This window comes from Nocardioides renjunii, from assembly GCF_034661175.1.
In the GTDB taxonomy this organism is placed as follows: domain Bacteria; phylum Actinomycetota; class Actinomycetes; order Propionibacteriales; family Nocardioidaceae; genus Nocardioides; species Nocardioides renjunii.
On record NZ_CP141058.1, the window covers coordinates 2,985,247 to 3,213,431 of the forward strand.

General features: G+C 73.1%; 207 protein-coding genes and 6 tRNA genes (2 of these 213 only partly in view). 77 read left to right on the forward strand and 136 right to left on the reverse strand.

From position 1 onward, the window contains the following. Both SHK17_RS14260 and SHK17_RS14265 read right to left on the reverse strand, forming a co-directional pair. Window positions 1-589 carry the 5' portion of a fumarylacetoacetate hydrolase family protein gene (locus tag SHK17_RS14260; RefSeq protein ID WP_322425599.1) on the reverse strand. Its footprint begins 239 nt before the window's first position, so 589 of the gene's 828 nt are visible here — the first part of the coding sequence; it begins with the start codon at window positions 587-589; its stop codon lies beyond the left edge, outside the window. 61 nt (window positions 590-650) lie between these two features. After that, window positions 651-2,033: a pyridoxal phosphate-dependent decarboxylase family protein gene (locus SHK17_RS14265; protein WP_322919661.1), complete on the reverse strand. Its 1,383-nt coding sequence runs from the start codon at window positions 2,031-2,033 to the stop codon at window positions 651-653. A 46-nt stretch (window positions 2,034-2,079) separates the two neighbouring features. Between SHK17_RS14265 and SHK17_RS14270 the strand changes: the two genes are divergently transcribed. After that, a complete protein-coding gene (locus tag SHK17_RS14270; RefSeq protein WP_322919662.1) occupies window positions 2,080-2,967 on the forward strand; it encodes a 3-methyladenine DNA glycosylase in 888 nt (295 codons plus the stop codon). Here SHK17_RS14270 and SHK17_RS14275 read toward each other — a convergent pair. After that, window positions 2,955-3,596, reverse strand: a complete 642-nt coding sequence (locus SHK17_RS14275) for a sulfotransferase family protein (RefSeq protein ID WP_172264793.1) — start codon at window positions 3,594-3,596, stop codon at window positions 2,955-2,957. The two genes, SHK17_RS14270 and SHK17_RS14275, sit on opposite strands and share 13 nt — an antisense overlap. Before the next feature lie 53 nt (window positions 3,597-3,649). On the opposite strand from SHK17_RS14275, the gene SHK17_RS14280 reads away from it, so the two are divergent. Further along, window positions 3,650-4,258, forward strand: coding sequence for a pentapeptide repeat-containing protein (locus SHK17_RS14280; RefSeq protein ID WP_322919664.1), 609 nt, complete (start codon window positions 3,650-3,652; stop codon window positions 4,256-4,258). 8 nt (window positions 4,259-4,266) lie between these two features. Here the strand turns inward: SHK17_RS14280 and SHK17_RS14285 are convergent, their stop codons facing one another. Continuing rightward, window positions 4,267-4,824 carry a TetR family transcriptional regulator gene (locus SHK17_RS14285; protein ID WP_322919665.1) on the reverse strand — a complete coding sequence of 186 codons (558 nt, stop codon included), beginning with the start codon at window positions 4,822-4,824 and terminating at the stop codon, window positions 4,267-4,269. A 155-nt stretch (window positions 4,825-4,979) separates the two neighbouring features. Here SHK17_RS14285 and SHK17_RS14290 point away from each other — a divergent pair, with 155 nt between their 5' ends. The 3 genes from SHK17_RS14290 to SHK17_RS14300 are packed head-to-tail and all read left to right on the forward strand — an operon-like array spanning window position 4,980 to window position 6,947. After that, the gene (locus SHK17_RS14290; protein ID WP_322919666.1) at window positions 4,980-5,600 is read left to right on the forward strand and encodes a biotin transporter BioY; all 621 of its coding nucleotides are present in this window, start codon (window positions 4,980-4,982) and stop codon (window positions 5,598-5,600) included. A gap of 8 nt (window positions 5,601-5,608) precedes the next feature. Then, the gene (locus SHK17_RS14295; RefSeq protein ID WP_322425605.1) at window positions 5,609-6,307 is read left to right on the forward strand and encodes an energy-coupling factor ABC transporter ATP-binding protein; all 699 of its coding nucleotides are present in this window, start codon (window positions 5,609-5,611) and stop codon (window positions 6,305-6,307) included. A 7-nt stretch (window positions 6,308-6,314) separates the two neighbouring features. Continuing rightward, window positions 6,315-6,947: an energy-coupling factor transporter transmembrane component T family protein gene (locus tag SHK17_RS14300; protein ID WP_322425606.1), complete on the forward strand. Its 633-nt coding sequence runs from the start codon at window positions 6,315-6,317 to the stop codon at window positions 6,945-6,947. 8 nt (window positions 6,948-6,955) lie between these two features. Here the strand turns inward: SHK17_RS14300 and SHK17_RS14305 are convergent, their stop codons facing one another. Genes SHK17_RS14305 through SHK17_RS14315 form a run of 3 tightly spaced genes read right to left on the reverse strand, consistent with a single transcriptional unit; the run spans window position 6,956 to window position 9,371 of the window. Beyond that, the gene (locus SHK17_RS14305; protein WP_322919667.1) at window positions 6,956-7,342 is read right to left on the reverse strand and encodes a VOC family protein; all 387 of its coding nucleotides are present in this window, start codon (window positions 7,340-7,342) and stop codon (window positions 6,956-6,958) included. Window positions 7,343-7,352: 10 nt separating this feature from the next. Further along, the gene (locus tag SHK17_RS14310) at window positions 7,353-8,759 is read right to left on the reverse strand and encodes an amidase (protein WP_322919669.1); all 1,407 of its coding nucleotides are present in this window, start codon (window positions 8,757-8,759) and stop codon (window positions 7,353-7,355) included. A 54-nt stretch (window positions 8,760-8,813) separates the two neighbouring features. Next, window positions 8,814-9,371 carry an NAD(P)H-dependent oxidoreductase gene (locus SHK17_RS14315; protein WP_172264807.1) on the reverse strand — a complete coding sequence of 186 codons (558 nt, stop codon included), beginning with the start codon at window positions 9,369-9,371 and terminating at the stop codon, window positions 8,814-8,816. Between the two features lie 72 nt (window positions 9,372-9,443). Here SHK17_RS14315 and SHK17_RS14320 point away from each other — a divergent pair, with 72 nt between their 5' ends. Further along, on the forward strand, window positions 9,444-10,034 hold the full coding sequence (locus SHK17_RS14320) for a TetR/AcrR family transcriptional regulator (protein WP_322919671.1): 591 nt from the start codon (window positions 9,444-9,446) through the stop codon (window positions 10,032-10,034). Window positions 10,035-10,195: 161 nt separating this feature from the next. Here the strand turns inward: SHK17_RS14320 and SHK17_RS14325 are convergent, their stop codons facing one another. Then, a complete protein-coding gene (locus SHK17_RS14325) occupies window positions 10,196-10,918 on the reverse strand; it encodes a DUF305 domain-containing protein (protein WP_322919672.1) in 723 nt (240 codons plus the stop codon). Window positions 10,919-11,084: 166 nt separating this feature from the next. Here SHK17_RS14325 and SHK17_RS14330 point away from each other — a divergent pair, with 166 nt between their 5' ends. Then, window positions 11,085-13,499, forward strand: a complete 2,415-nt coding sequence (locus SHK17_RS14330) for an Ig-like domain repeat protein (protein ID WP_322919673.1) — start codon at window positions 11,085-11,087, stop codon at window positions 13,497-13,499. A gap of 77 nt (window positions 13,500-13,576) precedes the next feature. On the opposite strand, the gene cimA is transcribed toward SHK17_RS14330, so the two are convergent. Both cimA and SHK17_RS14340 read right to left on the reverse strand, forming a co-directional pair. Then, window positions 13,577-15,157 (reverse strand): citramalate synthase, encoded by a 1,581-nt coding sequence (gene cimA, locus SHK17_RS14335; protein WP_322919674.1) that lies wholly within the window; start codon window positions 15,155-15,157, stop codon window positions 13,577-13,579. A 107-nt stretch (window positions 15,158-15,264) separates the two neighbouring features. Beyond that, window positions 15,265-16,461 (reverse strand): MFS transporter, encoded by a 1,197-nt coding sequence (locus tag SHK17_RS14340; RefSeq protein WP_322919676.1) that lies wholly within the window; start codon window positions 16,459-16,461, stop codon window positions 15,265-15,267. Between the two features lie 22 nt (window positions 16,462-16,483). Between SHK17_RS14340 and SHK17_RS14345 the strand changes: the two genes are divergently transcribed. Beyond that, window positions 16,484-17,065 (forward strand): TetR/AcrR family transcriptional regulator, encoded by a 582-nt coding sequence (locus SHK17_RS14345; RefSeq protein WP_322919677.1) that lies wholly within the window; start codon window positions 16,484-16,486, stop codon window positions 17,063-17,065. Window positions 17,066-17,121: 56 nt separating this feature from the next. Beyond that, window positions 17,122-17,466 carry a TraR/DksA family transcriptional regulator gene (locus tag SHK17_RS14350; RefSeq protein ID WP_172264826.1) on the forward strand — a complete coding sequence of 115 codons (345 nt, stop codon included), beginning with the start codon at window positions 17,122-17,124 and terminating at the stop codon, window positions 17,464-17,466. A 42-nt stretch (window positions 17,467-17,508) separates the two neighbouring features. Here the strand turns inward: SHK17_RS14350 and SHK17_RS14355 are convergent, their stop codons facing one another. Together SHK17_RS14355 and SHK17_RS14360 are read right to left on the reverse strand one after the other, a co-directional pair. Continuing rightward, entirely contained in the window at window positions 17,509-19,815 is a 2,307-nt protein-coding gene (locus SHK17_RS14355) for an esterase-like activity of phytase family protein (protein ID WP_322919678.1), read from the reverse strand. 226 nt (window positions 19,816-20,041) lie between these two features. Continuing rightward, complete coding sequence (locus SHK17_RS14360; RefSeq protein WP_253942951.1) at window positions 20,042-20,638, reverse strand: DUF5709 domain-containing protein; 597 nt, start codon at window positions 20,636-20,638, stop codon at window positions 20,042-20,044. A gap of 191 nt (window positions 20,639-20,829) precedes the next feature. Between SHK17_RS14360 and ppk2 the strand changes: the two genes are divergently transcribed. Beyond that, on the forward strand, window positions 20,830-21,720 hold the full coding sequence (gene ppk2 / locus SHK17_RS14365) for a polyphosphate kinase 2 (RefSeq protein ID WP_172264832.1): 891 nt from the start codon (window positions 20,830-20,832) through the stop codon (window positions 21,718-21,720). A 485-nt stretch (window positions 21,721-22,205) separates the two neighbouring features. After that, window positions 22,206-22,892: a helix-turn-helix domain-containing protein gene (locus SHK17_RS14370; RefSeq protein WP_322919679.1), complete on the forward strand. Its 687-nt coding sequence runs from the start codon at window positions 22,206-22,208 to the stop codon at window positions 22,890-22,892. Window positions 22,893-22,928: 36 nt separating this feature from the next. Here the strand turns inward: SHK17_RS14370 and SHK17_RS14375 are convergent, their stop codons facing one another. Continuing rightward, window positions 22,929-23,945 (reverse strand): zinc metalloprotease, encoded by a 1,017-nt coding sequence (locus SHK17_RS14375; RefSeq protein ID WP_172264838.1) that lies wholly within the window; start codon window positions 23,943-23,945, stop codon window positions 22,929-22,931. Between the two features lie 151 nt (window positions 23,946-24,096). On the opposite strand from SHK17_RS14375, the gene SHK17_RS14380 reads away from it, so the two are divergent. Beyond that, a complete protein-coding gene (locus SHK17_RS14380; RefSeq protein WP_322919680.1) occupies window positions 24,097-24,390 on the forward strand; it encodes a virulence factor in 294 nt (97 codons plus the stop codon). Then, entirely contained in the window at window positions 24,387-25,271 is an 885-nt protein-coding gene (locus tag SHK17_RS14385) for a homocysteine S-methyltransferase family protein (protein WP_322919681.1), read from the forward strand. Before SHK17_RS14380 ends, SHK17_RS14385 begins: the two co-directional genes overlap by 4 nt. Window positions 25,272-25,302: 31 nt before the next feature. Here SHK17_RS14385 and SHK17_RS14390 read toward each other — a convergent pair whose 3' ends face one another. Then, window positions 25,303-26,958, reverse strand: a complete 1,656-nt coding sequence (locus tag SHK17_RS14390) for a serine/threonine protein kinase (RefSeq protein WP_322919682.1) — start codon at window positions 26,956-26,958, stop codon at window positions 25,303-25,305. Window positions 26,959-27,032: 74 nt separating this feature from the next. Here SHK17_RS14390 and SHK17_RS14395 point away from each other — a divergent pair, with 74 nt between their 5' ends. Beyond that, window positions 27,033-28,193 (forward strand): sensor histidine kinase, encoded by a 1,161-nt coding sequence (locus SHK17_RS14395; RefSeq protein WP_322919683.1) that lies wholly within the window; start codon window positions 27,033-27,035, stop codon window positions 28,191-28,193. Continuing rightward, complete coding sequence (locus tag SHK17_RS14400) at window positions 28,190-28,834, forward strand: response regulator transcription factor (protein WP_322425626.1); 645 nt, start codon at window positions 28,190-28,192, stop codon at window positions 28,832-28,834. Before SHK17_RS14395 ends, SHK17_RS14400 begins: the two co-directional genes overlap by 4 nt. Here SHK17_RS14400 and SHK17_RS14405 read toward each other — a convergent pair. The 5 genes from SHK17_RS14405 to SHK17_RS14425 form a co-directional block, all read right to left on the reverse strand. Beyond that, window positions 28,810-29,484: a DUF2306 domain-containing protein gene (locus SHK17_RS14405; protein WP_322425627.1), complete on the reverse strand. Its 675-nt coding sequence runs from the start codon at window positions 29,482-29,484 to the stop codon at window positions 28,810-28,812. The two genes, SHK17_RS14400 and SHK17_RS14405, sit on opposite strands and share 25 nt — an antisense overlap. Window positions 29,485-29,569: 85 nt before the next feature. Beyond that, on the reverse strand, window positions 29,570-31,438 hold the full coding sequence (gene nhaA, locus SHK17_RS14410; RefSeq protein ID WP_322919684.1) for a Na+/H+ antiporter NhaA: 1,869 nt from the start codon (window positions 31,436-31,438) through the stop codon (window positions 29,570-29,572). A gap of 4 nt (window positions 31,439-31,442) precedes the next feature. After that, window positions 31,443-32,531: a branched-chain amino acid aminotransferase gene (locus tag SHK17_RS14415; RefSeq protein WP_322919685.1), complete on the reverse strand. Its 1,089-nt coding sequence runs from the start codon at window positions 32,529-32,531 to the stop codon at window positions 31,443-31,445. Window positions 32,532-32,553: 22 nt separating this feature from the next. Beyond that, on the reverse strand, window positions 32,554-33,645 hold the full coding sequence (locus SHK17_RS14420) for a 3-isopropylmalate dehydrogenase (protein ID WP_172264862.1): 1,092 nt from the start codon (window positions 33,643-33,645) through the stop codon (window positions 32,554-32,556). A 10-nt stretch (window positions 33,646-33,655) separates the two neighbouring features. Beyond that, window positions 33,656-33,796 carry a hypothetical protein gene (locus SHK17_RS14425; protein ID WP_172264865.1) on the reverse strand — a complete coding sequence of 47 codons (141 nt, stop codon included), beginning with the start codon at window positions 33,794-33,796 and terminating at the stop codon, window positions 33,656-33,658. Window positions 33,797-34,099: 303 nt separating this feature from the next. Between SHK17_RS14425 and SHK17_RS14430 the strand changes: the two genes are divergently transcribed. From SHK17_RS14430 to SHK17_RS14450, 5 genes are all read left to right on the forward strand, one after another. Next, window positions 34,100-34,666: an O-methyltransferase gene (locus tag SHK17_RS14430; protein WP_172264868.1), complete on the forward strand. Its 567-nt coding sequence runs from the start codon at window positions 34,100-34,102 to the stop codon at window positions 34,664-34,666. Window positions 34,667-34,696: 30 nt separating this feature from the next. Beyond that, entirely contained in the window at window positions 34,697-35,374 is a 678-nt protein-coding gene (locus SHK17_RS14435; protein ID WP_322919686.1) for an ABC transporter ATP-binding protein, read from the forward strand. After that, window positions 35,367-36,830 carry a DUF6297 family protein gene (locus tag SHK17_RS14440; RefSeq protein ID WP_322919687.1) on the forward strand — a complete coding sequence of 488 codons (1,464 nt, stop codon included), beginning with the start codon at window positions 35,367-35,369 and terminating at the stop codon, window positions 36,828-36,830. The genes SHK17_RS14435 and SHK17_RS14440 overlap by 8 nt, the downstream gene beginning before the upstream one ends. 163 nt (window positions 36,831-36,993) lie before the next feature. Then, the gene (locus SHK17_RS14445) at window positions 36,994-37,602 is read left to right on the forward strand and encodes a hypothetical protein (RefSeq protein WP_172264877.1); all 609 of its coding nucleotides are present in this window, start codon (window positions 36,994-36,996) and stop codon (window positions 37,600-37,602) included. A 43-nt stretch (window positions 37,603-37,645) separates the two neighbouring features. After that, a complete protein-coding gene (locus tag SHK17_RS14450) occupies window positions 37,646-39,172 on the forward strand; it encodes a signal peptidase I (protein ID WP_322919688.1) in 1,527 nt (508 codons plus the stop codon). Here SHK17_RS14450 and yczE read toward each other — a convergent pair. Continuing rightward, window positions 39,134-39,838, reverse strand: a complete 705-nt coding sequence (gene yczE, locus SHK17_RS14455; protein WP_322919689.1) for a membrane protein YczE — start codon at window positions 39,836-39,838, stop codon at window positions 39,134-39,136. The genes SHK17_RS14450 and yczE overlap by 39 nt on opposite strands. A gap of 62 nt (window positions 39,839-39,900) precedes the next feature. Here yczE and yczR point away from each other — a divergent pair, with 62 nt between their 5' ends. Continuing rightward, a complete protein-coding gene (gene yczR / locus SHK17_RS14460; RefSeq protein ID WP_322919690.1) occupies window positions 39,901-41,352 on the forward strand; it encodes a MocR-like transcription factor YczR in 1,452 nt (483 codons plus the stop codon). A gap of 24 nt (window positions 41,353-41,376) precedes the next feature. Here the strand turns inward: yczR and serA are convergent, their stop codons facing one another. Next, window positions 41,377-42,972, reverse strand: coding sequence for a phosphoglycerate dehydrogenase (serA, locus tag SHK17_RS14465; protein ID WP_322919691.1), 1,596 nt, complete (start codon window positions 42,970-42,972; stop codon window positions 41,377-41,379). A gap of 126 nt (window positions 42,973-43,098) precedes the next feature. On the opposite strand from serA, the gene SHK17_RS14470 reads away from it, so the two are divergent. Beyond that, window positions 43,099-43,671, forward strand: coding sequence for a YdeI/OmpD-associated family protein (locus tag SHK17_RS14470; protein ID WP_322919692.1), 573 nt, complete (start codon window positions 43,099-43,101; stop codon window positions 43,669-43,671). 27 nt (window positions 43,672-43,698) lie between these two features. Here SHK17_RS14470 and SHK17_RS14475 read toward each other — a convergent pair whose 3' ends face one another. From SHK17_RS14475 to SHK17_RS14530, 12 genes are all read right to left on the reverse strand, one after another. Next, entirely contained in the window at window positions 43,699-44,403 is a 705-nt protein-coding gene (locus SHK17_RS14475; RefSeq protein WP_322919693.1) for a DsbA family oxidoreductase, read from the reverse strand. 87 nt (window positions 44,404-44,490) lie between these two features. Beyond that, window positions 44,491-45,990, reverse strand: a complete 1,500-nt coding sequence (locus tag SHK17_RS14480; RefSeq protein WP_322425640.1) for a purine-cytosine permease family protein — start codon at window positions 45,988-45,990, stop codon at window positions 44,491-44,493. Window positions 45,991-46,045: 55 nt separating this feature from the next. Beyond that, window positions 46,046-46,384 (reverse strand): hypothetical protein, encoded by a 339-nt coding sequence (locus SHK17_RS14485; protein WP_322919694.1) that lies wholly within the window; start codon window positions 46,382-46,384, stop codon window positions 46,046-46,048. A 10-nt stretch (window positions 46,385-46,394) separates the two neighbouring features. Next, window positions 46,395-47,687, reverse strand: a complete 1,293-nt coding sequence (efeB, locus tag SHK17_RS14490) for an iron uptake transporter deferrochelatase/peroxidase subunit (RefSeq protein WP_322922035.1) — start codon at window positions 47,685-47,687, stop codon at window positions 46,395-46,397. Then, window positions 47,684-48,925, reverse strand: coding sequence for an iron uptake system protein EfeO (efeO, locus tag SHK17_RS14495; protein ID WP_322919695.1), 1,242 nt, complete (start codon window positions 48,923-48,925; stop codon window positions 47,684-47,686). The genes efeB and efeO overlap by 4 nt, the downstream gene beginning before the upstream one ends. Window positions 48,926-48,975: 50 nt before the next feature. Next, window positions 48,976-49,845: an iron uptake transporter permease EfeU gene (gene efeU / locus SHK17_RS14500; protein ID WP_172264904.1), complete on the reverse strand. Its 870-nt coding sequence runs from the start codon at window positions 49,843-49,845 to the stop codon at window positions 48,976-48,978. Window positions 49,846-49,936: 91 nt separating this feature from the next. Then, on the reverse strand, window positions 49,937-50,740 hold the full coding sequence (locus SHK17_RS14505; protein ID WP_322919696.1) for a class I SAM-dependent methyltransferase: 804 nt from the start codon (window positions 50,738-50,740) through the stop codon (window positions 49,937-49,939). Window positions 50,741-50,760: 20 nt separating this feature from the next. Then, complete coding sequence (gene ilvC, locus SHK17_RS14510; protein WP_322425643.1) at window positions 50,761-51,789, reverse strand: ketol-acid reductoisomerase; 1,029 nt, start codon at window positions 51,787-51,789, stop codon at window positions 50,761-50,763. Between the two features lie 102 nt (window positions 51,790-51,891). Continuing rightward, entirely contained in the window at window positions 51,892-52,437 is a 546-nt protein-coding gene (gene ilvN, locus SHK17_RS14515) for an acetolactate synthase small subunit (protein ID WP_172264911.1), read from the reverse strand. Beyond that, window positions 52,437-54,209 (reverse strand): acetolactate synthase large subunit, encoded by a 1,773-nt coding sequence (locus SHK17_RS14520; RefSeq protein WP_322919697.1) that lies wholly within the window; start codon window positions 54,207-54,209, stop codon window positions 52,437-52,439. The genes ilvN and SHK17_RS14520 overlap by 1 nt, the downstream gene beginning before the upstream one ends. Window positions 54,210-54,448: 239 nt before the next feature. Then, entirely contained in the window at window positions 54,449-55,141 is a 693-nt protein-coding gene (locus SHK17_RS14525) for a 4a-hydroxytetrahydrobiopterin dehydratase (protein WP_322919698.1), read from the reverse strand. A gap of 70 nt (window positions 55,142-55,211) precedes the next feature. Continuing rightward, on the reverse strand, window positions 55,212-56,231 hold the full coding sequence (locus tag SHK17_RS14530) for a S66 family peptidase (protein ID WP_322919699.1): 1,020 nt from the start codon (window positions 56,229-56,231) through the stop codon (window positions 55,212-55,214). A gap of 25 nt (window positions 56,232-56,256) precedes the next feature. Here SHK17_RS14530 and SHK17_RS14535 point away from each other — a divergent pair, with 25 nt between their 5' ends. Next, window positions 56,257-56,712, forward strand: a complete 456-nt coding sequence (locus SHK17_RS14535) for a DUF6973 domain-containing protein (protein WP_322425646.1) — start codon at window positions 56,257-56,259, stop codon at window positions 56,710-56,712. Between the two features lie 2 nt (window positions 56,713-56,714). Here SHK17_RS14535 and SHK17_RS14540 read toward each other — a convergent pair whose 3' ends face one another. Next, window positions 56,715-57,308: a TetR/AcrR family transcriptional regulator gene (locus SHK17_RS14540; protein WP_172264926.1), complete on the reverse strand. Its 594-nt coding sequence runs from the start codon at window positions 57,306-57,308 to the stop codon at window positions 56,715-56,717. 54 nt (window positions 57,309-57,362) lie between these two features. On the opposite strand from SHK17_RS14540, the gene SHK17_RS14545 reads away from it, so the two are divergent. Further along, entirely contained in the window at window positions 57,363-58,061 is a 699-nt protein-coding gene (locus tag SHK17_RS14545) for a hypothetical protein (protein ID WP_322919700.1), read from the forward strand. A 24-nt stretch (window positions 58,062-58,085) separates the two neighbouring features. On the opposite strand, the gene SHK17_RS14550 is transcribed toward SHK17_RS14545, so the two are convergent. The 7 genes from SHK17_RS14550 to SHK17_RS14580 all read right to left on the reverse strand — a co-directional run bounded on the left by SHK17_RS14550 (window position 58,086) and on the right by SHK17_RS14580 (window position 64,846). Continuing rightward, on the reverse strand, window positions 58,086-58,601 hold the full coding sequence (locus SHK17_RS14550; RefSeq protein ID WP_172264932.1) for a deoxycytidylate deaminase: 516 nt from the start codon (window positions 58,599-58,601) through the stop codon (window positions 58,086-58,088). Next, entirely contained in the window at window positions 58,598-59,014 is a 417-nt protein-coding gene (locus SHK17_RS14555; RefSeq protein ID WP_172264935.1) for a VOC family protein, read from the reverse strand. The genes SHK17_RS14550 and SHK17_RS14555 overlap by 4 nt, the downstream gene beginning before the upstream one ends. Window position 59,015: 1 nt before the next feature. Beyond that, a complete protein-coding gene (locus SHK17_RS14560) occupies window positions 59,016-59,738 on the reverse strand; it encodes a GNAT family N-acetyltransferase (RefSeq protein ID WP_322919701.1) in 723 nt (240 codons plus the stop codon). Next, window positions 59,735-60,955 (reverse strand): kynureninase, encoded by a 1,221-nt coding sequence (gene kynU / locus SHK17_RS14565; RefSeq protein WP_322919702.1) that lies wholly within the window; start codon window positions 60,953-60,955, stop codon window positions 59,735-59,737. The genes SHK17_RS14560 and kynU overlap by 4 nt, the downstream gene beginning before the upstream one ends. Before the next feature lie 19 nt (window positions 60,956-60,974). After that, window positions 60,975-62,666, reverse strand: a complete 1,692-nt coding sequence (ilvD, locus tag SHK17_RS14570) for a dihydroxy-acid dehydratase (RefSeq protein WP_322919703.1) — start codon at window positions 62,664-62,666, stop codon at window positions 60,975-60,977. A 51-nt stretch (window positions 62,667-62,717) separates the two neighbouring features. Next, entirely contained in the window at window positions 62,718-63,362 is a 645-nt protein-coding gene (locus tag SHK17_RS14575; protein ID WP_322919704.1) for a helix-turn-helix domain-containing protein, read from the reverse strand. A 392-nt stretch (window positions 63,363-63,754) separates the two neighbouring features. Then, a complete protein-coding gene (locus tag SHK17_RS14580) occupies window positions 63,755-64,846 on the reverse strand; it encodes a WD40/YVTN/BNR-like repeat-containing protein (protein ID WP_322919705.1) in 1,092 nt (363 codons plus the stop codon). Window positions 64,847-64,909: 63 nt separating this feature from the next. On the opposite strand from SHK17_RS14580, the gene SHK17_RS14585 reads away from it, so the two are divergent. Genes SHK17_RS14585 through SHK17_RS14595 form a run of 3 tightly spaced genes read left to right on the forward strand, consistent with a single transcriptional unit; the run spans window position 64,910 to window position 67,576 of the window. After that, window positions 64,910-65,473 carry a PadR family transcriptional regulator gene (locus SHK17_RS14585; protein WP_172264953.1) on the forward strand — a complete coding sequence of 188 codons (564 nt, stop codon included), beginning with the start codon at window positions 64,910-64,912 and terminating at the stop codon, window positions 65,471-65,473. Between the two features lie 13 nt (window positions 65,474-65,486). Further along, window positions 65,487-66,413, forward strand: coding sequence for an EamA family transporter (locus SHK17_RS14590; protein WP_322919706.1), 927 nt, complete (start codon window positions 65,487-65,489; stop codon window positions 66,411-66,413). Then, on the forward strand, window positions 66,410-67,576 hold the full coding sequence (locus tag SHK17_RS14595) for a PQQ-dependent sugar dehydrogenase (RefSeq protein ID WP_322919707.1): 1,167 nt from the start codon (window positions 66,410-66,412) through the stop codon (window positions 67,574-67,576). Before SHK17_RS14590 ends, SHK17_RS14595 begins: the two co-directional genes overlap by 4 nt. A gap of 16 nt (window positions 67,577-67,592) precedes the next feature. Here SHK17_RS14595 and SHK17_RS14600 read toward each other — a convergent pair whose 3' ends face one another. The 9 genes from SHK17_RS14600 to gatC form a co-directional block, all read right to left on the reverse strand. Then, on the reverse strand, window positions 67,593-68,411 hold the full coding sequence (locus tag SHK17_RS14600) for an ECF transporter S component (RefSeq protein WP_322425658.1): 819 nt from the start codon (window positions 68,409-68,411) through the stop codon (window positions 67,593-67,595). Beyond that, a complete protein-coding gene (locus SHK17_RS14605; RefSeq protein WP_322919708.1) occupies window positions 68,408-70,003 on the reverse strand; it encodes an ABC transporter ATP-binding protein in 1,596 nt (531 codons plus the stop codon). Before SHK17_RS14605 ends, SHK17_RS14600 begins: the two co-directional genes overlap by 4 nt. Then, window positions 70,000-71,112: an energy-coupling factor transporter transmembrane component T gene (locus tag SHK17_RS14610; RefSeq protein ID WP_322919709.1), complete on the reverse strand. Its 1,113-nt coding sequence runs from the start codon at window positions 71,110-71,112 to the stop codon at window positions 70,000-70,002. The genes SHK17_RS14605 and SHK17_RS14610 overlap by 4 nt, the downstream gene beginning before the upstream one ends. 6 nt (window positions 71,113-71,118) lie before the next feature. Next, a complete protein-coding gene (locus tag SHK17_RS14615; RefSeq protein ID WP_322919710.1) occupies window positions 71,119-72,198 on the reverse strand; it encodes a hypothetical protein in 1,080 nt (359 codons plus the stop codon). 7 nt (window positions 72,199-72,205) lie between these two features. Continuing rightward, entirely contained in the window at window positions 72,206-73,903 is a 1,698-nt protein-coding gene (locus SHK17_RS14620; RefSeq protein ID WP_322919711.1) for a prenyltransferase/squalene oxidase repeat-containing protein, read from the reverse strand. A 304-nt stretch (window positions 73,904-74,207) separates the two neighbouring features. Continuing rightward, window positions 74,208-75,617, reverse strand: a complete 1,410-nt coding sequence (locus SHK17_RS14625; protein WP_172264978.1) for a prenyltransferase/squalene oxidase repeat-containing protein — start codon at window positions 75,615-75,617, stop codon at window positions 74,208-74,210. 156 nt (window positions 75,618-75,773) lie between these two features. Further along, window positions 75,774-77,267 (reverse strand): Asp-tRNA(Asn)/Glu-tRNA(Gln) amidotransferase subunit GatB, encoded by a 1,494-nt coding sequence (gene gatB / locus SHK17_RS14630; RefSeq protein WP_172265426.1) that lies wholly within the window; start codon window positions 77,265-77,267, stop codon window positions 75,774-75,776. 16 nt (window positions 77,268-77,283) lie between these two features. Next, the gene (gene gatA / locus SHK17_RS14635) at window positions 77,284-78,819 is read right to left on the reverse strand and encodes an Asp-tRNA(Asn)/Glu-tRNA(Gln) amidotransferase subunit GatA (RefSeq protein WP_172264981.1); all 1,536 of its coding nucleotides are present in this window, start codon (window positions 78,817-78,819) and stop codon (window positions 77,284-77,286) included. Next, entirely contained in the window at window positions 78,819-79,118 is a 300-nt protein-coding gene (gatC, locus tag SHK17_RS14640; protein WP_172264984.1) for an Asp-tRNA(Asn)/Glu-tRNA(Gln) amidotransferase subunit GatC, read from the reverse strand. Before gatC ends, gatA begins: the two co-directional genes overlap by 1 nt. 127 nt (window positions 79,119-79,245) lie before the next feature. On the opposite strand from gatC, the gene SHK17_RS14645 reads away from it, so the two are divergent. Genes SHK17_RS14645 through SHK17_RS14655 form a run of 3 tightly spaced genes read left to right on the forward strand, consistent with a single transcriptional unit; the run spans window position 79,246 to window position 82,372 of the window. Further along, window positions 79,246-80,823 (forward strand): N,N-dimethylformamidase beta subunit family domain-containing protein, encoded by a 1,578-nt coding sequence (locus SHK17_RS14645; protein ID WP_322919712.1) that lies wholly within the window; start codon window positions 79,246-79,248, stop codon window positions 80,821-80,823. A gap of 35 nt (window positions 80,824-80,858) precedes the next feature. Next, window positions 80,859-81,467, forward strand: a complete 609-nt coding sequence (locus SHK17_RS14650; protein ID WP_322919713.1) for a hypothetical protein — start codon at window positions 80,859-80,861, stop codon at window positions 81,465-81,467. Next, window positions 81,464-82,372, forward strand: coding sequence for an LCP family protein (locus SHK17_RS14655; protein ID WP_172264993.1), 909 nt, complete (start codon window positions 81,464-81,466; stop codon window positions 82,370-82,372). The genes SHK17_RS14650 and SHK17_RS14655 overlap by 4 nt, the downstream gene beginning before the upstream one ends. A 31-nt stretch (window positions 82,373-82,403) precedes the next feature. On the opposite strand, the gene SHK17_RS14660 is transcribed toward SHK17_RS14655, so the two are convergent. The 4 genes from SHK17_RS14660 to ligA form a co-directional block, all read right to left on the reverse strand. Further along, window positions 82,404-83,048: a response regulator gene (locus SHK17_RS14660; RefSeq protein ID WP_172264996.1), complete on the reverse strand. Its 645-nt coding sequence runs from the start codon at window positions 83,046-83,048 to the stop codon at window positions 82,404-82,406. A 30-nt stretch (window positions 83,049-83,078) separates the two neighbouring features. After that, window positions 83,079-85,316 carry a sensor histidine kinase gene (locus SHK17_RS14665; protein WP_322919714.1) on the reverse strand — a complete coding sequence of 746 codons (2,238 nt, stop codon included), beginning with the start codon at window positions 85,314-85,316 and terminating at the stop codon, window positions 83,079-83,081. Window positions 85,317-85,373: 57 nt separating this feature from the next. After that, on the reverse strand, window positions 85,374-86,624 hold the full coding sequence (locus tag SHK17_RS14670) for a calcium-binding protein (protein ID WP_322919715.1): 1,251 nt from the start codon (window positions 86,622-86,624) through the stop codon (window positions 85,374-85,376). Between the two features lie 80 nt (window positions 86,625-86,704). After that, entirely contained in the window at window positions 86,705-88,861 is a 2,157-nt protein-coding gene (ligA, locus tag SHK17_RS14675) for an NAD-dependent DNA ligase LigA (RefSeq protein ID WP_322425668.1), read from the reverse strand. Window positions 88,862-89,051: 190 nt separating this feature from the next. Here ligA and SHK17_RS14680 point away from each other — a divergent pair, with 190 nt between their 5' ends. Next, entirely contained in the window at window positions 89,052-89,663 is a 612-nt protein-coding gene (locus SHK17_RS14680; RefSeq protein WP_172265008.1) for a TetR/AcrR family transcriptional regulator, read from the forward strand. 55 nt (window positions 89,664-89,718) lie between these two features. Further along, window positions 89,719-91,311 (forward strand): MFS transporter, encoded by a 1,593-nt coding sequence (locus SHK17_RS14685; protein ID WP_322425669.1) that lies wholly within the window; start codon window positions 89,719-89,721, stop codon window positions 91,309-91,311. On the opposite strand, the gene SHK17_RS14690 is transcribed toward SHK17_RS14685, so the two are convergent. The 5 genes from SHK17_RS14690 to SHK17_RS14710 form a co-directional block, all read right to left on the reverse strand. Then, a complete protein-coding gene (locus tag SHK17_RS14690; RefSeq protein ID WP_322919716.1) occupies window positions 91,259-92,836 on the reverse strand; it encodes a hypothetical protein in 1,578 nt (525 codons plus the stop codon). The genes SHK17_RS14685 and SHK17_RS14690 overlap by 53 nt on opposite strands. A 17-nt stretch (window positions 92,837-92,853) precedes the next feature. Beyond that, entirely contained in the window at window positions 92,854-93,984 is a 1,131-nt protein-coding gene (locus SHK17_RS14695) for a hypothetical protein (RefSeq protein WP_322919717.1), read from the reverse strand. A 70-nt stretch (window positions 93,985-94,054) separates the two neighbouring features. Then, complete coding sequence (locus SHK17_RS14700) at window positions 94,055-95,026, reverse strand: lysylphosphatidylglycerol synthase domain-containing protein (protein WP_172265020.1); 972 nt, start codon at window positions 95,024-95,026, stop codon at window positions 94,055-94,057. Further along, window positions 95,023-95,745, reverse strand: a complete 723-nt coding sequence (locus SHK17_RS14705) for a class I SAM-dependent methyltransferase (protein ID WP_172265023.1) — start codon at window positions 95,743-95,745, stop codon at window positions 95,023-95,025. The genes SHK17_RS14700 and SHK17_RS14705 overlap by 4 nt, the downstream gene beginning before the upstream one ends. Beyond that, entirely contained in the window at window positions 95,742-96,743 is a 1,002-nt protein-coding gene (locus SHK17_RS14710; protein WP_322422765.1) for a glycosyltransferase family 2 protein, read from the reverse strand. Before SHK17_RS14710 ends, SHK17_RS14705 begins: the two co-directional genes overlap by 4 nt. 124 nt (window positions 96,744-96,867) lie before the next feature. On the opposite strand from SHK17_RS14710, the gene SHK17_RS14715 reads away from it, so the two are divergent. After that, a complete protein-coding gene (locus SHK17_RS14715; RefSeq protein ID WP_322919718.1) occupies window positions 96,868-98,286 on the forward strand; it encodes a hypothetical protein in 1,419 nt (472 codons plus the stop codon). On the opposite strand, the gene SHK17_RS14720 is transcribed toward SHK17_RS14715, so the two are convergent. The 11 genes from SHK17_RS14720 to SHK17_RS14770 all read right to left on the reverse strand — a co-directional run bounded on the left by SHK17_RS14720 (window position 98,198) and on the right by SHK17_RS14770 (window position 111,327). Continuing rightward, window positions 98,198-99,187, reverse strand: coding sequence for a uroporphyrinogen decarboxylase/cobalamine-independent methonine synthase family protein (locus SHK17_RS14720; protein WP_322919719.1), 990 nt, complete (start codon window positions 99,185-99,187; stop codon window positions 98,198-98,200). The two genes, SHK17_RS14715 and SHK17_RS14720, sit on opposite strands and share 89 nt — an antisense overlap. Beyond that, window positions 99,184-100,149, reverse strand: coding sequence for a serine hydrolase domain-containing protein (locus SHK17_RS14725; RefSeq protein WP_322919721.1), 966 nt, complete (start codon window positions 100,147-100,149; stop codon window positions 99,184-99,186). The genes SHK17_RS14720 and SHK17_RS14725 overlap by 4 nt, the downstream gene beginning before the upstream one ends. Further along, window positions 100,146-101,249, reverse strand: coding sequence for a tRNA 2-thiouridine(34) synthase MnmA (mnmA, locus tag SHK17_RS14730; RefSeq protein WP_322919722.1), 1,104 nt, complete (start codon window positions 101,247-101,249; stop codon window positions 100,146-100,148). The genes SHK17_RS14725 and mnmA overlap by 4 nt, the downstream gene beginning before the upstream one ends. 25 nt (window positions 101,250-101,274) lie before the next feature. After that, a complete protein-coding gene (locus tag SHK17_RS14735) occupies window positions 101,275-102,456 on the reverse strand; it encodes a cysteine desulfurase family protein (RefSeq protein ID WP_322919723.1) in 1,182 nt (393 codons plus the stop codon). A gap of 29 nt (window positions 102,457-102,485) precedes the next feature. Further along, the gene (locus SHK17_RS14740; protein ID WP_322919724.1) at window positions 102,486-103,166 is read right to left on the reverse strand and encodes a nucleotidyltransferase domain-containing protein; all 681 of its coding nucleotides are present in this window, start codon (window positions 103,164-103,166) and stop codon (window positions 102,486-102,488) included. 23 nt (window positions 103,167-103,189) lie between these two features. Further along, window positions 103,190-104,332, reverse strand: coding sequence for a glutamate 5-kinase (proB, locus tag SHK17_RS14745; protein ID WP_322919725.1), 1,143 nt, complete (start codon window positions 104,330-104,332; stop codon window positions 103,190-103,192). After that, window positions 104,319-105,884, reverse strand: a complete 1,566-nt coding sequence (gene obgE / locus SHK17_RS14750) for a GTPase ObgE (protein WP_322919726.1) — start codon at window positions 105,882-105,884, stop codon at window positions 104,319-104,321. Before obgE ends, proB begins: the two co-directional genes overlap by 14 nt. Window positions 105,885-105,979: 95 nt before the next feature. Next, complete coding sequence (gene rpmA, locus SHK17_RS14755) at window positions 105,980-106,234, reverse strand: 50S ribosomal protein L27 (protein WP_172265053.1); 255 nt, start codon at window positions 106,232-106,234, stop codon at window positions 105,980-105,982. Between the two features lie 56 nt (window positions 106,235-106,290). Continuing rightward, a complete protein-coding gene (gene rplU / locus SHK17_RS14760; RefSeq protein WP_172265056.1) occupies window positions 106,291-106,590 on the reverse strand; it encodes a 50S ribosomal protein L21 in 300 nt (99 codons plus the stop codon). Between the two features lie 195 nt (window positions 106,591-106,785). Then, complete coding sequence (locus tag SHK17_RS14765; RefSeq protein WP_322919727.1) at window positions 106,786-110,274, reverse strand: Rne/Rng family ribonuclease; 3,489 nt, start codon at window positions 110,272-110,274, stop codon at window positions 106,786-106,788. 327 nt (window positions 110,275-110,601) lie between these two features. Further along, on the reverse strand, window positions 110,602-111,327 hold the full coding sequence (locus tag SHK17_RS14770; protein ID WP_322919728.1) for a TIGR03936 family radical SAM-associated protein: 726 nt from the start codon (window positions 111,325-111,327) through the stop codon (window positions 110,602-110,604). A 108-nt stretch (window positions 111,328-111,435) separates the two neighbouring features. On the opposite strand from SHK17_RS14770, the gene SHK17_RS14775 reads away from it, so the two are divergent. The 3 genes from SHK17_RS14775 to SHK17_RS14785 are packed head-to-tail and all read left to right on the forward strand — an operon-like array spanning window position 111,436 to window position 113,385. Beyond that, the gene (locus SHK17_RS14775; protein ID WP_172265065.1) at window positions 111,436-112,116 is read left to right on the forward strand and encodes a glycosyltransferase; all 681 of its coding nucleotides are present in this window, start codon (window positions 111,436-111,438) and stop codon (window positions 112,114-112,116) included. After that, window positions 112,113-112,499, forward strand: coding sequence for a DUF2304 family protein (locus SHK17_RS14780; protein ID WP_172265068.1), 387 nt, complete (start codon window positions 112,113-112,115; stop codon window positions 112,497-112,499). Before SHK17_RS14775 ends, SHK17_RS14780 begins: the two co-directional genes overlap by 4 nt. Then, on the forward strand, window positions 112,492-113,385 hold the full coding sequence (locus SHK17_RS14785; RefSeq protein WP_322919729.1) for a glycosyltransferase family 2 protein: 894 nt from the start codon (window positions 112,492-112,494) through the stop codon (window positions 113,383-113,385). The genes SHK17_RS14780 and SHK17_RS14785 overlap by 8 nt, the downstream gene beginning before the upstream one ends. Here SHK17_RS14785 and SHK17_RS14790 read toward each other — a convergent pair. Further along, window positions 113,361-114,149 carry a glycosyltransferase gene (locus SHK17_RS14790; protein WP_322919730.1) on the reverse strand — a complete coding sequence of 263 codons (789 nt, stop codon included), beginning with the start codon at window positions 114,147-114,149 and terminating at the stop codon, window positions 113,361-113,363. The genes SHK17_RS14785 and SHK17_RS14790 overlap by 25 nt on opposite strands. After that, entirely contained in the window at window positions 114,142-115,422 is a 1,281-nt protein-coding gene (locus SHK17_RS14795; RefSeq protein WP_322919731.1) for a hypothetical protein, read from the reverse strand. The genes SHK17_RS14790 and SHK17_RS14795 overlap by 8 nt, the downstream gene beginning before the upstream one ends. Before the next feature lie 71 nt (window positions 115,423-115,493). Between SHK17_RS14795 and SHK17_RS14800 the strand changes: the two genes are divergently transcribed. The 5 genes from SHK17_RS14800 to SHK17_RS14820 all read left to right on the forward strand — a co-directional run bounded on the left by SHK17_RS14800 (window position 115,494) and on the right by SHK17_RS14820 (window position 122,875). After that, window positions 115,494-116,363, forward strand: a complete 870-nt coding sequence (locus SHK17_RS14800) for a glycosyltransferase (RefSeq protein ID WP_322919732.1) — start codon at window positions 115,494-115,496, stop codon at window positions 116,361-116,363. Further along, window positions 116,360-118,486, forward strand: a complete 2,127-nt coding sequence (locus SHK17_RS14805; RefSeq protein WP_322919733.1) for an acyltransferase family protein — start codon at window positions 116,360-116,362, stop codon at window positions 118,484-118,486. Before SHK17_RS14800 ends, SHK17_RS14805 begins: the two co-directional genes overlap by 4 nt. Before the next feature lie 66 nt (window positions 118,487-118,552). Next, complete coding sequence (locus SHK17_RS14810) at window positions 118,553-119,911, forward strand: glycosyltransferase family 39 protein (RefSeq protein ID WP_322919734.1); 1,359 nt, start codon at window positions 118,553-118,555, stop codon at window positions 119,909-119,911. Window positions 119,912-119,946: 35 nt separating this feature from the next. Next, window positions 119,947-121,695, forward strand: a complete 1,749-nt coding sequence (locus tag SHK17_RS14815) for a rhamnosyltransferase WsaF family glycosyltransferase (protein WP_322919735.1) — start codon at window positions 119,947-119,949, stop codon at window positions 121,693-121,695. After that, on the forward strand, window positions 121,685-122,875 hold the full coding sequence (locus SHK17_RS14820; protein WP_322919736.1) for a glycosyltransferase: 1,191 nt from the start codon (window positions 121,685-121,687) through the stop codon (window positions 122,873-122,875). The genes SHK17_RS14815 and SHK17_RS14820 overlap by 11 nt, the downstream gene beginning before the upstream one ends. 4 nt (window positions 122,876-122,879) lie before the next feature. Here SHK17_RS14820 and SHK17_RS14825 read toward each other — a convergent pair whose 3' ends face one another. The 12 genes from SHK17_RS14825 to SHK17_RS14880 all read right to left on the reverse strand — a co-directional run bounded on the left by SHK17_RS14825 (window position 122,880) and on the right by SHK17_RS14880 (window position 136,666). Further along, window positions 122,880-124,526 carry a glycosyltransferase gene (locus SHK17_RS14825; protein WP_172265092.1) on the reverse strand — a complete coding sequence of 549 codons (1,647 nt, stop codon included), beginning with the start codon at window positions 124,524-124,526 and terminating at the stop codon, window positions 122,880-122,882. Continuing rightward, a complete protein-coding gene (locus SHK17_RS14830) occupies window positions 124,523-124,891 on the reverse strand; it encodes a hypothetical protein (protein ID WP_322422784.1) in 369 nt (122 codons plus the stop codon). The genes SHK17_RS14825 and SHK17_RS14830 overlap by 4 nt, the downstream gene beginning before the upstream one ends. Before the next feature lie 103 nt (window positions 124,892-124,994). Further along, window positions 124,995-126,968 carry a TIGR03960 family B12-binding radical SAM protein gene (locus tag SHK17_RS14835; protein WP_172265098.1) on the reverse strand — a complete coding sequence of 658 codons (1,974 nt, stop codon included), beginning with the start codon at window positions 126,966-126,968 and terminating at the stop codon, window positions 124,995-124,997. 119 nt (window positions 126,969-127,087) lie between these two features. Next, a complete protein-coding gene (gene rodA / locus SHK17_RS14840; protein ID WP_322919737.1) occupies window positions 127,088-128,344 on the reverse strand; it encodes a rod shape-determining protein RodA in 1,257 nt (418 codons plus the stop codon). Window positions 128,345-128,349: 5 nt separating this feature from the next. After that, entirely contained in the window at window positions 128,350-130,461 is a 2,112-nt protein-coding gene (gene mrdA, locus SHK17_RS14845) for a penicillin-binding protein 2 (RefSeq protein ID WP_322919738.1), read from the reverse strand. Next, a complete protein-coding gene (gene mreD / locus SHK17_RS14850) occupies window positions 130,458-130,976 on the reverse strand; it encodes a rod shape-determining protein MreD (protein WP_253942954.1) in 519 nt (172 codons plus the stop codon). The genes mrdA and mreD overlap by 4 nt, the downstream gene beginning before the upstream one ends. Next, window positions 130,973-131,911 carry a rod shape-determining protein MreC gene (mreC, locus tag SHK17_RS14855; RefSeq protein WP_322919739.1) on the reverse strand — a complete coding sequence of 313 codons (939 nt, stop codon included), beginning with the start codon at window positions 131,909-131,911 and terminating at the stop codon, window positions 130,973-130,975. Before mreC ends, mreD begins: the two co-directional genes overlap by 4 nt. Then, window positions 131,911-132,939, reverse strand: coding sequence for a rod shape-determining protein (locus SHK17_RS14860; protein WP_172265107.1), 1,029 nt, complete (start codon window positions 132,937-132,939; stop codon window positions 131,911-131,913). Before SHK17_RS14860 ends, mreC begins: the two co-directional genes overlap by 1 nt. 464 nt (window positions 132,940-133,403) lie before the next feature. Then, a complete protein-coding gene (ndk, locus tag SHK17_RS14865) occupies window positions 133,404-133,832 on the reverse strand; it encodes a nucleoside-diphosphate kinase (protein ID WP_322919740.1) in 429 nt (142 codons plus the stop codon). 68 nt (window positions 133,833-133,900) lie between these two features. Beyond that, window positions 133,901-134,341 (reverse strand): DUF4233 domain-containing protein, encoded by a 441-nt coding sequence (locus SHK17_RS14870; RefSeq protein ID WP_322919741.1) that lies wholly within the window; start codon window positions 134,339-134,341, stop codon window positions 133,901-133,903. Continuing rightward, a complete protein-coding gene (gene folC, locus SHK17_RS14875) occupies window positions 134,338-135,699 on the reverse strand; it encodes a bifunctional tetrahydrofolate synthase/dihydrofolate synthase (protein ID WP_172265113.1) in 1,362 nt (453 codons plus the stop codon). Before folC ends, SHK17_RS14870 begins: the two co-directional genes overlap by 4 nt. Further along, window positions 135,692-136,666, reverse strand: a complete 975-nt coding sequence (locus SHK17_RS14880; protein ID WP_322919742.1) for a GNAT family N-acetyltransferase — start codon at window positions 136,664-136,666, stop codon at window positions 135,692-135,694. The genes folC and SHK17_RS14880 overlap by 8 nt, the downstream gene beginning before the upstream one ends. A gap of 77 nt (window positions 136,667-136,743) precedes the next feature. Here SHK17_RS14880 and valS point away from each other — a divergent pair, with 77 nt between their 5' ends. After that, window positions 136,744-139,374: a valine--tRNA ligase gene (gene valS, locus SHK17_RS14885; protein WP_322919743.1), complete on the forward strand. Its 2,631-nt coding sequence runs from the start codon at window positions 136,744-136,746 to the stop codon at window positions 139,372-139,374. Window positions 139,375-139,802: 428 nt separating this feature from the next. Here the strand turns inward: valS and SHK17_RS14890 are convergent, their stop codons facing one another. The 5 genes from SHK17_RS14890 to SHK17_RS14910 all read right to left on the reverse strand — a co-directional run bounded on the left by SHK17_RS14890 (window position 139,803) and on the right by SHK17_RS14910 (window position 143,914). Next, complete coding sequence (locus tag SHK17_RS14890; RefSeq protein WP_322919744.1) at window positions 139,803-140,573, reverse strand: hypothetical protein; 771 nt, start codon at window positions 140,571-140,573, stop codon at window positions 139,803-139,805. Window positions 140,574-140,694: 121 nt separating this feature from the next. Next, complete coding sequence (gene clpX / locus SHK17_RS14895) at window positions 140,695-141,975, reverse strand: ATP-dependent Clp protease ATP-binding subunit ClpX (RefSeq protein WP_172265125.1); 1,281 nt, start codon at window positions 141,973-141,975, stop codon at window positions 140,695-140,697. 142 nt (window positions 141,976-142,117) lie between these two features. Further along, complete coding sequence (locus SHK17_RS14900; protein ID WP_172265128.1) at window positions 142,118-142,726, reverse strand: ATP-dependent Clp protease proteolytic subunit; 609 nt, start codon at window positions 142,724-142,726, stop codon at window positions 142,118-142,120. Window position 142,727: 1 nt separating this feature from the next. Continuing rightward, window positions 142,728-143,333: an ATP-dependent Clp protease proteolytic subunit gene (locus SHK17_RS14905; protein ID WP_172265442.1), complete on the reverse strand. Its 606-nt coding sequence runs from the start codon at window positions 143,331-143,333 to the stop codon at window positions 142,728-142,730. Window positions 143,334-143,485: 152 nt separating this feature from the next. Further along, entirely contained in the window at window positions 143,486-143,914 is a 429-nt protein-coding gene (locus SHK17_RS14910; protein ID WP_322422794.1) for a MarR family winged helix-turn-helix transcriptional regulator, read from the reverse strand. 54 nt (window positions 143,915-143,968) lie between these two features. Here SHK17_RS14910 and SHK17_RS14915 point away from each other — a divergent pair, with 54 nt between their 5' ends. Continuing rightward, on the forward strand, window positions 143,969-145,144 hold the full coding sequence (locus tag SHK17_RS14915; protein ID WP_322919745.1) for a phosphotransferase: 1,176 nt from the start codon (window positions 143,969-143,971) through the stop codon (window positions 145,142-145,144). A gap of 113 nt (window positions 145,145-145,257) precedes the next feature. Here SHK17_RS14915 and tig read toward each other — a convergent pair whose 3' ends face one another. The 10 genes from tig to SHK17_RS14965 all read right to left on the reverse strand — a co-directional run bounded on the left by tig (window position 145,258) and on the right by SHK17_RS14965 (window position 153,630). Beyond that, complete coding sequence (gene tig, locus SHK17_RS14920) at window positions 145,258-146,670, reverse strand: trigger factor (RefSeq protein ID WP_322919746.1); 1,413 nt, start codon at window positions 146,668-146,670, stop codon at window positions 145,258-145,260. 144 nt (window positions 146,671-146,814) lie between these two features. Then, window positions 146,815-146,887 (reverse strand) — tRNA-Pro (locus SHK17_RS14925). Between the two features lie 46 nt (window positions 146,888-146,933). Next, window positions 146,934-147,007, reverse strand: a tRNA-Gly gene (locus SHK17_RS14930). 85 nt (window positions 147,008-147,092) lie between these two features. After that, window positions 147,093-148,145: a PP2C family protein-serine/threonine phosphatase gene (locus tag SHK17_RS14935; RefSeq protein WP_322919748.1), complete on the reverse strand. Its 1,053-nt coding sequence runs from the start codon at window positions 148,143-148,145 to the stop codon at window positions 147,093-147,095. Continuing rightward, window positions 148,142-149,050 carry an Fpg/Nei family DNA glycosylase gene (locus SHK17_RS14940; RefSeq protein ID WP_322919749.1) on the reverse strand — a complete coding sequence of 303 codons (909 nt, stop codon included), beginning with the start codon at window positions 149,048-149,050 and terminating at the stop codon, window positions 148,142-148,144. The genes SHK17_RS14935 and SHK17_RS14940 overlap by 4 nt, the downstream gene beginning before the upstream one ends. Further along, complete coding sequence (locus SHK17_RS14945; RefSeq protein ID WP_172265146.1) at window positions 149,043-149,576, reverse strand: ribose-5-phosphate isomerase; 534 nt, start codon at window positions 149,574-149,576, stop codon at window positions 149,043-149,045. The genes SHK17_RS14940 and SHK17_RS14945 overlap by 8 nt, the downstream gene beginning before the upstream one ends. 54 nt (window positions 149,577-149,630) lie before the next feature. Continuing rightward, window positions 149,631-150,500, reverse strand: coding sequence for an alpha/beta hydrolase (locus tag SHK17_RS14950; protein WP_322922036.1), 870 nt, complete (start codon window positions 150,498-150,500; stop codon window positions 149,631-149,633). A gap of 20 nt (window positions 150,501-150,520) precedes the next feature. Beyond that, window positions 150,521-151,090: an LURP-one-related/scramblase family protein gene (locus SHK17_RS14955; protein WP_322919750.1), complete on the reverse strand. Its 570-nt coding sequence runs from the start codon at window positions 151,088-151,090 to the stop codon at window positions 150,521-150,523. A gap of 23 nt (window positions 151,091-151,113) precedes the next feature. Further along, window positions 151,114-152,931 (reverse strand): methionine--tRNA ligase, encoded by a 1,818-nt coding sequence (gene metG / locus SHK17_RS14960; protein WP_322919751.1) that lies wholly within the window; start codon window positions 152,929-152,931, stop codon window positions 151,114-151,116. Between the two features lie 99 nt (window positions 152,932-153,030). Beyond that, complete coding sequence (locus SHK17_RS14965) at window positions 153,031-153,630, reverse strand: mycothiol-dependent nitroreductase Rv2466c family protein (protein ID WP_322919752.1); 600 nt, start codon at window positions 153,628-153,630, stop codon at window positions 153,031-153,033. Between the two features lie 80 nt (window positions 153,631-153,710). Here SHK17_RS14965 and pepN point away from each other — a divergent pair, with 80 nt between their 5' ends. After that, window positions 153,711-156,263: an aminopeptidase N gene (gene pepN / locus SHK17_RS14970; protein ID WP_322919754.1), complete on the forward strand. Its 2,553-nt coding sequence runs from the start codon at window positions 153,711-153,713 to the stop codon at window positions 156,261-156,263. Window positions 156,264-156,713: 450 nt separating this feature from the next. On the opposite strand, the gene SHK17_RS14975 is transcribed toward pepN, so the two are convergent. Together SHK17_RS14975 and SHK17_RS14980 are read right to left on the reverse strand one after the other, a co-directional pair. Then, entirely contained in the window at window positions 156,714-157,097 is a 384-nt protein-coding gene (locus SHK17_RS14975; RefSeq protein ID WP_322919755.1) for a DUF5130 family protein, read from the reverse strand. Continuing rightward, on the reverse strand, window positions 157,084-157,467 hold the full coding sequence (locus SHK17_RS14980; protein WP_172265159.1) for a hypothetical protein: 384 nt from the start codon (window positions 157,465-157,467) through the stop codon (window positions 157,084-157,086). The genes SHK17_RS14975 and SHK17_RS14980 overlap by 14 nt, the downstream gene beginning before the upstream one ends. Before the next feature lie 31 nt (window positions 157,468-157,498). On the opposite strand from SHK17_RS14980, the gene SHK17_RS14985 reads away from it, so the two are divergent. Then, on the forward strand, window positions 157,499-158,569 hold the full coding sequence (locus SHK17_RS14985; protein ID WP_253942956.1) for a mechanosensitive ion channel family protein: 1,071 nt from the start codon (window positions 157,499-157,501) through the stop codon (window positions 158,567-158,569). Window positions 158,570-158,611: 42 nt separating this feature from the next. Next, window positions 158,612-159,019: a globin gene (locus tag SHK17_RS14990; protein ID WP_322919756.1), complete on the forward strand. Its 408-nt coding sequence runs from the start codon at window positions 158,612-158,614 to the stop codon at window positions 159,017-159,019. Between the two features lie 10 nt (window positions 159,020-159,029). On the opposite strand, the gene SHK17_RS14995 is transcribed toward SHK17_RS14990, so the two are convergent. Both SHK17_RS14995 and SHK17_RS15000 read right to left on the reverse strand, forming a co-directional pair. Then, a complete protein-coding gene (locus tag SHK17_RS14995; protein WP_322919757.1) occupies window positions 159,030-159,875 on the reverse strand; it encodes an acyl-CoA thioesterase in 846 nt (281 codons plus the stop codon). 72 nt (window positions 159,876-159,947) lie between these two features. Beyond that, window positions 159,948-160,115, reverse strand: coding sequence for a hypothetical protein (locus tag SHK17_RS15000; RefSeq protein WP_322919758.1), 168 nt, complete (start codon window positions 160,113-160,115; stop codon window positions 159,948-159,950). Between the two features lie 120 nt (window positions 160,116-160,235). Between SHK17_RS15000 and SHK17_RS15005 the strand changes: the two genes are divergently transcribed. The 3 genes from SHK17_RS15005 to SHK17_RS15015 all read left to right on the forward strand — a co-directional run bounded on the left by SHK17_RS15005 (window position 160,236) and on the right by SHK17_RS15015 (window position 162,644). Continuing rightward, entirely contained in the window at window positions 160,236-160,844 is a 609-nt protein-coding gene (locus tag SHK17_RS15005) for a TetR/AcrR family transcriptional regulator (protein WP_322919759.1), read from the forward strand. 61 nt (window positions 160,845-160,905) lie between these two features. Further along, window positions 160,906-162,120: an acetyl-CoA C-acetyltransferase gene (locus SHK17_RS15010; protein ID WP_322919760.1), complete on the forward strand. Its 1,215-nt coding sequence runs from the start codon at window positions 160,906-160,908 to the stop codon at window positions 162,118-162,120. 35 nt (window positions 162,121-162,155) lie between these two features. Continuing rightward, window positions 162,156-162,644: a MarR family winged helix-turn-helix transcriptional regulator gene (locus SHK17_RS15015; protein WP_172265172.1), complete on the forward strand. Its 489-nt coding sequence runs from the start codon at window positions 162,156-162,158 to the stop codon at window positions 162,642-162,644. A 121-nt stretch (window positions 162,645-162,765) separates the two neighbouring features. On the opposite strand, the gene ettA is transcribed toward SHK17_RS15015, so the two are convergent. The 6 genes from ettA to SHK17_RS15045 form a co-directional block, all read right to left on the reverse strand. Further along, a complete protein-coding gene (gene ettA / locus SHK17_RS15020) occupies window positions 162,766-164,448 on the reverse strand; it encodes an energy-dependent translational throttle protein EttA (RefSeq protein WP_172265175.1) in 1,683 nt (560 codons plus the stop codon). Window positions 164,449-164,505: 57 nt separating this feature from the next. Beyond that, window positions 164,506-164,952: a single-stranded DNA-binding protein gene (locus SHK17_RS15025; RefSeq protein ID WP_322919761.1), complete on the reverse strand. Its 447-nt coding sequence runs from the start codon at window positions 164,950-164,952 to the stop codon at window positions 164,506-164,508. 150 nt (window positions 164,953-165,102) lie between these two features. Continuing rightward, window positions 165,103-166,758, reverse strand: coding sequence for a YfjP family GTPase (locus SHK17_RS15030; RefSeq protein ID WP_322422806.1), 1,656 nt, complete (start codon window positions 166,756-166,758; stop codon window positions 165,103-165,105). Between the two features lie 42 nt (window positions 166,759-166,800). Next, complete coding sequence (locus SHK17_RS15035; protein WP_322919762.1) at window positions 166,801-168,660, reverse strand: dynamin family protein; 1,860 nt, start codon at window positions 168,658-168,660, stop codon at window positions 166,801-166,803. After that, window positions 168,657-169,775, reverse strand: a complete 1,119-nt coding sequence (locus SHK17_RS15040) for a PrsW family intramembrane metalloprotease (RefSeq protein ID WP_322919763.1) — start codon at window positions 169,773-169,775, stop codon at window positions 168,657-168,659. Before SHK17_RS15040 ends, SHK17_RS15035 begins: the two co-directional genes overlap by 4 nt. 87 nt (window positions 169,776-169,862) lie before the next feature. Further along, complete coding sequence (locus SHK17_RS15045) at window positions 169,863-174,776, reverse strand: lamin tail domain-containing protein (RefSeq protein ID WP_322919764.1); 4,914 nt, start codon at window positions 174,774-174,776, stop codon at window positions 169,863-169,865. Window positions 174,777-174,935: 159 nt separating this feature from the next. Between SHK17_RS15045 and SHK17_RS15050 the strand changes: the two genes are divergently transcribed. Both SHK17_RS15050 and rlmC read left to right on the forward strand, forming a co-directional pair. After that, window positions 174,936-176,354 carry an aminopeptidase P family protein gene (locus SHK17_RS15050; protein WP_322919765.1) on the forward strand — a complete coding sequence of 473 codons (1,419 nt, stop codon included), beginning with the start codon at window positions 174,936-174,938 and terminating at the stop codon, window positions 176,352-176,354. Then, complete coding sequence (gene rlmC, locus SHK17_RS15055; RefSeq protein ID WP_322919766.1) at window positions 176,354-177,469, forward strand: 23S rRNA (uracil(747)-C(5))-methyltransferase RlmC; 1,116 nt, start codon at window positions 176,354-176,356, stop codon at window positions 177,467-177,469. Before SHK17_RS15050 ends, rlmC begins: the two co-directional genes overlap by 1 nt. Window positions 177,470-177,487: 18 nt before the next feature. On the opposite strand, the gene SHK17_RS15060 is transcribed toward rlmC, so the two are convergent. Then, complete coding sequence (locus tag SHK17_RS15060) at window positions 177,488-178,279, reverse strand: SDR family oxidoreductase (RefSeq protein ID WP_172265193.1); 792 nt, start codon at window positions 178,277-178,279, stop codon at window positions 177,488-177,490. A gap of 371 nt (window positions 178,280-178,650) precedes the next feature. On the opposite strand from SHK17_RS15060, the gene SHK17_RS15065 reads away from it, so the two are divergent. Then, window positions 178,651-180,042, forward strand: coding sequence for a dicarboxylate/amino acid:cation symporter (locus SHK17_RS15065; RefSeq protein WP_322919767.1), 1,392 nt, complete (start codon window positions 178,651-178,653; stop codon window positions 180,040-180,042). 49 nt (window positions 180,043-180,091) lie between these two features. On the opposite strand, the gene SHK17_RS15070 is transcribed toward SHK17_RS15065, so the two are convergent. Beyond that, window positions 180,092-180,799 (reverse strand): alpha/beta fold hydrolase, encoded by a 708-nt coding sequence (locus SHK17_RS15070; RefSeq protein WP_322422813.1) that lies wholly within the window; start codon window positions 180,797-180,799, stop codon window positions 180,092-180,094. Window positions 180,800-180,856: 57 nt separating this feature from the next. On the opposite strand from SHK17_RS15070, the gene SHK17_RS15075 reads away from it, so the two are divergent. Both SHK17_RS15075 and SHK17_RS15080 read left to right on the forward strand, forming a co-directional pair. Continuing rightward, a tRNA-Arg gene (locus SHK17_RS15075) sits at window positions 180,857-180,933 on the forward strand. 161 nt (window positions 180,934-181,094) lie between these two features. Further along, entirely contained in the window at window positions 181,095-181,412 is a 318-nt protein-coding gene (locus SHK17_RS15080; protein ID WP_322919768.1) for a hypothetical protein, read from the forward strand. Between the two features lie 116 nt (window positions 181,413-181,528). On the opposite strand, the gene SHK17_RS15085 is transcribed toward SHK17_RS15080, so the two are convergent. The 3 genes from SHK17_RS15085 to SHK17_RS15095 all read right to left on the reverse strand — a co-directional run bounded on the left by SHK17_RS15085 (window position 181,529) and on the right by SHK17_RS15095 (window position 185,054). Further along, window positions 181,529-182,815, reverse strand: a complete 1,287-nt coding sequence (locus tag SHK17_RS15085) for an SGNH/GDSL hydrolase family protein (RefSeq protein ID WP_322919769.1) — start codon at window positions 182,813-182,815, stop codon at window positions 181,529-181,531. 396 nt (window positions 182,816-183,211) lie between these two features. Further along, window positions 183,212-184,246 carry an adenosine deaminase gene (locus tag SHK17_RS15090; RefSeq protein WP_322919770.1) on the reverse strand — a complete coding sequence of 345 codons (1,035 nt, stop codon included), beginning with the start codon at window positions 184,244-184,246 and terminating at the stop codon, window positions 183,212-183,214. A 25-nt stretch (window positions 184,247-184,271) separates the two neighbouring features. Continuing rightward, window positions 184,272-185,054 carry a DsbA family protein gene (locus tag SHK17_RS15095; protein WP_322919771.1) on the reverse strand — a complete coding sequence of 261 codons (783 nt, stop codon included), beginning with the start codon at window positions 185,052-185,054 and terminating at the stop codon, window positions 184,272-184,274. Between the two features lie 97 nt (window positions 185,055-185,151). On the opposite strand from SHK17_RS15095, the gene orn reads away from it, so the two are divergent. Further along, complete coding sequence (orn, locus tag SHK17_RS15100) at window positions 185,152-185,847, forward strand: oligoribonuclease (protein WP_405030377.1); 696 nt, start codon at window positions 185,152-185,154, stop codon at window positions 185,845-185,847. A gap of 45 nt (window positions 185,848-185,892) precedes the next feature. Next, a tRNA-His gene (locus SHK17_RS15105) sits at window positions 185,893-185,968 on the forward strand. A gap of 76 nt (window positions 185,969-186,044) precedes the next feature. On the opposite strand, the gene SHK17_RS15110 is transcribed toward SHK17_RS15105, so the two are convergent. Both SHK17_RS15110 and SHK17_RS15115 read right to left on the reverse strand, forming a co-directional pair. After that, complete coding sequence (locus SHK17_RS15110) at window positions 186,045-186,713, reverse strand: response regulator transcription factor (protein WP_322919773.1); 669 nt, start codon at window positions 186,711-186,713, stop codon at window positions 186,045-186,047. Next, window positions 186,706-188,094: a sensor histidine kinase gene (locus SHK17_RS15115; protein ID WP_322919774.1), complete on the reverse strand. Its 1,389-nt coding sequence runs from the start codon at window positions 188,092-188,094 to the stop codon at window positions 186,706-186,708. Before SHK17_RS15115 ends, SHK17_RS15110 begins: the two co-directional genes overlap by 8 nt. Before the next feature lie 196 nt (window positions 188,095-188,290). Between SHK17_RS15115 and SHK17_RS15120 the strand changes: the two genes are divergently transcribed. The 3 genes from SHK17_RS15120 (at window position 188,291) to SHK17_RS15130 (ending at window position 191,945) form a co-directional block, all read left to right on the forward strand. Continuing rightward, complete coding sequence (locus SHK17_RS15120; RefSeq protein ID WP_322919775.1) at window positions 188,291-189,244, forward strand: ABC transporter ATP-binding protein; 954 nt, start codon at window positions 188,291-188,293, stop codon at window positions 189,242-189,244. Continuing rightward, complete coding sequence (locus SHK17_RS15125; protein ID WP_322919776.1) at window positions 189,241-190,074, forward strand: hypothetical protein; 834 nt, start codon at window positions 189,241-189,243, stop codon at window positions 190,072-190,074. The genes SHK17_RS15120 and SHK17_RS15125 overlap by 4 nt, the downstream gene beginning before the upstream one ends. A gap of 77 nt (window positions 190,075-190,151) precedes the next feature. Next, window positions 190,152-191,945: a thiamine pyrophosphate-requiring protein gene (locus tag SHK17_RS15130; protein WP_322919777.1), complete on the forward strand. Its 1,794-nt coding sequence runs from the start codon at window positions 190,152-190,154 to the stop codon at window positions 191,943-191,945. A 25-nt stretch (window positions 191,946-191,970) separates the two neighbouring features. On the opposite strand, the gene SHK17_RS15135 is transcribed toward SHK17_RS15130, so the two are convergent. Together SHK17_RS15135 and SHK17_RS15140 are read right to left on the reverse strand one after the other, a co-directional pair. Continuing rightward, on the reverse strand, window positions 191,971-192,375 hold the full coding sequence (locus tag SHK17_RS15135) for a ChaB family protein (RefSeq protein WP_322919778.1): 405 nt from the start codon (window positions 192,373-192,375) through the stop codon (window positions 191,971-191,973). 65 nt (window positions 192,376-192,440) lie between these two features. Next, window positions 192,441-193,622, reverse strand: a complete 1,182-nt coding sequence (locus SHK17_RS15140; protein ID WP_322422825.1) for an FUSC family protein — start codon at window positions 193,620-193,622, stop codon at window positions 192,441-192,443. Window positions 193,623-193,716: 94 nt separating this feature from the next. Between SHK17_RS15140 and SHK17_RS15145 the strand changes: the two genes are divergently transcribed. From SHK17_RS15145 to SHK17_RS15155, 3 genes are all read left to right on the forward strand, one after another. Continuing rightward, window positions 193,717-195,285, forward strand: a complete 1,569-nt coding sequence (locus SHK17_RS15145; RefSeq protein WP_322919779.1) for a phytoene desaturase family protein — start codon at window positions 193,717-193,719, stop codon at window positions 195,283-195,285. Between the two features lie 76 nt (window positions 195,286-195,361). Then, window positions 195,362-195,434 (forward strand) — tRNA-Lys (locus tag SHK17_RS15150). Between the two features lie 574 nt (window positions 195,435-196,008). Further along, entirely contained in the window at window positions 196,009-197,094 is a 1,086-nt protein-coding gene (locus SHK17_RS15155; protein ID WP_322919780.1) for an SDR family oxidoreductase, read from the forward strand. A 230-nt stretch (window positions 197,095-197,324) separates the two neighbouring features. On the opposite strand, the gene SHK17_RS15160 is transcribed toward SHK17_RS15155, so the two are convergent. Genes SHK17_RS15160 through hrpB form a run of 3 tightly spaced genes read right to left on the reverse strand, consistent with a single transcriptional unit; the run spans window position 197,325 to window position 202,083 of the window. Then, complete coding sequence (locus tag SHK17_RS15160) at window positions 197,325-198,224, reverse strand: arginase family protein (RefSeq protein ID WP_322919781.1); 900 nt, start codon at window positions 198,222-198,224, stop codon at window positions 197,325-197,327. Window positions 198,225-198,253: 29 nt separating this feature from the next. Next, a complete protein-coding gene (locus tag SHK17_RS15165; protein WP_322919782.1) occupies window positions 198,254-199,450 on the reverse strand; it encodes an MFS transporter in 1,197 nt (398 codons plus the stop codon). A 50-nt stretch (window positions 199,451-199,500) separates the two neighbouring features. Continuing rightward, entirely contained in the window at window positions 199,501-202,083 is a 2,583-nt protein-coding gene (hrpB, locus tag SHK17_RS15170; RefSeq protein WP_405030378.1) for an ATP-dependent helicase HrpB, read from the reverse strand. 3 nt (window positions 202,084-202,086) lie between these two features. On the opposite strand from hrpB, the gene SHK17_RS15175 reads away from it, so the two are divergent. The 3 genes from SHK17_RS15175 to SHK17_RS15185 all read left to right on the forward strand — a co-directional run bounded on the left by SHK17_RS15175 (window position 202,087) and on the right by SHK17_RS15185 (window position 204,902). Then, on the forward strand, window positions 202,087-203,001 hold the full coding sequence (locus tag SHK17_RS15175; RefSeq protein ID WP_322919784.1) for a DUF480 domain-containing protein: 915 nt from the start codon (window positions 202,087-202,089) through the stop codon (window positions 202,999-203,001). 113 nt (window positions 203,002-203,114) lie between these two features. After that, the gene (locus SHK17_RS15180) at window positions 203,115-204,125 is read left to right on the forward strand and encodes a MerR family transcriptional regulator (protein ID WP_322919786.1); all 1,011 of its coding nucleotides are present in this window, start codon (window positions 203,115-203,117) and stop codon (window positions 204,123-204,125) included. A 384-nt stretch (window positions 204,126-204,509) separates the two neighbouring features. Further along, window positions 204,510-204,902: an Ltp family lipoprotein gene (locus tag SHK17_RS15185; protein ID WP_322919787.1), complete on the forward strand. Its 393-nt coding sequence runs from the start codon at window positions 204,510-204,512 to the stop codon at window positions 204,900-204,902. Between the two features lie 212 nt (window positions 204,903-205,114). Here the strand turns inward: SHK17_RS15185 and SHK17_RS15190 are convergent, their stop codons facing one another. The 8 genes from SHK17_RS15190 to SHK17_RS15225 all read right to left on the reverse strand — a co-directional run bounded on the left by SHK17_RS15190 (window position 205,115) and on the right by SHK17_RS15225 (window position 210,384). Next, window positions 205,115-205,261 (reverse strand): GPGG-motif small membrane protein, encoded by a 147-nt coding sequence (locus tag SHK17_RS15190; protein ID WP_172265229.1) that lies wholly within the window; start codon window positions 205,259-205,261, stop codon window positions 205,115-205,117. A 63-nt stretch (window positions 205,262-205,324) separates the two neighbouring features. After that, window positions 205,325-207,334 carry an NAD(P)-binding domain-containing protein gene (locus SHK17_RS15195; RefSeq protein WP_322919788.1) on the reverse strand — a complete coding sequence of 670 codons (2,010 nt, stop codon included), beginning with the start codon at window positions 207,332-207,334 and terminating at the stop codon, window positions 205,325-205,327. 10 nt (window positions 207,335-207,344) lie between these two features. Beyond that, on the reverse strand, window positions 207,345-207,674 hold the full coding sequence (locus tag SHK17_RS15200; RefSeq protein WP_172265232.1) for a GroES family chaperonin: 330 nt from the start codon (window positions 207,672-207,674) through the stop codon (window positions 207,345-207,347). A 17-nt stretch (window positions 207,675-207,691) separates the two neighbouring features. Further along, on the reverse strand, window positions 207,692-207,940 hold the full coding sequence (locus tag SHK17_RS15205; protein WP_172265235.1) for a DUF3618 domain-containing protein: 249 nt from the start codon (window positions 207,938-207,940) through the stop codon (window positions 207,692-207,694). Continuing rightward, on the reverse strand, window positions 207,937-208,725 hold the full coding sequence (locus tag SHK17_RS15210) for an energy-coupling factor ABC transporter ATP-binding protein (RefSeq protein ID WP_322919789.1): 789 nt from the start codon (window positions 208,723-208,725) through the stop codon (window positions 207,937-207,939). The genes SHK17_RS15205 and SHK17_RS15210 overlap by 4 nt, the downstream gene beginning before the upstream one ends. After that, window positions 208,722-209,390 carry a cobalt ECF transporter T component CbiQ gene (cbiQ, locus tag SHK17_RS15215; protein ID WP_322919790.1) on the reverse strand — a complete coding sequence of 223 codons (669 nt, stop codon included), beginning with the start codon at window positions 209,388-209,390 and terminating at the stop codon, window positions 208,722-208,724. The genes SHK17_RS15210 and cbiQ overlap by 4 nt, the downstream gene beginning before the upstream one ends. Continuing rightward, window positions 209,390-209,698 (reverse strand): PDGLE domain-containing protein, encoded by a 309-nt coding sequence (locus SHK17_RS15220; RefSeq protein ID WP_322422836.1) that lies wholly within the window; start codon window positions 209,696-209,698, stop codon window positions 209,390-209,392. The genes cbiQ and SHK17_RS15220 overlap by 1 nt, the downstream gene beginning before the upstream one ends. Beyond that, complete coding sequence (locus SHK17_RS15225) at window positions 209,695-210,384, reverse strand: energy-coupling factor ABC transporter permease (protein WP_172265244.1); 690 nt, start codon at window positions 210,382-210,384, stop codon at window positions 209,695-209,697. The genes SHK17_RS15220 and SHK17_RS15225 overlap by 4 nt, the downstream gene beginning before the upstream one ends. Before the next feature lie 153 nt (window positions 210,385-210,537). Here SHK17_RS15225 and bcp point away from each other — a divergent pair, with 153 nt between their 5' ends. From bcp to SHK17_RS15240, 3 genes are all read left to right on the forward strand, one after another. After that, a complete protein-coding gene (gene bcp / locus SHK17_RS15230) occupies window positions 210,538-211,008 on the forward strand; it encodes a thioredoxin-dependent thiol peroxidase (RefSeq protein ID WP_172265247.1) in 471 nt (156 codons plus the stop codon). Between the two features lie 88 nt (window positions 211,009-211,096). Beyond that, window positions 211,097-211,170: transfer RNA gene (locus SHK17_RS15235), tRNA-Leu, on the forward strand. Window positions 211,171-211,235: 65 nt separating this feature from the next. After that, a complete protein-coding gene (locus SHK17_RS15240) occupies window positions 211,236-212,111 on the forward strand; it encodes a bile acid:sodium symporter family protein (protein WP_172265250.1) in 876 nt (291 codons plus the stop codon). Here SHK17_RS15240 and rdgB read toward each other — a convergent pair. Together rdgB and rph are read right to left on the reverse strand one after the other, a co-directional pair. Beyond that, window positions 212,100-212,714, reverse strand: a complete 615-nt coding sequence (gene rdgB / locus SHK17_RS15245; RefSeq protein WP_322422840.1) for an RdgB/HAM1 family non-canonical purine NTP pyrophosphatase — start codon at window positions 212,712-212,714, stop codon at window positions 212,100-212,102. The two genes, SHK17_RS15240 and rdgB, sit on opposite strands and share 12 nt — an antisense overlap. Further along, window positions 212,711-213,442: a ribonuclease PH gene (rph, locus tag SHK17_RS15250; protein WP_322919791.1), complete on the reverse strand. Its 732-nt coding sequence runs from the start codon at window positions 213,440-213,442 to the stop codon at window positions 212,711-212,713. Before rph ends, rdgB begins: the two co-directional genes overlap by 4 nt. Window positions 213,443-213,718: 276 nt before the next feature. Between rph and SHK17_RS15255 the strand changes: the two genes are divergently transcribed. After that, window positions 213,719-214,882: an ATP-binding protein gene (locus tag SHK17_RS15255; RefSeq protein ID WP_322919792.1), complete on the forward strand. Its 1,164-nt coding sequence runs from the start codon at window positions 213,719-213,721 to the stop codon at window positions 214,880-214,882. Beyond that, window positions 214,879-215,529 (forward strand): response regulator transcription factor, encoded by a 651-nt coding sequence (locus tag SHK17_RS15260; RefSeq protein ID WP_322919793.1) that lies wholly within the window; start codon window positions 214,879-214,881, stop codon window positions 215,527-215,529. Before SHK17_RS15255 ends, SHK17_RS15260 begins: the two co-directional genes overlap by 4 nt. A 16-nt stretch (window positions 215,530-215,545) precedes the next feature. Here the strand turns inward: SHK17_RS15260 and SHK17_RS15265 are convergent, their stop codons facing one another. Together SHK17_RS15265 and murI are read right to left on the reverse strand one after the other, a co-directional pair. Beyond that, the gene (locus tag SHK17_RS15265; RefSeq protein WP_322919795.1) at window positions 215,546-216,337 is read right to left on the reverse strand and encodes an MBL fold metallo-hydrolase; all 792 of its coding nucleotides are present in this window, start codon (window positions 216,335-216,337) and stop codon (window positions 215,546-215,548) included. Beyond that, a complete protein-coding gene (gene murI / locus SHK17_RS15270) occupies window positions 216,334-217,158 on the reverse strand; it encodes a glutamate racemase (protein ID WP_322919796.1) in 825 nt (274 codons plus the stop codon). Before murI ends, SHK17_RS15265 begins: the two co-directional genes overlap by 4 nt. Window positions 217,159-217,256: 98 nt before the next feature. Here murI and SHK17_RS15275 point away from each other — a divergent pair, with 98 nt between their 5' ends. Genes SHK17_RS15275 through SHK17_RS15295 form a run of 5 tightly spaced genes read left to right on the forward strand, consistent with a single transcriptional unit; the run spans window position 217,257 to window position 222,453 of the window. Then, on the forward strand, window positions 217,257-218,747 hold the full coding sequence (locus SHK17_RS15275; protein WP_322919797.1) for an ArnT family glycosyltransferase: 1,491 nt from the start codon (window positions 217,257-217,259) through the stop codon (window positions 218,745-218,747). A gap of 48 nt (window positions 218,748-218,795) precedes the next feature. Next, window positions 218,796-219,794: a glycosyltransferase family 2 protein gene (locus SHK17_RS15280; protein WP_322919798.1), complete on the forward strand. Its 999-nt coding sequence runs from the start codon at window positions 218,796-218,798 to the stop codon at window positions 219,792-219,794. Continuing rightward, window positions 219,791-220,555, forward strand: a complete 765-nt coding sequence (locus SHK17_RS15285; RefSeq protein ID WP_322919799.1) for a sulfotransferase family protein — start codon at window positions 219,791-219,793, stop codon at window positions 220,553-220,555. Before SHK17_RS15280 ends, SHK17_RS15285 begins: the two co-directional genes overlap by 4 nt. Window positions 220,556-220,567: 12 nt before the next feature. After that, window positions 220,568-221,737: a dTDP-4-amino-4,6-dideoxygalactose transaminase gene (gene rffA, locus SHK17_RS15290; protein WP_322919800.1), complete on the forward strand. Its 1,170-nt coding sequence runs from the start codon at window positions 220,568-220,570 to the stop codon at window positions 221,735-221,737. After that, window positions 221,734-222,453 carry a class I SAM-dependent methyltransferase gene (locus SHK17_RS15295; RefSeq protein WP_322919801.1) on the forward strand — a complete coding sequence of 240 codons (720 nt, stop codon included), beginning with the start codon at window positions 221,734-221,736 and terminating at the stop codon, window positions 222,451-222,453. Before rffA ends, SHK17_RS15295 begins: the two co-directional genes overlap by 4 nt. On the opposite strand, the gene SHK17_RS15300 is transcribed toward SHK17_RS15295, so the two are convergent. Beyond that, window positions 222,440-223,690: a hypothetical protein gene (locus SHK17_RS15300; protein ID WP_322919802.1), complete on the reverse strand. Its 1,251-nt coding sequence runs from the start codon at window positions 223,688-223,690 to the stop codon at window positions 222,440-222,442. The two genes, SHK17_RS15295 and SHK17_RS15300, sit on opposite strands and share 14 nt — an antisense overlap. Window positions 223,691-223,764: 74 nt before the next feature. Here SHK17_RS15300 and SHK17_RS15305 point away from each other — a divergent pair, with 74 nt between their 5' ends. Both SHK17_RS15305 and SHK17_RS15310 read left to right on the forward strand, forming a co-directional pair. Continuing rightward, entirely contained in the window at window positions 223,765-224,811 is a 1,047-nt protein-coding gene (locus SHK17_RS15305) for an alkaline phosphatase family protein (protein ID WP_322919803.1), read from the forward strand. 43 nt (window positions 224,812-224,854) lie between these two features. Then, window positions 224,855-226,423, forward strand: coding sequence for a CotH kinase family protein (locus SHK17_RS15310; RefSeq protein ID WP_322919804.1), 1,569 nt, complete (start codon window positions 224,855-224,857; stop codon window positions 226,421-226,423). Window positions 226,424-226,438: 15 nt separating this feature from the next. Here the strand turns inward: SHK17_RS15310 and SHK17_RS15315 are convergent, their stop codons facing one another. Together SHK17_RS15315 and SHK17_RS15320 are read right to left on the reverse strand one after the other, a co-directional pair. Then, window positions 226,439-227,077, reverse strand: coding sequence for a DUF3152 domain-containing protein (locus SHK17_RS15315; RefSeq protein ID WP_322919805.1), 639 nt, complete (start codon window positions 227,075-227,077; stop codon window positions 226,439-226,441). Between the two features lie 9 nt (window positions 227,078-227,086). After that, window positions 227,087-228,185: the 3' portion of a phospholipase D-like domain-containing protein gene (locus SHK17_RS15320; RefSeq protein ID WP_322919806.1), read on the reverse strand. It continues 200 nt past the right edge of the window; 1,099 of the gene's 1,299 nt are visible here — the last part of the coding sequence; its start codon lies beyond the right edge, outside the window; its stop codon occupies window positions 227,087-227,089.

Here is a 228,185-nt window from a genome sequence, read left to right on the forward strand (position 1 = left end):
TCTGCACCTGGCGGCCGTCGATGAAGGCCTGCGGGTCGAGGTCGGTCTCGATCCACGGACCGATCGGGCAGAAGGAGTCGAAGCCCTTGGCCCGGGTGAACTGCACGTCGGACCGCTGCAGGTCGCGCGCGGTGACGTCGTTGGCGACGGTGTAGCCGAAGATCACGTCGGTGGCCTGCTCGGCGGGGACGTCGCGGCAGATGCGGCCGATCACGACCGCGAGCTCGCCCTCGTAGTGCAGGTCGCTGGTCTGCGGCGGGTAGAAGATCGGGTCACCGGGCCCGACCACCGTGGTGTTGGGCTTGAGGAACATCAGCGGCTCCGCCGGCAGGTCGTGGCCGAGCTCCGCGGCGTGGGCGGCGTAGTTGCGCCCGATGCCCACCACCTTGCTGCGCGGGATGATCGGCGCGAGCAGGCGTACGTCGCCGAGCCGGTGCTCCTCCTCGACGACCTTGATGCCGACGTAGAGCGGGTCGCCGGCGAGGGCCACGACGACCGAGTCCTCGGCGGGCTGGCCGTAGTCGTCGACCTCACCGGTCACGACACCGAAGCGGGGCTCCTCGCCGGTGCTGAACCTGCAGATGCGCATGCACCGAGGCTATCCAACCGCCCGCCACGGCGACGACGCCGGGACGGCCGCCGGTCACGGCTCAGTGCGCGGCCGCCTGGTCACCCGCCGCCCGGCGCAGGGCGTCGAGCGTGGTGGCGACGTCGTCCAGCGTCGTCGACCAGTTGCTGACGCTCACGCGCAGCACGGCCCGCCCGTGCCACCGGGAGCCGGTCGTCCAGGCCGTGCCGTCGGCGAGCATCGCCGCGACGGCGGCCCGGGTGCGGTCGTCGTCGCCGAAGGCCACGCACACCTGGGTGAAGACGACGTCGTTGAGCACCGTCGCGTCGTCGATGGCGGCGATCCCCTCCGCGAACGCCGACGCGTGCTCGCAGTAGGCGTCCACGAGGTCGGCGACCCCCTGGCGACCCAGCGCGCGGAGCACCGCCCAGACCGGGACCGCCCGGCCGCGGCGGCTGATCTCGGGCACCTTGTCGAGCGGCTCCCCCGCCGCGTCGTGGATGAGGTAGTCGCCGTGCATGCCCATGGCGGCACGCAGGGCCGGCCGGTCACGCACGATCGCCAGGCCGCAGTCGTAGGGCACGTTGAGGGTCTTGTGCGCGTCGGTGGCCCAGGAGTCGGCCTGCTCGACGCCCGCGACGAGGTGCCGCCTGCGCGGCGAGGCGGCGGCGAAGAGACCGAACGCGCCGTCGACGTGCACCCACGCCCCGGCGTCGTGCGCCGCCGCGATGGTCTCGTCGAAGGGGTCGAAGGCGCCGGAGTGGACGTTGCCCGCCTGCAGGCACACGATCGTCGGACGGCCGTCACCCGCCTCGAGGGCGGCGGCGAGCGCGGCGGGCTCGATGCGGCCCTGGTCGTCGGCCGCCACGGGCTCGGGCGCGCCCAGGCCGAGGTAGCGCAGCGCGAGGTCGATGGTGTCGTGGCGTTCGGCGCCCACCAGCACGCGGACGCCGGGCGAGCCGACGAGGCCGCGCTCGGCGACGTCCCAGCCGGCCCGGCGCAGCACCTCGTCGCGGCCGGCGGCCAGGCAGGTGAAGTTGGCCATCGTCCCGCCCGTCACGAAGCCGACCGCGCTGCCGGCGGGGAGGCCGAGCAGGTCGACGACCCACGACTCCGTCAGCTCCTCGATCGCGGAGTGCGCCGGGGTGATCGTGCGCAGGCCGGCGTTCTGGTCCCACGCGCTCACCAGCCAGTCGGCCGCCAGCGCGGCGGGGTGCGAGCCGCCGATGACGAACCCGAAGAAGCGACCTCCCGGCATCGCCGTCAGTCCGGGCTCGCACGTCGCGGCCAGCTCGTCGACGACCTCGGCCACGTCGAGCGGTCCCTCGTTGAGCACCGGGTCGAGGCGTGCGGCCATCTCCTCCACACCGAGCCGCGGCGGGACCGGCCGGTCGGCCAGCGACTCCAGCCACGTGAGTGCGTGCGCGTGGGCCCGCTCCAGTCCGGCGCTGCGCTCGATGTCCATCCGGTCAGTGTCCGCCCGTGGGGCCCGACGCACTAGCCTCATATCAGTGAAGGTGCTGTCCCCCGCCGAGTGGCGTCCGCTCGCCGACGCGCATGCCGCGCGCGTCGACGAGTTCCTCGAGCCGCACCTCGCCCGCCGCGCCGACCAGGTCAGGCACCCGGTGCACGACTTCCTCTTCACCTACTACTCGCAGCGCCCCGCGCAGCTGAGGCGCTGGCACCCGGGCCACGGTGTCGCGCTCGAGGACGCCGGGGCGTACGCCGGGCTCAAGGGCTACGCCGCCGAGGAGCCGGTGACCGTCAGCGACGCGTACGTCGTCTCGCAGCGGCCGCTGGTCGAGCAGCTGCACCGCCTGCTGACCGCCACGGCCGCCCGCCCCGCCCAGCTCGGCTGCTTCGGCCTGCACGAGTGGGCGATGGTCCACCGCGCGGGCGACGTCGACGGTGGCACGCGGCACGACTGGCCGCTGCGGCTCGGCCAGGACGGCACGGACGCGGTGGTCGAGTCGCACCGGATCGCCTGCTCGCACTTCGACGCGTTCCGCTTCTTCACCCCGACCGCCCGCCCGCTCAACACGCTCCAGCCGGGCCGCGACGACCGGCCCGCCTTCGAGCAGCCCGGCTGCCTGCACGCCGGGATGGACCTCTACAAGCACGCCTTCCGGCTGACGCCGATGGTCCCGAGCGACCTGGTGGCCGACTGCTTCGAGCTCGCTCGCGACATCCGCGTCCTCGACATGCGGGCGGCGCCGTACGACCTCACCGACCTCGGCTTCGAGCCGGTGCGGATCGAGACGACGTCGGGCAAGGCGGCGTACGTCGAGGCGCAGCGCGGGTTCGCCGAGCGCGGGGCCCCGCTGCGGGCGAGGCTCGTCGACGCGTGCGAGCGGCTGCTGGCCGTCGCGGGCGAGCGGGCCGTCGCTCAGAACTCGTAGCCGAAGGCCTCGATCGTGTCGGCGAAGACCGTCGCGACGCGCTCCTTCGAGGCGGGGGTGTAGAGCTCGCGGTAGTGGCCGGCCGGCCGGGCGTTGCCCTTGGCACGCGGCAGGTCAGGCTCCCCCGGCAGGCCGAGGTGCGCCCACACCTCGCGCAGCTCGGCGTCGAGGTTCTCGTAGCGCAGCACCCGGTCGAGGACCATCGAGCCGCGGATGCGGTAGAGCCGGCGGTTGTTGGCCAGCTGCTCGATCCAGATCTCCTGGACGTAGGTCTCGAAGTCGGGCAGCTCGTCGCGGTCCTTGTACTTCCAGAAGTAGAGCGAGACCACCGCGTCCCACGGGTTCCGCTCGATCGCGAAGGTGTAGTAGTCGTCGAACACCTGCGCGCCCACCAGGTCGCGGGTGGCCTTCGCGCCCATGTGGTTGTAGGCCTTGCGCGGCAGGGGCGGGGAGTCGAAGTTCTGCGGCGGCCGGCCGCCGGCCGCCTCGCGGAGCGCCTCGTCCTCGGGGCTGATCTCGGTGATGATGTCGTCGGGCCCGCACACCTTGGACAACGCGATCTCCACGCTCGTCCCCGCCGTCTTGCGGGTCTTGAGGAAGATGAAGCGGTGCTGGTGGGACGCGATCACGGCCCCGACCCTATCCGTCGGCCGTCCCGTGGCCCACGGATACGGTGACTGCCGTGACCGAGCACCAGGGAGCCTCCGGCCAGCACTTCCGGAGCGAGGACTGGTACGGCGACGACCTCGGCGCGGCCCGCTTCGTGGAGTGCACCTTCACCGACGTCGACCTCTCCGAGGCGAGCACGTCGGGGGCGGTCTTCGAGCGGTGCACCTTCCACGGCGGTCGCCTCAACGCCTCGACGCACACGGCGACGGCGTTCGTGGGCTGCGACTTCCGGCGCACGTCGTTCTTCGACGCGACCCTCGACGGCTGCAAGCTCGTCGGCAGCACCTTCAGCGAGTGCGTGCTGCGACCGCTGACGGTGACCGGCGGCTCCTGGCTCGGGGTGACGATCCGCGGCACCAACCTGTCGCGGCTCGACCTCTCCGGCGTCGACCTCCGCGAGGCGGACCTCTCCCTGTGCGACCTGACCCTCGCCACGCTCGCCCGGGCGCGCCTCGACCGCGCCGTGCTCCGCGAGGCCGTCCTCGACCGCACCGACCTGCGCGGCGCGAGCCTGGACGGCGTCGACCTGTCGGAGGCCGTGCTCACCCGGACGCAGCTCGACCTCGCCGGGGCCGTCCTGCTCGCCGAGCTGCACGGCGCCGTGGTCGACGCCTCGGCCTGAGGGCGCGGTCAGGACCCGGCGAGCCGCGCGCGCAGCCCGTCGACGACCAGGTCGAGCCCGAGGTCGAAGTCCGGCAGCGACTCCAGCGACCGGTCGACCGCGCCGAGGCCGACGGCCTGGCGCGCGGTCTGCTCCTCGAACGCGTGCCCGAAGACGTAGTGCACCAGCGCCCGCGAGGCGACCGGCACGAGCTCGGCCGGCACGTCGGCGTCCGCCAGCACCTTCTCCAGCTCGACGACCGGTGCCGCCGCGCCGAGCCCGAAGGCCCACACCGTGGCGACCACGTCGGCGCCGTCGGTGCAGCCGAGCATCGCGTGGCGCAGCTCGGAGCAGACCTCGCGGAGCCGGTCGGGCCAGGCCGCCGCCGTCCGCGGGCGGGCACCGCGCGCCAGGATCTCGTCGGCGACGGCGGCCAGCAGGGCCTGCTTGCTCGGGAAGTGGTGGTAGATCGCGCTCGGCTGCACGCCCAGCTCGGCACCGAGCCGGCGCATGGTCAGCGCGGCGAGGCCGTGGGCGTCGAGCAGCGCGACGGCGTGCGCGAGGACGTCGCTGCGATGGTGGGCCACACGTCCTCCCGGCCTGCCGTGCGTCCGGCTGTGTGTCTGGTCCAGCGTCCGGTCCCACGTTTGGTCCCGCGTCCGGTCCCGCGTTGACGGGGTGTCGGCGCCAGCCTAACCTGAACACCGTTCAGGTCGCCTCCGCGGAACCACCAAGGACCCCCATGACTGCCACCACCCGGCCCGAGACCGTCACCGGCCCCGGCCACGACGGCGTACGTCCCGGGTCCTCGCCGACCCGCGACGTGGCGCTCGTCGCCGCCTTCGCCGCGCTCGTGTGCGCCAGCGCCTACGTCGGGGCCATCCCGGTGGGCAGCGCGGGCGTGCCGATCACCCTGCAGACGCTGACCGTCATGCTCGCCGGGTGCATCCTCGGGCCGGTCCGCGGGTTCGCCGCGGTGGCGCTCTACCTCGCCCTGGGCGCCGTCGGCCTGCCGGTCTTCGCCGAGCACTCCTCGGGCATCGGCGTCGTCGCCGGGCCCAGCGGGGGCTACCTCCTCGCCTTCCCGCTCGCGGCGGCGCTGGGCGGCTTCCTCGTCCAGCACGTCGCCCGCGAGCGGCGCACCCGGGCGATCGTCGTCTTCGCCTGCTCGATCACCGCCAGCGTGCTGGTCATCCACCCGCTCGGCATCCTCGGGATGATGCTGCACTTCGACGTGTCGTTCGCCCAGGCGGCGGTGTGGGACATGCCCTTCTGGCTCGGCGACGTGGTGAAGACCTCGGTCGTGGCGATGATCGCCGCCGAGGTGCACCGCGCCTTCCCCCAGCTGCTCCACCGCGGCTGACGCGCTCCTTGCCCACGATCCGGCTCGACGCCGCCTCGGTCCGCGTCCCGCTGCCGGGACGCGGCGAGCGGGAGGTGCTGGCGCCCACGACGCTGACCCTCACCGAGCGTCGCATCGCCGTGGTCGGGGCCAACGGCTCGGGGAAGTCGACGCTGGCGCGGCTGCTCAACGGGCTGGTCCGTCCCACCTCCGGCCGGGTGACGGTGGACGGCCGTGACGTCGTGCGCGACGGCGCGGCCGTGCGGCGCATGGTCGGGTTCTGCTTCACCGACCCGGCGGCGCAGCTGGTCATGCCCACCTGCGTGGAGGACGTCGAGCTCTCGCTCCGCCGCCGGGTGCGGTCGGCCGGCGCGCGCCGCGAGCAGGCGCTCGCGGTGCTCGCCGACAACGGCCTCCTCGGCCACGCGCACGACTCGGTGCACTCGCTCTCGGGCGGTCAGCGGCAGCTGCTGGCCCTCGCCGGTGTGCTCGCCCTCGAGCCGATCGTCGTGGTGGCCGACGAGCCGACGACGCTGCTCGACCGCGCCAACACCCGACGTGTCGGCGACATCCTCCTGGGCCTCGAGCAGCAGCTCGTGCTCGTCACCCACGACCTCGGCCTGGCCGCACGCTGCGACCGGGTCGTCGTCGTCGACGCGGCGCACGTGGTCGCCGACGGCCCGCCGGGCGAGGCCATCGCCCGCTACACGGCCATGGCCGACGCGTGACCGCCCGGTGAGCGACCTGATGGCCGGGCTGCACCAGCCCGGCGACACCGTCCTGCACCGGCTGCCCGTCGGGGCCAAGGTGCTCGGCCTGGCCGTCCTCAGCCTGGCCATCGTGGTGGTCCGCGACGTGCGCCTGGCCGCCGTCTTCCTGCTGGTGACGCTGCTGCTGGCCGCCGTCGCGCGGGTGCCCCTGCGCTCGGTGTGGCGCGCGGCGCGCGGCGTGCTCCTCATCGCGGTCGTCGCGAGCCTGTTCCAGTGGTGGTGGTACGGCGCGGAGAAGGCCGCGGAGACCTTCCTCGACCTGCTCAGCCTGGGCCTCGCGGCGCTGTCGCTGACCGCCACGACGCAGGTCAACGAGATGGTCGACGCCCTGTCCCGGTGGGCCCGGCCGCTGAAGGTGGTGGGGCTCGATCCCGAGCGGGTCGCGCTCACGGTGGCCCTGACGGTCGGGGCGCTGCCCGGCACCATCGCGGTCGCCCGCGAGACCCGCGACGCCGCGCGGGCCCGGGGGCTGGACCGCAGCCCGCGGGCCCACCTGTCCCCGTTCGTCATCCGCGTCGTCGCCCGCGCCCACGAGTCCGGCGACGCGCTCCACGCGCGTGGGATCGGGGACGACGATGGCGCGGGTCCGTCCGACTGACGTCCCGCTCAGCCGACGGACTGGGTGACGAACCAGCGGTGCCCGAACGGGTCGCGGAACACCGCCAGGCGACCGGCCGTCGGATCGTCCTCCGGGCCCCGGTCGAGCGTGACGCCTCCCCCCGTGACGCGGGCGCAGACGGCGTCGACGTCGGCCACCTCGAGGTGCAGCGACACGGCGGCCCCCCGCGTCGGGTCGGGCGCGGCGACGCCGGCCGAGCCGAACTCGTCGGACATCATCCAGCGCCCGCCGCCCACGGCGAGCTCGACGTGGCCCACGCGGCCGTCGTCCATCACGATGGGCTCGAGGACGACCGCGGCACCGAGCACGTCGACGTACCAGTCGATGGCGCGGCGGGCGTCCGTGACGCAGAGGTACGGCGTCAGCTCACCCATGCCGCCCACCTCACCAGCCGGGGGGACGCCTGTCCACCCACGCCGCCCCGCTGTCGGCCTGTGCCGCCTCGACCTGGGCGGCCACGGACAGCAGCAGCTCCTCCTCGGCCGGGCGCGCGGCGAGCATCACGCCGACCGGCAGGCCCTCGTCGGTCCAGTGCAGCGGCAGCGACACCGCCGGCATCCCGGTCACGTTCCAGGCGCTGGTCCAGGGCGTGAACGCCTTCTGCCGGTCGAAGTCGCGGGCCGGGTCGGCGTCGTCGCGCAGCTCCCCGACGACCACCGGCGGACGGGCGAGCGTGGGCGTGAGCACGACGTCGTACGGCGCCAGCGCGGCGAGCGCGACCGCCGCGTGCTGGCGCAGGCGCCCGATCGCCAGTCCGAACTCGGGGCCGCTGACCGCGTGACCGCGCCCGGCGAGCCACCGGGTCAGGGGCCGCAGGCGGTCCTCCCGGCCCGGCGGCGCGGCGGACAGCGCGGTGAGCACCGCCCAGCAGGTCTCGAAGTCGGCGACCGCCTCGGGCGGGATGGGGCCGGCGACGTCCTTGACGTCGTGCCCGAGCGACTCCAGCAGCCGCGAGGCGTCGTCCCAGGCGGCGAGGCTGGATGGGTGCACGTCGACGTCCGCGATCACCGGGGTCGCGAAGCGGGCGACGCGGAGCCGGCCGGGCTCCCGGTCGCACGCGGCGAGGAACGGGGCCGACGGCGGCGGCGCCCAGGAGGGGTCGCCGACCCGACGGCCGGCGAGCACGTCGAGCAGGGCCGCCGCGTCGCGGACGGTGCGGGCCAGCGTGCCGGGCGTGGCGAGCCCCACCGGGTCGCCGTAGCGCGGGGCACCGCTGACCCGGCCGCGCGACGGCTTGAGTCCCACGAGGCCGCAGCAGGAGGCGGGGATCCGGATCGAGCCGCCGCCGTCGGAGCCGGGCGCCACGGGCAGCAGGCCGGCGGCGACGGCTGCCGCAGCCCCGCCGGAGGAGCCGCCGGCCGTGCGGGTGGTGTCCCAGGGCGTCACCGCCGGCGGCGCGACGTCCGGCTCGGTGTAGCAGGGCGATCCGAACTCGGGCGTGCTCGTCTTGCCGAGGCTCGGCATGCCGGCCCGCTCCACCGAGAGCACGAGCTCGTCGGACTCGTCGGGGACGAAGTCGTCGTACGCCGCCGAGCCGAACGTCGTCCGTACGCCAGCGGCGGGGTGGAGGTCCTTGATGCCTGTCGGGACACCCCACAGCGGGCCGGCCCCGTCGGGCCGACCCGCGTCGGTCAGCCGGCGCGCGTGGTCGCGCGCCTGCTGGTGGGTGGTCGTGACGAACGTGCCCACGCGATCGGCACGGTCGGCGTAGTGCTCGACCAGCTCGAGCGGCGACACGTCACCGCGGCGTACGGCGTCGCCCTGCTCGAGCGCGGTCAGGTCGTGGAGCACACCGCCGACCGTACCGACGTCCGCGGTGCCGGCGGGGTCGCCGGGGTCGCCGGGTCAGGCGACGGCGGCCTCGGCCTCGTGCGCGACGAGGGCGTCGAGGGCGTCGAGGAAGCGGCGCACGGCGGCCTCGTCGGCCAGCGGGTCACCGTCGACCGCGGGCTCGTCGACGACGATGTGGTCGACGACCAGGGCGCCGGCGATGCGGGCGGAGTGGCGGGCGTGCTCGTGCGACCACTTGCCGCCGTAGGGCGTGGGGGTGGCGCCGATGGCGGCGAACGGCTTGCCGACGATGGCGCCCTGGCCGTAGGGGCGCGAGAGCCAGTCGATGGCGTTGTTGAGGACGGCCGGCATCGTGCCGTTGTACTCGGGCGTCACGGCGAGGACGCGGTCGGCGGCCGCGACGGACTCGCGCAGCGCGGTCGCGCTCTCGGGAGCGGTCTCGCCGTCGATCTCCTCGTTGTAGAACGGGACGGCGTCGAGGCCCTGGACGACGTCCACGACGACACCGGCGGGGGCGTGGTCGCGGAGGTGCTCGGCGATGCGGCGGTTGAGCGAGCCGGTGCGGCTCGAGCCGAGGAGGACGGCGACGCGGGTCTGCTTGTCAGTGGTCATGCCGGGTTAAACGGACCGCGGTCCGCTTCTATTCCCGTGCGTCCCGACTTTTTCCACCCCTAGGCTGGAGGGGTGCCCCACCTCCTGCCGCTGGCCGACGAGCCCGCGCCGGAACGGGCCGACGCGGCGCGCAACCGCGAGGCGATCCTCGCAGCGGCGCTGCACCTCGTGGAGACGCGGGGGGTCGACTGCGTGACCATGGACACGGTCGCCTCGGAGGCCGGCGTCGGCAAGGGCACGCTCTTCCGTCGCTTCGAGAGCCGCGAGGGCCTGATGGCCGCGGTGCTCAACGAGTCCGAGACCGCCTGGCAGGCGAGCGCCATCTCCGGCCCCCCGCCGCTGGGCCCCGGCGCGCCGCCGTACGAGCGGCTGCTGGCCTTCGGCCACTCCCGGCTGCGCACCAACCTGACGCACTCCGACCTCATCGCGGCCGCCGGCCGGCCCGGGACCCGCTCCGCCGCGGCGCTGTCGTTCGCCAACATGCACGTGCGCTACCTGCTCGGCGAGCTCGGCGTCACGGGCGACCTGCTGATGCTGGCCACGGCGCTCCTCGCCCCGCTCGAGATGGTGGTGCTGGAGCAGCAGGTCACCCGCGAGCGACTGCCGCTCGAGCGGGTCGAGGCGGGCTGGGACGACCTGGTGCGGCGGGTGGTGGGGCGCTGAGGTGGGGGGTTGCTGCTGTGCGGCTCCGGTGACCTCTGGAGTCCCCGGATATCCGGGGACCACCGGCCTTACAGGTAGAGATCTCGACCTCGAAGCACGCAACTCGGGTGCACAGCTCGCTCCGGCGGGGCGTACGACGCCCGCGGTCCGACCGCGGTCGGCTACTCCCCCTGCGTGAGCTCCCGCTTCATGGCCGCGATCTCGACGGCCTGGTCGGACGCGATGTGGCTCGCCAGCTGGAACACCGCGGACTCCTGACCGCCCTCGCCGCCGGCCAGCAGCGTCTCGACCATGATGATCGCGCCCTCGTGGTGGCGGATCATCAGCTGGAGGAAGAGCCGGTCGAAGGCGCGCCCCTGCGCCTCGGCGAGCTGCTCCAGCTCCTCGGGCGTGGCCATCCCGGGCATGCCCGCGTGGCCGGTGGTTCCCGATGTGTCGGACCCGTGCTCGCCGTGGTCCTCCGACCCGTGCTCGCCGTGGGTGCCGCTCAAGGTCTCATCGCGCTCGGCCAGCCAGCCCCGGAGCTGGTCCAGCTCGTCCACCTGGGACACCTCGATGCGCTCCGCGATCGTCGCGAGATCGGGGTCGGCGGCGCGTTGCTCGGCCAGCGCGGTCATCTCGAGGGCCTGCGCGTGGTGCGGGATCATGTCCTGCACGAAGGTCACGTCCGCCTCGGTGTGGGCGGGGTTCTCGAGGTCCTCGACCTCGTCCGGCGAGAGCGTCGTGCCGGGCTCCCCCGGGGCACCGAGCTGCACCACGGGCGGGGCGTCCTCCTCCCGCGTGCCTCCCTGCTCGTCGCCGGTGCACCCGGTGGCCGCCAGGCACAGCAGGAGTACGACGCTGCGCGAGGCGACGCCGGTCCAGGTGCGGCGGCTGGGTGTCATGTGGGCTCCCGAGAGGGTCGTGTGGCGCGAAGACGGACGACGCGTCCACCAGGGTATGGCGGTCGTCCCCGGGGGTCGCTAGGTTGCTCGCAATACTAGGTCGCTCGGGCGACCGGGACTTCCGACCCGACCGCCGGCGCGACCACTGGAGAAGAAGGTCGCCGCCATGCCCCAACCTCGCACCCGACACCCGCTGCGCGCCCTTCCGGTGCTGGCCCTCGTCGCCGCCCTCGTGCCTGCGACGGCCTACGCCGCCGACGACGACCCGCGCATCGGCCTGGCCCCGGGCTACTTCCCCTACTCGGACGCGAGCAGCAACATCGAGCTGCTCGACAACGATCCTCGCGAGGGTGCGTTCGACAGCCCGCCGGGTGGTCCGAGCATCAACTCCGACCTCGCCTTCACCGGCGACCACGCCATCGTCGGCAACTACCTGGGCTTCCAGGTCTACGACGTGTCCGATCCTGCCGACCCCACCCTGACCGGCTCGTTCGTGTGCCCCGGCGGTCAGGGCGACGTGAGCGTCTTCGGCGACCTGCTGTTCTTCTCGGTCGAGCAGACCTCGGCCCGCGTCGACTGCGGCACCCAGGGTGTGCAGGGCTCGGTCAGCCCGGAGCGGTTCCGCGGCGTCCGGATCTTCGACATCTCCGACCTCGCCGCCCCCGTCCAGGTGGGCGGCGTGCAGACCTGTCGCGGCTCGCACACGCACACGGTCGTCACCGACCCGGACGATCCCGACAACGTCTACCTCTACAACTCGGGCACCGCCGGCGTGCGGTCGGGAGACGAGCTCGCCGGCTGCGAGAACGTCAACCCCAACACCACCACCGGCCCCGTCACGACCGGCAACCCGGCCCAGTGGCGCATCGACGTGATCAAGGTCCCGCTCGCCGCGCCCCAGGACGCCGCCATCGTCAGCCAGCCGCGGATCTTCACCGACCCCGAGACCGGCGCCTACAACGGACTGCAGAACACGCTCCCCGGCACCCAGCACCCCTCGGGCACCAACTACTCGCCGCTGCCCAACACCAACACCTGCCACGACATCACCGCCTACCCCGAGCTCGGCCTCGCAGCCGGCGCGTGCCAGGGCAACGGCATCCTGCTCGACATCACCGACCCGGTGAACCCCCAGCGCATCGACGCGGTCTCGGACCCCAACTTCTCCTACTGGCACTCCGCCACGATCAGCAACGACGGCACCAAGGTCATCTTCACCGACGAGTGGGGCGGCGGCTCGGGCGCACGCTGCCGGGTGACCGACAAGCCCGAGTGGGGCGCCGACGCGATCTTCGACATCGTCGACAGCAAGATGGAGTTCCGCAGCTACTACAAGCTGCCGGCGCCGCAGACCGCCCAGGAGAACTGCGTGGCCCACAACGGCTCGCTCGTCCCCGTCCCGGGCCGCGACATCATGGTCCAGGCGTGGTACCAGGGCGGTCTGTCGGTCATCGACTTCACCGACTCGGCCAACCCGGTCGAGCTGGCCTACTACGACCGCGGGCCGATCGACACCCCCAACGCGACCGGCATCAACCTGGGCGGCCTCTGGTCGACCTACTGGTACAACGGCAACGTCTTCGGCTCCGAGATCGCGCGCGGCTTCGACGCCTTCGCCCTCCAGCCGAGCGCCCTGCTGTCGGCCGACGAGATCGCCGCCGCCGGCGAGGCGGAGGTCGACGAGTTCAACGCCCAGCACCAGACCGAGCTGAGGTGGGACCCCAGCTTCAGCGTCGCCGGCTCCTACCTCGACCAGGCGGCGCGCTCGGGTGCGCTGTCGGGCGAGCCGCTGGCCGCCGTCACCGCCAGCTTCGCCAAGGCCCGCGAGCTGTCCGCCCAGGGTGCGTCCGCGGCGCCACTGGTGAGGTACCACCTCAACGCGGCACTGAGGCTGCTCGGTGACAACGGCGACCAGGGCGAGGCCCGTCGGGCCATCGTCGAGCTGCGCGACAGCCTGCCGTGCGCCGCCGGCTGCAAGCTGCCCACCAGCACGACCGCGACGCACTCGCCGGAGCCGTCCACCTTCGGACAGGCCTCCTCGGCGACGGTCACCGTCGACCGTGTCGGCACCGAGGGCGCCCTGCCCAGCGGCAACGTCGTGGTGAGCGACAACACCGGCAAGCAGCTCGGCACCGCCGCCCTCGCCCGCGGCGCCGCCACCGTCGCCCTGCCCGCCAACCTCCCGGTCGGCACGCACACCCTGACGGCCGCCTACGCCGGCGACGAGGCCAACGCTGCCTCGTCCGCGACGTTCACCGCCACCGTCAAGGCCGCGACCCAGCCCCCGGCGGAGCCCGTCGGCTCGAGGACGAAGGTCGTCGTCAAGCCGGAGAAGCCCCGCTACGGACAGGACGTCACCGTCGTGGTGAGCGTCAAGGCCCGGGGCGCCGAGGCGACCGGCAAGGTCGTGGTCAGGATCGACGGCAAGAAGGTCGCGAACAAGCGGCTGTCCGACGGCCGCCTCGCCGTCAAGGTGACGAAGAACCTGCGCGTCGGCAAGCACACCGTCGTCGCCCGCTACGGCGGCTCCGACACCGTCGAGGCCAGCAGGGACAAGGCGACGTTCCGGGTCGTGCGCTGACCCGGCACCGCCGCTGACGCATCCACGAGGGCCCCGACGGAGAGATCCGTCGGGGCCCTCGTCGGGTCGACCCGGCGTCAGCGGTGGTGACGACGCAGGCCGAACGTCAGCCCGTCGACCAGGGCGCCCCACGACGCCTCGATCACGTTGGCGCCGACGCCGACCGTGACCCACGACGACTCGCCGTCGGTGGTCTCGATGAGGACGCGGGTGATCGCGTCGGTGCCGTGGCCCTGGTCGAGGATGCGCACCTTGTAGTCGATGAGCTCGAACTTCGCGACCTCCGGGAAGGCCTGCCCGATCGCCTCGCGCAGGGCGGCGTCGAGGGCGTTGACCGGGCCGTTGCCCTCGCCGGTGACGACGTAGCGCACCCCCTCCGCCCGCAGCTTCACCGTCGCCTCGGAGATCGCCTCACCCGCGGTGCGGGTCTCGGTGATGACGCGCCACGACTCGACCTCGACGTACGACGGCCGCGTGCCCTCGACCTCCTCGGCCAGCAGCAGCTCGAAGGACGCGTCGGCGGCCTCGAAGGTGTAGCCGCCCTGCTCCATCTCCTTGACCCGGGCGGTCACGCGCGTGACGAGCTCGCGGTCCTCCGACAGGTCGTAGCCGAGCTCGCGGCCCTTGAGCTCGATCGAGGCACGCCCGGCCATGTCCGAGACGAGCAGCCGCATGTCGTTGCCAACGCCGACCGGGTCCATGTGCTGGTAGAGGTCCGGGTCGACCTTGATCGCACTGGCGTGCAGCCCGGCCTTGTGCGCGAACGCCGACGTGCCGACGTACGGCTGCCGCGAGGCGGGCGGCACGTTGGTCACGTCGGCGACGGCGTGGGCGATGCGGGTGGCCTCGCGGAGCAGGCCGGCCGGCAGGACCGAGCGGTCCAGCTTGAGCTCGAGGTTGGCGACGACGGTGACGAGGTCGGCGTTGCCGGTGCGCTCGCCGTAGCCGTTGATGCAGCCCTGCACGTGCGTCGCGCCGGCGTTGACGGCCGCCAGGGAGTTGGCGACGGCGCAGCCGCTGTCGTTGTGGGCGTGGATGCCGACCCGAGCGCCGGTCGAGCCGATGACGTCGTGGACGACGTCGCTGACCCAGTCCGGCAGCATGCCGCCGTTGGTGTCGCAGAGCGCGACGACCTCGGCGCCTGCCTCGGCGGCGGTGCGCAGCACCTCGAGGGCGTACGCCCGGTTGGCGCGGTAGCCGTCGAAGAAGTGCTCGGCGTCGAGGAACACCGTCTGCCCCTCCTCGCGCAGGTGGGTGACGGTGTCGCGGACCATCGCGAGGTTCTCCTCGAGCGTGGTGCGCAGCGCGAGCTCGACGTGGCGGTCGTGCGACTTCGCCACCAGTGTGACGACCCCGGCTCCCGAGTCGCGGAGGGCGCCGACCAGCGGGTCGTCCGCGGCGCGTACGCCCGCGCGGCGGGTGGCGCCGAACGCGGCGAGCCGGGCGTGCCGCAGGTCGAGCTCCTCGCGGGCGCGGCGGAAGAACTCGGTGTCCTTGGGGTTCGAGCCCGGCCAGCCGCCCTCGATGAACCCCACGCCGAGCCCGTCGAGGTGGCGGGCGATCGCCAGCTTGTCGGCGACCGAGAGGTTGAGGCCCTCCTGCTGGGCGCCGTCGCGCAGGGTGGTGTCGTAGACGTGGAACGAGCCGTGCAGGTCCATCGGAGCTCTCTCGGTCGGTGGTCTGACATGAAAAAACCTCCTGGGGTGCAGGAGGTCGGCGCGGCGGGAAGTCCCGTCGCGCTAGGCAATGATGATGGTGGTGCTGCTCACGAGCCCATCGTGGCATCCATCCGGACGGTCGTGGCGGTGTCTCGGAATCTGGTTGCGCAGCACGCCGCCGCGAGCACCGCGACCCCCGCCGCGAGCAGGAAGACGGGAGGCAGGCCGATCCGGCCGGCGAGCGCACCCGCGGCCGCGGCACCCGCCGCCTGACCCAGCACCAGGGCGACGAAGAGCACCGACGTGCCCGCCGCGGCCCGGTCCGCGACGAGGTCGCCCGCCCACGCGATGAGGGCCGAGCTGGCCGCGACGAAGCCCCACCCGAAGGCGCCGCACGCGAGCACCAGGAGCAGCAGCGGCGCCGTCGTCGACGCGAGCCCGGCGGTGGCAACGGCGACCACGAGCGCCGTCAGCAGCCAGGCGCGCGCCGGGGGCAGCGCCCCGAGGCGGCGTGCCGTCAGGACCGTGGCCGTGCCCCCGACTCCCAGGGCGATCCAGGCCAGGACCGTCTCCGTGCTGCCGGCCCCGGTCGCGGCGACCTGCGTACGCCCGTAGGTCCACGTCGCCGCGGTCGCCGCGCCCAGGAGAAGCGCTCCGGCCGCCGGCACCCGGAGCGCCAGCATCCAGCGCAGCCCGCCGGTCGCCTGCTCGTCGGCGACCTCCTCGGCGGGCCGTGCCTGGCCCCGCCGGTCGAGCAGCAGCACGCCGGCCCCGGCCGCGGCGGTGACGACGGCACTGGCGACGAAGGCCGCCCGCCAGTCCGGCAGCGCGAGCGCGAGGAGGCCGGCGGCCACGAGGCCGGGACCCGTGCCGGCGTTGACCGTCGCCTGGGCGGCGGCCGTCCGGGGCGCCGCGACACCGCGGGCGACGACCGCCACGAGGCCCGGGGAGGCGAGGCCCGCGCCCGCCGAGGCCACCACGACGGCCGGCGCGAGCAGCGCCAGCCCGTCAGACATCGCCATCGCGAGGGCGCCGCCGGAGGCGGTGGTGACCGCCGCGACGACCAGGGTGCGCGGGCGGTGGTCGACGACGACCGCCGCGAGGGCGCCCAGGCAGTACGCCGCCGACGCGGCCGAGGCGACGTACCCGGCCACCGCCGTGCTCATCGCCACGGACGCCGAGATGTCGGGCAGGAACAGGCCGTAGGCGAGGCGCACCAGCCCGTAGGTGCCGGCGATGAGGCACGTGCCCGCGACGACCAGCAGCAGCTCGCGCCGATCCCCGAACGATAACGATCGTTTCATTTTGTCAGCCTACAATGCGGACGTGGTCACCCGCGGCTCCACCCTCACCCGGCTCCTGGACGCCGTGAACGAGGTCGTGTTCGTCGAGGGAGCCACCCACGCACCGGTCGACGCGATCCTGGAGCGCGCCGGGGTCTCCCCCGCGACGCTCTACCGGGCCTACGCCAGCAAGGACGCCCTCGTCGCCGCGGCGCTCGAGCGTCGCCACGAGGAGTGGCTCGCGGTGTGGGACGCCGCGATCGCCCGGGCCTCGACCGACCGCGACCGGCTGCTGGCGGTCTTCGACGCCCTCGAGGAGTACGCCGGCCGGACGACCGGGGCCCGCTGGTGCGCCTTCCTCGGCACCGCGGCCGGGCACGTCGACCCCGACCCGGTCCTCGCGGCGGCCGTGCGGCTGGAGACCGACGAGCTGCGGGCCCGCCTGCGACGGCTCGCCGAGCCCGTCGTCGGGACGGACGCGCCCCGGCTCGTCGAGGCGCTGCTGCTCGTCTACTCCGGTCGCCTCGCGATGCGGCTCCGCGCACCGCAGCGCGGGGTCGGAGCGCCGAGCTCGCGAGCGGTTGCGGGGCTGCTGATCGACCAGCCGGACCGGCTCGGCTCCTAGCCGGGCCGAGCGTGGAATCCCAGGTCGGTGTCGGACCCACCGGACATCATGGTGGGATGGATGCCGCACGTCGTCGCCTCGCGGAGGAGCGCCGGCTCGCGCTCGACCGCCTGGCCAGCCTGACCGGCGACCACGAGGCCGTCGTCGCGGCCTCGCGCGACACCAACGCCGACGACGAGCACGACCCGGAGGGCCACACGATCGCCTTCGAGCGCTCGCAGATCGGGGCGCTGATCGCGCACGTGCGACGCCACCTCGACGAGCTCGACGCCGCGACGGGCCGCGTCGACGCCGGCACCTACGGCCGGTGCGAGGGCTGCGGGCGACCCATCGGCGACGCGCGGCTCGAGGCGCTGCCCGCGACCCGGACCTGCATCACCTGCGCGTCACGGCGCCGCTGACCGGCCCACGACGACACGTCGTGGGCCGGCCGCGGCGTCGGACTAGCGGACGACCCGCGCGCCGATGGCGGGGTTGTCGGTGAAGAAGCCGTCGATCCCGGCCCGCAGGAAGGCGTTGAGCTCACCCTCCAGGTCACCGGGCGCTGCGGGGTCGGTGCCGCGACGGAACTGCAGCGGCAGGAACTGGTTCTCGACGCGGAACGTGTAGGGGTGGACCTGCAGGCCCTCCCGGTGCGCGTCGTCGATGACCGCCGTCGGCCGCAGCAGCCGGCCCGACGCGTCGCGCGGGATGAGCTGGTCCTTGCACGCGCCCAGCCCGTCGGCGTACTGCGCCACGTCGCGCAGGCCCTGCCGGCTGACGATGTCGGCGTACGTGCGCGGGTCGCCGGCGACGGCCAGGTCGTACGGCGCGCCGGTGCAGCCGGTCAGCTGGGTGATCCGGAAGTCGGTGACGCCGTCGAGCTCGCGGAGGTTGGTGGTCTCGAAGCTCTGCAGGTAGACCGGGTCGTCCCCGTCGTAGCCGTTGGCCGCGAGCGTGGCGAGCAGCGGCTCCTCGAGGGAGAGCCCGATGCCGTCGAAGTAGGTCGGGTGCTTGGTCTCGGGGTAGACGCCGACCGCCTCGCCGTCACAGGTCCGCGAGCGGCGGGCGAGGTCGAGCACCTCGTCGAGGGTCGGCACGGCGTAGAGGCCGTTGAACGGCGTGTTCTGCGGGCGCACCCCGGGGATCCGCTCGACGGCGCGCAGGGTCTTGAGCTCGGCGAGGGTGAAGTCCTCGGTGAACCACCCGGTCAGCGCGACGCCGTCGATCGTCCGCGTGGTCCTCCGGCCGGCGAACTCGGGCCGCGACGCGACGTCCGTGGTGCCGCCGATCTCGTTCTCGTGACGGGCCACGAGCACCCCGTCCCTGGTGGAGACCAGGTCCGGCTCGATGTAGTCGGCGCAGGCCAGGATGGCCTGCTCGTAGGCCGCGAGGGTGTGCTCGGGCCGGGTGCCGCTGGAGCCGCGGTGGCCGATCACCAGCGTGTCGCCGGGCGCGCTCGGCCGCAGCCGCGGCAGGTCGACGACGACGAGCTCGGTGTCGTCCGGGGTGCCGGGCACCCGCGCGTCGTCGCCGGGGTAGTTGTTGTCGTTGCCGACGAGCAGCCGGCCGTCGCGGAGCTCGACGACGACCTCGACCGACACGAACGGGAACGAGAACGGGTCGGAGACGCCGTACGCGCCGGGCGAGGACGCGACGCCGATGCGGGCGGGGTTCGCGATCTTGAGCAGGTCGACGACGAGCCGCTTCTCGACGAACCCGTCGGAGTCCGACGAGCCGAGGTCGATCTCGTACAGCCGCTTGGTGACGGCCGCGGGGCCGTCGAGGTTGTCGCGCTCGATGAGGACGAGCTTGTCGCGCCGCACGGTGAAGGCGTCGCCGATGACGTTGGGCGCCTCGTCGACCTGGTAGCGCCACGTGCGGCCGGTGTAGGCGGACCGGCGGGTGTCGAACTCGTAGACGACGCGGCGGCGCTGGTCGGCGTCGTCGACGAACGCACCCTCGAGGATCGGGTAGAGATAGCGGCCGTTGGCGGAGCCGCCCATGGCCTCGAAGCCGCGGCTGGCGGGGACGCGGGGCTGCTCGCCGGCGGCGAGGAAGGGGTTCTGGGGGGACTTGCCGTCGGGCAGCGGGACGGGCGCCTCGAGCACCCGTCCGTCGGCGCTGACGTGGAGCAGGAACGGGCCGAACTCCTCCCCGATCCAGAACGAGCCGTCGCGGCCGCGCACCACGGACTCGATGTCGAAGTCGGCACCGGTGAGCAGCCGGTCGGTGGTCGCCTGGTTGGTGATCGGGAAGGTCACCTTGCGTGCGGGGTCGCGCAGGGAGATGAAGCGCTCGACGCGGATCTCGCCGGGTCCGCCGTCGGCGGTCTCCCAGTCGGGACGGATCTTGTAGAGGCGCAGGAGGAAGTCGGCGGAGTTGGCCTTGGTCCCGAAGCCGTTGTCCGGCTGGGCCCAGAAGGTGCCGTCACCGTTCTCGATCATCGCCGAGAACCCGGGGATCACCTGACCGGGGAAGGGACCGGTGCGGCCGTTGGCCGGGCTGGCGAGTGCACCGGAGGGCGGGCCGCTGGCGAGGAAGTCCGCGGACAGGGTGGCGCGCGCCTCGAGGGTGGGCTGGACGGCCCGGTCGGGGCGGTGACCCCGGTCGGCGGCAGCGTGTGCGGGTCCGGTCGTGGGGGCGCCGGGGGTGCCGGCGGATGGGCTGGCCGCCGCAGTGGTGGAGGTGGCGGCGTGGACGGTGGACAGCACCGTGGCGGTGAGGGCGAGGCTGACCCAGCGGGCCGCCCGAGAGGTGGGGAGGGACATGGGTGTGACGCTGGCGCTCCCCGGCCAACCCGGCCGCACCGTTCGGCGATGAGCACGTGAGCGCTGGGTGAACGCCCGGCAGACGGGCAGGCGTGAGGTCGGCGCAGCCGGGATACGGGGCGGCACAGGCGCGGTCGACCCTGGGGCCGGCCGCCACAGGCCGTCGGAGGGCGACCCGACGAACCCGGCCCAGCCTCGCGGCTGAGCCGGGTCGTCACGAGAGAGGTCAGTCGGGCGGGTTGAGGTCGGCCTCGAGGTCGACCAGCGGGTCGAGCTCCGGGTCGTCGACCACGTGGATCGCGGCCTCCTCGGCGCCGGCGGCGGCCCCGTCGATGCCGACGTCCGTGGCGACCAGGTCCTTCTCCGTGTCGGTGCGGACGCCCTCGTCGATCGCGACGAGCCGACCGGCGCGCGCGCCGTCGACGTCCCCGCCGACCTCGCCCTCGTCGACCGACGGGTTCTCCTCGGTCACCAGCGCGGCGAGGTCACCGCGGGCGGCCTCCTCCTCGGCGACCTCGTACGGGTCGGGCTCGGGCAGCTCCTGCTCGAGGCGCTGGTCGAGGGACTCCCCCATGCTCTCCTCGAGCGGCGTGTTGCCGAAGCCCTGTCCGGCCGACCACTTCTCCGGCGGCGAGTAGCCCTCGTCCAGCGGCTCCGACAGCCCGCGGTCGTCGTCGACCAAGCTGTCGCCCGTGCTCTGCGGCTGCGTCTCGTCGTCGACGCTGTAGCCGTGGTAGCTCTCGTTGTCGGTGCTGTCCCCGGTGACGTCGACGGCCGGGTCGGTCCCGATCTCGCTGGCGACGTCTGGCTGTTCGGCGGTCATGGACCCTCCTGCGTTCGTTGGCTGGACGACGCCCCGTACCCGAATCTCCGGACCTGAACGGGCGGTCCGCGAGCCGTGCGCCACAGGTCACCCCCTGGACTGTTCTGCCGGTCCGGGGCGTCTGCCCATACTGCGAAGACGGCCTCGGAAGTCCACCCACCAGCGAGGCCGCACCACCGGAGGGAGAGCTCGTGCTGCGCGACGTCCGGGAGTACATCGACCGGCTCCACATCGACGGCCACACGATCGGCGAGGACCACGACGACGACCCGATCCTGCTCGACAAGCACGGCCGCGCCGTCGACACGTGGCGGGAGAACTACCCCTACGACCAGCGCATGGACCGCGAGCGCTACGAGATCGACAAGTACCGGCTCCAGGTCGAGCTGCTCAAGCTGCAGAACCACCTCGCCAGCACCGGCGGCCGGCACGTACTCGTCTTCGAGGGACGCGACGCCGCCGGCAAGGGCGGGACGATCAAGCGCTTCATGGAGCACCTCAACCCGCGCTACGCCCGCGTCGTCGCCCTCACCAAGCCGAGCGAGCGCGAGCAGACGTCGTGGTACTTCCAGCGCTACGTACGCCACCTCCCGGCCGCCGGCGAGATGGTCCTGTTCGACCGCTCCTGGTACAACCGCGCCGGCGTCGAGCGGGTCATGGGCTTCGCCGACCCCGACGAGGTGGCGCTGTTCATGGACCACGCGCCGGTCTTCGAGAAGATGCTCGTCGACAGCGGGATCACGCTGACCAAGCTCTGGTTCTCCGTGACGGCGGCCGAGCAGCGCACCCGCTTCATGGTCCGGCAGGTCGACCCGGTCCGCCGGTGGAAGCTCTCCCCCATCGACATCGAGTCGCTGGAGAAGTGGGACGACTACACCGAGGCCAAGGAGGAGATGTTCCTCCGCACGGACAGCGACTTCGCGCCGTGGACCACCATCAAGAGCAACGACAAGAAGCGCGCCCGCATCAACGCCATGCGCTACTTCCTGTCCCGCGTCGACTACGAGGACAAGGTCCACGAGGTCGTGATGGCCCCCGACCCGGCGCTGGTCACCCGCGGCATCGCCGCAGTCGGCGACTGAACCGTCCCGTACGCCGGTCCGGCCCCACGGAGGCGGGCCACCCGCTCTGCCGGCCGCAGGCCCGGTGCAGCGAGTCCGCCGTACACGGAGAGTCCGGCGTACGCCATGCCCCGCGCCCGGCCACCCCTCGCGACACCCCCCCTCCCGGCGGTCCTGGCCCTTGAGTCTCTGAGCGACTCAAGGCGTAGGCGCGCCTCGGCCGGCACCCGTTCGGTTGTTTCTTGGTCTTGAGTCTGTGAGCGACTCAAGGGCTAGGACGCGCCGGGTGGGGCGGCGCGGAGGGTCCGCTGTTGGCGGTGGGGAACCGCCAGGCGTCCACAGGTGCTGGCGAACGGGCCGGTGCGGGCGTGCTGTGGAGAGCACGGCCGCCGTGTCGGCGGCTCGGTCTGTGATGGCTGGACGACACCGGCACACAGGGCGAGGAGCAGGCGATGGGCGGTACGACGACAGCTACGACGACAGCGACGACCAGGGCGGGAGCTGGGGTGGGTGAGCCGGCTGGGTGGTGGGGTGAGGCGGAGTGGGAGTGGTACGACCTGGGGCCGTTCGAGGGCGGGATCCCGGGGATGGTGCGTCGGGTGCGGCGGATCCTGGACGTGTCGCAGCGGGGATTGGCTGGGTTGTTGGAGGTGTCGCAGTCGGTGGTGGCGCGGTGGGAGACCGGACGCACGAGTCCTCGCGCGAGCGTGCTGCACGCGATGGTGCGGATGGCGGGGCTGCGGGAGCGGTACGTCGCCGTGGACACCGGGGAGGAGGTCGAGCCGATGCGCGATGACGGTGCCCGCAGGCATGGTGGGAGCCGGTTCCCGGCGCACGTGGATCTGCGGGTCAACGGGTGGTGGGCGCCGGCAGGGTTGCGTTCGAGCATGGAGCTGTGGAACTGGGTCGACCGGTCGCGGGTCAGGCGCGACCCGATGGTCCGCTGCCGGACCAGCCGCTGGCTGCGCCGGTTGGAGCGGTTGATGTGGGGCACCCCGGACGACCATCCCTCGCTGCGCCAGCTCGCCGCCGAGGCCGAGCACCGCGACGAGCGACGCGACGAGCTCCTCGAGCAACGCCGCCGGCACCCGGCGGCGGAGGAGCACGCAGGACCGGCGTCGCCGTCGTCGACGCCCGGCGGAGAGCCGCTACGGGCGGACGGCGCCGAGGAGGAAGCGGGCGTCGCCGACTGAGCGACGGGTCGGCGACACCCGCTCCTGGTCAGCCCGTCAGCCCAGGTCGCGGTAGGACGTCCAGGCCGTCTGCATGCGGGCGGCCTGACCAGCGGTGAACTGGGTCATGCACGAGTCGTAGGTGTAGTCCATGAAGTTCGTGATGGGGTCCAGGCCGGGAGCCGCGCAGGTGTCCCGCCCGGTCGGGCACTGGAAGGCCGGCGAGGCCTCGGCTGCCGTGTCGGCCACGTAGTCACCCGGCTCGGAGCAGCCGCCCTGGAAGGTGTGGTAGAGCTCCAGCCAGTGGCCGACCTCGTGCGTCGCGGTGTCGCCCTCGCCGTACGTCGTGAACACGCTGCTGTCGCCCGTGTCGTTCGGCACGGTGGGCAGGCTGCGGTAGTCGAGCACGACGCCGTCGAGGTACTGCGGCAGCGGGTTGCCGGCCGTCGCGGCGGGGTCGAAGTCGGACGGGAAGTAGGCCCAGCCGAGCAGCGACTGGCCGAGCGAGGCGGTGTAGATGTTGAGCGTCTCGGACGTGCTGTCGCCGTAGAGCGCCTTCTTCATCTTCACCTCCTTGCCGCTGCCGCGGTAGTAGCGCGGGGTGGCGCCGTTGGCGGAGATGAGGTTGAACCACTCCGGCTCGTAGGACCGCGTGGTGTCCTCGAGGACGAAGGAGAACCCGTGCGGCGCGTAGGCGGCGTTCATGACGTCGATCTGGGCCGCGATCCGCGCGTCCGAGAGGTCACCGCCGGCCTGGCCGCGGTCCTTGGCGATGACGTGGAAGCGGACCGGGACGGTGACGGTTGCGAACGCCGCGGCGCTGCGGGCGCCGGTCGCGGTCCTGTCGGAGGCCGCGCTCCGGAGCGCCTTGGCCAGCGGGTCCTTGCGGACGTGGTGGTGGTCGTCGCGCGGGATGGTGCCGGCGGGGGCGTCGCCGATGGCCCCGTAGTCGATGCAGTCGGTGGTGTCCTTCGCTGGCGCCGCGAAGGCGGGCACGGTCATGCCGAGCCCGAGGGTGAGGGCCGTGGCTGCCACGCCCAGGCGGCGTACGGCGGAGGTTGCGTCGAAGGTCATCGGTGGGTCCCCTTCCGAAGGTGTGGACGGAACCTACGCCCGCGCCTGCCGCAGGCACAGACTCCCTACGGGTGGAGACGGTTCGGGTCACGGCGCGTTCACCTGCCGGTCGGACCCGCGCCGGCACACCGGGCGGACCTAGGCTCCGAGCATGACGGACTACCAGGTGACGCGGTGGCGGGAGCTGCCGTCCATGGTCGCGGCCCGCTCGGGCGACGAGACGGTGAAGGCCACGCTCGCGGCGCGGTTCCAGGAGGCGATCGACGAGGCGGCCATGCGCCTGGGCGACACCGGCGCCGACGACTACCTGCTGGGCTGGGAGCGCTCCCCGTGGACCGAGGCCGACGGCACGCCCAGCGAGGTGCTCGAGCGGGTGGTCGCGGAGCTGGAGTCCGAGTGGCCGGCCGACCGGCTCACCGGCTACCTCGACGGGCTCGGCCGGTGAACCGGCTGGCGGCCCTGCTCGGGCCGGACCGGCCGGTCCTGTTCGACGGCGGCATGGGCACCCTCCTGCAGGACAGCGGTCTGGAGGACGGCGCACCCGGCGAGCTCTGGAACCTGGAGAACCAGGACGCCGTGCGCGCCGCCCACGCGGCGTACGCCGATGCCGGCGCGCGCATCCTCACCACCAACACGTTCGGGGGCACCCGGCCGCGGCTCGACATGCACGGACTCGGCGACCGTCTCGCCGAGGTGAACCGCAACGCCGCGCGGATCGCGCGCTCGGTCGCCGACGAGCGGGGCCTGCTCGTCGCGGGCGACCTCGGTCCGACGGGCGAGCTGCTGGCGCCCCTCGGCGCCATGACGAGCGAGGAGGCGCAGGCGCTGTTCGCCGAGCAGCTCACGGCGCTCGTCGAGGGTGGGATCGACCTCGTGCTGGTGGAGACCCTCAGCGACCTCGGCGAGGCCGACGCGGCCGTCGCTGCCGCCAAGGAGGTGGCGCCGCACCTGCCGGTCGTGGTGACGATGAGCTTTGACACCAATGTGCGCACGATGATGGGAGTCCGGCCGGCCGACGCGGTGACGCACCTGTCCGCTGCCGGGGTCGACGCGGTCGGCGCCAACTGCGGGCGCGGCCCGGAGGAGATGGAGCTCATCGCCGCGGAGATGGTCGGCGCCCGGAGCGGCGAGGTGCTGCTCGTCGCCCAGTCCAACGCCGGACTGCCGCAGGTCGTGGGCGACCACTTCGAGTACGACGCGACGCCCGACGACCTCGCGGCGCACGCGAGCCGGCTCGCCGGCCTGGGCATCGACCTGGTCGGCGGCTGCTGCGGCTCGACGCCCGACCACATCGCCGCGATCCGGAGCACGCTCTCGCCCGCCTGAGGACCCGGAGACTGAGGCTCCGGGGCAGGGCTCAGAGCCAGCCCGGGAGGCTGATGTCGGCCAGCGGCGCGGAGTCGTCGGGCGACCACGCCGTGCCCTGGGCGGACGCGGCGGCGCCCAGCCCGGAGGCACCGGCGGCGAGCACCAGGGTGACCAAGAGCCACGGGACCCCGCGGCGCGCCAGGGGGTCGACCGCGCGGTGGAGCGGTGAGCGCAGCCGCTCCGAGCCCGGTCCCCACCACAGCCCGACCGCGAATGCCGCCCCGACGAGGGCCAGCGAGGTGAGCATCGAGAGGGAGGCGGCGAAGCAGAGCAGCGCGATCGCGGCGCCGATGCCGAGGCTCCACAGCGACAGGATCACCGTGCCGCCCAGGCCGGCCACCGCGTGCCAGGGGGCGGCGAGCAGCAGCTGGATGCCGTCGTACCACTTGGCGCCCCGCCGGCTGCGCCGGTTGCCGGCGGACGACGCCGCCAGCGACCCGCTGCGCAGCAGCCAGACGGCGACGAGGACCACGGCGAGGGTGACGTAGGGGGCGAGGGCGGTGCCGCCGGCGAGCGCCGCGCCGAGCGCGAGGAACGTGCCGCTGCGGCGCAGCCGCTCCCCCGCCGGCGCCCGTTCGACGAACGGCGGGAGGTGCTCCGGCGGGAGCCAGGCCGTGCTGCCTGCGTGGTCCTGGGGGGCGCTCCAGTCCGAGGACCAGTGCACCGGCTCCTCGGGCGCCTGGTGGGCGACGGGCGTGGTGTCGACCGGGGCCGTGCCCATCCGGGTCGGCGCCTCCCGCTCCTGGTGGGCGAGGGCGACGTAGGGAAGGGTCACCGGGTCGGGCTCGACGCGACGGTCGCGGGGGGTGCCGGGCCGGGCGTCGTCGACCGGCGGCCGCGCGAGCTCCTCGAGCCAGTCGCGGACCTCGTCGAGCGAGGGCCGGTCGCGGCCCTCCGGCGCGAGCGCCTCCTCCACGACCGGGAGGAGCAGCGGGTCCAGGCCGGTGAGGTCGTGCTCGCCGCGGCGCACGCGGTCCATGATCGCCACCGACGGCCCGCGGCCGAACGGCGCGCGGCCGGTGCCGGCGTACGCGACCGTGGCGCCCCAGGCGTGCACGTCGGAGGCCGCGGTCGCGTCGTCGCCGTAGAGGATCTCCGGCGCGAGGTAGCCCGGGGTGCCGAGCAGCCAGCCGTTCATCGTGATGCGGGAGTCCTCGGCGACCCGGGCCAGCCCGAAGTCGATCAGGATGGGCGTGCGGCCCTCCATGATGACGTTGGACGGCTTGATGTCGCGGTGCAGCACCCCGACGGCGTGCACCGCCTCGAGCGCCTCGGCCAGGCAGTCGGCGAACCACAGCAGGTCGTCACCTCCGAGCGGGCCCTCCTCCTGCACGTGGTCGTGGAGCGACAGCCCCGGGACGTAGCGCGTCGCGACGAACGGGATCTCGCCGTAGGGGTCGGCGTCGACGATCTCGGCGATGCGGCGGCTGCGCACCCGGCTCAGCGAGCTCACCTCGCGTGCCAGCCGGCGCCGTGCCTCGTCGTCGCCGACGACGTGCGGGCGCAGCACCTTGATGGCGACCGGCCGCTCGCCCGGCTTCTGGCCCAGGTGCACCACTCCCATCCCGCCCTCGCCGAGGCGGGCGCGCAGCGCGTAGCCGCCCACGGTGAGACCGGGCGGCGGCGCACTCGGGGACGTCGTCACGCCACGAAGGTTACCGGCGGCCCTCGGTCAACCGGCCGATCCGGGTGGGGCGCGCCGGGCACTACGGTTCACCCGTGCTCACGGTCCTGCGGTCCTTCGTCGGGTCGGTCCGGCGCCTGCCGGCCCCGCCGGGCGCGCGTCCGGCCGGTCGGTCCGACATCGCCCTCGTCGCGGTGGCGGCCGTGCTGGCGGTCGTCGAGGTGACGCTCCTGCGGCCCGACCTGCCGGGGCGGTGGCTCTCGCTGGTCGGCTTCCTCGCCTGGCTGCCCAGCCTGCTCGTACGACGGACGCGCCCCGCGGCGACGGCGCTCGCCTTCGCGGCGGTCATGGTCGTCCTGTCGGTGGTCCAGCGCCTCGGCGACGTCGACCCGCCCGGCGACCTGCACACGGCGGTGCTGGCGCTGCTCATCCCCTACTCCCTGGTGCGCTGGGCGTCCGGCGCCGACGCGGTCTCGGGGCTGGCGCTCTTCCTCCTGGTGGCCGGCTCGTCCCTGGTGGCGCAGGACCTGGCGGCCGGCGACCGGCTGGGCGGCGCGGCCGTGCTGGTCGCGGCGACGATGACGGGGCTCGCCCTGCGCGCGCGGGCGATGCTGCACACCCGCCAGCTCGAGGACGTACGACGACTGGAGCGGGAGCGCCTCGCGCGCGATCTGCACGACACGGTCGCCCACCACCTGACCGCCATCGCGATCAGCGCGCAGGCGGGCCTCGCGGTCGCCGAGACGCGGCCGGCGGCGGCGAGGGAGGCCCTGCGCCGCATCGACGAGGAGGCGACCCGCACCCTCGCCGAGACCCGGTCGGTGGTGCGGATGCTGCGGACCGACGACGACCCGGCGCGGCGGCCGCTGGACGACCTGACCGCGATGGCCGCGGCTGCGGGACCGGGTCCGGCCGTCGAGGTGGTCGTCGCCGACGACCTCGACCTGTCCCCCACCGTCGCGGCGACCGTCCAGCGGATCGCCCAGGAGTCGGTCGCCAACGCGCGCCGCCACGCGACGGACGTCACGAGCGTCCGGGTGCAGGTGGCCAGGAGGCTCGACCTGGTCGAGCTGACCGTCACCGACGACGGTCGCAGCGCGATGCCGGCCGACAGGGGGTTCGGCATCCTCGGCATGACCGAGCGTGCCGAGCTCGTCGGTGGCCGGCTGTCCGCCGGTCCCGCGGTCGGCGGCGGCTGGAAGGTCGTCGCGCTCCTGCCGTCCCGGGACCGCGAGCTCGACCGGCGCCGGCCATGACGTTGCGGGTGCTCGTCGCCGACGACCAGGAGATAGTGCGCACCGGGCTGGCGATGATCCTCGACGCGCAGGACGGCATCGAGGTGGTCGCGGCAGCCGTGGACGGCCAGGACGCCGTCGCGCAGGCCCGCACGCTGCGGCCGGACGTGTGCCTGCTCGACATCCGGATGCCACGCCTCGACGGCATCGAGGCGACCCGTGCGCTGGCCGGTCCCGAGGTGACGGACCCGATCGCCGTCGTGGTGGTGACGACCTTCGACCTCGACGACTACGTCTACGGCGCGCTGCGGGCCGGCGCCAAGGGGTTCCTGCTCAAGGACTGCGGCCCCGCGCTGCTCACCCACGCGGTCCGGGCGGCCGCCGACGGCGGCTCCCTCGTCGCGCCGGCGGTGACCACCCGGCTGCTGCGGGACTTCGCCGGCAGGGACGCCCCGCTGCAGCCCACGGCCGCCCTCACCGACCGGGAGGAGGAGGTGCTCGTCGCCGTGGCGCGGGGGCTGACCAACCACGAGGTCGCCGCGGAGCTCTACATCTCCCTCAGCACGGTGAAGACCCACCTCGCCTCGCTGATGGCCAAGCTCGGGGTCCGCAACCGCGTCGAGCTCGCGCTCTGGGCCTACCAGACGCGGCGGCTCGGCTGACGGGCCTGGCTGCGCCGCACGAGCCACTCCGCCACGACCAGGTTGATCACCCACGCTGCGGCCATCCCACTCGCCTTCAGGTCGCCGCCCGGCTGGTCGACGACGAGGACCATCGGCCCGAGGACGATCGCCTGCGTGCCGGCGCCCTGCCCGACGGCGTACGCCCTCGCCATCCACCGCTGGTGGGTGCGGACGTCGCGGCGCAGGATCGCCGCGACACCGAGCACCAGGCCGGCCACCATGACGGAGCCGAACACCAGCCGGACCCACATCAGCGCGGCGTTGTCGTGGGCGGGCAGGTCGTACCAGACCGCCATCCACAGCCCGCTCAGCGCCGCGGCCAGCCCGGCCGGCACGAGCACGCGCCCGCTCCAGCGGTGCCACCGCGGCCGGCGACGCCGGAAGGACGGCATGAACTGGAACGCCCCCAGCACGCAGTAGGTGCAGGCACCGAGCACGTGGACGACCACGGGAAGGGGCAGGTCGAAGAAGCGCTGGCTGGTCTCGTCGGCCTCCCCGGTCGCCAGGTCGGCGAGGCGGAGCACGCCGGCCACGACCGGCACGAAGGTGAGCGCCAGGAGGCCTGCCGGGATCCACCACTCGCGGCGGCGTCGGGGCGGGGCTGGTCGCGCGGGGGCGATCGTCGTCATGCGACGAGCCTCGCCGCGCCCGGTGGGCGCCGCATCGGCCGGCGGGCCGGTACGCATCGGCCGAACGGCCGAGACCGCTCGCGGGTCAGCGGGCGACGGCCGCCGACTCCAGCGCGGCGATCAGCGTGCGTGCGTCGTGGGGCCCGATGTGGCGGGTGTCGCCGATGAAGAACGTCGGCGTCCCGCGCACGCCGCTCTCCTCGGCCGACGCCACGTCGTGCTCCACGTGCCGGGCGAGCTCGTCGTCGTCGAGGTCGCGCATGAAGCGCTCCACGTCCAGGCCGATCTGCGCCGCGTAGCCGACGAGGTCCTCCAGCTCCAGCTCGTCCTGGTGGGCGAAGAGCACGGCGTGCATGTCCCAGAAGCGGTCCTGGCGGGCCGCGGCCTCCGAGGCGAGCGCGGCGAGCTCGGCGTGCGGGTGGACCGGCAGCGGCAGGTGGCGGGTGACGTAGCGCAGCCGGTCGCCGAAGTGGGCCCGCAGCTCCTCGCCGACGCCGCTGACCCGGGCGCAGAACGGGCACTCGTAGTCGAGGTACTCCACGAGCGTCAGCGGCGCGTCGACCGGGCCCAGCACGTGGTCGCGCTCCTCGTCGACGGGCCGGCTCAGCAGCGTGGGCAGGGCGGCGTCGCGCTGGCCGAGGACGCGGGCGGCGAAGCGGAACGCCAGCCAGCCGGCGAGGCTGGCCAGCCCGGCCGCCAGTAGCACGCCCACGCGGGCCTCGTCCTGGAGCCGGCTGGAGTCGAAGGCCAGGCTGATGATGAGCAGCGAGACGGTGAAGCCGATGCCCGACAGCGCCCCGCCGGCGAGGGTGTGCCCGAGGCCCACGCCCTGCGGCAGGCGGCCCCAGCCGAGCCGGACGCTGGCCCACGCGCCGACGAAGATGCCGAGCGCCTTGCCGACCACCAGGCCGAGCACGATGCCCCACATCAGCCGCGAGCCGAGGGCATCGCCGAGCACGCCGTCACGCAGGTCGACGCCGGCGTTGGCCAGCGCGAAGAGAGGTACGACGACGTGGCTGGTCGGCGAGTGCAGCGCCTCCTGCAGCCGCTCGTTGACCGAGATGGCGCGGGTCAGCGACCGGCGCGCCGCCCGCTGGACGCCGGGCATCGGGGACTGCCGGAAGGCCCGGAACGACGTCGCTGCCGCGTCGACGTCGGAGCGGCGCGGGTCGAGCGCCGGGACCAAGAGCCCGCTCACCATCCCGGCGATCGAGGCGTGCACGCCCGACTCGAGGGTGGCGACCCAGAGCACGACCACCACGAGGACGTAGGGCGCCGCCTGCCACACGGCGTAGCGGTCCAGCACGACCAGCACGGCCAGGCAGGCCGCGGCGACGAGCAGCGCACCCGCCGAGATGTCGTCGGAGTAGACGATGCCGATGACGCTCACCGCGACGATGTCGTCGATGACGGTCAGCGTCAGCAGGAAGATCCGCAGCTGGGTGGAGACCGCGGGGCCGACCAGCGCCATGACGCCGAGCAGGAACGCGGTGTCGGTGCCGATGACGGCGCCCCAGCCGGCCGACTCGGCACCCGACGGGTTGAGGGCCAGGAAGATCGCGGCCGGCACCAGCATGCCCGTGGTGCCCGCGACGAGCGGCACCACGACCCTGCTGCGATCGGTGAGCTCGCCGATCGCGAACTCCTTGCGGACCTCGAGCCCGATCACGAAGAAGAACACGACCATGAGGCCGTCGTTGATCCAGTGGTGCAGGTCCATGGTCAGCCCGCCGCTGCCGAAGCGGATCGACAGCTCGGTGTGCCACAGGTCGACGTAGGACTGCGACCACGGCGAGTTGGCCCACACGAGCGCGACCAGGGCGGCCGCCACGAGCAGCCCGGCCGACATCGACTCGGTGTCGATGAAGTCGCGCAGCGATCGCGAGCTCTGCGCCTCGAAGGCGGACGCGCCCCGGCAGGAGGACTGGTCGGTGGTCGCGGTGTCGTCGGACATCGGGTCAGACGACGCGGTGCATCCAGCCGAAGGTGTCCTCGACCCGGCCGAACTGCATCCCGACCAGGGCCTCACGGATCCGCATCGTCAGCTCGGTGCTCGCCGGCGCGGGCGTCACCCTGCCGGGCGAGCGCAGCTCGCCGACGGGGGTGACCACGGCGGCGGTGCCGCAGGCGAACACCTCGGTGATCTCGCCGGACGCGACGCCGTCGCGCCACTCGTCGATGGAGACCTTGCGCTCCTCGACGGCGTGGCCGAGCTTGCCGGCCAGCTCGATGATCGAGGCGCGGGTGATGCCCTCGAGGATCGTGCCGGTCTCCGGGGTGACGATGCGTCCGTCGGCGTGGACGAAGAAGAGGTTCATCCCGCCGAGCTCCTCGATGTAGCGGAACTCCTGGTCGTCGAGGAAGACGACCTGGTCGCAGCCCTTCTCGATCGCCTCGCGCTGCGCCGCGAGCGAGGCGGCGTAGTTGCCACCGGTCTTCGCCGCGCCCATGCCGCCGCGGCCGGCGCGGGTGAAGGTCTCGGAGAGCCAGAGGTTGACCGGCTTCACGCCGCCCTTGAAGTAGGCGCCGGCCGGCGAGGCGATGACCATGAACGTCACGTGCTGGGCGGGGCGCACGCCGAGGAAGGTCTCGGAGGCGAACATGAAGGGCCGCAGGTAGAGCGACTTCTCGCCCTCCCCCTGGCCGGCCGCGTTGTCGGGGACCCAGCGCTGGTCGGCCTCGACCAGGGCGTCCACGCACGCGACGAAGTCGTCCACGGGCAGCTCGGGGAAGGCGAGCCGCGCGCTCGAGCGGACCATCCGCGCGGCGTTCTGCTCGGGACGGAAGGTCCAGATCGAGCCGTCGGCGTGGCGGTAGGCCTTCATGCCCTCGAACGTCTCCTGCGCGTAGTGCAGCACCGCGGTCGCGGGGTCGAGGGTGAGCGGCCCGTAGGGGGTGATGCGCGCGGCGTGCCACCCGGCGTCGGGGGTCCACTCCACCGTGAGCATGTGATCGGTGAAGTGGGTGCCGAAGCCGGGGTTGGCGAGGATCTCGGAGAGCCGCGCGTCGTCGACCGGCGTGGGGTTGGCGGTGGTGCTGATCTGCATGGGGTCAACCTATCGAGGTGCGTCAGAGGCGAGCGGCGATGGCGTCCCCGACCTCGCTCGTACGACGGGTGGTGCCCGTCGTGCGCTCAGCGAGGTCGGCCAGCACCGCGGTCTCGATCGCCGCGGCCGCCTCGGGGTGGCCGAGGTGGTCGAGCAGGAGCGCGGCGGACAGGATCGCGGCGGTGGGGTCGGCCTTCTGCTGGCCGGCGATGTCGGGGGCCGAGCCGTGGACCGGCTCGAACATGGAGGGCGCCGTCCGGTCGGGGTTGACGTTGCCGGAGGCGGCCAGGCCGATGCCGCCGGTGATGGCGGCGGCGAGGTCGGTGACGATGTCGCCGAAGAGGTTGTCGGTGACGATGACGTCGAAGCGGGCAGGGTCGGTGGCCAGGAAGATCATCGCCGCGTCGACGTGCATGTAGTCGGTCGTCACGTCGGGGTGCTCCGCCGCGACGGCCTCAAAGACCCGCCACCACAGCGAGCCCGCGTTGACCAGCACGTTGGTCTTGTGGACCAGGGTCACCTTCTTGCGCGGGCGCCGGCTGGCCCGCGCGAAGGCGTCGCGCACCACCCGCTCGACGCCGTACGCGGTGTTGACCGACACCTCGGTGGCGATCTCGGCCGGCGTGCCGACCCGCAGGGCGCCGCCGTTGCCCGTGTAGGGGCCCTCGGTGCCCTCGCGGACGACCACGAAGTCGATGTCGCCGCGCTCCAGCACGTGGTCGGCCAGGGGTGAGGCCGTGCCCGGGTAGAGCCGCGAGGGGCGCAGGTTGACGTAGTGGTCGAGCTCGAAGCGCAGCCGCAGGAGCAGGCCCCGCTCGAGGATGCCGGGCGGCAGGTCGGGGTCGTTGGGCTTGCCGCCGACCGCCCCGAGCAGGATTGCGTCGTGCCCGCGGACCTCCTCGAGCACCGAGTCGGGCAGCACCTCACCGGTTGCGAGGTAGCGCTCGGCACCGAGGTCGTAGCGGGTCGGCGCGAACGTCACCGGGGAGGCGACCTCGAGGACCTTGAGGGCCTCGGCGGTCACCTCGGGACCGATCCCGTCGCCGGGGATGACGGCGAGGGTCGGGCTCCCGTGCGCGGTGGAGCCGGGGCCGGTCTGCTGCGTCTCGGACATGCGGCGAACGTTAGTTGTCGTCCGGACGCTGACCGCCGTCGTCTCGCAGGTCAAGCGCGATCTGGACGGCGGAGGCGACGTTCTCGGCGCTGCGCGGGTTCTCGGGGTCGTGCGCGGCGGGGCCCCAGGCGTCGGGATAGAGGTCGTACATGGCTTCGCTCCTACGGGTGCGGACGTGTCCGCGTCGGGTGCTCGACCGGCTGGGTGGATCCAGCCGGGAGTCGAACCGAGAAGCCAGGTGGCGGAACCTCGTCAACGCCGAACACCGCGACGAGGTGGCCTCTCTGTCAGGCCCCGCCGCGGCGATCGATGAGTACGAGGACGCTCCGCATGGTGAGCAGACTGTAGGACGCGACCCCCCGCCGCCGCACCGGCTTTGCCGAACGTGTCAGATCCTGAGACGTCGGCCCGCTCCCTGGGACACGCGCCCTTTGGTGACACACTCGACCACCTCATGTCTGCTCCTCCCTACCTCCCCGACGTGGTCCAGCGCGCCTTCGAGGTGTGCCGGCAGGCGGGCTACGTCGCCTTCTGCCGCAACGAGACCGGCCGGCTGCTGGCGACGCTGGCGGCGACCCGCGGCGGCACGATGGCCGAGTTCGGCACCGGCTGCGGCGTGGGGACGGCCTGGCTGCGCAGCGGCGTGCGCAACGGTGCGCGGATCCTCACTGCCGAGCTCGACGAGTCGCTGGCCGGGGCAGCGGCACGGATCTTCGACGACGACGCCAAGGTCGAGGTGCTGGCCGCCGACTGGAACGTCCTGCGCGACCGCGGGCCGTTCTCGCTGCTCTTCCTCGACTCCGGCAGCCCCTCCGAGGTCGGCGTCGACTCGATCATCGACCTCGTCGAGCCCGGCGGGATCGTGGTGCTCGACGACTTCTCCCCGTGCGAGTCCTGGCCGCCGATCGCCTACGGTCGTGTGGACACGCTGCGCGAGCAGTGGCTCACCGACGAGCGCTTCACCGCGGTCGAGGTGATGGTCGCCTCCGACGCGTCGGCGGTCATCGCGACACGTCGCTGACGCACGCGCCGTCCTGCTTGGATGAGCGCCATGGGGGACGACGCGAGGCACGCCGTGCACGACGGCGTGGGCGCCGCGCTGCTCGCGGTCCGGGGGATCACCCGCCGCTTCGGTGACCGGACGGTCCTGGCCGGGGTCGACCTCGACGTCGCCGCCGGCGAGGCCGTGGGCGTCGTGGGACCCAACGGCAGCGGCAAGTCCACCCTGCTGCGCTGCATCGTCGGCGCCGACGAGGCCGATGCGGGCACGTCGGTGCTGGCCGGCCGCACGGTCGACGAGCGCGAGCCCGCGATCCGTCGCGACCTCGCGGTGGTGATGGACGACATCGACTTCTTCCCCGACCTGTCGGTGGTCGAGCACCTCGACCTGGTGGCACGGGCCCACGCCCAGCACGACGCGGAGGAGGTCGTGAACGGCGTGCTGGACGAGGTGGGGCTGACGGAGGTCTCGGGCCAGCTGCCCTCGACGCTGTCGTCGGGGCAGCGACGGCGACTCGCGCTGGCGAGCGCGTTCGTGCGCCCGCGCCGGCTGCTGGTGCTCGACGAGCCGGAGGCCCGCCTCGACGTCGACGGCGTCGAGTGGCTGGGCGCCAGGCTCCTGTCGGAGAAGGCGGCGGGGAGCGCGGTGCTGCTGGTCAGCCACGACCCCGCCCTGGTCGAGCGTGTGTGCGACCGCGTCGTCCGGCTGGGACCGCCCACCGATGACTGACGTCCCCCCCGCGCGGGAGCTGCGGCGGGAGGTCCGTGACTGGCGCCGCGGCCGCGCCGAGCTGCGCTGGGGCGAGGTCGTCTCCGACGCCTACGTCGCGGCGTTCTGCGTCGTCATGGTGGCGGCGATGGGCGGCAACGTGGTCCTCTCGCTGCGTCGTCTGGCCGACGACGCGTGCGTGGCGCAGTGCGGCGAGGTCCGGGCGGCCGCGCCATGGCTGGCCGCCGTCGCGGTGGCCCTGCTCGCTCTCGGACTCGCGCGGCTGCTCGGGCCGGTCTTCAGCCCGCCCGCGGCCAACGCGTGGCTGCTCAGCACGCCGGTCGACCGGGGTGCGCTGCTGCGTCCCGGGTGGTGGCGCACGGCGGGCCTCACGCTCGCGGGGTCGGCCCTGCTGCTCGTGGCGCCGGCGCTGCTGGGCGGGCTCTCGCCGGGCGGGACGGCCGCCTTCGTCCTCGCCGGCGCTGCGGCCGCCCTTGCCTGCGTGGGAGTCGCGGCGCTGTCGCAGGTCCGCGAGGACCGGGTCGCCCGGTGGCTCACCTGGGCGCTCCTCGCGGCGCTCTGGTCGGCCTTGGGTCTCTCAGCGACTCAGGGCGCAGGAGCGCTCCCGACGGTGCCGGCCTGGGCGGCGCTCGGCGTCGCCGCGCTGGCGGTGCCGGCCGCAGCGGTGCTCGTCTGGCGGGCCGGCCGGGCGGTCGGCGTGGTCACCCGGCGCGTGCTCGGCCAGACCGAGAACCTCTCCCCCGCCCTGTCCGGCGCGCTGTCGTCGATCGACCTCGGCCTGATGTACGACGTGCTCCTGGCCCGCCGCTGGGGCCGCGGCGCGCGCGTCACCCCGCGCACCGGGGGCCCGCTCGGCTGGTGGGCGCTGGTCCACCGCGACGTCCTGCGCGCGGCCCGGACGCCTCAGCCGGTCGTCCTCCTGGCCGGGCTCGTGCTCGTGCCCTACGCCGCGGCCGAGGCCGGCGCCGGCCGGGCGGTCGTCCTGGTCACGACGCTCGTCGGGCTGCTCGGCGGTCCTGCGCTGTGCACGGGGCTGCGGGTCGTCGTACGCACCGGGAGCCTCGCGCGGATGCTCCCGCTCCGCCGCCGGTCCCTGCTGCTGGCCCACCTGGTGGTGCCGGGCATGGCGCTGGTCCTCTTCGCCGTGGCGACCACGTGGACGCTGTTGCCGGAGCACCCCCCGGCCGAGGCGGTGACCGTGGCCCTCGCCTGCGGCGCCTCCGCGCTGGCCGCGACGACGCGGTGGATCACCGGGAAGCCGCCGGACTACGCCGCGCCGCTGGTGAGCACGCCGGCCGGTGGGGTGCCGACGGGAGTCCTTGGAAGCGTGTCGCGGGGCTTCGACGTGTGGGCGCTCACGGCCCTGCCCATCGTGTTCGGACCCGCCGGCACGCTGGTCTCCGTGGCCATCAGCGTCGGCGTGATCGGCTACCTGGTCTCCGACGGCGCCGGCTGACGCGAGGCTACCGACCGGTAGCGGTCGGCGGGCCCCGCTGTCAAGGGCACGAGGGCGTGATTTTTACCAAACGGCGGATTTTGTTGCCGTCCTGTTCCTACGGTGTGCAGGCACTCGGTGCTCCGAGCAGCACTCCACCTCGTCCTCGAAGGAACCCGCCATCATGAAGTCCCCCGGCACCAAGACGACCCAGGTCCTCGCGATCGCCGCCACCCCCCTCGCCATCGTGGCCCTCGGCGCGTCGGTCTACCAGGCGTCGTCCGCCGCCTTCACCGGCCAGACCCGCAACTCCGGCAACGAGTGGGCCACCGGATCGGTCAAGCTGACCGATGACGACAACGGCGCCGCGCGCTTCCGGGTCACCAACATGCTGCCGGGCGACACGCAGACCAAGTGCATCGTGGTCACGGCGGACGCGTCCGTGCCGAGCACCGTCAAGGGCTACGCCATCAACCCGGTGACCTCGACCGCCGGCCTGGAGAACAAGGTGCTCGTCACGATCGACTCCGGCACCGGTGGTTCGTTCGCCGACTGCAACGGCTTCACCGCCGTCGGCGCGCCCCACGTCACCAACGCCCCGCTCTCGGCCATCGCGCAGGTGAACACGTTCGAGTCCGGCTTCGGCGGCTGGTCCGTCCCGGCCGGCGTCTCGTCGCGCACCTACCGCCTGACCTGGAAGTTCGACACCACCGGCATGACGCAGGCCCAGGTCGACCAGATGCAGGGCGCCCGCACCGGCATCGACATGCAGTGGGAGATGCAGAGCAACTGACCGCCCCCGAGGGACCACGACGACGCCGCCGGGAGGTGAGCAGATGACCTCCGCGACCGTCCTCGACGCGGACCGCGCACAGCCCGGTGGCGGCACCGCCGGCCAGGCGCCGCAGGTCGCGCTCCACGGCTGGGCCCGCCTCGCCGGGGTGCTCGCGGCCCGGATGTACCGCGCGTTCCTGCTCGGCCTCGCCGTCATCGCCCTGGCTCCCGTCCTGTTCGGGTGGGGCTCGTACGTCGTCCGGTCCGGATCGATGGAGCCGTCCATGCAGGTCGGCGACGTCGTCGTCGGCAAGCCCTGGAGCGAGGACCAGCGGATCCGGGTCGGGCGGGTCTTCGTCTACGACGACCCGGCCACGACGCGGCCGCACCTGATGGTGCACCGCATCGTGGAGCTGCGCGACGACGGCGACTACACCACCGCCGGCGACGCGAACGACGTCACCGACGTGACGCCGCTGCCGCGCAGCGACGTCCGCGCCACCGCCGTGCTCCTGGTCCCCTACATCGGGCTGCCGGTCACCTGGATGCGGTCCGGGGACTGGCTGCGCCTCGCGGCCTGGCTGCTGCTGACGAGCGCCGCGCTCGCCCTGGCCCTCCGGCGCCTCGACGGCGAGCGGCCGAGGTGGGGCCTGCTGCGGGCGGTCCGGCGGTGGGTCGCGCGGCGACCGCCGCACGACGGGCCCGGCTCCGGCGGCCCTGCGGACGGCGGCCCGACGCACGGGACCGGTCCCGCGAGGTCACGGGAGGGCCGCGTGCTCCGCTCGCGGGTCCCCCTCGTGGTCGTGGCGGGACTGGTCCTGCTCGGCACGCTGACGTCGACGGCGAACGCGGGGTTCACCGGCCACACGCGCAACAGCGGCTGGACGTGGGCCACCGGCGCCTGGGCACAGCCGTACGTCTCCGCCGTCCTCGCAGACCAGCCGTTCGGCTTCTGGCTGCTCGACGAGCCCGGCGGCGCGGCGTACGCCTCGGACCGGTCGGGCAACAACCGCACCGGGCAGTACTACGGCTCCGTCCAGCCCGGTGTGCCGGGTGCGCTCCCCCGCAACCCGGGCACCGCCGTGGACCACGCCGGCGGTCGCGTGGTCCTCGGCCCCCAGCCGGTGGCCGCGCCGGCGGCGTACTCGATCGAGCTGTGGTTCCGCACCACCTCGACCTCGCGCAGCTACCTCGCGGGCTTCGAGGACGACCGCGACGCCGGCTACTCGCTGCTCGGCTCGCAGGCCGACCGCTCGGTGACGATGGAGTCCTCGGGGCGGCTGACCTTCGGCACCTGGCCGGGGCGCTCCACGTCCGTGACCACCTCACGGTCCTACAACGACGGGAGCTGGCACCACCTCGTCGTCACCAGCACCGCGGCTCGCCTCACGACGATCCACGTCGACGGCGTCCCCGTCGTCAGCGGGACCACGTCGACGCTGCTGGCCTACACCGGCTACTGGCGGGTGGGCCAGGGCAGCATCGGGTGGCTCAACACCCCGGCGTTCGACGGCGAGATCGACAACGTCGCGATCTACCACTCGGCGCTGTCAGGGAGCCGGGTCGCCGCCCACTGGGCCGCGCGCTAGCTCGACGGTGAACCACGGCAGCATCAGCTGCGTCAACGGGCCGATCGCCAGGGCGTAGGCCACCGTGCCGATGCCGAGCTTGCCGCCGAGCAGCAGGCCGATCACGACCACGCCGACCTCCAGCGCCGTGCGCACCAGCCGCAGCGAGAGGCCGGTGCGCCGCGCCAGGCCGGTCATCAGGCCGTCCCGCGGGCCGCGACCGAGCTGGGCCCCGATGTAGAGGGCGCTGGCCGCCCCGCACAGCACGACCCCACCGACCATCAGCGAGATCCGCGCCCACACGGCGTCCGGCTGCGCCACGACGGCCAGCGTGACGTCGGCGGAGACGCCCACGACCAGCGCGTTGCTGATGGTGCCGAGACCGGGCATTTCCCGCAGCGGGATCCACAGCACCAGCACGACGAAGCTGAAGAGCACGACCGCCTGTCCGAACGACATCGGCACGTGCCGGATGAAGCCGGAGTGGAGCACGTCCCACGGGGCCAGGCCGAGCGCGCCCCGGACCATCATGGCAAGCGAGACGCCGTAGAGGAACAGCCCGACGTAGAGCTGCGGCAGCCGGCGGGCGAGCCGGCCGGCGCGCAGCTGCGCGACGGGGCCGAGGTCGACGAGGGCGCGCGGGGACCTGCCGGGGACGGACGCGGTGCTGGTCGGGATGCTGCTCATGACTCCAGTGTGGACGCGCATTGGCCTTGTCCGGAATAGCCAATCGTGGAATGGTGGCCTGCATGAGCCGCGTCATCAGCGCACAGCGCGTAGCCACCCTCGTCGGCGACTTCCCGCGCTCGCCGGCCTACCTCGGTCTCGCCGAGAGCCTGCGCGTCCTCATCGGCGACGGCCGGGTGGGCATCGACGTCCGGCTGCCGAGCGAGCGCGACCTGACCGGCGTCCTGGACGTGTCGCGGACGACCGTCACGCGGGCCTACGAGGTGCTGCGCGAGTCCGGGTACGCCGAGGCGCGCCGCGGGTCGGGCACCTTCACCACCGTGCCGGGCGGGCAGCGGCGCGCGCACGACCGCGCCCTCATGCCCGGGCACGGCGGGCGGGACGTCATCGACCTCAACTGCGCGGCGCACTCCGCACCGCCCGGCCTGATCGAGGCCTACCAGCGCGCCACCGAGGAGCTGCCCGCCTACCTCAGCGGCCCGGGCTACTTCCCGCTCGGCGTGCCGGCGCTGCAGGCGCGGATCGCGGCGTCGTACGACGCCCGGGGGCTGCCCACCGTGCCGGAGCAGGTGATGGTCACCGCGGGGGCGCTCGCCGCCGCGTCGGTCGTCGCCCAGGCCTACACGGCGCCCGGCGAGCGGGTGGTCGTCGAGTCGCCGACCTACCCCAACGCCACGCAGGCCGTGCAGCACGCCGGCGCCCGGCTGGTGCCTGCCACCGTCGACCCCGACGGCTGGGACCTCGACGCGCTCGCCGCCACGCTGCGCCAGACCTCGCCCCGGCTCGCCTACCTCATCCCTGACTTCCAGAACCCCACCGGCCACCTCATGTCCGACTCCCAGCGCGAGGAGCTGGCCACGGCGCTGGCCCGCACCCGCACGGTCGTGGTGGCCGACGAGGCGCACCAGGCGCTCGCCCTGGAGCCGGAGCTGGCCGGGGCGATGCCGCGCCCGCTCGCGGCGTACGCCGACGACGCGATCACCATCGGCAGCGCGAGCAAGTCCTACTGGGGCGGCCTGCGGCTGGGCTGGGTGCGTGCTCCCCTCGCCGACATGGACCGGCTGATCCACGCCCGCATCGGCCTCGACCTGGGGGCGCCCGTGCTCGAGCAGCTGGTGCTGGCCGACCTGATGGACCGGGCCGACGAGGTTCTGCCCGTGCACCGCCGGCGGCTCCTGGCCGGACGCGACGCCCTCGTCGCGGCGCTCGGTGAGCACCTGCCGGAGTGGCGCTTTCGCATCCCGGACGGCGGGCTCGCACTCTGGTGCGAGCTGCCCGAGGCGCTCGGCACGGCCACGACCGTCGAGGCCGAGCGGCGCGGACTGGTGGTGGCGCCCGGGCCGGTGTTCGCGGTGGAGGGCGGCCTCGACCGGTTCGTCCGCATCCCCTGGACGGCGTCGCCGGAGGTCCTCACCGAGGCCGTACGCCGCCTGGCCACGGCGTGGGAGCACGTGTCCGGCGACGCAACCCGGCCGGCGACGAGGAGCGCGGCCGGCCGGGTGATGGTCGCCTGAGCGGGAGTCGGGCCGGCAGTCGGGTCAGGACAGGTCGACGACGCGGACCGACGCGGCCTGCATGGCCGTCTGGATCTCGGCGAGCGTCTCGGCCGTGATCGCCGAGTCGACGCTCAGCGCGACCAGCGCCTCGCCGCCCCGGTCCTGGCGCGAGACCTGCATGCCGGCGATGTTGACCGCGGCGTCGCCGAGGATGCCGCCGACGACGCCGACCATGCCGGGGCGGTCCTCGTAGGTGACGAAGGCGAGGTGGGTGGTGGGCTCGATGTCGACGTCGAAGCCGTTGACCTCGACGAGCCGCTCCTTCTGCGCGATGCCGACCAGCGTGCCGCTGACCGACACCTGCGTGCCGTCCGCGAGCGTCCCGCGCAGGGTGATCAGGTTGCGGTGGTCCGGGCTCTCCGACTCGGTCACCAGGCGCACCTCCGTGCCACGCTCGGCGGCGAGCAGGGGCGCGTTGACGTAGGAGACCTGCTCCTCGACGATGTCGGCGAAGACGCCCTTGAGGGCGGCCAGCTCGAGGACCTTGACGTCGTACTCGGTGATCTCGCCGCGGACCTCGACGTCGAGCTGCTGGGCGACCTCGCCCGCCAGCGCGGTGAAGACGCGACCGAGCTTCTCGGTCAGCGGGATGCCGGGACGGACGTCCTCGGCGATGACGCCGCCCTGGACGTTGACCGCGTCGGGGACGAGCTCGCCGCTCAGCGCGAGGCGCACGGACCGGGCGACGGCGATGCCGGCCTTCTCCTGCGCCTCGTCGGTCGAGGCGCCGAGGTGGGGCGTCGCGACGACGTTGTCGAGCTCGAAGAGGGGGCTGTCGGTGCACGGCTCGGTCGCGAAGACGTCGAGGCCGGCGGCCGCGATCTGACCGGTCTTGAGGGCGTCGAAGAGGGCGGCCTCGTCGACGATGCCGCCGCGGGCGGCGTTGACCAGGACCAGGCTGGTCTTCGCCTTGGCCAGCTGCTCGGCGCCGATGAGGCCCACCGTCTCGGGTGTCTTGGGCAGGTGGACGCTCATGAAGTCGGACTCGGCCAGCAGGGTGTCGAGGTCGACGAGGCGGACGCCCATCTGCGCGGCGCGGCCGGCCTGCACGTAGGGGTCGTAGGCGATGACCTTCATGCCGAAGGCGCTGAGCCGCTGCGCGACGAGCACGCCGATGCGACCGAGGCCGACGATGCCGACGGTCTTCTCGTAGAGCTCGATGCCGGTGTACTTCGAGCGCTTCCACTCGCCGTTGCGCAGGGCGGCGTGGGCCGGGCTGATGTGCCGGGCGGCGGCGAGCATCAGCGCGACCGCGAGCTCGGCGGCGCTGACGATGTTGGAGGTCGGGGCGTTGACGACCATGACGCCGGCCTGGGTGGATGCCTTGACGTCGACGTTGTCGAGGCCGACCCCGGCGCGGGCGATGACCTTGAGGCGGGTCGCGGCGGCGAGCGCCTCGGCGTCGACCTTGGTCGCGGACCGCACGAGGATCGCGTCGACGTCGGCGATCGCGGGGATCAGCTCGGCACGGTCGGCGCCGTTGCAGTGACGGATCTCGAAGTCCGGTCCGAGCGCCTCGATGGTGGCGGGGCTCAGTTCTTCGGCGATGAGTACGACGGGCTTGGCGGGTGCGCTCACAGCGGGGTCCTCGTGGTCAAGGGTGGGTCCGGGGCTGCACGACGCTGTGCGCGATCCACCCTACCCGCGGGTCCGCACGCCCACGAACCCGTCCACGCTGTGGGAGGTGACCCCTAGCCTGAGCCCATGGGCGCGATGGACGAGGCGGAGCGGCTGTCCCCGGCGACGGTCGAGGAGTGGAGCGCGTGGCTGCGTGAGCACCACACCCAGCCGTCGGGGGCGTGGCTGGTCAGCCCGCGCAGGGCCGTCGACCGGCCGTTCTCCTACGAGGAGGCCGTGCTCGAGGCGCTGCGCTACGGCTGGGTCGACTCGACGGTGAAGCCCGTGGACGAGGACCGCACGATGATGTGGTTCGCCCCGCGCCGCAAGGGCAGCATGTGGACCCGGATCAACAAGGGCCGCGTCGCGCGGCTCGAGGAGGCCGGGCTGATGGAGCCAGCCGGGGCCGCGGCCGTGGCGGTGGCCAAAAAGACGGGCATGTGGACGCTGATGGACGACGTCGAGGACCTGGTCGTCCCCGCCGACCTGGCGTCGGCCTTCGACCGCTTCCCCGGCGCTCGCGAGCACTGGCAGTCGTGGTCGGCCTCGGCGCAGAAGCTCATCCTCACGTGGATCGTGCTGGCCAAGCGGCCGGACACCCGTGCCGTCCGCGTCGAGACCACGGCCGAGATGGCGGCGCGCGGCGAGAAGTCGCGCTAGGTCAGGCGACGCCGTCGGCGCCCGCCCTCAGATCGCGCAGCCGTCCGGTCCGCACTCGTCGCCGGTCGCGAGGACCTCGATGCGGGGGCGCGACTCCGACCAGGCCCGGTCGAGGACCTGGGTGAACACCTCGGTGGGCTGCGCCCCGGAGACGCCGTACTTCTCGTCGACCACGAAGAACGGCACGCCGGTCGCGCCGTAGGCCTGCGCCTGCTCGATGTCGGCGTGGACGTCGGAGGTGTACTCCGTGCCGGCCAGCACCTCGTCGACCCGGGCCGCGTCCACACCGGCGCCGACGGCGACCTCGCGGAGGACGGCGTGGTCGGCGACATTGCGCGCCTCGGTGAAGTACGCGTGCAGCAGCGCCTCCTTCACCCGGCCCTGCATCTCGTTGCCGCCCTGCTCGTGCGCGAGGTGGATGACGCGGTGGGCGTCGACGGTGTTGAGGTGAAGGGTCTCCGAGAGCCGGTAGACCAGCCCCTCCTCGGCCGCGACGGCCTCGACCCGGTCCTGCATCTGCTGGACGCCGGCGGGCGACTGGCCGTACTTGCGGGCCAGCATCGCCGACGACTTCTCCGTCGCCTCGAGCGGCGCACCCGGGTCGAGCTGGTAGGACCGCCAGTGCACCTCGACGTCGTCGGCGTGCTCGAACTGCGCGAGCGCGTTCTCGATGCGGCGCTTGCCGATGTAGCACCAGGGGCAGACGACGTCGGACCAGATCTCGATCTTCACAGCGGTCCCAACACCGCCGCTGACCTGCATGTTCCCGGGTTACTAGGCCTTGAGTCTCTCAGCGACTCAACCCGTAGGAAGGCGGACTCAGGCCTCCTGGCGACGCACCGTCGAGCGACGCGCGACGTAGGTCACGACGAAGCCGAGGACCAGCGCGAGCAGGACGCCGAGGTTGGCGTAGGCCCACGGACCCTCCCAGTAGGGGCCGGCGGCGTCGTCGACGTACGTCCCGAGGCCCAGCGGCTCGAGGAGGAAGCCCTGCCAGTTGTTCCAGGTGGCGTCGGCGGCGAAGTTGTTGACCACGAGGCCCCAGCCGAGGACCGAGGCGCCGACCATCGTGCCGACGGACACCCAGTCGAAGGACCCGTAGCGACCACGGGCGTCGAAGAGGGCGTCCTCGTCGTAGTCGCGCTTGCGGAGCGCGATGTCGGCGATCATGATGCCGGCCCACGCGGCGAGCGGTACGCCGAGCGTGATGAGGAAGCTCTGGAACGGGCCGAGGAAGTCCTCGGCGAAGAAGACGACCCAGATGGTGCCCAGGGTCAGCAGCACCCCGTCGACGAAGGCCGCGGCGGGCCGCGGGATCCGGACGCCCAACGAGAGCAGGGTCAGGCCCGAGGAGTAGATGCCGAGCACGGCACCGCTGACGAGGGCGAGGATCGCGGCGACGAGGAACGGCACGAGGAACCACGTCGGGAGCAGCGTGCCGAGGGTGCCGATCGGGTCGGCGGAGATGCCGAGCGACAGCTCGCCCGACGAGCCCGCGAGCAGCAGGCCGAACACCACGAGCAGCACCGGCGCGATCGCGCCGCCGAAGGTGTTCCACGCGACGATCGAGGAGCCCTTGGCGTCGCGGTGCTGGTAGCGCGACCAGTCGGCCGCGATGTTGATCCAGCCGAGGCCGAAGCCGGTCATCACCATGACGAGCGCACCGACCATCTGCTGCGCGCTGCCGTCGGGGATCTCCTGCACCGCCGCCCAGTCGATCTCGTCGAGGGTGAGCAGGACGTAGACGATCGTGGCGAGCCCGGTGATCCACGTGAGGACCGACTGCATCCGCATGATGACGTGGTAGCCGGCGACGCTCGCGCTCACGATCAGGGCCGCCACGACGACCGTGGCGGCGATCTTGGTGCCGGTGCCGGAGGCCCAGCCGAGCTGGTCGAAGATCGTCGCGGTCGCCAGCACGGCCAGGATGGCGAGGAAGGTCTCCCACCCGATCGAGACCAGCCACGAGACGACGCCCGGGACCTTCTGGCCGTTGACGCCGAAGGCCGCGCGGCTGAGGACCATCGTCGGCGCCGACCCGCGCTTGCCGGCGATCGCGATGATCCCGCACAGCGCGAAGGACACGATGACGCCGACGACCGTCACGACGAGCGCCTGGCGGAACGAGATGGCGAAGCCCAGCACGAACGAGCCGTAGCTGATGCCGAAGACCGAGACGTTGGCCGCGAACCACGGCCAGAACAGGTCGCGGGGGCGGGCGGTGCGCTCGGACTCCTCGATGATCTCGATGCCCGTGGTCTCGACGCCGAGGCGGCGCGTCTGCTCGACCCCGGGGCCGGTGGTGGCGGTGTGGCTCATGACCGAATCGTCGCGCACCATCGTCCGCTGGTCGAGGAAGGGGTCCCCCGAGCGCTCAACCGAGGTGCTCGAGCAGGCCCGGGTCGAGGTCGGCGCCGGTCACCTCGAAGTGGTCGACGTGGGCGTCCTTCTCGGCGAGGAGGTCGTCGTCGCCGGGGTAGAACACCGCCACCTCCGGCTCGTCGCCGGCGAAGCGGCGTACGCCCTCCATCGAGCGCCACAGCGACAGCGCGACCACCTCGACGAGGCCGTCCGGGCGGTCGCGGCGCAGGACCAGGGCACCGAGGTTGCCCAGCGTCCCGCGGTACTCCCGCACGCCGGTCTCGTCCTGGTGGCGCAGGTAGTCCTCGGCGTCCTCGGGCCGGACGGCCCCGCGCCAGCGTCTCAGGATCACGGCGCTCGCCTCACGTGAAGAGCGCCTGCCCGATGTGCTCCCCCGGGCCCGCTCCCGGCGGGACGGCGAACAGCGCGGAGCCGGTGAACTTGAGGTACTCCACGAGCGCGTCGGACGTCGACATCGCCAGCTGCACGGGAACGAAGTGCGTGGCGGGGTCGCGGACGTAGGCGAGGAAGAACAGGCCGGCGTCGAGGCCGCCAAGCGCGTTGGAGCCGTCGACGAAGTTGTAGCCGCGCCGCAGCATCCGGGCGCCGCCGTGCTGGCCGGGGTGCACCACGCGCACGTGCGCGTCCACCGGGATCACCGGCTGGTCGTTGCTGCCCGGCATCTCGAAGTCGGGCTCGGTCATCTCCTCGCCGCCCGACAGCGGCGCCCCGGTGCCCTTGGTCCGGCCGATGAAGGCCTCCTGGTCGCCGAGCGGCTGGCGGTCCCACACCTCGATGGTCATGTTGACCCGCCGCGCGACGAGGTAGGACCCGCCGGCGAGCCAGCCGGCCCCGGCGTCGTCGCCGGCGCCGACCCAGACGTGCTCCTCGAGCGCCGCCGCCTCCTCGGCCTTCACGTTGGCCGTGCCGTCCTTGAAGCCGAAGAGGTTGCGCGGCGTCGACTGGGAGGTCGACGTCGTCGAGGTGCGACCGAACCCGAGCTGCGACCACCGCACGGACACGGTGCCGAAGCCGATCCGCGCCAGGTTGCGCACGGCGTGCACGGCGACCTGCGGGTCGTCCGCGCATGCCTGGATGCACAGGTCGCCACCGGACCGGGCCGGGTCGAGGACGTCTCCGGGGAAGTGCGGCAGCTCGCGCAGCGCCGCCGGCTGCCGGTCGGCGAGGCCGAACCGGTCCTTGCCGTCGGCGTCGCGGAAGAGCGAGGGCCCGAACCCGAACGTGATCGTCAGCCCGCTCGCCGGCAGGTCGAGCGCCTCTCCCGTGTCGTCGGGAGGCAGGCGTACGTCGCCGCCGACCGCGCCGGTGCCCGCGGGCTCGCCGGCGGTCATCTGCTCGGCCGCGAGCGTCCACTGCTCCAGCAGCGCGACCAGCGCGTCACGGTCGTCGGTCACCACGTCGAAGGCCGCGAAGTGCAGCCGGTCCTGCGCCGGTGTGGTGATGCCGGCCTGGTGGGCGCCGCGGAAGGCGTACATCCCGGGGCGCCCGGCCGAGGCCGTCGCGGCGGCGTCGTCCTCGCCGGCGTGCGCCGAGCCGCGCCCGGCGGCGAAGGCCCCGGCGACGCCCGCGACCGCGACTCCCCCGCCCAGCAGGCCGCGCCTGCTGAGCCGGGAGGAGGTCGGCTGCTCGGTCAGGACAGCACCGCCGCGGTGAGGCGGGACAGGGGCTCGGAGAGCGCGTTGACGGCGTCGGAGAGCGCCTTGACCTGCTCCGGCGTCAGCTGGTCGTAGGTGACGAAGCCGTCACCCTCCCGCTGCTCGTCGAGCAGGGCCTGGAGCTCGTCGAAGCGGGTGGTGAGCTGCTCGGCGAGCTCGGGGTCCTTCGGCTCGACGATCGGCTGCACGCCCTCCCAGGCGACCTTCGCGCCGTCGACGTTGGCCTGGAAGTCCCACAGGTCGGTCCGCGACCAGTACTCCTCCTCGCCGGTCACCTTGCCGGTGGCCACCTCCTCGAGCAGGCCCCGCGAGCCGTTGGCGATCGCGTCGACGGTGTAGGTCAGCTCCTGCACGCGCGAGTCGAGCTCCTCGGTGTTGGCGAGCAGGTCGTCGGCGTACGTCGCCCGCTCGGCGTCGGTCAGCGGGGTGTAGTCCTCGGCACGCTGGGGCCAGAGGTCCTTCTCGATCAGGTGCCAGCCGCTCCACTCCTGGCCGGGCTCGAGGTCCGCCTCACGGGCGTCCATGAGCGGGTCGAGGTCACCGAACGACTCCGCGACGGTCTCGATGCGCTCCCAGTGGGTGCGCGCGACGGGGTAGAGCGCGCGGGCCTCGTCGTCCTCGCCGCCCGTGTAGAGGTCGACGAACTCCCGGGTCTTCTCGAGCAGCTGGGCTGACTGGTCCTCGACGTAGGAGGCGTAGTTGGCCTCGGCCTGGTCGACGAGCTGCTGCTCGTCGGCGTTGACCGTCACCTCCTCGTCGGACTCGGTCACGGTGAACTCGCCACGGATGCCCTCGCCCGTCATGCCCGGCTTGCAGGCGGTGACGTACGTCCCCGCGGGCGCGTTGACGGTCAGCGCGCGGGTGATGCTGGGGCCGACGTTCTCGACCTCCGCGACGATGCGCAGGCCGTCGTCGCCGAGCAGGTAGAACTCGGTGACCTGGTCGCCGGCGTTGGTGACGTCGAAGGTGAGCGTGCCGGCCGGGGCTTCGGTCGCCGAGAGCGTGCAGGCGTCGGCCGACGACTCGACGGTGAGGGCGCGCGGGTCGGCGCCGTCGCCGGACGGCTCCGTCGGCGCGGTGCTCTCGGTGCCGCAGGCGGCGAGCGCGGCGACCAGCGCGGTGGCACCGACGACGGCGCGGGCCGACGTACGGGCCGACGTACGGGCCGACGTACGGGCCGACGTACGGAGGGCGGCGCGGGAGGTGGGGCGGCTCATGCGGGGGTTCCTTCGGGAAGGGTCAGGACGAGAGGGTCAGGACGAGAGGGTCAGGACGCGACCGGCTCGGCGGCCGGGCGAGGGGTCGAGGACTGGCGTCTGCGGATGCGGGACAGGAAGAGCGGGAGGACCACCGCGACGTAGGCGAGCCAGACCAGGCCCTCCACCCACGTCGTGGCGGGCGAGAAGTTGAAGAAGCCTTTGAGCAGCGTCGCGAGGAACGAGCCGGGCGGGAGGACGTTGCTGACGTCGAACATCACCGCGTCGAGGCCGGGCAGCACGCCGGCCTCCTGCAGGTCGTGCATGCCGTAGGACAGGACGCCGGCCGCGACGAAGATCAGCAGCACGCCGGTCCAGGTGAAGAAGCGGGTCAGGTTGATCCTCACCGCCCCGCGGTAGACCAGGTGGCCGAGCACGACCGCGGTCGCGATGCCGAGGACGGCGGCGAGCAGCGGCGTGGAGGTCACGGGCGCGGCCTCGGGCAGGTCCCGCCCGGTCGCGGTGCGGGTCGCGGTCCACAGGATGAGTGCGGTCTCGAGGCCCTCGCGACCGACGGCCAGGAACGCGACCACCACCAGCGACCACCGGGAGTCGGCCGCCGCGTCGACGCGCCCGCGCAGGTCGCCGGCGATGCTGCGGGCGGCGCCGGCCATCCAGAAGATCATCCACGTCACGAAGGCGGCCGCGACGATCGACAGCACGCCCCCGATCAGCTCCTGGGTGCGGAACGTGAGCTGGCGGCTCTGGAGCCCGAGCCCGAGGGTCACCGCCACGCTCATGAGCACGGCGATGCCGACGCCGGCCCACACCCGCGGCAGCAGGTGACGCCGGTCGGTCTTGACCAGGTAGGCGACCAGGATGCTCACGACGAGGGCCGCTTCCAGCCCTTCGCGCAGCCCGATCAGGTAGTTCGCCAGCACAGCCGTGCAGACTACACCCAAGGTTAGGCACACCTAATCCCGAGCGACGGCGAGACGGCCGGGCGCGGGTCGGGCGCGGGTCAGGCGCGAATCAGGCGCGGACGAGGACCTCGCCGTGCAGCACCGAGAACCAGCCGTCCGGGTGGGCGGCCCACGAGCGCCAGGCGTCGGCGATCCCCGCCAGCTCCTCGGCGCTCGCCCGGCCCTCGTCGACCAGCTGGCGGGCGAGCATGGTGGAGGTGATGCGGTCGGCCCACAGGCCGCCCCACCACGCGCGGTCCTGCGGGTCGGCGTAGCACCAGGTCGAGGAGCCGGCCACCACGTCGGTGGCACCGGCGGCGTGCGCCCAGGCCAGCAGCATCCGGCCGGCGTCCGGCTCGCCGCCGTTGGCGCGGGCCGCGGCGTCGTAGAGCTCGAGCCAGCGGTCGAGCCCCGGCGCCGCCGGGTGCCACGAGAAGTGGCCGTAGTCGCTGTCCCGCGCGGCGACCAGGCCGCCCGGGCGGGTCACCGCGAGCATCTGGCGCAGCGCCGCGACCGGGTCGGCGACGTGCTGGAGCACCTGGTGCGCGTGGACGACGTCGAAGCCGCCGGCGGCGGGCCCGCCGAGCGCCTCCAGCGCGTGCACGTCCCCCACGACCACGGTCGCGTTGGTGACACCCTGCCGCTCGAGCTCGGCGCGGGTCAGGTCGGCGGCCTCGTCGGTGACCTCGAGCGCCACCACCTCCCCCACCAGCCGGGCCAGGTCCGCGGTGATGGTGCCGGGACCCGACCCGACGTCGAGCAGGCGCTGCCCGGCGTGGAGGTGGGGCAGGAGGTACGCCGCCGAGTTGGCGGCCGTGCGCCACCGGTGGGAGCGCAGGACGGCCTCGGCGTGCCCGTGGGTGTAGGTGCTCATGCCAACGCTCCGACGCGCGGTCAGCGCGCGGCGGTGCCCTCGACGTAGTCGGAGTCGTGCGACTTCACCCACGCCATGAGCTTGCGCAGCTCGCGGCCGGTCTGCTCGATCGGGTGGGACTCACCCTTCTTGCGGAACTCGGTGAACTCCGGCGAGCCGTTGTCCATGTCGGTGATGAAGCGCTCGGCGAACGCGCCGTTCTTGATGTCGGCGAGCACGTCCTCCATGTTCTTCTTCACGTCGGGGGTGATCACCCGCGGTCCCGAGACGTAGTCGCCGAACTCGGCGGTGTCGGACACCGACCAGCGCTGCTTGGCGATGCCGCCCTCGTACATCAGGTCGACGATGAGCTTGAGCTCGTGCAGGCACTCGAAGTAGGCCACCTCGGGCTGGTAGCCGGCCTCGGTCAGCACCTCGAAGCCGTACTGCACCAGCTGCGAGGCGCCGCCGCACAGCACGGCCTGCTCGCCGAAGAGATCGGTCTCGGTCTCCTCGGTGAACGTCGTCCTGATCCCGCCGGCCCGCAGGCCGCCGATGGCCTTGGCGTAGGACAGGGCGACGTCCCAGGCCTTGCCGGACTCGTCCTTCTCCACGGCCACGAGGACGGGGACGCCGCGGCCGTCGACGTACTCGCGGCGCACCAGGTGGCCGGGACCCTTCGGGGCCACCATGAAGACGTCGACGCCCTCGGGCGGGGTGATGTAGCCGAAGCGGATGTTGAAGCCGTGGCCGAAGACCAGGGTGTCGCCCGGGGTGAGCGCAGGCTCGATCTCCTCGGCGTAGAGCTTCCGCTGGTGCTGGTCGGGCGCCAGGATCACGATGAGGTCGGACTCCTCCGCCGCCTCGCGCGGCGTGAGGACGCGCAGGCCCTCGGCCTCGGCCTTGTCGCGGCTCTTCGAGCCCGGCTGCAGGCCGATCCGGACGTCGACACCGGAGTCGCGCAGGGACAGCGCGTGGGCGTGGCCCTGGCTGCCGTAGCCGATCACCGCGACGTTCTTGCCCTGGATCAGGCTCAGGTCGGCGTCGTCGTCGTAGAACATCTCAGCCACAGGGGCTCTCCTTCGTGGGTGGGGCGGGGGTGGGGTGACACTCGGTGGTCGAGCAGCCGCGTGGGACGAGCGGCGTCTCGGGATCGTGGGTGGAGACCTCGCTCAGGTGGCGAGGGCGGACGGCGGCGCCGGGACGGCGACGGGGCGGTGCGAGCGCTCGCTGATCGAGCGCGAGCCGCGGCCGATCGCGACCATGCCGGACTGGACGAGCTCGCGGATGCCGAAGGGCTCGAGCACGCGGAGCAGGTCGGCGAGCTTGTCGGCGTTGCCGACCGCCTGGACGGTGACCGCGTCGGGGGCGACGTCGACCACCTTGGCGCGGAACAGCTGGACGGCGTCGAGCACCGCGCCCCGGGTCGTGGCGTCGGCGCGGACCTTGACCAGCAGCAGCTCGCGGTTGACCGACCCGCCTCCGTCGAGCTCGACGATCTTGATCACCTCGACCAGCTTGTTGAGCTGCTTGGTGACCTGCTCGAGCGGCGACTCCTCGACGTTGACCACGATGGTCATCCGGGAGACCTCCGGGTGCTCGGTCGGCCCGACGGCGAGGCTGTCGATGTTGAAGCCGCGCCGCGAGAACAGGCCGGCGATGCGCGCGAGGACGCCCGGCTTGTTCTCCACCAGGACGGACAGGGTGTGCTTGCTCATCAGGCTCGGACCTCCCAGTCGTCCTCGACCTCGTCGAACTGCGGGGCGAGGTCGCGCGCGTACTTGATCTCGTCGTTGCTCGTGCCGGCGGCGACCATCGGCCACACCATGGCGTCGCGGTGGACGCGGAAGTCCACGACCACCGGCCGGTCGTCGATGGCCATCGCCTTCTCGATCGTGGCGTCGACCTCCCCCGGGGACTCGCAGGCCAGGCCGACGCAGCCGTAGGCCTCGGCGAGCTTGACGAAGTCGGGGATCCGCTTGGAGTGCAGGTCGGTGTTGGAGTAGCGCTCGTTGTAGAACAGCGTCTGCCACTGCCGGACCATGCCGAGCGACTCGTTGTTGATGATCGCGACCTTGATCGGGATGTCGTTGATCGCGCAGGTCGCCAGCTCCTGGTTGGTCATCTGGAAGCACCCGTCGCCGTCGATGGCCCACACGGTGGTGTCGGACATCCCGACCTTGGCGCCCATCGCCGCGGGCACCGAGTAGCCCATCGTGCCGAGGCCGCCCGAGTTGAGCCAGGTGTGCGGCTTCTCGTAGCCGATGAACTGCGCGGCCCACATCTGGTGCTGGCCGACCCCCGAGGTGAAGATCGTGTCGGGCCCGGCGATCGCCCCCAGCCGCTCGATGACGTACTGCGGGGCGAGGCCGGTGTCGGGGGCGTCGTAGCCGAGCGGGTAGCGCTTCTTGATCCCGGCCAGGAAGGCGACCCACGCCTCGTAGTCGCCGTCGGCGCCCTCGGCGCGCAGGAGCGCCACCATCTGGGCGATGACCTCCTTGCAGTCGCCGACGATGGGCACGTCGGCGTGGCGGTTCTTGCCGATCTCCGCCGGGTCGATGTCGGCGTGGATGACCTGCGCCTGCGGGGCGAACGAGTCGAGGTTGCCGGTGACCCGGTCGTCGAAGCGGGCGCCGAGGCTGATGATGAGGTCGCTCTTCTGCAGGCCCGCGACGGCGGCCACGGTGCCGTGCATGCCCGGCATGCCGAGGTGCTGCGGGTGGCTGTCGGGGAAGGCTCCGCGCGCCATCAGGGTGGTGACGACGGGGATGCCGGTCAGCGCGGCGAGCTGGGCCAGCTCGCGCGAGGCGCCGGCGCGGATCACGCCGCCGCCGACGTAGAGCACCGGCCGGCGCGCGTCCTTGACGAGGCGCACGGCCTCCTTGATCTGCTTGGCGTGCGGGGTCGTCACCGGGCGGTAGCCGGGCAGGTGCAGCTCGCTCGGCCAGGCGAACGTCGTCTGCGCCTGGAGGGCGGACTTGGCGATGTCGACCAGCACCGGGCCGGGCCGGCCCGTCGAGGCGAGGTGGAAGGCCTCGGCGATCGTGCGCGGGATGTCGGCGGGGTCGGTGACGAGGAAGTTGTGCTTGGTGATCGGCATCGTGATGCCGCGGATGTCGGCCTCCTGGAAGGCGTCGGTGCCGATCATCGAGGCGCCGACCTGACCCGTGACGGCGACCATCGGCACGGAGTCCATGTGCGCGTCGGCCAGCGGCGTGACCAGGTTGGTGGCGCCGGGGCCGGACGTCGCCATGCACACGCCGACGCGGCCGGTGGCCGCGGCGTAGCCCTGGGCGGCGTGGCCGGCGCCCTGCTCGTGGCGTACGAGGACGTGCCGGATCCGCGTGGAGTCCATCAGCGGGTCGTAGGCCGGGAGGATCGCGCCGCCCGGGATGCCGAAGATGTCGGTGACGCCGGCCGCCTCCAGGGAGGTGACGAGGCTCTGGGCCCCGGAGACCGACCCGGTGGCCTGTCCGTCCTGCTCCGTCATGGTTCTTCTTTCCTCGTCAGCCCAACAAAAAACCCCTCGGCCCGGTGGGCGACGAGGGGTGACGCGTGTGCGGTGGGGTCTGGTGACCTCAGCCCACGCGTCGCGTGCGTACAAGAATCTCGGTGCGCATGCGACAACCGTCGTCGCCGGGGCCGTCCGGCGTCAAGCAAGTGTGACAGTCGTCCCAACATGTGGAATCTGCGTCTCGACATGTGGCTGGACGCGCGCGGAAGCGGGGCTCAGCGGTCGAGCGGCGTGCAGATGCAGGACCGGTTGCCGTCGCGGTCCTCGACGACCCAGAACGACGGGGCGGCCGCGTCGCTGACCAGCCTCCCGCCGGCGTCCAGCACGGCCTGCAGCCGGTGCTCGGCCTCGTCGTGCGGCACCCAGACGTCGAGGTGCCAGCGCTGCTCGTGGTCCTGCGGCGGCAGCGAGGGGTCCGCGTCCGAGCCATCGTCGTCCGGCACCTGGAACCACAGCCCGGGGACCTGCCCGCTGGGATCCACCGGCTCCCCGTCGCGGACCTCGGCGCCGAGGAGCGCGGCGTAGAACCCGTCGAGCCCGGCCGCGTCCCCCGTGTCGAGGCCCACCTCGAAGCCGGTGAGCCCGGAGACGTCGGCGCTGGCGCCCAGCTCGGCGGCGAACCCGCTGATCCGGCGCGCCAGGTCGACGTCGCGGCTGGTGATGCCGCCGACGTCGTGGCTCGACAGCGTCACGATCACCTCGGAATAGGTCAGCGACACGTCGGGATGGTGGTCGGCCTCCTCGGCGGCGGCCCCGATCCGGTCGACGAGGGCCAGCCCGGTGGCGAAGTCGCCCGTGCGGAACCGGGCCCTGAGCCGGCGGAGGACGCTGCGCCAGTCGTCGAGCCCTGCGGCCAGCAGGTCGTCGTGGCTCAGCACCGCCCGCGGGCCGGGAGTCGGGTCGCTCATGCCCCGACCCTGCCACGAGCCGCGGACACCCGCCAGAGCGGCTCTCGGCGCGGGCCCACCGGCCGCACCCTCAGCCGAGGGTCTGGGTGATCCGGCGCAGGTCGCCGTCGACCTCCACCCGCGCCAGCGCCCCGTTGACGAGCGGGAGGTGGGGCGGGACGTGCCCGATCTCGAGGTCCCACACGATCGGCAGGTCGAGCCGCCCGAGGGCGTCGAGGACGGCCCCGCGCTGGGTCAGCTGCGGGTGGTCCGGCGCGCTCGTGCGCCCGACCAGCACGGCCGCAGCCCGGTCGAACCAGCCGGCGAGCCGGAGCGAGTGCAGGTAGCGGCAGATGTCGACCGCGTGGTCCTCGCACGCCTCGACGTAGACGATCGTCGGCTCGTCGAGCCGCTCGGCCCAGCCCCGCACATCGCCGTACGGCGTGCCGGCGAGGTGGGAGATGGTCTCGATGCAGCCCCCGACGAGGCGACCCGACACGTCGACGGCGCCACCTCCCTCCACGTCCCAGCCACCCGCGCCCACGCGGGGCCACTCGGTGGCGTGCGGCTCCTGCTCGAAGCGCACCCAGTCGGCCACGAGCCCCGAGTCGTGCTGCTCGAACGGTCCCGGGCCGCTCGCCAGCTCGAGCCAGTGCAGCAGCCCGTCGGGGACGGCGTACGGCGTGTCCGCGAGGTTGTCGCCGTGCAGGGTCGCCCAGCCGAGGCGGGTGGTGACCGGCACCAGCAGGGTCGAGATGTCGGAGAAGCCGACCAGCCAGGTCGGCTCGGCCTCGGCGAGCACGTCCCAGTCCAGCAGGTCGACGAGGTCGATCGCGGTCTCCCCGCCCCACGGCGGCACGACGCAGGCGATGTCGGGATCGGCGAGCATCCGGGTGAGCTCGGCCGCCCGTTGCGGCGCCGGCGCGGACGTCAGCCCGGTGCCGTCCATGCACTCCCTCACCACGACGTCGAAGCCCCGGTCGCGCAGCCAGTCGACGCTGAAGGCGATCCGCGTCGCAGCGGCGCCCGAGGCACCCGCCGACGGCGAGGTGACGCCGATGCGGTCACCGGGGCGGAGCGGACGCGGGAAGCGCAGGGCCGGTGGCGTCATGCCCCGAGTCTGTCACTGTGGGTCCATGGGAACCGGACTCGGCGGCCTGCTGGAGCAGGCCATCCACTCGGCGACGGGGGTGCCGCGGCTCTACACCGCCGCGATCAGGGCCGGCCTGGGGCCGTCCGGGGCAATGGAGGTGCTGCTCGTCTCGCAGGCGGCGCTCGCCGCCGCGGCCAAGCACGGCCGGGGCGTGCCCGGGCGCAGCAACGCGATGCGGCACTTCCTGTGGCAGGCCGTCCTGACCGCACGCTTCGGCGCGGACGTCGCGCGCTCCGTCGCCGCAGCGCAGGAGACCGGCACGTCGCGCGCCCGCGACTCCCGCGTCGACGAGCACAACAACGCGGCGGGACAGGCCTACGGCGCCGCGCACGCCGCCAGGCTCTCGGCCGGCTCGGCCGGCGACGCGGTGGACAGCCTGGTGCCGGAGGCGCTGGCGATGTGGGAGGCGGGCGAGCTGGTCTGGGTGCGCCCGCGCTGACCTCACGGTGCCAGCACCCGCCGAATGACGTCGAGGAGCGCGCCCCGCTGGCCCGCCGCGGTGAAGTCGGCGTCCGTCGCCAGCCGGCCGAGGAAGCCGTCGACGACGACCAGCAGCCACGCCGTGAGGTCGCGCGCCGACAGGTCCGTGCGCACCTGCTGCGCGTGCTGGGCGCGCGCGACCCAGGGCTCGAGGCCCTCCTGGAGCGCGCGTGCGTCGAGCGCGAGCGCCGCCTCGACCGCAGGGTCCCCCATCACTGCGCCGACGGCGCGGACGAACCCGGCCAGCCGCGGGTCCGACATCTCGTCGGCGGTGTGCCGGACCCAGTCCCCGATGACGGTGATCGGGTCGTCGTCGTCGATCCGCGCGTCGAACCACTCGCGCGCCTCGATGGTGCCGTGGGCCAGGATCGCGAGGAGCAGCGACTGCTTGGTCGGGAAGTAGTGGAAGAACGTCCCCGAGCCGATGCCAGCCTCGCGGCACAGCGCGGCCGTCGACGTGCCGGCGTAGCCGGAGCGCGCGAAGCAGGTCAGCGCGGCGTCGATGATCTGCAGGCGCCGGGCCTGGTGCCGCTCGGGGTCGACGGTGCGGGCCATGGTGCGTCAACCTTCCCTGGCAATTGATGGAGTGCTTGCTCTAGTATTCCACGCATGGGGGACGCACCGGAACGCTGGCACCTGGTCCACGACAAGCACGACCACGTGGTCGAGATCGTGCAGGGCAGGCTCGTGCGCCAGGTCTCCTGGACCCGCGACGGCGTCGAGCTGGCGTCCAGGAAGACCACCGACGAGACGGTGGTGCTGAAGGCCGACGGCGAGGAGCAGGCCGTCCGGCTGAAGTTCGGGGTGCTGGGTCCGGCTCGTCGCGTCACGCTGCACTCCTCGGACACGGAGGCGCAGACGGGCCTGGCCGGCACCGACCTCGAGCCCGAGGCCGGGTCCAGGGCGGCGGAGCGGGCCGAGTGGATCGGACGGCACCCCCACCTGCACACCGCACGCCAGACGGCGATCGCGGCGGCCGGGGTCGGCGTACCCGTGCTCGTCGTCTGGCTGCTGACGCTGGTCCCGTGGCCCGACCTCGACCTGCCGTCGATCCCGCTGCCCGACATGCCGTCCATCCCCTGGCCCGACCTGCCGGCCATCCCGTGGCCCGACCTGCCCTCGATCCCGTGGCCCGACGTCGACCTGCCCGACCTGCCGGGCTGGGTGGACACCGTGCGGAAGTTCGCCATCCCGATCCTCATCGCGTTCTTCATCGCCCGGGGCGAGGTCAAGCGGCGCCGGCGCGCGGAGGCGGAGCGGGCGGCCGGGAAGGCTGGGAAGGTCGAGAAGGTCGAGGACGAGACGTGAGGGTCTCGATACGCTCGTTTATCGCTACTCGACCAGCGACTGCTGCTCGACCGGGGGACGGCTCCAGTCGGTGAGGCCGGCGCGGTCGTGCTCGCCGTCGGGCCAGACCGCGCGGACCACGCCCGCCGCGGCGAGCGCCTTGCGGCAGCCGGGGCACGGCGGGTCGGTGATGTAGGCGGTCGCGCCCTTGGTGTCCCGGGTGGCGAAGAGCAGCGCGTTGACCTCGGCGTGGATCGCGATGCAGAACCCCGGCGTGCCGGGCCGGTCGTAGTCGCCGAGCCCGGGCACGTCGTCGTACCCCAGCAGCCCGCGAGGACAGGCTCCCCCGAGGCAGTCGTCCTCGCCGGGAGCGGCGCCGTTGTAGCCGGTGGCGATGATGCGGTGGTCGATGGTGAGCACCGCGCCGACGCGGCGGCGGGTGCACTTCGCGCGGGCGGCGACGGCCACCGCGATGCCGAGGAAGTAGTCGTCCCAGCCGGGGACGGCCCGGGCCCCGTCCCTCGTGGGCCCGACGGGCTGGACGGGCTCGGTGGCGGTCATGGGAGCACAGACTGCCCGATCTCGCCCGGGTTGTAGGCGACTTCCCAGCGGAAGCCGTCGGGGTCGGCGAAGTAGCCGGTGTAGCCGCCCCACTCGCGCTGGACCGCCTCGCCGACCACCGTGGCACCAGCGGCCCGCGCCTGCTCGAGGACGGTGTCGACCCCCTGCGTGGTGGCGAGGTTGTGGGCGAGCGTGATGGGAGGTACGCCGCCGCGCGCCGGCGCGTGGCCGACCTCGGCGACGAACGCCTGCTCGACCCAGAGGCTGAGGACCACCTTGTCGGCGACCCGGATCATGATCACCTCACCGGGCACGTCGAGCTCGGGCTCCCAGCCCAGCCCAGCGACGTAGAAGCGCCGGGTGGCGTCGAGGTCGGCCACGACGAGCGTGATGAAGCTGACGCGCTGGTCCATGTCACTGCTCCGTGCCGGGCTGGTCGGGCTGGGCGGGCCGGGCGGCGAGACGGACCCGCTGGCGACCCATGGCGTCGAAGTTGCGGTCGTCGAGCCAGTCGTCGAGGGCCTGCCTGACCCGCGGCCACTCGAGGTCGGTGATGGAGAACCAGTCGGTGTCGCGGTTGCGGCCCTTGTAGACGAGGGCGTTGCGGAACCGGCCCTCCCAGATGAAGCCCAGCCGGATCGCGGCGCGCCGCGACGCCCCGTTGAGGCTGTCGCACTTCCACTCGTAGCGGCGGTAGCCGAGGTCGTCGAACACGTGCCGCATCAGCAGCGTCATCGCCTCGGTCGCGGCCCGGCTGCGCTGCAGCTGCTTGCCGAAGGCGATCCCGCCGACCTCGACGGACCCCATCTCCGGGTCGATCCGCATCAGCGAGCAGAAGCCGGCGGCGCGGCCGGTCTCCACGGGCACGATGGCGTACATCACCTGGCCGGGGTCGCTCGCGCCGTGCTCGACGATCGCGGCCATCCCGTCGCGGTCGCGGGGCCGTTCCCAGAAGACGTAGGTCCAGATCGGGTCGTCGTCCTCGCCGCAGACGGCGGAGACGAGGTCGTCGACGTGCTGGGGCCCGATCGGCTCGAGGCGGACTCCCCTGCCCTCGAGCGCGACTCGCTGCGGCGGCGGGACCGGTCGCCAGTCGACGGGGCGGCCGATGCGCTGTCTGTGGGCGTTCTGCGTCATCGCAGCGCCTCCGCCACGGCCGCGACGCCGCGCTCGACCTCGTCGTACGACGTGGACAGCGGGGAGAGGCCGATGCGCAGGCCACCGGGGTCGCGGTAGTCGGGGATCACGTCCTGCTCCCACAGCCGGGCGGTCACCTCGCGCATCCGCTCGTGGTGCAGGGTGACGTGGCCGCCGCGCTGCGCCGGGTCGCGCGGGGACGCGAGGGTGACCTCGGGCAGCATCGCGTCTGCGAGCTCGACGGCGTACGACGTCAGCGCGACGGACTTGGCGCGGATCGCCTCGAGGCCCGCCTCCTCGACGAGCTCGAGCATCGCCTGCATGGCGACCATGCCGAGGATCGGCGGCGTGCCGGAGATGAAGCGGCGGATGCCGGCCGCCGGGGTGTAGCCCGGACCCATCCGGAACGGGTCGGCGTGACCCATCCACCCCTGGATCGGCTGCGTCAGCTCACCCTGCAGTCGGGCGTTGACGTAGCCGAAGGCGGGCGAGCCGGGCCCTCCGTTGAGGTACTTGTAGGTGCAGCCGACGGCCAGGTCGACGTCCCAGGCGTCGAGCGCCGTCGGGACCGCCCCGGCCGAGTGGCACAGGTCCCACAGCACGAGCGCGCCGGCGTCGTGGGCGATCCGGGTGAGCTCGGGGGCGTCGGCGAGCCAGGCCGAGCGGTAGGCGACGTGGTTGAGGACCACCAGGGCGGTGCGCTCCCCGACGGCCTCACGGAGCTGGTCGGCGGTGACACCGGTGGAGGTGTCGACCTCGATCCAGCGCAGGCTCAGCCCACGCTCGGCCGCGATGCCCTCCGCGACGTAGCGGTCGGTGGGGAAGTTGTCGGTGTCGATGACGATCTCGGTGCGGCCGGGCTCCGTGCGGGCGACGTGGTCGACCGCGGCGCGCATCAGCTTGTAGAGCCACACCGTGGTGGAGTCGCCGACCGCCGTCTGGCCCGGCGCCGCCCCGAGGCAGATGCGCGCGAGGTCGTCGCCGAGCGTGGTCGGCAGGTCCATCCAGCGCTCGTCCCACCCCCGGATCAGCCGCCCGCCCCACTCGTCGCGGACGAACGCGGCCAGCCGGTCGGCCGTCGCGGCGACGGGGCGTCCCAGGGAGTTGCCGTCGAAGTAGACGAGCTCGGACTCGGCGCCGGCGAAGCGCTCGCGGAAGTGGGCGAGCGGGTCGGCGGCGTCGAGCGCTGCTGCGGTGCGCGGAGGTGCGGTGGTCACGACCGCAACCTATCCGCCGTCAGTAGCAGACGGCCCCGTGGGCGGCGGACTGCACCACCTTGCGGTACTTGCCCAGCACGCCGCGGGTGTACTTCGGCGGGAGCGGCTCCCAGCCCTCGGCGCGCGTGGCCAGCTCGGCCTCGTCGACGTGCACGTCGAGGGTCATGCTGGCCACGTCGAGGGTGATCTGGTCACCGTCGCGCAGGAACGCGATCGGGCCGCCGTCGCTGGCCTCGGGCGCGATGTGGCCCACGCAGAGCCCGGTCGTACCTCCGGAGAACCTGCCGTCGGTGATCAGCAGGACGTCCTTGCCGAGTCCGGCGCCCTTGATCGCGCCGGTGATGGCCAGCATCTCGCGCATGCCCGGTCCGCCCTTGGGACCCTCGTAGCGGATCACGACGACGTCGCCGGCCTTGATCGCGCCCTCGCCGAGGGCGTCGAGCGCCTTGCGCTCACCGTCGAAGACGCGCGCGGTGCCGGTGAAGGTGGAGTCGTCGAAGCCGGCGCTCTTGACCACGGCACCCTCGGGGGCGAGCGTGCCCTTGAGGATCGTGAGACCGCCGGTGGCGTGGATGGGGCGGTCGAGCTGGCGCAGGATCTCGCCGTCGAGCGGCTTGGGGTCGAGGTCGGCGAGGTTCTCCGCCATCGTCTTGCCGGTGCAGGTGAGCACGTCGCCGTTCAGGTGACCGGCGTCGAGCAGGGCGCGCAGCAGCACGGGGATGCCGCCGACGCGGTCGAAGTCGGTCCACACGAAGCGGCCGAACGGCTTCATGTCGGCCAGGTGCGGGACCGTCCTGCCGATGCGGGTGAAGTCGTCGATGGTGAGGTCGACCTCCGCCTCGCGGGCGATCGCCAGCAGGTGCAGGACGGCATTGGTCGAGCCGCCGAGGGCCATCGCCATCGCGATCGCGTTCTCGAAGGCGGGTCGGGTCATGATCTGGCGGGCGGTGATGCCCTGGCGCAGCATCCCGACGACGGCCTCGCCGGACTTGTGGGCGAACCCGTCGCGGCGACGGTCCACGGCCGGCGGGGAGGACGAGCCGGGCAGCGACATGCCGAGCGCCTCGGCGACGCTGGCCATGGTGTTGGCGGTGTACGCCCCGCCGCAGGCGCCCTCGCCGGGACAGATCGCGCGCTCGATCTCGTCGACCTTCTCCCGGCTGATCTTGCCTGCCAGGCACGCGCCGACCGCCTCGAAGGCGTCGATGATCGTCACGTCCTTGCCGTCGACCTGGCCGGGCATGATCGTGCCGGCGTAGAGGAAGACGCTGGCCAGGTCGAGCCGGGCGGCGGCCATCAGCATGCCGGGCAGCGACTTGTCGCAGCCGGCGAGGAGGACCGAGCCGTCGAGGCGCTCGGCCATCATCACGGTCTCGACCGAGTCCGCGATGACCTCGCGGCTGACGAGGGAGAAGTGCATCCCCTCGTGGCCCATCGAGATGCCGTCGGAGACCGAGATGGTGCCGAACTCGAGCGGGAAGCCACCGGCCGCGTGCACGCCGTTCTTCACCGCCTTGGCGAGGCGGTCGAGCGAGAGGTTGCAGGGGGTGATCTCGTTCCAGCTGGAGGCCACACCGATCTGCGGCTTCTCCCAGTCGTCGTCACCCATGCCCACCGCGCGGAGCATCCCCCGCGCAGCAGTGGCCTCGAGGCCGTCGGTGACGTCGCGGCTCCGGGGCTTGATGTCGGGACCGTTGGCTGCGTGCGTCATGCGGTCAGGCTAGTCGGGGCCACTCCCCTGCTGAGTCGTGTCTCATCCGGGTCACGCTGCCGGGTGCCTGCGGCGTTGCTCGAGGAGCTCGTCGCGTCGCTCGTCGCGGTGCTCGGCCTCGGCCGCGAGCTGGCGCAGCGAGGGATGGTCGTCCGGGGTGCCCCACATCAACCGCTCCAGACGGCGCAGCCACCGGCTGGTCCGGCAGCGGACCATCGGGTCGCGCCTGACCCGCGACCGGTCGACCCAGTTCCACAGCTCCATGCTCGAACGCAACCCTGCCGGCGCCCACCACCCGTTGACCCGTAGGTCGACGTGCGCCGGGAACCGGCTCCCACCATGCCGGCGGGCACCGTCGTCGCGCATCGGCTCGACCTCCTCCCCGCTGTCCACGGCGACGTACCGCTCCCGCAGCCCCGCCCTCCGCACCATCGCGTGCAGCACGCTCGCGCGAGGGCTCGTGCGTCCGGTCTCCCACCGCGCCACCACCGACTGCGACACCTCCAACAGCCCGGCCAGCCCTCGCTGCGACACGTCCAGGATCCGCCGGACCCGGCGCACCATCCCCGGGATCCCGCCCTCGAACGGCCCCAGGTCGTACCACTGCCACTCCGCCTCACCCCACCACCCAGCCGGTTCACCCACCCCGGCCGCCGCCACTGCCGCCGCCGCCGTTGCCGTCGTCGTACCGCCCATCGCCTGCTCCTCGCCCTGTGCGCCGGTGTCGTCCAGCCATCACAGACCGAGCCGCCGACACGGTGGCCGCGCTCTCCACAGCACGCACGCACCGGCCCGTTCGCCGGCACCTGTGGACACTTGCCGGGCCGCCACCGCCAGCAGCGGACCCCTTCCGACCACCCCACCCGGCGCGTCCTAGCCCGTGAGTCGCTCACAGACTCAAGACCAAGGACCCCCCGAGCGAGGTGCCGACGGAGGCGCCCCTACGCCTTGAGTCGCTCAGAGACTCAAGGCCTAGGAAGGCTGATGGGGCGGCCACGGGGCCGGGCCGGAACGGCCCTGAGGATCCGGGACGCCGCGGCGGATGACCCGTCGTGGTGCCGACCTGCGCCAGGCCGCCGGCCGGTTGGTCAGTCGAGCTTTGCGGCCCGCACGACCAGCACGTCGGGGAGGTCCTTCTGGATCTCCTGCCAGCTGGCGCCCTCGTCGGGCGAGGCCCAGACGCTCCCGTTGCGGCCGCCGAAGTAGAGGCCCACCTGCTCGTGGTCGTCGGCGCACATCCCGTCGCGCATGACGGCGGTGAAGTAGCCGTCCGGCAGGCCGCCGTCGCCCAGCGGCTCCCACGACGAGCCGGCGTCGGTCGTGCGGTAGACGCGGGCCTTGCCGTCGACGGGCCAACGGGCGCCGGCGCTGTCGATGGGGAAGGTGTACGCCGTGTCGCCGCGGTGGGGGTGGGCGACCATCGCGAAGCCGAACTCCGTCGGCAGGCCGGGGGCGATGTCGACCCAGGACGCGCCGCCGTCGTCGGAGCGGTAGACGCCGCCGTGGTTCTGCAGGTACAGCCGGTCCGGGTCCTCGGCGTCGCGGGCGACCTTGTGGACGCACTGGCCGAACTCGGGGTAGTTGCGGTCGCCGGGGAAGAACTCGGCCTTGACCCCTGAGTTCGAAGGCTTCCAGGACTCGCCACCGTCCGCGGTCGTGTAGACGCCTCCGGTCGAGAGGGCCACCAGCACGTGGTCGGCGTCGCGGGGGTCCGGGAGGATCGTGTGGAACGCCTGGCCGCCGAACCCCTCGTTCCACTCCTCGCGGTGGGGGTGGTCCCACAGCCCGCGCACCAGGGAGAACGTCTCACCCCGGTCGGTCGAGCGGAAGACGGCTCCCGGCTCGGTGCCGGCCCAGACCACGTCGTCCTCGAAGCCCGGCTGGAGCTGCCACACGCGGGCCAGCGTCGCGCCGGTGTCCTCGGGGAAGCGGGCGGCCCCGTTGGGGGTCTCGTCCCACGACTCGCCCAGGTCGTCCGAGCGCCAGACCTGAGGGCCCAGCCAGCTCGAGGACGCCCCCGCGAGCAGCCGCGGCGCGGACGACCGGGTGTCCACCATGACGGAGTAGACCTCCTCCATGGGGAAGTGCGGACCCGTCCAGTCCCACGCCGAGCGGGCCTCGTCGGACGTCCCGAGCCACATGCCCTTGCGGGTCCCGACCATGAGCAGCGTGCGCGACATCTGGAGCCTCCCGACCGCCGGTTCCGTGACTATTCCGATTAGGAACACTACTCTCGGGGCGAGATGAGTCAAGACCTCCCGGCGACCGGCTACGCGATCCTCGGCCTCCTCACCTTCGGCGACGAGCTGACGGGGTACGAGATCAAGCAGCGCGCCGACATCACGCTCCGCTTCTACTGGGTCTCGCCCGCGATGAGCCAGATCTACACCGAGCTGCGCCGCCTTACCGACCGCGGCCTGGTCGCCGCCGCCGCCCGGACGGACGGCGGCCGGGAGGTGACGTCGTACGCCATCACCGAGACCGGGCAGGCCGCGCTCAGGGCGTGGATGGACGGCACGCCGGCCGGCTTCCCGGTGCTCAAGCACACCGTCCTGCTCCGGCTGCTCGTCGGGCACGCGACCGAGCCGGAGCAGACCGCCCGGATGCTCGAGGAGTACGTCGCCGAGCTGGCGCAGGCGACCGCGGACCTCGCCGAGGTCCGCGAGTCCCTGCGCGGCGCGGACCGCCCCGGTGAGCCGCTGCGCTTCCCCTCGCTGGTGGCCGACTGGGGACTGGACTACTTCGCCGCGGAGACCCGCCACGCGCACCGTGCGCTGGACAGCCTCCAGGACGACCGGTCGGCCTGAATAGGCTTGCCCGGTGACCTCCCGACCGAGCCGAGACCTCCTCGGCCCCGTCGGACTGGTCCTCATCGGCATCCTGTCGGTCCAGCTCGGCGCCGCCATTGCCAAGGGCCTGTTCGGGGAGATCTCGCCGACGGCCATGGTGTGGCTGCGGCTGGTCACCAGCGCCCTCGTGCTCGCCGCGGTCGCCCGCCCGCGCCTGGGCGGACGCACCCGCCAGGACTGGCTGGTCGTCCTCGGCTTCGGCGCGAGCCTGGCCACCATGAACTGGGCGATCTACCAGTCCTTCTCGCGCATCCCGCTCGGCATCGCGGTGACGATCGAGTTCATCGGACCACTGACGCTGGCCGTCGTGGGGTCGCGCCGCGCCCGCGACCTGGTCTGGGTCCTGCTGGCCGGCGCCGGGGTGGCGCTGCTCGGCTTCCAGCGCACGGGCCTCGACCCGCTGGGAGTCGTGTACGCCCTGCTGGCTGGCGCGGCGTGGGCGGCGTACATCCTGCTGAGCGCCAGCACCGGGCGGCGTTGGGCGGGCTTCGACGGGCTGGCGGTCGCCAGCGTCGTCGCGGCGCTCGCGATGACCCTGCCCGCCCTGCTCACCGCCGGGACGAGCCTGTGGGACGGCCGCGTCCTGCTGATCGGCGCGCTGGTCGGGCTGCTGAGCTCGGTCATCCCCTACAGCTGCGAGCTGGTCGCGCTGCGCAGCCTCCGGCCGGCCGTCTTCGGGATCCTGATGAGCCTCGAGCCCGCCGCCGCGGCGCTCGCCGCCATCGTCGTGCTGCAGGAGCACCTCCCGCCGGTCCAGTGGATCGCGATCGCGTGTGTCGTCGCGGCCTCCATCGGCGCCACCCGTTCCGGGTCGGCGCCCGGTGAGCCGCCGGCGGGCCCGGACGCCGACGACGTCGAGCGAGGACGTTCGGCGACACCCGGCACAATCGCGACATGAGATCGCGACTGGCCCTCGGCTCACTGGCGCTCGCGCTCGCCACCGCCGGCTGTGCCGACAACACGCCCGCGCCGATCCCCCGCACGACCCAGCCGACCGACGCACCCAGCCAGCCGACGCCGACCGAGGAGCCCGGGAACGATGGGCAGTCCGGCGGGTCGGACGACGGCGGCAAGCCCGGCACCGGGGGCGACCGGGAACCGCGGGCCGTCGGCACCCTCGTCGACCTCCTCGAGGTGCCGTGGGGCGTCGACTTCCTGCCCGACGGCGCCGCGGTCGTCACCGAGCGGATGACCGGGCGGGTCCTGCAGGTCACCGCGGACGGCACGCTGAGCCGCCTCGGCGCCATCACCTCGGCCGTGCCGCAGGGCGAGGCCGGCCTGCTCGGCGTCGCGGTCTCCCCGGACTTCGACACCGACCGGACGCTGTTCTTCTACGTCACGACCGGCACCGACAACCGCGTCGTCAGGGCCGAGCTCGACGGCTCCAGGCTCGGTGAGCCGAGCGTGGTCCTCGACGGCATCCCGGCCGGCTTCATCCACGACGGCGGGCGCATCGCGTTCGGCCCGGACGGCCACCTCTACGTCACCACCGGCGAGACCGGCGACCCCGCGCTCGCGCAGGACCCCGACAGCCTGGCCGGGAAGATCCTGCGCATCACCCCGGACGGCGAGCCGGCGCCCGGCAACCCCGACCCCGGCTCCCCCGTCTGGTCGCTCGGCCACCGCAACGTGCAAGGCCTTGCCTGGGACGACGAGGGCCGGCTGTGGGCCTCCGAGTTCGGCGACTCCACCTGGGACGAGCTGAACCTCGTCGAGAAGGGCGGCAACTACGGCTGGCCCGAGGTCGAGGGGCGGGGCGGTCGGAAGCAGTTCATCGACCCCCAGCTCGTCTGGCCGGTCGAGCAGGCGTCCCCCAGCGGGCTGTCGTACGCCGACGGGCACCTCTGGATGGCCGGGCTCCGCGGCCAGCGCCTGTGGCGGATCACGGTCACGGCGGCCGGCAAGGCGGCCCGGCCGACGGCGTTCTTCACCGAGGACTACGGCCGGCTGCGCACGGTGGCCACGGCCCCCGACGGGCTGCTGTGGGTGACCACCTCCAACCAGGACGGTCGCGGCGAGCCGACGCCCGCGGACGACCGGATCATCCAGGTCCGTCCCTGACCCGCTGCCGGGCGCGTCAGCCCGGGCGTACGACGGCGCGACGCGCGGCGCGACGCAGCGTGGTGAGGATGGCCGGGCCGAGGACGACGACGGCGACCGCGGTCGTGATCGCGCGACCGGTGTCCCAGCCGCCGGTCGAGGTGAGCAGCGTGTAGACGAGGAACCGGTGCGCGTTCTCCAGCACCGGCGCCCCGGCGACGTAGGCCAGCGACCCCTCGTGGCCGGGCACGGCGATGCCCAGCGCGAACGGCCAGGAGCTGAGGTTCATCAGGAGGCCGTAGGCGTAGGAGGCGACGACGGCGTAGACCACGAGCATCGCGATCTCGGCCCGCCCGCCGGCGCGCCGCGGGAGCAGCCCGGCGCCCATCCCGACCCAGGCGGCGCAGATCATCTGGAACGGCAGCCACGGGCCGACGCCCGCGGTGAGGAGCGCCGAGGCGAACAGCGACGTGCAGCCGAGCGCGAAGCCGAAGCCGGCGCCGAACACCCGCCCGCCCAGGATGAGCAGGAAGAACACCAGCTCGATGCCGGCCGTGCCCGCACCGAGGGCGCGCATCACGGCGTTGATGGCCGAGAGGACGCCGAGCACCGCGAGGACCCGCGAGTCCATCCCGCCCTCCCCCATCTCGGCGAGGACGACGACCACCACGACGGGGAGCAGCACGAGGAACACGAACGGCGGCTCGACCCGCTCGCCCGGCTGGGCGACGAGCAGGAACGGCCAGCAGAGCATCATCAGCCCGGCGAGCGAGGCGACGACGAGGACGGCGGCGGTGCGCGGCCCGATCGGCAGGGCGACACCCGTCGCCGGGGTCGTGCGATCGAGGATGCTCATCGGGCGTCCCTCGTCCCGAGCGCGGCGGCCACTTCCTCCACGACGAGCCACGGGGCGCCGAGGACCTTGGTGACCTGCGGCGCGAACGACGGCGACTCGGCGAGCACCCGACGCGGCGGTCCGCTGGAGACGACCTCGCCCTCGGCCATCACGACCACCTCGTCGGCGACGTGGGCCGCGAACTCCACGTCGTGGGTCGCGAGCAGCACCGCGTGCCCGTCCTCGGCGAGGCCCGCGACGATGCGGGCGAGCTCGCCCTTGCCGGCGTAGTCCAGGCCGCGCGTGGGCTCGTCGAGCAGCACGACCGGCGGGCGGGCGGTGAGGACGATCGACAGGGCGAGCGCGAGCCGCTGGCCCTCGGAGAGGTCGCGCGGGTGGATCCGCGGGTCGATCCCGGGCGCCAGCCGGTCGAGGAGGGCGCGGCAGGTGCCGGGCGCGGCATCGGCGCCGGTGTCCGCGGCGGCGCACTCCTCGTCGACCGTCTCGAGGTAGAGCAGGTCGGCGGCCGTCTGCGGCACGAGCCCGACGCGTGTACGACGCTCGGCGGGCGCGAGGGCGGCGGGGTCGCGACCGTCGACGTCGACGGTGCCCGAGCGGCGCCGACCCGTGCCCTGCAGCGCCCAGATGAGGCTGGACTTGCCGGACCCGTTGCGACCCATCAGCACGGTCACCTGACCGGCCGCGAGCGTCAGGTCCAGGTCGCGGACCGCGGCGTGGGAGCCGTGGACGACCGTGACGCCGCGCGCCGCGAGCAGCGCCGGGGACGCCACGGCAGGGGTGGGGTCGGGAGCGACGAGCTCCGGCAGCGAGCGGGCGTGCCGCCGGGCGTCGCGCACCGTCAGCGGCAGCGGCTCCCAGCCGGCGAGGCGGCCCAGCTCGACCAGCGGCGGCGCCACCGGCGAGTCCCGGAGCACCTGCTGGGGCTCGTCGACGCGGACGGAGCCGTCGCCGGTGACCAGGCAGATGCGGTCGGCGAACGGCACGACCCGCTCGAGCCGGTGCTCGGCGAGCAGCACGGTCAGGCCGAGGTCGTGGACCAGCCGGGTGATGGTCGCGAGGACGTCCTCGGCCGCGGTGGGGTCGAGGGCCGACGTCGGCTCGTCCAGCACGAGGACGCGGGGATGCGTGGTGAGGACGGAGCCGATGGCGACCCGCTGCTGCTGGCCACCGGAGAGGGTGCGGAGGTCCCGGGCGCGGAGGTCGGCGATGCCGAGCAGGTCGAGCGTCTCCTCGACCCGGCGCCGCATCGTCTCGGGAGCGGTCCCGAGCTGCTCCATGCCGTAGGCCAGCTCCTCCTCGACCGTGTCGGCGACGAAGCCCGAGAGCGGGTCCTGGCCCACGTAGCCGACGAGGTGCGCCCGCTCCCGCGGCGGCTGGTCCACGATGCTGCGGCCGTCGAGCAGGACGTCGCCGGTGAGGACGCCGCCGGTGAACCTCGGCACGAGGCCGGTCACCACGCCGAGGAGCGTCGACTTCCCGACGCCGGTCCGCCCGGAGACGAGGACCAGCTCACCCTCGTCGAGGGTGAGGTCGACGCCGCGGAGGACGTGGTGCTCGGCGTAGCGCAGGCCGATGTCGCGCAGCTCGATCATGCCGTCGCCTCGAGCTGGGCCAGGGCGCTGGCCGGGACCGGCGTGGCGACGGCCGGGACGGCGCCCAGGACGCCGACGGCGAGGGCGAGCGGGGAGAGGTACGGCGCCACGTCGACGCCCGGGTAGGCGACGGCGACCTGCGTGTGGGCGACGTACCAGCCCAGCACGGCCACGACCACCCCGGTGGCGACGGTCAGCAGCTCCGGTGCGCGCCACGGATCGGGGCGGTAGCGGGTCCGCTGCACCCGGCGGCCGGCGCTGACCATCCCCAGCACGGCCACCGCCACGCCCGCGCCAAGCATCGGCAGGGCGAGGACGCGCGGGGCGGTCGGGTCGAGCCACGCGTAGGTCCCGACGCAGATGCCGGTCAGCGCGAGCAGCAGCAGCGATCCGGTGAGCCGGCGCTCGCGGGGCGTCGCTCCCCCGGAGCGACCGTAGCCGCGGGTGTCCATGCCGGCGGCCAGCGCGAGGGAGCGCTCGAGCGCGTCCTCGAGGACCGGGACGAGGAAGCGGCGCAGGCGCGCGACACCGGTCGTCGTACCGCCGCGGAGCGCCTGGGCGGCGCGGACCCGGCGGGCGCTGTCGGCGAGCTGCGGGAAGATCGTCACGGCGACGACCATCGCGGTGCCGATCTCGTAGAGCGCCGGGGGCACCGACGCGAGGAGCCGCTTGGGGTTCGCGAGCGAGTTGGCCGCTCCGACGCACAGGATGATCGCGGCGAGCCGGAGGCCGTCGTAGAGCCCGGCGAGCAGCGCCTCGCTGGTGACCGGCCCGAGCAGCCGGATCCCGGCCGCCCAGTCGGGCAGCGGGACCTCGGGCAGCTCCAGCAGCACGTGGCCGACCGCCTGGCCGCCGAAGACGATCCGGAACACCACCCGGAGGACCACCGTCATGGCGGCGAGCAGGGCGTACAGCCGGAACGACCGGCCGTAGGGATGCCCGGACCGGCGTGCCATCACCACGACCGTCGCCGACCCCATGACGAGGATCAGCACCAGCGGGTTGGTGGTCAGGGACGCAGCAGTGGCCAGCCCGATCGCCCAGGACCACCAGGCGATCGGGTGCAGGTCACGCGGCAGTCCCGTCACGGGCACGGCCGGTCCGGGCACGGCGCGTCAGACCCCCCGTCTACGACGCGCCACGACGCCACTGACCACGATCGCGATCGCGAGCAGGGCGACGACACCCCACGTCACCGCGGCCGGCACCTTGGCCGGCTCGTCGGCAGCCGGTCGACCGGCCTCCGTGGGAGCACTGGGACTTGAGTCTCCCGGAGACTCAGAGCCGGGATCGGCGGCCGTGGGGTCCTCACTGGCGCTTGAGTCTCCAGGAGACTCATCGTCGAGGGAGCCGTCCCGGGCGGCATTCTTGGACCGTGAGTCGCTGGGAGACTCAGAGGCCAGGGGCGACTCGGTGGGGTCGCTCGGCGACGACTGCGAGGGCGACTCGGCAGGCGACCCGGAGGGCGACTCGGAGGGCGACGCCGTCGGGGAACCGGACGGGGTCGCGGTCGGGGACGGGCTCGGCGACGACCCGCCGCCGGTCCCGCCCGAGCCGCCCGTGCCCCCACTGTTGCCGCCACCGTTGCTGCCGCCCTTGCCGCCACCGCCACCGCCACCGCCGCCGTTGCCCTGGCCACCGGTCGTCGGGGTCGGGGACGACGGGGAGGCGGTCGGGGACGGGGAAGGCGTGGGCGCGGGGGCCACCGGCGGCGCCACGCCGGGCGGTACGGCGTTGCCCGTGCCCTGCTTCCAGGACCAGCCGACCGACCCGCCGGCGGGGACGGTCAGACCGCCGACGCCGGAGGACGAGTACGTCCACGATCCGGCAGAGCCGTCGGACCACCACAGGCCCCAGTAGGCGTCGACCGGCGAGGCGTTGACGCACGGGTCCGCGGTGGGCACTCCGTTGACGCGGCACACGAAGCCCGGCTGCCGGGTCGCGTAGGAGATGCCGACCCCGACGGAGGCGAAGATCGCGTCAGCGGTCCTGCCGCCGCCGTCGGCCGCGCACGCGGTGGTGGTGCCCCCGCCGAGCTCGCGGTAGTCGACGACCACGCTGACGCCACCGGCCGAGGTGCAGGTGGCCGCGTCAGCGGGCGCGAGGACCGCCGTCGGGGCGAGCAGGACCGGTCCTGCACCGAGCACGGCCACGGCCAGTGCCCGGGTGAGGGACCGCATCCTCGAGGCGCTCATCGGTGCATCAGCCCTTGGCGGCCTTGAGCCTGAACGTAGTGACCGCCCGCCGGGCCCCCGACGCGGTCTGCACGGCCTTCACCTTGACGGTGCCTCGGGCGAGGAGCTTGCGGGCCGGCTTGGTCAGGGTGAGGACGAGCTTCTTCTCGGCTCCGGGGGCGATGGCGTAGCTCCGCCTGGCGACGGTCACGACCTTCTTCGCCTTCCCGAGCCTCACCTTGCCGGCCGTGCTCACCGTGAGCTTGCCGAAGCAGGGCTGGGCGCTCTCGCACGTCAGGTCGACCTTGAAGCGGTTCTTGCGGACCTTCTCGGTCCGGCTCACGTCGAGGTCGCCCACCATCGGCGCGGCCGGGGGCACGGCCGGGGGCACGGCCGGCACGGCCGTCGCGCTGGTCGTGGCGGTGGTGGTGCCGCCGAGCGTGGCCACGGTGAACGTGTGGGCGGCCGCTCCCGCAGGCAGGGTGAACGCGACGGCCAGGTCCGAGCCCGTGCCGACGACGCGTCGGGCGTCGCTGCCGAAGCTCACGCACGCCTGCTCGCCCGCCGCGACGCCGCGGACGGTGACGGTGACGGTGCTCTTCTCGACCGCGGTGACGGGGGCCGAGACGCCGAGCGAGGTGCTCGCGGCCGGCGCCCACAGCAGCGCGGGGGCGGCCTGGAAGGAGGCGCGGCGCCACGTGTCGCGCACGGTGGCGTTTCCGGCGATGCCGTCGACGCGTGCGGCGGTCAGGTCCGCCGCGTTGTAGGCGATGGCCCCCGTGGGCGCCCGGCTTGCGCAGGCGCCGGCGTCGGCGACCTGCAGGCTCCGCACCCACGCGGCAGCCTTCGCGGCGGAGGCCTGCCGACCTGCGCGGCCGAGCGCCCAGCCGGCGAGCCCGGTGCTGTTGGAGTTGGCACCCGGAGTGGACGAGTCACCCTCCAGCGACCCGTCCGCGCGCTGGACCGACTCCAGCCACGCGGTGGCCTCGGCGATCGCTGCGGTCACCTCGGGCGAGGTGTTGCCGGACTCGAGCAGCGAGAGCACGGCGAGCCCGGTGGTGTCGGGCGCGACGCCGGTGGCGTCGGCCGCGCACGCAGCGGCGTCGAGGTCGAAGCGGAAGTAGCCGGCGGGGCACTGCTGCGCCAGCAGGGCTGCCGTGGCGTCCGAGGCCTCCGGCGACCCGGCGACCGTCAGCGCCTCGGCGGCGAAGGCCTGGCCGATGGTGTTGGCGTAGTCGCCGAAGGAGCTGTCGTCGCCGACGACGCCGGTGGTGTCGTCGGTCAGGTCCTCGAGCTGGTCGACCAGGTTCACCGCGGCGTACGCGGTGGCCGCGTCGCGCCCGATGCGCTGGGTGAAGGCGGCCGCCTTGGCGGTGGCGTTGGCGTAGTAGCCGATCTGCGTGAAGTCGTAGGGCGGGTCGGAGTCGTACTCGTCGGACTGCACATAGCCGTACGGGTTGGTGGGTGAGGACACCAGCCTGCCCGCGATCGCGTCCGCGACGCGCGCGGCGTCCGCGCTGCGCCCGGTGGCGTCGAGCGCGAGGCCCGCGTCGATGCTCAGGCCGACGTCCGCGCCGAAGCTGCCGAGGGCGACGCCGTCGGTGAGCTGGGTGCCGATCCAGTCGGTGACGAGCTGGGTGGGCGGCACCGGAGCGGCCGCGGCGGCGCTCGGGGCCAGGGTCGCAGCGGCGAGGGCGACGACCGCCAGGCCGGAGGTGAGCTTCATGTTCCCTTCCCTCACTGCGACAACGAGGGAAGGCCGGAGCCGTTCGCCTCGCTGCATTCCTCGACAGCGATGGTGATCATGACGCGGCGAGGCGGGTGTTCCGGCTTGCACGGGACGTGGCCCGTGCCCACGGTTGCGGGTCAGCGCCGGTTTCGGACCGGCTTTCCCCACCTCGGGCGTGACTGGTGCCGACCCGGACGGGTGCGGCGGGCGAAGCGTAACCCTCGCGCGCCCCGGGACGCACGTCGGCCCGGCGTCGTGGGACGCCGGGCCGGTGCGCTCGATCGAGCGGTGGAGCAGTGGGTCAGTTGCGGACCCGGAGGGACGTCCGCGCCTCGTCGTCGGACGTCTTGACGAGCGCGACGCGCCGCTGGTTGCCGGTGGGCAGCTGCAGCTTGCGCACGATCTTCGCGCCCGACTTCTTGCCCTTCACGCGCAGGAAGTCGCCCTTGACCTGCATGCAGGCGCTCTCGCTGGGCGCCAGGCCGTAGACCTGGAACTGCACGTTGTCGCCGGCCCGGGCCTCACGACGCACGGACACGATGCGCAGCTTGTCCTTGCTGGCCGGGGCGAACTGCAGGCCGAGGATCGCCTGGGCGGTGGCGCGGCGCCACTCGCCTCGGGCGTCGGCCGGGATCCCGGTGGTGGTGGCCGCGGTGACGCGGTCCCTGCGGTAGGCGACGGCGCCCGTGTCCTTGGTCAGCGCGGTGCGGCACTTGTACTTGTCGACCGGCTGGTTCTTGCGGATCCACAGCGCCGCCTTGAGGGCCGCGTCGCGGTTCTTGAGCAGGCCCAGGGCGTAGCCGCCCACGGCGGTGGAGTTGGTGTTGATCGAGGCCCCGGGGCCGGCGCTGCGGATCGCGCCGCTGCCACGTTGACGCTCGGCCAGCCACGTGCCGGCCTTGGCCAGGGCGCCCTGGACCGCGGCGCTCCTGTCGCCGGACTCGACCAGGTTGATCACCGCGAGGGCGGTGGCGTCCGGGTCGGCCTCGCTCCCCGCGGCACCTTCCGTGCACGACTGGTTCGGCACGTCGGCCTTGGCGAAGTCGAGCCGGAAGTAGCCCGAGGCGCACTGCTGCTTGAGCAGGAAGTCGCGAGCCGCGCCCGCCTCGGCGGACCCGGCCAGCGTCAGCGCGCGCACGGCGTAGGACTGCCCGACGACGTTCGCGAAGTTGCCGAACTCCGACTTGTCGAAGATCCGGCCAGCGAAGGCGGCGGCCTGCGGCTCGGCAGCCGGGTCCGCCGGCACGTTGGCCGTGCGCTCCTCCAGCCGGGCGATCAGGTTGACGCCGCCGTAGCTGGTCGGGTTCTTCTTGGCGGTGCGGGCGAAGGTCGCGGCCTTGCCCAGCGCCCCGGCGTAGGACTCCTTCGTCCCGTCACCGACGTACTCACCGATGCGCGGCTCGAGCGAGTTGTTGATCGCCGTGACGGTGCCGCCCTGGCTGGCGACGGTCGCGAGCGCCAGGCCGGTGTCGATGGTGAGACCGAAGTCGGGGCCCTGCGGGGTCGTGATGAGCCCGTTGCTGAGCTCCCCGGCGATCCACTCGGCGGCGATCGTCGAGGGCGTGCTGTCGGTGGACGCGGCCGCCTGGGCGGCACGGAGGGCCGGCGACGGGTCCGCCGAGGCCGGCGGGGCGGCGAGGACGCCGATCCCCAGGGCGGCGGTCGACAGGGCGAGGGCCGCCGTACGGATGGGTCGGTTGCGATGGTGCATGACTTCCTTCCCGCTCGCGGAGGGAAGGCGCGACGACGTACGACGGCGCGAACCGTCCCCCGGGTGGTGCGAGCGTTGGTTGGTGATGTGACCACTGTGACGCGCGAGCACCCTAACAAGTTGTCTAGACCGCGCGGCACCTCCCGGGGGGAGGGGTCAGGAGAGCTTCTCGAGGATCAGCTCCCGCACGCGACCGGCGTCGGCCTGCCCGCGCATCTCCTTCATCACTGCGCCGATGAGCGCCCCGGCCGCGGCCACCTTGCCGTCGCGGATCTTGTCGGCGACGGCGGGGTTGGCGGCGATGGCGGCGTCGACGGCGGCGCCGAGCGCGGCGTCGTCGGACACGACGGCCAGCCCGCGACGCTCGACGACCTCGTCCGGGGTGCCCTCCCCGGCCAGCACGCCCTCGAAGACCTGTCGGGCCAGCTTGTCGTTGACCGTGCCCTCGTCGACCAGCGCCTGGATGCGCGCGACGTCGGCGGGGGTGATGGGCAGGTCGACGAGGTCGACGCCGTCCTCGTTGCTGCGCCGCGCGAGCTCGCCGAGCCACCACTTGCGGGCGGCCTGCGGAGCGGCACCCTGGGCGATGGTCTCCTCGACCAGCCCGAGCGCGCCGGCACCGACGGTGTCGCGCATCTCGAGGTCGCTGAAGCCCCACTCGGCCTGCAGCCGCGCACGTCGTGCGGTCGGGTTCTCCGGGAGCGTGCCGCGCAGCTCCTCGACCCACTCGCGGCTCGGCGCGACGGGCACCAGGTCGGGCTCGGGGAAGTAGCGGTAGTCCTCGGCGTCGGACTTCTCGCGACCGCTCGTGGTGACCCCGGTGTCCTCGTGCCAGTGGCGGGTCTCCTGCAGGATCGAGCCACCGCCGCTGAGGATCGCGGCGTGGCGCTGCATCTCGAAGCGGACCGCCCGCTCGACCGAGCGGAAGGAGTTGACGTTCTTGGTCTCGGTGCGGGTGCCGAGCACGCCGCTGTCCTTCGGCGACAGCGACAGGTTGACGTCGGCGCGCAGGTTGCCCTGGTCCATCCGCGCCTCGGAGACGCCGAGCGCCACGATCAGCTCGCGCAGTTGCGCGACGTAGGCCCGGGCGACCTCCGGGGCCCGCTCCCCCGCACCGAGGATCGGGCGGGTGACGATCTCGATGAGCGGGATGCCGGCACGGTTGTAGTCGACGAGCGAGTGGTCGGCGCCGTGGATGCGGCCGGTGGCGCCGCCGACGTGCAGCGACTTGCCGGTGTCCTCCTCCATGTGGGCGCGCTCGATCTCGACGCGGACGACCTCGTCCTCACCGCCCTCGGTCGGGACCGTGACGTCCATCCAGCCGTCGAAGGCGATCGGCTCGTCGTACTGCGAGGTCTGGAAGTTCTTCGGCATGTCCGGGTAGAAGTAGTTCTTCCGCGCGAAGCGGCACCACTCGGCGATCTCGCAGTTGAGCGCGAGCCCGATCCGGATCGCGGACTCCACGGCCTTGCCGTTGACGACCGGCATCGCGCCCGGCAGGCCGAGGCAGGTCGGGCACACCCCGGCGTTGGGCTCGCCGCCGAAGGTCGCCGGGCAGCCGCAGAACATCTTCGAGGCGGTGTTGAGCTCGACGTGGACCTCGAGGCCGATGGCGGGGTCGTAGGCCGCCAGCACGTCGTCGAAGGGCATCAGGGTGTCGGTCACGTCAGCGCACCTCGGTGGTCGGAGCAGCGGCCAGGGCGGGCGCCCGGTCGAGGAGGGAGCCACCCCACTCCTGCTGGTGGAGGGCCTCGAGCGCGGCGCCGACGCGGTAGACGCGGTCGTCGGCCAGCGCCGGTGCGAGCACCTGGAAGCCGCTGGGCAGGCCGTCCTCCTCGGCGAGGCCGTTGGGGACCGAGATCCCGGGCACGCCGGCGAGGTTGGCGGGGATGGTGGCGAGGTCGTTGAGGTACATCGCCATCGGGTCGTCGAGCTTCTCGCCGAGCCGGAACGCCGTGGTCGGCGCCGTGGGCGAGACCAGCACGTCGACCTGCGCGAAGGCCGCGTCGAAGTCGCGGCTGATCAGCGTGCGGATCTTCTGCGCCTGGCCGTAGTAGGCGTCGTAGTAGCCGCTGGAGAGCGCGTAGGTGCCGAGGATGATGCGGCGCTTGACCTCGTCGCCGAAGCCGGCGTCGCGGGTCGCGCGCATGACGTCCTCCGCGCTCGGGTCGCCGTCGGGTGTGACGCGCAGGCCGAAGCGCATGGCGTCGAACTTCGCCAGGTTGCTCGAGGCCTCGGCCGGGAGGATCAGGTAGTAGGCCGCGAGCGCGTGCACGAAGGAGGGGCAGGAGACCTCCACGACCTCGGCGCCGGCCTTGACCAGCAGCTCGACGGACTCGTCGAAGCGTCCCACCACGCCGCGCTGCCAGCCGTCGCCGGCCAGCTCGGTGACCACGCCGACCTTGACTCCGGTCATGTCACCGCTCGCGCCGGTGCGGGCCGCCTCGGTGAAGGAGGGCCACTCCTGCTTGATCGAGGTGGAGTCGCGCAGGTCGTGCCCGCCGATGACGTCGTGGAGCATCGCCGCGTCGAGCACCGTGCGGGTGACCGGGCCGGCCTGGTCGAGGCTGTTGGCCAGGGCGACGAGGCCGTAGCGGGACACGCCGCCGTAGGTCGGCTTCACGCCGACGGTCCCGGTGACGGCGCCGGGCTGGCGGATCGACCCGCCGGTGTCGGTGCCGATGGCCAGGGGCGCCTCGAAGGCCGCGACGGCCGCGGCCGAGCCGCCGCCGGACCCGCCGGGGATCCGGTCGAGGTCCCACGGGTTGCGGGTGGGCCCGTAGGCCGAGTGCTCGGTGGAGGAGCCCATCGCGAACTCGTCCATGTTGGTCTTGCCCAGGATGGGCAGGCCCGCGACGCGCAGGCGCTGCACGACGGTCGCGTCGTAGGGCGGGACCCAGCCCTCGAGGATCCTGGACCCGCAGGTGGTGGGCAGGCCACGGGTGGCGAGGACGTCCTTGACCGCGATCGGTACGCCGTCCAGCGGGCCGCGTTCCTCGCCGCGGCCACGGCGGGCGTCGGACTCCGCGGCCTGGAGGAGCGCGCCGTCCCGGTCGACGTGGAGGAACGCGTGGACCGCGCCGTCGACCTCGGCGATGCGGTCGAGGTGGAGCTCGGTCAGCTCGACGCTGGTGGTGGACCCGTCGACGAGGGCCGCGGACAGCTCGGCCGCGGTGGAGGTGACGGAGGCGGGCGTGGTCATCAGGCCTCCTCACCGAGGATGCGGGGCACCGAGAAGCGGTGACCCTCGACCGCCGGCGCGCCTGCGAGGGCCTCCTCGGCGGACAGGCCCGGCACCACGACGTCCTCGCGGAAGACGTTGGTCAGCGGGATCGCGTGCGACGTGGGCGGCACGTCGTCCCCGGCGACACCGTTGATGGAGGCGACGGACTCGAGGATCACGCTCAGCTGCGGGGCGAGGTGGTCGAGCTCGGCGTCGGAGAGGTCGATGCGGGCGAGGTCGGCCAGGTGGGCCACCTCGTCGCGGGAGATCTCGGGCATGCCGGCAATCCTAGGTCCACGCCTCTCCCCCGACCGCGACCGGTCGGGACCGGCGGCCCGAGCGTCCCGGGTCGCCGGGACCGCAGCCCCGCGCCCCGGGACCGGCCCGCGACGCATCGTCTGCGCCATGAGGCCACGAGGGACGACGGGAGCGGGGACGGCATCGGTGCTCGCCTGCCTGCTGGTGGGGCTGGCGGGGCTGGCGGGCTGCGAGGCCGGACGGGGGTCGGTGGCGGTCGGCGGGGGGCAGCCGTCCGCCACCGGCGGGGCGTCCTCGCGGGTCGAGGCGCAGGAGCCGCGGACCGCTCCCCCGCAGCCGCGGGGTTCGGAGGGCTGGCGGATGCGCCGGCCCGCCGAGCACGGCGAGGTGGCGGCCTACACCACGCACGCCGGCGGCGTGCCGGGCACGCTCGTGGGCCTGAAGGTGTCGACCACCGAGGGCGGCTACCAGGTGTCGGCGTGGCGCATCGGGTCGTACGCCGGCGGCACGAGCGCGTTCGTCTGGGAGTCGGGCTTCCGGGTCGGGCGCCTCCAGCCGGCACCCCGCTTCGCCCCGGCCTCGACCCGCACCGTGGTGGCGCCGTGGACGCGCGACCTCACCGTCGACACGACCACCTGGGAGCCCGGCCTCCACGTCTTCCGGCTCCGCACCGACACCGGCTGGGAGACGCAGGTGCCCTACGTCGTGACGTCGCCGTCGGCGGCGGGCACCGTCGCCCTCGTCGCGCCGGTGACCACGTGGCAGGCCTACAACACCTGGGGCGGCTACAGCCTCTACACGGGCGCGAACGGCGACACCCGCAGCCACGCGGTCAGCTTCGACCGCCCCTACCAGGGCATGGGCAGCGTCAACGACTACCGCCTGGCCGCGATCCCGGTTGTCGTCCGCGCCGAGGCGACCGGCGTGCCCCTGTCCTACTTCACCAACGTCGACCTGCACACGACGCCCCGGGCGCTGCAGGGGGCCCGGGGGTACGTCTCGATGGGCCACGACGAGTACTGGACCACCACCATGCGCGACGTCGTCCTCGATGCCCGGGCCGCCGGCACCAACCTCGTCTTCCTCGGCGCCAACACCATGTACTGGCGGGTGCGCCTCGTTGCCCGCGGGTCGGTCCCGGCCCGGGTGATGGTCGGCTACCGGCACGACGCGCACGCCGACCCGGTGCGGCCGACGGGGTCGGAGGACACCACCGCCCGGTTCCGCGACCCGCCGGTCCCCCGGCCCGAGCACGACCTCGTCGGCATGCAGTACGAGTGCTACCCCGTCGACACCGACTACGTCGTGGCGAGCCCGGGGTGGTGGGGGTTCCGTGGCACCGGCGTACGCCGCGGTGACCGCGTGGCGGGCCTCGTCGGCGGCGAGGCGGACCGGGTCTACCCCGACGAGCGCCTCCCGCGACCGATGCAGGTGCTGAGCCACTCGCCGTACGCGTGCCGGGGCGTCGCCACCTCCGCCCAGTCGGTCTACTACACGGCGCCCTCAGGTGCAGGCGTGTTCAGCGCCGGGACCCTCCGGTGGGGGTGCGCCATGGTCGACCGGTGCGAGCGTCCGCTCGGCGCGGCCACGCGGCGCTTCACGCAGACCGTGACCGGCACGCTCGTGCGGGAGTTCGCGCGCGGACCGGTCGGTGATCGCCACCCGGCGCGGGACAACGTCGCCGACTTCGACCTCCCGCTCGCCAACACGGTCCCGGCGAGTTGAGGCAGCAGGCGGGCGCGTCGGTCATGATGAACGCCATGGGCCACCTCCGACTCCGCCCGGCCCGCACCCTGCGGGTCGGCGTCGTCGTGGCGATCGCCTGCCTGGCGGCAGGGTGCTCGCCGCGCGACGTGCCGGAGGACCGCGAGACGCCCGGCCCCGAGTCCGCCGCGCTCCGCGTGCAGACCGTCGCCGGCGCCGAGCGCCTCGACGAGGCCACCCGCGCGGAGCTCGAGGGGGCCGTCGGTGACGTGCTGTCCACCTACGTCGTGAAGGCGTTCCTCGGCGACTTCCCACGCCAGGAGTTCGTCGGCTCGTTCGAGGCGTTCACCAGTGGCGCGGCCCGGTCCGCGGCTGGCGACATCAGGCGGCTGACGGCGACGAAGGTGCAGGACGCCACGGACGTGCGCGCCACCGAGCTCGACGCCCGGCTCTCCTTCCTCACCCGGTCCGGCGAGGTCCACGGCGGCACGGCGACCGTCCACTTCGCCTTCGAGGCCACGATGGAGGACGGCCGCACCCGCCCGCTCGTCCTCGACGGCCGGTTCCTGCTCGACGCCGACAGTGGCACCTGGTCGATCTTCGGCTACGACGTCAGGTTCGACGACGGCGGCGGGCAGTCCGCCGAGACGGAGTCCGCGCCATGACGCGCCTCGTCCGGCTCCTCACCCGGCTCGCGGTCCTCGCGGCCGTCGCCCTCGTCGTACCGGCCGCGTCGGTGCAGCCGACCACGATCAGCCTGACGACCATCGGCACCGCCAAGGCGGTCGACGCCGGCGAGGGGGTCCTCTGGGTCCTCGCCCTCGGGTCGGAGGCCGCCCCGGGCGAGGACGTGATGACCGGCCGGACCGACGCCATCCAGCTCATCGGGGTCCGCTGGAAGACCGGCCACGCGGTGGCCATCGGGCTCCCCCGCGACCTCTACGTCGAGCTGCCCTCCGGTCGCGCGCGGATCAGCACCGCCCTGCAGGAGGGTGGCCCCGAGGGGGCGGCGCAGGAGGTCGAGGACCTGCTCGGCATCACGCCCGAGGTGGTCCTCGTGACCGGGTTCGACGGGTTCCGCACCATGATGCGCGCGGTCGGCGACGTGACGGTCGAGTCGCCCTTCGCCTTCACCACCGAGGAGGGCGGCGTCGACGTCCGTCGCGGCCCCAACACGTTCGACGCCGAGCAGGCGCTCGACTACGTCACGACCCGCGAGGGGCTCCCCGCCAGCGACTTCGACCGCGCCGCCAACCACCAGCGGCTGCTGCTCGGCGTGCTGGCGCGCCTGAGGGCCGCCGAGGACGAGGAGGGCTTCATGGAGCAGGCCGCCCTGGCCGCGATGTCGGGGCTGCAGACCGACCTCTCCCCGTCCGAGGTCTACCGCCTGGTGCAGGCGCTGACCACGGTCGACCCCGCGCGCACCTCGGCGTGCATCATCACGGGCGAGTTCGCCGTCGAGTTCGGCGCCGACGTCGTCTACCCCGATCCCGTCCAGGCCCGGGCGGTGGGCGCGGACGCGCGCGACGACGCCCGCCTCCAGGGCGGGTGCCGCGACGGCTCCGGCTGACCGGGCGGGCAGGGCCCACGTCCGGGCGGGGTCAGCCCATCCCGGCGTCGCGTGCCTTGACGATGGCCTGGGCGCGATGGGCGACCTGCAGCTTGGCGAAGATGTTGCTCGCGTGGTTGCGCACCGTCTTGACCGACAGGTCGAGCTGCCGTGCGATCTCGCCGTTCTCCTTGCCCTCGGCGATCAGCCCGAGCACGACCCGCTCGCGCTCGGTGAGCTCGGGGAAGGCGTCGGCGCTCGGCCGGCTCCGTGCCCCGGCGAAGTAGGTCATCACGCGGTCCGCGATCCCCGGCCCGAAGATCACCTCGCCCGCGCCCACCGCCTGGACGGCGCGGGTGATCTCCTGGCGGCGGGCTCCCTTGAGGAGGTAGCCGCGGGCGCCCGCGCGGACCGCCGCGAACACCGACTCCTCGTCCTCCATCATCGTCAGCACCAGCACCCCGATGTGGGGCGAGGACCGGACGATCTGGACGGTCGCGTCGATCCCGTTGAGCCGGGGCATGTGCAGGTCCATGAGGACGACGTCAGGCTGCAGGTCGAGAGCCATCGCGACCGCGAGGGCGCCGTCGGCGGCCGTGCCGACCACCTCCACCGCGGGCGTGGCGGCCAGCAGCGCCTCCAGCCCGTGCCGGAACTCCTCGTGGTCGTCGGCGATCAGCACCCTGTGCGTGTCCATCGCGTCGCCTCCTCGTCCTCGTGCCGGTCCTCAGTCGTCGCCGAGCGGCAGCCGCGCCCGGACGACGGTGCCGCCGCCCGATCGCGGCGCCACCTCGAACGAGCCACCGAGCTCCTCGGCCCGCTCACGCATCGAGGACAGGCCTACACCCGCGCGGCGGTCGGGAGCCAGGCCCCCGCCCGTGTCGGCCACCTCGAGGTGCAGCGCGGCGTCGTCGCGGGTGAGCCGCACCTCGCACCGATCGGCGCGGCTGTGGCGCTGCACGTTGGTCACCGCCTCCAGCACGATGCGGTACGCCGCGACCTCCACGGCCGCGGGCAGGGGCTCGAGGTCGTCGTCGGCGGACACGGTCCACGGGACGCCCACGGCACCGACGCCCGCGCTGTGCTCGGCCGCGAGGTGTCGCAGCGCGGAGACCAGCCCGAGCTGGTCGAGGGCGGGCGGTCGGAGCCCCTCCACGAGGCGCCGCACCTCGCTGATGTCCTCGCGCGCCTGGTCCGAGAGCCGCGCCACCAGGTCGGCGGCCTGGCCGGGGTCGGCGTGGATGAGGTCGCCCGCGGACTCCAGCCGCATCGCCATGGTGGCCAACGACGGCCCGAGGCCGTCGTGCAGGTCGCGGCGGAGCCGTCGCCGCTCCTCCTCCCGCGCGCCGATGAGGCGCTGGCGTGACAGCTGCAGGTCGCGGTTGGCCCGGACGGCCTGCACCAGCGCGCCCACCTGCGCGCCGACGTCCTCCAGGAGGCGTCGGTCGCCGGGGCCGAACGGGTCGTGGCCGACGTCCACCTCGACCGCCAGCCGGCCGAGGGTCGTCCCGCCCACCGCGAGGTCGACCGTGGCCGGGGTCCCTCCGGCCGCACCGATGGAGGCGGAGATCGCCTCGGAGGACGGCGTCGCGAACACCTCGACGGCCGCGTACGACAGGTGCAGGCGCCGCGCCAGCAGCTCCAGGACCTCCCCGAGCGCGTCCTCCGGGGCCGTCACCGCGTCCAGGCGGCGTAGGTCCGAGACGACCCGGTGCGGGAACTCGCGGTCACCGTAGGCGACGCGCCGCACCAGCCGCTGGACGGCCACGGCGACGGGGAGCAGGAGCAGCGCGAGCAGGCCTCCCACCAGCATGGAGCCCACGGAGATGTCCGCGGCCGCGTCCACGGCGCGGGCCAGGACGACGAACGCGCCGCTGACCACCACCAGCACCAGCGCCTGCACGAGGCCGCGGCGCACCCGGGGCTCGATCTCGTCCAGCCGGTAGTGCGCCGCAGCGGCCGCCAGGCACCCCAGCACCACACCCGCCGACGCTGCGGCCAGCACGTCGGGAGGCAGGGGCGCCCGCCCCGTCACCCAGGCCGGCACCTGGCCCAGCAGCACCCACGCCCCCACCCCGGCGGCGAGCCCGAGCAGCACCAGGCGCGTCGCGAGGACGTCCTCGCGTCGCTCGGCGCCCGCGTGGCCGAGGGCGGCCACGACCACCAAGGTGGGCACGGCGAGCCACAGGGCCGGGGTCACCACCGTGGTCAGCGCCTGCACCCGCAGCACCGGCTCCTCGGACCGGCCCAGCGCGTACGTCAGCCACACGGCGTAGGCCGTGGCAGGGACCAGGACGGCGACGGGGACCAGCCACCCGCGTCGGGCGGACGGCACGAGCGCGGCCACGGCCACCACCAGCGCGCCCAGTCCGAGCGCGGCGAGGCCCTCGCCGACGACCTGCGGCCAGGTCCCGCGGCTGCCGGCCAGGTCGATGACGGACGTGCCGAAGGGGGCGGACGTCATCGTCGCCGGGAGGAGCGCCGCCGCCACCAGGAACGCCCGCGCGGACGTGGCCTGCGACCTGCTCCAGTAGACCGCGGACCCGACCAGCAGGAGCAGTGCCGCGAGGAGCGGCACCGCGGGCTCGGCGCCCACCGCCGCGCCGAGCGGGTAGCGGACCAGGGTCACCTCCACCTGCTGGATGCGGTCGAGCGCCTCACCCGATCGGCGCACCTCGTAGCGGACCACGTCGCCGACCGTCCGCTCGGGCGAGGTGCCCGCGGCCCACTCGGAGAGCGTGCGGCCCTCCACCGCCAGCACCTCGTCGCCCGGCAGCAGGGGCGTGTCGCCGTACGCCTGCGCGACCCGCACCGACCCGCCCCGGTCCCCGGCCGGGGTCGGGGGCGACACCGACGACGTCAGGGTGGTGCCGTCGGACGGACCGGCGAGGAGCGCGGTCAGCACCCACGCGACCGGCAGGGCCCAGGCCGCCGTGAGCACGAGCAGCCTGCCGGTGCGCGACATGCTGGCATCGTGCACCTCCGCGCTGCGGTGGGGGAAGGGACGCGCTGGCGCGTCGGCTCAGCAGCTCGAGCGCTTCTCCGCGGCCTTGCAGGTGTCGTTGCCGCCGCGGCCCCGGGCGATGTCGAAGCCCTTGCCGCCGTCGAGCCGGTCGGGCTCGTCGGAGCCCGTCAGCACGTCGGCGCCGCCGCGGCCGTAGACCTTGACCCGGTAGTCGGGGTGCGCGGTGACGACCTCCGACTCGTTGCTGCCCTTGAAGATCGACAGCGCCCGGGCGGGCAGCACCACGTCGCTGAAGCCGGTGATCCTGCCCTCGAGCGTGAACGGGAGGAGGTCGCGGATGGTGCTCTTCCGCTGCTGGTCGATCCGGACCGTCGGCTTGAGCGCCGGGTTGGAGCTGGGCAGCAGCCTCAGCTTGTCCTGGCCGCCGTGGCCCTTGGCCACGAAGCCCGACTCGACCGGGATCGGGAAGGTGACGGTGTCGACGCCGCTCCCGCCGCGGAAGGACTGGTGGCTCTCGGAGGTGGAGGACAACGTGTCGCTGCCGCTCCCGCCGATGAAGGTGTCGATGCCGACGGTGCCGCTGAGGTCGTCGTCACCGGCCTCCCCGAAGATGCGGTCGTTGCCCACCGTGCCCGGGGCGTCGGCGGCGATCGTGTCGTCGCCGCCCCGCCCGAAGATGGTGTCGTCGCCGCCACGGGCGAGGACCGCGTCGTCGGAGTTGGTGCCCTTGATCGTGTCGGCGAACGGCGTGGCGACGATCCGGATGCCGGCGTCGTAGCCGGTGACGGCGTCGTTGCCCTCCGCGGCGATCGGCACCGTGGAGCCGGCGCGGAAGTCGACCACGACCGGCGCCGGCGCGTTGGCATAGGACAGTCCGTCGAGCACCACCCGGGTGCCCTCGCCCGCCGGTCGGGAGTCGTAGCCGAGGTCGATGGCGTCGTCGCCCGGGCCGCCGGCGACGGTGTCGCCCTGCTTCACGACTCGGCCGAACTGGTCGACGCGGAGCAGGTCGCTCTCGCCGAGGATGCGGTCGTTGCCCTCGCCGCCCAGGATCGAGTCGGCCCCGTCGCCGCCGCAGATGACGTCGTTGCCCGCGACGCCCCGGATGGTGTCGTTGCCCCCGCGGCCGTCGATCACGTCGCGGCGGGGGGTGCCGGTGAGGGTGTTCGCCTTGTCGTTGCCGACGATCGTGGCCCTGATGCCGGCGCACGTCTCGGCGGCGGCGTCCGCCGCCGGGATGAGCGCGAGCGGCGCGGCGAGGCCGGCGGCCGCGACCAGGACGGGGACGAGTGGACGGACGAGACGCATGCTGACTCCCAAGGTGTGTCGTTCAGGTGCTCCTCTCCGCATCCTGCGCCACCCGGACCCCGGCCGCCACCCACCCGGGCTCAGGACAGGCCGGCAGGCCCCTGCTCCAGCAGCCGGGTGAACTGCTCCTCGTCGAGGACCGGCACCCCGAGCTGCTCGGCCTTCTCGGCCTTGGACCCGGCGTTCTCGCCCACGACGACGTAGTCGGTCTTCTTCGACACCGATCCGGCCGCTTTGCCGCCGCGGGTGATGATCGCCTCCTTGACCGAGTCGCGGGTGTAGCCCTGGAGGGACCCGGTCGCGACGATCGTGAGCCCCTCGAGGGTGCGCGGCACGGACTCGTCGCGCTCGTCGGCCAGCGGCAGGTGGCCCGACCACTTGGCCACGATCTCCTGGTGCCACGGCACCTCGCGCCACTCGACGACCGCCGCGGCGATGGTGGGCCCGACGCCCTCGGTGGCGGCGAGCTCCTCCTCGGTGGCTGCCGCGATCGCCTGCCACGAGCCGAACTCCTGGGCCAGCGCCCGGGCGGCCGTGGGGCCGACGTGCCGGATGGACAGCGCGACCAGCACGCGCCACAGCGCTGCGCCCGTCGCCTTGTCGAGGTTGGCGAGCAGCTTCTGACCGTTGGCGGTGAGCGCCCGTGACCCGTCCGGGGACACGTGCGTGCCCTCCTCGCCCTTCTTGGGCGCCCGGGTGAACAGCGGGGTCGTCAGCAGGCGGGCCTCGTCGAGGTCGAACACGTCGCCCTCGTTGGTGATGGCGCCCGAGGCCAGCAGCGCGGACGCCGCCTCGTAGCCGAGGCCCTCGATGTCGAAGGCGCCGCGACCCGCGACGTGGAAGACCCGCTCGCGCACCTGCGCGGGACAGGCCTCGTGGTTGAGGCAGCGGAGGTCGCGGTCGCCCTCCTTCTGCTGGGCCAGCGTGGTGCCGCAGGCGGGGCACTCCGTGGGCATCACCCACTCGGCCAGCCCCTCGGGGCGCAGCGCCAGGACGGGACCGACGATCTCCGGGATGACGTCGCCGGCCTTGCGCAGGATGACGGTGTCGCCGGGGCGCACGTCCTTGCGGCGTACCTCGTGGGCGTTGTGGAGCGTGGCCTTCTCCACCGTCGAGCCGGCCACCCGGGTGGGCTCCATCCGCCCGAACGGCGAGACCCGGCCGGTGCGGCCGACCTGCACCTCGATGGCGAGGAGGCGGGCGTTGACCTCCTCGGGCGGGTACTTGAACGCGATGGCCCACCGCGGCGCCCGCGACGTCGAGCCCATCCGGCGCTGCAGGGACACGTCGTCGACCTTCACCACGACGCCGTCGATCTCGTAGGGGACGATCGAGTGCCGGTGCTCGCCGGCGTTCTCGATGTAGGCCTCCACCTCGGTGAGCGTGCCCACCACGCGCACCTGGTCGGAGGTCGGCAGGCCCCAGGTCGCGAGCGCCTCGTAGGCGTGGGACTGGGCCTTCGGCTCGAAGCCCCGGCGCTCGCCGATGCCGTGGCACACCATGCCGAGGTCGCGGCTCGCGGTGACCCGCGGGTCCTTCTGGCGCAGGGAGCCGGCCGCGGCGTTGCGGGGGTTGGCGAAGGCGGGCCGACCGGCCTCCGTCATGGTCACGTTGAGCCGCTCGAACGCCTCGACGGGCAGGAACACCTCGCCGCGGACCTCGAGCAGCTCGGGCACCGGGAACTCGTCGGTGCCGGTCAGCCGGTGCGGCACCGAGTCGATGGTCTTGACGTTGGGCGTGACGTCCTCGCCGGTGCGGCCGTCGCCACGGGTCAGCCCGCGCACCAGCCGGCCGCGCTCGTAGAGCAGGTTGATGGCGAGGCCGTCGACCTTGAGCTCGCACAGCAGGTCGGGCGTCTCGAGGCCCTCGCGGGCCAACCGGGCGTACCACCCCTCGAGCTCGTCGTAGGAGAAGGCGTTGTCGAGGCTCTCCATCCGCTGCAGGTGGTCGACGGCGGTGAACTCCGTCGACACCGCGCCGCCGACCTTCTGCGTCGGGGAATCGGGGGTGCGGAGCTCGGGGTAGTCGTCCTCGAGCGCCTCCAGCTCGCGCAGGCGCGTGTCGAAGTCGGCGTCGGACAGGGTCGGCGTGTCGAGCACGTAGTAGCGCCAGCGGGCGTCCTCGACCTGCTCGCTCACCTCACGGTGACGCTCGCGCACCTCCGGCGGGGCTGCGGTGACAGCGGCGGCGTCGGCGACGTCGTCGCGGGCGAGGTCGGGCTGGTCGGTCGCGCTCATGGGATCCATTCTGCCGCTGCTCACCGACACCCGCCCGCCGGCGACACGGCAGCTCGGCGCACCCAGGTGGTCTGGACCGGATGAAACGCAGTTGTTCCATCGGAATGGATCTGCCTACGGTGCTGTTGGAGGAAACGAAACCGTTCCGTTTCATCGTGACGACCGTCACGTCTCCGACCAGGAAGGCCGCATGACCCCCATCGAGACCGGCACCCGCCCCCGCGTGGAGGGCGAGCGCGAGCAGGAGATCCTGGCAGCCACCCTCGAGGTGCTCGCCGAGGTCGGCTACGACCTGCTCACGATGGACGCCGTCGCCACCCGCGCGAAGGCGTCGAAGGCCACGCTCTACCGACGGTGGCGGGGCAAGCCCGAGCTCGTCGTGGCAGCCGTCATGTGCCACCACAGCGCCACCGCGAGCGTGCCCGACACCGGCAGCCTGCGCGGCGACCTCCTCGCCGCCTACTGCGGCAACGGCGGCATCTCCGACCCGCAGGCGCAGTCGGTGCTCTCCGCGGTCGTCACCGCCATGGGCCGCGACCCTGAGTTCGCCGAGGTCTACCGGCGCGACTTCATCGGCCCCAAGATGGAGGCCTCGCGCTGCATCTACGAGCGGGCCCGCGAGCGGGGTGAGGTTCACCCCGACGCCGACCTCGCGATCGTCGCACCGGCGCTCGCCGGGATCGTCCTGCACCGCGCCTTCCTCCTCGGCGAGGCCGTGACCCCCGAGCTGGTCGGTCGCGTGCTCGACGAGGTCATCCTCCCTGCCGCCCTCCACGGCCCGGCCCGGCCGGCCGTCACCTGACCCACTGTCGTACCCGTCTGCTCCACTCGTCCCTGAACCCTGCCGAAGGAATCCCATGACCGACACCGCCAGCACCACCCCGCCGCCCGGGGCGGTGACACCACCCCAGCGCGAGCTCAACCTGACCTGGGCCCTCGTCCTGATTTCGATCGCGCAGCTGATGGTCGTGCTCGACGCGAGCATCGCCAACATCGCCCTGCCCTACATCCAGGTCGACCTCGAGATCAGCAACGCCAACCTGCCCTGGATCGTCACGGGATACGCCCTGGCCTTCGGCAGCCTGCTGCTGCTCGGCGGACGCCTGGCCGACCTCTACGGTCGCCGCCGCATCTTCATCATCGGCCTCGTCGTGTTCGCCGTCGCCTCGCTCCTCGGCGGCCTCGCCACCAACGAGCCGCTGCTGCTCGCGGCCCGCGGCCTCCAGGGCCTCGGCGCTGCGCTCGCCTCGCCGGCCGCCCTGGCGCTCATCACCACGACCTTCCCCGCCGGTCCGGCGCGCAACCGGGCCTTCGCGGTCTACGCCGCCATGTCGGGCGCCGGTGCCGCCGTCGGCCTGATCCTCGGTGGCTGGCTCACCGGCACGTCGCCGGAGATCTTCGGCGTCGTCATCGACGGCTGGCGCCTCACCTTCCTCATCAACGTGCCCATCGGCGTGGTCGCCGCGCTGCTGGCGCCCCGCTTCCTCAACGAGTCCGAGTCGCACCCCGGCGAGCTCGACCTGCCCGGCGCCGTGACCGGCACCCTCGGCCTGCTCGGTGTCGTCTACGGCCTGTCCCGTGCCGGCACGGAGGGCTGGTCCGACACCTGGACCATCGCCAGCCTGGCCGTCGGTGCTGCGCTGCTGGTCGTCTTCGGCTTCGTCGAGAGCCGGGTCGCCCACCCGCTGCTTCCCTTCCGCATCTTCACCAACCGCACGCGGGCGTCGAGCTTCGTGGCGATGTTCCTCGCCCCCGCCGCGATGTTCGCGATGTTCTACTTCCTCAGCCAGTACATCCAGAACGTCATGGGCTACAGCCCGCTCAAGGCCGGCGTCGCGTTCCTCCCCTTCACGGTCGGCATCGTCGTCGGCGCGGGGATGGCGTCCAACCTGGTCAACCGCATCAACCCGCGCTACATCGCCGGTGTCGGCACCCTGATCGCCGCCGGCGCGCTCTACGGCTTCTCGACGCTGCCCTACGACACGACGTTCCCGCCCAGCGACCTCACCGGCAGCTACGTCTCCGACATCATGCCGTTCATCATCCTGATGGCGTTCGGCATGGGCCTGACGTTCGTGCCCGTCACCCTGACGGCCGTCCACCACCTCCGTCCGGAGGAGTCCGGCATCGGGTCCGGCGTGCTCAACACCGCGCAGCAGGTCGGCGGAGCGCTGGGCCTCGCCGTCCTGGCGACGGTCGCGACGCAGACCTTCACCGACCGGGGCAAGGAGTTCGCCGCCGCGGCGGCGGGCGGCCCGCAGCTCTCGCCGGAGCAGCTCGAGCGCTTCCAGCAGGTCGCGCAGCAGCAGATCTTCACCGAGGGCTCGACCAACGCGTTCCTGGTCGGCTCCATCCTGATGCTGGCCGCCTCAGCGGTGATCTGGATCTTCCTCGACGTCAAGCACGAGGAGCTGGCGACCGACGGCCCCGAGGGCGTCGTCGCGCACTGATCGACCGCACGTCCACCGTCGAGGGGGGACCTCCGTCCAGGAGGTCCTCCCTCGGCCATGTCCGCGTGGCGCTCGACCTCGTCGTCGGACCGGCCCTCGACGCAGTCGGCTGCACGGTCATGCCGCGCGCGGAGCGCACGAGCACCGCGAGGACGGCCGCGCCCGCGCACGCCCCGAGCACCGCGAGGACGTCCGGCACCGGTCCGTCCACCGGGGAGGACGCCTGCCGGCTGAAGACGTGGTGGTGCAGCAGCCATGCCAGCGTCCCGGCGAGCCACGCCAGCAGCACCGCCGACCAGGCACTGGCCACCCACCAGTCGCGCCGCTCGGCGGCCGGGGTCCCGGGGGCCGCGGCGGCCCACCACCGGCCGACCCCGAGCATCCCGACGGCGACCGCGGTCGCCAGGACCGGCATGGACTGCATCAGGTAGCGGTCGTGCAGGCCCCCGCCGACGCGCAGGAAGCCCACGACGCTGTGGAGCGTGAGCGCGGCGTGGACGCCGAGCAGGATCCACACCGGGTCCGGGCGCACGCCGTGCCGACGCACCGAACCCACCAGCGCGGCCGGCACCAGCACCAGCGCGACGACGAGGGGGATCGGCGTCGCAGCGATCGGCTCGACGACGCCGGGAATGTCGGCGATCCCCGCCCAGCTCGTCACGGGCGAGCGCTCGAACTTCTCCAGCAGGGCCGCCTGCCCGGTGAGGTCGCCGTAGAGCAGCAGGTTGCGGACGAAGAACCAGCCGAACGCCGCGGCCGGCACCACGCCGACCACCGCGGCCACGGCCGCGGCCCGGCAACGCCCGGGGCCGGTCGGGCCCCAGCGCCGCCACAGCACCACCAGCAGCGTCAGCGCGCACAGGGCGACGACGAGCACCCCCTGGGTCCGCATGCCCACGGCGACCGTCCCGGCCGCGGCCGCGACGGCGACCCGCTGCGGGGTCACCCGGTCACGCACCATCCGCACGGTCACGAGGAACAGCAGCACGGCCGAGGCCGAGGCCCAGCCGTCGTTCTGGAAGAAGGCCGAGCGCAGCACGAGCGTGGGCGCGGCCGCGACCACCACCGCCAGTGCCGCCACCGCGGGCCGGCGCGGCACCAGCTCCCGGGCGAGGGCGCCGACGAGGTAGAGCCAGAACGCGAAGCCGAGCGTGTTGGCCAGCCGCATCGTGATGACCATCGCGCTCTGGTGGTCCGACAGCGCCCACCAGACCGGCACCATCGCGAGCGGGAACAGCGGCGGGTGGTTGGCCGTCCAGACGTCGCCGTGCTCCTCGTCCCACCCCCGGAGCTCCTCGGCCGTCCCCGGGAACCGAGCGGGGTCGTCCACGATGTCCGTCTCGATCGTCGGCAGCCGGCCCTCGGCCAGCGAGGCGACGTAGCCCATGTGGGCCGGCTCGTCGTTGCCCCAGCTCGGCACCTTGAAGACCAGCGCGACCTGCGCACCGAGGAGGAGGAGCATGGCGGCGGCCAGCAGCGGCACGGCGTCGGGGCGGGACGCGAGCCGGGACACGAGCCTGGACACGAGCCGCGCGGCACGCCTCACCACGACCACCACCCGCCCACCGGGCCGGCGGTCGACGGGTAGGACAGGCTCTGCGTCGCGGTGACCACCCACACCGCCGCGACGAGCGCCGGGAGCGCCCGCGCCGGCCCGGCGGACGGACGGCCGAGCAGCAGCAGCCAGCCGAGCAGCAGCGGCTCGCACCCCCACCGCAGGTAGGCCTGGCCGCGGTCCCACACCGGGAGGCTGGTCAGGAGCAGCACGTACGCCGCCAGGGCGAGCCGCTCGTGCCAGGGCCCCTCCCCCCGGACCGCGGTCGCGGCCACCGCCATCGCGAGCAGCGTCGGCACCAGCAGCGCCACGTTGGGCAGCTCGGCGAGCGGATGTGCCAGGGCCGAGCCGAGGTAGCGCACCAGCTCCACGCCGGGGACGCCCAGCACGGAGTCGGACGGCGGCTCCGGCACCACCTCCGCCCAGCGTGCACGCACCCACGTCCGCCAGCCGGCGTACACCGCCAGCGGGACGACGCCCACCCACCACGGAGGCACCGCACCCCGGAGTCCGGGCCGACGCACCGGCTCCGCGCCCGGCACGACGCCCGGCACGACGCCCGGCACGACGCCCGGCACGATGCCCGCCACCACCACGGCGACCGCGACGACCAGCGTCGTCTCCCGGGTCAGTCCCGCCGCGGTCAGCGCGGCGGCGGCGAGGAGGTGGTGCCCCGACCGCGCGAGGGCGAGGGTCGCGAGGAGCAGCATCCCGGCCAGCGGCTCGGTGAGGTCCTGGCCCAGCCCGACCAGCAACCCGGCCCACGACGCGGGAACGGCTCCCCACCAGGCGCTGCGCCCGGCACCGAGCGCGAGCCGCGCGGCGACCAGGGCGGTCGCGCCGATCGCGAGGAGGTTGACCAGCACGAGCGCGGCCGGGACAAGGGCAGGGCGGCCGCCGAGGGAGGCCGCCCAGGCCGTGAGCGGATAGCCGGTGCGGGCCTGCCAGTAGGCCGGGCGGGTGAAGGCGATGCCGGCATCCTCGACCCGCAGGGTCAGGGGGTCCAGCGCGAGCCGGTAGTAGGCGCGACCGTCGTAGACCACGAAGCCGTCCAGGCCACCGACGGTGAGGGCCCGGGCCACGACGAACAGGACGTGGACCGCCAGCACCGCAGCCACGACCGCTGCGACCGCCCGTACGCCGCCTGCGTGCCGTGCCGGTGCCCGTGGGACGGCCCCGGCGACCGGCTCACCGCGCATCGGCACCGGCCCGCTCCGGTGCTGCGGCGCGGTCCCCGCCCGTGCGCCCGCGCCGCCGGGCGGCCGCGGAGCCGGTCGTCGTGCCGGCCACGAGGGCCGCCCCGCCGGCCACGGCGAAGTCGGCCACGGCGTGGACCACGCGAGCGAGCAGGGCGGCGGCCGCGGCGTCGGCCAGGCCGACGGCGGGCGCGAGCAGCGCCACCAGGACGGCCTCCCGCGCGCCGACGCCCGCCGGGGCGACGACCACGAGGACCCCGGCGGCGTGGGCCAGCGCGAAGGCGGCCACGGCGCCAGCGATGCCCGGCGACCCGGGACCGGGCACGAGGAGCAGGAGCGAGGCGCCGTACGCCAGCCACACGAGGGCCATCAGCGCGGCCGCCCGCGCCGCGTCCGTCCGGCCCCAGGTCGCGCCCACGCCGGCTCCGGCGATCCGGCCCGCGAGCCGCCGGACCAGCGGCGGAGCCAGCGTAAGGGCGCCCACCAGCGCGGCGGCCCACGGCCAGGGGCCACCGGCGACGGCGGACCCCGCCAGCGCACCGCCGACGACCAGCGCGCCGCCGACCAGCAGGCCGCTCGCGGTGTGGACCAGCAGGAAGACGGTGGAAGCGGCGACGACCGACCGCGCAGGTAGGTCGTGACGCCGGCCGAGCCGGGCCTGCACCGCGATGCTCCACACCGAGCCGGGGACGTACTTGCCGAGCTGGCCGACGAGGAAGACCGACGCCGCGTCGCGCGCCGGGACGTCCGGACCGACAGCGCGGAGGAGCAGCCGCCACAGCCGCGCGGTCAGGAGGAGACCGGCGGCCGTGCACCCGAGCGCCGCAGCCAGCCGCAGCGGGCCGGTCGCGGCGACGGCGGCACCGATCTCGGACCACCGGCCACGGAACCCCCAGCCGGCGAGGGCGAGGGTCACCAGGACGAAGAGCCAGCGGGCGGCCGCGAGCGCCCGGTGCCGGGTCACGGGGCCCGGAGCGCGGAGGACCGCAGGAGGGCGGTGCGCGTCGGGTAGGGCAGGGCGGGCGTCAGGCCGCGGGTCATGGTCACCGAGAGCCGCTCCCCCGCCCCCTCGAGCGTCCGGTCGATGGCCTCGCGGTAGCGCCGCCGGTCGACGTTGTCGAACACGATGATCCCGCCCGGAGCGAGCCGTGCGACCGCCCGGGCCAGGCACGCCTCGCGGGCGCGACCGTCGATGACGACGAGGTCGAAGTCGCCGGGGACGTCGTCGATCGCCGCGACGTAGCGGGCGAAGTCCATCCCGGCGTGCCCCGGCTTCGCGGAGGCCACCACCGGCGAGGAGGTCCGCTCCGCCTCGACGACGCGCAGGTCGACGTTGTCCGGCAGCCGGGGTGCCAGCACGGCGGCCCACCCGGGGTGGTGCTCGACGGAGTGCACGGACCGCGCCCGAGCGGCGAGCCAGAGGGTGGAGGCGCCCGAGCCCCACTCGAAGACCCGCGCGCCCGGGTGGGCCCGGAGCCAGTCGGCCACCCGGTCGGCGGAGTCGAAGGTCCACCACGGCACGTCAAGCCGCCGGAGGCCGTCGACGTCGTGGATCGCGACGAGCGACAGCAGCCACGTGGCGACCCGCGAGCCCGGGGCGCGGCGCTGCAGCGCGTCGAGCACGCCGACCGCCCGCAGCGGCACGGCGAGCACCCGCACGACGCGGACGTAGAGCTGCTTCACCGCAGGCCGGTCCCCTCGTAGGGCGCCGGCTCGATCGACGCCGTCGCGGGCACCCGCAGGATGTCGAACCGCGCGCGCTTGGTGTGCTCGAGGTTGGCCTCGATCAGCGCCCGGTTGGTGCGGATCAGGTCGGAGATCACGCCGAGCATCACGCACAGGGACGACATCACGACCAGCGCCGCCCCGACGAGCAGCGACTGCACGTGGCCGCCGCCCTGCCCTGCGGCGGCGAGCACGGCGTAGCGGGCGTAGGGGACCAGGCCGAGGGCGCCGAAGACGCCGGCCATCACCCCGAAGATCACGTAGGGGCGGTACATCACGTAGGCCCGCACGATCGCCGCCCCGGAGCGGAACACGTGCTGGCGCGTCGAGGAGAAGAGCCGCGACTCGCGGGTCCGGGCGTTGGTGAGCACCGGCAGGCTCGCGATCGCCAGGTTCTTGTTGCCCGCCTGGATGATCGTCTCCATGCAGTAGGAGAAGCGCGTCACCGTGTTCAGCCGCATCAGCGACTCCCGCGAGTAGGCCCGGAACCCGCTGGCGGCGTCGGGCAGCTCGGTGCGGGCGGCGACGTTGACGACCTGCGACCCGAAGCGCTGGAGCGCCTTCTTGGCCGGCGAGAAGTGGGCGATCAGCCCGACCTGCCGGTCCGCGACGACGATGTCGGCGTGCCCGTCCAGGATCGGCCGGACCAGGTCGCCGATGCGGTCCTGCGGGTACTGGTTGTCGCCGTCGGTGTTGACCACGACGTCGGCGCCGATCGCCAGCGCGTGGTTGACGCCGTCGGTGAACGACCGCGCGAGCCCCTGCGTGCGGTGGTGCCGCACGATCTCGGTGACGCCGTGCGAGCGGGCCACCTCCACCGTGCGGTCGGTGCTGCCGTCGTCGATGACGACCACGACGATCTCGTCGATGCCGGGCACGGACTCCGGGATCGACGCGAGCACGAGGGGAAGGGTCTCCTCCTCGTTCAGGCACGGGACCTGCACGACGAGCTTCACGTCGTGGACGCTAGGGGCGGGCCGGGACCCCGGCCGGTCGCGGAGGTGGCCGGGCGGCGAACGGTGGACGAGCGCTCGGCCACACCCCTCGATCCCGCCGCCCCCCGCCCGGACAATGGCGCACATGCGCCGCCGGCTGGTCCCCACGCTGCTGTTCCTCGCCCTGGCCGGCCTCTACGCGCTGACGACGAACCCCGACCCGAGCCCCGACGCCTGGACGGCCGACTTCGCCGCGCGGCACATCGCCATGACCGGCGACCCCGTGCCGGACATCGGCGACTTCCCGCTCCTGGACGACAACGTCATCCGCGAGACCTGGATCGTGGAGACCGCCGACGGCCGTGAGGCGGTCGGCCGCGCTCCCGGCGTCATCGCCGCATCGGTGCCGGCGTACGCCGTCGCGCGACCCGCCACCGTCAGTCCGCTCCCCGGCGCCCTCACGGCCGCGCTGCTCACCGCGACGGCCGTGCTGCTGTTCTTCCTCCTGCTCCGCGACCGGCTGGGCACGCGGCGCTCCCTGGTCGCGGCGGGCCTGCTCGGACTCGCCACACCGGTCTGGTCGGTGGCCGCCGACGCCGTCTGGCCGCACACGCTCACCACGCTCGGGATCGTCGGCACGGCCTGGGCCGCCGACCGCGGCCGGTGGTGGCTCGTCGGCGTCTTCGGCGGCGTGCTGCTGTGGGGCCGGCTCCACGCCGCGGTGATCTGCGCCGTCGCGGGCCTCGGCCTCGCCTGGTCGCGCGGCCGCCCCGGCGTCGCGTGGCGGGTGGGGACCGCGGCGACCGCCGCCCTCGCGCTGAGCGCGTGCTGGACCCGGTGGATGTACGGCTCGTGGGACCCGAGCTCGGGCTACCGGGCCTCCGACTTCACGAGCGGGGTGGCGGGCCACGCCCTCGACCCGCTCAACCACCTCGGCTTCGTCGTCTCGGCCGACCGGGGGCTGCTGTGGTGGTGCCCCATGCTGCTGGTCCTCGGCCCGACGGCCTGGCGGCACCGCGCCGCGCTGCCGGACTGGAGCCGCTGGCTCGCCGCGGCAGGGGCGTCGTACCTGCTCGGCCAGGCGGTGCTCAACCGCTTCAGCGGCGGCGACCACTTCTACGGCTACCGCACCAGCCTCGAGCTGGTGGTCTGCCTGTCGCCCGCGCTCGCCCTCGCCTCGCCGCACCTCTCGCTGCGCGCGAAGCGCTGGTTCGTCCCGGTCGCGGTGCTCCAGGTAGCGCTCGTGGCGCCGGGCGCCGTGTCCGACGACATGTACGTCCCGGTGCGCGACGTGTGGTGGCGCAACGCCTTCCTCGACGCGCTCGTGCTGCGACCGGGCGAGCTGCTGCCGCTGGTCGCGGCCACGATGGCCGCCGCGCTGCTCGCCGTACGCCTGCTGCACACGGGTCGTGTCGCCCGCTGGCTCGACGGGACCGACCCCTGGCCGCCCGTGCGCACCGTCCCGGGGGTGGAGGTCAGAGGTTGCGCGCCACCGTCGCCGACAGCCGGACGGCTCGCCGCGCCCAGGCGGGGCTCGCGCCCGCCAGCCCGCAGGTCGGGGTGACCACGAGGTGCTCCGCGACCACCTCCGGATCGAGCCCGAGCATGTCGAGCCACCGCTGCACGCGCTCGGTGATCGGGGCGTCGGACGGCTCGGTCGCCGGGTCGGTGGACGGTACGACGCCCAGCGCCGCCGTGCGCCCCGCCTCCAGCGCCTCCGCGAAGGTGTCGAGGTCCGCCGGGCCGAGCACGTCGAGGTCGGTCGAGAGTCCGGCCACCCCGGTGCCGGCCACCAGGGCCCACGGGGTCTGCGGCGCGCACGAGTGGACCCACGCCTCGCCGCCGGCGTCGGTGATCGCGGCGACCACCCACTCGAGGTGGGCCGACAGCTCCGGCGGGTCGACGCGGCGGTGCCGTCCGAAGCCGCTGGCGGTGGGCACCTGCGCGAGGGCGACGGCGGCCAGGGCCGGCTCGTCGACCTGCACGATCCAGCGGTCGACGCCCCGCACCCGGCGGCGCAGTTCGGCGAGGTGCGCACCGACGCCCTCCGCCAAGCCCTGCGCCAGCTCGCGGCGGGCACCATGGTCGCTGAGCACCTTGTCACCGCGGGGCTTCTCCACCGTCGCGGCGAGCGTCCACGGCCCGGCGACCTGCGTCTTCAAGGCGCCGGTCGCCCCGTCCGCGAGCTCCTCGAGGGTGTCGAGGTCCTGCGCGAGGAGTGATCGCGCCCGCCGGTGGTCGACGCCGCTGGTGTCGGTCAGCCTCCACCCCGCGGGCTGGAGGTCGGCCGCGAGACCGTCCACCACCGCGAGGCCGCGGCCGGTCATCGCCGCGGTGACGCCGCGGCCGGGCAGCTCGGGGACATGCGGCAGGTCGCTGAGCTCGTCGAGCACGAGGCGGACGGCCTCGGCGTAGTCGTGGTCCGAGGTCCCCGGCAGCGAGCCGATCCCCGTGGCCGTGCTCACGCGTCGCCCGCCTCGGCCAGGAGGCGCGCGGCCGCTCCGTCGACGGACCGGCTGGACGCGCTGACCAGTGCGACGCCCACACCGTGCTCGCGGTCGATCCCGACGAAGGACCGGAAGCCCCCGGTGCCGCCGTTGTGCCAGGTGACGGTGCGCCGCAGCAGCGGTCCCGTCAGCCACGCGGCGCCGATCTGCAACCGCCCCATGAAGGGCGCGACCGGGTCGAGGGCGTCGGCACCTGCCACGCTGCGGTCCAGCAGCGCCCGGAGCAGCACCGCCAGGTCGGCCGCCGAGGAGCGGACTCCCCCGGCCGGCGCGACCGCCTCGTTGGCCCACGCCTCGACCTCGGTGCCGGACCTGTTGCGCGGCGCCACGGCGCCGGGTCGGAGCCGGTCGGCGGAGGTGGCCACGTAGGTGTCGGTCAGCCCCAGCGGTGCGGCGAGGCGCTGCGCGACCAGGTCGGCGTAGGACGTCCCCGCCGCGGAGGCGACCGCGTGGCCCAGCAGCTGGAAGCCGAGGTTGGAGTAGGCCGGCTTCGAGGTCGCGCGGACCTTCACGTCGTCGAGCCGGCGCAGCAGCTCGGGCAGGTCCTCGCGGTAGGGGTTGCGGCCCTCCCGCCACAGCTCCCACGTCCGGCGGACCGGGTGCGTGCCCGGCGCCAGGCGCGGCAGCCCCGACGTGTGCGTCGCGAGCGCCGAGAGGCGGATCCCGGCCAGGACCGGCGGGACAGCGAGGTGGGCCCCCAGCGCGGCGTCCTCGGACACCTCGCCGCGGGCGACGGCGTCGCGCCAGAGCAGGCCGGTGACGCCCTTGCTGACCGAGCCGAGCTCGACGTCGCCGTGCGGGTCCGTGCCCACGGCGTCGACCTCGTCGCCGGCCAGCGTCACCAGCGCCACGACGTACGTCGTGTGCCGCGGGCCGAGGAGCTCGCCGGCGCGGGCGGCCAGCGCGGAGCGGGTGGTCACGCCGGCGCCCCGACCGGACGGGTCGCGGTGATGGTGGCCGACCCGACCACGCGGGTGCCGTCGTAGACGACCGCGGCCTGGCCGGGGGCGATGCCCTCGGCCGGCTCGAGGAGCTCGATGTCGACGCGGTCGCCGTCGACCACGACGGTCGCGCGGTGCTCCGCGCCGTGGGCGCGCAGCTGCACCGTGCCGTCCACCCGGTCGGGCACCGTGCCGCACCAGCGCGGCCTGGTGCCGGTGATGCGGTCGACGGCCAGGCGCTCGCGGGGGCCGACGGTGATGGTTCCGCTCACCGGCTCGATGTCCAGCACGAACCGGGGCTTGCCGTCCGCTGCGGGGGTGCCGAGCCGCAGCCCGCGCCGCTGGCCGATGGTGAAGCCGTAGGTGCCGGAGTGGCTGCCCACCGTCTCGCCCGTGGTGACGTCCACGATGTCTCCGCCGTGGTTGGGAGCGCGGTCGCCGAGCTTCTCGCGAAGCCAGCCGGCGTTGTCGCGGTCGGCGACGAAGCAGATGTCGTGGGAGTCGGGCTTGTCGGCGACCAGCAGGCCACGGGCCTCGGCCTCGCGGCGCACCGCCGGCTTGTCGGTGTCGCCCAGCGGGAACATCGAGTGCCGCAGCTGCTCCTGGTCGAGCACGCCGAGGACGTAGGACTGGTCCTTGCCGTGGTCGCTGGCGCGGTGCATCTCGATCAGCCCGTCGGCCCCGGTGCGCAGCTGCGCGTAGTGGCCGGTCGCCACGGCGTCGAAGCCCAGCGCCAGCGCCCGGTCGAGCACGGCGGCGAACTTGATCTTCTCGTTGCAGCGCAGGCACGGGTTCGGCGTGCGGCCGGCGGCGTACTCGTCCATGAAGTCCTCGACCACGTCCTCGTGGAAGCGGTCGGAGAGGTCCCAGACGTAGAACGGGATGCCGATGACGTCGGCCGCGCGGCGGGCATCGTTGCTGTCCTCGATCGTGCAGCAGCCGCGGGCGCCGGAGCGGTACGACGCCGGGTTGCGGCTCAGCGCGAGGTGGACGCCGGTGACGTCGTGGCCGGCGTCGACGGCGCGGGCGGCCGCGACGGCGGAGTCCACCCCGCCGGACATGGCGGCGACGACCCTCATCGGTCGATCCTCATCCGGTCGATCCTCATCGCGCCCGGGCGGCGCGGGCGCGCTCGACGACGGGGCCGATCGCCTCGACCAGCGCGTCGACGTCGGCGGGCGTGCTCGAGTGGCCGAGCGTGAAGCGGAGCGAGTGGCGGGCCTGGTCGTCGTCGCAGCCCATCGCCAGCAGCACGTGCGACGGCTGCGGCACACCGGCGGAGCAGGCGGAGCCGGTCGAGCACTCGATCCCGCGGGCGTCGAGCAGCATCAGCATCGAGTCGCCCTCGCAGCCGGGGAAGCCGAGGTGGGCGTTGCCGGGCAGGCGCAGCGGGCCGGCCGGCGCCCCGTGGAGGTGGGCGTCGGGGACGACCTCGACCACGCGGCGCACGAGGTCGTCGCGGAGCTCGGCGACGCGGAGGGCGTGCTGGTGCTGGGCCTTCACCGACTCCTCGACCGCGGCGGCCAGGCCGGCGATGGCCGGGACGTCGAGGGTGCCGCTGCGGATGTCGCGCTCCTGCCCGCCGCCGTGCACGAGGGCGCTGACCTCGAGGTCGCGGCGTACGACGAGCGCGCCGACGCCGTAGGGGCCGCCGACCTTGTGGCCGGTGAAGGTCAGCGCGTCGACGCCGGACGCGGCGAAGTCGACGGGCACCTGGCCGAGGGCCTGCACCGCGTCGGTGTGGACGGGGATCCCGTGCTCGGCCGCGAGGGCCACGACCTCCTCGACGGGCTGCAGCGAGCCGACCTCGTTGTTGGCCCACATGACCGAGATGAGCGCCACCGAGGCGGGGTCGCGCAGGACCGAGTCGCGCAGGGCGTCGAGGTCGAGGATGCCCTCCCCCGTCACCGGCAGCAGCTCGACGTCGGCGCCGTCGCTCTGGCCGAGCCAGTGGAGCGGATCGAGGACCGCATGGTGCTCGATGGCCGTCGACAGGATCCGCGTGCGGCGGGGGTCCTCGGCGCGGCGTGCCCAGAAGATGCCCTTGAGCGCGAGGTTGTCGGACTCCGTGCCGCCGGAGGTGAACACGACGTCGCCCGGCCGGGCGCCGACCATCCCGGCGATGCTCTCGCGCGACTCCTCCACGACGCGGCGGGCGCCGCGTCCCGAGGCGTGCAGTGAGCTCGCGTTGCCGACCCCGCTGAGGTGGCGGGTCATCGCCTCGACGGCGACCGGCAGCATGGGCGTGGTCGCGGCGTGGTCGAGGTAGACGAGCGGGTGGGTCATGGCCCGCCAAGCCTACGCGGCACTCCGAGTCAGCCTTCCATCGTCCCGTGCAGCCACGGGTGGTCCGCCTGCGACCGTCGTACGGCGTCGCGCAGCCAGTCCTGCTCGGCGGCGCCCAGCAACGGCCACACCACCTCGAGGTCGGCGCGGTCCTTGGGCCGGTCCAGGCGGGCCTTGTGGTGCAGCACCACCTCCGGCCGCATGTAGCGGATGCCGTCGCCGGCCACCCAAGTCACCTCCGCCAGGGGTACGACGTGGTCGGGGTCGCGCCGCGAGACCCACAGGCCGTCGGCGTTCTCGGCGAGGATGCAGTCGAGGAACCACGGCGCGAGCGCGTGGTCGCGCAGCCAGACCTGGCCGGCCTCGGCGTGCGGCTCCGGCCACGTGTCGTCCACGGGCCGGAGGGCGCCGCTGCCGACGCTCCAGACGTGGTGCCGCTCCCCCACCATCTCGCGGAACAGCGGGAGGTCGCGCCGCCAGATCACCAGGTCGATGTCCTCGTGCGGCCGGTAGCGACCGGTGAACGCGTCGATGGCCCAACCCCCGACGACCCACCACTCGGCGTCGTACGCCGCCATGAACGCGGCGAGTCCCGCCGGGTCGAGCGCCGCCCACTCGCCGTAGAGGCGCCGGAACGCGACCTCCTCGGCCACGTCCTCGTCCGAGGGCCGCCAGTGCGCCGCCGGCTGGTCGTCGACCGGGATGTCCACGTCCGCGAGTGTGCCACGAGGGGTCAGCGCTCGAGCAGCACCAGGTCGTCGCGATGGATGACCTCACGCTCGTACGCCGCGCCGAGCGCGACCTTCAGCTCGCTGGTCGAGCGGCCGAGGAGCGCCGGGAGCTCCTCGGCGTCGAAGTTCACGAGCCCGCGGGCGACCAGCGCGCCGTCGGGACCGAGCAGGTCCACGGCGTCGCCCGCGACGAACCCGCCGTCGACGGCGGTGATGCCGGCCGCCAGCAGCGAGGCGCGACGCTCCACAACCGCCCGCACGGCGCCGGCGTCGAGGGTGAGCGTGCCCTGGCCGGACGTGGCGTGGGCGAGCCACAGCAGGCGGGTCGGACGACGCTTGCCGGTGGCCGCGAAGAGCGTGCCGACCTCGACCCCCGACAGGGCTGCCGCCGCCTGGTCGGCGGAGGTGAGCACGACGTCGATGCCCGCGCCGGTCGCGATGCGCGCGGCGTCGACCTTCGTCGTCATGCCTCCGGTGCCGACGCCGGAGGACCCGGCCGACCCGATCGTCACCGCGGCCAGGTCCTCCTCCGAGCGCACGAGCGGGACGAGCCGCGACCCCTCGCGGCTCGGCGGCCCGTCGTAGAGGCCGTCGACGTCGGACAGCAGCACGAGCAGGTCGGCGTGGACCAGGTGCGCCACGAGCGCGGCCAGGCGGTCGTTGTCGCCGAAACGGATCTCGGAGGTGGCGACGGTGTCGTTCTCGTTGACGATCGGGACGACGCCGAGCTCGAGGAGCTTGGCGAACGTCTGGTGCGCGTTGCGGTAGTGCACGCGCCGCGTCACGTCGTCGACGGTGAGGAGCACCTGGCCGGTGACGATGCCGTGCCGGGCGAACTCCTCCTGGTAGCGGTGGGCCAGCAGGCCCTGCCCGACGGACGCGGCCGCCTGCTGGGCGGCGAGCCCGCGCGGGCGGGTGGTGAGCCCGAGGGGCGCGAGCCCCGCGGCGATGGCTCCCGAGGAGACCAGGACGACCTCGGCGCCGGTGCCGCGCACCGCCGCGAGCACCTCGACGAGACGGCGTACGCGGGCCGGGTCGATGCCGCCTGCGGCCGTCGTCAGGGACGACGACCCCACCTTCACGACGATGCGCCGGGCACCGGCCACGAGGCTGGCCCGGGCGGCGGACCCGTCAGTCGTCGTCACTGCCGTCCCAGTCGGGGTCGTCCTTGCTGCCGATCTCGTAGGACATCGGGCCGACCCCGGAGCTGCCGGAGCTGCGGTTGGGGCCCTTCTTGCGCTCGGCGTCGAGGCGGCGGGCGACGTCGGCGCGCGCCTCCTCCTCGGCCTTGGTCTCCATCGCGGCGTCGATGTCGTGGCGGCGGGCGCGGGCCGGGCGCTGCTCGCGCAGGCGCTCGTCCTCGCCTCGGCGGCCGAGCATCTCGGCACCGGCCTCGATGCTGGGCTTGAAGTCGAAGACGACCGAGTTGTCATCGGGGCCGATGAGCACCGTGTCGCCCTCCTGGGCGCCCATCTCGACCAGCTTGAGCTCGACGCCGAGCCGGTTGAGCCGGTCGGCGAGGAAGCCCACGGCCTCCTCGTTGCTGAAGTCGGTCTGGCGCACCCAGCGCTCGGGCTTGGTGCCGCGGACCCGCCAGCCCTCGTCGGTCGCGAGGACCTCGAAGTCCGCGCCGCCGTCGACGGCCGGCGGCCTCAGCACGATGCGCTGCGGCTCGACCTCGGGCTTGTCGGCCCGCGACGCGGTGACGATCTCGGCCATGGCGAAGGTGAGGTCGCGCAGCCCGGCGCCGGAGGCCGCGCTGACCTCGAACACCTGCAGCCCGCGGCTGCGGAGCTCCTCGACGACCATGTCGGCGATGTCCTGGCCGTCGGGGACGTCGACCTTGTTGAGCGCGACCAGCCGCGGCCGGTCCTCGAGCCCGCCGTAGCGGGCCAGCTCGCCCTCGATGATCTCCAGGTCGTCGAGCGGGTTGCGGCCCGGCTCGATGGACGCGGTGTCGACGACGTGGACCAGGGCCGCGCAGCGCTCGATGTGCCGCAGGAAGTCGTGCCCGAGACCGCGCCCCTCGGCGGCGCCCTCGATGAGGCCCGGCACGTCGGCGACCGTGAAGGTCGTCTCGCCGGCGGTGACCACGCCGAGGTTGGGGATGAGCGTGGTGAAGGGGTAGTCGGCGATCTTGGGCCGCGCCCGCGAGATCGCGGCGATGAGCGAGGACTTGCCGGCGCTCGGGAACCCCACGAGGCCGATGTCGGCGACGACCTTGAGCTCGAGGCGTACGTCGAGCTCGTCGCCGGGCTCGCCGAGGAGCGCGAAGCCGGGGGCCTTGCGCTTGGAGGAGGCGAGCGCCGCGTTGCCGAGCCCGCCGCGACCGCCCTGCGCGACGACCAGCGTCGTGCCGTGGCCGACGAGGTCGGCGAGGACGGTGCCCTGGCGGTCCTTGACGACGGTGCCGTCGGGCACGGCCAGGACCAGGTCCTTGCCGTTGCCGCCGTTCTTGTGGTCGCCGGCGCCCTGGCCGCCGTTGTCGGCGCGACGCTTGGGGTTGTGGTGGTAGTCGACGAGGGTCGTCACGCTCGTGTCGACCTCGAGGATGATCGACCCGCCCTGGCCGCCGTTGCCGCCGTCGGGACCGCCCAGCGGCTTGAACTTCTCACGGTGCACCGAGGCCACACCGTTGCCACCTCGTCCGGCTGCGAGGTGCAGCGTGACGTGGTCGACGAACGAGGGGATGGCCATGGGAGAACCTTTGCGGAAGAGGTGAGTGGAGCAAATGCCGAAGGGCGCCCCGATCGTGGGGCGCCCTTCGGTTGACGTTCAGTGCAGCGGGTGGGTCACTCGCCCGGGACGATGTTGACCACGCGGCGACCGCGGCGGGTGCCGAACTCGACGGCGCCGGCCTGCAGGGCGAACAGGGTGTCGTCGCCACCGCGACCCACGCCCGTGCCCGGGTGGAAGTGCGTGCCGCGCTGGCGGACGATGATCTCGCCGGCGAGGACGGCCTGGCCGCCGAAGCGCTTCACGCCGAGGCGCTGGGCGTTGGAGTCACGGCCGTTCTTGGTGCTCGCGGCACCCTTCTTGTGAGCCATTGTTCAGTCCTTCTGCTTCGAGGAGTCTGGAGTGGGTGGTCGACCTCGAGCGGAGCTCAGAGGGAGATGTCGGTGACCTTGACCTGGGTGTACTTCTGGCGGTGACCCTGGCGCTTCTTGTAGCCGGTCTTGTTCTTGTACTTCTGGATGATGATCTTCGGGCCCTTGGTGCGCCCGGTGACCTCGACGGTCACGCTCGCCTTGTCGAGACCGGTCGCGGTGACCGTCTCGCCGTCGACGACCATCACCACGGGCAGGGTGAGGGTGTCACCCTGGGCGCCCATCGCGTCGATCTCGATGACGTCGCCCACGGCAACCTTCTGCTGCTTGCTGCCAGCGCGCACGATCGCGTACACGGCCACTCTCCTCATCAGAACTGCGGAAACTCGGGTGGGAACTCAGGGCCTGCGCACGACACCGCCTGATCTACGGGCGAGGTGCGGCCGCGGGGCGGGCGCGCAGGATCGGTGTGTCGGAACACCGAGGGTCAAGAGTACGGGATCGGGTGGCGACCGGGCAAAACGACGTCCGGCCGCCCCTCCCCCGCGGGCTCAGCGCTTGCGCGCGCCCTTCTTCTTGATCGGGACGTGCTCGATGACCGGCGCGTCGGCGGAGCCGTCTGCGGAGCCGTCGACCGCGCCATCGGTGGAGCCGTCGGCCTGCGTGCCGGGCTCGACGTCGACCGTGCCGGGCTCGACCGCTCCCGAGGTGGGGAGCGTGCCCGCGACGCCGCTCGACGTGCCGCCGGTGGCAGCCGGCAGGGCCGGCGGCCCGGCCGGGCGGCTGGCGGAACGACGGCGCGTACGCGTGACCACCCGCGGCTTCTCGTCCTCGACGGGAGCCTCGGTCGGGGCGTCCGCAACGAGGGCCTCGGTCGAGGCGTCCGCGACGGGAGCGTCCACGACGGCCGGCTCGACCGCCGCCGGCGCCTCCGCCGGTGCCTCCGTCGGAACCTCCGTCGGAACCTGTGCCAGGGCCTCGGTCGCAGCGTCGGCCGGAACGTCGGTCGGGACCTCCGCCACCGCAGCGGCCTCCGGCTGGCCGGACTCGGTGCCGGTCGGCGTCTCGTCGGTCGGGGTCTCGTCGGTCGGCGTCTCGTCGGTCGCCGACTCCTCGGCCTGCTTGTCGTGGCGTGCCATCGCAGCGACGTCCTTCGGCGACGGCGCGTGGTGCTCCGCCGCGCGGGACTCGCCGTTGCCGCCGTTGCCGGTGCCCTCGTCGGAGGCTCCACGCCGCCCGCGGCGACGACCGCCGCGACGACCCTCGCCGTCCTCGGGCTTCGCGTCCGGGTCGACGGGCTGGTCCTTGATGACCACCCCGCGGCCCTGGCAGTGCTCGCAGTTCTCGCTGAACGCCTCGAGCAGGCCGGTGCCGATCCGCTTCCGCGTCATCTGCACCAGGCCGAGCGAGGTGACCTCGGCGACCTGGTGGCGGGTGCGGTCGCGTCCCAGGCACTCGACCAGTCGGCGGACCACGAGGTCGCGGTTGGACTCCAGCACCATGTCGATGAAGTCGACGACGATGATGCCGCCGATGTCGCGCAGCCGGAGCTGGCGCACGATCTCCTCGGCCGCCTCGAGGTTGTTCTTGGTGACGGTCTCCTCGAGGTTGCCGCCGGAGCCGGTGAACTTGCCGGTGTTGACGTCGACCACGGTCATCGCCTCGGTGCGGTCGATGACCAGCGACCCGCCGGAGGGGAGCCAGACCTTGCGGTCGAGGCCCTTGTGGATCTGCTCGTCGATCCGGTAGGTCGCGAAGATGTCGCCGCCGGTGCCGCCGCGCTCGAACCGCTCGACCCGCTCGGCGAGGTCGGGCGCCACGGACTCGACGTAGCCGTGGACGGTGTTCCACGCGTCGTCACCCTCGATGACGAGCTTGGAGAAGTCCTCGGTGAAGAGGTCGCGGACCACCTTGAGCGTGAGGTCGGGCTCGCCGTAGAGCAGCTGCGGGCCGGAGCCCTTGTGGCCGGACTTCTTCTCGATGTCCTCCCACCGCGACTTGAGGCGCTCGACGTCGCGGGTGAGCTCCTCCTCGCTGGCACCCTCGGCCGCGGTGCGCACGATGACGCCGGCGGTGTCGGGGACGATCTCCTTGAGCAGCGACTTGAGGCGGTTGCGCTCGGTGTCGGGCAGCTTGCGCGAGATCCCGGACGTGGTGCCGTCGGGCACGTAGACGAGGAAGCGGCCGGCGAGGCTGATCTGGCTGGTCAGGCGGGCGCCCTTGTGGCCGATCGGGTCCTTCGTGACCTGCACCAGGACCATCTGGCCGCTGGAGAGGACCGACTCGATCTTGCGGGGCTGGCCCTCCTTGTGGCCCAGCGAGGACCAGTTGACCTCACCGGCGTAGAGCACCGCGTTGCGGCCCTTGCCGATGTCGATGAAGGCGGCCTCCATGGACGGCAGGACGTTCTGCACGCGGCCGAGGTAGACGTTGCCGATCAGCGAAATCTGCGACTCGCGGGCGACGTAGTGCTCGACGAGCACCTTGTCCTCCAGGACGCCGATCTGGATCAGGTCCTGGCGCTGGCGGATGACCATGACCCGCTCGACCGACTCGCGGCGGGCCAGGAACTCGGCCTCGCTCACGATCGGCGCCCGGCGGCGGCCGGCCTCGCGGCCCTCGCGGCGGCGCTGCTTCTTGGCCTCGAGGCGCGTGGAGCCCTGGACGGAGGTGATCTGGTCCTCGGCGGACCGGGTCTTGCGCACCCGCGTCACGGTGTTGGGCTCGGCGTCGTCCGACCCGCCCTCGTCGCCCGCGCGCCGGCGGCGACGGCGGCGTCGCGAGGAGCCCTCGCCGTTGCCGTCCGTGCCGGCGTCGGCTCCGTTGGCGTCGTCACCGGAGTCGGCGGTGTCCGTGGAGGCGTCCATGGAGGAGTCCTCGTCGGAGCCCTCGGTCGCCTCGGTGTCGTCCCCCTCGCCCTCGGCGGAGTCGGAGGACTTGCGCCGGCGGCGGCCACCGCGGCGACGGCGGCGGCGGGCGGTGCCGCCCTCTCCGTCACCCTCGCCGTCACCCTCGTCGTCGTCCGGACCGGACGTGGCGTCCTGGTCCTCGATCGTGTCGGCCGCGACGTCGCCGAGGGCGTCGCCCTGGGTGCCCAGCGCCATCGCGTCCTCGGAGACGGGCTCGTCACCGGCCTCGTCCGCGGGAGCCTCGGCGGCCTGGCGCCCACCGGACTTCTTGGCGCCGGACCTGCCGGACGCCTTCCTCGCCGACCGCTTGCGCGCGGTCGGGGCGTCGTCGGTCTCGGGTGCCGCCGCGGGTGCGGCGTCGGCGGGCTGGTCCGTCGCCGCGGCCGCGTCCTCGAGCGCCACCTCGTCCTCGTCCTCGGTCTCGAGCTCGGGCTCGACCGGGACCGGCTGCGGCTTCTTGCGGGTGCGTCGGGTGGTCGTGGTGACGACCGGGGGCTGGAACAGGACGGCGGGGCCGGCGGGCGCACCGGCGGCGGCCGGCGTGCTCGTGTCAGCCGCAGCGTCGGAGCCGGTGTCGGCGCCGGTGTCGGAGCTGGTGTCGGTGGCGGCGTCGGCGTCCGTGGCGGTGGCCTGGCCGGCCTCGGTGGTGCTCGCGGCCTTCTTGGCCGCCCTCTTGGCGGGCGCCTTGGCCGTGCTGCGGCGGGCCGCGGTCTTCTTGGCGGGCGCCACCTCGGCGGCCTCGGCCGCCTCGACGGCAGCCGACAGCTCGGCCGGCTCGGGCACGTCGGTCGCCGCGGCGGCGGGCTCGGCGACCGCCTTCTTGGCGGTGGACCGGCGGGCCGGCGCCTTCTTGGCGGGCGCGCGCTTGGCGGTCTTCCTGGCAGCCGGGGCCTCGGCGGCGGCAGCCGTGTCGGTCGGGACGTCGGTGGGCACGTCGGTGGGGCTGGTTTCTCCGGAGCCGGCGTCCTGGGCCGCGGCGGCAGCCTTCTTGGCGGGGGCCTTGCGCGTGCGCCTCGTCACGACGGGCGCAGCGGGGGCGGTCGCCTCGGGGGCACTGGCCGCGGCGCTGTCACCGACGGAGGAGGGAGTGCCCTCGGTCTCGGTGCGGTCGGGCTGGTCGTCATCGAGCATGTGGTGCTCCTCGGGCACCGTCACGGTGCCGATACGGCGTCCACCGCTCTCGTGTGGCGATCCCGGGGACGCAAAGCTTCTGTGGCGGCGACCCCCTCCGCGGATGCGTCTCCGAGCGGCCGATCCGTCACCTGCCGCGGTCGCCGGGCCACCGTGGAGTCGCTGTCACCGACTCGTGTGGCCGCGTCGCGGTCCGGTGACGTCCACCCGTCCGGGGTGCCGACCACGTGGTGCGGCCGGCGAGAACGTCGTCGGCTCGACGGGATCCCCGACGGGCGCCGGGGGCGTCGAACGTGGCGAGTATCGCACACCACCGGTGAAGGACCTCTATGCCCGCGCCGCCAGCGGGTCGCCGAGCCCGCCGGACTCCAGGAGGGGGCCCTGGGCCAGGCGCGTCATCAGCGGCGCCTCCCCGGTGACGAGGTCGGACACCGCCTCGAGGCCGCGCAGCACGTCGTCCGGGCGTACGGCGGGGGTGCCGTGGCGCAGCACCACGTCCAGCGACGTCCGTCCCTCGGGCGTGTCGGCGTCGGCGAGGACCAGGAGCGAGACGACCGCCCCGCGGGCGTCGAACTCGCGCATCTCCTTCTTGGTCATCCGCTCGACGAGGGCCTCCTCGGCGGCGAGGAACGTGCCGACGGCCTCGGTCACGGCGACCCGGTCAGCGGCGAGGTCGATCCGCCACCGGCTGCCCTCCAGCAGGTCGGACAGGGAGCCGCCCGGCGACTCGACGACCTCGAGGACGTCGAGCCCGGTCGGCAGGGCCTCGTCGAGCATCGCGTGGACGTCGGCGGGCACCACGACCTCCGACAGCGCGAGCTCGAGGTACTCCGCCTCGCTCGCGGAGCCGGTCGGCGCGGCACCGGCGTACGAGATCCGCGGGTGCGGGTTGAAGCCGGAGCTGTAGGCCATCGGCACCCGAGCGCGGAACACCGCGCGCTCGAAGGCACGGCTGAAGTCACGGTGGCTGGTGAAGCGGAGCCGTCCACGCTTGGCGTAGCGCACCCGGAGGCGCTGGACGGGCGGGGCCTGCTGCTCGGGTTGCTCACGCACGCGCTCAGGCTAGACACCCGCCGCGGCGTTCGGCGAAGCTGCGAACCCGCGGAGCCGCCGGATGTGCCGAGTCGGCGCCGGGGCCGCTCGCCGGTAGCATCCCCCGACGTGAGTGATGTCGCGTTCGTTGTGCCCGTCTACAACGAAGCCTCGGTGATCGGCGACGTCATCACCGAGATCCGCGCCGTGACCCCCTACGTGGTGTGCGTCAACGACGGCAGCCGGGACGGGTCCGCGGCCGCGATCGTGCGGGCCGGCGGCTACCTCGTCGACCACCCGATCAACATGGGCCAGGGCGCGGCGCTGCAGACCGGCATCGAGTTCGCCCGCGCGCTCCCCCAGATCCAGCGCTTCGTGACCTTCGACGCCGACGGCCAGCACCTCGTCGCCGACGCGGTGCGGATGCTGAAACTGCTCGAGGAGGGCGACCTGGACATCGTGCTGGGCTCGCGCTTCCTCGGCGAGGTCATCGGCGCCGGGCGCAGCAAGCGCGTGCTCCTGAAGGCGGCGGTGAAGTTCAGCAACGTGACGTCGGGGATCCGCCTCACCGACGCCCACAACGGCCTGCGCGCGTTCAACCGGCACGTGGCGGAGACGATGGAGATCACCGCCCCCGACATGACGCACGCGAGCGAGATCATCGAGCTCATCGCGGCCAACAGCTACCGCTACCGCGAGATGCCGGTGACGATCCGCTACACCGACTACTCCACCAGCAAGGGCCAGGCGAGCGTCAACGCCGTCAACATCGCGGTGGACACGCTCCTGCGAAGGGTGACGCGTCAGTGATCATCGTCCAGTTCCTCCTCATCGGCGCGTTCCTCTTCCTCTTCTACGTCGCCATCCGCAGTCGCACCGCGCACGGCGTCTCCGCGTCGAAGAAGCTGCTCTTCCTCCTCCTCATGGCCGTCCTCGTGGTGGCCGTGCTCGCGCCCAACCTCGTCACCGAGGCGGCCAACCTCGTCGGCGTCGGGCGGGGCACCGACCTGGTCCTCTACCTGATGGCGGTGTCGTTCGGCTTCTACGTCGTCAACGACTACCTGCGCGGGCAGGACAACCGGCAGCAGCTGCACCGCCTCGCCCGCCGGATCGCGGTGCTCGAGGCCCTCGAGCGCTACCACATCGCGCACCGCGACGAGACCGACCCCGGGCCGGCCCCGTCGGATGATTGAGATCTTCCTCCCCTACTGGGGAGACCCCGGCTACCTCTACGAGGCCGTCGCCAGCGTGCAGGCGCAGACCGACCCGGACTGGCGTCTCGTGGTGGTCGACGACCACTACCCGGACCCGTCGGTCGCGGAGTTCTTCGCCGGGCTCGGCGACGATCGGGTGACCTACCACCGCAACGAGACCAACCTCGGCATCACCGGCAACTACCGCCGCTGCCTGGAGCTGGCCTCGGCCGAGTGGATGGTCTTCTTCGGCTGCGACGACCTCATGCTCCCGACGTACGTCGCCACCGTGCGCGCCGCGACCGAGGGCGCACCGGCCGGGGTCGACGTGGTCTCCCCCGGTGCGACCGTGATCGACGAGCACGGCGTCGAGTCCGACCCGCTGGTCGACCGGGTCAAGCAGCGGCTGTTCGCACCCCGGCTGTCCGGGCCCCGCGTGCTGACGGGCGAGGACCTGGCCGTCTCGCTGCTGTGGGGCAACTGGACCTACTGGCCGTCCCTCGCCTTCCGGGTCGAGCCGGTCCGCCGGCAGGGGTTCATCGACGACCTGCCACTCATCCAGGACCTGGCCCTGCTCGTGGACCTCGCGCTGGCCGGCTCGTCGATGCTGGTGCTGCCCGAGGTCGTCTTCGCCTACCGGCGCCACTCGCAGAGCGCGTCGTCGACGACCGTCGCAGACGGCGGCCGGTTCGCGGGCGAGCGGACCTACTTCGAGGTCGCTGCACGGCGCTGCGCGCAGGCGGGGTGGCCGCGCGCGGCTCGCGCCGCCCGGATGCACCTGGCGTCACGGCTCTACGCGGTCACCCAGCTCCCGGGTGCGGCGCGTCGCCGCTCGTGGGACTCGGTGCGGACGCTCGCGCGTCACGCCCTCGCCACCGGCCGCTGACCCTTCAGCCCACGCACCCGGCGACCCATCGTGAGGAGCGCCCGCACCAGGCGCGCGCGGGACGCGAGCACGGCCCGGGGTCCGCGCGGCCGCGACGGCGTCGCGTTGTTGTCGTGCAGGCGCCGCGCCACCGTACGCCGGTCGAGGTGCGTGATGGTGCCCGCGAGGTTGCCGTAGAGCGCCAGCCACAGGTCGTGCGACTCGACGAGGTGCGGCGGGAACGGCAGGACCGTCGCGAGCGCGTCGCGACGGACCCCCATCGCGCAGCCGTAGTAGGGCTTGAGGCCGGCGAGGATGCCGGCGACGTTGGCGACGCGGCGACCGTCGTCACGGGGCCCGAGGCGCCAGTCCGGTTGCCCGAACGGCCCCTCGAGCGCGTCGGGCCCGCCCAGCATCGCGAGGTTGCTCGCCACGACCTGGTGGTTGCGCAGCGCCTCGACCATCGCGTCGCGGCGTCCCGGCAGCCACACGTCGTCCTGGTCGGAGAGCAGGACGACGTCGCCGCGGGTCGCGGCGATCGCGGCCTCGAAGGCACGGACGTAGCCGCGGTTGACGCGGCTCGGCACGACGCGCACCCGCGGGTCGTCGACCGTCGCGAGCACCGCGAGCGTGTCGTCGGTCGAGGCGTCGTCGACCACGACGACCTCGTCCCGCGGTCCGAGCTCGGCGAGGATCGAGGCGAGCTGCTCCGAGACGTGGGCGGAGCCGTTGTAGGTCGCCATGGCGACCGACACCGGGACCGGCTCGTGCGCGTGGTCAGGCATCGGCGCCCTCGACCGCGGCGATGCGACCGGACCGGCGGATGCCGGCCAGGCCGACGACGTGCACCGCGAACCCGGCCAGTGGAGCCAGCCCGAGCGCGAGGCAGGCCCGCGCCTCGAGCGAGCCCGGCACCTGGAGGAGCACGACGCAGGCGACGAGGGCCACCACCCAGCCGGCGACGTACCAGCCGTGGGCGGAGAGCGCCTGCGCGCACGCGCCGGTGAGCGTGAGCGCGGCCGTCCCGCCGGCCGCCAGCGTGAGCAGCGCGAGCACCGCGCCGTCGACGGCGTAGTCGTCGCCGAAGAGGAGCTGGATGAGCCACGGCCCGACGACCCATGCCGCGAGGGCCCCGACGACGGCGACCGCCGCCACCATGGCCAGGAGCCGGACGAGGAGGCGTCCGAGCCGGGACCCGGCGCGGACGAGGTGGGACACCGCGACCCCCTGCAGGGCGTTGAGCGGCAGCAGGACGGGCGCGCGCGTCAGCGAGATGGCCAGGAGCAGCGGGGCCGCGGTGGCGTAGTCGGCCGGGTCCGTGGTCGCGGCCAGCAGGATGGGGAAGCCGACGACGAGCACGGCGCTCGCCCCCTGCGCCACCAGCGCGGCCGACATCCGCCGGGCCAGCGTCCGGGCCGGGGAGTCGGCGTGCAGGGCCAGGCTGTCGCGCACCCGCCCCGACGAGGCGGCCAGCAGCAGCCACGCGAGGGCGCCGAGCGCGCTCGCCACGCCCATGCCGGCCACCGTGGCCGAGACGAGGACGACGGCGAGGGTGGCGAGCAGCCGCACGGTGGCCTCGCCGGCGATCACCGCCGCTGCCTGGTGCCACCACGCGCGGCCGGACGCGGCACCGGCGAGGACGGAGTGGAACCCGTAGCCGGCGACGGCCACGACGAGGGCCGCGACGAGCACGTCGTCGCCACCGTGCAGCACGCGACCGCGCCAGAAGGGGACGAGGGCGAGCACGGTCACGGTCGAGCAGGCGGAGACGACCGCGGCCACCCGCCACAGCGCGGGACCGGCGGCGTGGTCGTCGCGGGCGGCTGCGGCGACCGACCGGGTGGTCTCCAGCGCGACGCCGGACAGCACGCCGTAGACGGCGAAGAGCACGGCGAGGAAGGTCAGCAGGACCGTCGCGCGCTCCTGCGGCAGAGCCCAGGCGGCGATGCTCATCACGACGTAGGTCACCGCGGCCGACCACAGCGAGGCAGCAGCGACCGAGGACGCTCCGACGGCGTCTCGTCGCGACCGAGTGGCGGGGACCGGTGCCGAAGACATCGTGGACTACTCTACGCACGGTGCGCAGGCCCACCCTCCCCGGGGAACACGGCGAAATGCCCCCTCCAGCGGTGGGTGCCGTGATCGCCGTCTTCCGCCCCGGACCCGAGCTGGCGACCGGTCTGCGAGCTCTCGTCGACCAGGTCGACGCGGTGGTCGTGGTCGTCGACGAGCACCCCGTGTCGGGCGCGACCAGCCAGCTGCTCGACGCCTGTCGCGCGGCCGGCGCCGAGGTGGTCGAGCACGACGCCAACCGCGGCATCGGCGCCGCCCTCAACACGGGGGTCGAGCGGCTGCGCACGCTGCGTCCCGGCCTGACCCACGTGCTCACCCTCGACCAGGACTCCGTCGTGCCGGCGGGCTACGTCGCGGCGCTGCTCGCCGCCGCCTCGGCCGCGGACCGCTCCGGCGTCCCGGTCGGCATGGTGGCGCCCGCCAGCGTCGGCTCGATCCTCCGCCTCCCGCTCCGCCGGCGCGCGCCGCGCCACGGCGTCCGCGTGGGCGGCGAGCCGATCCAGTCCGGGCTGCTGGTGCCGGTCGACGTCCTCGAGCGGGTCGGCGGCTTCGACGAGACGCTGTTCATCGACGGCGTGGACACCGACTTCTGGCTGCGCGCCCTCGACCTCGGCCTCGTGTGCGTCCTCGCGCCCGACACCCGTCTCGAGCACCGGCTCGGGACGGCGATCACGGTCGGGGAGGACCGCGAGCTGCCGCTGCTCGTGGCCTCGACGTTCCGCTACTACTACCAGTGGCGCAACCTCGTGGCGCTCGTGCGCCGCCACGCCCGTCGCCACCCCGTGTGGGCGGTGCGCGCCGTCGTCCGCGCGGTGCGTCACCTGGCGATCGTCACCGCGCTGGCACCGGGGCGGCTGGCGCGTCTGCGCGAGGCGTACGGCGGCCTGCGAGCCGGCCTGCGCGGCCGGAGCGGGCCGCGGCCATGACCGACCTCCAGGCCCTCGGCAGGGCGACCTCGACCGAGCGCGTCATCGGCACCGAGATCCGGCGTGACATCCAGGCGCTGCGCGCCGTGGCCGTCACGATGGTCGTCGTCTACCACTTCTGGCCCAGCGCGCTGCCCGGCGGCTTCGTCGGGGTGGACGTCTTCTTCGTCATCTCCGGCTACCTCATCACCAGCCACCTGTGGCGCCACCCGCCCACCGACGTCCGCGGCTTCACGGAGTTCTGGTCCCGCCGGGTGGTCCGGCTCATCCCGGCCGCCGCTGCCGCGATCCTCGGCACCCTGGCGCTGGTCGTGGTCACGCTGTCGAGCGCCGAGTGGTCGGCCGCCGTGCGGCACGCCATCGCCTCCATGCTCTACGTCGAGAACTGGCTGCTGATCCACGACGCCACCGACTACCTCCGCGCGGACGCTCCCCCGTCGCCGTTCCAGCACTTCTGGTCGCTGTCGGTCGAGGAGCAGTTCTACCTCGTGTGGCCCTTCGTCATCGGGCTGGCCGTGCTCGCCACCCGCTCCCGGCCCGAGCGCCGGCACCGCGCCATGGTGCTCGTCGTGGGTGCCGCCGTGCTCGCGAGCTTCGCCCACGGCCTGCTGCTCACCGGCAGCAACCCCCCGGCGGCCTACTTCGCCAGCCCGGCGCGCATGTGGGAGCTCGCCGTCGGCGGCCTGCTGGCCCTCCTGCACGTGGGCGGCGCCCGGCGCGGCTCCGACCGCACGCGGGCGACGCTCGCCTGGGCCGGCCTGGGTGGGCTCGCGCTCAGCTGCGTGCTGATCACCGGCACCACGCCGTTCCCGGGCTGGGCCGCGCTCCTGCCCACGGTGGCCACGCTGGCGCTGCTGCACGCGGGCGACCCCGCCGGGCGCTTCACCCTGCGCCCCGCGATGCACGCGCGCGGCGTCCAGCTCGTCGGCGACGTGTCCTACGCGGCGTACCTCTGGCACTGGCCGCTCGCGCTCCTCGTCCCGCCCGCCCTCGCCGACGGCGAGGGTGCCCAGCAGGTCGTCAAGGTCGCCCTCCTTCCCGTCCTCGTGCTGGTGGCCTGGGTGAGCACGGTGCACCTGGAGAACCCCCTGCGCCGGGTGCCCACCGGCGGCTCGCTGCGTCGTCGCGCCGCGGTCGTGCTCGTGCTGTGCACGGCGCTGGTGCTCGGCTCCGCGCTCGCGGTCCGGGCGGTGGTCGAGCGTCGCAGCGAGGCGGTCCGCGAGCGGGTCGACGCGCTGACGACGGGCGTCGAGGTGACGCCGTGCGTCGGCGCGGCCGCCCTCGACCCGGGTGCCGACTGCGACCCCGACGCCACCCCGATCACCACGCCCGAGTTCGCGCGTGGCGACATCCCGACCACCATCACCGTCGGCGGATGCCTCAACTGGCCGCCCTTCGGCGAGCTGGTCTCGTGCAGCTTCGGCGACACCGAGGCGCCGACCGAGAAGATCGCACTCCTGGGCAACTCGCACGCCGGCCACCTGCTCCCGCCGGTCGAGGTGCTCGGCAAGGAGGAGGGATGGCAGGTCGACTCGTACGTCATCGGCGTGTGCCAGCCGTCGGTGGAGCCCGTACCTCATCCCGCCCCCGTGTCGGGGGTGCCGCCGGAGCAGCTGAGGGCGGACTGCGAGCGGCTCAACCGTGAGAGCCTCGAGCGGATCACGACCCAGGACTACTCCTTGGTCGTGATGTCCACGCTCGACCACGACCCGGCCCACGAGGTGGCGGAGGACAACATCTACCGCTCGACGCTGGAGACGATCACCGACGCGGGCGTACCGGTGCTCGTGGTCCGTGACACCCCGGCGTCGATGGACCAGGCGCAGGACCCGCCGACCTGCCTGGGGTTGAACGCCGCCGACCCGTCGGTCTGCGACGGGACGCCGCAGGAGTGGATCCGTCAGGACCCCCTCACCACGGCGGCCGAGGGCAGCGACTCCCCGCTCGTGCACCGCGTCGACCTCAACGACCACATCTGCACGGACACCAGGTGTCCCGCGATCCTCGGCGGGATCATCACCTACGCCGACTTCAACCACCTGTCCGCCACGTTCTCCCGCACGCTGGCGCCCTACCTCGGTCCGGCGATGCTCGCGGCGATGGAGGAGCCCGAGGAGGGCTGACGGCGTGCGCGGCGCCTATACTCGCGCGTCGACCACCTGACCTCGACCGTGCGGGGGACCTCACGCATGTTGACCCGGCCCCGCTGGGCGCTCGCCGCCCTCCTGGCGATCATCGGCGTGTCCTTCGCCTTCGTCGCCGTGCACGTCGAGTCCTACACGCGCCTCAGCCCCATCGACGAGCTCTCGCACCTCGACTACATGTTCCGCGCACCGGCCGTGCTGGCGCCCGGCGACAAGGTCGAGCAGCAGGCGATGTACGAGCAGGCGTGCCGCGGCGTCGACGCACCGGGCTTCGACCCGGTGCTGTGCGACCGCGACCACGAGTACGACGCGGACATCTACCAGGAGCACGGCTTCAACACGGCCGCCACCAACACGCCGATCTACTACACCGCGACCCGCGCCGTCGCGGAGGTCGTCCGCGCGCTGACCCCGACGGGCAGCCTCTTCGTCGCCGGCCGCCTGGCGAGCGGCATCTGGCTCGCGCTGGGGCTGGCCCTCGTCTACCTCGCCGGGCGCCGCGCCGGCATCCGGCCCGCCCCGCTGCTGGCGGTGCTCGCCCTGCTCCCGGCCTCACCGGCCATCCTCTACCCCAGCGCCACCGTCACCCCGGACGCGATGGGCCTGGTGGCCGGCGCCCTGGTGGTCCTCGCCGCCCTCGCCTGGGAGCGTCGACCCGACCGGGTGCGCACCGCGGTCCTGGTCCTGGTGTGCGTGCTCGTGCCGCTCATCAAGCTCACCAACATCGTGGCCGTGGCGGCGCTGGTCTTCTACCTGGCGTTCAACCGCCCTCGGCAGGCCGCGTCGGAGCGACGGTCCGACGAGGACGCGACGGACGGACCGGACGAGGCCCGCCCGATCCCCGCCCGACAGCGCTGGACGACCGGCGCGGTGGCGGGTGTCGCAGCCGTCGTCGCGGGCGGCGCCTGGACGGTCATCAGCAACTCGCGCAACCACGCCGACCCCGACGACGTGCCCGACATGGCGGTGCGCTTCGCCGTCACCGAGTTCCCGTGGAACGGCCTGCTCGACAGCGCGCTCATCATGGCGCAGCCGCTCTCCCAGCCGTGGGTGGGCGTCGGGACGCCGTCCCTGCTGTTCTTCACCACCACCGTCGTCTCGCTGGTGCTGATCGCGGGGACCGCGGCCGCGGCGTTCTTCTCCACCGGCACGCCGCGCGCGACCGTCGCCGCCCGCGCGATGCTGGCGGCTGCGGTGCTGGTCGCGCTCGGCCTGGTGACGATGGGCTACGTCACGGCGTCGCAGTACTTCCCCCTGCCGGCGCGCTACGGGGTGGCGCTCGTGCCGGGGATGGTGCTGGTCACCGCCGGCATGCTGCGCACCCGCTCGTCGGTCGCGATCACCGCCGGGCTGGCCGTCGTCGTCCTCGTGTTCACCGCGGCCCGCGTCATCGGCCTCCCCTGAGCCTGGGCACCCCCGCGGTCAACTACCATCCCCGGGTGAGCGATCAGCCGAAGTCGGACGCCGACCTCCTGCGGGAGTCGGAGCTCTTCGACGTGGAGTTCTACCTGCGCAAGAACCCCGACGTGCGCACCTCCGGGATCGACCCGGTCCTGCACTACCTGCGCCAGGGCGCCCGCGACGGGCGCGACCCGTCGAAGGCCTTCTCCACCAACGCCTACCTGCGCCGCAACGACGACGTGGGCCAGATGAACCCGCTCGTGCACTACCTCCGCGTGGGCAAGCCCGCCGGGCGCGCGCTCAACCCGCTCGAGGACGACCTCCGCCTGGTCCGCGAGTCCGGGTTCTTCGACGAGGACTACTACCGCCACTTCAAGCCCGACCTGCCCGCCGAGCGCGACGCCGTACGCCACTACCTCCGCTTCGGCCGTCGCGACGGGCTCGACCCGAGCGAGAGGTTCTCGACCTCCGGCTACCTCCGGCAGAACCCGGACGTCGCGAGGACGACGTGGAACCCGCTCGTCCACTACCTCCGGCACGGCCGCACCGAGGGGCGCATCGCCCCCCGCGGCGCGCTGCGCGAGCCCTACTTCGACGCGCTCTACGCCGACCGCTGGGCGCAGATCGCCCCGATGCCCGTCACCAAGGTGGCGGGGGGGTCGCACCGCATCACCATCGTCACCGACAGCGTGGCGCCGCACAGCCTCTTCGGCGGCGTCGGCACCGCCATCATCCTCGGGGTCGAGATCGCCAACCGCCTCGGCGCGAGCCTGCGGCTGGTCACCCGCACCGACGCGCCCGACGGGCAGGTGATCTCCCTGCTGCAGGAGGCGACCGGAATCCGGCTGGAGGGCGTCCTCGAGCTCGACCAGGTGTCCACCGACGGCACGCAGCGCCTGCAGTTCACCGACCGCGACATCGTCATGACCACGTCGTGGTGGACCACCCGCTCGGTGCTCGACAGCGACGTCCCCCGCGAGCAGGTCCTCTACCTGCTGCAGGAGGACGAGCGGATGTTCTACGCCTTCGGCGACGAGCGCCTGCTGTGCAGCGAGACGCTGGCCGAGCCCGACCTGGCCGTCGTCGTCAACACCTCGCGCCTGCTGAGCCACCTCGTCGCGGACGGGCTCCCCCACCTGCGCGAGCAGGCCGTCGCGCTCGAGCCGGCGTTCCCCGGCGAGGTGGCGACCACCCCCGCCGGCTCCGGCGACGGTCGGCGCAACTTCTTCTTCTACTCACGCCCGCACAACGCCCGGAACCTGTTCTGGCGGGGCGGGCAGGTCATCGCGCGCGCGGTGGAGTCGCGGCTGCTCGACCCGGACGAGTGGCGCTTCCACTTCGTGGGCCGCGGGACGCCCGACCTCACGCTGCCGCGCGACGTCCAGGTCGAGGTCGTCGAGGGCCTCAGCTGGACCGACTACCAGGCCTTCGTGCGGACGATGGACGCGGCGCTGGTGCTCATGGACACCCCCCACCCCTCCTACCCGCCGTACGACCTCGCATCGGTGGGTGCGGCCGTGCTGACCAACTCCCACGGCATCAAGACCGACCTGTCCGACATCTCCGACAACATCATCGTGGCCCCGTCCACCGTCGACGGGCTGCTGGCCGGGCTCGAGCGGCTGGTCGCGCTGGCCCGTGACCCCCAGCAGCGGGCGGCCAACGTCGCCGCCGACCACATCGGTCGCGACTGGGCCGCCGCGACGGCGCCCGTCGTCGACTGGGTGGTCGACCGGTTCGGTGCCGTGGTCGGCCCGCGGCAGGACGACGGTCTCCATGTTCTCTGACCTGCCCGAGGCCCCGACCGACGTGGCGGACCTCTGGGACTCGTCGATGGCCGAGCGGGTCGGCACCATGCTCGACGGCGAGCGCCGTGTCGCCTTCGTCTACCGCACGCCCGACACCAGCACGTTCCGCTACCGCGTCTCCAACGTCGTCGACGCCCTCAACCACGACCCCGGCGGCACGGTCCGCGCGGGCTGGTTCTGCGACGACGAGCTGCGGGCGCTCACCCGCCTGGTGCCGCAGCTCGACCTCGTGGTCGTCGCGCGCTACCCCTACGGGGCGGCCCTGCGCGAGCTCATCCAGCGCGCCGAGAAGCACGGCGTGCCCCTCGTCTTCGACTGCGACGACCTGGTCTTCGACGTCCGCTTCGCCGAGCTCGTCATGTCGTCGCTCGGCAAGGACCAGGACGTCAACGCCGAGTGGGACGTGTGGTTCGCCTACATGGGCCGGCTCAACGCGTCCCTCCGCGCGTGCCGCGGCGCGCTGACCACCAACGGCACCCTGGCCGACCAGCTCTCGGCGTTCGTCGACGACGAGGTCTCGATCGTGCCCAACGTGATGAACCGCGAGCAGCAGGCCTACTCCCGCGCGATCCTCGAGCACAAGCTCGCGTCCGGCTGGAAGCGCTCGGGCCCGGTGACGATCGGCTACTTCAGCGGCACCCCGTCGCACGTGCGGGACTTCTCGGTCGCCAGCGGGGCCCTCGCCCGGCTCCTCGACCGCGACTCCGACGTCGCCGTCCGCATCGTCGGCTACCTCGACGACCTGGCCGAGCTCGAGCGCCACCGCGACCGCGTCGAGTTCCTCCCGTTCATGCACTACGTCGCGCTGCAGCGCGCGATCGGCGAGGTCGAGGTCAACATCGCCCCGCTCCAGCACACGCCGTTCAACATCTGCAAGTCCGACCTCAAGTACTTCGAGGCCGCGGCGGTGGGCACGTGGACGGTCGCCTCGCACACCCCGTCCCTCGACGACGCCATCCAGGACGGGACCACCGGCCGGCTCGCCAAGGCGCACGAGTGGGACGCGGCCCTCGCCGAGGCGGTGGACCTGGCGCGCGACACCGGCCGCTACGCCGAGCTGGGTGCCGCCGCCGCGCACGCCGCCCACGAGCGGTGGGCGTGGGACTCGGTGACCGAGCCGTTCCACCGGGCGCTCGCGCCCTACGTCTCCGCTCGGTGACCCGCTAGCCGGAGCTCGTGCCGGACCGCTCGAAGAGGTCGTCGGGCAGCTGCTGGACGCGCCTGAGGTTGGGCATCGCCACGGCGCGGGGCGTGAACGCGTCCTCGTCGGGCACCCCCCAGCGGGACACGACGGCCAGCCGCTCCCACTCGTGCACGCGGGACTCCCGCGTGCGCGACTCGTAGTGGTAGAGCTCGCAGGTGGCGACGAAGACCGTACGCCGCCCGCTCGCGGCGACCTTGTAGCAGAGGTCCACGTCGTTGAAGTTGCCCGGCAGCGCCTCGGAGAACCCGCCGACCTCGAAGAACACGTCACGGCGCATCGCGGCACAGGCGGCCGTCACGCCGGTGACCTCGCGGTTGACCACGAGCTCGCCGAACGGCCCGACCTCGTCGCGGGTCCAGAACTTGAACGGGTGGTGGTAGCCCGCGTTGTAGTAGGCGTGGCCGGCGTGCTGCACGGTCTGGTCGCTGAAGTAGAGCTTGGCGCCGGTGAGCCCCACGTCCTCCTCGTCGAGCGGGGCGACCAGCTGCTCGAGCCACCGCGGCGAGATCACCTCGACGTCGTCGTTGAGGAAGACCAGGCGCTCGCCGCTGGCGTGGCAAACCCCTACGTTGATCTTCTCGCTGAAGTTGAACGGCCGGTCGAAGGGCACGTCGACGAGCCGGTCACCGGCGACGGCGCGGAGCTCGTCGAGCACGCCCGGAGGCGTGTGGGAGTCGTGGACCACCACGACCTCGACGTCCGCGTGCTCGGTGTGCTCGAGGAGCGAGCGCACGGCGTCGACCACGAGCACCCGGCGCACCCCCCGCACGATCGAGGACTGGCCGGCCGTGGGGATGACGACCGAGACCCGCACGTCCGGCGACAGCCGGCGGTCGACGACGTAGCGTCCCGGCTCGGCGCCGGGACCGGCGACCGCGTCGATGCCGAGCCGGTCGAGGTGCTCCTGCACCGCGCGGATGCCGGCGGTCTCGGCGTAGGGCTTGGCCTCGATGTCGACGGCGGTGGAGCCCTCGACCGCCCGCCAGTGGTAGAGCACCTCCGGCACGTGGACGACCCGCCGGGCCCGCTCGGTCACCCGCAGCACGAGGTCGTGGTCCTGCGAGCCCTCGAAGCCCTCCCGGAAGCCGCCGACCTCGCGGACCAGGCTGGTGCGGAGCACGGAGAGGTGGGAGGTGTACATCTGGCCCCGCAGCCGCTCCGGGGACCAGTCGGGCTTGTGGAACGCGCCGTACGTCGTGCCGTCGGCACCGACCTTGTCCTCGTCGGTGTAGAGGTAGTCCACGTCGTCGTGGCGGTCGATCGCGTTGACCACCTGCGTGAGGGCGTGCGGCACCAGCAGGTCGTCGTGGTCGAGCAGGGCGATGAACTCGCCGGCCGCGGCGGCCACGCCGTCGTTGGAGGCCGCCACGATGTGGCCGTTGACGTCGCGCTCGACCAGCGTGATGCGCGGGTCGCGCTGGGCGTACTGGGCGATGACGATCGGCACCGCGGCGTTCGACGAGAAGTCGTCGACCATGATCAGCTCCCAGTCCTCGAAGTCCTGGGCGATCACCGACTCGATGCACTCCTTGAGCACGTCGACGGGCGGGTCGTAGACGGGTGTGACGATGGAGAAGCGCGGGGTCGCGCTGCGCCGGGGGCTCACCTCAGGGCGCTCCGCACCCGACGGGCGGCCCGCCGGGCGACCGACGGACGCGCCGACCCGGCGCCCTCGAGCTCGGCGACCCGAGCGCGGTTGCGGTCCAGGCGGGGACGGAGGTCGTCGAGACGGCGGCGCAGCTCGTCGCGCTGCTCGGTGAGCCGCTTGGTGCGCCGGCGTGCCTGGCGCAGCTCCATGGTGACGCGGGTGAGGTCGCGGTGGAGGCGACCGTTCTCGGCCTCGATGCCCACGACGTGGTCCTGGACGGTCAGCAGGTGGTGCCGGGCCTCGGCCACTTCAGCGCGGAGCCGCTCGAGCTCCTGCCGGTCGCCCCGGTCCCGTCCCTCCGACGTCGTCGCGTCCTGGGTCACGCTGTCTCCTCCGCTCGCTCCCGCTGTTGCGCGCGTCAGGTTATCCCACGCCCGGCGGCTCCCGACGGGGCGCGACGGGGCTTGCGACGCGGTGACCGGGTCGTCAGACGACCGACAGCGGCAGGAGCGTCTGGCCCGTCGGGCCGACCTGGATCTCGGTGCCCATCTCCGGGCACACGCCGCAGTCGTAGCACGGGGTCCAGCGGCAGTCCTCGATCTCGATGTCGGCGCCCTCGGCGGCCGCGAGCGCGTCCTCCCAGTCACCCCACAGCCAGTCCTTGTCGAGGCCGGAGTCGAGGTGCTCCCAGGGCAGCACCTCGTCGTAGTCGCGCTCGCGGGTGGTGTACCAGTCGACGTCGACGCCGGTGCCGGCGAGCGCGCGCTCGGCGGCCAGCATCCAGCGGTCGTAGGAGAAGTGCTCGCTCCAGCCGTCGAACCGGCCGCCGTCGCGCCACACCTCCTCGATGACCCGACCCACGCGGCGGTCGCCGCGCGAGAGCAGGCCCTCGACGATGCCGGGCTTGCCGTCGTGGTAGCGGAACCCGATGGCCCGGCCGTACTTCTTGTCGTCCCGGACGGTGTCGCGGAGCTTCTTGAGCCGCTCGTCGGTCGTCACGTGGTCCAGCTGCGCGGCCCACTGGAACGGCGTGTGCGGCTTGGGCACGAAGCCGCCGATGGAGACGGTGCAGCGGATGTCGTTGCGGCCCGAGACCTCGCGGCCCTTGGCGATGACCCGCTTGGCGAGCTCGGCGACCTGCAGGACGTCCTCGTCGGTCTCGGTGGGGAGGCCGACCATGAAGTAGAGCTTCACCTGCCGCCAGCCGTGGGAGTACGCCGCCGCGACGGTGCGGATCAGGTCCTCCTCGGTGACCATCTTGTTGATCACCTTGCGCATCCGCTCCGAGCCGCCCTCGGGGGCGAACGTCAGGCCCGAGCGGCGGCCGTTGCGGGAGAACTCGTTGGCGAGGGTGATGTTGAAGGCGTCGACGCGGGTGCTGGGCAGCGACAGCGAGACGTTGGAGCCCTCGTAGCGGTCGGCGAGACCCTTGGCGACCTCACCGATCTCGGTGTGGTCGGCGCTGGAGAGCGACAGGAGGCCGACCTCCTCGAAGCCCGACTTGCGGATGCCGTTCTCGACCATGTCGCCGATGGTCTTGATGGACCGCTCGCGCACCGGCCGGGTGATCATGCCCGCCTGGCAGAACCGGCAGCCGCGGGTGCAGCCGCGGAAGATCTCCACCGAGAACCGCTCGTGCACCGTCTCGGCCAGCGGCACGAGCGGGTTGGCGGGGTAGGGCCACTGGTCGAGGTCCATGAGCGTGTGCTTGCGCACCCGGAACGGGATCCCGGGACGGTTGGGCACCACGGCCTCGATGGAGCCGTCCTGGGCGTAGGCGACGTCGTAGAAGCGCGGGACGTAGATGTTGCCGGTGACGGCGAGACGTCGCAGCAGCTCCTCGCGGCCGCCCGGCCGGTCCTCGGCCTTCCACTCGCGCACCACCTCGGAGATCGCGAGCACGACCTCCTCGCCGTCGCCGAGCACCGCGGCGTCGACGAAGTCGGCGATCGGCTCGGGGTTGAACGCCGCGTGACCGCCGGCGATGACGACGGGGTCGTCCTCGCCGCGGTCGGCCGCGTGCAGCGGGATGCCGGCGAGGTCGAGCGCGTTGAGCATGTTGGTGTAGCCGAGCTCGGTGGAGAAGCTCAGGCCGAAGAGGTCGAAGGCACCGACGGGACGGTGGCCGTCGACGGTGAACTGCGGGATCGGGCCGTGCTCGTCGCCGGTGCGCATGACCTGCTCCATGTCGGGCCACACCGAGTAGGTGCGCTCGGCGAGGATCCAGTCGCGCTCGTTGAGCACCTCGTAGAGGATCTGCACGCCCTGGTTGGGCAGGCCGACCTCGTAGGCGTCGGGATACATCAGCGCCCAGCGGACCGTGGGTCCGCCCGTCGCCGAGCTCGCGGCGCAGTCCCAGTCCTTGACGACGGAGTTGAGCTCGCCGCCGACGTACTGGATGGGCTTCTGCACGGACGGCAGCTTCGCCTCCAGGCGCGGGAAGACCGACGCGACGGACATGTGGGGAACACCTCGATGCGGGACGGGGACGGACGACGGGTGGGACAGCGACAGCCGGAGGGGCCACGCGAGGGGTGGCCGACCATCAAGGTTACGTCCCCGCCGCGGCTGCCACCTAGTCAGCGGGCAGCGGGACGCGCCGTGGCGAGCAGCCGGGACGGCACGGCACCCGCCGACCTGAGGTGGATGTTCTGCAGCAGGCCGAGGGCCAGCATGCCGGCGAAGAGCGAGCTGCCGCCGTAGGAGACGAACGGCAGGGGGACGCCGGTCACGGGCATGATGCCCAGGCACATGCCGATGTTCTGGAAGGCCTGGAAGCCCCACCAGCAGGCGATGCCGGCGGCGGCGACCCGCCCGAACAGGTCGCCCGCGCGTGCCGAGATGGTCAGCGCCCGCCAGATCACGACGGCCAGCAGGAGGATCATCAGGCCGGAGCCCAGCAGGCCGAGCTCCTCCCCGGCGACGGTGAAGATGAAGTCGGTGTGCTGCTCGGGGACGAAGCCGGAGCGGGTCTGGGAGCCGTCGAACAGCCCCTGGCCGAACAGGCCGCCGTTGCCGACGGCGATGCGCGCCTGCTCGACGTTGTAGCCCGCCCCGCGGGGGTCGAGGCCGGGGTTGGTGAAGGCCAGGAACCGGTCGACCTGGTAGGGCTTGAGCACGCCGGCGGACACCGCGGCGACCGCCCCGACGACGGCACCCAGGGTGAGCCCGACGAGCCAGCGGCGCCCGGCGCCCGCGATGGCGAGGACGCCGAAGACGGTGGCGGACAGGACGAGCATGGTGCCGAGGTCGGGCTGCAGCAGGATGAGGACCGCGGGCACGCCGGCGATGGCGAGCATCGCGACCACCTCGAGGCTGCCCACGCCCCGGCCCCAGCGGCGCTCGGTGCGTTCGGCGACCACCAGCGCCATGCCGATGACGACGGCCAGCTTGGCGAGCTCGGAGGGCTGGATCGACATGCTGCCGAGCTGGATCCACGAGCGGGACCCGTTGACCGTGCTGCCGGCCACGAGCACCATCACCAGCCCGCCGACGCTGGCCAGGTAGGCCAGCGGGGCCAGGATCCGCACCCACCGGTGGTCGGTGGCGACCACGGCGACCATCAGCACCAGGCCGATCGCGACGTTGACCAGCTGCTTGCGGAGGTAGGCGTCCGGGTCACCCCCGGTGAGCTCGGCGCGCGTCGCGGTGGCCGACCAGATCAACAGGGTGCCCATCACGACGAGCGCCAGCGTGGCGAGCAGCAGCACCCAGTCGAGGCCGGGGACGCGGAGGGTGCCGCCCGACTGGCCGGGGCGGGACGCAGGTCGCGAGGAAGGCCGGGAGGCAGGTCGCGAGGCAGGTCGCGAGGTGGTGCGCGGGGACATGACGGACATCGCGCTCACTCCCCCACGGCCGGCGGCATGATCGACCCGTCGTCGAGGAACTGCGGCAGCCTGGCCGGCGACACGGTGCCGGGGATCGCCGCCCGCGCGGGGCGTACGGTCTCGCCCTCGATGCCGTAGAGGGCTTCCCAGATGGCGCGGATGCCGTCACCGGTGGAGCCGGAGCCGGTGCCGCCCTGGCTGATCATCATCACCACGACGTAGTCCTCGGTGTAGGAGGCGACCCAGCCGGTGGACTGCTTGCCGTAGACCTCGGCCGATCCGGTCTTGGCGCGGACGGTGACGTCGTCGAGGGGGAAGCCGCCGAGCTTCCACGCCATCGTGCCGACCCTGCTGACGTTCTGCAGCGCGCCGTCGATGTAGTCGAGGTACTTCTGCGGGACGTCGACCTCGGCCACCTTGCGAGGGGCGAGGCGACGCAGGACCGTGCCGTCCGGGCTGACCAGCGCCTTGGCGACGGTCGGGGCCCACAGCGTGCCGCCGTTGGCGAGCGCGCCGTAGGCACGGGCCAGCTGGAGCGGGGTGACGATCGTGTCGCCCTGCCCGATGGAGAAGTTGACGGCGTCGCCGGCGCGGTAGAGGTTGCCCTCGAGGCAGAACTCGCGGGAGAAGCGGTAGACGAAGTCGCTCGTGCCGTCGGTCTGCGGCTTGTCGGCGATGCCGCAGTAGTAGTCCTTCTGCGACTCGTAGTAGGCCTGCTTCCACCGGCGGTCGGCGATGCGCCCCGGCGCCTCGCCCGGCAGGTCGATGCCGGTGCGCGAGCCGAAGCCGAAGTCCTTCGCCTCCTGCACCAGCGGGTCCTTGGCGCCGAGGTCGGCCGGGTCGCTGCCGAAGCGCTGCCAGAAGTCGTAACCGATGCGGTAGAAGAACGTGTTGCAGGAGACCTCGAGCGCCTTCGCGAAGCCGATCGAGCCGTAGGCCCCGGACTCGTAGTTCTTGAACACCCGGTTGCCGACCTGGAAGCCGGACGAGCACGCCAGCGCGGTGTCCGTGGAGTAGCCGTTGGTCAGCGCACCGGCGGTCATGAACGGCTTCCACGTCGAGCCGGGCGCGAACTGGCCCTGGGTGGCGCGCGACAGCAGGGGCGTGCCGGCCTCCTCCGAGTAGAGCCGGGCGAGCTCGGACTCGCTGATGCCACCGGTCCACACGTCGGGGTCGTACGTCGGCTGGCTGGCCATCGCGACGACCCGGCCGGTGCGGGCGTCGAGGACGACCGCGGCGCCGGAGTCGGCCTCGTAGCGGCGTCCGGTGACCGGGTCGACGGTGGCGCGCTGCACCTTGATGCGCTCGGCGAGCTGCCTCTCGACCACCGACTGGACCTTGGCGTCGATCGAGGTCACGAGGGTGTCGCCGGGGGTGCTCTCGACGACGGAGTCGTCGCCCAGGACGCGGCCCATCGAGTCGACGGCGACGCGGCGGTAGCCGGGCAGCCCGCGCAGCCACTCGTCGTACTGCTTCTCGACGCCGGCGCGGCCGACCACCGAGGCGCCGTTGAGCGAGCGGTCGTCGCGCTCGGCGGCGAGGTCGAACTCGTCCTCGGTGACGGGGCTGAGGTAGCCGAGCACGTGGGCGAGGTTGATGCCGAAGGGTCGCGGGTAGGAGCGGACGCTCTGCTGCTCGGCGAGCACGCCGGGATAGTCCTCGGGCTGCTCGAGCACCCGCAGCGCGACGGACTTGGGGACGTCGGTGGCGACCGGGACCGGCTGGTAGGGCGAGCCGTTCCAGCACACGTCGCGGACGCTGCCGGGGTCGCCGCAGGTGACCAGCCGGGCCTCGACGTCCTCGGGCTCGGCGTCGACGACGACGGACACCCGGCGGACCAGCTCGGTGCGCTGGCGCTCCTCGAGCTTGCCGAGCAGGGTGCGGTCGACCGAGATGACCCACGAGGTGCGGTTGGCCACGAGCGGACGGCCCTGGTCGTCGACGATGAGGCCCCGCTGCGGCTGGACCACGATGTCGCGCACCGACTGGTCGGCGGCCTGCGCCTGGTAGGACTCCCCGCCGATGACCTGCAGGTAGTAGAGCCGGACGAACAGCGTCGCGAAGAGGGAGAACACCAGCGCCTGCACGACGACCAGCCGGAGCCGGCTCCTGGTGGTCGTGCTCACGAGGCCGCCCACTGGGGGTGGAGCCGGGCGAACAGCTTCATCAGTGGCGGCAGCACGAACGGCGTGAGCAGCACGTCCCAGACCACCGCGATGAGCACCACCTCGAGCAGCCCCGTCACCGACATCGCCGGGTCGGACAGCAGCACGCCGCTCAGCGCGAAGAGGGAGGTGGCCGCGAAGGAGGCGGCCGCCACCGTGCCCACCACCGCGAGCGCGGTCGGCTTGACGTCCTGGCGGACCCGGGCGGCGAGGAACGCCGCGACCGTGAGGGCCAGGGCCCAGCGACCGGCGACGTGGTCGGCCGGCGGCGCCAGGTCGAGGACGAGGCCCGCGGTGAAGCCGAGCACGAGGGCGAAGGGGGCCTCGACGGTCAGCGCGGCGGCCACCACCACGAGGAGGCACAGGTTGGGCACGATGCCGTGCCAGGCGACGTGCGGGAACAGCGAGACCTGCACGACGAGCGCGACCAGGACGGCGCCGAGCGCGGCGACCCAGCGGAGCGAGCCCAGGCTCATCGCAGGCTCCCGTCGGCCTCGACGATCGCCCGGTCGCTGTCGGAGCCGCTCGGCACCATCACGCCGACGACGTCGAGGGAGGAGAAGTCCACGAACGGCTTGACCACCGCCCGCTGCGACGCCTCGCGGAGCGAGCTGTAGACCTCGGTGATCGTGCCGATCGGCACGCCGGGGGCGTAGGGACCGGTGGTGCTCCCCCACGTGACGACGGTGTCGTCGCGGGCCGGGACCGAGGCGTCGTCGACGAGACGCAGGTCGAGCCCCGACTCGTGGTCGAGCGAGCCGCTGCCCGTCACGAAGCCGATCTCCATGCTCGAGCCGACCCGGCCGCCCACGGTCGAGTCGGGGTCGATGACCAGCAGGACGGTGGCCGTGCCGCGGGTCACCCGCAGCACCCGCCCGACCAGGCCGTCGTTGTTGACCACCGTCATGTCGGGGCCGATGCCGGCCTCGGAGCCGGCGTCGATGGTGACGGTGAAGCTCTGCGACTGGCGCGACCCGACGGCCACCACGCGGGCCGGGACCAGGGCCGAGCCCAGGTCGGCCGCGGCGGCGGTGAGGCCGTCGTACTGCTCGAGGCGGTTGCGGTCGAAGCCGGCGAGCTCGACCTTGCCCCGCAGCTCGGCGTTGCGGGCCTCGAGGTCGCGGACCCGGTCGGCGAGGTCATCCTTGCTGCGGAACCAGTCGGGCACCGCGGTGAAGGGGCGTACGGCGGCGGCCGCGGCCGACTCGGCCGGCCCGACCGCCTCGCCCACCACCCGGCGCGCGGGCTCGAGCGGCGAGCCGCCGTCGCCGGACACGTCGAGCGTGATCAGCGTGATGCTCGCCAGCACGAGCGCCACGAGCAGCGAGCGCGGCGGGCGGTTGCGCGACTCCAGCCGGTCGAGGCCGGTCCAGCGCCGCTCGCGACCGTCGTGTCCCCCGAACGCACCCATCAGAAGCGCCTCGGGTCCGAGACGAGGACCTGCTGGAGCGCCTCGAACTCCTCCACGCACTTGCCGGCGCCGTAGGCGACCGACGACAGCGGGTCCTCGGCGACGTGCACGGGCATGCCGGTCTCGTGGCGCAGCCGCTCGTCGAGGCCGCGCAGCATCGCGCCGCCCCCGGTGAGCACGATGCCGCGGTCCATGATGTCGCCGGCCAGCTCGGGCGGCGTCTGGTCGAGGGTGGTGCGGACCGCGTCGATGATGTTGTGCAGCGGCTCCTCGAGCGCCTGCCGCAGCTCCGAGCTGGACACCACGACGGTGCGCGGGAGGCCGGACACCATGTCGCGACCGCGGATCTCGGCGTCGGGCTCGGTGGGGAGCGGGAAGGCCGAGCCGAGGGTCATCTTCATCTCCTCGGCGGTGCGCTCCCCCAGCATCAGGGAGTACTCCTTCTTCATCCACGCGATGATCGCCTGGTCGAGGTCGTCGCCCGCGGTGCGCACCGACAGGCTGGTCACGATGCCGCCGAGGCTGATGACGGCCACCTCGGTCGTGCCGCCGCCGACGTCGACCACCATGTTGCCGGTGGCCTCGTGGACGGGCAGGCCGGCGCCGATCGCGGCGGCCATCGGCTCCTCGACGATGTAGACCCGGCGAGCACCGGCCTGGTAGCCGGCCTCCTTGACCGCTCGCTGCTCGACGGCGGTGATCCCGCTCGGCACGCAGATGACCATGCGGGGCTTGGCGAAGTAGCGGCGGCGGTGCACCTGGTGGATGAAGTAGCGCAGCATCTGCTCGGTCGCCTCGAAGTCGGCGATCACGCCGTCCTTCAGCGGGCGGATGGCGGCGATGTTGTCGGGGGTGCGCCCGATCATCCGCTTGGCCTCGTGGCCGACGGCCAGCACCTCGCCGGTCGTGGTGTTCATGGCGACGACGGACGGCTCGTCGAGGACGACGCCCTTGCCGCGGACGTAGACGAGCGTGTTGGCGGTGCCGAGGTCGACGGCCATGTCTCGGCCGATCAAGCTGTGTGCCATGCCTCTGGTGCCCTTGCAGGTCGGGTCGTGCCGGGAAGAGGGGACGACAACCGCAGCCGACCCGTGTCTCAGGGTAGGTAAGCGATTTGCCGGTTCCCGGCAGGACACGCGCGGCGAGCGCTGACCGGCTGCAGCCGGCTTGGTGGCGGCACATCCCACGGATTCACCCGGCGTGGTGGCGGCACATCACCGTCGTCGGGGTCTCGGAGGCGCGACCTGCCGCCACCCCCAGAGTCTCCCGGCCGGGGTGGCGGCACATCACAACGGTCGGGGGCTCAGAGGCGCGATCCGCCGCCACCCCCAGAGTCTCACCGGCCGGGGTGGCGGCACATCACAACGGTCGGGGGCTCGCAGGCGCGATCCCGCCACCCCCAGAGTTTCGCCGGCCGGGGTGGCGGCACATCACAACGGTCGAGGCCTTGTAGGCGCGATCTGCCGCCACCCCGGGGCCGCGGCAGCGGGGCTCAGCCCAGGTCGGAGAACCAGATCCCGATCTCGCGGGCGGCCGACTCCTCGGAGTCCGAGCCGTGCACGAGGTTCTGCTGGACCGCGAGGCCCCAGTCGCGACCGAGGTCGCCGCGGATGGTGCCCGGGGCGGCGACCGTCGGGTCGGTGGCGCCGGCGAGCGAGCGGAACCCCTCGATGCAGCGCTGGCCCTGGATCACGACGGCGAGCACCGGGCCGGACAGCATGAACTCCACGAGCGGCTCGTAGAACGGCTTGCCCTCGTGCTCGGCGTAGTGGACGGCGAGGATCTCGGGGGTCGCCTGCCGCAGCTCGACGGCCGCGAGCGTGTAGCCCTTGGCCTCGATCCGGCGGAGGATCTCGCCCGAGAGGCCGCGGCGCACGCCGTCGGGCTTGACGAGGACGAGGGAGCGCTGGACGTCGGTCATGCGAGCAGCCTAGCCAGCACGCGCGGTGGGCCGGCGCCCAGTCCTGCCCCGGTCCCGGTGGGTGGGGCTCAGCCCTGCTCGGCGCGGTACGCCGCCCACGCGGCGGCCCGCTCCCGCTCGATCTTGCGGCCCAGCAGGTCGGCCGTCGCCCACAGTGCGGCGAACACGGCACCGAGCACGAACATCGCCGGCACGACGAACCCGAGGCCCACGGCCGCGACCTGGACGGCGTACCCGGCGCCGTAGGCCCACTCCGCGCGCAGCATGCCGGCGAGGAGCAGGCAGACCACGGCGAGGCCGAGGCCGATGCTGACGGCGGTGCCGGTCGGGACGTCGGCGATCGTGATCATGACCGGGGTGGTGAGGCCCAGGGTGATGGCCTCGAGGCTCAGCACCGCGGCGCACATGCCACGCCGCGGCGAGCGCTCGGCCGCGGCGGCCGGGGGCGGGGCCGGGTCCTGGCCCGGCTCGTCGGGCTCGCCCGCGGGGTTCGGCGCCGACGTGCTCATCGGCGGCCCTTGAGCAGCGAGCGCGCCTCGCCCACCGTGACGACGGAGCCGGTGACCAGCACCGCGCCGGCGCCGATGGAGACGTCGATCGCCTCGTGCGCCTCGGCCAGCGTGGCCGCGCGGTCGATGGCCTCTGCCAGGTCGGGGACCACGCTGACCCGGTCCTCGCCGAAGACCTCGCTCGCGACGCGGCCGAGGGCGGCCGCCGACATCGAGCGCGGGGTGGAGTTCTGCGTGCACACCACGTGCGTGAGGTGCGGCTCGAAGGCGGTCAGGAGGCCCTCGGCGTCCTTGTCCTCCATCACGCCCATCACGCCGACGAGCGGGCTGAACGAGAACGAGTCCTCAAGCGCCTCGCCGACCGCCTCGGCGCCGTGGGGGTTGTGCGCGGCGTCCAGCACGATGGTGGGGCTGCGCCGGATGATCTCCAGCCGGCCGGGCGAGGTGACCTCGGCGAACGCCGCCCGGACCAGGTCGTCGTCGAGGACGCCCGTGCCCGCGAAGGCCTCGACGGCCGCCAGGGCGACCGCGGCGTTCTGCGCCTGGTGGGCGCCGTAGAGGGGAAGGAACACCTCGTCGTAGCGCGCCCGCAGCCCCTGCAGCGAGACCACCTGGCCGCCGACCGCCGGGGTGCGGGCGGCGACGCCGAACTCGATGCCCTCGCGCGCGACCGTGGCGCCGACCTCGGTGGCCCGCGCCAGCAGCACGGCGGCCACCTCGGGGGTCTGCTCGGCCAGCACGGCGACGGAGCCCGGCTTGATGATCCCGGCCTTCTCGACCGCGATCGTGGCCGGGTCATCGCCGAGGTACTTGGCGTGGTCGACCGCGATCGGCAGCACGACGGCGACGTCGGCGTCGACGACGTTGGTCGCGTCCCAGCTGCCGCCCATGCCGACCTCGATCACCGCGACGTCGACCGGGGCGTCGGCGAAGGCGGAGTAGGCCATGCCGACGACGGTCTCGAAGAAGCTGAGGGGGTGGTCCTGCTCGGCGTCGACGAGGTGGGTGTAGGGGGCCACGTCGTTGAACGCGCGGACGAACGCCTCGTCGTCGAGCGGCTCGCCGTCGATCGTGATCCGCTCGCTCATCCGCTCCAGGTGCGGGGAGGTGAACCGGCCCGTGCGCAGGTCCAGCGCACGCAGCAGCGTCTCGACCATCCGGCTCGTGCTGGTCTTGCCGTTGGTGCCGGTCAGGTGGACCGCGCGGAACGAGCGCTGCGGCTCCCCGAGCAGCTCGATGAAGGCCTCGATCCGGTCCAGGCTCGGCTCGAGCTTGCTCTCGGGCCAGCGGGACAGGAGGGCGTCCTCGACCTCGTCGAAGGTCTGGGCGAGCCGGGGCGTGTCGGGAGCGTCAGTCATGGCTCCTCGAGTCTAGGGACACGTGCTCGCGGGGCACGACCCGCGGAGGCTGGGGCGCACCGCCCGGGCGGACGAGGTGCTCGGCCATCTCGACGGCCGGCTCGTAGCCGAGGGCGGCGTAGATCTTGTTGGACGTCGGGTTGGCCCGGTCGGTGAACAGGCACATCCGGTGGCCGGCCTCGAGCCCGCGGCGGGTCAGCTCGCCGACGACGTACGACGCGATGCCGCGCCCCCGGTGCTCGCGGGGGGTGTAGACCGGGCCGACGCGCGAGACGCCGAAGGAGGGCAGTCCGGCCCCGGTCAGGTGGGCGACCGTGCCGTCCGGCAGCTCCCACAACCACTCGACCCCCTCGCGGATCCGCACGAGGACGCTGTCGAGCGTGTTGTGCTCGCCCGACGTGGGGTCGGGCTCGCGACCCGCCTGCTCGTCGGCCTCGACGTGGAACGCCTCGAACCACGCGAGCACCAGGTCGGCGTCGTCCTCCGTGGCGAGGCGCAGCCGACCCTCGGGCGGCGGAGGGACGTGCACCGTGGTGGCCTCCCACAGCCGGGTGGCCTTGGCGACGACCACCTCGCCGCCGGTGAGCTCGGCGGTCGTGCGAGCCAGCACGTCGGCCCCGGGCAGGGCCCCGTTGGCGCCGCCGAGGAGCTCACCACGCCCGTGCAGCGCGACGGCGAGGGCGCGCGCGGCGTCGTCCGGCATCGGCAGGGAGAACGTCGGGTAGGGCTTGAACGGCGCCGTCCGCATCGCCGCGCTCACGACCTCGCCGGATCCGTCGCGCACGACGGCCCACCAGCGCGCAAAGGGGGCGTCGACCTCGAGCCACTCGTCGCGGCCGTCGGCCAGCTCGCGCGACGTCCGCTCGCTCACGCTGGCGATCACGCTGCCCAGCACGGGGTCCGCGGCGAGCACGTCGCCGGCCGCCTCGAGGAACGGCTGCGGGGTGTCGAAGAACTCCAGCTCCATGCGCCGACGCTAGCGACGGACGACGGCCGGTCGATACTCGTTTTCGCAGGCAGGAGGCCCGTCAATAGACTTCCGGCATGACTGAGACTCCTGCCACCCAGACGCCGGACGCCGGCCCGGACACGACGAGCACCGACGCGCGTGCCGTCGTCGTACCGGAGCGTCCCGCCCTGGAGGGCCTGGAGGAGAAGTGGTCGCGCACGTGGGCCGAGAACGACACGTACGCCTTCGACCGCACGCAGCCGCGCGAGAACGTCTATTCCATCGACACGCCGCCGCCGACCGTCAGCGGGTCGCTGCACGTGGGTCACGTCTACTCCTACAGCCACACCGACCTGATCGCGCGCTATCAGCGCATGCAGGGCAAGGCCGTGTTCTACCCAATCGGCTGGGACGACAACGGCCTGCCGACCGAGCGTCGGGTCCAGAACTACTTCGGCGTCCGGTGCGACCCCGCCCTGCCCTACGACGCCGACTTCACGCCGCCGGAGAAGCCGGACCCCAAGAAGCAGGTCCCGATCAGCCGGCCCAACTTCATCGAGCTGTGCGAGCAGCTGGTCGTCGAGGACGAGAAGGCCTTCGAGGCCCTGTGGCGCCAGCTCGGCCTGTCGGTCCAGTGGGACCCGACCTACACCACCATCGGCGACCACTCGCGCACCGTGAGCCAGCGGGCGTTCCTGCGCAACTTCGCCCGCGGCGAGGCCTACCTCTCCGAGGCGCCCACGCTCTGGGACGTCACCTTCCAGACGGCCGTCGCCCAGGCCGAGCTCGAGGCGCGCGACTACCCCGGCCACTACCACCGCATCGCCTTCCACCGCCCCGACGGCACCCCGCTGCACATCGAGACGACGCGCCCCGAGCTCATCCCGAGCGTCGTCGCGCTGGTCGCCCACCCCGACGACGAGCGCTACCAGGGCCTGTTCGGCACCACGGTCACGTCGCCGGTCTTCGGCGTGGAGATCCCCGTCCTGGCACACCCGGCGGCCGAGCCCGACAAGGGCGCCGGCATCGCGATGTGCTGCACCTTCGGCGACCTCACCGACGTGATGTGGTGGCGCGAGCTCAGCCTCCCGGTCCGCACGGTGGTCGGCCGCGACGGCCGGCTCACCCGCGAGACCCCCGAGTGGCTGGCCGCCGACGCCGCGTCGACGGCGTACGCCGAGCTGGCGGGCAAGACGACGTTCAGCGCCCGCGAGGCGATGGTCGGCCTGCTCCGCGAGTCGGGCGACCTCGACGGCGAGCCGACGCCGACCCAGCGGATGGCGAACTTCTACGAGAAGGGCGACAAGCCGCTCGAGATCGTCGCCACCCGCCAGTGGTACATCAAGAACGGCGGGAAGGACGCGGCGCTGCGCAAGGAGATGCTGGTCCGCGGCGAGGAGATCACCTGGATCCCCGCGCACATGAAGCACCGCTACGACAACTGGGTCGGCGGCCTCAACGGCGACTGGCTCATCTCGCGCCAGCGCTTCTTCGGCGTCCCGTTCCCGGTCTGGTACCCCCTCGACGCCGACGGTGAGCCCGACCACGACCACCCGCTGATGCCCAGCGAGGACCAGCTGCCGGTCGACCCGTCGACGCAGGCGCCGCACGGCTACACCGAGGACCAGCGCGGCAGGCCCGGCGGCTTCGTCGGCGACCCCGACGTGATGGACACGTGGGCCACCTCGTCCCTCACGCCGCAGATCGCCGGCATGTGGGCGGTCGACGACGACCTGTTCTCGCGGGTCTTCCCCTACGACCTCGCGACCCAGGCCCACGACATCATCCGCACCTGGCTGTTCGCCCGCGTCGTCCGCGCCGACTTCGAGCACCAGGCCGCGCCGTGGTCGCACGCCATGATCTCCGGCTTCATCGTCGACCCCGACCGCAAGAAGATGTCGAAGTCCAAGGGCAACGTCGTCGTCCCGACCGACATCCTCGACAAGTACGGCGCCGACGCCGTCCGCTGGCGCGCCGCCATCGGCCGTCCCGGCTCCGACTCGCCCTTCGACGAGTCGCAGATGAAGGTCGGCCGCCGGCTGGCGATGAAGGTCCTCAACGCCTCGAAGTTCGTCCTCGGCAACGTCGGGGCGACGCACCTGACCCCCAGCGCCGTCAGCGCACCGGTGGACTGCGCGCTGCTCGGGCGGCTCGAGATCGTGGTCCGCAGGGCCACCGAGGCCTTCGACGCCTACGACTACACGACCGCGCTCGAGGTCACCGAGAAGTTCTTCTGGGAGTTCTGCGACGACTACCTCGAGCTGGTCAAGGAGCGCGCCTACCGCACCGAGGGCGGTGCGGCCACCGACTCGGCCCGCGCCACGCTCGCGATCGCGCTGCACACGCAGCTGCGGCTGCTCGCGCCGTTCCTGCCCTACGCCACCGAGGAGGTCTGGTCGTGGTGGCAGGAGGGGTCGATCCACCACGCCTCGTGGCCGACCGCTGCGGACCTCGGCTCCGCCGCTGCCGCCCAGCCGCTGGTGCTCGACGCCGTCGCGGGCGCCCTCACCGGGATCCGCGGGGCGAAGTCGCAGGCCAAGGCCAAGATGCGCGCCCCGCTCTCCCGCGTGGTGATCACCGGCCCGTCGTCGCTGGTCGACGCGGCCCAGCAGGCCGAGGACGACTTGCGCGCCGTCGGCACCATCGTCGGCGACTTGGAGTTCGTCACCGACGAGTCCGCGACCGAGCTGCGGGTCAGCGCGGAGCTCGCACCGACGGAGGAGTGACCTCGAGCGGTGAGTGAGGCAGGTTCCGGGACTCCGGAACGTGTCTCACCCACCGCTGCTCGCCCTGGGCGGTGAGTGAGGCACCTTTGAGGCCCGGAGACCTTGCGTCACTCACCGCCACCCCGGCGTGTGCGTACGACGCGCGCGAGCGCCGCCTCAGCCACATTTCGAGCCTCGAGCATGTGGCTCAGCCACCGTCGCCCCGGCGCGGCGCGTACGACGCGCGCGCGAGCGGTGAGTGAGGCAGCTTCTGACGCCCGGAAACCTGCGTCACTCACCGCCGCCCCGGCGCGGCGCGTACGACGCGCGCGTGAGCGGTGAGTGAGGCAGCTTCTGACGCCCGGAAACCTGCGTCACTCACCGCCCCCACGGCGTGTGTCGTACGAAGCGCGCGCGAGCGGTGGCTCAGCCACCGCCCGGGCGACGGACTAGCGTCTGGCCTTCGCCGCAGCCTTGGCAGCGTCCCGCTCAGCCTTATCCGCAGCCTTCGCCGCGTCCCGCTCAGCCCTATCCGCAGCCTTCGCCGCGTCCCGCTCAGCCTTCTCCGCAGCCTTCGCCGCGTCCCGCTCAGCCTTCTCCGCAGCCTTCGCCGCGTCCCGCTCAGCCTTCGCAGCCGCCTTGGCAGCGTCACGCTCAGCCTTCGCAGCCGCCTTGGCAGCGTCACGCTCAGCCTTCGCAGCCGCCTTGGCTGCGTCGCGCTCAGCCTTCGCCGCAGCCTTGGCAGCGTCGCGCTCAGCCTTCGCGGCAGCCTTGTCAGCCGCCTTCTCGGTCGCCTCGGCGGCCTCGCGCTCGGCCTTCTCTGCGGCCTGCTCGGCCTCGCGGTCGCGCGATTCCCGCTCGCGGGACTGCTGCTCGTTCGTGGAGGTGCGAACCTGGTCCCCCGCACGACCGGACATCGCGGCGCCAGTGGCCTCGGCGCCCCGGGCGGAGCCCGAGCCGGAGAGCGAGGCGGCCGCGGCAGCGGCGGTGAGGGCGAGCGGCTGGGCGCTCAGCTCGGCGGGGATGACGACCTCGACCGGCTCCGTCGACCGCGGCGCGGGCGCAGCGTCAGGCCTGACGGACGTGGCGGCGGCGATCGGCTTGCCGGGGCGCAGGAAGTCCGCACCCCATCCACGACCCACCGAGACAGCCATCAGGACCGCGCACAGCACGGCCACGAGCGCGAAGCCGATGAGCGGCCTCTTCTGGTCGACCCCCACGGGTTCCCCTTCCCACATGCTGACGAGACGCCAGTGTGGGCGGGTCATGACGCGTGATCCGCGTCGATGGCCCGGAATGGCCCGAAATGACTAGGAGCGACTAGTCACGTGGGACCAGGGGTCAGGCGGACTTCTTCTTCCGGCCCTCGGACTCGCGCGGGATCAGCGTGGGCGCGACGTCGTCCTCGACGACCTCGCGGGTCACGATCACCTTCGCGACGTCGCCGCGGGAGGGGACGTCGTACATGACGTAGAGGAGGACCTCCTCGATGATCGCGCGCAGGCCGCGGGCGCCGGTGCCGCGCTCGAGGGCCGCCTCGGCGATCGAGTCGATCGCCTCGTCGGTGAACTCGAGCTCGACGCCATCGAGGTCGAAGAGCTTCTGGTACTGCTTGACCAGCGCGTTGCGCGGCTCGGTGAGGATCTGCACGAGCGCCTCGCGGTCGAGCTTGCTCACGCTCGCGATCAGCGGGAGCCGACCGATGAACTCGGGGATCAGCCCGAACTTCGTGAGGTCCTCGGGACGCACCTGGGCCAGCAGGTCGTCGCTGTCGCGATCGGCCTGGCTGCGCATCTCGGCGGTGAAGCCGAGGGACTTCTTGCCCACCCGCTGCTCGACGATCTGCTCGAGACCGGCGAACGCGCCACCCACGATGAAGAGGATGTTGGTGGTGTCGATCTGGATGAACTCCTGGTGGGGGTGCTTGCGCCCACCCTGCGGGGGCACCGACGCGGTCGTGCCCTCCAGCATCTTGAGCAGCGCCTGCTGGACGCCCTCACCGGAGACGTCGCGCGTGATCGAGGGGTTCTCCGACTTGCGGGCCACCTTGTCGATCTCGTCGATGTAGATGATGCCCGTCTCGGCCTTCTTGACGTCGTAGTCGGCGGCCTGGATCAGCTTGAGGAGGATGTTCTCGACGTCCTCGCCGACGTAGCCGGCCTCGGTCAGCGCCGTGGCGTCCGCGATCGCGAACGGGACGTTGAGCATCCGGGCCAGCGTCTGGGCGAGGTAGGTCTTGCCGCAGCCGGTCGGCCCGATCACCAAGATGTTGGACTTGGCCACCTCGACCACGTCGTCCTTGGCCTTGCCGCTGACCGGCTGCAGGCCCGCCTGCACGCGCTTGTAGTGGTTGTAGACCGCCACGGCCAGGGACTTCTTGGCGTGCTCCTGGCCGATGACGTAGGAGTTGAGGAACTCGAAGATCTCACGGGGCTTGGGCAGCTCCTCGAGGCTGACCTCGGAGCCCTCGGCGAGCTCCTCCTCGATGATCTCGTTGCAGAGCTCGATGCACTCGTCGCAGATGTAGACGTTGGGGCCAGCGATGAGCTTCTTGACCTGCTTCTGGCTCTTTCCGCAGAAGTTGCACTTGAGCAGGTCGCCGCCGTCACCGATACGTGCCACGAGTTGTGTCCTCCAGTCTCGCCGGGTGGGGGCCCCGGCATTCAACACCTTGCAACGGGCCCCACGACGGTACCCCGTGCCGGCCCCCAGCGGGGGCCGGACACGAGATGTCGGGTGCCCTCATTCCGGTCTCGGACCGGGGTCAGACGAGCGCCGGGGCGCCCTTGCGGGACTCGATGACCGCGTCGATGAGCCCGTACTCGACGGCCTGCTCGGCGGTCAGGATCTTGTCGCGCTCGATGTCGCGGCTGACCTGGTCGATGTCCTTGCCGCTCGAGTCGGCGATCATCCGCTCCAGCAGCTCGCGCATGCGCAGGATCTCGTTGGCCTGGATCTCGATGTCGGAGGTCTGGCCGAACGTGCCCTCGGTGTAGGGCTGGTGGATGAGGATGCGGCTGTTGGGCAGCGCCATCCGCTTGCCCTTGGCGCCGGCGCCCAGCAGGATCGCGGCCGCCGAGGCCGCCTGGCCCAGGCACACCGTCTGCACGTCGGGCTTGATGAAGCGCATCGTGTCGTAGATCGCGGTCAGCGCGGTGAACGAGCCACCGGGGCTGTTGATGTAGATGCTGATGTCGGTGTCGGGGTTCATCGTCTCCAGGCACATCAGCTGGGCGATCACCGCGTTGGCGACGTCGTCGCTGATCGGCGTGCCGAGGTAAATGATGCGCTCCTCGAACAGCTTGGCGTAGGGGTCGATGCGGCGGAAGCCGTAGGAGGTGCGCTCTTCCCACTGCGGGATGTAGTAGTTCATGTCAGTCCTTGGTCCGGGCCGGGCGGCCCTCGTCGGCGGCTTCGCGGGCGCTGGTAATGACCTGGTCGACGAGGCCGTACTCGACGGCCTGGTCGGCGGTGAACCACCGGTCACGGTCGGCGTCGGCGACGACCTGCTCGACGGTCTGGCCGGTGTGCTCGGCGATCAGGTCCAGCAGCACCTTCTTGATGTGGATCGACTGCTGGGCCTGGATCTTGATGTCCGAGGCCGAGCCGCCCATGCCCGAGGAGGGCTGGTGCATCATGATGCGGGCGTGGGGCAGGGCGTAGCGCTTGCCCTTCGTGCCGGCGCACAGCAGGAACTGGCCCATCGAGGCCGCCAGTCCCATGCCGACGGTCGCCACGTCGTTGGGGATGTAGTTCATCGTGTCGTAGATCGCCATGCCGGCGTCGACGGAGCCACCGGGGCTGTTGATGTGGAGGAAGATGTCGGCCTCCGGGTCCTCGGCGGAGAGCAGCAGGAGCTGGGCGCAGATCGCGTTGGCGTTCTGGTCGCGCACCTCCGAGCCGAGGAAGACGATGCGCTCACGGAGGAGGCGCTGGTAGATGTGGTCGTCGAGGCCATACATCCCACCGGCGCCGTTCATCTCGGGCGAGAGGGCTGGGCTGGAGTTCTGGTTCACGCTGGCGACACTAGCCGGAAGGTCGGACACTTCCACGCGAGAACCCCCCCTGTTCGCCCACAGCGGATTCACGGGCGCCCGGGCGGGTCGCAGGCGCCCGGCCCGGACCGGCGCCGTCAGCCGAGGGCGACCTCGCGGAGCACCTCGCGGAACACCCGGTAGCGCTCCGCGCCCACCTGGTCGGCCCAGGCCTCGTCGCAGGCCCGCAGCAGCGCTCCGGCCCGGGCGACCGCGTCGCCGCCGCGGTCGGTGATGCGGACCAGCCGGGCGCGCGCGTCGTGGTCGGGGACCGCCACCTCCACCATCCCCAGGTCCGCGAGCTGGCGGACGAACTGTCCGCACCCCTGCGTCGTCATCTCCACCCGCTCGGCCAGCTCGGAGATGGTGAGCCCCTCGGGCGGGAGCCACTCCAGCAGTCGCAGCTGCGAGGCACGCAGCTCGGGCAGGTCCTCGGCCAGGCGCTCGCGGAGCCGACCGAACACCATGCCCATGAGCATCGGCAGGTGCGGCTCGACCGTCGGCATGCGGCCCTTGACACCAGTCATGAAAGCAACTTACCTTCTTTGACCATGAAAGCAACTTTCACGCCAGGGCGGACGGTGGCCCGGCGTGACCTGCTGGGCGAGGACGACGTCAGCGACGGCGAGCTCGCCGCGATGGTCGCGGACCTGTGGGGCGTCCCCGCCGCGACACTGGTCGACTCGACCGCGCAGACGGTCGCCTACGACGTCCCCTCGATCCTCACCGGCGCCCGCACCTGGGTCCTCGGCCACGCCGACGCGGGCGACGGGCCACGCGCGTTCCGGCTCTTCGTCAAGCGGGTGCACCACTGGCGCCACTCCCCCGCCTTCGCCTTCGTCCCGCCCGAGATCGCGGAGTGGGCAGCCACGACCCTCCCCTGGCGGGCCGAGCACCTCCTCTACGCCTCCGACCTCGCACCGCGGCTGCCCGACGGGCTGACCATGCCCCGCGGGCTGCGGGTCGTCGAGCACCCCGACGAGACGGCGGTCATCTGGATGGAGGCCGTGGAGTGCGACGACGTGCCGTGGACGTACGACGACAGCGTCCGCGCCGCACGGCTGCTGGGCCGGCTCGCCGGCAGCCCGGACGTCGCCCCCCTCGCCGGCATCGACCCGCAGCCGTGGCACATCGACGACTTCGCGGTGGGCCGGCTGGCCCACACGGTGCTCCCCGGCTTCCACGACGAGGCCACGTGGCGCCACCCGACCGTCGCCGAGCACTTCGGACCGCTGCGGGCCGGCCTCACCGACGTGGCCCACCACCTCGACGCGCTGGCCCGGGAGTTCGCCGCGAGCCGCCACCTCGCCTCGCACGGCGACGCCTGCCCCAACAACCTGCTGCGCCGCGAGGGCCAGCCGGGGTTCGTCCTCATCGACTTCGGGTTCTGGCGCAGCCAGCCGGTCGGCTTCGACCTGTCCCAGCTCCTGGTGGGCGACATCCAGATCGGCCGCCAGGACGCCGACGACCTGCCGGAGCGCGCTGCCGCGTGCGTGGAGGCGTACGCCGCCGGGCTCGCCGACGAGGGGCTCGACGTGCCGCTGCCGGAGGTCCGCCGCGGTCACGCGGTGAGCCTCATGCTCTTCAACGGACTGCCGAGCCTGCCGACCGAGATGCTGCAGGAGGAGGCGACGCTCGAGGCCGCCGGCGGGGTCACCGACGAGTTCCGCGCGTCGTTCGAGCACTGGGTGCGCCAGCGGGCCGCGATCGCGCGCTACGCGCTCGACGTGCTCGCCACCACCGGGTCGGCCGCCTGAGCCCGCGCCGAGCGCGCGCCTCGCTCCGGGACGTGCACCAGCCAGCGGGGCGAACGGCGACCGGCGCCCACCCCGAGGGGGTGGACGCCGGTCGTCCGGTCAGGATCAGGCGATCAGGACTGCTCGGAGTCCTCGGAGACCTCGGAGACCTCGGCCTCGTCGGCCGCCTCGACCTCAGCGGTCTCGTCGACCGGCTCGCCGATGGTGCCGTCGGGACGCAGGTTCTTCAGCTCGACCACGTTGCCCGAGGCGTCCTTGACGGTCGCGGCCTCCACGATCGTGGCCAGCGCCTTGCCGCGCAGGATCTCCTGCACGAGCTCGGGGATGTGGTTGTGCTCGAACATGTGGTTGGCGAACTCCTGCGGGTCCTGGCCGGACTGCTGGGCGCGCCGCACGAGGTGCTCGGAGAGCTCGTTCTGCTCGATGCCGAACTCCTCCTGCTTGGCGATCTTGTCGAGGATGAACTGGGCGGCGACGGCGTCGCGGACACGGCGCTCGAGGTCGGCCTCGAACTCCTCCTGCGTCTGGCCCTCGTCCTCGAGGTACTTCTCCATGGTGATGCCGGCGAAGCCGAGCTGCTGCTCCACGCTCTGGCGACGCGCGTTGAGCTCGTCGGTGACCATGACCTCGGGGAGCGGGATGGTGACCTTCTCCAGCAGGGCCTCGAGCACCGCGTCGCGGGCGGCGGCGGCCTGCTCGAGCCGCTTGCCGCGGCCGAGGCGCTCGCGCACGTCGGCGGTCAGCTCTTCCGCGGTGTCGAACTCGGAGGCGAGCTGGGCGAACTCGTCGTCGACCTCGGGGAGCTGCTGCTCCTGCACGGCGCTCACCTTGACGGTGACCTCGACCGGCTCGCCGACGAGGTCGCCGCCGACCAGCTCGGACACGAACGTCTTGTCGTCACCGGCGGAGAGGCCGACGAGCGCCTCGTCGAGGCCGTCGATCATGCCGCCGCGGCCGACCTGGTAGGACATGCCGGTGACCTCGCCGCCCTCGACGGGCTCGCCGTCCTTGGCCGCGAGGAGGTCGATCGTGACGAAGTCGCCGTCCGCGGCCGCGCGCTCGACGGGCACCAGGGTGCCGAAGCGCTCACGCAGCGCCTGGACCTGCTCCTCGACGTCGGCGTCGGAGATCTCGATGTCCTCGACGCTGGCCTCGAGCCCGTCGTAGGCGGGGAGCTCGAAGTCGGGCTTGACGTCGACCTCGGCGGTGAACTCGAGGGACTCGTTGTCCTCGAACTTGGTCACCTCGATCTCGGGCTGCGCCAGCGGCTCGAGGTCGTGCTCCTGCAGCGCGGCCATGTAGGACTGCGGGACGACGGCGTTGATGGCCTCGTCGAGGACCGGCCCACGGCCGACCTGGCGGTCGATGACCGCCGGCGGGACCTTGCCCCGGCGGAAGCCCGGGACGTTGATCTGCTTCGCGATCTTCTGGTACGCCGCGTCGAGGCTCGGCTTGAGCTCCTCGAAGGGCACCTCGACGGTCAGCTTGGCCCGGGTCGGGCTCAAGGTCTCGACGGCGCTCTTCACAAATGTCTCCTGATGCTGATGGTCTGGGTGACGTGCGGCAGCGCCGGCTCGGGGTGCCCGGCGACCGCAAACCCGTTGAGTCTATCGACGGCGTGGGCACAGGCCGAATCACGCCCGGCGGCTGCGACGCGTGGGGCCGGTGGGTCGGGGCGACAGGACTCGAACCTGCGGTCTCCTGCTCCCAAAGCAGGCGCGCTAGCCACTACGCTACGCCCCGCCAAACGGGCCCCGACGGCCTCCGGACGGAGGTCTCTGGGCCTGCTTGGAGCGGATGACGGGAATCGAACCCGCGTAGCCAGTTTGGAAGACTGGGGCTCTACCATTGAGCTACATCCGCGCGCTGCCCGGCTGCCTGGCGGCCCCCGGTGCGGAAGTCATGGTGCCACACCGCGAGGTGGTCGCCCCAACCGGCTCGCAGGTGCTCAGCGCCGGTGGACCAGGAGCAGGGCCCGGTCGTCGTTGCGCGAGCCGAGGGACTCGATGAGGCGCGTGGCGCCGCCCTCGAACTGTCCCCGCAGGAGCCGTTCGGCCTGCCCGAGCATCCGGTCGATGCCGAGGCTGATGTCGCGGTTGCGGGTCTCGACCATGCCGTCGGTGTAGAGCAGCAGGGCGTCGCCGTGGCGCATCTCGCCCGACACGACCGTGTAGGTCGCGTCGTCGATGAGGCCGAGGACCGGGCCCTCGGACTCGAGCACCTCCCAGCGGCCCGAGCCGGCGTGCCGCAGGGCGGCCGGCGGGTGACCGGCGCTGCGGATGTCGTAGTGGCCGGTGCGGAGGTCGAGCGACAGGTGGATGGCGGTGGCGAAGCCCTCCTGCCACTCCTGGCGCAGCAGGAACGTGTTGGCGGCCGGCAGGAACTCCGCGGGCGGCAGGGCGCTCAGGAGGCCGCCGATGGCACCGGACAGGAGGAGGGCGCGGGTGCCCGCTCCCTGGCCCTTGCCGGAGACGTCGACGACCGCGACCTCGAGCCGGTCACCGACCCGCGAGGCGACGACGAAGTCGCCCGCGAACGGCGTCCCGCCGGCGGACCGCAGCTCGGCGGCGGCGTACCACTGCTCGGGCAGGGCCGGGATGCCGCCCTGGCGCAGGATCCGGTCGCGCAGGTCGACGAACATCGTCTCGCCCTGGAGGCCGGCCACCCCGAGCCGCGAGCGCCGCAACGACGAGACCAGCACCAGGAAGCCGAGGCCGAAGATGATGACGACGGTGAGCGCCACTCGCGTGGTGACGTCCTGCGAGGGGACGAGGAGCGCCAGCACGAGGAGCACGAACAGCACGAACCAGGGCAGCTGGCGCGGCCCGAGCATGAGGCTGGCCACCACGAGCGGCACGAGCAGGCTGTTGAGCGGCATCTCGTCGAACCGCCAGATGGCCAGGGCGATCAGGAGGGTCGAGGCGACCAGTGCCACGAGCAACCGGTAGCCCCGCGGCACGACGCGGTTCAGTGCCTCGTTGAGCCACCGAGGAGAACTCATGGCCGAGCTCCTCGCGACGGTGCCGTGTCCTTGGTGGGTGATGCTACGGCTCGCGAGCGGAAGACGGGCTGACATCGGGGACACCAGAACGTGTTGCGTCCGACGAGCTCGCCGGTGCGCACGGTGGAGCCGCACACCAGGCACGGCATCGAGGTCCGGCGGTAGACGTAGACCTCCCCTCCGTGGTCGTCGCGGCGCGGCGCCCGGCCCATCGCCTCGGGCGTGTGCTCGGGTCGCACGGTGTCGATGCGCCCGGTGCGCACGCCCTCCCCCATCAGCTCGACGAGGTCGGCCCACATCGCGCGCCACTGCCCGGACCGCAGCGTGTCGCCGGGCCGGAGGGGGTGGATGCGGTGGCGGAACAACACCTCGGCGCGGTAGACGTTGCCGACGCCGGCGAGCACCTTCTGGTCCATGAGCAGGTCGCCGATCGGGCGGTGGCTCCGCGAGATGCGCCGCCACGCGACCGCCGGGTCGGCGTCGGGTCGCAGCGGGTCCGGTCCGAGCCGACCGATGACCTCGTCACGCCGCTCGGGGCCGACGAGGTCGCAGAGGATCGCACCGCGCAGGTCGGCGTACGACGTCCCGCGGGGATCGCCGTCCGGAAAGGTCTCCAGGCGCAGCCGCACCTGGCCCACCGGCGCCGGGACCGCTGCGTGCTCGGGGAGGCCGGCGTGGACGTCGAACCGCCCGATCAGCCCGAGGTGGACGTGCCAGAAGCGCTCGCCCTCGAGCTCGACGAACAGGTGCTTGCCCGCCGACTCGGCACCCAGCAGGCGCGACCCGTCGACCTGCTCCGCGTCGGCGGCCGACCTGCCCTGCGGGGAGGTCACCCGGACGGTGCGGCCGGCGAACGCCGCGCCGAGGTCGTCGGCCAGCTTGCGGAGGGTGTGGCCCTCAGGCATCCGCGGGGTCGTCGGACGTCGAGGAGCCGGGCCCCCGCAGCGCCGACTCGGGGAGGGGCGGGAGCTCCTTGGTGGCGTCGTAGGTCGCGACCTGGTCGATGCGGCGCACGTGGCGCTCGTCCCCGGAGAACGGGGTGGTGAGGAAGACCTCGACGAAGCGGGTCATCTCCTCCACGGAGTGCATGCGGCCGCCGACGGACACGACGTTGGCGTCGTTGTGCTCGCGGGCGAGCGCGGCGGTCTCCTCCGACCAGGCCAGCGCACACCGGATGCCCTCCACCTTGTTGGCCGAGATCTGCTCACCGTTGCCCGAGCCGCCGATGACGACGCCGAGGCTGTCGAGGCCCTCCTGCCGGTCGGCGGCGACCCCCTCGGCCGCCCGCAGGCAGAAGCAGGGGTAGTCGTCGAGGGCGTCGTAGACGAACGGGCCGTGGTCGACGACCTCGTGGCCGTGGTCGACGAGCCAGGTCGTCAGGTGGTCCTTCAGCTCGAGGCCGGCATGGTCGGAGCCCAGGTGAACGCGCATGGGGAAAGTCTTCCAGAGCGTCGGGGCGGTCCGGGCGCACGGTGGCGCGCGTCCTCAGGACAGGTGGAGGTCGAGCCAGCCGGCCACCTGCCGCAGCAGCGGCTCGGAGGCGGTGAAGTGTGCGTGCCGCCAGAACCCGTGCACCTGGCCCAGGCAGCGCACGCCGACCGTCTCGACACCGGACTCGGCGATGCGCCGGGCGAGCTCCTCCCCCTCGTCGCGCAGGGGGTCGTGCTCGGCGGTCGCGACGAAGGTGGGCGGCACCGTGTGCAGCCGGTCGGACAGCAGCGGAGCCAGGTCGGGGTCGTCGAGGTCCGCCTCGGTGCGGGCGTAGTGCTGCCAGTACCAGGTCGCCTCGGCCGGGTCGAAGCCCGACGCGGCCCCCTCGGCCCACGACGCGGAGCCTGCCCGCGGGTCGAGGAACGGGTAGACGAGCGCCAGGGCGCTGAAGAAGCCCGGGTTGCGGAGCGCGGCGACCAGCGCGAGGTTCGCCCCGGCCGAGTCGCCGTGCGCGGCGTACGGCCCGGCGGGACCCTCGCGGCGCAGCCAGCCGACCACCGTGTCGAGGTCGTCGGGCGCGGCGGGGAACGGCGCCTCGGGCGGGCGGCGGTAGTCGACGCTGAGCACCCGTCGCCGCGCCCGGTTGGTGAGCCGGCGGCAGACGCCGTCGTGCACGTCGACGTCGTTGAGGACGAAGCCGCCGCCGTGGGCGTGGACGACCACGCCGGGCAGCGCGTCGGCCGGCGTGTAGAGCCGGCACCGCACGCCGTCCGCGTCGACCTCCTCGACGGACGCGACGTCCTCGCGGGGCTCGGCGAGGGCTGCCACCCGGGCCTGCTCGCGCTGCGCAGAGATGTCGAAGCCGGGATCGGTGACGGCCATGCTCGTGTCGGCCCCGACTGCCGTGCGGACCTCGGGATACATCACGGCGGGGGCCTCGGCGCTCAGCGCGCCATCAGGGCGTCGAGCGCGACCGCGACCGCTGCTGCGACGCGGAAGTCGACGCGCTGGTCCGGCACGGTGACGCGGTAGCGGTCGCCGAGGGACATCTTGCGCTCGACCGAGAAGAGCGGGCGGCCCTCGGCGTCGGCGAAGTCGAAGTGGATCGGGATGAAGTCGAGGTCGGTGAAGCGACGCAGCAGTCCCACGAGCTGGTTGCGCTCCTGGCCGGTGCCCGCGTAGCCGGGGCCCTCCACGTGGAAGGTCGAGCGCAGCAGGGAGGCGCCGAAGTCCTTGCGGAAGAAGCCGATCTGCGCGCCGGACTCGTCGGTGATGTCGTAGCCGGCGTTGAGGTCGAGCTTCCTGCGCGCCTTGAACCCGAAGACCGCCCGCGACTTGCCGGCGTCGGAGAAGAAGGTGACCTGCTCCTTGAACGCCATCCGCTTCTGCTCGGCCAGCGCCATCACGCGGACCGGGTTGCCGGCCGCGTCGGACTCCGAAACCTCGTAGCGGTTGACCATCATGGTGAGCTTCTGCCTCACCACGAAGTGGGGCAGGTACATCTCGGCGGTCATGCGTCTCCCTCGTGTGTGGCCGGTCAGTCGCTGACGCGGGCCAGCTCGTCCTCGACCACTGACGGGTCGAGCTTGGTGAACACCGGCGTCGGCTTGGCGACCTTCGTGCCCACCACGACGGGGCGCGACTCCCACGCCGGCGTCGTGGAGTACTCGCCGGTGATGATCGAGTACGACGTGTGGCCGGCGCCGTTGTCGGGCTCGAGCTCGTCGACCTGCTCGATGCGGGGCATCGGCACGAGCTCGCCCTCACCGCCGAGGACGGCGTGCACCTTGTTGGCGGCGTGGGGCAGGAACGGCGACAGCAACAGGTTGCAGTCGCTCACGCACTGGGCCGCGACGTGCAGGACGGTGCCGAGGCGCTCGCGCTGCGCCTCGTCCTTCATCTTGTAGGGCTCGGTGAGCGTCAGGTACTTGTTGACCTCCCCGACGACGCGCATCGCCTCCGCGATCGCGGCCCGGAGCCGGTGCTTCTCCACGAGCCCGCCGACGACGTCGAAGCCGTCCTGGACGGTCGTGAGCACCTGGTGGTCGACCTCCTCCAGCGGTCCGCGCGCGGGGATCTCGCCGAAGCTCTTCGCGATCATCGTCGCGGTGCGGTTGACCAGGTTGCCCCAGCCGGCGACCAGCTCGGAGTTGTTGCGGGTGACGAAGTCGGCCCACGTGAACGCGGCGTCGGAGGTCTCCGGCCCGGCGGCGCAGATGTAGTAGCGGAGCGCGTCGGGGCCGTAGCGGGCGAGGAAGTCGCCGACGTAGATGACGTTGCCGCGGCTCGTGGAGAACTGCGAGTCGCCGAAGGTGAGGAACTCGCTGGAGACCACCTCGGTGGGCAGGTTGAGCGTGCCGTAGGGACCGGGCTCGCCGCCCTTGTCGCCCTTGCCGTTGTAGGCGAGCAGCTCGGCCGGCCAGATCTGGGAGTGGAAGACGATGTTGTCCTTGCCCATGAAGTAGTAGGCCTCCGCCTCCTGCTCCCCCTCGGCGGCGGGGTTCCACCACTCGCGCCACTTGTCGGGCTCGCCCGTGCGTCGGGCCCACTCGATCGAGGCCGACAGGTAGCCGATCACCGCGTCGAACCAGACGTAGAGCCGCTTGGTGGGCTGGTCCTCCCAGCCCGGCACCGGGATGCCCCAGTCGATGTCGCGGGTCATCGCGCGCGGCCGGATCTCCTTGAGGATGTTCTGGCTGAACTTGATGACGTTGGGCCGCCAGAGGCCGGTGGCCTCGCGCTGGTCGAGCCACTCCCCCAGCGCCGCGGCCAGCGCGGGCAGGTCGAGGAACCAGTGCTGCGTGTCGCGGAACTCCGGGGTCTCGCCGTTGATCTTGGACCGCGGGTCGATCAGGTCGGTGGGGTCGAGCTGGTTGCCGCAGTTGTCGCACTGGTCGCCGCGCGCGGCGCCGTACTTGCAGATCGGGCAGGTGCCCTCGATGTAGCGGTCGGGCAGCGTGCGGCCGGTCGAGGGGCTGATCGCGGTCTTCGTCGTCTCCTCGACCATGTAGCCGTTGCGGCGGCAGGTCTCGAACATCTCCTGCACGACGGCGTAGTGGTTGCCCGTCGTGGTGCGGGTGAAGAGGTCGTAGGAGAGCCCCAGGCCGCAGAGGTCGTCGACGATCACCTGGTTGTACTTGTCGACGAGCTCGCGCGCGGGCAGGCCCTCGTTGTCGGCGAGCACCAGGATCGGCGTGCCGTGCTCGTCGGTGCCGCTGACCATCAGGACGTCGTGGCCGGCCATCCGCATGTAGCGGCTGAACACGTCGGAGGGCACGCCGAAACCGGCGACGTGGCCGATGTGGCGCGGGCCGTTGGTGTACGGCCAGGCGACGGCGGACAGGACACGAGTCATGGGCGCAAGCCTAGTGACCGGGCGCGACCCGATGACGCCGGGTCGCGCCCCGGTCCCGCACCGCCCGGCCGCTCAGCGGCAGGTCGGCCGGTCGGCGGCTCAGGAGAAGTCGAGCTCGCCGGTGCGCGAGCGCTTGAGCTCGTAGAAGTAGGGGAACTTCGCCACGGCGACGGCGCCGTCCCACAGATCGCCGGCGTCCTCGCCGCGCGGGATCTTCGACAAGACGGGCCCGAAGAACGCCGAGCCGTTGATGTGGATGGTGGGCGTGCCGACGTCGTCGCCGACGGGGTCCATGCCCTCGTGGTGGGACGTCGCCACCGCGTCGTCGAGCGACTCGTCGTCCCAGGCCTCGATGAGGTCCGCCGGCAGGTCCACGTCGGCGAGTGACGCGGCGACGGTCTCGCGCGTCAGCTCCTCGCCGTTGTTGTGGTGCCGCGTGCCCACGGCGGTGTACCACTCACCCAGCTTCGCGTTGTCGTGCTCCTGCGCGATCTTGATCGCGACGCGGACGGGGCGCTCGGTCCCGGCGAGCATCTCGCGGTACTCCTGCGGGATGTCCTTGTCCTTGTTGAGGTAGGCCAGCGACATCACGTGCCACTGCACGTCGATGTCGCGGACCTGCTCGACCTCGCGGATCCAGCGCGAGGTGATCCAGGCGAACGGGCAGAGCGGGTCGAACCAGAGGTCAGCGGTAGCCATGTCCATCCCAAGCACCGACGGGTGCGCCCTATTCCCCACCGGTGTGGGCCCGGACACACCGGCGGTGGCAGGATGCGCCCATGCCTGGAACCAACCTCACCCGCGACGAGGCCGCCACCCGCGCCACCCTGCTGGACGTCACGTCGTACACCGTCGACCTGGACCTCACGAGCGCCACCCAGCCCGACCAGTCGACCTTCGTGTCCGTCACCACCCTCGAGTTCTCCTGCAGCGAGCCGGGTGCGAGCACCTTCGCCGACCTGGTCGCGCCGACGGTGCGCGAGATCGTCCTCAACGGCCGCAGCCTCGACCCCGCGACGACGTACGCCGACAGCCGCATCGCGCTCGACGACCTCGAGGCGACCAACACGCTCGTCGTCACCGCCGACTGCGCCTACTCCAACACGGGCGAGGGCCTGCACCGCTTCGTCGACCCCGCCGACGACCGCGTCTACCTCTACAGCCAGTTCGAGGTGCCCGACGCCCGCCGCGTCTTCACCACCTTCGAGCAGCCCGACCTCAAGTCGGTCTTCACCTTCACCGTCACCGCGCCGTCGCACTGGCTGGTCGTCTCCAACGCGCCGACCCCCGAGCCCGAGGCCGCCGGTGACGGCGTCGCGGTGTGGCGCTTCCCGACCACCAAGAAGATGTCGACCTACATCACCGCCATCGTGGCCGGCGAGTACCACGGCGAGTTCGACACCTACGAGGGCAAGTTCGGCACCATCCCGCTCGGCCACTACTGCCGCCAGTCGCTCAAGGAGCACATGGACACGGCCGCGCTGGTCAAGCTGACCAAGCAGAGCTTCGCGTTCTTCGAGGAGCAGTTCGACTACGCCTACCCGTTCGGCAAGTACGACCAGCTCTACGTGCCGGAGTACAACGCCGGCGCCATGGAGAACGCCGGCTGCGTGACGCTGCGCGACGAGTACCTCCCGCGCAGCCGCCAGCCGCGGTCGTTCTTCGAGTTCCGCGCCTCGGTCATCACCCACGAGATGGCGCACATGTGGTTCGGCGACCTGGTGACCATGAAGTGGTGGGACGACCTCTGGCTCAACGAGTCGTTCGCCGAGTGGGCCTGCTACTGGTGCGAGGCCAACGCGACCGAGTTCACCGACGCGTGGACCGGCTTCGCCAACGCCCGCAAGCAGACCGGCTACCGCGCCGACCAGCTGCCCTCGACGCACCCGATCGCGGCCGACAACGTCGACCTGCACGCGGTCGAGGTCAACTTCGACATGATCACCTACGCCAAGGGCGCCTCGGTGCTCAAGCAGCTCGTCGCGTGGGTGGGCATCGAGCCCTTCCTCGAGGGCCTGCGCGCCTACTTCAAGGAGTGGGAGTACGCCAACCCCGAGTTCAAGGACCTGCTCGCCACCCTCGAGAAGGCCTCCGGGCGTGAGCTCCAGGGCTGGGCCCAGGAGTGGCTGCAGACCGCGGGCGTCAACACGCTCGCCCCGTCGTTCGAGCTCGCCGAGGACGGCACGTACGCCTCCTTCGCCGTGGCGCAGTCCGCGCACCCCGACTGGCCGACCCTGCGCCGGCACCGCCTGGGCATCGGCCTCTACGACGACGTGGACGGCCGGCTGGTCCGGCGCGACTACCTCGAGATCGACGTCGAGGGTGCGAGCACCGACGTGCCCCAGCTGGCCGGCGTGAAGCAGCCCGACCTGCTGCTGCTCAACGACGAGGACCACGCCTACGCCAAGATCCGCCTCGACGAGCGGTCGCTGGCCACGGCGATCTCCTCGCTGTCGACCTTCGAGGACTCGCTCCCCCGGGCGCTGGTCTGGGGCGCGACGTGGGACATGACCCGCGACGCCGAGATGCGCACCCGCGACTGGACCGACCTGGTGCTCGCCAACATCGGCCAGGAGACCGACGCGTGGGCCGTCACCAGGATCCCGGCGTCCACGGCGCTGGCGGTCAACTTCTACTCCGACCCCGCACACCGCGCGGAGCTGCGCGCCACCTGGGAGTCCGGCCTGCGTGAGCTGCTGCTCGCCGCCGAGCCCGGCAGCGACCACCAGCTCACCTTCGCCCGGTCGTACGCCGGCGCCGCGCACCGCGACGCCGCGCTCGACGACCTGGTCGGCCTCCTCGACGGGTCCTTCACCGTCGAGGGACTCGCCGTCGACCAGGACATGCGCTGGGTGCTGATCACCGCCCTCGCCCGCGCCGGCTGCTTCGGCGACGCGGAGATCGACGCGGAGCTCGAGGTCGACAAGACCATCTCGGGCCAGGAGCAGGCCGCCGCGGCACGCGCCTCGCAGCCCACGGCGGAGGCCAAGGAGGCCGGCTGGAACGCGGTCCTCGACCCGTCGACGCCCAACGAGACCTCGCGCGAGATCGCCTTCTCGATCTTCCGCTTCGGTCAGGAGGACGTCCTCCAGCCCTACCTCGAGAAGTTCCTCACCGCCTCCGAGACGCTGGTCGACGTGCTGGGCTTCCACAAGGCCTCGGTCGTGCTCGAGTACGGCTTCCCGCGGCCGCTCGCGTCGCAGGCCACGCTGGACCGCCTCGACGAGTGGCTCGCCGACAACAACGCGCCCAAGCAGGCGCAGCGCTACATCGGCGAGGCGCGCGCGGAGATCGCCCGGGCGCTGGAGGCCCAGGCGTACGACGCCGGCTGACCGGCTCGCTGGCTCGACCGGCCCTCACCCCGTCCGGGGTGGGGGCCGGTGTTATTTGGCTCGCTCCGCTTCGTTGTCTTGGGCTGGGGGCGGTGCTATCTGGCTCGCTTCGCTCGCGTGCTCGGCGCCCTTCAAGGCGCTGTCTTCCCTCCTCGGCTTGCTCGCTGCGCTCGCGTCGCTCGTCAGTCCAGACAGCGCCGGGCGCCGAGCCTCCAGATCATCTGACCTTGGGGCTCGCCACGCTCGCTGCGCCACGGGTGAGGTCGTGCGCCATCGCCTCAGCCCACGCGCTCGGCGCCCGACGTCGTCTGGACTGACGAGCGAGCAAGCGTGACGAGCGCAGCGAGGCAGCGCCGTCGAGCGAGGAGGGAAGACGACGTCCTCAGGGGCGCCGAGCACGCGCGAGCGGAGCGAGCGCCATCAAGCACAGCACGCGCGAGCGCCATCCAACTACGCGTGCAGCGTGTTCTGCGGCCTGGCGTGCTCGGCGAGCATCGTGATGCCGCGCTGCAGACCGGCAAGCAGGTTGCCGGAGGCGAACTCCGACGACATCGCCAGCACCGCGAGCTCGACCTCGGCGTCGGTGAGGTGGCGGCGTACGTCTCCGCCGGTGACGATCTCGAGGGCCCGGCGGGTGGGGTCCACGAGGATCAGCACGCTGCGGGGCGGGGCCACGAGGCGGTTGTGCAGACGGGTGGCCCAGGCGCGGGTGTCGTCACCCTCGGCCGGACCGACGTAGACCGAGAACTCGAAGCGGCAGGCCTGCTCGGCGACGCGGATCGTCTTGTCCAGCGCCAGCCGGTCGGCCTCGGTCAGGAGGTCACCAGCTGCCACTGGCGCCACCCGCTCGGGAGTTCTCGTTGTCGGGTGCGGGCAGCTCGGCGACGCCTTGGCGGGGTCCGCCGATCCACTGGCCCTCGCCGGCGGAGTGGTCGGGCAGCAGCTTCTCGCCGCGGACCATCGCCGGGAGGTAGACCGCGACCAGGATGATCACGAAGAGCAGCAGCGGCGCCCCGACGTAGATGGCCAGCGCGTTGAGGGTGTCGAGGCTGTTGACCTCGGTCTCGCCACCCCATCCCTCGGGGACGTCGGCGTGGACCGGCGACGTCAGCAGGGCCAGCGCCGGCGCGGCCGCCAGGACGGCGGTCCGGAGCGCTCGGCGCGACGAGCGGGAGCTGGCGGGCGGGCTGACGTGCGTGGTCACGGTCCACAGCGTATCGCCCATACTGGCGGGCATGCCTCACCCCCTCACCCCTGTCATGGACGTGACCGAGGTCTCCGGGAGCGAGACCGATCCACTCACCCCCCTCACCACCTGCTCGACCGACGAGAACCTGTGCACGTGGGTCCTCGAGGAGACCGGCAACGAGAGGCTCGCGACCGCCGTCGACTGGGTCGTCGGCAAGCCGAGCGCGCTGCTGGGACTGCTCCTGATCGGTGTGGTGGTCCGGTGGCTGCTGCATCGGATCATCGACCGCATCGTCGCGCGCGCCGAGGTCGGCGTGCTCCCCGACCGGCTCAGTCGTGCCATCACCGGCGGCCGGGTGGGTGCCGCGCTGAACCTGCGCGACGACCCTGGCTACACCCGCCGCGTCCAGCGCGCGGCCACCCTCGGCTCGCTCCTGAAGAGCATCATCACCGGCGTCGTCTTCACGGTCGTCGCCCTCATGTTCATCTCCGAGCTCGGCTACGACATCGCACCGCTGATCGCCAGCGCGGGCATCCTCGGCGTGGCGCTCGGCTTCGGCTCGCAGGCGCTGGTCAAGGACTTCCTCTCCGGCATCTTCATGATCTTCGAGGACCAGTACGGCGTCGGCGACGTCGTCGACCTCGGCGAGGCGTCCGGGACCGTTGAGGCCGTCGGTCTCCGCGTCACACGGCTGCGCGACGTGAACGGCACGGTCTGGTACGTCCGCAACGGCGAGATCCTGCGCGTGGGCAACATGAGCCAGAACTGGGCGCGCACCGTGCTCGACGTGACCGTCGGCTACAGCGAGGACCTGGTCAAGGTCCGCCGCGTGCTCGAGGAGGTCGCCCACGACCTGTGGGTGGACGAGGACTTCACCGGCCTCGTCGTGGAGGAGCCCGAGGTCTGGGGCGTGGAGTCCCTGGGGGTGGACGGCATCGTCGTCCGGGTCACCCTCAAGACCGCCCCCATGGAGCAGTGGGGCGTCGCGCGTGCCATGCGCGAGCGCGTCAAGGCGCGCTTCGAGAGCGAGGGGATCAACCTCGCGGTCGCCCAGCGCGTCCTGTGGCAGGAGAGCGCACCGTCGGCGGCCTCCGCCGAGCCCACCGAGAAGGCGTAGCCCCGGCGTGCCGCGGGTGTCGCAGCCGGGGACAATGGAGCCGTGACCACCACCTTCTACGACGAGATCGGCGGCGAGGAGACGATCCGCGCGATCGTCCACCGCTTCTACGAGGGCGTGGCCACCGACGAGGTGCTGCGGCCGATGTATCCCGAGGAGGACCTCGGACCCGCCGAGGACCGGTTCGCGCTGTTCCTCATCCAGTACTGGGGCGGGCCCACGACCTACGGCGACACCCGCGGCCACCCGCGGCTGCGGATGCGCCACGGTCCGTTCATGGTCACCCCGACGGCCGCGCAGCACTGGCTGCGGCACTTCCGGGCCGGTCTCGACGCGGTGCACCTGACGCCCGAGCAGGACGCCCGGTTCTGGGAGTACGTCACCCACGCCGCGCAGTTCATGGTGAACTCCCCCGACCCGCAGCCGCCGACGCCCGCCGACGTGCTCTGAGGTCCGGCGTCTAGCCCACGGCCAGCGCCCGGAAGCCGTCGGGCACGGGAGCCGGGCGACCGGTGGCGCTGTCGAGGCAGACCCCGACCACGCGGGCGCGCGCGAGCACCTCGTCGCCGTCGCGGACGACCGACTCGAAGACCGCAGAGGTGCTGCCGATGCGCGACACCCACGTCCGGCAGTCGTAGGGCTCGGGCCGGAACAGGATCGGCCGGCGGTAGTCGACGTCGGTCTGGGCGACCACGAGGTGGTAGCCGTCCCCGAGGTCGCGTCCCTGCGTCACCATCAGCTGGATCCGCGCCTCCTGGAAGTACTCGAAGTACTTCACGTTGTTGACGTGGCCGTAGACGTCGACGTCGCTGAACCGCACGTGCACCGGGTAGGCGCCGCCGGGGACGTCGACGACGGCGGGCGCCGACGGGGCGCGGACGGGCTCGTCGGGCTCGAGGAGGCGGGACAGGGACGCCTTCTCCTCGTCGTGCAGGCGGCGGGGCCGCTCGGTCGCGAAGACGTACGGCGTCAGCACGGTGCGCGCCCTGAGGTGGACCGTGCGCTCACCGGCCTCGTCCTCGGCGAAGATCTCGTAGGCCATGGTGAAGCTCGCGGCGCGGACCTCGGTGACCCAGCACTCGATCGAGACCGGCTCGAAGCCGAACGTGAGCGACGAGACGTAGGTGACCTCGTGCCGGACCACCACCACGCCCTCGGCGAGGTCGTCGGCGCGGCTCTCCGGGGCGTGCGTGCGGAACATGTCGACGCGCGCCTCCTGCAGGTAGTCGACGTACGTCACGTTGTTGACGTGGCCGAGCAGGTCGAGGTCGGCCCACCTCAGCGGGCAGCGGTAGAGATGGCGCACACGACGATCGTCGCAGACCTCGACGCCGGGCGCTCGGGGCAGCGAGCCGGCGTCCTCAGGGGCCCGCCCCCATCAGCTGGCGTGGATCATCCGGCCGTAGTAGGCGGGGATCGACTCGTGGCGGGCGCGGCGGTCGCTGCGCGTCTCGCGGAGGGTCGTCGTGAGCGCGGCGGCGGCGAGGGCGACGGCCGCCAGGGAGACGATGCCGATGACGACGAGATAGATGGTGACGGCCTCCATGACCAGTCCTTTCTACAGATGTAGTGTCTACGTATGTAGAAGCATACGCCTCCGCCAGCGCTGCGCAAGACCGCCCGGTAGTGTCCTGCGCCACCACCCCGCGCGGTCGAGAGGAGCACGGTGAGCCCAGCGAGCCGGGAGCTGTCGCCACGGCGCCGCCAGATACTCGAGGCGGCCACGACCGTGCTGTCCCAGCAGGGCATCCGGGGCCTGACCCACCGCGCCGTCGACCGCGAGGCGGGTCTCGCCGAGGGCAGCTCGTCGGCGTACTTCCGGACCCGCGACGCCCTGGTCAGCGCCCTCGGCGAGTTCGTCGCCGACCGGCTCGGCGCCGACGTCGAGGCGCTCGGTGGCCGGCTGGCGTCCTGCCCGGGCGACCACGAGCGCGCGGTGGCCGAGGTGTCCCGGCTCTTCTCCCGCTGGCTCGACCGGCCCGACCTCCTCGCGGCGCGCCTCGAGCTCACGGTCGCGGCCACCCGCGACCCAGGCCTGGCCGAGCGCTTCACGCTGTGGCGCGACGACCTGGTGCGCATGGTCCGCGAGGTGCTGGACGCAGCCGGGCAGCAGGGCGGCAACGAGGGCGGCGCGTCCGCCGAGACGCTCGTGGCCGCGCTCGAGGGCGTGCTGCTCGCGTCGCTGATGCTGCCGTCTCGACGCCGGCGCACCTTCGTGGCCGAGAGCGTCGAGCAGCTGCTGACCGGCCTCGGCCCCAACCCTCCGAACGCCTGACGGGAACCGGCGCACTAAGGTGCCGGGAGACACCGCAACCGACCAGTAACCGGAGTTCCCCATGCCCGAGGCAGTGATCGTTTCCGCAGCGCGCTCCCCCATCGGCCGGGCCAACAAGGGCTCGCTCAAGGACTTCCGTCCCGACGACCTGACCGCACTGGTCGTGCAGGCGGCGCTCGACAAGATCCCCGACCTCGACCCGACCACCATCGAGGACCTGCTGCTCGGCTGCGGCCTGCCCGGCGGCGAGTCGGGCAACAACATGGCACGCGTGGTGACGACCCTCCTCGGCCTCGAGGTGCCCGGCGCCACCGTGACGCGCTACTGCTCGTCGTCCGTGCAGACCACCCGGATGGCCTTGCACGCGATCAAGGCCGGCGAGGGCGACATCTTCGTCTCCGCCGGCGTCGAGACCGTCTCGCGCTTCGCCAAGGGAACGTCCGACCACATCCCCGGCACCCGCAACCCGCGCTTCGACGAGGCCTCGGCCCGCACCGACGAGTACGCCAAGGGCGGCCAGGACTGGCACGACCCGCGCGAGGACGGCCTGCTGCCCGACATCTACGTCGCGATGGGGCAGACCGCCGAGAACGTCGCCCGCCTGCGCGGCCTGGACCGCAAGGAGATCGACGAGTTCGCCGTCCGCTCGCAGAACCTGGCCGAGAAGGCGATCGCCGACGGCTTCTGGGAGCGCGAGATCACCCCGGTGACGCTGCCCGACGGCACCGTCGTCACCACGGACGACGGCCCCCGCGCCGGGGTGACGTACGACGCCATCGCCGGTCTCGACCCCGTCTTCCGCCCCGACGGCGTGGTCACCGCCGGCAACTGCTGCCCGCTCAACGACGGCGCCGCCGCCGTGGTGGTCATGTCGGACACCAAGGCCGCCGAGCTCGGTCTCACCCCGCTCGCCCGCATCGTGTCGACCGGCGTCTCCGGCATCTCCCCCGAGATCATGGGCCTTGGCCCCGTCGAGGCCACCCGGAACGCGCTCAAGCACGCCGGGATGAGCATCGGCGACATCGACCTCGTCGAGATCAACGAGGCGTTCGCCGCCCAGGTCGTGCCGTCCTACCAGGACCTCGGCATCGACCTCGACCGGCTCAACGTCAACGGCGGCGCCATCGCGGTGGGCCACCCGTTCGGCATGACGGGCGCCCGCCTGCAGAACACGATGCTCAACAGCCTCGACTGGCACGACAAGAGCACCGGCCTGATCACCATGTGCGTCGGCGGCGGTCAGGGCATGGCGATGATCCTCGAGCGCGTCTCCTGAGGCGTGCCGGGGCGCCGCACGACTAGGCTGCGCCCATGACCTCGACGAGCGAACCGCGCTGGCTCGACGACGACCAGCAGCACTCCTGGCGCGCGCTCATGATGGGCATCACCCTGCTCGAGGAGCGTCTCGACGACGACCTCCGCCGGGAGTTCGGTATGTCGCTCACGGAGTACGAGGTGCTCGTGCGGCTCTCCGAGCGGCCCGGGCGGGCGATGCGGATGGCGCAGCTGGCCGACGCCATGGCCCACTCGCGCAGCCGGGTGACCCACACGATCGCCCGCATGGAGAACGCCGGCTACGTCACGCGGGGCACCACCCCCGAGGACGGCCGCGGCGTCGTCGCGACGATGACGGAGACAGGATACGACCTCCTCGTGCGGGCCGCGCCGTGCCACGTCGAGAGCGTCCGGCGCAACCTCGTCGACCTGGTTCCCGAGGGCGACTTCGCCGCCGTGGGCCGGGTCTTCGACCGGGTCGCCGACCACCTCGTGAACCGGCACCCGGAGAGCGAGCTCCGCTAGCCGCTCGTCCCTGCTGTGATCCTTCATCACGGTGTGCAGACGGACGGGCGCTTCCCCCGGTCAGCTGACCGAGGGAAGCGCCCATCCGGCGACAGACCATGGTGAACGGTCTGTCGCGGGGTCAGTCGCGGGTGAGGCGGCGGTGCGTCACCCGGTGGGGACGGGCCGCGTCGATGCCGAGGCGCTCGACCTTGTTCTCCTCGTACGACGCGAAGTTGCCCTCGAACCAGAACCACTTCGCCGGGTCCTCGTCGTCGCCCTCCCAGGCCAGGATGTGGGTCGCCACGCGGTCGAGGAACCACCGGTCGTGGGAGGTGACCACGGCGCAGCCGGGGAAGTCGAGCAGCGCGTCCTCGAGCGAGGACAGGGTCTCGACGTCCAGGTCGTTGGTGGGCTCGTCGAGCAGCAGCATGTTGCCGCCCATCTTGAGCGTCAGCGCGAGGTTGAGCCGGTTGCGCTCACCGCCGGAGAGCACGCCGGCCTTCTTCTGCTGGTCCGGGCCCTTGAAGCCGAAGGAGGCGACGTAGGCGCGGCTGTTCATCTCGAAGTTGGCGACCTTGATGAAGTCGAGCCCGTCGGAGACGACCTCCCAGACGTTCTTCTGCGGGTCGATGCCGCCGCGCGACTGGTCGACGTAGGAGATCTTGACGGTCTGGCCGACCTTGAGGTCGCCCGCGTCGGGCTGCTCCTCGCCGGTGATCATCCGGAAGAGCGTCGTCTTGCCGACACCGTTGGGGCCGATCACCCCGACGATGCCCGCGCGCGGGAGCTTGAAGGACACGTCGTGCATGAGGGTGCGACCCTCGAAGCCCTTGCCGAGCTTGTCGGCCTCGAGCACGACGTCGCCGAGGCGCGGGCCCGCGGGGATGTTGATCTCGGAGGTGTCGATCTTGCGCATCCGGTCGGCCTCGGCCGCCATCTCCTCGTAGCGCGCGAGACGCGACCTGCTCTTGGTCTGGCGGGCCTTGGCGTTGGAGCGGACCCACTCCAGCTCCTTCTCCAGCATCTTGGCGCGCTTGGCGTCCTTCTGCCCCTCGACCTTGAGCCGGTCGCGCTTGGTCTCGAGGTAGGTCGAGTAGTTGCCCTCGTAGCCGTGGATCTGGCCGCGGTCGACCTCGGCGATCCACTCGGCGACGTTGTCGAGGAAGTAGCGGTCGTGGGTGATCGCCATGACGGCGCCGGGGTAGGTCTTGAGGTGACCCTCCAGCCACTGGACCGACTCGGCGTCGAGGTGGTTGGTGGGCTCGTCGAGGAGCAGCAGGTCGGGCTGCTCGAGCAGCAGCTTGCACAGGGCGACGCGGCGTCGCTCGCCACCGGACAGGTTGTCGACCAGCACGTCGGGCGGCGGGCAGCGCAGCGCGTCCATGGCCTGGTCGAGCCGGCTGTCGAGGTCCCACGCGTTGGCGTTGTCGAGCTCGGTCTGGAGGTCGCCCGTCTCCTGCATGAGGGCGTCCTGGTCGGCGTCGGGCTCGCCCATCTCCATGTAGGCGTCCTCGAGGCGCTTCATCTTCCCCTTGAGGTCGGCGACGGCCTCCTCGACGTTCTCCAGGACGGTCTTGCCCTCCGTCAGCGGCGGCTCCTGCTGGAGCATGCCGACCGTGGCCTCGGGGTCCTTGATCGCGTCGCCGTTGTTGGCGTGCTCGAGCCCCGCCATGATCTTGAAGAGCGTGGACTTGCCCGCACCGTTGGGCCCGACGACGCCGATCTTCGCGCCGTGGAGGAAGGAGAGGGTGACGTTGTCGAGGACGACCTTGTCACCGTGGGCCTTGCGCACGTTGCGCAGTGTGAAGACGTACTCAGCCATGCGGGCGAGCCTACGGGGAACCGCTCCCCCGCCGACAATCGCGCCGGGCGGCTCCTCTCAGGCGGCGTCGGGCACCGACTCGGCGACGTCGGACGCCACCACCGGAGCGGCCGTCGGGACCGTGCCCCGACGCTCGTCCTCGACCGCGGGAGCCACGGGCTTGGCGAAGGTCGTGGTGCCGTGGGTGAGGTCGTGGCCGACGGCACTCGCGACCACCTCCCAGGACGTCTGCAGCTTGCCGTCGCGCTCCCAGACGTCGGCCACGAGCCGGCCGTGCACGACGACCGGGTCGCCGCTGGAGAGGGAGGCGACGACGTGGCGGCCGAGCCGGTTCCACGCCTTCACCGTGTGCCAGGTCGTGGTGCCCTTGACCCACTCGCCGTCGCGGTAGCGCGTCGGCGTGCAGGCGACGCGGAACGAGGCGACCTGCCGGTGCTCGCCGACCTCGCGGAGCGTGACCTCGCCGCCGATCCAGCCGGTCAGGGTGATCTGGGTGTCGTACATGGGGGTGCCTCCGGGTGTGGGGCGGCGGTGGTCCCGCCGCGGTGCACCCAGCCTCGGCAACCCGGCCGACACCGGCACCCGCGTGGTCGCCGGACCTGTGGAGGACCACGATGCGGCCGGACCTGTGGACGCCGGGTGGCCCGGGACGGCTCAGCGCAGGGCGGTCGAGAGCCCCTCGCGCACCTCGGCGTAGGAGGCGAGCTCGGCCTGGATCGGCTCGACGACCACCTCGGCCGAGACCTCCGAGATGGCGTCGCGCAGCCGCTTGTCGGCCGTGCGGGCCCGCGCCCTCGCGGTCAGCGACACCAGCCAGCGGCTGACGAGCGCGAGCAGGATCCCGAGTCCGACGCCGCCCAGGAGCAGCAGCGTGGGCAGCGGGAAGGAGCCGACCTCCGGCGTCGGCGGCTCGGGCAGGCGGGCGTAGGAGCCGAAGGCGAGCAGCGCGAGCCACACGGCGCCCACGACGGCGGAGATGATGAGGAGGTACTGCAGGATCCGCACGAGACCGGCCCAGACTGGGATCTTGTCGGCGCCGAGGTCGGTGGACGCCACCGCGCGGTCGAGGCGGTCGCCGAGGTCGGGCAGCCGCGACACCGACGCCGCCCGCACGGCCGTGGCCCACGGCGGGGCCATGCCCTCGCCGACCTGCTCGGCCAGGGCGCGCACCTCGGTGTCGACGCGGGCGCGCTGCACCCCGGTGGCCTTCGGGACCGACGTCCGGGCGGCGCCGGTGAGCTCCTTGCCGGACGCGCCGAGGTCGAGGTGCAGCCTCTTGAGCGGGTCGGGCTTGAGCCGGGAGAACCAGGCCGTGACCGGCCAGCCGGTGGCGCGGTTGGCGCGCAGCCGGGTCGAGTCGGCGACCGCCTTGACGACGGTCGGAACGCCGGCCGCCTCCGCGAAGGCGTCGTCGAGCGCGGCGACGCGCTCCTTCGACAGACCGGGCACCTTGCCGGTGCCGGTCGACTCCTGCAGGCGCTGCGCCGCGGTCTTGACGTCGGCCTCGAGCCGGGAGCGGGTGACCTTCTTCTCCGCCACCCGCTTGGCGATCATGCCGCGCAGCTCGTCGATGCCCCACCCGTTGCGGGCGCTCACCGGGACGACCGGCACGCCGGCCAGCCCGTCGGCCTCGAGGAGGCGGCGTACGTCGTCCACCATGGACGCGCGGCGGTCCTCGGGGATGACGTCGATGTGGTTGAGCACCACGAGCATCACGTCGCGGTGGCCGGCCAGCGGCTTGAGGAAGCGGTCGTGGATGGCGGCGTCGGCGTACTTCTGCGGGTCGAGCACCCACACGAGCATGTCGGCGAGCTGCACGAGCCGGTCGACCTCGAGGTGGTGCGAGACCTCGGTGGAGTCGTGGTCGGGCAGGTCGAGGAGCACGACGCCCCGCATCTCCACGTCCTCGTCGGCCTTGGACAGCATCGAGTCGCGCGTGACCTGGTGGCGCGAGGGGATGCCGAGCCACTCGAGCAGCTCCTCGGCCCCCTCTCTGCCCCACACGCAGGCCGTGGCCCACGACGTCGTGGGGCGGCGTACGCCGACCGCGGCCAGCTCGAGGCCGCTGAGGGCGTTGAAGGTGGAGGACTTCCCCGAGCCGGTCGCGCCCGCGAGGGCGACGACGGTGTGGTCGGCGGACAGCTTGAGCCGGCTCGCGGCGCGCGACGCGACCGTCGACGCCTCGTCGACGAGGGCGTCGTCGACCCGGCCCCGGGCCGCGGTGGCGGCACGCTCGAGTCCCTCGACGCGAGCGCCGATGTCAGAGCTCCTGGTGACCAGCTTCTTGGCCCCTTCGAGCAACGACGTCATGACTCCCTCACGGTCCGGGTGGCTCTGCTTCCACCCTCAACCCTAGGGGGCGGTGTCGCCATCGTCCGACACCTGGGGAGGGTCGAGCGCGGGTCGCGCCTCCGGCCCGGTCTGCGGCTCGGTCGGGAGCTCGACCTCCGGCGGGGTCACCGGCTGCGTCGCGGCGTAGCGCAGGTCGTCGACCTTGCGGGCCGCGGCGCGCATCCGCTCGGGCGCCTCCGGGGACACCTCGAGGCTGTCGAGCAGGTCGGTGTAGCGGCGCCGCTCGGCGTCGAGGAGGTCGCTCATCGACGCCTCGAGCCGGACCCGGGCGCGCTCGGCCAGGGACCGCACGGCCTGGTCGCCGAAGACCGCCTCGAGCAGCTTCTGGCCCAGCACCGCCGACCCGCCCGCGATGCCCGCCTCGGCGCCCGTGACGCCGGCGGTGTGGGCGAACACGACGACCATGAGCGCCACCGAGAGCCCGTTGACGCCGAACGCGAGGAACCGTGCCGTCGAGCGCTTCTCCGCACCCTCGGTGCGGACCATCTCCAGCACGTCGTCCTGCCAGTCGCGCACGGCGCGCTCAGCGCGCCGGCGGAAGTCGCGCGAGGCGCGGCCGAGGTCCTCGCCGGCGTCGCGCAGCAGGACCTGGCCGGCGGCGGTGCTGCGCCACGAGGCCTCCGCCCGCTCGGCGGCGGCCTCGGCGTGCTCCAGGATCAGCGTCTCCAGGCCGGACTCCACGGCGACGGTGACCCGCTCGGCCTGCTGGGGCTTGCCCTTGACGGCGTTGACGACCCGGTCGCGGATCCAGCCCACCCGGGTCTCGAGCGAGCGGAGGAGCTCGCCGGTGCCGACGAACTCCTGCCAGCGGGCCAGCACCTCCCCGCGGAGCAGGGTCCCGTCGGCGGAGGCCTCGCCGACGCCCTTGACCGCGCGGTCGTAGGCCTCGTTGGCGTCCTCGCGGAGCCGGCGCACGGAGTCGACCTGCTCGGTGGCCGCGTCCGCCACCGTGTGCGTACGACGGCCCAGCGTGCGGATGGCGCCGTCGAGGGTCTGCTGCACGACGGCTGCTCGCGCCTCCTGGTCGTCGGCGAGGGCCTGCAGCCACTGACGTATCTCGAGCACCGACCCCGACGGCAGCAGCCCCATGTCGGAGACCGGGCCCTCCTCGACGGTGAAGAGCGGCGAGTCCTTGAGCCCGCGGCTGGCGAGCATGCGGGCGAGGTGGGTGGAGATGGTGTCGACGGCCTCGGGAGGCGTGCGGTCGAGGACGATCGCCACGGCGGCCGAGCGCTCGGCGGCCTTGCGCAGGAAGTCCCACGGCACCTGGTCGGCGTAGCGGGCCGCGGAGGTCACGAAGAGCCAGAGGTCGGCGGCGGCGAGCAGCTGCGCGGCGAGGACGCGGTTGCGCTCCTCGACCGAGTCGATGTCGGGCGCGTCGAGGATCGCCAGGCCCGGCGTCATCGCCGTGGACTCGACGAGCTGGAGCGCCTCGGGGTCGTTGGTCTGGCGGGTGACGCGCTCGAGCTCGGGCAGCAGCCGGTCCTGGCCGAACCACTTCGCGTCGTCGGGGTGGTGCACCAGCACCGGGGACCGGGTCGTCGGCCGCAGCACGCCCGGCGTGGTCACGCGCGTGCCGACGAGGGAGTTCACCAGCGTCGACTTGCCGGCGCCGGTCGAGCCGCCGACCACCGCGAGCAGCGGCGCGTCGAGGGTCATCAGGCGCGGGATGACGTAGTCCTCGAGCTGGTCGACCATCTCGGCACGGGCGACGCGCTGCGCCTCGGCACCGGGCAGCTCGAGCGGCAGCCGGGCCTCCTGCAGCGCACCGCGCAGCCGCACCAGCGCGGTCACCATCGCCGTGGCAGCGTCCGGCACACGACGGCCGGCGGCCGCCTGCTCCGCCTCGGGCTCGGTCATCTGGTCGGCACCACCTGTCCGGGGAAGGAGATGTAGGGGCGGATGCGGCGCAGCTCCTCGACGTGCTCCTGGCCGCGCACGGAGAAGTCCTCCGGGGCGGTGCCGCGCAGGTAGCGGTGGTGGAGGTAGCCGAGCTCGATGGCCGCGGCCTGGTAGGCCCGCATGCCTCGCTCGGACTGCTGGCCGCCCTGGGCGCGGGCCCAGCGCCGCGCGTGCCGGCGGGCACGGAGGTCGACCAGCCACGGGATGTCGGTGGCGGGCAGCAGCCCGCGGTCGGCGGCGTCCTGCAGGGCGGTGGTGAGGAGCGGGCGCTCGGAGCGCCGGCGGTAGACCGCGAAGGCGGCGACGCCGAGGAACGCCGGGAACATCAGCAGGCCGTAGACGACGAAGAAGTGGCCGGTGCCCATCAGCGTCGAGGAGTTCCAGGTCCCGTGCAGCAGGGCCGCGACGGCGAAGCCGACGAGGGGGGCGAGCACCCGCAGCCACGTCCGGCGGGAGGCGATCGCGATGCCCACCCCGATGCCGATGAAGGCCGTGAAGAACGGGTGCGCGAAGGGGCTGATCACACCGCGCAGGACGAAGGTGCCGGTGAGCGCCGTGGTGCCGCCCGGGCCGAGGCCGTCGGTGCCGTCGTAGGCGGCCGCGAGGTAGAGGATGTTCTCGGTGAAGGCGAAGCCGATGCCCACCATGCCGGCGTAGACGATGCCGTCGAGGATGCCGTCGAGCTCGTGGCGGCGCCACCACAGCAGCAGGATGAGGAAGGCGCCCTTGGTCGCCTCCTCCGTGAGCGGCGCGAGCACCGCGAGGCTGTCGCGCTCGCTGGCGCCGCCCGCGACGCCGATCCCCTGGAAGACCAGGGCCGCGGCGGTGGCGACGAAGGCGCCCCACAGCAGGCCGGCGACGAGCAGGTTGCGCGGCTCCGGCTCGTAGCGGTCGAGCCACATGAAGCAGCCGACCAGTGGTCCCACCGGGATGGCAGCGAGCAGCGCTGCGAGCGCCAATGACCCCGGCGCTCCCGAGAGGGCGACGACGAGCGCCATCGCGAGGCCACCGAGCAGGACCAGGACGCCCACCACGACGGTGAATGCGACACTGTCGCGGCGACCTCGGTGCATGTGGCGCAGCCTAACGGAGCATGGGCGTGCGCCCCCGGTCGGCGGACCGGGGGCGCACCCCTAGGGCGGTGTGTCGGTGGGCGGGCGTCAGCGGCCGCGGACGACGGCCGTCGGCGCGCTCGTCCGCGTCGCCGTGGCATAGCCCGTCCGGGTTCCGGTCGCGCGCACGGTCACTCGCTCGCCGCGGTGGACCGCGCGCAGGGTGAATCGCTTGCCGGCGCCCGCCCTCCGCCCGTCGACGAACCACGTGAGGCGGAGCCTCGTCCCCCGCGTCCACTCGCCCGCGTCGGCACGGAGGACGCCTCCGACCACCGGCCGGCCGGTGACCCGTGGCCGGTCGGCCTCGAGGCGGCCCGCACGCACGTCGCGCCGCGCGGTGGCTGACGCCGTGGTCGGCGTCAGCCCGGACGCCGCGCCGGTGACCGCGACGCTGATCCGTGCGCCGCGGTGCCGTGCCCGCAGCACGAGGGTCTGCCCCGCCTGCCCGGCGATCGGCTCGCCGTCCGCCAGCCAGGCGTACGACAGCACGGTCCCGGGTGCCCACGTGCCGGGCTCGGCCCGCAGCGTCTCGCCGACCCGCACCCTGCCCGCGACCGACGGCGTCCCGGCGACGACGGCGCCGGGCGCCGGCGTGGGTGTCGCGGTGGTGGTGGGCGTGGGCGACGTGGTGGGCGACGTGGTGGGAGTCGGCGTCGGCGTCGTGGACTCCCCGGCTGCCGTGAAGGTGTGCACGACGGAGTGGTCGACGGCGCCGTGGGGGTCGGAGGTGCGGACGTACCAGCCGTGCTCGCCCGGCTCGACGGCCCACGCTGCCGACAGCGCGGTGCCGCTGGCGACTCCGGTGAACGACGCGATGGTCTCGGTCGTGAGGATGTCCAGGCTGATCTCGTCGGTCGCGAGCTCCTTGACCCGCGCCGTCATGCCGGAGGCGGCGTAGGGGATCTCGAACTCCTGGTGCACCTGCTCCAGCGACGGGTCGTCGGAGTCGAAGTCGTCGAGCGACGGCGAGTAGGTGCGGACGACGATCCTGCCGCCGGCGTTGTCGAAGTGCAGCAGGCGCAGGTAGCCCAGGCCGCCCTCGGGCAGGCCCTGGTAGTCGAACAGCATCGAGTAGACCGTGCGGTCCGCGACGCCGTCGCCGTCGTCGTCCATCTCGTCGGTGCGGGTGTAGGCGTCGTGGTAGTGCCCCGACCCGACGGCGATCACGTTGGCGTTGGGTCGGACGACCTCGTCCATGATCCGCTGCGGGATCGGGCCGAGCCCGCCGGTGGTGAGCATGAACTCGTGCAGGTTGATGATGACCTTGCGCTCGGGGTGCTCCTCGATGACCCGGTTCATCCAGGCGATCTGCTGGTCCCCCGCTCCCCAGCCCATCGACACGACCATCAGGTCGATGCCGTCGGCGCTGACGAGGTCGTAGTGCCCGCGGTTGTCCTGGTGCGAGCCGCCGTACCAGGGGTTGGCGGCGTAGCGCTGCTCACCGAACCACCGGCCGTAGGCGCCGTAGTCGTTGCGGTGGTGGCCGACGTCGTGGTTGCCCGCGAGCACCCCGTAGGGGATCCGCGCCTCGTCGAGATCGCGGTAGGCGACGTCGGCGCGCTGCCACTGGGCCGGCTGGTCCCAGTCGTTGACGATGTCGCCGGTGTGCATGAGGTACTGCAGGTCGAGGTTCGAGCGCTGCGCCACGAGGAAGTCGTGGATGGCGCGCTGGTGGCGGTAGAAGTCCGGGTTCTGGTTGTAGTACTGCGTGTCGGACTCCCAGGCGACGGTGAAGTCGTACTGGTCGCGGGGTGTGACGCCCTTGCCGGAGTACGGCGGCACCTGGCTGCCGCGGGTGCTCTGGCCCGGGGTCGTGAAGCCCTCGGAGTGCTGCACCAGGACGGTGATCCTCCCGTCCTCCACGTGGTCCTTCGCCGGCACCAGCGCGTCGAGGTCGAAGTCGGTGGGGGCACCACCGGTGGTGAGGTGCTCGTCGACCTCCACCCACGCGTCGGCGGTCACGTCGAGGACGTGCAGTCCCACGCGCGCCTCGGCGTTGGCCGACCCCGACCAGTGGACCCGGGCGGTGAAGTCGCCGCCGGCGCCCTCGGGCACCTCGAGGGTGAAGAGCTGGTAGGGGAACAGGCTCTCGGAGGTGGTGCTGGCGGTGAGGCCGTCGTTGGTCGCGACCGCCTCCAGCTCCTCGGCGGTGAGCAGCACGGCGCCCTCGCGCGTGACCCGTCCGGCGTCGTACGCCGTCCCGGCGCTCGCCGTGACGGCCTCGTCACCGGGCTCGAAGTGGAACCCGCGCCGCAGCTCGACGTCGAGGACGTCGCCCTCGGGGTCGCTCGGGGTGGCCTCGAGGGCCACCTCACCGGACGGCACCTCGGCACCGTCGGCGGGTGCGTCCAGCGATGCCGACGGCTGCTCCTCGGGCGTGGCGAAGGCGATCTCCCGGGTGCGGCTGTTGCCCAGCGCGTCGACGGCGGTCAGCACCAGCCGGTGCTCACCCGCCTCGAGGTCCACCGAGGAGGTGCGGTGCGGCAGGGTGACCTCCTCGCCGTCGAGGGTCGCGGTCAGTGCCTCGACCCCGGAACCGGCGTCGGTGGCCTGCGCGTCGACGTCGAACGAGCCTCGCATCTTCGCGCCCGGCTCGATCGACGAGGTGATCTGCGGCGCCGTGTTGTCGACGACGAGCGTGCGGGTCGCCGACTGCCCGCCGGCGGTCGCGGTGACGGCGTGCTGCCCGTCGGCGACGGCGGTCGTGTCCCACTGGTGCAGCAGTGAGTCGAAGGCGTCGTCGGGGACCTCGAAGGTCGCCAGGAAGTAGACGAGGCTGGCGTCGGCGAAGCCGATGCGGGCGTCGGGGGCGGGGCAGGCGCGGGTCGTCGGCTCCTGGCCCTCGGCGGCGCTCGCACACGTGACGGGGCGCAGCACCCGGCCGTCGGGCAGGGCGAGGCGGGGGTCGATGGCGGCGAAGTCGTCGTTGTTCTCGTTGGGGTCAGGCTGGGGCCACGCCTTGGTGCCCGCGTAGATCCCGAGCGTGACGCGCTGGCCGCGCACCACCTTCTCCAGCGGCACGGCGGCCGACACGGTCTCGGTCCGCTCGTAGAAGCCCTCGTCGAAGACGGTGAGCACCTCGTCGCCGATCTTCACGCCGTTGCGGAAGAACGCGTCGGTGTTGGTGGCCTCGAAGGCGAAGCGCGGCGAGGCCTCCAGCGACGGCACGGCGGCGCCGACCTGCTGGCCGTCGACCGCCAGGGTGAGACCGGCGGGGTCGCCGTCGGTGGTCGCCGTGAGGGGGCTTGTGCCGCGGACGAAGTCACCGTCGGCGTGGTTGAGCCGGACGGGCGGACGCGGTCCCCCGGTGAGGTCGATGCGCACCGGGCCGAGGGTCGTGGTGTGGGTGCCGTCCGACACCTCGAGGGTGTAGTCGACCCACTGCTTGCCGTAGAGGTCGACCGCCGGGACGGTGTAGACGAAGCGGTCGGGCGACTCGAAGCGCAGCGACCGGGTGACCGGGTCACCGACGTCCGTGGTGAGGGTCAGCTCCGCGGTGCGGACCTGGTGGTCGTCGAGGACGTCGAAGCCGAGGGTGAGGTCCTCGGTCTCCGGCAGCAGCGGGCCGCCGGTGAGGTCGTCGATCGTGGGCGCGGTGTCGGCGGTCGGGGTGCGCACGAGCCCGGCGGGCACCTGACGCGGGTGTGTGTAGCCCGGCGTGGGCACGGCGAGCTCGGTCATCGTCTGCACCGTGCCGTTCCTCGGCTCCGGCACCCACAGGTGGTCCGTCGACGGCGCGGGGTTCCAGGCGTACTGGATGGCGGTGGTCGGCGTCGTCTGCGCGTCGGTGAAGTAGTAGGTCGTGCTCACGTCGAGGCCGGTGTTGGTCATCACCTGGATGCCGCGCAGGCCCCCGTTGGCCATGCCCGCGGACCGTACGTCGACGAGGTCCTCGCCGGCGGTCAGGTCCGCGCCGAACGCGGCGTTGAAGTCGGCGGCGGTGAGCGCGTCGTTGGCGCCGTTGCGGACCCAGAGCACCAGCGTCCGGCCCGGGTCGATGACCGCGTCGCGCGGCACCGCGGGCCACAGCGCCTGGTTGGTGGTGACCGCGTTGGCGTCGATGTAGAGGTAGTTGAGGGTGAAGTCGCGGAAGCTCACCGGGGCGTCGGAGGCGTTGTAGACCTCGACGAACTCGTAGGCGTCGCCGCCGTTGGCGTTCGCGGTGTCGGGGGCCACCTCGGTGACCTGGAGGATCGGCGCCTCGAGGTCGGGGTCGGTGGGCGGCGCCGGGGGCTGGGTCGGCACGCCCGGGTCGGTCGGCGGGTCGGTGGGCGGGTCGGTGGGGGTGGGCGCGCCCAGCTGCTCGTCGCGCACGGCGCCCGGGTTGGGCGCCTGCTGCGTGGCGAGCACACGGTGGACGGCGGTGCCGTCGGTGGGGGCGACGTACTCCACCGTCTTGTCGACGGCCTTGTCGGTGGCAGTCCAGCTGACCTGCGCCACGTCGGTGGTCGTGCCGGCGTCGGTGCGCCGGATCCACAGGGTGCTGCCGCTGTTGTTGAGCCCGTTCTGGCCGGAGAGGACGGCGAGGTCGTACGAGCCGGTCCAGCCGAGGCCGGTGTAGAAGGTGCGGAAGTCCTGCTTGGTGAGGGCCGCGGTGCCCGAGTGCCCGCTGTTGCGCGGCCACAGCACGAGCGTGCCGTTGGCGGGGACGGTCGTCGCCGGGTCGTGCGTGAGCGTCTTCTGGGTCGACCCGCTGAGGTAGACGACCGAGTAGCCGGCGTCGGCCAGGTTGATCGCGGCGTCGGTGGTGTTGCGCACCTCGACGAACTCGAACGCGTCGACCGACGTCCCGTCGGCGGCCGGTCGGTTGCTCGAGTCGACGTTGATCTCGGTCACCACGAGCGCCGGTCGCCCGGCCGCGGCGTGGGCGGGCAGCGCGGTGACGGCGAGCGCGCCGGCGGCGAGGGCGAGGGAGGTGGCGAGGCACTGGAAGGAGGTCAGGAGCGACCTGGCAGACGGCATGGGCGTCACCCCACAGGGAGGCGGTGAATCGATGCGGTACGCCGGGTGAACGCGGCGGCTCGGCCAGTTGTCGGGACGGTCGCACGGCAGGTCCCGCGCGGGCCCGGCCGGCGCTTCCTCGTGTGTCGGGCCGCCGCGCGAGCGTCGTACAGTGACCGGGTGAGCGAGCCCACCGCAACCCCCGCAGACCCCGCCGTCGACGTCACCGTCGAGACGACCCCCGAGGGCGCCGAGCAGCCCCGGACGGAGTCGCACGACCCGGCGGTGCCCGCGGCCTACGCCGCCTTCATGCGCGAGGGATGGGGCGACCGGACCCTCGAGGTCCCGCGGCACCCCGTCGCCGAGCGCGCCGCCGAGCGCCGCGCCAGGCTGTCCGAGGCGTTCCCCGACGACCGGCTGGTCCTGCCCGCCGGGACCTACAAGGTGCGCTCCAACGACACCGACTACCGGTTCCGCCCGGACACCGCGCACACCTACTTCTCCGGCAACCAGACCTCCGACGCGGTGCTGGTGATCGAGGACGGCCAGTCGGTGCTCTACGCCCGGCCGCGCTCCGAGCGTGACACCGACGAGTTCTTCCGCGACCGGCAGTACGGCGAGCTGTGGGCGGGCCGCCGCCCGTCGGCGCAGGAGATCTCCGACTCGCTCGGCATCGAGGTGCGCCACGTCAAGGACCTGCCGTCCTTCGACGACGACCGCAAGGTCCGCGACCTGACCACGGACGAGGACCTGGCCCGCGTCGCCGACGAGCTGCGCCTGGTCAAGGACGAGTGGGAGGTCGGCGAGCTGCAGGAGGCGTGCGACATCACCGCGCTGGGCTTCGAGGACTCGGTCCGCGACTGGGACCGCGTGCTCGAGTTCGGCGAGCGGTGGATCGAGGGCACCTTCTTCCGCCGCGCCCGCGCGATGGGCAACGACATCGGCTACGACTCGATCTGCGCCGGCGGATCACACGCCACGACGCTGCACTGGATCGACAACACCGGCTCCATCGAGCCCGGGAAGCTGGTGCTGCTCGACATGGGCGTCGAGGGCCACAACCTCTACACCGCCGACGTCACGCGCACGATCCCCGTCGACGGCACCTTCACCCCGCTCCAGCGCGAGCTCTACGACCTGGTGCAGCAGGCGCAGCAGGCCGGCATCGACGCCGTACGACCGGGCGTGCCGTTCCTGGCGGCGCACCACGCCGCGATGGACGTGCTCGCCCACGGCCTCGAGGGCATGGGACTGCTGCCGGTGTCCGCCGAGGAGGCCCTCGCCCCCGAGTCGAAGGTCTACGCGCGCTGGACGCTGCACGGCACCTCGCACATGCTCGGCATGGACGTCCACGACTGCGGCCGCTCCTCGGCCGACATCTACCCCAAGGGCGACCTCGCCGAGGGCATGGTGCTCACCGTCGAGCCGGGCCTCTACTTCCAGGAGGACGACCTGCTGGTGCCCGAGGAGCTGCGCGGCATCGGCATCCGCATCGAGGACGACATCCTCGTGACCGCCGACGGCAACCGGAACCTGTCGGCCTCCCTCCCCCGCACGTCCGCCGACGTCGAGGAGTGGATGGGCCGGCTCCGCGGCTAGTGGACTGCCACCACTACGACGCGTTCCGCTGCCGCTCCTGCACGCTGCTCGAGCTGCCGCGGGCACGTCAGCTCTCCGACAAGGAGCTGCACGCGCGGTCCCTGGTCGACGCACCGGTCTGGCTGCCGACCGTGGCGGGGCCGGAGGCGGGCTTCCGCAACAAGGCCAAGATGGCGGTCGGTGGCAGCGTCGAGGTCCCGACCCTCGGGATCCTGGACCGCGACCTCCGGGGCGTCGACCTGCGTGACTGCGGCCTGCACTCGGCGGGCCTGACGTCGGCCCTCGACCGCATCGCCGCGTGGATCGCGGCCGCCGGCCTCACGCCGTACGACGTCGCGACCCGCACCGGCGAGCTCAAGCACGTCCTGCTGACCGAGTCGCCCGACGGCGAGCTGATGCTGCGGCTGGTGGTGCGCTCGACCGCCCTCGAGGCGCGGATCCGCTCCCGCCTGCCCGCGCTGCTGGAGGCGGTGCCCGCGCTGCGGGTGGTGACGATCAACGTGCAGCCCGAGCACAAGGCGGTGCTCGAGGGCGAGCGGGAGGTCGTCCTCACCGGGAAGGCGACGCTGCCGATGCGGCTGTCCACGGGAGTGACGCTGCGGCTCGGACCGCGCTCCTTCTTCCAGACCAACACCCCGGTCGCCGAGGCGCTCTACGAGCAGGCGCGCGCATGGGTGGACGGACTGCCGGGCGTGCGCGCGGTGTGGGACCTCTACTGCGGTGTCGGCGGCTTCGCGCTGCACCTGGCATCGCCGGGTCGTGAGGTGCTCGGCGTCGAGGTGTCGGCCGACGCCGTCGCCGCCGCCACCGCGACGGCGGCCGAGCTGGACGTGGCCGCCGAGTTCGTCGCCGCCGACGCGACGGCGTACGCGCTGGCCTCGCGCGCCTCCCCCGACCTCGTGGTCGTCAACCCGCCGCGGCGGGGCATCGGCACCGACCTGGCCGGCTGGCTCGAGGGCTCGGCGACGCGCCACGTCGTCTACTCGTCGTGCAACGCCGAGTCGCTCGCCCGCGACCTGGCGGCCATGCCCTCGCTGCGCCCGGTCGAGGCGCGGGTGCTCGACATGTTCCCGCACACCGGCCACTACGAGGTGCTCGTGCTGCTGGAGCGCTGACGCGCCGGGTCTTGCGCCTCAGATCTCGCGCCACCCGGTGGCCGTGTCGTGCCCGTGCGCGGCCATCAGGCTGAGGCCGCCGTCGACGGTGTAGGAGGACCCGGTGACGTACGCCGACCGCGGCGAGGCGAGGAAGCCGATGACCGAGGCCACCTCGGCGACGTGCCCCGGGCGTCCGACCGGGTTGCCCGGCCGCTCCTGGTGGTAGGCCTCGGACTCGTCCTGGCCGGTCATCGGGGTCGAGATCTCGCCCGGCGCCACTGCGTTGACGGTGATGCCGTGCTCGGCGAGCTCCAGGGCCAGCACCTTGGTGAACATGCCCAGCCCGGCCTTGGCGGAGCAGTAGGCGGCGGCACCCAGTCGCGGCAGGTGCTCGTGCACGCTGGTGACGTTGATGATCCGGCCGCCGTCGCCCTGCTGCACCATCCGTCGGGCCGCGTGCTGCGAGCAGAGGAAGGGTCCGTCGAGGTCGGTGGCCAGGACCCGGCGCCAGGTGTCGAGGTCCAGGTCGAGCACCCGGTCGGAGTGGCCGGTCCCGGCGACGTTGACCAGCACGCCGAGGCCGCCCAGCTGGCCGGCCAGCCGGTCGACGACCGCGCCGGCGTCCGGGGAGGAGGCGTCGAACGGCTCGACGAAGCTGCGCTGCCCGCGCCGCTCGACCTCCACGGCGGTCCTTCGGATGCCCTCCTCGTCGCTGTGGAAGGTCAGTCCGACGTCGAAGCCCTCGCTCGCCAGCAGGGTCGCCGTCGCCTGGCCGATGCCCGAGTCGCTGCCGGTGACGATGGCCAGCCGGGGGTGGTGGTTGCTCATGCCGGTGGCGTACCCGCTGGGCGCGGGCGCATGCGGACGTCGTGCGCCCGTCAGCCCCGCACCGGCACCCGAGGACGTGCTCGGCACCCTGGCGGCCGGCGGGCCCGCTGTGACGCGACGCACGGAATCCGGTGCCGGGGGGTCAGGTTGTGCCTGACGTGCGAGCCGCCACGACCACACCGACGAGCGTCGGAGACCTCCTGACGCAGCGTCGCGCCGTCGACCTCGCCCGCACCCAGAGCGCGCTCTGTCGCCTCCGACGCATCGCCTGATCCCTCGGTCCGTCCCGGGTCCTCCCCGGTCTCCCCGATCCGCTTGCGTCCCCGGCACCCGCTCGTCGCGGTGCCGTTGCGAAAGGTTATCTTTCCAGTATGAATACTTTTGTTAAGGAGCAGGCGAAGCACACCCGCTTCAAGCTCCCCTCGTTCGGCGTGCAGGTCCTGATCGGACTCGTGCTCGGCGTGGTCCTCGGCCTGGTCGCCCGCAGCATGGGCGCCGACGGCGTCGACGCGACCACGGGCGAGGTCGACCCCAACTGGCTCACGGAGACCCTGAGCACCGTCGGCGGCACGTTCGTCACGCTGCTGCGCGCGGTCGTCCCGCCGCTGGTGTTCCTCGCGATCGTCGCCTCCATCGCCAACCTGCGCGACGTCACCGGTGCCGCCCGGCTGGCATGGAAGACCCTCGCCTGGTTCGCCATCACGGCCCTGATCGCGGTGTCCATCGGCATCACGCTCGGCCTGGTCCTGCAGCCCGGCGACCACACCAGCGTGACCTCCGACGGGGCCACCGCGCCCGGCACGACGGGCTCGTGGCTGGACTTCCTCACGGGTCTCGTCCCGGCCAACGTGCTCGGCCTCGAGGGCTCCGCCGCCGAGGACGGCAGCGTGTCGATGTCCTTCAACGTGCTGCAGATCCTCGTCGTCGCGATCGCCATCGGCATCGCCACGCTCAAGGTCGGCGAGGCTGCCGAGCCGTTCCTCGGCTTCGTCCGCTCGGCGCTCGCCGTCGTGCAGAAGGTACTGTGGTGGATCATCCTGCTGGCCCCGATCGCCACGATCGGCCTGCTCGGCAACGCCGTGGCCAGCTACGGCTGGGACGCGCTCGGCTCGCTCGGCACCTTCACGATCGCCATCTACGCCGGCCTGCTGATCGTCCTCCTGGGCGTCTACCCCGCTCTGCTCCGCCTCAACGGCCTCTCGGTGAAGCAGTTCTTTTCCGGCGCCTGGCCCGCGATCTCGCTGGCCTTCGTGTCCCGCTCGTCGGTCGGCACCATGCCGGTCACCGAGTCCGTGACCGAGCGCAACCTCGGCGTCCCGCGCGCGTACGCCTCCTTCGCGGTGCCCCTCGGCGCCACCACCAAGATGGACGGCTGCGCCTCGATCTACCCCGCGATCTCGGCGATCTTCGTCGCGCAGTTCTTCGGCCTGGACCTGTCGGTCACCGACTACCTGCTGATCGCGTTCGTCTCGGTCATCGGCTCGGCGGCCACGGCCGGCGTCACCGGCGCGACCGTGATGCTGACGCTGACCCTGTCGACGCTGGGCCTGCCGCTCGAGGGCGTCGGCCTCCTGCTCGCGATCGACCCGATCCTCGACATGGGCCGCACCGCCGTCAACGTCGCCGGCCAGGCGCTCGTGCCGACCATCGTGGCCAAGCGCGAGGGCATCATCGACCAGGAGGTGTACGACGCCCCGCGCGCCCGCACGGCCTGGCGCGAGGAGACCACCGTCGACCCCGACCCGGTGCCCGTCTCGGCCTGAGGTCGGACGCAGGACGTGTGACGATCCGGTTGCCCCGGCGACCGGATCGTCACACGTCCTCGGCGAAGCCCAGCACCGCCTCGGCGAAGGCCTCCGGCTGGTCGAGGTTCGCCAGGTGCGAGGCCGCCGGGACCGTGGCCACCCGGGCGTCCGGCAGCACGCGCAGGACGCTGCGGACCCCCAGCCGGAACTGGTCCCACCGCCCGTTGAGCACCAGCACCGGGCACGCCAGCCCCCGCAGCATCGCTGGGCGGCACTCGTCCATGACGGCACGCCATGCGGCCGGGGTCGGCGTGAAGTAGTAGCCGTCGGCGATCACCGGCTCGATGAGCTCTGCAGGATAGAGCCGGCGCAGGACGCGGTTGTTGACCCGCGTCATCCGCTCCGGGCCGATCCGCTCCGTGAGCGCCGCGACGCCGCGGTAGACCGCAGCACCCGGGCCCGTGGGCGTCGCGCTGCACCCGGCGAGCACCAGGCCGTCGAGTCGAGGGCCGCGCTCGGCGGCGTACGCCATGGCGACGAAGCCGCCTAGGGAGTGCCCGACGAGGACGACCGGCGCACCCGCCGGCGCTGCGTCGACCGCCTCGTCGATCACCTCGACGCACCGCGCGAGCGTGAACGCCTCGTCGACCAGGCGGCCGTGGCCGGGCAGGTCGACCAGGCCCACGGTCGCCCTGCCCGCGAGGAGCGGGAGCTGCGGGAGCCACTGCGAGCTGGCGAGGCGGGAGCCGTGGACGAGGACCAGGTGCGGACGCACGGGTCGAGGATGCCACCTCCCGACGCCTCCGCGGCGGCTGGGATACTGACGCCGCCAGCCCCCGTAGCTCAGCTGGATAGAGCGGCGGCCTTCTAATCCGCGGGTCACAGGTTCGAATCCTGTCGGGGGCGCCATGCTGACCTGTGCACGACCTTGCGCAAAACGGGGACTGGTCCAGACCAGATGACCTAGCGTGGGCGAGCCGGAACCGGACGCACCGCTCCTCGACGAGTCGTCGCCGCCACGGCCTGATACCGCGCCACCAGGCCGGTGCCCCCGACAGGAGAAGAAGCACATGAAGCGCATCGCATGTTCCACCGCAGCCCTGGCCCTGGCAGCCGTCGCCCTGGTCGGCACCGCCGGCCCCAGCGCTGCCTCCGCCCAGCACTGCGACGACCGCACCAGCGCGGACAAGGTGGAGCTCGACCACCAGACCACCAGCGTCTACGTCGGTGCCCACGCGACGGTCTGCTACAAGGCCGGGACGCGTGTCATGACGACGACCGTCGGTGAGGACGGGATCCTCACGTCGACGCTCCTCAACGGCAAGGGCGCCCCGAAGGGGATCAGCTACTACGTCGTCGTGCCTGACTTCCCGACGTCCCCCGAGTGAGTCTCCGGGTCGGCCCGGCTCTCAGGAGTCGGGCCGTCCACGGCTTGTGAGCCCTGACGAGCCGGCCTCGAGCGCACGTCTCGTCCGCGGTCACGGGTTCGGATCCCGTCGGGGCGTCACGCCCCCCGCGGGACGAGCTGGGACCGGACGCGGACCTTGGCCCACGACGACGCGCCGCCGCGGCCCATCGCCCGGACCTTGCAGACGGTGGCGGTGCCGCGGACGACGGCCGCGGTCGTGGTGACGACGGCCGTCCTGCGGCCGCACCGGGCGACGTACTGCTCGGCTCCGGCGACCGACCGCCAGCTGACCCGGATGGTGCGACCGTGGCGGATCGCCCTGACCTTGCGCGGGGCGGCCGGAGCGGCCGGCACAGCGGCCGGCACAGCGGCCGGCACGGGCTCGGGGGTGCCCGTCGTGGCAGGCGCCGGGGTGGGCGCGGGCGCCGGCGGTGTGGTCGGCGGCATCGGGCCGGGTGCGGGGACCGGCGTCGGGGCGGGCGTCGGGCTGGGGGTCGGCTCGGGCTCCGTCGTGGGCGTCGGCTCGGGCTCCGGCTCGGGCTCCGGCTCGGGCTCGGGCGTCGGCTCCGGCTCCGGCTCCGGCTCGGGCGTCGTTCCGGCCAGCACGGCGTCGGCGATCCGGCGGGCCAGGAGCGCGTGTCCGGTGTCCGAGGGGTGCAGACCGTCGGCGTCGTGGATCAGGTCGCGGGGGTCCGCGCCGTGGTGGTCGGCCGACTCGTACTCCTCGGAGACGTCGACCACGGCCACGTTGTCCCGGGCCGCGGCGACCCGGTCCAGGGCCTCGCCGTAGGTCCGCCACGTCGCGGCGGTGACGTCCGGGCGTCGGTAGGTGTGGACGAGCAGGTGGCTCGTGGGCCGGCTGGTGGAGGCGTCGAGGCGGTCGATCTTCTCGCCGATGTTGGTCTCGTACTCGTCGACGGGCACGGCGAACGGCTCGTAGGTCACCGAGTCGTTGGACCCGACCATGTGGACGACGAGCGACGGGCGCTCCCACAGGATCCAGGGCCGGTTGACGTCGCCGACGTAGTTCTCGCTGGTGGAGCCACCGGGCGCCGAGACGTAGCCGTGCACGCCGGGCGAGGTGTTCCTGGCGGGATAGGAGCCGGCGACGTGGGTGACGGGCTCCGGGTCGCCGCGCAGCTCGGCGATCACGAGGTCGGTGTAGCGCTTGTCCGGCGTGCTGGCCCCGACGCCGTACGTGGTCGATGAGCCCAGCCAGACGACGTTCGCCTGTGCGGTCCCGGCCGAGTCGTACGCGGCGTGCCACGCGGCGAGGGGGTCGGCAAGGGGGTCTGGGAGGGGGTCGGCGACGGACTGCGCGCCGGCGGGCGCGGGAACGACGGCCACCAACGCGGCAGCGACGAGCGTGACCAGCTTGTTCATGTTCCCCCGAAGACGTCGTACCGATCGTAGGTGGTGGACGGCCGCGCCGGGCACCTTCCCGGGAACCCGCGACCCCAGCGCCACGCCCGCTCCCCGGTGCGCCGACACGCCCGCCAGCCTCCCCGACCGGGACGCCCGGTCACGTCAGGATGTGGCCAGGCCCCGCCACGTATGAGGTAGCGGGGCCGAATGCTTCCCGGACCCGGCCCACCGGTCGACGGCACGCAGAGCAGCGGCACGATCCCGGAGGATCGTGCCGCTGTCACTGCGTTGGTAGGGCCTCACCACGAGTCCTGGGGGGATCCGTCCAAGGGCGGGAGCTCGATGAACGGGTGTGGTGAGGGCCCCGCGGAACGCGGCCGCTCACCACCCTCAGCGGCGGCACCCACGCAGGTGTTACGGGTTGGGAGAAAAAAGTTCCCGGCGCAGGTGGTCGTCGATCTCCCCCGTGATCCGGGCCTTCACGTCCGCGGGGGCGAACGACGCGTCGACCGCCGCGCGCGCCAGCGCCGCGACGCCCGACTCGTCGAGGTCGAGCAGCCCGGCCGCGACCTCGTAGTCGTGGTTGAGCGTGGTGGCGAACATCGGCGGGTCGTCGGAGTTGATGGTCACGGTGACGCCCGCGTCGACGAACGAGCGCAACGGGTGGTCCTCGATCCGGTCCACCGCCCGCGTGGCGACGTTGGAGGTCGGGCACACCTCGAGCACGATCCCCGAGCCCGCCAGGTGGGCGAGCAGCTCGGGGTCCTGGGCGGCCGAGCAGCCGTGCCCGATGCGCTCGGCGCCGAGCAGGCGTACGGACTCCCAGATCGTCTCCGGCCCCGTGGTCTCGCCGGCGTGCGGCACCGAGTGCAGGCCGGCTGCGCGAGCCCGCTCGAAGTGCTCCCGGAACTGCGCTCGCGGTACGCCGATCTCCGGCCCGCCGAGGCCGAAGCCCACGAGAGCGTCGGTGCGGTGCTCGAGGGCGTACTCGAGGGTGGCGTCGGCGGCCGGGATGCCGAGCTCGCCGGGGATGTCGTAGATCCAGCGCAGCACCAGACCGAAGTCGCGCTCGGCCGCGACGCGCGCGTCCTCGATCGCCTCGGTGTAGGCGTCGATGGGGATGCCGCGCAGCACGGACGTGTACGGCGTGCAGGTCAGCTCGGCGTAGCGCAGCTGCTGGCCCTCGGCCATCTCGCGCGCGACCTCGTAGGTCAGCGTCCGCACGTCCTCGGGGGTACGGACCAGGTCGACGACGGCGAGGTAGACCTCGATGAAGTGCGCGAAGTCGCGGAAGGTGAAGAACCGCTCGAGCCCCTCCAGGTCGGAGGGCACACCCGCCTCGGGGTGGCGCGCCGCGAGCTCGGAGACGATCCGCGGCGACGCCGACCCGACGTGGTGGACGTGGAGCTCGGCCTTCGGGAGGCCGGTGATGAAGTCGTGGAGGCTCACGACCGGCAGTGTCCCAGCAGCCGGGTCAGCCGGCCGACCCGACCATCGCGTTCGCGATGTCGTCGAGGGTCTGGCCCTCGACCCGCTCGCCGTCGATCAGCACCGTCGGCGTGGAGTCGACGTCCGCGTCCGACGCGGCGTCACCCGCCGCGTCGACCCAGCCCTCGAACGCCATGTCCTCGATGCCGGGGCGCACCTCGTCCTCGGTGGCGCCGGCCTCGACGGCCCACTCGACCAGCTGGTCGTCGTCCGGGAACGGGCCGCTCTCCTCGGGCTGGTTGTCGAAGAGGAGGTCGTGGAACTCCTTGGCGACCTCGGGTCCGGACGCGTCGAGCACGACGGCGAAGGCGTTGGCCGCCTGGGGCGAGTAGTCGCTGATCCGGCTCAGGAACGGCAGCGGGCGGTACTCGACCTTCACCTCGCCGGCCTCGACCTGCGAGTCGAGCTGGTCGCCGACGGTCTGCTCGAGCTGGCCGCAGAAGGGGCAGAGGAAGTCCTCGTAGATCACGATCGACTTGGGGGCGTCGGCCTCGCCGACGACCAGCCCGTAGTCGTCGCTCGCACCCGCGGGCGGGGTGTCGGGCTCGTCCGAGCCGAGGTTCGTGACGAGGAACCAGCCGCCGACGAGCAGCACGATGACGCCGGCGATCACGCCGAAGCGGGTGAGCTGCTGCTTGCGCCTGGCGGCCTTGCGACGCTCCTCCGCCTGCGCGCGGGCCCGCTCGGTGCGGGCCTGGCGCTGCTCGCGCCTGGCCTGCGCTGCCGCCTTGTCCTGGGCGGACTTCTGCGAGCTCTTCTTCTGCGCCATCGAGGCTTTCCTCCAGGATTCGGTGGTGGTAGGCCCGGACAGCGTATGAGGCGAGCCTGAGTCGAGGCTGAGAGCGCCGCAGGGTGGGCGGCGCGTCATGGGTAGGGTCTGTCCGGTGAGCGACAGACTGGTGTGGATCGACTGCGAGATGACCGGCCTCGACCTCGGGGCCGACGCGCTGATCGAGGTGGCGGCGCTCGTGACCGACTTCGAGCTCAACGTGCTCGGCGAGGGCCTCGACGTCATCATCAAGCCCACCGCCGAGGCGCTGGACCAGATGGTCGAGTTCGTGCGCAGCATGCACGAGAAGTCGGGCCTGCTCGACGAGCTCGCCGGCGGTACGACGCTCGCGGACGCCGAGGAGCAGGTGCTCGCCTACATCAAGGAGCACTGCCCCGACGGCAGCCGCCCCCCGCTCGCCGGCAACACCGTCGCCACCGACCGGGCCTTCCTCGCCCGCGACATGCCGGCCCTCGAGTCGTTCCTGCACTACCGGATCGTCGACGTCTCCTCGATCAAGGAGCTGTCGCGCCGGTGGTACCCCCGGGCCTACTTCGCGGCCCCGACCAAGCGCGGCAACCACCGCGCGCTGGCCGACATCCAGGAGAGCATCGAGGAGCTGCGCTACTACCGCGAGGCCGTCTTCGTGCCGCAGCCCGGGCCTGACAGCGCCCAGGCGCGCCAGATCGCCGCGCGGCACGGCGGCCAGCTGACCGGGCTCGGTCCCGCGGCGGCCGCTCCCGACACCGGGGCCGATTCCGACGCCGGGGCCGATTCCGGTTCTACGGACTGATTGCCCTACACTTCTCGACGTCTTCGCGCTCGCGCGGAGAGCATGGTGGGTATAGCTCAGCTGGTAGAGCGCCGCCTTGTGGTGGCGGATGTCGCGGGTTCAAGTCCCGTTACTCACCCCAGACGTGATCGAGCCCCTGGCCTCCGGGCCAGGGGCTCGAGCCGTCCCCGGCCGTCGGCAGCCCGGCTCGCGACGGGTCACCGAGCCGGCGCCATGAACCCGCTCTCGTAGGCCACGATCACCGCCTGGGTGCGGTCGCGCGCACCGAGCTTGGCCAGCACGTGGCTCAGGTGCGTCTTCACCGTCTCCGGGCTCAGGTGCAACCGGCCGCCGATCTCGGCGTTGGTGAGTCCCTCGGCGACGAGCCGCAGGACGTCCGCCTCGCGCTCGGTCAGGGTCGGCAGCGCCTCGGCCCCCCGGGGACCGCGGCGCGGACGGCGCTCCGCGATCAGCCGGCGGGTGATGTCCGGCATCACCAGCGAGGTGCCCGAGGCGATCACCCGCACCGCGTGCAGGAGCTCGGTCGGACGGGCGCGCTTGAGCATGAACCCCGTCGCACCCGCCTGCAGCGCGCGGAACAGGTAGTCGTCGTCCTCGAAGGTCGTCAGGACGAGGACCCGCGGGGTCGGACCCCGGGCCGTGAGCGTCGCGGTCGCCGCGATGCCGTCGAGGTCGGGCATCCGCACGTCCATGACCACCACGTCGGGTCGGACCGCCTCCGCCCGGGCGAGGGCCTCGGCGCCCGTGCCAGCCTCGCCCACCACCTCGAGGTCCGGCTCGGTGTCGAAGATGAGGCGGAGGCCGGAGCGCACGAGCACGTCGTCGTCGACGAGGAGCAGCCGTGTCGGCGGCGCCGTGTCACTCACGCATCGCCCCGGTGGGCAGCTCGACGACGAGCTCGAAGCCACCGTCCTCCGTGGGACCCGCGTGCAGGCTCCCGCCGAGCTCCTCGGCGCGCTCGCGCAGGCCGGTGAGGCCGTGGCCACCGTTGCGCCCCGGAGGAGCGGGGGTCCGCCGGCCCGCGGCGTTGCGCAGGCGTACGACGATCCCGTCGCCGCGGTCGACGACGTCGATGTGCGTGGCGACGAGGCCGGCGTGGCGCAGCACGTTGGTCGTGCCCTCCTGCACGACGCGGTAGGCCAGCCGGCTGACCTCGTGCGGCAGCGCCGGTGCGGACACGCCCAGCGACAGCTCGACCTCGAGGCCGGCGTCGCCGAGCCCCGCGAGGAGTCCTGCGACGTCGCGGAGGTCCGGCGGCTGCTCGTCCAGGTCACCGGCCCGGGACGGATCGCCGAGCACGGCGAGGGCGCGGTCCAGCTCGGCCAGCGCCTGTCGGGTGTTGTCCTCGATGTGGCCCATGGCCGCGCGGGCGAACTCGAGGTCCACGGGCTCGGAGCCGTTGCCGTCCCGCGGCGCCAGGGCTCGCTGGGCCGCCTCCGCCTGGACCAGGCTGGCGGTCAAGGAGTGCCCGATGGTGTCGTGGAGGTCGCGCGCCACCGCCGTCCGTCCCGCGACCCGGACCGAGGCGCGGCGCATGGCGGCGATGCGCTCCTCGGCGCCGGCGCCGAGGAGCGTGGGCGCGACGACCGCGAGGCCACGGGTGGCCAGGTCGAGCACGTGCACCGCCACGAGCACGCAGCCCGCCGCCAGCACGACCGACAGCAGGTCGAGCAGCAGGTGTCGCGGAAGGTCCAGCGAGTACGAGTAGGCGAGCAGCACCGCGGCTGCGGCCCCGGTCAGCACCAGCGCCGCGAGCACCGCTGCGGACACGAGGACGCGGACGCCCAGCCACGCGAGGGTGCGCCAGGTCGAACCCGACATGACCACCAGCCGGAGGCGACGTACGACGCCGCGGTCGTGGCGGACGGCCGGCGCGTCGGGCACGTCCACGCCGGCGAACCGCCGCGCCAGGGCCCGCTCCCAGCCGCCGCACCCGCGCACGACCATGAGGACGAGCACCACCAGCACGATCCCGACGCCGTAGACGGCCAGGACCGCCGACCCGAGGAGGGCGGCGAACAGGGCGGCGTAGCCGGCGGCGAGCGGCACCCCGAGGACGGCGTAGGCGAGCCGCCCCACCAGTCCCTCGCGGCGGGGCAGCACCCTGCGCGTGGGCCGGCTGGCGACGGGCTCGGGGGCACCTCCCACCGGTGGCTCGACCGGGTCCCCGGGCGGTCCCTGGACGGGCGGCTGGACCGGCGGCTCGACCGTGGCCGGGCCGATCGGGGCCGTGACGTCGTGCTGCACCTCGCCATCGTCTCACCGCGCAGGGCTCAGGGACGTCCCCCGCGAGGGTCGTCGCCCCTCCCCCGTGCGGGGTCATCCGTGGCCCTCGGGAGGGATGTGCGCGTCGTCGTCGCCGCCCGACGATGACGGACATGGACAACCACCCGGCTCACCCTCAGCAGCCCGCACGCCATCGCCTCGCGTCGGGAGCGCCCGCATGATCACCGTGCGAGGCCTCACCAAGGACTTCGGCGCGGTCCGCGCCGTCGACGACCTCGACTTCACCGTCGAGCCCGGCTCGGTGACCGGCTTCCTCGGGCCCAACGGCGCCGGGAAGTCCACCACGATGCGGATGGTGCTCGGCCTCGACCGGCCGACCTCGGGCACCGCGCTCGTCCTCGGGCGACCGTACGCCGACCTCCGCGCGCCGCTGTGCCAGGTCGGTGCCCTCCTCGACGCCAACGCGATGCACCCGGGGCGCAGCGGTCGCGGCCACCTGCGCACCCTCGCCCTCAGCAACGGCATCCCGGCGGCTCGCGTGGAGGCCGTCATCGAGCAGGTCGGCCTCGGCCAGGCCGCCGGCCGTCGCGTGAAGGCGTACTCCCTCGGCATGCGACAGCGGCTCGGCATCGCCGCGGCGCTCCTCGGCGATCCCGCCGTCCTGCTCTTCGACGAACCCGTCAACGGCCTCGACCTCGACGGCGTCCGGTGGATCCGGGCGCTGCTGCGCGGCTTCGCCGACGAGGGCCGCACCGTGCTGGTCTCCAGCCACCTGATGAGCGAGATGCAGGTCGTCGCGGACCGGCTGGTGATCGTGGGCCGCGGCCGGCTCGTGGCCGACGCCACCACGCAGGAGGTGCTGCTCGGGCTGGGCGGCCAGCGCGTCCGCGTCGTCACGACCGCGGCGGCAGTCCTCGCCGCAGCCCTGCGCGGACGCGCGGCGACGGTGGAGCAGGTGGGCCCCGACGAGCTCGACGTGACCGGGCTCGCGGCCCGGGAGGTCGGCGACGTCGCGCTGGCCGTCGGCGCGCCCGTGCACCACCTCGCCCCGGTCGAGCACTCGCTCGAGCAGGCCTTCCTCCGGCTCACCGGCGACGACGTGGAGTACCACGGCACTGTCCCGGCGGACCCCGACCACACCACCCGCACACCCGAGGGAGCCACCCGATGAGCAGCACCACCGTCGACCCCACCGCCGGGCCCGCCGTCGACCCCGCCGTCGACCTGGGGCCGCAGCCCTCCGCGGCCACCGTCCTCGCCCGCACCTGCCGCGCCGAGTGGAGTCGGCTGTGGACGGTGCGCTCGACCTGGTGGTTCGCCCTCGCGACCGCCGTGACCGTCCTCGGCCTCGGCCTGGTGCTGGGGATCGACGTGTCCGACGCTCCCCCCGACGAGCTGCCCGAGGGGACCGCCTGGCGTGGCGGCTCCATCACCTCGACGTTCGGCCTCTACGGCCTGCTGGCGTTGTGCGCCGTCGCCGCCACCGCCGACCACGCGACCGGCGGCATCGTCCCGACCCTGCAGGCGACGCCGCGGCGGCACGTGCTCGTCGTCGCCCGCACGGTGGTGGTGGTCGCGTTCGCCACCCTGTTAGGCAGCCTGGTGGTCGCCGGCTCGAGCGTGATCGTCCTCGGCTTCGCACCCGAGATGGGCCTCCCCGTGGACGTCGGAACAGACTTCCTCGCCGACGTCGCGTACGTCTACGCCGCCAGCACGCTGCTCGCCGTGGGCACCGGCCTGCTGGTGCGCAACACCGCGGGCAGCCTCGTCGCCGTGCTCGGCGCGATGCTCGTGCTCCCGCTGATGCTCGCCCTCCTGCCCTTCCAGTGGGCGGTCGACGCCGCGGGGCTGCTGCCGGGCACCGGCGCGATGCGGCTGCTGGCCGGCGAGGCCCCGGTCCCGCTGTCGGCCACGGCGGCGGGCGTGACGCTCGGCGTGTGGGCCGCGGTCGCGGTCGTCGCCGGCGCCGTACGCCTGGTGCATTCCGACGCCGACCGCTGAGCACGCGCAGCGGTCGGGACGCACATGACCCCCTCGGCTGTGGGCACTGGACACCTCCCGAGCGGAGGAGAAGATCGATGGCAGACCAGCGCCTGGTGGCCGACCTGGTGGTCGAGCGCCTGCTCGCGTGGGGCGTGCACCGCGTCTTCGGCTACTCCGGCGACGGCATCAACGGCTTGATGGGAGCGCTGCGTCGAGCGGGCGGCGACCCGGAGTTCGTGCAGGCCCGGCACGAGGAGAACGCCGCCCTGATGGCGGTCGGCCACGCCAAGTACACGGGCGAGGTGGGCGTCATGACGAGCACCCAGGGTCCCGGCGCGGTGCACCTGCTCAACGGGCTCTACGACGCCAAGCTCGACCACCAGCCGGTCGTCGCGATCGTCGGGCAGCAGCCGACGACCGCCCTCGGGGCGGAGTACCAGCAGGAGATCGACCTCAGCGCCCTCTTCAAGGACGTGGCGGCGCAGTACGTCCAGGCCGTCCTCGCCCCGGAGCAGGCCGCCATGGTCGTGGACCGCGCCTTCCGCACCGCGCTCGCCACCCGGTCCCCCTGCGTGATCATCCTCCCGCACGACGTCCAGGTCTCCCCCGCTCCCGACGAGCTGCCGCACGAGCACGGGGTGGTCCCGACCGTCCCGCAGTGGCGCCCGCCGCGCGTCGTACCGGCCGACGAGGACCTCGAGGCCGCCGCCGCGGTCCTCAACGGCGGCGAGCGGGTGGCCCTGCTCGTCGGGCAGGGCGCCCGCGGCGCCGGCGAGCACGTGCGGGCCGTCGCCGACCGGCTCGGCGCCGGTGTGACCACGAGCCTGCTGGGCAAGCCCTGGTGGGACGAGACCCTGCCCACCAGCTGCGGCGTGATGGGCCACCTCGGCACCACCGCGTCGGGCTGGCTCCTCGACAGCTGCGACACCCTTCTGATCGTCGGCAGCAACGACCCGTGGACCGAGTTCTACCCCGCCCCGGGACAGGCCCGTGGGGTGCAGGTCGACCTCGACGGCCGCCACGTCGGCAACCGCTACCCCGTCGAGGTGGGCCTCGTCGGTGACGCGGCCGAGACCCTGACCGCGCTGCTGCCGCTCCTGCGCGAGCGCGAGGGGTCCGACTGGCGCAGCGAGGTGACCGACCGGGTGCGGAGCTGGCACGACCTGGCCCAGGAGCGGGCGGAGGGTCCGGCCGACCCGCTGAGCCCGGAGCGGGTGGTGCGGGCCCTGACCCCCCGGCTCCCGGGCGACGCGCAGGTCAGCGTCGACGTCGGCTCCATCACCTACTGGTACGCCCGGCACCTCACGCTGCCGCCCGGGGTGCCGGCCCACCTGTCCTCGACCCTGGCGTCGATGGGGTCGGCGCTGCCCTACGGCCTCGCGGCCAAGCTCCACGCCCCGGACCGCCCGGTCGTCGCCCTCGCCGGTGACGGCGCCATGCAGATGAACGGCGTCTCCGAGCTCATCACCGTCGCGCACCGCTGGCGGGAGTGGGCGGACCCCCGGTTCGTCGTCCTGGTCCTGCACAACCGCGACCTCGCCGAGGTCACCTGGGAGCAGCGCGAGACCGAGGGCGACCCGCGCTACGACGCCAGCCAGACGCTCCCCGACTTCCCCTACGCGGCGTACGCCGACCTGCTCGGCCTCACCGGCATCCGGGTCGAGCGCCCCGAGGACGTCGACGACGCCTGGGACCGGGCCCTGGCCGCGGACCGGCCGGTCGTGCTGGAGGCGGTGGTGGATCCCGACGTGCCGCTGCTCCCGCCCTTCCCCGGCGGACGGGAGAAGCTCGACAGCTTCCGCCGCGGGCTGGCGCAGGAGGACGACGGCGACCACGCCCGTGCCCTGCTCGACGAGCAGGCGCGCCAGGAGGGTGCCGACCCGCAATGAGGGGCGCCGGGCTGGGGCGCGTGCCTCAGCCGCGGCTCTTGCGGGTCTCGCGGCGGTTCGCCTTCTTGATGGCGTCCACCAGCTCGGCCTTCGTCATCCGGGACCGGCCGGTGACGTCGAGCCGCTTGGCCAGGTCCATGAGGTGCGCCTTGGACGCGTTGGCGTCGACGCCCTCGGCGGTCTCGCCGCCCTGACGGGCCGCCTTGCCGGTCTTGGCCGACTGCGCGTCGGAGGGGCCCTTCTCGTCCTTGGCCTCCCAGTGGTCGCCGACCTTCTCGAAGGAGTGCTTGAGCGCCGAGAAGGCGGTGCGGTGGGCGCGCTCACCCTCGCCGTACTCCTCCACCGCCGCGTCGTGCGCCTTGATCCAGGTGCGCTGCGCCTTGGCGGACGAGCGCTCGAGGGTCGAGGGCAGCTCCTGCTTGCCGGGCACTGTGACCTCCTCGGGGTCGGTGGCGGGCGTGCCGCCTCCAGATGTACCCACAGCCGAGCGATCCATCAACCCCGGACCGGTCGCCGCCGCGCCGGGATGCGGAGCGGCAGGGTCGGGCCGCCGATCGGGTTGGCCTCGGCCACCACGTCCATCGAGTCGACGATGTTGCGCAGGTTGATGATGAGCGCGCCGTAGATCGCCCACTCCGCGGAGCGCTCGGTGCGACGCAGGTCGTCGCTGAGCGACACCAGGCGGGCGCGGACCGCGAGCATGCCCTCGGGGTCGGCGTCCACGGCCGCCCGGCCGGCGTCGCGCAGCATGCCGATCCACGCCCGGGAGAACTCCTCGCCCCAGGTCTCCCGGTGCGACTGCTGGCTGCCGAGCGTGCGGGCCAGGCTGCGCGTCTCGGCGACGGCCTGCTCCATGCGCCGCAGCAGCCCGTGCCACTGGCGGGGCTCCTTCATCGCCCGGGCCGACCGGCGCGGGTTCATCCGCGCGCTCTCCTGCGCCTGTCGCACCAGCGCCCACGCGTGGTCGAGCTCCTCGTCGATGTCACGCGTGCGGTCGACCCAGCCGTCGACGTCCTCCTGGCCGCACCGGCTGCCCAGCCCGTCGGCCATCTCCACGAGCAGCTCGCCGATGCCCTCGTCGACGCGGTCCAGCGCCTTGGCGGCGGCGTGCCGCCCGAGCGGGGGCCACACCATGACGTTGACCAGGAGCCCCACCGCCACGCCGACGGCCGTGTCGAGCAGCCGGGAGACGAGCAGGGTGTCGTTATCGAACCCGGTGGTGAGCACCACGAGCCCGGTCGTGGCGATGGTGGTCGCCTCGGCGCCGAGCCACGGCACGGCGCCCAGGAGCAGCGCGACGACGAGGAGCAGCGCGATGGCGCCCGTCGTGAGGCCGAGCACCTCCCCCACCACGGTGGCGAGGAGCACCGCCACGACCGTGGCCGCGACCTGCTGGGTGCCGTTGGACAGGGTTCGGTAGACCGTGGCGTGCACGACGAGCAGCGCGGCCCACGGCGCCAGGAACGGCTGCGGCAGGTCCAGCACGCTCGCGGCCAGCACCCATGCGGCCACGGCGGCGAGCACGGTCTTGCCCAGCTGGAGGAGGTCGTTCCACCAGATCGGGTCGCCGAGCCGGTCGTTGATCCGCTCCCTCAGCCGCTCCTCCCTGCTCGGGCGGAAGGCCTTCCCGGGGCCCTCCTCCGCATCCTCGACGTCCTCCCTCACGTACTCCCTCATCCGATCGAGCCTACGGACCGAGGGCCGGCGTCGCAGCCTCGTAGGGAGGGGTCGGGTCCGCGGAAACGGGCGCCCCAGGGTCTAGGTTGTGTCGGTGAGTGCGGGCAGGAGCAGCTATGACGTCGTGGTGGTCGGCGGCGGGCACAACGCCCTCGTCAGCGCCGCCTACCTCGCGCGGGCCGGGCTGTCGGTCCTGGTCCTCGAGCGGCTGGCGGAGACCGGTGGCGCCGCCGTCTCCGTCGAGCCGTTCGCCGGAGTGCCGGCGCGACTCTCGCGCTACTCCTACTTGGTGAGCCTGTTGCCCGAGCAGCTGATGGCCGACCTCGACCTCGACGTGCGCCTGGCCTCGCGCACCACGGCGTCGTACACGCCCTGGACGCGCGGCGACCGCACCGGCGGGCTGCTCGTCGAGCGCCCCGAGGGCGACGCGACCCGGCGCTCGTTCCGCGAGCTGACGGGTGGTGACGAGGAGTACGCCGCCTGGCAGGCGTTCTACGCCGAGGTCGGCGGGCTCGCCGACGCAGTGGCGCCGACCCTGATGCAGCCGCTGCCCTCCGAGCGCGACCTCCGCACCCGCGTCGACGAGCGCATCTGGCGCGACGTGGTCGAGCAGCCGCTCGGCCACGCCATCACCGAGCGCTTCTCTGACGACACGGTCCGCGGAGTGGTCGCGACCGACGCGCTGATCGGCACCTTCGCCTCGCTGGACGACCCGTCGCTGGTCCAGAACCGCTGCTTCCTCTACCACCTCGTCGGCAACGGGACCGGCGAGTGGCGGGTGCCCGTCGGCGGCATGGGCTCGGTCACCGGGGCGCTCGCCCGGACGGCGGTCGACGCCGGCGCCGAGATCGTCACCGGCGCGGGCGTCAGCGCCATCAGGCCGGGCCCGGACGGCGCCGAGGTCACCTGGCACGACGGCGAGCGCGAGCACGCCGTCTCCGGCCGGCGGGTCCTCTCGGGCGTCGCCCCGTGGGTGCTGCGGATCCTGCTCGGCGAGGGCGAGGACCCTGAGTCCAAGCCGGTCGGGTCGCAGCTGAAGATCAACTTCCTGCTCGACCGCCTCCCCGCCCTCAGGTCGGGCGTCGACCCCGCGGTCGCCTTCGCCGGCACGCTGCACCTCGCTGAGGACTACACCTGCCTCGAGCAGGCGTACGCCGCCGCGGCCGGCGGCTCGGTGCCCGACCCGCTGCCGGGCGAGGTCTACTGCCACAGCCTCACCGATCCCTCCATCCTCGGCGACCTGGCCGGCTCGGCGCACACGCTCACCTACTTCGGCCTGCACACGCCGGCCTGGCTGTTCGACGCCGATCCCGGTGCCCGTGACCTCGCGGTCGAGCGGGCCATCGCCTCGATCGACGCCGTGCTGGCGGAGCCGCTCGAGGGCTGCATCGCCACCGACGCCGACGGCCGGCCGTGCATCGAGGCGAAGGTCCCGCAGGACGTCGAGAGGGACCTCGCCATGCCGGGCGGGCACATCTTCCACGGCGACCTCGAGTGGCCGTGGGCGCCGTCGCGGACCCGGCTCGACACCCCGGCGCAGCAGTGGGGCGTGCAGACCGAGCACCCCACCGTCCTGCTGTGCGGGTCGGGCGCGCGCCGGGGCGGCGCGGTCTCCGGGCTGGGTGGCCACAACGCCGCCCAGGCGGTCCTCGCCGACCTCTGACGACGCCGTCCTCGCCGGGGACCTCGATTTCGCCTGCCGGTCACGACGGGGTAATGTTCTACTCGCTTCACCGCCTGCGCCATTAGCTCAATTGGCAGAGCAGCTGACTCTTAATCAGCGGGTTCGGGGTTCGAGTCCCTGATGGCGTACACATACAGTCCCTGACCAGCGGAAACGCAGGTCAGGGGCTGTTTCGTCGCCCCGGGGTGCCCGCTGAGTGCCCGAGAAGTCCGGCTCCCCGGAACGCATCGCGGCCGCGTGGCGCACCCCCTTGGCCGCGCTCAGTCTCGGCCCCCCGAGGTCGGCCCGCCCAGGATCTCGGCCGCGCAGCGGCGGTCGTGTTGCGGCCCATGTAGACGTCGGTGGTCATCGACGGGTTGCGGTGGCCGAGCTGGAGGGCAGTTCACATGTCAGCGCACGATGCTCAGGTCGGCACCACGGGGCGCCGACTGCGCCCTGCTGACATCGCCACGGCGAAGGTACGCCGGTCCTCACGTCCCGGGCGTAGCCACCATGGCGGGAGATTCGAGGTGCCGACGGGTCGCACTGAGCGCCATCCGCGCGTGCTCCCGCGAAAGCTGACCGTCGTCGCGGAAGGCAGACCCGGCGCGGATCCGGACGGGATCGCGCTCATGCGCTGAAGCCCACCGCCAGGGAATCGCAGATCGGTACTGAAGGTTGTGGCACTAGACGATTGATCGACCGCTTCGTAAAGGACACCTCATGCCTGAGCCGTCTTCGAGTCCATCTCCCCGCGCCCTGGTCGTGGGGGCCACCGGCATCGTGGGTCAGGCCGTCGCTCGGCGCCTCATCGAGGACGGGTGGCAGACCTACGGGCTCTCTCGGAGCGGCAAGACCACGCACCCCGACATACACCCGCTGCGCGCCGACCTCACCAACCCCGCGAGCCTTGCTGCGGTCCTCGACGACCTGGCACCGGAGCTGGTCGCCATCACCGCCTGGACACGCATGGACACCGAAGCGGAGAACATCCGCGTCAACGGCGGCGCCGTACGCGACCTCCTCACCGCTCTGTCGCCAGCGGGAGGCGTACGGCACGTCGCGCTGATGACCGGGCTCAAGCACTACCTCGGCCCCTTCGAGGCATACGGCCAGGGCAAGGTGCCGGACACCCCCTTCCGCGAGGAGGAGGACCGCCTCCCCTACCCGAACTTCTACTACGCCCAAGAGGACGAGCTGTTCGCAGCGGCCGAGCGGGACGACTTCACGTGGAGCGTGCACCGTTCGCACACCGTGTTCGGTTTCGCCACCGGCAACGCCATGAACATGGTGGCCACCATCTGCGCCTACGCCTCCCTCTGCAACGAGCTCGGCCGCCCGTTGGTCTTCCCCGGTTCCGAGACGCAGTGGAACGCCCTGACCGACGTGACCGACGCCGACCTGCTCGCCGAGCAGATGACGTGGGCCGCCCGCACCCCTGCCGGCCAGAACCAGGCGTTCAACACCGCGAACGGTGACGTCTTCCGCTGGCGTTGGCTGTGGCCCCAGATCGCCGAGTGGTTCGGACTGGACTGGGAGGGCTACGCGGAGTCGCCACGCACCCTGGACATCTCGATGCGGGACATGGGACCGACCTGGCGCACCCTCGCTGCTCGACATGAACTCGTCGAGCCCGACCTCGACCGAGTCGCGTCATGGTGGCACACGGACGCCGACCTCGGACGCGACATGGAGGTCGTCACCGACATGAACAAGAGCCGCACCGCGGGATTCTCCGCAACCCGCGACACCCGGGCCAGCTTCTTCGACTACGCCGCGCAGTACCGCAGGGCACGCGTCATCCCCTGACGAAGCGTGTGAACCGCCGTTCGCAGGGTGTCGCGGTGCTGGTGAAGCCGGTGACCTCGCGCCGAGCGGCGTCACGGGTGAGCTGCCCGAGAGGTTCACAGCGCCGTAGAGATCCGCTCACCACGTACCTCGCACCCCATGCACTGACGGCCGGGACGAGGGAGGACACCGGGATGCTCGAAGTGCCGCACAGACGTGCCCGCCGCCTCCCGGTCAGCCGGTCGTCGAGGTCAGCCGTCGCTGGGCGGGACGAGCGCCTCCACGAAGCGGGCGAGGGATGTCGGGTCCGACGCGGCGTGCGCAGGCACGAGCTGGCCGACCGACATCCCGAGGCAGTCCGGCTCCGACCACAGCGTGGTCAACGCCGCGCCCAGCTGGACCAGGGTCGGGCCGGAGTTGCGGCCGTTGACGTTCTCGGCCAGCGGAGCGTCGAGGAAGTCCAGCACGTCCACGTCGACGTGGACCACGAACGGCCCGTCCGGGAGCGCGCCCCTGGCCTTGAGTGCGGCGGTCGTCGGGTCCGCCACCATCTCCGCCTGCGTGGTGACGGAGATCCCGAGCCGCTCGACCTGGTCACGCTCCCACGGGGTGGTCTCGTCGGCGAGGTCGACCCCGAGGTAGCTCAGGTGCGCCGCCTGTAGAAGGGGCTGCCGCCCTGCCAGTCCGACCAGCGGCTCTGCAGCGCCCGGCAGGCCGAGGGCGTGGGCCATCCCCATCCAGCTGAGGGAGCCCTCGGTGGTCGAGTCGGGGGTGTTGAGATCGAGGTGTCGGTCGACGTAGACGAGGTGGGGCTCGATCCCGCCGTCCTGCACGGCGGCGCACAGCCCGAGTGCCACCGTGCAGCTCCCGCCGAGGACGAGCACGCGGTGGCCGGTCATGACGAGCGGTGCTGCGGCGTCGGCGAGCGCGCGCAGCGCTCCGACCTCCTCGTCGAGGTTCTGGGCCAGCGGCCGCCTCTGGTCCGGCTTCCAGAGGTGGACGGGCAGGTCCCCGAGGTCGTCGACCTGGTGCCCGGCAGCCTCGAGCGCGACGACCAGGCCCGCGTCGCGGAGGGCGGCCGGTGCATGCTCGACGCCCACGCAGTAGGCGCCCGCGCTGCTCGGGTAGCCGAGGATGTGGATGTTCGCCATCAGCACAGGATGCCGCACGAGTGCCGTGGTCAGCCGTCCCTCTCGGTGGCGGCCGGTCGCTGCAGAGCAAGCGGAAGCGTCGCCACGGCGAGCGCGCCGGCTACCAGGAAGGCGGTGGCGAAGGACGTGAGCTCGGCGATCACCCCGACGGCCACCGAGCCCAGCGCCGTACCCGCATCGAAGCCGACGTTCCAGACCGCGCTCGCGAGGTTGTGGTGCCGGCGGGAGACGGCCGTGAAGGAGACCACGAGCGTCAGGTTCTGCAGACCTCCGTAGGACAGGCCGACCAGGAGCATGGCGACGAGGAAGGAGCCGACGCGGACGCCGTCGGAGTCCGCGACCGACCACGACACGAGCGCCATCCCCACCCCGGTGAGAGGGACCAGGGGCACGAGGAAACGTCGGGCGCCGTAGCGATCCGCCAGCACCCCGACCCGCCACCGGCTCAGCGCGGCAGCCAGCCCCATCAGCAGCAGGCCGCCGGCCGCGACCGACGGGCTGTCGACCATCTGGGGCGTGAAGGTGATCACCGCACCGCCCGCCAAGGTGACCGCGAGCAACAGCAGCATCGGCCGCAGCAGCCGGCGATAGGCAGCGGACTCCGGGTCGTTCGGGTCGGGCGACGCGGACGTGCCGGGGTGCAGGTCCGGTGCGCTGAGGCGGAGGGCCGACGCGAGACGGAGCGCCGCGGGGATGCCGGCCAGAGGTAGAGCGCTCACGGCGAACGTCACCCAGTAGCCGAAGCTCTCGGCGATCCACGGTCCGGCGGGGAGGAGCACGAGGTTCGGCACCGCGACAGCGAGGCCGTAGGTCCCGATCGCCTCCCCGCGCCGCCTCGGATCCACCAGAGCGGCGACTGCGGCACTGCCGGTGACGGTGAGGACACCGAACCCGATCCCGCGGACCGCCGAGAGGCCGAGGACGACGCCGAGCTCGTTGCTGAGTGACAGCAGGACGCCGGGGACACCGAGCAGGACCAGGCCGACAGCGAGCACCGGTCCCCACCCGAAGCGCCGCAGAGCGCGTGGGACGAACAGCTGGGTCAGCACCGTGAAGAGCAGGAGCACGCCGTTGACGAGTCCGGACCCGGCGGTGGTCGCCCCACCGTCGACCGCCCACAGCGGAGCGACCGTGAGCAGCACTGCGTACCCGGAGAATCCCGCGCACGTCATCACGACCAGCGGCGCCATGCCCGGCTCGCGCCAGATCGGGCCCCGCGCGCTCACGGCCGGCAGTCTAGGGACCGCACTCACCGTACGAGGCCGTCGGGCTCGGCTCAGCCTCGGCGACCTCGGTTCGTCCGCGCGGTGGCGGGTGCGCTGCGGGGATCCTCGGGCCACGCGTGCTTGGGATAGCGCCCGCGCAGGTCGGCACGCACGCCCGGGTAGCCGTTGTCCCAGAAGGACTCGAGGTCCGCGGTCACGGCGGCCGGGCGGCGCGCGGGAGAGAGCAGGTGCAGCAGGAGCGGGACCCTGCCGTCGGCCAGGACCGGCGCTGCGGTCCAGCCGAAGACCTCCTGCAGTCGCACGGCGAGCACCGGCTGGTCCTGGGAGTAGTCGATCCGCACGGCCGACCCGCTGGGCACCTCCACGCGCTCCGGGGCCAGGTCGTCGAGCCTGCCCGCCTCCGGCCACGGCACCATCGCCCTGAGAGCGGCGGTCACGTCGACCCGACGAAGATCGTGCGCCGAGCGGACCCGTGCCAGCTGCAGCCCGAGCCAGGAGTCGAGGTCCCGGGTCAGCGCTGCGTCGCTCACGTCGGGCCACGGGTCACCGAGCGCGCGGTGCAGGAAGTCGAGGCGGGCGCGGAGCGCCGTGGCCGCCTCCGTCCAGGAGAGCAGCGCGAGCCCCTCGCTCGCGACCGCCTCCCGGATCGCGTCGCTCACGGCCTGCGCGGGTGGATCGCGGAGCGGGGCCGAGCTGAGCTCGATCGCGCCCAGCAACGTCCGTCGGCGAGCCAGCACCCGCCCGCCGGTCCAGGTGACCCGGTCCACCTCGGTCCACAGCGATCCCGCTGCCTCCAGCGCGAGGTCCTCGGTGAGGGGCGCCGCCGCGCGGATGCGGGCGTCACGTTGCCCGGGCCGTCGCTCCGCGTCTCCGACAGCGAGCCACTCGAGTCCGGCGAGCGGCCCCGGGGCGCGCGAGTCGAGCGCCGCGCCTGTCCCGGAGGCCATCAGGTAGCTCGACGCGCCCGAGCGCTTGCGTGCGATCCGGTCCGGATGCGCCAGGGCCACCACCAGACCCACCGCCACGTCGTCGGTGAGTGCTCGGGCGTGCGAGGCCTCGCTGCGGTCGCCGGCGGCGCCGTGCCCGGCACCGACCTCCTGCAGGCGCGCGACCTGACGGCGCCACGATCCTGCCCGCTGGTCAGCGCGCAGTGTCCGGAGCGCAGCCACCAGGTCTCCGCCGGGAGCGCGCACGTCCTCGCTCAGCATCGCGACCACCTCTGCGGCCCGCTCGGCCCCGACGAGACCGACCCCGTCGATGAGGGCGCGCGCCAGCCGGGGATCGGTCGGCACGCCAGCCATCACCCGGCCCCGCGAGGTGGCCCTCCCGTCCTCGGTCATCGCCCCCAGCCCCACCAGCACCTCCTTGGCCGCCGCCAGTGCGTGCGCCGGGGGCTGGTCGAGCAGCGCCATGTCCTGGACGTCGTGGGTGCCCCAGCACGCCACCTCCAGGGCGAAGGCCGTCAGGTCGGCGGTGGCGATCTCGGGGTCCGGGTGAGCGGCCAGGTGCGCGTGCTCCGCCTCGGACCAGCACCGCAGCACGGTCCCCGGACCAAGACGTCCGGCCCGCCCCGCCCGCTGCTCGGCCGCTGCCCGGCTCACCGCGACGGTGACCAGGGAGGCCAGTCCGCGACGGTGATCGGTGCGCGGCTCGCGCGAGAACCCGGCATCGACGACGACGCGTACGCCGGGCACCGTCAGCGACGACTCGGCAACCGCGGTCGAGACGATCACTCGCCGACGAGGGCCCTCGCTCAGCGCACGGTCCTGCTCGGCGCCGGACAGCCGTCCGTGCAGGGCGTGCACGGCCGCGTCCACGCCGGCAAGGCGACGTACGGTTGCCTCGACCTCCGCGACGCCCGGCACGAACACCAGGACGTCTCCCTGGTGCCCGACCAGCGCACGGCGCACGGTCGCCGCCACGTGGTCGTGGAAGGCCGGCGTGATTCCCCGGTCGTCGGTGCGGCGCACCCCCGCGGGCAGCGGGCACCAGACCGCGTCGACCGGGTGCAGGGCACCCGGGACGCGGATCACCGGAGCGCCTCCGTCACCGAGCAGGGCGGCCGTCCGTTCAGCCTCGATGGTGGCCGACATCGCCACCAGGGAGAGGTCCTCACGAAGGTTGGCCCGGACGTCGACGAGCAGCGCCAGGGTGAGGTCGGCGTCCAGGTGGCGCTCGTGCACCTCGTCGAGCACCACGGCCCCGACACCGAGCAGCTCGGGATCGGACTGGATCCGCCGGAGCAGCACACCGGTGGTGACGATCTCGACACGCGTACGGCGACTGGTGCGTCGATCTCCTCGTACGGAGTACCCGACCGTCTCACCGACCGGTTCGCCCAGCAGGTGGGCCAGACGGCGGGCAGCAGCGCGGGCCGCGATGCGGCTGGGCTGGGTGACGACGACCCGTCCGGCGACGACCTCGGCGACCGCAGGGGGGACCAACGTCGTCTTGCCGGTGCCCGGAGGTGCCTGGACCACCGCGACTCCGCGGGCGCGGAGCGCCTCGGCAAGAGGGGCCAGTCCCACGATGACCGGGAGGTCGGGCGGCGCTGCGAGCAGGTGGCGCAGCGCGTCGGACACTCCTGAAGTGTGCCTGACGCGCCCCGCTGGCCGAGGCGGGCCTATGGTCATGACGTGAGAGACCTCCCCGTCCTCGATGCGACTGACCAGCGCATCCTCGGCAGCCTGCTGGAGAAGCAGACGACCGTGCCCAGCAGCTATCCCCTCTCCGCGAACGCACTCGTGGCGGCGTGCAACCAGAGGAGCAGCCGCGAGCCCGTCACCGACCTCGACCAGCAGACCGTCGAGCGGACCGCGAAGTCGCTCAAGGAGCGCGGGCTGCTGCGGATCGTGTGGTCCGACACCGGTCGCCGGACCTTGAAGTACCACCAGATCCTCGACGAGCACCTCGCCCTCGAGCCCGACGAGCGAGCGCTGCTCACCGTCATGCTGCTCCGCGGCCCGCAGGCGCCGGGTGAGCTGCGCACCCGCACCGAGCGGCTGCACGGGTTCGCCGACCGGGGCCAGGTCGAGGAGTGCCTGCGCCGGATGGCGAGCCGCCCGCAACCACTGGTGCGCGAGCTCGAGCGCCGGTCGGGCCAGCAGGATCCGCGCTGGATCCACCTCCTGGGCGTCGCACCGGAGCAGGACCCGGGCGAGAGCGGCCCGGCTGACAGTGCCGACCCGTCACGCATCCGCGTCACGCAGGTCATCGCCGATCTCCACGTCTCGGACCTTCCCGCCTCCAGGACTTTCTACAGCGACTACCTCGGGTTGACCGAGGAGGAGTTCAACCTCGGCTGGGTGGCCCGTCACACGTCGCCGGTGTCCGGGGCGACGCTCCAGGTGATGACGAGCGATGCCACCGCGCCCGCGGACCCCGTCGTCTCGGTCATGGTCGACGACGTCGAGGCCGCCTACCGCCAAGCACAGGAGCGTGGGTACGAGATCGTGCACCCCCTGACGACCGAGGCATGGGGCGTGACCCGCTTCTTCGTCCGCGCTCCCGACGGCAACGTGCTCAACATCGTGCAGCAGCACGCAACCTGAGGGTCCTGAGCATCTGCTTCGCTCAGGGCCACCCCAATTGACAGATGCGAACCTTCGACCCGGGGCGACCTCGGGCTTGACCTTCCAGTGGGTGGAAGGAACAGGCTCGCAGTGTGACCGACGACCAGATGTACTCGATAGGCGACCTTGCGCGGCGCAGCGGCCTGCCCACCCGCACCGTCCGGTTCTACTCCGACGCCGGGGTCGTGCCCGAGAGCGCGCGCAGCCATGCCGGGTACCGGCGCTACGACCAGGAGGCCGTTGCTCGGCTGGACCTCGTGCGCACGTTGCGTGACCTGGGTCTGCCGCTCGACACGATCCGGTCCGTACTCGCAGCGCAGACGTCGTTGAGCGAGGTGGCCAGGACCCACGTCTCGCTCTTGGACGAGCAGATCCGGACTCTCCGGCTACGGCGAGCGGTGCTCCGAGCCGTGGCCACCACCGAGACCACGACACCGAGGGCGGTCCTCATGCACCAGCTCGTCACCATGTCCGAGTTCGAGCGGCAGCGACTGATCGACGAGTTCCTCGACGAGGCGTTCGGTGGCGTCGACGCCAACCCGGAGCTGCTCGAGCTCCTGCGCAGCATGCGCCCGGAGCTTCCAGAGGACGCCGAGCCCGCAAAGGTGCAGGCGTGGGTCGAGCTGGCCGAGCTCGTTCGCGATCCCGACTTCCGTGCCGCGGTGCGGCGCATGGCCGAGTTCCAGGCGTCCGAACGCGCGAACGGCGACCAGACGGGCCTGCACCACGACCTCACCGTGCGCGTGATCGAACGGGTCCGAGCGAACATCGCCTTGGAGATCGACCCCACGTCACCAGCCGCTGCCGCCACCGTCGACGAGCTCGTCGGTGCCTATGCCACGACCTTCCAACGCACGGACACCGCCGGATACCGCTCCGAGATCCTGCATCGGCTCGAGATCGCAGCAGATCTCCGCACCCAGCGCTACCTCCACCTGCTCGCGCTCATCAACGGCTGGACACCACAGCCAGACCTCACCCTCGTCTTCGACTGGTTCACCCGCGCCCTCCGCGTGCACGACGTTCCCGAGAGCACAGGGACGCAGGCGCGTCGTGGGGTTTCAGATGTCCCCGACAGGCGGCGGAACGGCGTTGCCGGCTAGCGCGCGTCGGAGTTCCGTCAGCGCAGGGCACAACAGCGACGTACCCGCTGGCGGCGGTCAGATCCGTGGAGCTGTAGAGCTTCGAGAGCACGTTGCACCGCTTTCACATCCCGCTGCGTTGCTGCCCGAACGGCGACTGGGGTGGCGTTGGCGAGCACCAGCAGACCTCGTCCTGCTGGAGCGGCTGGCCGACGACATGGAGAGCGAGCTGGTGCGCCTCACGATGTGCTCGTACACCTGGGGCCGACGTTCGGCCGAACTCGAGACAGACCACGACTCCGTGTGGAGACTGGGGCCTGGCGCATGTGTCAAGGATGACTTGCGCCACGGGGGCTCGACGTCACGTCTCAGTGGCGCGCCCACATCACCCGGAAGAAGACCCTCATGAAGAAGCTCGTCATCGCCCTGACCGCCATGATCGCGGTGCTCGCACCTGTCGCCGCCACCGCGCCGGCCTCTGCTGCGCCGGCCGCGTCGTCGGCCGCGGCGTCGCCCCGTTCGCAGGCGATCGCCATGGCTTACAACTACATCCGCACCATGCCCTTCTCGAAGGGCGGACTGGCCGACCAGCTCGAGTACGAGGGGTTCAGCCCCGCCGTCGCCAACTCGGCCGTCAACAGCATTCGCGTCAACTGGCGCGTCCAGGCCGTGAAGATGGCCAAGCGCTACCTGCAGACGATGCCGTTCTCCTGCGAGGGTCTCATCGACCAGCTCGTCTACGAGCAGTTCTCCTACGCCAACGCCTCGTACGGCGCGTACCAGACGAACGCCTGCTGATCCCCCCACCGTGAGAGCCGTGGCCCGAGACGGACAGCGCGGAGACCGGTCCCGGACGTCATGGGCACGGGCTCCCCAGGCGACCACGCGCCATGACGTCGTCGGCGTACGTCATGGGAACGGGCTGCCCGAGCGACCATCCGCCATGACGCCCCCGACATGCGAAGAGCCGGTCCTCGCGGACCGGCTCTTCGTTGTTCATCCTCTGGGCGCTACTTCGTGAAGAGGCTGACTCCACCCGGGCCCACCAGCAGGCCGACGATGATGAGGACGATGCCCCAGAGCACCTGACCCCGGACGAGCGAGACGATGCCGGCCACCACGAGGATGACGGCAAGGATCCACAGCAGAAATGCCATTTCATGCTCCCTTCGGTTGAACCCTGAACCTAGCGTTCAGCGTTGGGAGCAAGCCAGTCGGCGTCACCCCTTCGGAGGGAGGGTGTCTCGCTCCTCCTCGCGCAGGCGCGGAGGCGTGAACCCCTCGGGGTGGAAGCCGGTCTTGTCCGCATAGAACTCGCGCACGACGTCCATGTCGGCGCCCACGTCGCCGGTCGGGTGGAACGTCGGCCCCCAGCCCACGGTCCGTGACGGCACGTCGAGGAAGGCGAGGGTGATCGGGAGGCCGGTCTGGCGCGCGATCCGGTAGAAGCCGGACTTCCAGTAGTCGCCACGCGAGCGCGTGCCCTCGGCCGCGAGTCCGAGCAGCCACGGGGCGCCGCCCTCGGCCTCGGCGATCAGCTCCTTGATCGTCGCCGACGGGTTCTTGCGGTCGAGCTCGACGGCGCCGGTGCGCCGCAGCAGCCAGCCCAGCGGCCCGACGAAGAGCTCCTTCTTGACCAGCAGCCGGATGGTGATCCCGTAGCTCCAGCCGAGCAGCAGGGTCAGCACCCAGTCCCAGTTGGACGTGTGCGGGGCGCCGACGAGCACGCCACGCTCGGGCACCTCTCCCGCCGTCCTCCAGCCGACGGCGCGCAGGGCAAGGCGCGCGACCGTACGCCGCACTCCCCCGCCGCCGGTCGCCGCCGGGACGGGTGCGGTCGGCTCGACCGAGGACGTGCGGGACGCGGCGGCCCGGGCGCGACCCGCCTTGCGCTCGCGCGCGAGGTCCCACAGGTAGTGGTCGAAGTCGACCTCCATCGTGTGCCGCGGCGAGTCGTAGAACTGGCGCCTGTCGCGCGCGTGCTCCGCGGCCATCTGGCGTCGGACGACCGCGTCGGACGGAGGGACGTAGCGGCCGGTCAGCGTGTCGGCGATCCACGCCGACTGCGCCTCCGCCAGCGGCATGACGGCGCCGATGGCCTGGAGCAGGCCGAGGAAGTAGAGGCCGGGGAGGTCGGGGTGGACCGTCCGCTTCCACAGCGGCAGCTCGTTGCCGGGGGCGGAGACCAGGTCGGGGTCGAGGAACGGGAAGCTCACCCGGTAGCCGGTGGCCCACACGATCAGGTCGGCCGGGACGCTCGAGCCGTCGACGAAGACCACGCGGTCGCCGTCGAGGCGCTCGATGCCCGGCTTGGCGGTGACGGCGCCCGCCTCGAGCCGGTCGCGGATCTTCTCCGACTGCACGGGGTGCGACTGGCCGGGCTTGTGGCTGGGGTCGGGCAGGCCGTACTTCGTCAGGCTGCCGGCGACCGTCGCGCCGAGCCGCAGCCGGGCGGCGGTCACCCGCCACGGCATCCAGCCGGGCAGGGCCGCCTGGTCCGACGGCCGGCCGAGGAAGAACTTGCGCAGCACCCACTCGCTGCGCCGCACCGACCACGTCGTCGTACGCGCCGTGGCGGAGGCGTCGACGGCGATGTCCATCGCGGAGTTGCCGGCGCCGACGACCACGACGTCGCGGCCCTCGACCTGGTCGGCCGAGCGGTAGTCGTGCGCGTGCAGCTGGTCGCCGTCGAACGTGCCGGGGTAGGCAGGCTCGGGCCAGCGCGGGTCCCAGTGGTGCCCGTTGGCGACGAGGACCGCGTCGTAGGTCCGGGTCTCCGTGCCGCCGGGGCCGGTGACGCGGACGTGCCAGCGGCCGTCGGCGGTGCGCGAGACGTCCTCGACGGTCGTGTTGAAGGTGATCGTGTGGCGGAAGCCGAAGTGGTCGACGTACTGGTCGAAGTAGGCAGCGACCTGGTCGTGGCGGGCGTAGGGCGGGTAGTCCGCCGGCATCGGGAAGTCGGAGTAGGCCATCCGCGGGCACGAGGTGTTGATCTCGAGCGAGTCGTAGCAGGCCGACTGGCCGTTGGAGTTGTCGAGGACCCAGGTCCCGCCGATGTCGTGGCCCATCTCGAAGCAGTCGAACGGGATGCCGGCCAGGTAGAGGTGCTTGGCGGCCGTGATGCCCGAGGAGCCGGCCCCGATGACGCAGGCGCGGGGCAGCGACTCGTCGACCGGCACCGGGACGGTCTGGGCCGGTGCGCGGTGGGACTGCTTGACAAGGTAGGCCATCAGAGGTCCATCAGAGGTAGAGCCCGGTGGAGCCGCCCTCGAGGCGCTCGGCGGCGACGGCGTGGACGTCGCGCTCGCGCATGACGACGTAGACCTCGCCGTGGACCTCGACCTCGGACTTGTCCTCGGGGTCGAACAGCACCCGGTCGCCGACCTCGACGGCCCGCGCGTGCGGGCCGACGGCGATCACGCGGGACCAGGCCAGTCGCCGGGCGCCCATCGCCGCGGTGGCGGGGATGACGATGCCGCCGCTGGAGCGGCGCTCGCCGGCCTCCTGGTCGACCTCGACCAGCACCCGGTCGTGCAGCATCTTGATCGGGGCGCTGCCGCCCGTCGCCATGCCGCCGGTCGGGGTGCTCAGCTCGCGACCCTTCGCACGATCACGAGCAGGACGACGACGCCGACGACGGCGCCCGCGGCCTTGAGGATGTTGTCGGTGCGCGGCTCACCCGTGCCGGGGTCCACGAAGCTGGCCTTCACCGCCGCCACCTGGCGACCGACGATGGTCTTGGGGTGGGCGCGGTGGGCGAGCTGGTCGATGGTCGAGGCCAGACGCTGCCGCGTCTCCTCGATCTCGCGCTCGAGCGCGCTCATGTCCTGGGTCACCGGGGCAGGCTATCAATCCGCCGCGGGTCGAAGCCCCACGGCAGCTCCAGCCGGTGCGCGGCCATCAGCGCCTCGTCGGTGAGCACGTCGAACGTCGGCCGGTCGGCCACCACCACCCCCTCGCTCAGCACGACGCTGCGTGGGCAGAGCTCCAGCGCGTAGGGCAGGTCGTGGGTCACCATCAGGACCGTCACGTCGAGGCTGCGGAGGATGTCGGCCAGCTCGCGGCGCGAGGCCGGGTCGAGGTTGGACGAGGGCTCGTCGAGCACCAGCACCTCCGGCTCCATCGCCAGCACCGTGGCGACCGCCACGCGGCGTCGCTGGCCGTAGGACAGGTGGTGGGGCGGCCGGTCGACGAAGTCGGCCATGCCGACACGCTCCAGGGCGTCCATCACCCGGCGCTCCAGCGCGGCGCCCTTGAGGCCCAGGTTGGCGGGGCCGAAGGCGACGTCCTGGCGCACGGTGCCGAGGAAGAGCTGGTCGTCGGGGTCCTGGAAGACGATGCCGACCCGGCGGCGGATCTCGCGCAGGTGCTGCTTGGCGACGGGCAGGCCGCTGACAGCCACCGATCCCCTCCCGGCGGTCAGGATGCCGTTGAGGTGCAGCACGAGCGTGGTCTTGCCGGCGCCGTTGGGGCCGAGGAGCGCCACCCGCTCGCCGCGGTCGACGCGCAGGTCCACACCGAAGAGCGCCTGGTGGCCGTCGGGGTAGGCGAAGGCGAGCCCGCGGACGTCGAGCACGGCGCCGGACGTCTCACCCCCGTCCGGCGGGTTGGCGGTGGTCACGACGGCAGCTTGCCGTCGTAGCCGCGCGAGAGCATGGCGAGGTGGACGCGCTCGCCGCGCTCGTAGGAGCGGATGAACAGCGCGCCGAGCGAGCGGGCCAGCACGGGCCAGTGCCGCGGGGAGCGCGGGTCGCAGCCGCGCGAGCGCAGCGCCGTCATCATCCGCGCGAGCTCGGCGGTGACCACGTCGAGGTAGCGGATCATGAACCCCATGATCTGCACGACGAGCTCGGGCATGCGCAGCCGCTGGAGGCCGCGGAGCAGGTCCTCCGGCTCGGTCGTGGCGGCGAGGGTGAGCGAGGCCAGCACGCCGATGCTGCCCTTGACGAGCAGCGCGACACCGGCGGCGAGGCCCGGCTCGGAGACCGTCACACCCAGGACCTCGGTGCGCGGCCCGTGGGAGATGAACGGCATCAGCACCGCGAAGACCGCGAACGGCAGCTCCACGACCATCCGCGGCAGGAGGTAGGTCAGCGGCACCCGGGACACGGCGATGACGCCGAGCAGGACCAGCGCCTCCAGCGCGAACAGGGCGTACGCCTCCCGCGGGGTCGCGACGACCAGCAGCATGAACCCCAGCAGCGCGAGGACCTTGAGGTGCGCGGGGGCGCGGTGGACCGGGCTGTGGGCGTGGAAGTGGAGGCGGTGCCCGTGCCCCGCGCCCATCAGGCGTCCGCGTCGTGGGGCTGGCGCCGCCGGACCACCCAGAACAGGCCGGTGCTGAGCGCGAGCATGACCAGGACGCCGATCACCCCGGCGACCCCGCCGCTGGTGCGGGCGTCGTCGATGCCGGAGGTCTGGTAGTCCGCGAGCGGGCTGTCGGCGGTGACGGAGTCCTCCGCCGAGTCGATGAAGCCGGTCTGCTCCGCGACGTGCTCGAGGCCGTCGGGGTGCGAGCTGGCGTAGTAGCTGGCGACACCCGCCACGAGCAGGCAGACGACCAGCGCGACGGCGAAGAAGCGACGGGTGCTCACGAGGGCACCACCGTGCGGGTGATGAGCTCGCGCTCGGCGACGAGCGGTCGGGCGCCGTGGACCAGGTCGGGGCGGGTGGCGACCACGCTGGCGACGACGAGCCCGGTGATCACGGCCTCGCCGATCCCGATGACGGTGTGCCAGCCGAGCATCGCGGTCGCGACCGCGCCGAGGTCGACCGGCGCGTTGCCGCCGACGGCGAACAGGCCCGTGAAGACGAGGGCGGCGACCGGCACGCTCACGAACGCGCCGACGGCCGCGGCCGGCGCCACGAGCTCGAGGCGGCCGGGCAGCACGCGGCGCAGCAGGACGAAGACGGCCCACCCGACCGCGACGGTGACGACGCCGATGAGGGTGACGTTGGTGCCGAGCGCGGTCACGCCGCCGTCGGCCATGAGCAGCGCCTGCACCACCAGCACGACCGAGAGGCACAGCACGGCCGTCCAGGGCCCGACCAGGACGGCGGCGAGGGCGCCGCCCATCAGGTGGCCGCTGGTGCCCGCGCCCACGGGGAAGTTGATCATCTGGGCGGCGAACACGAAGGTGGCGACGAGGCCGGCCATGGGCGCCGTACGGTCGTCGAGCTCGCGGCGCGCGCCCCGCAGGGACACCGCCACCGCGGCCGCCGCCACCGCGCCAGTGGCCACCGAGGTGGGGGCGTCGAGGAAGCCGTCGGGCACGTGCACGTCGTCACTCCTGGCTGGTCGGCTGCTGGTCGGCTGCTGGTTGGATGTCTGGTGGCCGGCACGGATCCCCCGATACCGCGCCGGCACGCCTCGACCTTATTGCAATCGTCTTGCAACAACCACCCGGGTCCACCCACGCGCACAGGAGCTCCCATGTCCGACCGTCTCGCCCCCGGCGACCCCGCCCCCGACTTCACCCTCACCAGCGACACCGAGGAGCAGGTGAGCCTCGCGGACCTGCGCGGCAAGAAGGTGATCGTCTACTTCTACCCGGCGGCCATGACGCCCGGCTGCACGACGCAGGCCTGCGACTTCACCGAGTCCCTCGACTCGCTGCGCGGGGCCGGCTACGAGGTCCTCGGGGTGTCCAAGGACAAGCCGGCCAAGCTGGCGACGTTCCGCGAGCGCGACGCCCTGACCCTCACCCTGCTGTCCGACGAGGACCTGGCGGTGCACCGCGCGTACGGCGCGCACGGCACCAAGAAGCTCTACGGCAAGGAGGTCCAGGGTGTGCTCCGCTCGACCTTCGTGGTCGACGAGGACGGCAAGGTCGAGCTCGCGCAGTACAACGTCAAGGCCACCGGCCACGTGGCCAAGCTGCGCCGGGACCTCGGGCTGGACTGAGGCCCCGCGCCGTACACGTGTCCGAGATGTCGCCTCGCCGCGACCGGCGGCGGGGCAGCATCTCGGACACGTGTGAGGATGTGGCCGCGCGCTCGTAGCCCAATTGGCAGAGGCACCAGGTTTAGGTCCTGGCCAGTGAGAGTTCGAGTCTCTCCGAGCGCACGCGGACGTCGCGGACTTCGCCCGACCTCCCGCGGTGTGACCCCGCTCACCACTAGGGTCCGCGCATGGACTCCGCGCTGACCACCGTCGGACTGCCCCTCGCGCTGGCGATCATCATGTTCGGCCTCGGCCTCGACCTGACGGTCGCCGACTTCCGGCGGGTCGGCCGGGCGCCCCGCGCCGTCGCGGTGGCGCTGGCGTGCCAGATCGTCCTGCTGCCGGCGATCTGCTTCGGGCTGGTGGTGCTCTTCGACCTGCCGGCCCTGCTCGGCATCGGCATGCTGCTGCTCGCCGCCTCACCCGGCGGCACCACGGCCAACCTCTTCAGCCACCTGTTCCGCGGCGACGTCGCGCTCAACATCACGCTCACCGCGATCAACACGGTGGTCGCCGTCGTCACGCTGCCGCTAATCACCGGCCTGGCCATCGCGTGGTACGACCGCCAGGACGACGTCACGATGCCGCTGGTCGAGATCGTCAAGGTGTTCGCGCTGATCCTGCTGCCCGTCGGCATCGGCATGGTGGTCAACAACCGCGCCCCGGGCTTCGCGCGGCGCATGGACAAGCCGGTGCGGATCGGCTCGGCGGTGATCCTGGCGATCCTGGTCCTGGGCATCCTGGTCGACCAGCTCGAGAACGTCGGCGACTACCTCGCCGACGTCGGGCTGATCACCGCGCTGTTCTGCGCGATCAGCCTGGTCGTGGGCTACGTCGTCCCCAAGGCGTTCGGGGTCACCGGGCCGCAGGCGATCGCCTCGTCGATGGAGGTCGGCGTGCACAACGCGACGCTCGCCATCTTCGTCGCCGTCGAGGTGCTCGACGAGGTCGAGATCTCGGTGCCGGCGGCGGTCTACTCGATCGTCATGTTCGTGTTCGCCGCCCTGTGGGGCACGTGGGTGTCGCGCCGGGTGTCGTCCCGCGAGGACGTCTCAGTCGCCTGAGAGGTCCGCGGCGACGTGGGTCACCAGCTCGCGCAGCGCCCGCCCCCGGTGGGAGATGCGGTCCTTCTCGGCCGGGTCGAGCTCGGCGGAGGTGAGGCCCTCCGCATCGTGCTCGACGGCGACGAAGAGGACGTCGTAGCCGAACCCGCCGCTCCCCCTGGGCTCGCGGATGATGCGGCCGTCCATGCGTCCCTCGACCACCCGCTCGCGCCCGTCGGGCATCACCCACGCGACGGCGCAGGCGAAGTGCGCGCCCCGGCGCTCGTCAGGGACGTCGTGGAGCTGGTCGAGCAGGAGCTGGTTGTTGCGCGCGTCGCTCTTGGGCGGGCCGGACCAGCGCGCGGACAGCACGCCGGGCATCCCGTTGAGCGCATCGACGCACAGGCCGCTGTCGTCCGCGACCGACGGCATCCCGGTGGCCGCGACCCCCGCGCGGGCCTTCAGCAGCGCGTTGCCGGCGAAGGTGGGCTGGTCCTCGACGGGCTCGACGTAGCCCTCGACGTCGGCGATGCCGAGGACCTCGACGTCCGGCACCGCCTCGGCCAGGATGCGCTGCATCTCGAGGATCTTCTTGCCGTTGGCCGAGGCGAGGAACACCTTCATCGCGCCAGCGCCTCCTGCTGGAGGCGCGTGAGGTCGGCGCAGCCCTTCTCGGCCAGGCCCAGCAGGGCGTCGAGTTCGGCGCGGTCGAAGGCCGCGCCCTCGGCGGTGCCCTGCACCTCGACGAACTTGCCGTCGCCGGTCATCACGACGTTCATGTCGGTCTCGGCGCGGACGTCCTCGACGTAGGGCAGGTCGAGCCGCGGCGCCCCGTCGATGATGCCGACGCTCACCGCCGCCACCGAGCCGGTGAGCGGCTCGCCGGCCAGCGCGCCGCTGGCCCGCAGGTGGGCGACGGCGTCGGCCAGCGCGACGTAGGCCCCGGTGATGGCCGCCGTGCGGGTGCCGCCGTCGGCCTGCAGCACGTCGCAGTCCAGGACGATGGTGTTCTCGCCGAGGGCCTGGTAGTCGATGACCGCGCGCAGCGAGCGGCCGATGAGGCGGGAGATCTCGTGGGTGCGGCCGCCGATGCGGCCCTTGACCGACTCGCGGTCGGACCGGGTGTTGGTCGCGGCGGGGAGCATGGCGTACTCGGCGGTGACCCAGCCGAGGCCCGAGCCCTTGCGCCAGCGCGGGACGCCCTCGGACGCCGAGGCGGCACAGAGCACCCGGGTGCCGCCGAACTCGACGAGCACGGACCCGGCGGCGTGGTCGAGCCAGCCGCGGGTGAAGGTGATCGGGCGGAGCTCGTCGTCGGCCCGGCCGTCGGCGCGAGGAGTGGAGTCAGTCATGGCTCGACCCTAGAGCCCACCACCGACGCGGCCCGTCGTGGGAGTTGACGTGGGAGATCACATGGCAGAGCCGGGTCCGGTCACCCCCGTGTGTTACCGGACCCGGCTCGAAGGCCCCTCCCCAGCGGGACCGAGCTGGTGCGCGGCCCCACGCCGCGCAGCTCCCTCCGCGCGGTGGAGGCTCCAGCCTGCGCGGCGACCGCCTCGCCGCGCATCGGCCCACCGGCCATGTCGGGTGCGACCAAAGTAGGAAAAGTGGTCGTTACGCTGAGCGCCGTGACGACCCGCCCCGCCGACTCCGAGACCCAGCCGGAGCTGACGTGGGCGGCGAACGCGTGGCGCTACGCGCTGTGCCTCGTCTTCTCCGTGGCGGTGTGGCAGACGGTCGCGGCGGCCGAGTGGCGCGACAGCCGGCCGACGTTCTTCCTCGAGGTCGTCCTGGGCGTCGCCGCCTTCGTGCTGGTCCACTTCCGCCGCCGAGCCCCCGTCCAGGTCGCGCTCGCGGTCGCGGCGATGAGCGCGCTGTCCGGCCTCGCGGCCGGTCCGGCGACGCTCGCGGCAGTCTCGGTCGCCACCCGCCGCGAGCCCCGCGAGGTCGTGCTGGTCGGCGTCGTGAACTTCCTCGCCGCGCAGACGTGGACCAGCCTCGCGCCCATCGAGGACAACGACTACCTGGTGACCACCCTGGTCAACCTCACCGTCAACGCCGGGATGATGGGCTGGGGCCTCTACATCGGCTCGCGCCGCGAGCTCCTGTGGAGCCTGCGCAGCCGGGCCGAGCGCGCCGAGACCGAGCAGGAGCTCCGGCTGGCGCAGGCACGCTCCACGGAACGGGCCAGGATCGCCCGCGAGATGCACGACGTGCTGGCCCACCGGATCACCCAGGTGTCCATGCAGGCGGGAGCACTGGCGTTCCGCGACGACCTCGACCGCGAGCGGCTCCGCGAGGGGCTGGGCCAGATCCAGGCCCAGGCCAACGACGCGCTCCACGAGCTGCGCGACGTGCTCGGGGTGCTGCGCGAGGACGACCCCGGCCCGGCCACCGCGCGCCCGCAGCCGACGTACGACGACATCGTGGCGCTGGTCGCCGAGGCCCGCACGCTCGGCCTCGAGGTCGACTGGTCCGACGACGTGGACGCCACCGTCCCGGTCCCGCCCGCCACCGGTCGCACCCTCTATCGGATCGTGCAGGAGGGCATCACCAACGTGCGCAAGCACGCCCCCGGCTCGGAGGTGGAGATCCGCTCGACCGGCGACCCGCGAGCCGGCATCACGGTGGTGCTCGCCAACCCGATGGGCGACCGGGGAACCGGTGCCCCGGGCGCCGGTCTCGGGCTCGTCGGGCTGCGCGAGCGCGCCGAGCTGCGCGGTGGCCGGCTCGACCAGCGCACCGACGGGTCACGGTTCGTTCTGGAGGCATGGCTACCGTGGAGCGCGTGATCCGGGTCCTCATCGTCGACGACGACCCGCTGGTCCGGTCGGCGCTGTCGCTGATGCTCGGCGGCCAGTCCGACCTCGAGGTCGTCGGCGAGGCACCCAACGGCGAGGAGGGCCTCGCGCTGGTCGACGAGCTCGCCCCGCACGTGGTCCTGATGGACATCCGGATGCCGGTGATGGACGGCCTCGAGGCCACCCAGGTCCTGCACCGGCGGCCGTCCCCGCCCTCGGTCGTCGTGCTGACCACCTTCGACGCCGACGACCACGTCCTGCGCGCGGTCGCCTCGGGCGCCGACGGGTTCCTGCTCAAGGACACCCCGCCGGGCGACATCGTGGCCGCGATCCGCACCGTCGCCGCGGGCGACGCGATGCTGTCGCCGTCGGCCACCCGCAGCCTGGTCTCGCGGCTGCGCAGCACCACCTCGTCGGACCGGGTCGCCACCGCCTCCGACCGGCTGACCGCCCTCACCGAGCGGGAGCTCGAGGTGGCGGTCTGCGTCGGCCGCGGCCTCAGCAACTCCCAGATCGCGTCCGAGCTCTACCTGTCGATCCCGACGGTGAAGTCACACGTGTCGCGGCTGCTGACCAAGCTCGGCAGCACCAACCGGGTGCAGGTCGCGATGGTCGTGCACGACGCGGGCCTGGTCTGAGCGACCGGCCGCTCGCTCAGACGTCGTACGTCGCCCCGGCGCGCGCCACGTCGAGCGGGCCGGCCCACTCGGTGCGGGCCTCCGCCTCGGCGTCAGCGCGGTCGTGCCACGGCGGGACGTGGGTCAGCACGAGCCGCTCGACACCGGCCTTCGACGCCGTGCGGCCGCAGTCGGCGCCGGTCATGTGGAGGTCCGGCGGGTTGTCCTCGGCGGTCCGGAAGGACGCCTCGGCCAGCAGGAGGTGGGCCCCGGCGGCCGCCTCGTCGAGGGCCGGGCAGGGGCCGGTGTCGCCGGAGTAGACCAGCGTGCGGCCACCGGCGGTGACGCTCAGGGCGTAGGCCGCGACCGGGTGCACCACCCGGTGCGGCTCGACGCGGAACGGGCCGATCGTCACGGGGCCCGCGTCGTCGGCGTGCTCGCGGAAGTCGAACTCCTCGGTCATGCCGGGGTCGACCGGCAGGTCGTAGGCGCGCGCCATCCGCTCGGCGGTGCCGGCCGGCCCCCACACCGGGATCCGCGGCTGCGGGCCGGTGGGGTGGTACTTGCGCATGACGTAGTAGCCGCACAGGTCCAGGCAGTGGTCGGCGTGCAGGTGGCTGAGGAGCACCGCGTCGACCGTGAGCGGGTCGACGTGGCGGTGCAGCGCGCCGAGCGCGCCGTTGCCGAGGTCGAGCAGGATCCGCCAGGTGCGGGTCTCCCCCGCCCCCGGGCCCTCCTCCGACGTGTGCTCGGCCTCGAGCAGGTAGCAGCTGGCCGGCGAGTCCGGCCCCGGGTAGGACCCCGAGCAGCCGACGACGGTGAGCCTCATCGAAGGCCTCCGGCGAACTGGCTGGCGCCGAGCAGCTCCGAGCCGAGGAAACGACGGCCGATGGTCGCGAAGTCCTCGGGGCTGCCGGTGGTGGAGAACGTGTAGGCGGGCTCGCCCCCGTCGCGCATCAGCCCGGTGCCGGCGAGCATCTTGTAGACGTCCTTGGCGCACTCCTCGGCCGAGCTGACGAGGGTGACCCCGTCCCCCATGACGTAGGAGATGACGCCGGTCAGGAGCGGGTAGTGGGTGCAGCCGAGGATGAGGGTGTCGACGCCGGCGGCGGCCATCGGGTCGAGGTAGTCGTGGGCGGCGGCGAGCAGCTCGTCGCCGCCGGTGACCCCCTGCTCCACGAAGTCGACGAAGCGCGGGCAGGCCCGGATGTGCAGGTCGAGGTGGGGCGCGGCGGCGAACGCGTCGTCGTACGCCATCGAGCTCGCGGTCGCGCGGGTGCAGATGACCCCGACCCGCTGGTTGCGCGTGGCTGCGGCGGCGCGGCGCGCGGCGGGGAGGATCACCTCGACCACGGGGACGTCGTAGCGCTCGCGGGCGTCGCGCAGCATCGCCGCGCTGGCCGAGTTGCAGGCGATGACCAGCGCCTTGACGCCCTGCTCGTAGAGGTGGTCGAGGCACTCGAGGGCATACTCGCGGACCTCCCCGATCGGCTTCTGGCCGTAGGGCTGGCGGGCCGTGTCACCGAGGTAGACCACCGACTCGTGGGGCAGCTGGTCGATCACCGAGCGGGCGACCGTGAGCCCCCCGAAGCCGGAGTCGAAGATGCCGATGGGCGCGTCGGCGGTCTTCCGCGGCGAGGGGGTCGGCACAGGAAGCAGGCTAGGCGGTCGGGCCGCCGCGGGTCACGCCGTCGGGGGCGTCGCCCCGGTCACACCGCCGCGCCGGGTCGTTGCCTAGGGTGAGGGCCGTGACGCGGCGCCTGGACCCCCTCGGACCGCTCCTCGCGATTCTGGCCGGCGCCCTCTTCGTGCTGCGGGGCTTCGACTCCGTGCTGACCCGGGACCTGGCCCTCTACGCCTACGCCGGCCAGCGCGTGGCCGACGGGGTGCCGCCCTACGTCGGCGTGATGAACCGCTCGGGCCCCCTCGCCCACCTCGTGCCGGGCGCCGGCGCCTGGCTGGGCGACCTGGTGGGGATGGACGACCTGCTGGCCACCCGCCTGGTCATGTTCCTCGTCTCCGTGCTGGTGGTCTGGGCGACCTACGTCCTGGGTCGGGACGTCCTTTGGTCCCGGGCCGTCGGTGCCGCTGCCGCGACGTTCGTGGCCACCATGCCGGGCTTCGTCATCTACGCCGTGGGCGGCCCGCGCGACAAGACGACGATGGTGCTGTTCCTCACGCTCGCCCTGGTCGCGATGGTCCGGGGCCGCTGGGGCTGGGCGGGGAGTTGCGTCGCGCTGGCCACGCTCACCTGGCAGCCAGCGTTCCTGCCGGGCATCGCCGCCGTCGCGGTCGCCGCCCTGCTGACGCCGGGCCACCGGCTCCGCGCCATGCTCCGGGTGGCGGTCGCGGGCGCGCTGACCACCCTCGTGTTCGTCGCCGGCTTCGCCCTCGCCGGCGCCCTGCCGGAGGCCCTCGACGGCTTCATCCGCATCCACCTCACCGCGACCTACCAGCCCGGCCTCACCGAGGAGTGGGACGAGACGTGGGAGGCCTTCCGGATCGCCTTCGGGTTCGCGACCTACCCGTTCCTCGCCGGACTGGTCCTGCTGCCGCTCGTGACCGTGCCGTCGGCGTGGCGGCTCGTCCGGCGCAGCACGCGGCTGCCTGATCGGACCGGCGACGTCGCGCTGGTGGCCGCCACCGCCGGCGAGGTGGCCGGGCTCGTGTGGAGCTACCGCACCTTCAACGGCTGGGCCGACGCGCTCGTGCTGGTCCCCTTCGCCGCCCTCGGGCTCGCCGGCGCCCTCGCCCTCGTGGCACGTGCCCTCCCCGGCCGGGTCGGCGCGGCGGTGCCCGTGGCGGCCTGCCTGGCGCTGCTCGCCGGGGGCCTCGCCTACGTGTTCGAGGACCACGAGCCGGTCCTGACCGCGCAGCGCGCGGAGGTCGACGCGGTCCTCGACGTCCTCCCCGACGCGACCATGGTCTCGATCGAGGCACCGCAGCCTCTGGTGCTGGCGCACCGGGTCAACCCCAGCCAGCACCAGATGTTCCGCCTGGGCCTGGAGACGTACGTCGGCGACACCTGGCCCGGCGGGCTGGAGGGCTACGCCGACTGGATCGCCGAGCGCAGCCCGGACATCGTCGCGGTCGGCGGCGGGGCCCGCTACGACTGGCTGATGCCCGTGCTGGACGCCGACTACGTCGAGATCGGCACGACCACCGGGTGGTACTGGTTCGTCGACCGCGACCTCGGTGCCAACACCGTGGCCGAGCTCCGGGACGCGGTCGAGGACTGAGCCGCAGGCCCGCCTCGGGCGCCGTACGGCCTGTGACACGATCCACCCATGACCGACGCCCCGTCCCGGCCGTCCGCCGGCACCGGCCCGGCCGACGCGCGGGACTTCACCTACTCCGTGGTGATCCCGGTCTTCAACAGCGAGCAGATCGTCGCCACGACCGTGGACCGGACGCTCGCGGTGTTCCGCGACGCGGGGCTGCGCCACGAGCTGATCCTCGTCAACGACGGCAGCGAGGACGGCAGCTGGGCGGTCGTCTCCGAGCTGGCGCGCACGACCCCCGGCGTGGTGGCGATCGACCTGCTCACCAACTACGGCCAGCACCACGCCAACGTCGCCGGCATGCGGGAGGCGACGGGCGACTACGTCATCACCATGGACGACGACCTGCAGAACCCGCCCGACCAGGCGCTCCTGCTCATCGAGCGCGCGATGGAGGGCTACGACGTCGTCTTCGGGCGGTTCGAGACCAAGCAGGCTGCGGGCTACCGCCGGATCGGCAGCAAGATGATCTCGATGATCAACCGGCGGGTGTTCGGCCAGCCCTCGAACCTCACCGTCTCCAACTTCCGGATCCTGCGGCGCGACGTCGTCACCCGGATCGTCACGTCCCGCACGGCGCACCCCTACATCACCGGCCAGGCGCTGATGTACTCCTCGCAGCGGGCCAACGTCGACGTCCGTCACGACCCGCGGCCCGTCGGCTCGAGCAACTACAACCTGGTCCGGATCGTGCGCCTGTTGATGACCATCCTGTTCAGCTACTCCTCGTTCCCGCTGCGGCTGGGCGCCCTGCTGGGCTTCGTCCTCGCCGGGCTGAGCTTCCTCTTCGGCGCCTACCTGGTGATCTCCCGCGTGGTCAACGACACCCGGGTGCCCGGCTGGACCAGCCTCATGGTGCTGCTCTCCATCTTCAACGGGTTCTCGATCGCGCTGCTCTCGATCCTCGGGGAGTACGTCGTGCGCACCCTCAACGCCGTGAGCGACCCGGTCACCTCGCACGTGGCCGAGCTCGTCCGCGGACCGGCCTCCGAGCAGCCGGGGTGAGCCGGCACCTCCTCGTCGCCGGCGCCCAGCGGTGCGGGACGACGTACCTGCGCAGGCTGCTCGCCGACCACCCCGGCGTGGCGATGGCCGAGCCGGCCCGACCCGAGCCCAAGGTGCTGCTGGACCCGGCGCAGGTGGCCCGTGGCGCGGAGTGGTACCGCGCGACGTACTTACCGCACGCCCGGGACGGCCAGCTGCTCGGCGAGAAGTCGACCAGCTACCTCGAGCTGCCCGAGGCGGCCGCCGCGGCCAGCCGCCTGCTGGGCGAGCCACTGGTCCTGGTGCAGCTCCGCGACCCGGTCCGCCGCGCCGTGTCGCACTGGTCCTTCAGCACCGAGCAGGGCATGGAACGCCGCCCGCTCGCCGAGGTCCTCGAGGCCAACCTCGCCGGCCCGCTGCCGTGGGACGGGTCCGGCGCCTCGGTGTCGCCGTTCGCCTACCTGGAGCGCGGCCGCTACGTCGACCACCTCCGACCGTGGCTCGCCGAGCACGGCGACCGGGTGCGCATCCAGCTCCTCGAGGACCTGGTCGCGAGCCCGGCGACGATGCGCGAGACGTACGCCTGGCTCGGGATCGACCCCGACCACGTGCCGGACTCGTGGGGGACGCCGGAGAACGCCAGCCACGGCGACACCGCCCCGCCGCTCGACCCCGACCTGCACCAGCGCCTGCGGGACCACTTCACCGAGGCCGACGCCGAGCTGGCCGACCTGCTCGGCCGCGAGCTGCCCTGGCGGTCGCCGACGCGACCGCCCGCCTGAGGAGAGAGAGCCATGGACACCGAGATCGCCGACATCGAGTTCAACGTGCAGACGTGGGTGCCCAGCGAGGTCGACTACGTGCGCGAGTCGCTGACGGGCGGGCAGCAGTCCGCCAACGGCACCTACTCGCGACAGGTCCGTGAGCTGCTGAAGGCCGAGACCGGGTCGGCCGAGGTGCTCCTCACCACGTCCTGCACCTCCGCACTCGAGCTGTCGGCGATGCTCATGGACCTCGAGCCCGGCGACACGGTCATCGTGCCGTCCTTCACCTTCACCACCACCGCGCTCGCCTTCGTCCGCCAGGGCGCCCGGCTGCTGTTCTGCGACATCGAGCCGCGCACCCTCGGGCTCGACCCGCAGCACGTGGCCGAGCTGCTGGCCGACCCGGTCCACGGCCCGACCGTGCGCGCCGTGGTGGTCGTGCACTACGCCGGCATCGCCTGCGACGTCGCGGGAATCCGCGAGGCGCTCGCCGACCGCCCCGACGTGGCCCTCGTCGAGGACAACGCGCACGGCCTCTTCGGGCGCTGGCGCGGGGAGCCGCTCGGCTCGCTCGGCCGGTTCTCCACCCTCAGCTTCCACGAGACCAAGAACATCAGCTGCGGCGAGGGCGGCGCGCTGGTCCTCAACGACCCCGGCGACGTGGCACGGTCGTGGATCCACTACGACAAGGGCACGGACCGGCAGGCCTTCATGGAGGGCCAGGTCGACAAGTACTCCTGGCGCGACACCGGCTCGTCGTTCGGCCTCGCGGACCCGTTGGCGGCCATCCTGCTCGCCCAGCTCGAGGAGCGGGAGGTGATCCAGGCCCGCCGCCGCGCCGTCTTCGAGCGCTACCAGGCCGGGCTCGCCGAGCACGCCGCCGACCTCGGCCTGGTCCTGCCCGACGTGCCGGAGGACCGCGAGCCCGCCTACCACCTGTTCCACGTGCTGCTGCCCGAGGCGGAGCGGCGTGGCGAGGTCATCGCGGCGATGAAGGCCAAGGGTGTGCCGACGGCGTTCCACTACGTCCCGTTGCACGACTCCGAAGGTGGTCGCCGGTTCGCCGCCGCGCCGGGTGAGTGCCCCACCTCGACCGAGGTGAGCGCGCGGCTGCTCCGCCTGCCCTTCCACCAGGAGCTCGAGGCCGACGACTGCGAGCAGGTGGTCACGGCCCTCGTCGACGTGCTGTCGGGCCGATGAGCGACGTGGCCCCGGTCGAGCAGGCGGGCTCGTCCTCGATCGACGACCCGACCTACTGGTGGTACGCCGCGCGCAACGACCTCCTGCGCGCCGGGCTCGGCCACTGGGTGGGCCGGCCGGCGCGGGTGCTCGACGTCGGCAGCGCCGACGGGCCGAGCGCGCACTGGCTCCCGCAGCAGGGTCGGGTGGCCGTCGACCTCGACCCCCGCGGCCTGGTCGCCGGGCGCGACGCGTGCGCCTCCGCGCTGGCGCTGCCGTTCCGGGACGCGACCTTCGACCTCGTCGCCGCCTTCGACGTCGTCGAGCACTGCGAGCCCGAGTCGCAGGCGGTCGCCGAGCTCGCCCGCGTGCTCTCCCCCGGGGGGCGGCTGCTCGTCTCGGTGCCGGCCTACCAGTGGGCGTGGAGCGACCACGACGTCCGGGCCGGGCACCACCGCCGCTACACCCGACGCCGCATCGTCGCCGCGCTCGAGCGCGAGGGCCTCGAGGTGGAGCGCGTCACGCACGCCTTCGCGCTGGTGTTCCCGATGTTCGTCGCGGAGCGGCTCGTACGACGGCTGCGACCGCCGGCGCCGGGTGCCGGCCGGCTCCCGCGCCCGGCCCCGGCCGTGGACCGGCTGCTGCGGGCACTGTGCCGGCGCGAGGTGCGCCTGCTCGCGCGACGCGACCTGCCTTTCGGGTCGTCCATCCTGGTCGCTGCCGTCAGGCGTCGCTGAGCGCAGAGCGCGCCCGGTGCGTGGCCACGGCCAGCAGCACCCACGCGGTGGCCTGAGCGGCCACGAACGCGGCGACGACCGTCGTGGTCGCACTGCCGGGAGCGTCCACCAGGACCGCCGCCGCGGGCACGAGCGCGAGCAGCCAGGCGAGCAGCGTCCGCTCCGGCCGGTCGTGGGCGAGCAGCACCACTCCCTGGAGGAGGGTCGCGAGCGCCAGCACCGACCCGACGGCGAGCGCCGCCGACACGCTCTGCTCGACGCGTACGTCGGGCCCGAAGACGAGGCGGACCAGCCAGGGTCCCGGACCGGCGCCCACCGCGGCCCCCACGACCACCCCCACGCCGGTCGAGGCGAGGAGGGCGACCTCGACCCGGCGGAGCCGGTCGAGGCGCCGGGCGTCGACGAGCCGGGCCAGCGCACCGGTGGCCTGGGCGACCTGGCCGACCAGGACCGTGTAGGGCGCTCGGTAGAGCGCGAGCGCGGCGAAGAGCACCGTGACGTCGGTCGGCGACCCGCCGAGCACCGCCAGGAGGACCGGGCCGCCGGTCAGCACCGCCTGCGCCACCACCTGGGCGCCCGCCGCGCTGCCGAGGAAGGCGCTCGCGCGTCCGGCGTCACCGACGCCGGACGCGTCCGGGTGCTGGTCCGGCAGCGTCCGCCACGCGGAGACCCACCCGGCGCACGCGGCATAGCCCAGCACCAGTGCCGCGCCGTAGGCCGCGGGGTCGTCCACGTCCAGCACCACCAGCCCGAGCGCCGCGACGCAGCGCACGAGGTTCTCGGCCACGAGCACGGCGCCGACCGCGGCGAAGCGGCGCCGTGCCGCCAGCAGGCCGCGCACCACGCCCATGCCGGCCGCGCCGGCCGTCACGAGCGCGACGAGCAGGGCGAAGCGCCCGTCACCGCCGAACAACGGCTCCCGCAGCAGCCACGCCCCCACCCCGGTGACCACCACGACCACGGCCACGAGTCGGGCCGGCGTCCCCCGCGCCGCGCGGACGGCACCCTCCCCCGACACCGCGGCGGTGCGGGTGATCCAGTGCTGCACGGGGAAGGTCAGCCCGGCGGCCGCGAAGCCCCACCACGACCACAGCACCGCGACGGGGGCGGCGGCCTCCGCGCCCAGCCCGCGGGTGCTCGCCGCGAAGAAGACGTAGGCCAGCACGCCCGACACCACCGAGCCGGCGGCCAGGCCCGACGCGGCCCGCGACCTGGAGGACGGGCTGGTCGGTGACATCGCGGGAAGTCTCCCAGACGCGCCACCCCCGGGGACGGACGCGCCCGCCCGGTCGCAGCGCCTAGGGTGGCGCCATGCGCAGAACCACCGACGTACGCCGTCTCGTCGCCCTCGTCGCCGGCGCCGTGCTGACGATCACGGCCGCCCCGGCGCCCGCCCAGCTGCCCTCGGACGAGGCGCCTCGCGCGGCAGCCGCCTCCGACGACGCGGTCGAGTCGGTCCTCGCCATCTCGATCGACGGCCTCAACCCCGACGCGCTCGACAGGCTCGGCCGGGCCGGCACCCCGCACCTCCACGCGCTGCGCGACTCGGGCGCCTCCACCTTCAACGCGCGGACCGAGCGCGAGCTGACGATCACCCTGCCCAACCACACCGGCATGGTCACGGGCCGACGCGTCGAGGCCTCGACGGGCGGGCACGGCGTGCGGTGGAACGACGACCGGCGCCGACCCGCCACGGTGCAGGCGGCCGCCGGGGGCCCCGTGGCGTCGGTGTGGACCGAGGTCCACGCGGCGGGCGGCTCCACGGCGCTGTTCGCGAGCAAGACCAAGTTCTCGCTCTGGAAGCGCAGCTGGCCGCTGAGCATCGACACCACCCGGATCAAGCTGGACAACGCCCTGCTGGCCCGGTCCGTGCAGCGCGACCTGCGCACCACCGAGCGCGACTTCCGCTTCGTCCACCTGTCGCTGCCCGACTCGGTCGGCCACGACGCCGGCTTCATGTCCAAGCCCTACCTCCGGGCGGTCAAGCGGGTCGACGCCCTCGTCGGCGGGATCGTCGGGGCCGTCACCTCCGACCCCGAGCTCGCGGCCGGCACGGTGGTCATCGTCACGAGCGACCACGGCGGCCTGGGCGACGGCCACTCCGAGGCCGGCAAGCTGCACAACTACCGGGTCCCGTTCCTGGTGAGCGGCCCGGGTGTGGCCGCCGGCACGGACCTCTACGAGCTGAACCCCGACTACCTCGACCCCGGCGCCAGCCGCACGACGTACGCCGACGAGCGCCAGCCGGTGCGCAACGGCGCCCTGGCCAACCTCGCGCTCGACCTGCTGGACCTCGGCGCCGTCCCCGGCAGCGAGCACAACTCCGCGCTCGATCTCGACGTCTCACCGACCGAATGACCCACCACCGCCCGGACGGCCCGGCGGACCGAGGAGGCACCCGATGTCCCTGCTGAGGCACTTGTCCGCGGCTGTTGCGCTGGCCCTCGCGTCGTCCCTGGCGCTGACGACCGCGGCGACCGGACCCGCGTCGGCGCGCGCCGCCGAGCCCGCGCTCCCCGACCCCGCTGCGGCCGCCGAGGTGGGCTGGCCGCCCGCGCCGCCGGCGCAGCTGGTGATCGACACCCAGGGCCAGCCCATCGACCGCGAGGACTACGTCGCGGGCACGGTGACGCTCGACGGCGTCACCCACGCCACCGAGGTGCGCGGACGCGGGAACTCGACGTGGAGCTGGGCCAAGAAGCCCTACAAGCTCAAGCTGGAGGACGACGCCGCGCTGGTCGGCACGGAGGCCTTCGACGAGTGGGTCCTGCTCGCCGGCTACGGGGACCGCAGCGCCCTGCGCACCGCCGCGGCGTTCGCCGTCGCCGCCCAGACCCGGCTGGCGTGGACCCCGCGATTCCGCTTCGTCGACGTCGTGCTCGACGGCCAGTCGCAGGGCCTCTACATGCTGACCGAGCAGGTGGAGGAGGGCAGCGGGCGCGTCGACCTGCCCGACGACGGCTTCCTGCTGGAGTTCAACAAGCGCTACCTGCGCGACGGCGAGCCGGGCTTCCGGACCCGGCGCGGGTCGTCCATCGCGTTCAAGGACCCCGACGAGGTCACCAAGCAGCAGCGCCGCACCGTGCGGCGCGGGGTGACGCGGTTCGAGAAGATCCTCTACGGCCCGTCCTTCGCCGACCCCGAGCGCGGCTACGCCGCCCACGTCAACGTCAAGAAGCTCATCGACTGGTACCTCGTCGAGGAGCTGTTCGCCAACCAGGACTCCAACTTCCAGTCGAGCGTGCACATGAGCTGGGTGCCCGGCAGGCGCTTCGTCTTCGGGCCCGTCTGGGACTTTGACCTCAGCGCGGGCACGAAGTGGAAGGCGAGCAGCTCTCCCGAGGCGTGGTACACCCGCACCGGGCAGCACTGGGTCGCGCGCATGCTGCAGGACCCGTCGTTCTCCCGCCGGGTCAAGAGCCGCTGGGCGAGGCTGCGCCCCGCCGTGGAGCAGGTCGTCGCGCAGCTGCCGGCGGCCGGCGAGTCCTTGGGTGAGGTCGCCGACGTCGACTGGGAGCGGTGGCACGCCGACGGCGCCGACCTCGAGTGGACCAGGCACGCGCCGACGCGCCGCGGCGAGGTCGCCTTCCTCGGCGAGTGGCTGACCAAGCGGGTGCGGTGGCTCAGCCGCAACGAGGTGCGCCTCGGCGACGCCCGGCTGGCGACCCAGGAGCGGGCGCGCACCGTGTGGGTGCCGGTCGAGCTGCAGAGCGCCCCGAGCGCCGCGGTCGAGGTGTCGTGGGCGCTGACCGCGCTGCGGGCCGAGGCCGGGGTCGACTTCGTCGACGCCGACGGCAGGATCACCTTCGCGCCCGGGCAGGTGCAGCGCTACATCCCCGTGCAGGTCCTGGACGACGACGTCACCGAGGGGCGCGAGCTCATCCACGTGGAGATCACCGGCGCCACCGACGGTGTGGTGGTCGGCTCCCCGTCGGCCGGGGTCGTCGCCATCGCGCCCTCCAAGCGCTGAGGGCTCACCGGCGGCTCACCGGACCGCCCGGGCCTCCCACGGGAGCGGCCAGGGGTTAAGCCGGCAACCGCCGGTGCCCAGCGACTGCTGCATCATCACCGGTGCCCGGCGCCCGCGGGCGGGGCACGACGCGTGGCCGCGGCCGAGCCAGTGCCCGGTCTCGTGGTTGAGGACCGTGTGGCGGTAGTCGCGCCGCGAGCGCCCCGCCGCGTTCCACGCGGGTGAGGCGCTCCGCCACCGCAGCTGGTTGATGATCACGTGCCGCCCGACGCGGCACGACCACTGGGCGGAGCAGGCGGAGGAGAAGGACGGCACCGCCCGGGCGGCGGCGAGCACGAGCGTGAAGTCGCCGCCGCGGCGCACCCGGTGGAACCGGACGCCCGCCGCCCGCCAGCCGCGCCGGTCGTCGAAGGTCTCCTGAGCCTGGCGCCGGAAGACCTTCATCGAGCTGGTGACCCGCCCCCGCGTGGTGACGGAGTACGTCACCCGGCGGCGTACGGGCTCCGCTGCGCGGGCCGCGGGTCCGGTCCTGTCCTGCGCGGCGCTCGTACGCCGGTGCTCGCGCGCGTCCGCCTCGCCGGCCCCGGCGGGTGCCGCGAGCAGCGCGGGTGCCAGCACGGCGAGGACGGCGAGCAGGCGGACGACCCGGGACATGACGGGAGCCTAGATCTTCTTCGAGTGCCGGCTCCAGATGTCGTCGAAGTGGGCGACGTAGGCGTCGTGCACCCGAGCCCGCGGGATCATGACCACCACCTCGTCGTTGAGGAGGGACACGTCGGACCAGTTCTCCGAGCCCGTCCAGACGGCTCGCGTCGCCGAGCCGTCCCACGTGCCGTCGACCGACATCCACTTCTCGTGGACGAAGTGCTCCCAGCCGGAGTCCTCGAACCCGGTCGCGACGTCGCCGTCGACGTCGAGCGAGGCGCTGCGGACGCGGACACCGGCCCGGAGCAGCGTCTCCACGACCTCGGGGCAGGCGGCGCTCACCAGGGCCTGGACCCGGCACCCCTGCTGGCTCAGCCGGGCCACGCGCCGGGCGAGGTCGAGGCCGCGGTGCCCCTGCCACCCGTACATCCCGATCCGGACCACCGTCCGACCGGCGTGCCCCGTCCCCGGAAGGGCGTGGCAGCCGACCCGGGCCAGGCGGGCGGCGACGACGTCGCTGTCCGGCGTCGTCGACGGCCCCGGGGCGATGCTCGTCGTGACGTCCCCGTGCGCCACCTGCACCCCCGGCGTCGTGACCGTGCGGTCGGCCGCCAGCTCGTCGAAGACGTGGGCGTAGTCGTCGTACAGCTGCTGGCTGCCGGTGAAGGTGACCAGGTCGTTCCAGTGGACCCCGGCGGAGTAGCCGGTGAGGTTGGCCGAGCCGAGCATCACCACGTGCTGGGTGTCGCCGCTGGCGGAGAAGAGGTACATCTTCATGTGCTGGTTGCCGCGGTCGCCGAGCCGGCAGCTGGCGTGGCAGACCTTGACGAAGCTCGGGACCGGCTCATGGTCCCCGCTGCGCGTGCCGCAGGCACCGCGGCTGGAGTCGGCGTCCGCGCCCAGGAGTCGCCGCAGGCGACGTGACGACGGGGAGACGGCGTTGTCGTTGAGGACCACCTGCACGCTCACCTGACGCCGGGTGCACGCCCGCGCGAGGGCGTGGGCGATGTCGGGCCGATCGAAGCTGTAGGCCGCCATCCGGATCGCGCCGTGGCGCGGTGTGGCGTCGACCGCCCGCCGGATGTGGTCGGCGATGCGGTTCTGCGCCTCCTCGTCG

Coding starts and splice junctions, on each gene's coding strand:
- SHK17_RS14265 (WP_322919661.1), bottom strand. CDS start 2,033: ATGGACATCGAGCGCAGCGCCGGACTGGAGCGGGCCCACGCGCACGCA.
- mreC (WP_322919739.1), bottom strand. CDS start 131,911: ATGGGTGCGTTCGGGGGACACGACGGTCGCGAGCGGCGCTGGACCGGC.
- SHK17_RS14415 (WP_322919685.1), bottom strand. CDS start 32,531: ATGCAGATCAGCACCACCGCCAACCCCACGCCGGTCGACGACGCGCGG.
- SHK17_RS14735 (WP_322919723.1), bottom strand. CDS start 102,456: ATGACCCACCCGCTCGTCTACCTCGACCACGCCGCGACCACGCCCATG.
- SHK17_RS14835 (WP_172265098.1), bottom strand. CDS start 126,968: ATGTCCGTCGCGTCGGTCTTCCCGCGCCTGGAGGCGAAGCTGCCGTCC.
- hrpB (WP_405030378.1), bottom strand. CDS start 202,083: ATGACCATAGGCCCGCCTCGGCCAGCGGGGCGCGTCAGGCACACTTCA.
- gatA (WP_172264981.1), bottom strand. CDS start 78,819: ATGACCACGCCCGCCTCCGTCACCTCCACCGCGGCCGAGCTGTCCGCG.
- SHK17_RS14535 (WP_322425646.1), top strand. CDS start 56,257: ATGGGAACCGGACTCGGCGGCCTGCTGGAGCAGGCCATCCACTCGGCG.
- SHK17_RS14645 (WP_322919712.1), top strand. CDS start 79,246: ATGAGGCCACGAGGGACGACGGGAGCGGGGACGGCATCGGTGCTCGCC.
- SHK17_RS14375 (WP_172264838.1), bottom strand. CDS start 23,945: ATGACCTTCGACGCAACCTCCGCCGTACGCCGCCTGGGCGTGGCAGCC.
- SHK17_RS14870 (WP_322919741.1), bottom strand. CDS start 134,341: ATGAGCACGTCGGCGCCGAACCCCGCGGGCGAGCCCGACGAGCCGGGC.
- SHK17_RS14655 (WP_172264993.1), top strand. CDS start 81,464: ATGACGCGCCTCGTCCGGCTCCTCACCCGGCTCGCGGTCCTCGCGGCC.
- SHK17_RS14560 (WP_322919701.1), bottom strand. CDS start 59,738: ATGACGCAGAACGCCCACAGACAGCGCATCGGCCGCCCCGTCGACTGG.
- SHK17_RS14900 (WP_172265128.1), bottom strand. CDS start 142,726: ATGAACTACTACATCCCGCAGTGGGAAGAGCGCACCTCCTACGGCTTC.
- SHK17_RS14380 (WP_322919680.1), top strand. CDS start 24,097: ATGACGGACTACCAGGTGACGCGGTGGCGGGAGCTGCCGTCCATGGTC.
- SHK17_RS15095 (WP_322919771.1), bottom strand. CDS start 185,054: ATGGCGCAGAAGAAGAGCTCGCAGAAGTCCGCCCAGGACAAGGCGGCA.
- SHK17_RS15045 (WP_322919764.1), bottom strand. CDS start 174,776: ATGCCGTCTGCCAGGTCGCTCCTGACCTCCTTCCAGTGCCTCGCCACC.
- orn (WP_405030377.1), top strand. CDS start 185,152: ATGGGTAGGGTCTGTCCGGTGAGCGACAGACTGGTGTGGATCGACTGC.
- cimA (WP_322919674.1), bottom strand. CDS start 15,157: ATGGACCTGCACGGCTCGTTCCACGTCTACGACACCACCCTGCGCGAC.
- SHK17_RS15140 (WP_322422825.1), bottom strand. CDS start 193,622: ATGAGGGAGTACGTGAGGGAGGACGTCGAGGATGCGGAGGAGGGCCCC.
- SHK17_RS15195 (WP_322919788.1), bottom strand. CDS start 207,334: ATGGCCTACCTTGTCAAGCAGTCCCACCGCGCACCGGCCCAGACCGTC.
- ettA (WP_172265175.1), bottom strand. CDS start 164,448: ATGGCTGAGTACGTCTTCACACTGCGCAACGTGCGCAAGGCCCACGGT.
- SHK17_RS14420 (WP_172264862.1), bottom strand. CDS start 33,645: ATGTCCGAGACGCAGCAGACCGGCCCCGGCTCCACCGCGCACGGGAGC.
- SHK17_RS14860 (WP_172265107.1), bottom strand. CDS start 132,939: ATGGCACACAGCTTGATCGGCCGAGACATGGCCGTCGACCTCGGCACC.
- SHK17_RS14595 (WP_322919707.1), top strand. CDS start 66,410: ATGAGATCGCGACTGGCCCTCGGCTCACTGGCGCTCGCGCTCGCCACC.
- bcp (WP_172265247.1), top strand. CDS start 210,538: ATGTCCGACCGTCTCGCCCCCGGCGACCCCGCCCCCGACTTCACCCTC.
- SHK17_RS15295 (WP_322919801.1), top strand. CDS start 221,734: ATGAGCGACGTGGCCCCGGTCGAGCAGGCGGGCTCGTCCTCGATCGAC.
- SHK17_RS15010 (WP_322919760.1), top strand. CDS start 160,906: ATGCCCGAGGCAGTGATCGTTTCCGCAGCGCGCTCCCCCATCGGCCGG.
- SHK17_RS14520 (WP_322919697.1), bottom strand. CDS start 54,209: ATGACGGAGCAGGACGGACAGGCCACCGGGTCGGTCTCCGGGGCCCAG.
- SHK17_RS14620 (WP_322919711.1), bottom strand. CDS start 73,903: ATGAAGCTCACCTCCGGCCTGGCGGTCGTCGCCCTCGCCGCTGCGACC.
- SHK17_RS14340 (WP_322919676.1), bottom strand. CDS start 16,461: ATGAAACGATCGTTATCGTTCGGGGATCGGCGCGAGCTGCTGCTGGTC.
- SHK17_RS14290 (WP_322919666.1), top strand. CDS start 4,980: ATGACTGCCACCACCCGGCCCGAGACCGTCACCGGCCCCGGCCACGAC.
- rph (WP_322919791.1), bottom strand. CDS start 213,442: ATGACTGACTCCACTCCTCGCGCCGACGGCCGGGCCGACGACGAGCTC.
- SHK17_RS14615 (WP_322919710.1), bottom strand. CDS start 72,198: ATGAGCGCCTCGAGGATGCGGTCCCTCACCCGGGCACTGGCCGTGGCC.
- SHK17_RS14450 (WP_322919688.1), top strand. CDS start 37,646: ATGACCTCCGCGACCGTCCTCGACGCGGACCGCGCACAGCCCGGTGGC.
- SHK17_RS14670 (WP_322919715.1), bottom strand. CDS start 86,624: ATGCGTCTCGTCCGTCCACTCGTCCCCGTCCTGGTCGCGGCCGCCGGC.
- SHK17_RS15130 (WP_322919777.1), top strand. CDS start 190,152: ATGGCAGACCAGCGCCTGGTGGCCGACCTGGTGGTCGAGCGCCTGCTC.
- SHK17_RS14810 (WP_322919734.1), top strand. CDS start 118,553: ATGTTGACCCGGCCCCGCTGGGCGCTCGCCGCCCTCCTGGCGATCATC.
- SHK17_RS14805 (WP_322919733.1), top strand. CDS start 116,360: ATGACCGACCTCCAGGCCCTCGGCAGGGCGACCTCGACCGAGCGCGTC.
- rpmA (WP_172265053.1), bottom strand. CDS start 106,234: ATGGCTCACAAGAAGGGTGCCGCGAGCACCAAGAACGGCCGTGACTCC.
- pepN (WP_322919754.1), top strand. CDS start 153,711: ATGCCTGGAACCAACCTCACCCGCGACGAGGCCGCCACCCGCGCCACC.
- SHK17_RS14550 (WP_172264932.1), bottom strand. CDS start 58,601: ATGACCGCCACCGAGCCCGTCCAGCCCGTCGGGCCCACGAGGGACGGG.
- obgE (WP_322919726.1), bottom strand. CDS start 105,884: ATGGCCATCCCCTCGTTCGTCGACCACGTCACGCTGCACCTCGCAGCC.
- SHK17_RS15120 (WP_322919775.1), top strand. CDS start 188,291: ATGATCACCGTGCGAGGCCTCACCAAGGACTTCGGCGCGGTCCGCGCC.
- SHK17_RS14445 (WP_172264877.1), top strand. CDS start 36,994: ATGAAGTCCCCCGGCACCAAGACGACCCAGGTCCTCGCGATCGCCGCC.
- SHK17_RS14430 (WP_172264868.1), top strand. CDS start 34,100: ATGTCTGCTCCTCCCTACCTCCCCGACGTGGTCCAGCGCGCCTTCGAG.
- SHK17_RS15085 (WP_322919769.1), bottom strand. CDS start 182,815: ATGAACAAGCTGGTCACGCTCGTCGCTGCCGCGTTGGTGGCCGTCGTT.
- SHK17_RS14785 (WP_322919729.1), top strand. CDS start 112,492: ATGATTGAGATCTTCCTCCCCTACTGGGGAGACCCCGGCTACCTCTAC.
- SHK17_RS14715 (WP_322919718.1), top strand. CDS start 96,868: ATGCGCCGCCGGCTGGTCCCCACGCTGCTGTTCCTCGCCCTGGCCGGC.
- SHK17_RS15200 (WP_172265232.1), bottom strand. CDS start 207,674: ATGGCGACGGGCGGCAGCGCCCCGATCAAGATGCTGCACGACCGGGTG.
- SHK17_RS14575 (WP_322919704.1), bottom strand. CDS start 63,362: ATGGGCGGTACGACGACGGCAACGGCGGCGGCGGCAGTGGCGGCGGCC.
- SHK17_RS14355 (WP_322919678.1), bottom strand. CDS start 19,815: ATGTCCCTCCCCACCTCTCGGGCGGCCCGCTGGGTCAGCCTCGCCCTC.
- SHK17_RS15310 (WP_322919804.1), top strand. CDS start 224,855: ATGTCCCTGCTGAGGCACTTGTCCGCGGCTGTTGCGCTGGCCCTCGCG.
- SHK17_RS14910 (WP_322422794.1), bottom strand. CDS start 143,914: ATGACTGGTGTCAAGGGCCGCATGCCGACGGTCGAGCCGCACCTGCCG.
- nhaA (WP_322919684.1), bottom strand. CDS start 31,438: ATGTCCGACGACACCGCGACCACCGACCAGTCCTCCTGCCGGGGCGCG.
- SHK17_RS14360 (WP_253942951.1), bottom strand. CDS start 20,638: ATGACCGCCGAACAGCCAGACGTCGCCAGCGAGATCGGGACCGACCCG.
- SHK17_RS14625 (WP_172264978.1), bottom strand. CDS start 75,617: ATGCACCATCGCAACCGACCCATCCGTACGGCGGCCCTCGCCCTGTCG.
- SHK17_RS14470 (WP_322919692.1), top strand. CDS start 43,099: ATGGGCGCGATGGACGAGGCGGAGCGGCTGTCCCCGGCGACGGTCGAG.
- SHK17_RS15040 (WP_322919763.1), bottom strand. CDS start 169,775: ATGCACCGAGGTCGCCGCGACAGTGTCGCATTCACCGTCGTGGTGGGC.
- SHK17_RS14790 (WP_322919730.1), bottom strand. CDS start 114,149: ATGCCTGACCACGCGCACGAGCCGGTCCCGGTGTCGGTCGCCATGGCG.
- SHK17_RS14605 (WP_322919708.1), bottom strand. CDS start 70,003: ATGATCGAGCTGCGCGACATCGGCCTGCGCTACGCCGAGCACCACGTC.
- SHK17_RS14955 (WP_322919750.1), bottom strand. CDS start 151,090: ATGACCGCCGAGATGTACCTGCCCCACTTCGTGGTGAGGCAGAAGCTC.
- rdgB (WP_322422840.1), bottom strand. CDS start 212,714: ATGAAGGTGTTCCTCGCCTCGGCCAACGGCAAGAAGATCCTCGAGATG.
- metG (WP_322919751.1), bottom strand. CDS start 152,931: ATGACTCGTGTCCTGTCCGCCGTCGCCTGGCCGTACACCAACGGCCCG.
- SHK17_RS14795 (WP_322919731.1), bottom strand. CDS start 115,422: ATGTCTTCGGCACCGGTCCCCGCCACTCGGTCGCGACGAGACGCCGTC.
- ligA (WP_322425668.1), bottom strand. CDS start 88,861: ATGAGCGCGACCGACCAGCCCGACCTCGCCCGCGACGACGTCGCCGAC.
- SHK17_RS14880 (WP_322919742.1), bottom strand. CDS start 136,666: ATGGAGCTGGAGTTCTTCGACACCCCGCAGCCGTTCCTCGAGGCGGCC.
- SHK17_RS14665 (WP_322919714.1), bottom strand. CDS start 85,316: ATGTCGCGCACCGGCAGGCTGCTCGTGCTCACGGCGGCCTGGGCCCTG.
- SHK17_RS14820 (WP_322919736.1), top strand. CDS start 121,685: ATGTTCTCTGACCTGCCCGAGGCCCCGACCGACGTGGCGGACCTCTGG.
- SHK17_RS14305 (WP_322919667.1), bottom strand. CDS start 7,342: ATGGGTGAGCTGACGCCGTACCTCTGCGTCACGGACGCCCGCCGCGCC.
- SHK17_RS14965 (WP_322919752.1), bottom strand. CDS start 153,630: ATGGCTACCGCTGACCTCTGGTTCGACCCGCTCTGCCCGTTCGCCTGG.
- yczR (WP_322919690.1), top strand. CDS start 39,901: ATGAGCCGCGTCATCAGCGCACAGCGCGTAGCCACCCTCGTCGGCGAC.
- rffA (WP_322919800.1), top strand. CDS start 220,568: ATGGACACCGAGATCGCCGACATCGAGTTCAACGTGCAGACGTGGGTG.
- SHK17_RS14425 (WP_172264865.1), bottom strand. CDS start 33,796: ATGTACGACCTCTATCCCGACGCCTGGGGCCCCGCCGCGCACGACCCC.
- SHK17_RS15035 (WP_322919762.1), bottom strand. CDS start 168,660: ATGACCGAGCCCGAGGCGGAGCAGGCGGCCGCCGGCCGTCGTGTGCCG.
- ndk (WP_322919740.1), bottom strand. CDS start 133,832: ATGACCGACGTCCAGCGCTCCCTCGTCCTCGTCAAGCCCGACGGCGTG.
- SHK17_RS14315 (WP_172264807.1), bottom strand. CDS start 9,371: ATGACCACTGACAAGCAGACCCGCGTCGCCGTCCTCCTCGGCTCGAGC.
- SHK17_RS14530 (WP_322919699.1), bottom strand. CDS start 56,231: ATGACGCCACCGGCCCTGCGCTTCCCGCGTCCGCTCCGCCCCGGTGAC.
- mnmA (WP_322919722.1), bottom strand. CDS start 101,249: ATGAGGGTCGTCGCCGCCATGTCCGGCGGGGTGGACTCCGCCGTCGCG.
- efeO (WP_322919695.1), bottom strand. CDS start 48,925: ATGAGCCGCCCCACCTCCCGCGCCGCCCTCCGTACGTCGGCCCGTACG.
- folC (WP_172265113.1), bottom strand. CDS start 135,699: ATGACTGACGCTCCCGACACGCCCCGGCTCGCCCAGACCTTCGACGAG.
- ilvN (WP_172264911.1), bottom strand. CDS start 52,437: ATGAGCAAGCACACCCTGTCCGTCCTGGTGGAGAACAAGCCGGGCGTC.
- SHK17_RS15315 (WP_322919805.1), bottom strand. CDS start 227,077: ATGTCCCGGGTCGTCCGCCTGCTCGCCGTCCTCGCCGTGCTGGCACCC.
- SHK17_RS14950 (WP_322922036.1), bottom strand. CDS start 150,500: ATGTATCCCGAGGTCCGCACGGCAGTCGGGGCCGACACGAGCATGGCC.
- SHK17_RS14765 (WP_322919727.1), bottom strand. CDS start 110,274: ATGCTCGATGACGACCAGCCCGACCGCACCGAGACCGAGGGCACTCCC.
- SHK17_RS14440 (WP_322919687.1), top strand. CDS start 35,367: ATGACTGACGTCCCCCCCGCGCGGGAGCTGCGGCGGGAGGTCCGTGAC.
- SHK17_RS15025 (WP_322919761.1), bottom strand. CDS start 164,952: ATGTACGACACCCAGATCACCCTGACCGGCTGGATCGGCGGCGAGGTC.
- SHK17_RS15000 (WP_322919758.1), bottom strand. CDS start 160,115: ATGGAGGCCGTCACCATCTATCTCGTCGTCATCGGCATCGTCTCCCTG.
- SHK17_RS15160 (WP_322919781.1), bottom strand. CDS start 198,224: ATGGCGAACATCCACATCCTCGGCTACCCGAGCAGCGCGGGCGCCTAC.
- SHK17_RS14480 (WP_322425640.1), bottom strand. CDS start 45,990: ATGAGCCACACCGCCACCACCGGCCCCGGGGTCGAGCAGACGCGCCGC.
- cbiQ (WP_322919790.1), bottom strand. CDS start 209,390: ATGGGCGCGGGGCACGGGCACCGCCTCCACTTCCACGCCCACAGCCCG.
- SHK17_RS14405 (WP_322425627.1), bottom strand. CDS start 29,484: ATGACGACGATCGCCCCCGCGCGACCAGCCCCGCCCCGACGCCGCCGC.
- SHK17_RS15125 (WP_322919776.1), top strand. CDS start 189,241: ATGAGCAGCACCACCGTCGACCCCACCGCCGGGCCCGCCGTCGACCCC.
- SHK17_RS15155 (WP_322919780.1), top strand. CDS start 196,009: ATGCCTGAGCCGTCTTCGAGTCCATCTCCCCGCGCCCTGGTCGTGGGG.
- SHK17_RS14600 (WP_322425658.1), bottom strand. CDS start 68,411: ATGAGCATCCTCGATCGCACGACCCCGGCGACGGGTGTCGCCCTGCCG.
- SHK17_RS14545 (WP_322919700.1), top strand. CDS start 57,363: ATGGGGGACGCACCGGAACGCTGGCACCTGGTCCACGACAAGCACGAC.
- SHK17_RS15080 (WP_322919768.1), top strand. CDS start 181,095: ATGAAGCGCATCGCATGTTCCACCGCAGCCCTGGCCCTGGCAGCCGTC.
- ilvD (WP_322919703.1), bottom strand. CDS start 62,666: ATGACGCACGCAGCCAACGGTCCCGACATCAAGCCCCGGAGCCGCGAC.
- yczE (WP_322919689.1), bottom strand. CDS start 39,838: ATGAGCAGCATCCCGACCAGCACCGCGTCCGTCCCCGGCAGGTCCCCG.
- rodA (WP_322919737.1), bottom strand. CDS start 128,344: ATGTCCGTCATGTCCCCGCGCACCACCTCGCGACCTGCCTCGCGACCT.
- gatB (WP_172265426.1), bottom strand. CDS start 77,267: ATGCCCTTCGACGACGTGCTGGCGGCCTACGACCCCGCCATCGGCCTC.
- SHK17_RS15300 (WP_322919802.1), bottom strand. CDS start 223,690: ATGTCACCGACCAGCCCGTCCTCCAGGTCGCGGGCCGCGTCGGGCCTG.
- SHK17_RS14325 (WP_322919672.1), bottom strand. CDS start 10,918: ATGACACCCAGCCGCCGCACCTGGACCGGCGTCGCCTCGCGCAGCGTC.
- SHK17_RS14505 (WP_322919696.1), bottom strand. CDS start 50,740: ATGAGCACCTACACCCACGGGCACGCCGAGGCCGTCCTGCGCTCCCAC.
- SHK17_RS15190 (WP_172265229.1), bottom strand. CDS start 205,261: ATGGCATTTCTGCTGTGGATCCTTGCCGTCATCCTCGTGGTGGCCGGC.
- SHK17_RS15015 (WP_172265172.1), top strand. CDS start 162,156: ATGACCTCGACGAGCGAACCGCGCTGGCTCGACGACGACCAGCAGCAC.
- SHK17_RS14945 (WP_172265146.1), bottom strand. CDS start 149,576: ATGCGCGTTCACCTGGGCTCCGACCATGCCGGCCTCGAGCTGAAGGAC.
- SHK17_RS14685 (WP_322425669.1), top strand. CDS start 89,719: ATGACCGACACCGCCAGCACCACCCCGCCGCCCGGGGCGGTGACACCA.
- SHK17_RS15240 (WP_172265250.1), top strand. CDS start 211,236: ATGGACTCCGCGCTGACCACCGTCGGACTGCCCCTCGCGCTGGCGATC.
- SHK17_RS14585 (WP_172264953.1), top strand. CDS start 64,910: ATGAGTCAAGACCTCCCGGCGACCGGCTACGCGATCCTCGGCCTCCTC.
- SHK17_RS15185 (WP_322919787.1), top strand. CDS start 204,510: ATGAAGAAGCTCGTCATCGCCCTGACCGCCATGATCGCGGTGCTCGCA.
- SHK17_RS14650 (WP_322919713.1), top strand. CDS start 80,859: ATGGGCCACCTCCGACTCCGCCCGGCCCGCACCCTGCGGGTCGGCGTC.
- SHK17_RS14680 (WP_172265008.1), top strand. CDS start 89,052: ATGACCCCCATCGAGACCGGCACCCGCCCCCGCGTGGAGGGCGAGCGC.
- valS (WP_322919743.1), top strand. CDS start 136,744: ATGACTGAGACTCCTGCCACCCAGACGCCGGACGCCGGCCCGGACACG.
- SHK17_RS14985 (WP_253942956.1), top strand. CDS start 157,499: ATGCCTCACCCCCTCACCCCTGTCATGGACGTGACCGAGGTCTCCGGG.
- gatC (WP_172264984.1), bottom strand. CDS start 79,118: ATGCCCGAGATCTCCCGCGACGAGGTGGCCCACCTGGCCGACCTCGCC.
- SHK17_RS14350 (WP_172264826.1), top strand. CDS start 17,122: ATGGATGCCGCACGTCGTCGCCTCGCGGAGGAGCGCCGGCTCGCGCTC.
- SHK17_RS14935 (WP_322919748.1), bottom strand. CDS start 148,145: ATGAGTTCTCCTCGGTGGCTCAACGAGGCACTGAACCGCGTCGTGCCG.
- SHK17_RS14540 (WP_172264926.1), bottom strand. CDS start 57,308: ATGGCCCGCACCGTCGACCCCGAGCGGCACCAGGCCCGGCGCCTGCAG.
- SHK17_RS15030 (WP_322422806.1), bottom strand. CDS start 166,758: ATGACGTCGTTGCTCGAAGGGGCCAAGAAGCTGGTCACCAGGAGCTCT.
- SHK17_RS14330 (WP_322919673.1), top strand. CDS start 11,085: ATGCCCCAACCTCGCACCCGACACCCGCTGCGCGCCCTTCCGGTGCTG.
- SHK17_RS14435 (WP_322919686.1), top strand. CDS start 34,697: ATGGGGGACGACGCGAGGCACGCCGTGCACGACGGCGTGGGCGCCGCG.
- SHK17_RS14940 (WP_322919749.1), bottom strand. CDS start 149,050: ATGCCTGAGGGCCACACCCTCCGCAAGCTGGCCGACGACCTCGGCGCG.
- SHK17_RS14555 (WP_172264935.1), bottom strand. CDS start 59,014: ATGGACCAGCGCGTCAGCTTCATCACGCTCGTCGTGGCCGACCTCGAC.
- mreD (WP_253942954.1), bottom strand. CDS start 130,976: ATGAGCCTGGGCTCGCTCCGCTGGGTCGCCGCGCTCGGCGCCGTCCTG.
- SHK17_RS14580 (WP_322919705.1), bottom strand. CDS start 64,846: ATGTCGCGCACGCTGCTCATGGTCGGGACCCGCAAGGGCATGTGGCTC.
- SHK17_RS15065 (WP_322919767.1), top strand. CDS start 178,651: ATGAATACTTTTGTTAAGGAGCAGGCGAAGCACACCCGCTTCAAGCTC.
- SHK17_RS15305 (WP_322919803.1), top strand. CDS start 223,765: ATGCGCAGAACCACCGACGTACGCCGTCTCGTCGCCCTCGTCGCCGGC.
- SHK17_RS15060 (WP_172265193.1), bottom strand. CDS start 178,279: ATGAGCAACCACCACCCCCGGCTGGCCATCGTCACCGGCAGCGACTCG.
- SHK17_RS14905 (WP_172265442.1), bottom strand. CDS start 143,333: ATGAACGGCGCCGGTGGGATGTATGGCCTCGACGACCACATCTACCAG.
- SHK17_RS14660 (WP_172264996.1), bottom strand. CDS start 83,048: ATGGACACGCACAGGGTGCTGATCGCCGACGACCACGAGGAGTTCCGG.
- SHK17_RS14400 (WP_322425626.1), top strand. CDS start 28,190: ATGACGTTGCGGGTGCTCGTCGCCGACGACCAGGAGATAGTGCGCACC.
- SHK17_RS15265 (WP_322919795.1), bottom strand. CDS start 216,337: ATGAGGCTCACCGTCGTCGGCTGCTCGGGGTCCTACCCGGGGCCGGAC.
- SHK17_RS15280 (WP_322919798.1), top strand. CDS start 218,796: ATGACCGACGCCCCGTCCCGGCCGTCCGCCGGCACCGGCCCGGCCGAC.
- SHK17_RS14525 (WP_322919698.1), bottom strand. CDS start 55,141: ATGAGCGACCCGACTCCCGGCCCGCGGGCGGTGCTGAGCCACGACGAC.